The 174,498-nt window shown below is 44.2% G+C and carries 160 protein-coding genes, 1 rRNA gene, 1 other RNA gene and 7 pseudogenes (1 of these 169 cut by a window edge); 46 read left to right on the forward strand and 123 right to left on the reverse strand.

The features are described from left to right. The 4 genes in view from FTV29_RS05865 to katE are tightly spaced (at most 59 nt apart) and all read right to left on the reverse strand, a layout consistent with a single transcriptional unit that may run on beyond the window. Positions 1 to 235, reverse strand: partial view of a PIG-L deacetylase family protein gene (locus FTV29_RS05865; protein ID WP_005172141.1) — the 5' portion only. It extends 548 nt beyond the left edge of the window; 235 of the gene's 783 nt are visible here — the first part of the coding sequence; the start codon lies at positions 233 to 235; its stop codon lies off the left edge, out of view. After that, on the reverse strand, positions 223 to 1,206 hold the full coding sequence (locus FTV29_RS05870) for an acyl-CoA dehydrogenase (RefSeq protein WP_100328867.1): 984 nt from the start codon (positions 1,204 to 1,206) through the stop codon (positions 223 to 225). The genes FTV29_RS05865 and FTV29_RS05870 overlap by 13 nt, the downstream gene beginning before the upstream one ends. Positions 1,207 to 1,256: 50 nt before the next feature. Beyond that, positions 1,257 to 1,466, reverse strand: coding sequence for a hypothetical protein (locus FTV29_RS05875; protein ID WP_005096139.1), 210 nt, complete (start codon positions 1,464 to 1,466; stop codon positions 1,257 to 1,259). Between the two features lie 59 nt (positions 1,467 to 1,525). After that, the gene (gene katE / locus FTV29_RS05880; protein WP_159138447.1) at positions 1,526 to 3,649 is read right to left on the reverse strand and encodes a catalase HPII; all 2,124 of its coding nucleotides are present in this window, start codon (positions 3,647 to 3,649) and stop codon (positions 1,526 to 1,528) included. A gap of 781 nt (positions 3,650 to 4,430) precedes the next feature. On the opposite strand from katE, the gene FTV29_RS05885 reads away from it, so the two are divergent. Next, complete coding sequence (locus FTV29_RS05885; RefSeq protein WP_005096135.1) at positions 4,431 to 4,931, forward strand: Dps family protein; 501 nt, start codon at positions 4,431 to 4,433, stop codon at positions 4,929 to 4,931. 280 nt (positions 4,932 to 5,211) lie between these two features. Here FTV29_RS05885 and FTV29_RS05890 read toward each other — a convergent pair whose 3' ends face one another. From FTV29_RS05890 to FTV29_RS15115, 7 genes and pseudogenes are all read right to left on the reverse strand, one after another. Continuing rightward, positions 5,212 to 6,087, reverse strand: coding sequence for an MBL fold metallo-hydrolase (locus tag FTV29_RS05890; protein WP_005172150.1), 876 nt, complete (start codon positions 6,085 to 6,087; stop codon positions 5,212 to 5,214). Continuing rightward, a complete protein-coding gene (locus FTV29_RS05895; RefSeq protein WP_005096132.1) occupies positions 6,084 to 6,506 on the reverse strand; it encodes a YeeE/YedE family protein in 423 nt (140 codons plus the stop codon). Before FTV29_RS05895 ends, FTV29_RS05890 begins: the two co-directional genes overlap by 4 nt. Position 6,507: 1 nt before the next feature. Continuing rightward, positions 6,508 to 6,924 carry a YeeE/YedE family protein gene (locus tag FTV29_RS05900; RefSeq protein ID WP_100357595.1) on the reverse strand — a complete coding sequence of 139 codons (417 nt, stop codon included), beginning with the start codon at positions 6,922 to 6,924 and terminating at the stop codon, positions 6,508 to 6,510. Between the two features lie 202 nt (positions 6,925 to 7,126). Then, a complete protein-coding gene (locus FTV29_RS05905; RefSeq protein WP_159138448.1) occupies positions 7,127 to 7,849 on the reverse strand; it encodes an ABC transporter ATP-binding protein in 723 nt (240 codons plus the stop codon). Then, a pseudogene (locus FTV29_RS05910) lies at positions 7,842 to 9,070 on the reverse strand (ABC transporter permease). Before FTV29_RS05910 ends, FTV29_RS05905 begins: the two are co-directional and overlap by 8 nt. Beyond that, complete coding sequence (locus tag FTV29_RS05915; protein WP_100354856.1) at positions 9,067 to 10,290, reverse strand: efflux RND transporter periplasmic adaptor subunit; 1,224 nt, start codon at positions 10,288 to 10,290, stop codon at positions 9,067 to 9,069. The pseudogene FTV29_RS05910 and the gene FTV29_RS05915 overlap by 4 nt, the downstream one beginning before the upstream one ends. 300 nt (positions 10,291 to 10,590) lie before the next feature. After that, entirely contained in the window at positions 10,591 to 10,719 is a 129-nt protein-coding gene (locus tag FTV29_RS15115; protein WP_005096127.1) for a hypothetical protein, read from the reverse strand. Between the two features lie 27 nt (positions 10,720 to 10,746). On the opposite strand from FTV29_RS15115, the pseudogene FTV29_RS05920 reads away from it, so the two are divergent. Further along, positions 10,747 to 10,917: pseudogene (locus tag FTV29_RS05920) on the forward strand (IS982 family transposase); the annotation flags it as partial. Positions 10,918 to 11,010: 93 nt separating this feature from the next. On the opposite strand, the gene FTV29_RS05925 reads toward FTV29_RS05920, so the two are convergent. The 25 genes and pseudogenes from FTV29_RS05925 to ssrA form a co-directional block, all read right to left on the reverse strand. Beyond that, positions 11,011 to 11,562: a DUF2799 domain-containing protein gene (locus FTV29_RS05925; protein WP_005096126.1), complete on the reverse strand. Its 552-nt coding sequence runs from the start codon at positions 11,560 to 11,562 to the stop codon at positions 11,011 to 11,013. A gap of 72 nt (positions 11,563 to 11,634) precedes the next feature. Beyond that, positions 11,635 to 12,297 (reverse strand): hypothetical protein, encoded by a 663-nt coding sequence (locus FTV29_RS05930; protein ID WP_005096125.1) that lies wholly within the window; start codon positions 12,295 to 12,297, stop codon positions 11,635 to 11,637. Positions 12,298 to 12,325: 28 nt separating this feature from the next. Further along, positions 12,326 to 13,738: a lipopolysaccharide assembly protein LapB gene (locus FTV29_RS05935; RefSeq protein WP_159138449.1), complete on the reverse strand. Its 1,413-nt coding sequence runs from the start codon at positions 13,736 to 13,738 to the stop codon at positions 12,326 to 12,328. A gap of 79 nt (positions 13,739 to 13,817) precedes the next feature. After that, on the reverse strand, positions 13,818 to 17,540 hold the full coding sequence (locus tag FTV29_RS05940; protein WP_159138450.1) for a tubulin-like doman-containing protein: 3,723 nt from the start codon (positions 17,538 to 17,540) through the stop codon (positions 13,818 to 13,820). A 52-nt stretch (positions 17,541 to 17,592) separates the two neighbouring features. Next, complete coding sequence (locus FTV29_RS05945; RefSeq protein ID WP_005096118.1) at positions 17,593 to 18,003, reverse strand: hypothetical protein; 411 nt, start codon at positions 18,001 to 18,003, stop codon at positions 17,593 to 17,595. Between the two features lie 32 nt (positions 18,004 to 18,035). Continuing rightward, positions 18,036 to 19,499, reverse strand: a complete 1,464-nt coding sequence (locus FTV29_RS05950; RefSeq protein WP_005096117.1) for a hypothetical protein — start codon at positions 19,497 to 19,499, stop codon at positions 18,036 to 18,038. Further along, positions 19,496 to 20,947, reverse strand: a complete 1,452-nt coding sequence (locus FTV29_RS05955; protein WP_228127733.1) for a hypothetical protein — start codon at positions 20,945 to 20,947, stop codon at positions 19,496 to 19,498. The genes FTV29_RS05950 and FTV29_RS05955 overlap by 4 nt, the downstream gene beginning before the upstream one ends. A 243-nt stretch (positions 20,948 to 21,190) precedes the next feature. Beyond that, positions 21,191 to 21,470 (reverse strand): annotated as a pseudogene (locus tag FTV29_RS15120) (IS982 family transposase); the annotation flags it as partial. A 52-nt stretch (positions 21,471 to 21,522) separates the two neighbouring features. Continuing rightward, positions 21,523 to 22,023 (reverse strand): annotated as a pseudogene (locus FTV29_RS05960) (tyrosine-type recombinase/integrase); the annotation flags it as partial. A 2,198-nt stretch (positions 22,024 to 24,221) separates the two neighbouring features. Beyond that, positions 24,222 to 24,326, reverse strand: a pseudogene (locus tag FTV29_RS05965) (single-stranded DNA-binding protein); the annotation flags it as partial. A gap of 50 nt (positions 24,327 to 24,376) precedes the next feature. Continuing rightward, entirely contained in the window at positions 24,377 to 24,664 is a 288-nt protein-coding gene (locus FTV29_RS05970; RefSeq protein WP_180075235.1) for a hypothetical protein, read from the reverse strand. Between the two features lie 4 nt (positions 24,665 to 24,668). Further along, positions 24,669 to 27,074 (reverse strand): phage tail tape measure protein, encoded by a 2,406-nt coding sequence (locus tag FTV29_RS05975; protein ID WP_180075236.1) that lies wholly within the window; start codon positions 27,072 to 27,074, stop codon positions 24,669 to 24,671. 187 nt (positions 27,075 to 27,261) lie between these two features. Next, positions 27,262 to 27,588, reverse strand: a complete 327-nt coding sequence (gene ssb, locus FTV29_RS05980) for a single-stranded DNA-binding protein (RefSeq protein WP_180075237.1) — start codon at positions 27,586 to 27,588, stop codon at positions 27,262 to 27,264. Between the two features lie 266 nt (positions 27,589 to 27,854). Beyond that, the gene (locus FTV29_RS05985) at positions 27,855 to 29,969 is read right to left on the reverse strand and encodes a DUF3987 domain-containing protein (RefSeq protein WP_180075238.1); all 2,115 of its coding nucleotides are present in this window, start codon (positions 29,967 to 29,969) and stop codon (positions 27,855 to 27,857) included. After that, complete coding sequence (locus FTV29_RS05990; RefSeq protein WP_180075239.1) at positions 29,962 to 30,363, reverse strand: hypothetical protein; 402 nt, start codon at positions 30,361 to 30,363, stop codon at positions 29,962 to 29,964. The genes FTV29_RS05985 and FTV29_RS05990 overlap by 8 nt, the downstream gene beginning before the upstream one ends. A 2-nt stretch (positions 30,364 to 30,365) precedes the next feature. Further along, on the reverse strand, positions 30,366 to 30,647 hold the full coding sequence (locus FTV29_RS05995; protein WP_180075240.1) for a hypothetical protein: 282 nt from the start codon (positions 30,645 to 30,647) through the stop codon (positions 30,366 to 30,368). A 121-nt stretch (positions 30,648 to 30,768) separates the two neighbouring features. Then, positions 30,769 to 31,068: a hypothetical protein gene (locus FTV29_RS06000; protein ID WP_180075241.1), complete on the reverse strand. Its 300-nt coding sequence runs from the start codon at positions 31,066 to 31,068 to the stop codon at positions 30,769 to 30,771. Between the two features lie 2 nt (positions 31,069 to 31,070). Then, on the reverse strand, positions 31,071 to 31,268 hold the full coding sequence (locus FTV29_RS06005) for a hypothetical protein (RefSeq protein ID WP_180075242.1): 198 nt from the start codon (positions 31,266 to 31,268) through the stop codon (positions 31,071 to 31,073). A gap of 9 nt (positions 31,269 to 31,277) precedes the next feature. Next, positions 31,278 to 31,646: a hypothetical protein gene (locus tag FTV29_RS06010; RefSeq protein WP_180075243.1), complete on the reverse strand. Its 369-nt coding sequence runs from the start codon at positions 31,644 to 31,646 to the stop codon at positions 31,278 to 31,280. Continuing rightward, positions 31,639 to 32,145, reverse strand: coding sequence for a BRO family protein (locus tag FTV29_RS06015; RefSeq protein WP_180075244.1), 507 nt, complete (start codon positions 32,143 to 32,145; stop codon positions 31,639 to 31,641). The genes FTV29_RS06010 and FTV29_RS06015 overlap by 8 nt, the downstream gene beginning before the upstream one ends. Beyond that, positions 32,142 to 32,357 carry a helix-turn-helix domain-containing protein gene (locus FTV29_RS06020; protein ID WP_180075245.1) on the reverse strand — a complete coding sequence of 72 codons (216 nt, stop codon included), beginning with the start codon at positions 32,355 to 32,357 and terminating at the stop codon, positions 32,142 to 32,144. The genes FTV29_RS06015 and FTV29_RS06020 overlap by 4 nt, the downstream gene beginning before the upstream one ends. A 3-nt stretch (positions 32,358 to 32,360) precedes the next feature. Then, positions 32,361 to 32,576 (reverse strand): transcriptional regulator, encoded by a 216-nt coding sequence (locus FTV29_RS06025; protein WP_180075246.1) that lies wholly within the window; start codon positions 32,574 to 32,576, stop codon positions 32,361 to 32,363. A gap of 129 nt (positions 32,577 to 32,705) precedes the next feature. Next, positions 32,706 to 33,356, reverse strand: coding sequence for a hypothetical protein (locus FTV29_RS06030; protein WP_180075247.1), 651 nt, complete (start codon positions 33,354 to 33,356; stop codon positions 32,706 to 32,708). 157 nt (positions 33,357 to 33,513) lie between these two features. After that, on the reverse strand, positions 33,514 to 34,743 hold the full coding sequence (locus FTV29_RS06035) for a tyrosine-type recombinase/integrase (RefSeq protein WP_180075248.1): 1,230 nt from the start codon (positions 34,741 to 34,743) through the stop codon (positions 33,514 to 33,516). A gap of 180 nt (positions 34,744 to 34,923) precedes the next feature. Continuing rightward, positions 34,924 to 35,282, reverse strand: a transfer-messenger RNA (tmRNA) gene (gene ssrA / locus FTV29_RS06040). A 130-nt stretch (positions 35,283 to 35,412) separates the two neighbouring features. Here ssrA and glpK point away from each other — a divergent pair. Further along, a complete protein-coding gene (gene glpK, locus FTV29_RS06045; RefSeq protein ID WP_180075249.1) occupies positions 35,413 to 36,897 on the forward strand; it encodes a glycerol kinase GlpK in 1,485 nt (494 codons plus the stop codon). Between the two features lie 73 nt (positions 36,898 to 36,970). Here glpK and FTV29_RS06050 read toward each other — a convergent pair whose 3' ends face one another. Next, on the reverse strand, positions 36,971 to 37,468 hold the full coding sequence (locus tag FTV29_RS06050; protein WP_180000918.1) for a thioesterase family protein: 498 nt from the start codon (positions 37,466 to 37,468) through the stop codon (positions 36,971 to 36,973). A 105-nt stretch (positions 37,469 to 37,573) separates the two neighbouring features. Between FTV29_RS06050 and hemB the strand changes: the two genes are divergently transcribed. Both hemB and thiO read left to right on the forward strand, forming a co-directional pair. Further along, positions 37,574 to 38,587, forward strand: a complete 1,014-nt coding sequence (gene hemB / locus FTV29_RS06055) for a porphobilinogen synthase (RefSeq protein WP_159138477.1) — start codon at positions 37,574 to 37,576, stop codon at positions 38,585 to 38,587. A 15-nt stretch (positions 38,588 to 38,602) separates the two neighbouring features. Then, the gene (gene thiO / locus FTV29_RS06060; RefSeq protein ID WP_159138469.1) at positions 38,603 to 39,730 is read left to right on the forward strand and encodes a glycine oxidase ThiO; all 1,128 of its coding nucleotides are present in this window, start codon (positions 38,603 to 38,605) and stop codon (positions 39,728 to 39,730) included. Here thiO and FTV29_RS06065 read toward each other — a convergent pair. Next, positions 39,719 to 40,624, reverse strand: a complete 906-nt coding sequence (locus tag FTV29_RS06065) for a TIGR01777 family oxidoreductase (protein ID WP_159138470.1) — start codon at positions 40,622 to 40,624, stop codon at positions 39,719 to 39,721. The genes thiO and FTV29_RS06065 overlap by 12 nt on opposite strands. A gap of 152 nt (positions 40,625 to 40,776) precedes the next feature. Beyond that, entirely contained in the window at positions 40,777 to 41,238 is a 462-nt protein-coding gene (locus FTV29_RS06070; protein WP_005096058.1) for an ABZJ_00895 family protein, read from the reverse strand. 468 nt (positions 41,239 to 41,706) lie between these two features. Between FTV29_RS06070 and FTV29_RS06075 the strand changes: the two genes are divergently transcribed. The 3 genes from FTV29_RS06075 to FTV29_RS06085 are packed head-to-tail and all read left to right on the forward strand — an operon-like array spanning position 41,707 to position 47,689. Then, positions 41,707 to 42,960 carry an exonuclease SbcCD subunit D C-terminal domain-containing protein gene (locus FTV29_RS06075; protein WP_005096057.1) on the forward strand — a complete coding sequence of 418 codons (1,254 nt, stop codon included), beginning with the start codon at positions 41,707 to 41,709 and terminating at the stop codon, positions 42,958 to 42,960. An 8-nt stretch (positions 42,961 to 42,968) separates the two neighbouring features. Further along, positions 42,969 to 46,580 carry an AAA family ATPase gene (locus FTV29_RS06080; protein WP_159138471.1) on the forward strand — a complete coding sequence of 1,204 codons (3,612 nt, stop codon included), beginning with the start codon at positions 42,969 to 42,971 and terminating at the stop codon, positions 46,578 to 46,580. 5 nt (positions 46,581 to 46,585) lie between these two features. Beyond that, positions 46,586 to 47,689 carry an acyltransferase gene (locus tag FTV29_RS06085; RefSeq protein WP_180040353.1) on the forward strand — a complete coding sequence of 368 codons (1,104 nt, stop codon included), beginning with the start codon at positions 46,586 to 46,588 and terminating at the stop codon, positions 47,687 to 47,689. Between the two features lie 33 nt (positions 47,690 to 47,722). Here the strand turns inward: FTV29_RS06085 and FTV29_RS06090 are convergent, their stop codons facing one another. Beyond that, on the reverse strand, positions 47,723 to 48,409 hold the full coding sequence (locus tag FTV29_RS06090) for a YggS family pyridoxal phosphate-dependent enzyme (protein ID WP_180075253.1): 687 nt from the start codon (positions 48,407 to 48,409) through the stop codon (positions 47,723 to 47,725). Between the two features lie 123 nt (positions 48,410 to 48,532). On the opposite strand from FTV29_RS06090, the gene FTV29_RS06095 reads away from it, so the two are divergent. Both FTV29_RS06095 and FTV29_RS06100 read left to right on the forward strand, forming a co-directional pair. Next, entirely contained in the window at positions 48,533 to 49,570 is a 1,038-nt protein-coding gene (locus tag FTV29_RS06095) for a type IV pilus twitching motility protein PilT (protein ID WP_004279279.1), read from the forward strand. 30 nt (positions 49,571 to 49,600) lie between these two features. Beyond that, on the forward strand, positions 49,601 to 50,722 hold the full coding sequence (locus tag FTV29_RS06100) for a PilT/PilU family type 4a pilus ATPase (protein WP_074384137.1): 1,122 nt from the start codon (positions 49,601 to 49,603) through the stop codon (positions 50,720 to 50,722). Between the two features lie 66 nt (positions 50,723 to 50,788). On the opposite strand, the gene fur is transcribed toward FTV29_RS06100, so the two are convergent. After that, the gene (gene fur, locus FTV29_RS06105; protein ID WP_005096051.1) at positions 50,789 to 51,226 is read right to left on the reverse strand and encodes a ferric iron uptake transcriptional regulator; all 438 of its coding nucleotides are present in this window, start codon (positions 51,224 to 51,226) and stop codon (positions 50,789 to 50,791) included. Positions 51,227 to 51,338: 112 nt separating this feature from the next. On the opposite strand from fur, the gene FTV29_RS06110 reads away from it, so the two are divergent. After that, on the forward strand, positions 51,339 to 51,737 hold the full coding sequence (locus FTV29_RS06110) for an outer membrane protein assembly factor BamE (protein WP_004279275.1): 399 nt from the start codon (positions 51,339 to 51,341) through the stop codon (positions 51,735 to 51,737). 100 nt (positions 51,738 to 51,837) lie between these two features. Here FTV29_RS06110 and FTV29_RS06115 read toward each other — a convergent pair whose 3' ends face one another. The 9 genes from FTV29_RS06115 to FTV29_RS06155 form a co-directional block, all read right to left on the reverse strand. Then, entirely contained in the window at positions 51,838 to 52,170 is a 333-nt protein-coding gene (locus FTV29_RS06115; protein WP_005096050.1) for an RnfH family protein, read from the reverse strand. Continuing rightward, positions 52,170 to 53,249, reverse strand: coding sequence for a hypothetical protein (locus FTV29_RS06120; RefSeq protein WP_159138472.1), 1,080 nt, complete (start codon positions 53,247 to 53,249; stop codon positions 52,170 to 52,172). The genes FTV29_RS06115 and FTV29_RS06120 overlap by 1 nt, the downstream gene beginning before the upstream one ends. 143 nt (positions 53,250 to 53,392) lie before the next feature. Then, on the reverse strand, positions 53,393 to 53,848 hold the full coding sequence (locus FTV29_RS06125; protein WP_005096048.1) for a bacteriohemerythrin: 456 nt from the start codon (positions 53,846 to 53,848) through the stop codon (positions 53,393 to 53,395). A 282-nt stretch (positions 53,849 to 54,130) separates the two neighbouring features. Then, the gene (locus FTV29_RS06130) at positions 54,131 to 54,979 is read right to left on the reverse strand and encodes a class II glutamine amidotransferase (protein ID WP_159138473.1); all 849 of its coding nucleotides are present in this window, start codon (positions 54,977 to 54,979) and stop codon (positions 54,131 to 54,133) included. 132 nt (positions 54,980 to 55,111) lie between these two features. Then, entirely contained in the window at positions 55,112 to 56,020 is a 909-nt protein-coding gene (argB, locus tag FTV29_RS06135; protein ID WP_005096046.1) for an acetylglutamate kinase, read from the reverse strand. A gap of 10 nt (positions 56,021 to 56,030) precedes the next feature. After that, entirely contained in the window at positions 56,031 to 57,449 is a 1,419-nt protein-coding gene (locus FTV29_RS06140; RefSeq protein ID WP_034608695.1) for a phosphomannomutase/phosphoglucomutase, read from the reverse strand. Positions 57,450 to 57,829: 380 nt separating this feature from the next. Next, positions 57,830 to 58,282 carry a dUTP diphosphatase gene (gene dut, locus FTV29_RS06145; RefSeq protein WP_005172331.1) on the reverse strand — a complete coding sequence of 151 codons (453 nt, stop codon included), beginning with the start codon at positions 58,280 to 58,282 and terminating at the stop codon, positions 57,830 to 57,832. 47 nt (positions 58,283 to 58,329) lie between these two features. After that, positions 58,330 to 60,369 carry a UvrD-helicase domain-containing protein gene (locus FTV29_RS06150; RefSeq protein WP_005096042.1) on the reverse strand — a complete coding sequence of 680 codons (2,040 nt, stop codon included), beginning with the start codon at positions 60,367 to 60,369 and terminating at the stop codon, positions 58,330 to 58,332. A 137-nt stretch (positions 60,370 to 60,506) separates the two neighbouring features. Further along, positions 60,507 to 61,160, reverse strand: coding sequence for an OmpA family protein (locus FTV29_RS06155; protein ID WP_005096041.1), 654 nt, complete (start codon positions 61,158 to 61,160; stop codon positions 60,507 to 60,509). A 253-nt stretch (positions 61,161 to 61,413) separates the two neighbouring features. Between FTV29_RS06155 and FTV29_RS06160 the strand changes: the two genes are divergently transcribed. The 6 genes from FTV29_RS06160 (at position 61,414) to FTV29_RS06185 (ending at position 66,178) form a co-directional block, all read left to right on the forward strand. Next, positions 61,414 to 62,340 (forward strand): acyltransferase, encoded by a 927-nt coding sequence (locus FTV29_RS06160; RefSeq protein WP_005172334.1) that lies wholly within the window; start codon positions 61,414 to 61,416, stop codon positions 62,338 to 62,340. An 18-nt stretch (positions 62,341 to 62,358) separates the two neighbouring features. Further along, on the forward strand, positions 62,359 to 63,423 hold the full coding sequence (locus FTV29_RS06165; RefSeq protein WP_005172337.1) for a hypothetical protein: 1,065 nt from the start codon (positions 62,359 to 62,361) through the stop codon (positions 63,421 to 63,423). A gap of 159 nt (positions 63,424 to 63,582) precedes the next feature. Next, positions 63,583 to 64,293, forward strand: a complete 711-nt coding sequence (gene minC, locus FTV29_RS06170; RefSeq protein ID WP_005096035.1) for a septum site-determining protein MinC — start codon at positions 63,583 to 63,585, stop codon at positions 64,291 to 64,293. A gap of 66 nt (positions 64,294 to 64,359) precedes the next feature. After that, positions 64,360 to 65,172 carry a septum site-determining protein MinD gene (minD, locus tag FTV29_RS06175; RefSeq protein ID WP_005096033.1) on the forward strand — a complete coding sequence of 271 codons (813 nt, stop codon included), beginning with the start codon at positions 64,360 to 64,362 and terminating at the stop codon, positions 65,170 to 65,172. Positions 65,173 to 65,174: 2 nt separating this feature from the next. Further along, positions 65,175 to 65,447: a cell division topological specificity factor MinE gene (gene minE / locus FTV29_RS06180; protein WP_005096032.1), complete on the forward strand. Its 273-nt coding sequence runs from the start codon at positions 65,175 to 65,177 to the stop codon at positions 65,445 to 65,447. 443 nt (positions 65,448 to 65,890) lie between these two features. Then, positions 65,891 to 66,178, forward strand: a complete 288-nt coding sequence (locus FTV29_RS06185; protein ID WP_005096030.1) for a PA4642 family protein — start codon at positions 65,891 to 65,893, stop codon at positions 66,176 to 66,178. Between the two features lie 64 nt (positions 66,179 to 66,242). Here FTV29_RS06185 and FTV29_RS06190 read toward each other — a convergent pair whose 3' ends face one another. Further along, positions 66,243 to 69,296, reverse strand: a complete 3,054-nt coding sequence (locus FTV29_RS06190) for a DNA translocase FtsK (protein ID WP_159138474.1) — start codon at positions 69,294 to 69,296, stop codon at positions 66,243 to 66,245. 250 nt (positions 69,297 to 69,546) lie between these two features. On the opposite strand from FTV29_RS06190, the gene trxB reads away from it, so the two are divergent. The 3 genes from trxB (at position 69,547) to FTV29_RS06205 (ending at position 72,170) form a co-directional block, all read left to right on the forward strand. Continuing rightward, on the forward strand, positions 69,547 to 70,509 hold the full coding sequence (trxB, locus tag FTV29_RS06195) for a thioredoxin-disulfide reductase (RefSeq protein WP_005172342.1): 963 nt from the start codon (positions 69,547 to 69,549) through the stop codon (positions 70,507 to 70,509). 92 nt (positions 70,510 to 70,601) lie between these two features. Continuing rightward, positions 70,602 to 71,333, forward strand: a complete 732-nt coding sequence (aat, locus tag FTV29_RS06200; protein WP_005172344.1) for a leucyl/phenylalanyl-tRNA--protein transferase — start codon at positions 70,602 to 70,604, stop codon at positions 71,331 to 71,333. A 21-nt stretch (positions 71,334 to 71,354) separates the two neighbouring features. Beyond that, entirely contained in the window at positions 71,355 to 72,170 is an 816-nt protein-coding gene (locus FTV29_RS06205) for an arginyltransferase (RefSeq protein WP_005096022.1), read from the forward strand. Between the two features lie 12 nt (positions 72,171 to 72,182). Here the strand turns inward: FTV29_RS06205 and rimI are convergent, their stop codons facing one another. The 7 genes from rimI to FTV29_RS06240 form a co-directional block, all read right to left on the reverse strand. Continuing rightward, the gene (rimI, locus tag FTV29_RS06210; protein ID WP_005096020.1) at positions 72,183 to 72,641 is read right to left on the reverse strand and encodes a ribosomal protein S18-alanine N-acetyltransferase; all 459 of its coding nucleotides are present in this window, start codon (positions 72,639 to 72,641) and stop codon (positions 72,183 to 72,185) included. A gap of 102 nt (positions 72,642 to 72,743) precedes the next feature. After that, the gene (locus tag FTV29_RS06215; RefSeq protein ID WP_005096018.1) at positions 72,744 to 73,628 is read right to left on the reverse strand and encodes a metal-dependent hydrolase; all 885 of its coding nucleotides are present in this window, start codon (positions 73,626 to 73,628) and stop codon (positions 72,744 to 72,746) included. A 196-nt stretch (positions 73,629 to 73,824) separates the two neighbouring features. Next, positions 73,825 to 75,015 (reverse strand): elongation factor Tu, encoded by a 1,191-nt coding sequence (gene tuf, locus FTV29_RS06220; RefSeq protein ID WP_005095265.1) that lies wholly within the window; start codon positions 75,013 to 75,015, stop codon positions 73,825 to 73,827. 92 nt (positions 75,016 to 75,107) lie between these two features. After that, positions 75,108 to 77,243, reverse strand: a complete 2,136-nt coding sequence (fusA, locus tag FTV29_RS06225) for an elongation factor G (protein ID WP_005096016.1) — start codon at positions 77,241 to 77,243, stop codon at positions 75,108 to 75,110. 128 nt (positions 77,244 to 77,371) lie between these two features. Beyond that, positions 77,372 to 77,842, reverse strand: a complete 471-nt coding sequence (rpsG, locus tag FTV29_RS06230) for a 30S ribosomal protein S7 (protein ID WP_004279240.1) — start codon at positions 77,840 to 77,842, stop codon at positions 77,372 to 77,374. Positions 77,843 to 78,020: 178 nt separating this feature from the next. Beyond that, the gene (gene rpsL, locus FTV29_RS06235; RefSeq protein ID WP_002050319.1) at positions 78,021 to 78,395 is read right to left on the reverse strand and encodes a 30S ribosomal protein S12; all 375 of its coding nucleotides are present in this window, start codon (positions 78,393 to 78,395) and stop codon (positions 78,021 to 78,023) included. A 154-nt stretch (positions 78,396 to 78,549) separates the two neighbouring features. Then, positions 78,550 to 80,052 (reverse strand): EcsC family protein, encoded by a 1,503-nt coding sequence (locus tag FTV29_RS06240; protein WP_159138582.1) that lies wholly within the window; start codon positions 80,050 to 80,052, stop codon positions 78,550 to 78,552. Between the two features lie 275 nt (positions 80,053 to 80,327). Here FTV29_RS06240 and FTV29_RS06245 point away from each other — a divergent pair, with 275 nt between their 5' ends. Continuing rightward, positions 80,328 to 81,557 (forward strand): beta-ketoacyl synthase N-terminal-like domain-containing protein, encoded by a 1,230-nt coding sequence (locus FTV29_RS06245; protein WP_005096011.1) that lies wholly within the window; start codon positions 80,328 to 80,330, stop codon positions 81,555 to 81,557. Positions 81,558 to 81,580: 23 nt separating this feature from the next. Next, positions 81,581 to 82,033, forward strand: coding sequence for a CopD family protein (locus tag FTV29_RS06250; RefSeq protein ID WP_100357334.1), 453 nt, complete (start codon positions 81,581 to 81,583; stop codon positions 82,031 to 82,033). A 57-nt stretch (positions 82,034 to 82,090) separates the two neighbouring features. Here FTV29_RS06250 and FTV29_RS06255 read toward each other — a convergent pair whose 3' ends face one another. The 5 genes from FTV29_RS06255 to FTV29_RS06275 all read right to left on the reverse strand — a co-directional run bounded on the left by FTV29_RS06255 (position 82,091) and on the right by FTV29_RS06275 (position 87,895). Further along, positions 82,091 to 83,329 (reverse strand): hypothetical protein, encoded by a 1,239-nt coding sequence (locus FTV29_RS06255; protein ID WP_252766813.1) that lies wholly within the window; start codon positions 83,327 to 83,329, stop codon positions 82,091 to 82,093. 171 nt (positions 83,330 to 83,500) lie between these two features. Then, positions 83,501 to 84,940 carry an amino acid permease gene (locus FTV29_RS06260; RefSeq protein WP_074384173.1) on the reverse strand — a complete coding sequence of 480 codons (1,440 nt, stop codon included), beginning with the start codon at positions 84,938 to 84,940 and terminating at the stop codon, positions 83,501 to 83,503. A 151-nt stretch (positions 84,941 to 85,091) separates the two neighbouring features. Further along, the gene (locus FTV29_RS06265; protein WP_159138579.1) at positions 85,092 to 85,454 is read right to left on the reverse strand and encodes a RidA family protein; all 363 of its coding nucleotides are present in this window, start codon (positions 85,452 to 85,454) and stop codon (positions 85,092 to 85,094) included. Positions 85,455 to 85,499: 45 nt separating this feature from the next. Further along, the gene (gene alr / locus FTV29_RS06270; RefSeq protein WP_159138578.1) at positions 85,500 to 86,612 is read right to left on the reverse strand and encodes an alanine racemase; all 1,113 of its coding nucleotides are present in this window, start codon (positions 86,610 to 86,612) and stop codon (positions 85,500 to 85,502) included. Positions 86,613 to 86,635: 23 nt separating this feature from the next. Further along, positions 86,636 to 87,895 (reverse strand): D-amino acid dehydrogenase, encoded by a 1,260-nt coding sequence (locus FTV29_RS06275; protein WP_180071956.1) that lies wholly within the window; start codon positions 87,893 to 87,895, stop codon positions 86,636 to 86,638. Positions 87,896 to 88,033: 138 nt separating this feature from the next. Here FTV29_RS06275 and FTV29_RS06280 point away from each other — a divergent pair, with 138 nt between their 5' ends. Further along, the gene (locus tag FTV29_RS06280; RefSeq protein WP_005095994.1) at positions 88,034 to 88,501 is read left to right on the forward strand and encodes an Lrp/AsnC ligand binding domain-containing protein; all 468 of its coding nucleotides are present in this window, start codon (positions 88,034 to 88,036) and stop codon (positions 88,499 to 88,501) included. A gap of 110 nt (positions 88,502 to 88,611) precedes the next feature. Here the strand turns inward: FTV29_RS06280 and lysM are convergent, their stop codons facing one another. The 6 genes from lysM to FTV29_RS06310 all read right to left on the reverse strand — a co-directional run bounded on the left by lysM (position 88,612) and on the right by FTV29_RS06310 (position 92,372). Then, a complete protein-coding gene (gene lysM, locus FTV29_RS06285) occupies positions 88,612 to 89,109 on the reverse strand; it encodes a peptidoglycan-binding protein LysM (protein ID WP_005095992.1) in 498 nt (165 codons plus the stop codon). A gap of 185 nt (positions 89,110 to 89,294) precedes the next feature. Continuing rightward, positions 89,295 to 89,531 (reverse strand): acyl carrier protein, encoded by a 237-nt coding sequence (acpP, locus tag FTV29_RS06290; protein ID WP_004646101.1) that lies wholly within the window; start codon positions 89,529 to 89,531, stop codon positions 89,295 to 89,297. Between the two features lie 83 nt (positions 89,532 to 89,614). Next, positions 89,615 to 90,349 (reverse strand): 3-oxoacyl-ACP reductase FabG, encoded by a 735-nt coding sequence (fabG, locus tag FTV29_RS06295; RefSeq protein ID WP_159138576.1) that lies wholly within the window; start codon positions 90,347 to 90,349, stop codon positions 89,615 to 89,617. Further along, positions 90,346 to 91,332 carry an ACP S-malonyltransferase gene (gene fabD / locus FTV29_RS06300; protein WP_005095987.1) on the reverse strand — a complete coding sequence of 329 codons (987 nt, stop codon included), beginning with the start codon at positions 91,330 to 91,332 and terminating at the stop codon, positions 90,346 to 90,348. Before fabD ends, fabG begins: the two co-directional genes overlap by 4 nt. Before the next feature lie 222 nt (positions 91,333 to 91,554). Further along, on the reverse strand, positions 91,555 to 91,737 hold the full coding sequence (rpmF, locus tag FTV29_RS06305; RefSeq protein WP_004279227.1) for a 50S ribosomal protein L32: 183 nt from the start codon (positions 91,735 to 91,737) through the stop codon (positions 91,555 to 91,557). A gap of 77 nt (positions 91,738 to 91,814) precedes the next feature. Next, positions 91,815 to 92,372, reverse strand: coding sequence for a DUF177 domain-containing protein (locus FTV29_RS06310; RefSeq protein ID WP_074384127.1), 558 nt, complete (start codon positions 92,370 to 92,372; stop codon positions 91,815 to 91,817). Positions 92,373 to 92,469: 97 nt separating this feature from the next. Here FTV29_RS06310 and FTV29_RS06315 point away from each other — a divergent pair, with 97 nt between their 5' ends. The 6 genes from FTV29_RS06315 (at position 92,470) to rluB (ending at position 96,989) form a co-directional block, all read left to right on the forward strand. Beyond that, positions 92,470 to 93,132: an elongation factor P hydroxylase gene (locus FTV29_RS06315; RefSeq protein ID WP_005095983.1), complete on the forward strand. Its 663-nt coding sequence runs from the start codon at positions 92,470 to 92,472 to the stop codon at positions 93,130 to 93,132. An 87-nt stretch (positions 93,133 to 93,219) separates the two neighbouring features. After that, complete coding sequence (locus FTV29_RS06320) at positions 93,220 to 93,837, forward strand: L-threonylcarbamoyladenylate synthase (protein WP_005095982.1); 618 nt, start codon at positions 93,220 to 93,222, stop codon at positions 93,835 to 93,837. A 41-nt stretch (positions 93,838 to 93,878) separates the two neighbouring features. Next, positions 93,879 to 94,163, forward strand: coding sequence for a hypothetical protein (locus FTV29_RS06325; RefSeq protein WP_005095980.1), 285 nt, complete (start codon positions 93,879 to 93,881; stop codon positions 94,161 to 94,163). A 311-nt stretch (positions 94,164 to 94,474) separates the two neighbouring features. Then, positions 94,475 to 95,269 (forward strand): ScpA family protein, encoded by a 795-nt coding sequence (locus tag FTV29_RS06330; protein ID WP_005172392.1) that lies wholly within the window; start codon positions 94,475 to 94,477, stop codon positions 95,267 to 95,269. Then, entirely contained in the window at positions 95,266 to 95,856 is a 591-nt protein-coding gene (scpB, locus tag FTV29_RS06335) for an SMC-Scp complex subunit ScpB (protein WP_005095975.1), read from the forward strand. Before FTV29_RS06330 ends, scpB begins: the two co-directional genes overlap by 4 nt. A gap of 41 nt (positions 95,857 to 95,897) precedes the next feature. Beyond that, positions 95,898 to 96,989 carry a 23S rRNA pseudouridine(2605) synthase RluB gene (rluB, locus tag FTV29_RS06340; RefSeq protein ID WP_074384125.1) on the forward strand — a complete coding sequence of 364 codons (1,092 nt, stop codon included), beginning with the start codon at positions 95,898 to 95,900 and terminating at the stop codon, positions 96,987 to 96,989. A gap of 54 nt (positions 96,990 to 97,043) precedes the next feature. On the opposite strand, the gene FTV29_RS06345 is transcribed toward rluB, so the two are convergent. From FTV29_RS06345 to FTV29_RS06370, 6 genes are read right to left on the reverse strand one after another with little or no spacing between them, the layout of a single operon-like run. Beyond that, entirely contained in the window at positions 97,044 to 98,780 is a 1,737-nt protein-coding gene (locus FTV29_RS06345; protein WP_159138575.1) for an ABC transporter ATP-binding protein, read from the reverse strand. Between the two features lie 10 nt (positions 98,781 to 98,790). Then, positions 98,791 to 99,942: an ABC transporter permease gene (locus tag FTV29_RS06350; protein WP_159138574.1), complete on the reverse strand. Its 1,152-nt coding sequence runs from the start codon at positions 99,940 to 99,942 to the stop codon at positions 98,791 to 98,793. A gap of 7 nt (positions 99,943 to 99,949) precedes the next feature. Further along, on the reverse strand, positions 99,950 to 100,888 hold the full coding sequence (locus tag FTV29_RS06355) for an ABC transporter permease (RefSeq protein WP_159138573.1): 939 nt from the start codon (positions 100,886 to 100,888) through the stop codon (positions 99,950 to 99,952). 12 nt (positions 100,889 to 100,900) lie between these two features. Continuing rightward, complete coding sequence (locus FTV29_RS06360; protein ID WP_100534700.1) at positions 100,901 to 102,907, reverse strand: M3 family metallopeptidase; 2,007 nt, start codon at positions 102,905 to 102,907, stop codon at positions 100,901 to 100,903. 19 nt (positions 102,908 to 102,926) lie between these two features. Further along, a complete protein-coding gene (locus tag FTV29_RS06365) occupies positions 102,927 to 104,732 on the reverse strand; it encodes an ABC transporter substrate-binding protein (protein WP_100534764.1) in 1,806 nt (601 codons plus the stop codon). A 22-nt stretch (positions 104,733 to 104,754) separates the two neighbouring features. Next, on the reverse strand, positions 104,755 to 106,512 hold the full coding sequence (locus FTV29_RS06370; protein WP_159138572.1) for an ABC transporter substrate-binding protein: 1,758 nt from the start codon (positions 106,510 to 106,512) through the stop codon (positions 104,755 to 104,757). 744 nt (positions 106,513 to 107,256) lie between these two features. Between FTV29_RS06370 and FTV29_RS06375 the strand changes: the two genes are divergently transcribed. The 5 genes from FTV29_RS06375 to FTV29_RS06395 all read left to right on the forward strand — a co-directional run bounded on the left by FTV29_RS06375 (position 107,257) and on the right by FTV29_RS06395 (position 112,582). After that, positions 107,257 to 109,923 (forward strand): TonB-dependent receptor, encoded by a 2,667-nt coding sequence (locus FTV29_RS06375; RefSeq protein ID WP_159138571.1) that lies wholly within the window; start codon positions 107,257 to 107,259, stop codon positions 109,921 to 109,923. A gap of 150 nt (positions 109,924 to 110,073) precedes the next feature. Continuing rightward, a complete protein-coding gene (locus tag FTV29_RS06380; protein WP_159138570.1) occupies positions 110,074 to 110,775 on the forward strand; it encodes an energy transducer TonB in 702 nt (233 codons plus the stop codon). 36 nt (positions 110,776 to 110,811) lie between these two features. Further along, positions 110,812 to 111,702: a MotA/TolQ/ExbB proton channel family protein gene (locus tag FTV29_RS06385; RefSeq protein ID WP_159138569.1), complete on the forward strand. Its 891-nt coding sequence runs from the start codon at positions 110,812 to 110,814 to the stop codon at positions 111,700 to 111,702. Positions 111,703 to 111,718: 16 nt separating this feature from the next. Then, positions 111,719 to 112,144: a biopolymer transporter ExbD gene (locus FTV29_RS06390; protein ID WP_159138568.1), complete on the forward strand. Its 426-nt coding sequence runs from the start codon at positions 111,719 to 111,721 to the stop codon at positions 112,142 to 112,144. 21 nt (positions 112,145 to 112,165) lie between these two features. Then, positions 112,166 to 112,582: a biopolymer transporter ExbD gene (locus tag FTV29_RS06395; protein WP_159138567.1), complete on the forward strand. Its 417-nt coding sequence runs from the start codon at positions 112,166 to 112,168 to the stop codon at positions 112,580 to 112,582. A gap of 56 nt (positions 112,583 to 112,638) precedes the next feature. Here the strand turns inward: FTV29_RS06395 and bfr are convergent, their stop codons facing one another. Next, complete coding sequence (gene bfr / locus FTV29_RS06400) at positions 112,639 to 113,103, reverse strand: bacterioferritin (RefSeq protein ID WP_005095949.1); 465 nt, start codon at positions 113,101 to 113,103, stop codon at positions 112,639 to 112,641. 342 nt (positions 113,104 to 113,445) lie between these two features. Here bfr and FTV29_RS06405 point away from each other — a divergent pair, with 342 nt between their 5' ends. Further along, positions 113,446 to 114,513 (forward strand): aldehyde reductase, encoded by a 1,068-nt coding sequence (locus tag FTV29_RS06405; RefSeq protein WP_159138566.1) that lies wholly within the window; start codon positions 113,446 to 113,448, stop codon positions 114,511 to 114,513. Between the two features lie 121 nt (positions 114,514 to 114,634). On the opposite strand, the gene rlmF is transcribed toward FTV29_RS06405, so the two are convergent. From rlmF to FTV29_RS06435, 6 genes are all read right to left on the reverse strand, one after another. Then, positions 114,635 to 115,609, reverse strand: coding sequence for a 23S rRNA (adenine(1618)-N(6))-methyltransferase RlmF (gene rlmF, locus FTV29_RS06410; RefSeq protein ID WP_100357348.1), 975 nt, complete (start codon positions 115,607 to 115,609; stop codon positions 114,635 to 114,637). 226 nt (positions 115,610 to 115,835) lie between these two features. Next, the gene (ligA, locus tag FTV29_RS06415; protein WP_159138564.1) at positions 115,836 to 117,875 is read right to left on the reverse strand and encodes an NAD-dependent DNA ligase LigA; all 2,040 of its coding nucleotides are present in this window, start codon (positions 117,873 to 117,875) and stop codon (positions 115,836 to 115,838) included. A 108-nt stretch (positions 117,876 to 117,983) separates the two neighbouring features. Beyond that, a complete protein-coding gene (locus FTV29_RS06420; RefSeq protein WP_159138563.1) occupies positions 117,984 to 118,976 on the reverse strand; it encodes a cell division protein ZipA C-terminal FtsZ-binding domain-containing protein in 993 nt (330 codons plus the stop codon). 1 nt (position 118,977) lies between these two features. Next, a complete protein-coding gene (gene smc / locus FTV29_RS06425) occupies positions 118,978 to 122,430 on the reverse strand; it encodes a chromosome segregation protein SMC (protein ID WP_159138584.1) in 3,453 nt (1,150 codons plus the stop codon). 11 nt (positions 122,431 to 122,441) lie between these two features. Beyond that, entirely contained in the window at positions 122,442 to 123,137 is a 696-nt protein-coding gene (locus FTV29_RS06430; RefSeq protein ID WP_005095938.1) for a GntR family transcriptional regulator, read from the reverse strand. A 199-nt stretch (positions 123,138 to 123,336) separates the two neighbouring features. Further along, entirely contained in the window at positions 123,337 to 124,140 is an 804-nt protein-coding gene (locus FTV29_RS06435; RefSeq protein ID WP_005095936.1) for a sulfite exporter TauE/SafE family protein, read from the reverse strand. A gap of 27 nt (positions 124,141 to 124,167) precedes the next feature. Between FTV29_RS06435 and FTV29_RS06440 the strand changes: the two genes are divergently transcribed. Then, on the forward strand, positions 124,168 to 124,923 hold the full coding sequence (locus FTV29_RS06440; RefSeq protein WP_159138562.1) for a biotin--[acetyl-CoA-carboxylase] ligase: 756 nt from the start codon (positions 124,168 to 124,170) through the stop codon (positions 124,921 to 124,923). A gap of 13 nt (positions 124,924 to 124,936) precedes the next feature. Next, a complete protein-coding gene (locus FTV29_RS06445) occupies positions 124,937 to 125,680 on the forward strand; it encodes a type III pantothenate kinase (RefSeq protein ID WP_100355527.1) in 744 nt (247 codons plus the stop codon). On the opposite strand, the gene FTV29_RS06450 is transcribed toward FTV29_RS06445, so the two are convergent. From FTV29_RS06450 to ffh, 3 genes are all read right to left on the reverse strand, one after another. Beyond that, positions 125,631 to 126,236 (reverse strand): alpha/beta hydrolase, encoded by a 606-nt coding sequence (locus FTV29_RS06450; RefSeq protein ID WP_100534710.1) that lies wholly within the window; start codon positions 126,234 to 126,236, stop codon positions 125,631 to 125,633. The genes FTV29_RS06445 and FTV29_RS06450 overlap by 50 nt on opposite strands. 137 nt (positions 126,237 to 126,373) lie before the next feature. Then, positions 126,374 to 126,946 carry an alpha/beta hydrolase gene (locus FTV29_RS06455; RefSeq protein WP_005095930.1) on the reverse strand — a complete coding sequence of 191 codons (573 nt, stop codon included), beginning with the start codon at positions 126,944 to 126,946 and terminating at the stop codon, positions 126,374 to 126,376. A gap of 150 nt (positions 126,947 to 127,096) precedes the next feature. Further along, positions 127,097 to 128,503, reverse strand: a complete 1,407-nt coding sequence (ffh, locus tag FTV29_RS06460; protein WP_005095929.1) for a signal recognition particle protein — start codon at positions 128,501 to 128,503, stop codon at positions 127,097 to 127,099. A 138-nt stretch (positions 128,504 to 128,641) separates the two neighbouring features. Here ffh and FTV29_RS06465 point away from each other — a divergent pair, with 138 nt between their 5' ends. Continuing rightward, positions 128,642 to 129,451, forward strand: a complete 810-nt coding sequence (locus FTV29_RS06465) for an inner membrane protein YpjD (protein ID WP_005095927.1) — start codon at positions 128,642 to 128,644, stop codon at positions 129,449 to 129,451. Positions 129,452 to 129,511: 60 nt separating this feature from the next. Here the strand turns inward: FTV29_RS06465 and FTV29_RS06470 are convergent. Beyond that, positions 129,512 to 129,778 (reverse strand): annotated as a pseudogene (locus FTV29_RS06470) (class I SAM-dependent methyltransferase); the annotation flags it as partial. Here FTV29_RS06470 and FTV29_RS06475 point away from each other — a divergent pair. Beyond that, a pseudogene (locus tag FTV29_RS06475) lies at positions 129,767 to 130,159 on the forward strand (inner membrane protein YpjD); the annotation flags it as partial. The pseudogenes FTV29_RS06470 and FTV29_RS06475 sit on opposite strands and share 12 nt — an antisense overlap. Before the next feature lie 102 nt (positions 130,160 to 130,261). Next, positions 130,262 to 130,738 carry a hypothetical protein gene (locus tag FTV29_RS06480; protein WP_005095921.1) on the forward strand — a complete coding sequence of 159 codons (477 nt, stop codon included), beginning with the start codon at positions 130,262 to 130,264 and terminating at the stop codon, positions 130,736 to 130,738. Positions 130,739 to 130,793: 55 nt separating this feature from the next. Here FTV29_RS06480 and FTV29_RS06485 read toward each other — a convergent pair whose 3' ends face one another. The 12 genes from FTV29_RS06485 to paaA form a co-directional block, all read right to left on the reverse strand. Continuing rightward, entirely contained in the window at positions 130,794 to 131,393 is a 600-nt protein-coding gene (locus tag FTV29_RS06485; RefSeq protein ID WP_159138561.1) for a DapH/DapD/GlmU-related protein, read from the reverse strand. A gap of 31 nt (positions 131,394 to 131,424) precedes the next feature. Then, positions 131,425 to 132,363: a PaaX family transcriptional regulator C-terminal domain-containing protein gene (locus tag FTV29_RS06490; protein ID WP_159138560.1), complete on the reverse strand. Its 939-nt coding sequence runs from the start codon at positions 132,361 to 132,363 to the stop codon at positions 131,425 to 131,427. Between the two features lie 63 nt (positions 132,364 to 132,426). Further along, positions 132,427 to 133,719 carry a phenylacetate--CoA ligase PaaK gene (gene paaK, locus FTV29_RS06495; protein ID WP_159138559.1) on the reverse strand — a complete coding sequence of 431 codons (1,293 nt, stop codon included), beginning with the start codon at positions 133,717 to 133,719 and terminating at the stop codon, positions 132,427 to 132,429. A 59-nt stretch (positions 133,720 to 133,778) separates the two neighbouring features. After that, the gene (pcaF, locus tag FTV29_RS06500; protein ID WP_159138558.1) at positions 133,779 to 134,990 is read right to left on the reverse strand and encodes a 3-oxoadipyl-CoA thiolase; all 1,212 of its coding nucleotides are present in this window, start codon (positions 134,988 to 134,990) and stop codon (positions 133,779 to 133,781) included. A gap of 11 nt (positions 134,991 to 135,001) precedes the next feature. Next, positions 135,002 to 136,555 carry a 3-hydroxyacyl-CoA dehydrogenase gene (locus FTV29_RS06505; RefSeq protein ID WP_159138557.1) on the reverse strand — a complete coding sequence of 518 codons (1,554 nt, stop codon included), beginning with the start codon at positions 136,553 to 136,555 and terminating at the stop codon, positions 135,002 to 135,004. Between the two features lie 3 nt (positions 136,556 to 136,558). Further along, positions 136,559 to 137,350, reverse strand: coding sequence for a 2-(1,2-epoxy-1,2-dihydrophenyl)acetyl-CoA isomerase PaaG (paaG, locus tag FTV29_RS06510; RefSeq protein WP_100328953.1), 792 nt, complete (start codon positions 137,348 to 137,350; stop codon positions 136,559 to 136,561). Continuing rightward, positions 137,350 to 138,120, reverse strand: coding sequence for an enoyl-CoA hydratase-related protein (locus FTV29_RS06515; protein WP_180075250.1), 771 nt, complete (start codon positions 138,118 to 138,120; stop codon positions 137,350 to 137,352). Before FTV29_RS06515 ends, paaG begins: the two co-directional genes overlap by 1 nt. Before the next feature lie 40 nt (positions 138,121 to 138,160). Then, positions 138,161 to 139,219: a 2Fe-2S iron-sulfur cluster-binding protein gene (locus tag FTV29_RS06520; RefSeq protein WP_159138555.1), complete on the reverse strand. Its 1,059-nt coding sequence runs from the start codon at positions 139,217 to 139,219 to the stop codon at positions 138,161 to 138,163. Between the two features lie 75 nt (positions 139,220 to 139,294). Next, entirely contained in the window at positions 139,295 to 139,795 is a 501-nt protein-coding gene (gene paaD / locus FTV29_RS06525) for a 1,2-phenylacetyl-CoA epoxidase subunit PaaD (RefSeq protein WP_005172460.1), read from the reverse strand. A gap of 28 nt (positions 139,796 to 139,823) precedes the next feature. Further along, complete coding sequence (gene paaC / locus FTV29_RS06530) at positions 139,824 to 140,579, reverse strand: 1,2-phenylacetyl-CoA epoxidase subunit PaaC (protein ID WP_159138554.1); 756 nt, start codon at positions 140,577 to 140,579, stop codon at positions 139,824 to 139,826. 17 nt (positions 140,580 to 140,596) lie between these two features. Further along, on the reverse strand, positions 140,597 to 140,887 hold the full coding sequence (gene paaB / locus FTV29_RS06535) for a 1,2-phenylacetyl-CoA epoxidase subunit PaaB (protein WP_004279183.1): 291 nt from the start codon (positions 140,885 to 140,887) through the stop codon (positions 140,597 to 140,599). A gap of 31 nt (positions 140,888 to 140,918) precedes the next feature. Further along, the gene (gene paaA / locus FTV29_RS06540) at positions 140,919 to 141,863 is read right to left on the reverse strand and encodes a 1,2-phenylacetyl-CoA epoxidase subunit PaaA (RefSeq protein ID WP_005095897.1); all 945 of its coding nucleotides are present in this window, start codon (positions 141,861 to 141,863) and stop codon (positions 140,919 to 140,921) included. A 262-nt stretch (positions 141,864 to 142,125) separates the two neighbouring features. Between paaA and paaZ the strand changes: the two genes are divergently transcribed. The 3 genes from paaZ (at position 142,126) to FTV29_RS06555 (ending at position 146,991) form a co-directional block, all read left to right on the forward strand. Beyond that, positions 142,126 to 144,237, forward strand: coding sequence for a phenylacetic acid degradation bifunctional protein PaaZ (paaZ, locus tag FTV29_RS06545; protein WP_159138553.1), 2,112 nt, complete (start codon positions 142,126 to 142,128; stop codon positions 144,235 to 144,237). Between the two features lie 193 nt (positions 144,238 to 144,430). Next, complete coding sequence (locus FTV29_RS06550) at positions 144,431 to 145,870, forward strand: MFS transporter (RefSeq protein WP_159138552.1); 1,440 nt, start codon at positions 144,431 to 144,433, stop codon at positions 145,868 to 145,870. 185 nt (positions 145,871 to 146,055) lie between these two features. Then, positions 146,056 to 146,991 carry a tRNA-dihydrouridine synthase gene (locus FTV29_RS06555; RefSeq protein WP_005095890.1) on the forward strand — a complete coding sequence of 312 codons (936 nt, stop codon included), beginning with the start codon at positions 146,056 to 146,058 and terminating at the stop codon, positions 146,989 to 146,991. 52 nt (positions 146,992 to 147,043) lie between these two features. On the opposite strand, the gene FTV29_RS06560 is transcribed toward FTV29_RS06555, so the two are convergent. The 4 genes from FTV29_RS06560 to rpe form a co-directional block, all read right to left on the reverse strand. Next, a complete protein-coding gene (locus FTV29_RS06560; protein WP_159138583.1) occupies positions 147,044 to 147,706 on the reverse strand; it encodes a nuclease-related domain-containing protein in 663 nt (220 codons plus the stop codon). Between the two features lie 33 nt (positions 147,707 to 147,739). Continuing rightward, positions 147,740 to 148,222 carry a methylated-DNA--[protein]-cysteine S-methyltransferase gene (locus FTV29_RS06565; protein ID WP_005095887.1) on the reverse strand — a complete coding sequence of 161 codons (483 nt, stop codon included), beginning with the start codon at positions 148,220 to 148,222 and terminating at the stop codon, positions 147,740 to 147,742. A gap of 74 nt (positions 148,223 to 148,296) precedes the next feature. Beyond that, a complete protein-coding gene (sugE, locus tag FTV29_RS06570) occupies positions 148,297 to 148,614 on the reverse strand; it encodes a quaternary ammonium compound efflux SMR transporter SugE (protein ID WP_005095886.1) in 318 nt (105 codons plus the stop codon). Positions 148,615 to 149,243: 629 nt separating this feature from the next. Then, positions 149,244 to 149,930, reverse strand: a complete 687-nt coding sequence (gene rpe / locus FTV29_RS06575) for a ribulose-phosphate 3-epimerase (RefSeq protein ID WP_005172476.1) — start codon at positions 149,928 to 149,930, stop codon at positions 149,244 to 149,246. A gap of 171 nt (positions 149,931 to 150,101) precedes the next feature. On the opposite strand from rpe, the gene FTV29_RS06580 reads away from it, so the two are divergent. Continuing rightward, positions 150,102 to 150,380, forward strand: coding sequence for a DUF2218 domain-containing protein (locus FTV29_RS06580; RefSeq protein ID WP_005095882.1), 279 nt, complete (start codon positions 150,102 to 150,104; stop codon positions 150,378 to 150,380). A gap of 62 nt (positions 150,381 to 150,442) precedes the next feature. On the opposite strand, the gene fghA is transcribed toward FTV29_RS06580, so the two are convergent. From fghA to FTV29_RS06615, 7 genes are all read right to left on the reverse strand, one after another. After that, positions 150,443 to 151,279 carry an S-formylglutathione hydrolase gene (gene fghA / locus FTV29_RS06585; RefSeq protein WP_074384094.1) on the reverse strand — a complete coding sequence of 279 codons (837 nt, stop codon included), beginning with the start codon at positions 151,277 to 151,279 and terminating at the stop codon, positions 150,443 to 150,445. 44 nt (positions 151,280 to 151,323) lie between these two features. Then, positions 151,324 to 152,706, reverse strand: coding sequence for a C13 family peptidase (locus FTV29_RS06590; protein WP_159138551.1), 1,383 nt, complete (start codon positions 152,704 to 152,706; stop codon positions 151,324 to 151,326). Between the two features lie 121 nt (positions 152,707 to 152,827). Next, entirely contained in the window at positions 152,828 to 153,649 is an 822-nt protein-coding gene (locus tag FTV29_RS06595) for a class I SAM-dependent methyltransferase (RefSeq protein WP_100328964.1), read from the reverse strand. Next, positions 153,643 to 154,467, reverse strand: coding sequence for an undecaprenyl-diphosphate phosphatase (locus FTV29_RS06600; RefSeq protein ID WP_005095875.1), 825 nt, complete (start codon positions 154,465 to 154,467; stop codon positions 153,643 to 153,645). The genes FTV29_RS06595 and FTV29_RS06600 overlap by 7 nt, the downstream gene beginning before the upstream one ends. Before the next feature lie 16 nt (positions 154,468 to 154,483). Beyond that, on the reverse strand, positions 154,484 to 155,149 hold the full coding sequence (gene tsaB / locus FTV29_RS06605) for a tRNA (adenosine(37)-N6)-threonylcarbamoyltransferase complex dimerization subunit type 1 TsaB (protein ID WP_005095873.1): 666 nt from the start codon (positions 155,147 to 155,149) through the stop codon (positions 154,484 to 154,486). Positions 155,150 to 155,285: 136 nt separating this feature from the next. Continuing rightward, entirely contained in the window at positions 155,286 to 155,813 is a 528-nt protein-coding gene (locus tag FTV29_RS06610; RefSeq protein ID WP_373683528.1) for a gamma carbonic anhydrase family protein, read from the reverse strand. Positions 155,814 to 155,837: 24 nt separating this feature from the next. Beyond that, on the reverse strand, positions 155,838 to 156,446 hold the full coding sequence (locus tag FTV29_RS06615; RefSeq protein ID WP_005095870.1) for a CoA pyrophosphatase: 609 nt from the start codon (positions 156,444 to 156,446) through the stop codon (positions 155,838 to 155,840). A gap of 123 nt (positions 156,447 to 156,569) precedes the next feature. Here FTV29_RS06615 and FTV29_RS06620 point away from each other — a divergent pair, with 123 nt between their 5' ends. Continuing rightward, on the forward strand, positions 156,570 to 157,118 hold the full coding sequence (locus tag FTV29_RS06620; RefSeq protein ID WP_167381261.1) for an NUDIX hydrolase: 549 nt from the start codon (positions 156,570 to 156,572) through the stop codon (positions 157,116 to 157,118). Between the two features lie 66 nt (positions 157,119 to 157,184). Here FTV29_RS06620 and FTV29_RS06625 read toward each other — a convergent pair whose 3' ends face one another. From FTV29_RS06625 to FTV29_RS06650, 6 genes are all read right to left on the reverse strand, one after another. Next, positions 157,185 to 159,116, reverse strand: coding sequence for a hypothetical protein (locus FTV29_RS06625; protein WP_159138550.1), 1,932 nt, complete (start codon positions 159,114 to 159,116; stop codon positions 157,185 to 157,187). Between the two features lie 21 nt (positions 159,117 to 159,137). Further along, complete coding sequence (filE, locus tag FTV29_RS06630; RefSeq protein WP_180075251.1) at positions 159,138 to 160,361, reverse strand: putative pilus assembly protein FilE; 1,224 nt, start codon at positions 160,359 to 160,361, stop codon at positions 159,138 to 159,140. 7 nt (positions 160,362 to 160,368) lie between these two features. Next, on the reverse strand, positions 160,369 to 162,033 hold the full coding sequence (locus tag FTV29_RS06635) for an OmpP1/FadL family transporter (protein WP_005095864.1): 1,665 nt from the start codon (positions 162,031 to 162,033) through the stop codon (positions 160,369 to 160,371). A gap of 12 nt (positions 162,034 to 162,045) precedes the next feature. Next, entirely contained in the window at positions 162,046 to 163,251 is a 1,206-nt protein-coding gene (locus FTV29_RS06640) for a hypothetical protein (protein WP_159138548.1), read from the reverse strand. 34 nt (positions 163,252 to 163,285) lie between these two features. Then, a complete protein-coding gene (locus FTV29_RS06645; RefSeq protein ID WP_005095859.1) occupies positions 163,286 to 164,119 on the reverse strand; it encodes a C39 family peptidase in 834 nt (277 codons plus the stop codon). A 188-nt stretch (positions 164,120 to 164,307) separates the two neighbouring features. After that, complete coding sequence (locus FTV29_RS06650; RefSeq protein WP_159138547.1) at positions 164,308 to 165,348, reverse strand: DUF6160 family protein; 1,041 nt, start codon at positions 165,346 to 165,348, stop codon at positions 164,308 to 164,310. 259 nt (positions 165,349 to 165,607) lie between these two features. On the opposite strand from FTV29_RS06650, the gene FTV29_RS06655 reads away from it, so the two are divergent. Then, positions 165,608 to 166,939, forward strand: coding sequence for an anthranilate synthase component I family protein (locus FTV29_RS06655; protein WP_180075252.1), 1,332 nt, complete (start codon positions 165,608 to 165,610; stop codon positions 166,937 to 166,939). A gap of 119 nt (positions 166,940 to 167,058) precedes the next feature. Here FTV29_RS06655 and hisC read toward each other — a convergent pair whose 3' ends face one another. The 8 genes from hisC to rrf form a co-directional block, all read right to left on the reverse strand. Next, complete coding sequence (gene hisC, locus FTV29_RS06660; RefSeq protein WP_159138545.1) at positions 167,059 to 168,150, reverse strand: histidinol-phosphate transaminase; 1,092 nt, start codon at positions 168,148 to 168,150, stop codon at positions 167,059 to 167,061. 151 nt (positions 168,151 to 168,301) lie between these two features. Beyond that, positions 168,302 to 169,603: a histidinol dehydrogenase gene (gene hisD, locus FTV29_RS06665; RefSeq protein WP_081273097.1), complete on the reverse strand. Its 1,302-nt coding sequence runs from the start codon at positions 169,601 to 169,603 to the stop codon at positions 168,302 to 168,304. A gap of 186 nt (positions 169,604 to 169,789) precedes the next feature. Then, positions 169,790 to 170,491, reverse strand: a complete 702-nt coding sequence (hisG, locus tag FTV29_RS06670; RefSeq protein ID WP_004646025.1) for an ATP phosphoribosyltransferase — start codon at positions 170,489 to 170,491, stop codon at positions 169,790 to 169,792. Beyond that, positions 170,491 to 171,747 (reverse strand): UDP-N-acetylglucosamine 1-carboxyvinyltransferase, encoded by a 1,257-nt coding sequence (murA, locus tag FTV29_RS06675; RefSeq protein WP_005172524.1) that lies wholly within the window; start codon positions 171,745 to 171,747, stop codon positions 170,491 to 170,493. Before murA ends, hisG begins: the two co-directional genes overlap by 1 nt. A gap of 7 nt (positions 171,748 to 171,754) precedes the next feature. Then, positions 171,755 to 172,006 carry a BolA family iron metabolism protein IbaG gene (ibaG, locus tag FTV29_RS06680; RefSeq protein ID WP_004730742.1) on the reverse strand — a complete coding sequence of 84 codons (252 nt, stop codon included), beginning with the start codon at positions 172,004 to 172,006 and terminating at the stop codon, positions 171,755 to 171,757. Between the two features lie 133 nt (positions 172,007 to 172,139). Beyond that, positions 172,140 to 172,472 (reverse strand): ribosome hibernation-promoting factor, HPF/YfiA family, encoded by a 333-nt coding sequence (gene hpf, locus FTV29_RS06685; protein ID WP_159138543.1) that lies wholly within the window; start codon positions 172,470 to 172,472, stop codon positions 172,140 to 172,142. Positions 172,473 to 172,655: 183 nt separating this feature from the next. Continuing rightward, on the reverse strand, positions 172,656 to 174,107 hold the full coding sequence (locus FTV29_RS06690) for an RNA polymerase factor sigma-54 (protein WP_159138542.1): 1,452 nt from the start codon (positions 174,105 to 174,107) through the stop codon (positions 172,656 to 172,658). Between the two features lie 288 nt (positions 174,108 to 174,395). After that, positions 174,396 to 174,498, reverse strand: a 5S ribosomal RNA gene (rrf, locus tag FTV29_RS06695); the annotation flags it as partial.

Consider the following 174,498-nt stretch of genomic DNA (forward strand, 5'->3'; position numbering starts at 1 on the left):
AAAGTACAATCTGATATCCCAATGTGTCCAGACGCTGAATCAGACCGCCACAACCCAAAATTTCATCATCCGGATGCGGGGCAATAATGCAGACTCGGGCATCTGATGGAATAATGCTGGGAATATCGAATTCCGGCATCTGTTGCAAAATCTGGCAAGAGCGCCATTCTTCAAGCCGTGTACCTTCGCCATGGATGACACGGTCTTCGACAATCTCGTGTCTTATAATGTCCATAACTCTTCCTCCTGCACACTCAATTCACCAATCCGTTCCAGATCAAAGGCGGCATGGCTCTGACGAATAAACACCGGCAGATCGGCTGCAAGTCGGGCAAAATGTGGCTGCTCGCAATACGGTGCAGCGCCAAGGGCCTTACCCACCTGAGTCAGCACGTTTAAAGCGGTCGCTTCAACCTGAGCACGCAAGGCCTGAATCTGTAATTGATGGGGAAATTTAGGCTGCTGATCAATTAAATCTGCGACTTGATAAAACAAAGCCTGTGTCGCTAAAAGCTTCCGACTGATTTCGCCGAGATACATGGCCTTATAGGCATGCGGTTTTAACAAGACAGCCTGTTTTAAATATTCAGCCAAACGCACGGTTGCGCCGTACCAGCAGGCAGCCACGCCGGCAGCGCCATGCCAGAAGCCCGCCCGATCCAGATAAGCATTCGGCGCTGCAACTTTTTTAGCATTAACCTGATTCAGTTCAAGTCGGGCAGTCAAGGTATGCTGCATGCCCACCGCCTGCCAAATGTCCGTATGATGCTGAATACCTGCTTGTTGCAGATCAAGAATCAGCAACTGTGATCGTTGCTGCTCATCACGATAAGTCAGCAGACCATATTGCACCCAGACCGAGGCAGAACACCAAGGCTTTATTCCTGTAAGTTTTCCGGCGTCTAATGTTAAAGGGCTTGGCCCGCCTTCTGCCGCCCAGACTGCCCATAGACCTTTTTGCTCTAGCGGAATATTCAGTTCATGCAAAATGGCCAAGGCATCCAGATGTGATTCAAACAGTTTGCCCAGACTCAGATTGCTTGCGGAAACCTGACTAAGCATCCGCCAGCGTTTTAAGGTGTTTCCAGAAGCGGGATAAGGAATCTGATCGGAAATCGATACCAGTTCCATCAGGGTCTTAGGAATTTTTTCTTCTAGCTCCAGCGGAGAATTTTCAAATCTTTGTAATATTGAACCGAGGTTCATGCAGGCTCTTCCTCATCAAATACGGCACTATTGTTATGTTTTAAAGTCAGTTAATGGGAAAGTTTTCGCATTTGTTTTAACCGTGTGGTCAGGCCTAATACCTTACGGCGTGCCATGATTTCTTCTTCATTGAAACAAAGTTGCTGCATCAGTTCAGCTAAAGGCAAATGGTTATGCTCAATCAGATAGATGTCCTGTTCTCGATTCCATTTGGCTTGCTGTACCTGTGCCAATAACTTTTTGGCATCCGGTCTTACCATATTATTTATCCATTTTGAAACCAGAAGGATAGAAGCCAAGGCTCCTATCCTCTAGTCGTTTAGGCAGGAATGCTTTCTGCAACCAGTTCACGCGCCCAGACACGATGGTTCATGATCAAAGTCTTGAAGCTGTCTTGTACCGCGTCAAACTGTTCATGCGCCAAAGTCCCTTCATCCCTGATCAGGCGCAGATCTTCAATCAGCTTGGCTTTATCGCCCAGGAAGATAATCGGTTTCAGGTGCTTATACGCTTCCAGCAGATAATGAGTCGCCACACCATCTTTCATCACCACATCATAATTATCACCATCAGTAATCACCACGGCATCATAGGCAATCGATGGCTCGGCTTTTTGCATACCGTCAGAAGGAATTACCTCGCCTTGCTGACCCAGTACCGGACCCGGTTTCGGGGTCAGTACATCGACCACAGCACCCTCTGATTCTGCCCAGGCTTGAACGGCTTTGATACTGGCCTCATTGGCTTTATCGTGTACCAGTAGCGCGATTTTCCGTGCCTTAATATCTTCGGGTTTAAAGGCCTCGAAAGATAAACGCGGTGAAACCTTTACCTCTGGCAATGTTGCCGCTTTTTTCTCTGCCGGAATTTCAATGCCCAATTGATCCGCGACTTGTTGTGCCAAGTCCAAGTCGATGTTACACAGCACTTCCAGTACTTCACGCTCACGAATATATTTGCGTTCTACCTTGCTCAGTTCGAAGACATAGGCATCGACAATATGTTTTTGCTCATGGGGTGCCTGGCTGCGATAGAAAAGACGAGGTTGACTGAAATGATCACTAAAAGATTCACTGCGCTGACGGATCTTGTGACCATCAATACGTTCCTGATAGCTTTCAAAACCACCATCTTGTGCTGCTGGCGGAGCTTCAGCCGGCCAGTGATCATCAATCGAGTTTGGTTCATAACTGGCTTGACCGGTATGTACAATACGCTGATGTAACCCGTCACGCTGATTATTGTGGAACGGACAAACCGGCTTGTTGATTGGAATCTGGTGGAAGTTTGGACCACCTAAACGGCTGAGCTGGGTATCGGTATAGGAGAACAGACGTGCTTGTAATAAGGGATCATTGGTAAAATCTAGTCCCGGCACAATATGTCCCGGACAGAATGCTACCTGCTCGGTTTCACCAAAGAAATAATCGACATTACGGTTCAGCACCATTCTGCCAATCGGCGTCACCGGCACAAGTTCTTCCGGAATAATTTTGGTTGGATCCAGCAAATCGAAATCATATTTCATTTCATCTTCTTCTGGAACGACCTGTACACCGAGCTCCCATTCTGGATAATTCCCGGATGCAATCGCTTCGTATAAGTCACGACGATGGAAATCCGGGTCTTTACCCGCCAGTTTTTGTGCTTCATCCCAGACCAGTTGGGCGAGACCCTGTTTTGGCGTCCAGTGAAATTTCACAAAAACCGCTTTATTTTCGGCATTGATCAACCGGAAGCTATGCACCCCAAAGCCTTGAATGGCTCTTAAATTACGCGGAATACCCCGATCTGACATGGCCCACATCACCGCATGCGCTGATTCAGGCACTAAAGAAACAAAATCCCAGAACGTATCATGTGCTGATGCACCGGTTGGAATTTCAGTTTGTGGCTCAGGCTTCACCGCATGTACAAAATCCGGGAACTTGATCCCGTCCTGAATAAAGAATACCGGCGCATCATTCGCCACCAGGTCAAAATTACCTTCTTCAGTATAGAATTTGGTCGCAAAACCGCGAATATCGCGTACAGTATCTGCCGAACCACGCGGCCCCTGTACCGTAGAAAAACGTACAAATACCGGCGTTTGTACACTGGTATTGGTCAGAAAGCCTGCTTTGGTCAGTTTTTCATTGCCTGGATAAGCTTCAAAAAAACCATGTGCACCGACACCACGCGCATGCACAATACGCTCCGGAATACGTTCGTGGTCAAAATGGGTGATCTTTTCACGCAGAATAAAATCTTCCATTAAGGTCGCACCACGAACACCTGCTTTAAGACTGTTCTGGTTATCTGAGATTTTAACGCCCTGATTGGTGGTGAGTGTCTGCTCGGTTGCATCGCTACGATATACGTCAAGCTGCTCACTCTTTTTATTGGTATTTTGCTTATCTAAACCATTTTTGCCTGTGGCTGGACTATTCGCCTTAATTTTCATGATGTTTTCCTTGCTGAGATTGAGTTTAGTGCAGATATTTTTGTCTATCTCAAAGTCGCTTGAGCTTATATGTCTCGCATGGGTTGGCCAATAACATGATTCCCGCAAACCCAGTTGCTACAGCCAATTCTGTCTCAAGTCAGCACTTCATCTCTGTGTTCTGTCTCGTAGGATTTTGCTTTCTGGGATATTGTTATTGACCGCGCCTGTGTCCTAACATAACTGCATTTAGGAAAGAGGTTTATTATTCTTTATTGTGCCTTGTTTAATTAAGGCAGCGTTGTGTTATTTTTTTATAAACCCCCTCTTTTTTTATGATCTTTGCACACAGCCATCTCATTCATTTAAAAGAGATATAAAATTTTAGTCATGCTATGTTGCAATAAAAGTTCTTCAGGCAAGATGTGATAGTGCATACAAATCCGTCATCATGAATCAGTGCAATATTTCCATTCTGAAATAGCTAAGGCTTTTTTCAACGTTCTAAATCTGTTGGGATAATTATCGCTAGGTTGATAAAGAGAAATAAAGTTTATTAAATTGAAAAGTTACAATCCTCTCTGCAGGCTATACATAATGACTAAACTTCCTGCCTGTCTATTGATCTAATATCTATAACTTATAAACACTTAAATCTTTCAGCTTGTTCATATTGATAATGGAAATTAAGTTTCAATTCGGGAGTCATTATCAAGATCAAACCCTCGTTTGACTCAAACTTCGAATACATCTGACTTTATTTTAATACACAGCATGTTGTTAAATTTTAAGGAGTAAGAGCATGGCCTCTTCTAAAAAAGAATCTAAAGCAATGAAAATTGATATCGGAATTTCGCATGATGATCGTGCCAAGATTGTCGACGGTTTATCCCGACTATTGGCGGACAGCTATACCCTGTATTTGATGACCCATAATTTCCACTGGAATGTCACCGGCCCCCAATTCAATAGCCTGCATAATATGTTTATGACCCAATACACCGAGCAGTGGAATGCGCTGGATGTGATTGCTGAACGTATCCGGGCCTTGGGTTTTGCAGCACCTGGCACCTATAAACAGTTTGTAAAACTGACCTCTATTAAAGAGGTTGAAGGGGTGCCAAAAGCTGAAGAAATGCTGCGCCTACTGGTCGATGCCCATGAGACCGTAGCACGTACCGCCAGAAGTATTTTTGCAGTGATTGAAGACGCCAATGATCAACCAACAGCGGATATTTTGACCCAGCGACTAGATGTACATGAAAAAACTGCCTGGATGCTCAGAAGTAGTCTGGATCAATAAAGCATGATTAATCGCATTTAAGAGCAAGCGGATGAGCGGGATGACACGAGGATTTTTCTGAGCCGATTAGAACAATCCCAAAGATATGACCTTTAAAATGAAGCACTAAAAACTTGGAGGATGTATGCAGTCGTGTACATCCTCTTCTCATCACCAGGTTTTAAGAATTGAGGCTTTTAGGCATTCAGGCATTCAGGCATTCAGGCATTCAGGCATTCAGGCATTCAGGCATTCAGGCATTCAGGCATTCAGGCATTCAGGCATTCAGGCATTCAGGCATTCAGGCATGAAAATAATTCAGCGGCAGTTTTAAATAGGAAATACCATTGGCCTCTGCTTCAGGAAATTGACCGCCACGTATATTGATTTGAATCGCCGGTAAAATCAGTTTTGGCATACCTAATTGGGCATCGCGCTGCTGGCGCATTTCAATAAATTCAGCTTTTGCCATCCCCCTGTGGATATGGATATTATGCTGCTTCTGGGTCTGAATATCGGTTTCACAGACAAAGTGATCACGGCTTTCCGGTAAATAGTCATGGCACAGAAATACCCGGGTATCATCCGGCAATTGATACAGTTTTTGTACCGAATCGAATAGCGTTGCCGCACTGCCTTTGGGAAAATCACAACGTGCAGTGCCATAATCTGGCATAAACAAGGTATCACCGATAAAGACTGCATTCCCGACCACATAACTCAGACAGGCCGGTGTATGTCCCGGCGTCGGAATGTTATAGGCCGGTAGTGAACCAATATTGAATTTTTCATGATCCGCAAACAGATAATCAAAAGGCTGCGCCAGATTGAACTGTTTCATATCCAGATGATAGATCGCGCCAAAGACTTCCTGCACAATAGAAATATGCTGGCTCATGGCAATCTTGCCGCCCAACTGTGAATGCAGATATTGTGCTGCGGTCAAATGATCTGCATGCACATGGGTTTCCAGAATCCACTCAACCTCAAAGTTCTGCTGTCGTATATAGGCAATAATTCGATCCGCATGTCTGGTCGATGTACTGGCAGAAGCGGCATCATAATCCAGCACACTATCAATCACCGCACATTTTCCAGTGGCCGGATCACCCACCACATAGCTAAAAGTATGGCTATCTTCATGAAAAAAATCTTGAATTACGGCGCTATGACTCATGATGATGCTCCTGACCATTGACGATGTAGATAAACCCCTGCCAGCATGGCCATAATAAAATAAGTAGCCTGATAGTGGCCTAAACCAATGAGTGTCAGACTGGGTGCCGGACAGATACCGGCAATTCCCCAGCCGATACCAAATAAAAGACTGCCGCTCATCAGTTTAGAATCAATTTTCTGATTAGTCGGTAACTGGATCGGCTCATGAAATACAGTTTTAGCTACCGGATTTCGCGTGGCTTTCTGAAAAGGAATAAAGGCGACCATAATCGCGCCCAGCATCACAAAGGCCAGACTCGGATCCCAGTCGCCAAAAACATCCAGAAAATCCAGAACCTTTTCAGGATTGGCCATACCGGAAATCATCAAGCCAACTGAGAATAAACCACCCCATAAAAATGCCAGCAGATTTTTCATTTTAGCGCACTCCAATCAGGTGACGAATCACATAAACTGTCATAAATCCAGCCCACATAAATACGGCTGTAGCCAAGATTGAACGTCTAGATAAACGGCTGATGCCACAAATCCCATGGCCACTGGTACATCCCGAGCCTAAACGGGTGCCAAAACCGACCAGTAAACCTGCAATGATCATCATCCAGGGACTGGTATTCAGTTCGATTTCAGGTTGTATACATCGTCCATAAGCAAATGGAATGATGATGAGACCCAATAAAAACCACAGAGCTGGCGTCTTGAAAATGCTTTTAGGATTAAGTACCTGTCCAATCAGACCACTAATGCCCGCGATCCGGCCATGAATATACAGATAGCCGACCACTGAAACACCAAGAAGTAAACCACCGAGAAAAGCGCTCAGGAAGTCATGCATCATATTTCACTTTCATCACTATATATTTTGATATTATATTTAATTAAATATTATTCAAGTTCTAGTCTGTTTAACTTATTTGATGGAAGATGATTATAGGCTCAAATCCAATGCATGCTAAGCTCTCTGGTTTCAGCCCTAGTCAGCTGTGACTAATAAAGAAATAATCTGGATCGGATCAATCTAATATTTGAAATATTGTCTAAGTTTCAATTGGATGAACCGTATGGGAATCACTTTCAATCCGGCCATCGACCAGATTAATGGTTCGATCACAGGTGGCGGATAGGCGCGGGTCATGTGTCACCAGCAGAACGGCGCAGTCGCGTTCACGATGCACTTTACGAAACAGCTCAAACATGTCGGCGGCGGTCTGCGTATCCAGATTACCGGTAGGCTCATCGGCCAGAAGTAAGGCTGGCTCTGTAATCAAAGCCCGCGCAATCGCAATCCGCTGTTGCTGCCCACCGGAAAGCTCGTTCGGTTTACGATCAGCAAACTTTTCCAGCCCCACTGCAGCCAGCAAATCCCGTGCCCGTTGTAAGCCTTGCTGTCCGGGTTTGCCTCGCGTCATCATCAAGGGCATTAAAATATTATCCAGTGCAGTAAATGCCTGAATCAGGTGATGGAACTGAAATACAAATCCAATACTATTGCCACGTAACGCAGTCCGGCCACGATCATCCATGGCACTGGTCGGCTGTCCCAGCAAATACAGCTCGCCACTACTCGGCTGATCCAGCAATCCCAGAATATTCAATAGCGTACTTTTTCCGGAGCCAGAAGGCCCAATCAGAGCAGCAAAATCCTGGCGTTCAATACACAGATCAATACCATGCAAGACCTCAATTTCATTGGGCTGACCAATATTATAAGATTTGTGCAGCGCTTCTAAACGCAGGACTTCTTGAGATGGTTCAGACATGACGAATCGCCTCCACCGGATCGAGTGCCGCTGCCCGGCGTGATGGTACTGCAGCGGCCAATACCCCTGTTAATGTCGCCAACAATAAAGCCAGAAGTACCAGCTCGATCGAAATCGGGATATAAAATAATCCGGGGCCAAAATTATTAAATACCCAGACCAGACCATAACTGGCTGCACTGCCAACGACCGAACCCAGCAGACCAAATATGGCCCCCTGAAACAGGAAAATTCTTAAAATTTGTGACTGGGTGGCGCCTGTCGCACGCAAAATACCAATTTCCCGGGTGCGCTGTACCACGCTGACGGACATGACACTGGCAATGCCAAAAGCCACTGAAATGGCAACAAAAACAATAATCATATTGGTAGACAGGCTCTGTGCAGTAATCGCATTCATCAGCTGTGCATTGGTTGAAATCCAGCTTTCAGCCTTTAATTTAATGAGGTCAGGCGCCCCACTTGGGCCGCAATTTCATCAGCCTCAAAAATATCGTTAATGGTCAGATCAATGACAGTTACACCACCGGGCAGGCCGAGTAAAGACTGTGCCTGTTTCAAGTCCAGATAAACATAACGCGCATCCAGTTCACGCACGCCCAGTTCAAATATGCCGGCAATATTTACCAAGGCACTGTTTTGCTGACCGGTATCCAGTCGCAATTTGCTACCGACCTGAACCCCCAGATCTTTGGCCAACTGACTGCCGATCAGTACATCGTCCGCGCCAACACGTAATTGACCACTGGTTAAATATTCTTTCAATGGAATGATCTGCTGATAACGCTCCAGATCCATTCCGACCAAGGCCACGGATTCAATCGCATCACCGCGTTGTACAAAGGCCGGCCCGGAGACCACAGGCGACACAGCAGTTAATATCGGCAACTGATCCAGTGTTTCGGTAATCTGCTGCCAATTATTGATGGAACGCAGTCGTTGTGCGCGTTTATCTTCCTGTAACAATTGCACCGTCCCGGCAGGCGGCGGCACAATCCGGTTGACTTCATCGGGTGAGAGCAGACGGATATGTGCCTGTGTACCTAATGTACGTTCGACAATATTGGCCTGTAGCCCCTGAATCAGGGCCGTGATAAACACAATCACCGCCACACCAACGGCGACGCCCACCGTGATCATAATGGACTGCGCGCGACCTTCGCGCAAAAAACTGATCGCGATTTTCCATTCGATCCAAAGCCGCTCGAAAAAGTTTTTCAATCGAATTTCACCGGTAATTCATTCTTGCTATCGGTCGCGTCAGTCGAGCTCATCAATGAGCTATCTTGTGGCTTGAGACGGACTCTCGCACCCTCTTCCAGTAACGATTCGGCATTGGCCAGCACCTGATCACCCTCACTCAAACCTGAAGTTACTTCTGACATGGCCAGACCCCGTAAACCTAAAGTCACCGGTTGGCGCTGGATTTTTCTATCACGTACCAACACGACCACTGCCTTATTGCCTTTAATATTGCTAAGCGCATCGTTCGGAATAGCCAGTGCCCGCTCCCGTTTATCTGTCTCGACATTGACCGATACGGTCATGTCCTGACGCAGAAAATCTGGCACCGGGTTGACGGTTAATCTGACCTCTACCGTGCCCCGCTGCGGATCAATGCTCGGTGCAATAAAGTTAATGCGGGCCGGAAAAGACTGATCCGGATAAGCATCGCTAATCACGGTGGCATTTTGCCCTAAGGCCAGTTGCGGTAAATTCCGTTCATCGAGTGGCACCCGGATTTCTGTATTGCCCGTTAAGGCAATGGTAAATAAGGTTTGTCCTGGTTGAACCAGATCGCCTGGCTCGACATCCCGTGTCAGTACTGTACCTGCGACCGCAGCCCGAATTCTGGTTTTTGCCAGTTGCGCCTGCGCCACTGCCAGCTGTTCCCGAAGCGATGCTTCTTCAACTTGTCCCGTAGACAATGCCGCTGCTTTTAGACGAACGGTTTCATAATTGTTGCGGGCAACTCTTTCTGCCTCTAAGGCCTGTTCTATTTCTTCAGCCGACAGGATACCCGCTTCGGCATTACGTCTCCGTGCTGCTTCACGACTGGCCTGTTCCAGTTGTGCTTTGGCACTGGCCAGTTCTGCTGTCGCCTGTGGTCGTCTGCTGGTGGCCAATTCAGTCAGTGCCAGTTCAGCCTGTCGTACTTGGGCCAGTAATTCATCCGATTTCAGCACCACCAAGAGATCACCAGGTTTCACCTGATCTCCTTCCGTGACCCGCCGCTCAAGTACTACGCCACTAATTTCACTGCCCACCTGAGCACGCGAGACTGTCGCCACGCGTCCGGTGGCCACTACATTTTGTATCAGCGGCATGGTGTTCAAGGTATAGCTTGGTAGAACCGGCCCCTGCCACCAGCGGAACAGAGCAAAACCGACTGCCAGTAACAATAAGATGATGAGCAAAATTTTATAGCGGGCAGCGCGCAACTGAGAATCTCCGGTTGATGCATCGAATATTGAATAAGAAAGATAACGCTTTATTTATTTTCTTCGAGTGTCTAATTTACAACAGGTTCCTGCATAGATTTATAGATATTTTGTTGAGTTTAAATGAAATGTTGGATTCCTGAGCATGTTTAGCCAGCACTTATCGATTTCAGCTAAAGTGATCTATGGCAGCTGCAACATTTGAATGAATGAGCTAAAAGTCCGCTGTATGAAGCGACCGCCATGTCAAAGATCTGGATAGCATCAAAAACAGGCTAAAACATCGTTGATTTAGCCTGTTTAATGAATGATTGATTTAATAATTTTACCCAATAACTGATCACGTTGCGACAGGCTTTCGCCCAAAGGCGCCAACCGGATTTCCTGATTAACTTTCTGCCAGTTTAAATCACGCGGATCTGCCTTCATGGTACCTAGGGATTTTACTTAAAAAAGCCCAGCAAAATAGAAACATTATTCAGCCTATTGAAAGGACACTATAATTTAGTGACGAGTAAAGCTCGGAGTATTTCAGGGTCTTTAACTGGCATCTATGCTTCGTTATGTGCATACCAATTAACCCATCGAAATAAGCCAACCATTCAAATTATAAAGTCATTGGCTTAAACAGGATGAGGGTTAAATTAATCTTTGAAATAAGCAAATACAGTTTCTAGCTATCTGAGAAACTATATTTTTCAATCTTATAACTAACTCTTATTATTCAAAACTTGCCGTTCGCTTGAATTGCAGAATTTCTCGTTCTGCCATATTATATTCACGCTGAACTTGCCCCAACTTATTGCTAGCTTCGTTATATTTTTCACGATAATACTTTCGTGATTCTTCCTTAAGATCAGAGTTATACATATTAGATTTTGCTGTCGCAATTGTATCTTCAATCGATTTTAAATTTTTATTCGCCACATAAAACTTATTCGCCACATTGTAATAAGGTCGTAAGTTATTTTGCATTTCCATTGGGCAACTCTGATATGTTCCTCTACCTTGTAATGCGTAATCAAAAATAGTTTGTGGATTGCAATAATTTTTTAGACCTTTTTTATAACCAGTGGTATAGGCTTCTGTGTCTAAAATAGCGTTGTGTTTCATACATGCTTGAGTACGCTTTTGCATGAATGAACCATTACCGTTATAACCATCATTCTGACCAATTAAACCCCAATTGGCAGATAAACACTCATTTTTAGACATAATTGCACAACCATTCAGCATAACAATACTGCCTAACAGCAACATTTTTAATTTCATGAAGTTCTCAAAATATTGGCTACAGTAAAAATCCCAATATGTATCAATACATATTGGGATTTCTAAGAGATTTTAGACTAATGTGATCGTACGAGTATTGTTTGCGACTTTTTTACCATTCACGAGTAATTCAGTATCAAGTAAGTATTGTCCTTTTGATACACTCGAAGGAAACTTCCAACTGAATGAATTTTCAAAATCGCCAGAACTATAGCCTTGGGCTGTTGAAACCTGAACATCTTTCACCAATTCACGTATCACTTTTCCATTTGCATCTTTTAGAACTAATTTTTCTTGGACACGCTGAAGAGGATCAGCAACACCTTCTACAACAGTCAAATCTGATTTTACTGTAATATTTTGGTTCGCTGCCACAGTTTGATTAGGTAAAATAACAGTAGAATACTGTTGAACCCTTGTTGTTTGAGGCAATTTCCCTTTATTGGCTTTCTTATATGCCGTTTCAACTTCAGCAGCTGATTTTTTCTGAATGGTGTGGGCATTAATCATTAAGCATCCTGCTGCAAAAACCGCACCGCCAATAGCAGCACCTGTTGCAGCATAACTACTATCACCCACAGATGCCCCAATTGCTGCACCAAGTAGTGCGCCTACTGCTGTAGACATTCCCGTATTACATCCCCCATTGGCTGACGTTGCCAATCCCCCTGTACTCGCACAACCTGAAATAACTAAAGCTGAGCTCAACATAGCAACAGATATTGTCTTTTTCATTAAATTTCCCTCTTAAAGTATAAAATGATTATTGAATTACCATATCGTCAAAGGCTGCTGATTCACCTGCTTCAGCCTGACGTAAAATACGTTTTGCTTGACCATTACTCGGAGAAGCAGACAATACTTCTCGAGCCAAAGATTTAGCCAAACCGTAGTTATTTGCATTTAATGCACGCTCTGCACGACTGAGCTGAGAATCAAAACGTGCTTCATTCTGACGACGTGCTGCTTCTGCTGCTAGTTTACGTGCAGCCTCTTCAGCTTTCTGACGTTCTATTTGAGCCTGTTCTGCCTGGCGTTGTGCATCTGCACGCTCACGCTCTGCTTGTGCTAAACGCTGTGCTTGCTCAACTTCTTGATGCATATTTTGCTGTGGAAAATTTTCAACTTCATTTTGTATAGTTTCACTTTCTATAGATGCTTCCAGCTCTTCTTCTTGTTGAAGATTAAATTCTTCAATCATCGATTCGATCTGTGGCAACAGCTCTAGGCCACCTACAAGTTCCGCATCAAGTTCTAATGCAGCAAGCAATGTCTGATGTGCTAACTCCAAGTTTCCAGCTTGCAAATACTCTTTTGCTAAAGTGAGTTTCTCTTTTGCAGAGGTGGCTTGCGCTTCTGCAGATACAACCAACTGCACAAAACTTGCATTAATTTTACATTCTGCCTGGTTGAGTTTGATGATACTCAATGCACGTGTCGGCATTTTTTCACTCAAAAAGCTACTAATTTCTGCATTTACATTTTCACAAGGATCAACCTGTGCCTCTTCGTCTATAGACACTTCTTCTTGTATATTTTCTTTACCACTAAACAAGAAAAAGATCACCATCAAAAGTACGATAAAGGCAATCGCAATATATTTAAAACTCGAGGTTTTTTGCTGTGGTGAATCTAACAGTGTAGGTTGACTGGTTGATGGTAGTTGTGGAGGGGTTACGATTGGAGCCGCAGGCTGTATCGGTTCAAGAGGCTCATCTGGTTCAGCATCTAAGACTGACAGATCACTTTGAAACTTGAGTTGATATTGTTCCAAACTTAAATATTCATTTGGAATATTTGCTAGATGCTTTAAACGTACAAAAATTCCTTCATTTTTTTTAAAGGCGTAACGATCATAAGTTCGCATGTTTTCAAGGGTCGAACCAACAATGATGACACCCACTAGCTCTTTATTGCCCTGCTTTGTGATGTGTTTAACTACAACCGATGAGTTTGATTTTTCTTCGATTTGAGCTTCATTTTGGCTTTGACTTCCAATTGAATCTTGATTTTCACTCAATGACTCTCTTGGAATGATTGGTATTTCCTTTGACTCTACAGGCGGAGTTTGGAGTTGAACGTCATGCAAAGTACCACAAAAAGGACAATATTTTACCTTGAGCTGTAGCTTCTGCTGACATTCAATACAAACCATCTCTTCGTTCTGCTTAGCCATGTTATTTAACCTATTACTTCTTTTTTGTGTTGAGCGTTGGCAGTATTGCCCTTTTTCAAGGACAATACTGCATGAGCAATTATTGTAAAATTGGCGGGATACTAGGAATTGGTGGCGGCACAGGTATTGCAAGCTCAGGGCATTGGGCAATTGCGATCCAATTAGCTAAACCTTCACGCCATACCATCGTTGCAGAGTTAATCTGTTGCTGCTGCAACATTTCAACTACTTTTGAATGAGGGTATGGTCCAAAGTTTTGCCCATTGATCGCAATATGATATTGATACTGGGGTTGCTGCAAAATTGGGGGTGGCATTGCGCCTGGAGTAGGTGGAGGTGTCATACCAGGCATCGCAAATGTCGCTATTGGTACTACATCTGCCATGCTATTTTTCACAAGAAGTTGTTCATGTATTTGTAGGATACTTGGTGACATATTCATCACCCACTTCAGGCGTCGACCTTTATTTGGTTCGCGAATTTCATCCTGATATGCATCTTCATCTGAATCTTTGAGTACTTCAGCCCATTTTTCCATTTCTTCGCGATATTCAGTTAATTCATATGCACGCTCGATCAATTCTTGAGGAATTTCCTTACGCTCAGCTAATTCGATCAGCTCTTTCTTTAATTCTTTTGCAATAGCACATGCAAAACCGACATGTTCAACTTGCGCACCCGTTTCATTTTGAACAAGACGAGGGGTATAAATCTCTCGTTCATAATGATCAACTAATGCAATTAGCATTGTTAAATTTGCATCACTGAGTGATTTAAATTTCTGCTGCACTTGATCATAAATGTTATCACGGTAAGTCTGAGGTAAACCATTTAAACGGAAACCACGTTCATTGCCTAAGCGACGCACATCGCCACGTGCGACCGCAAATTCATACTGCCCACTTGGAATCAAGCCTGGAACGTCACAACGCTTTAAAACACCCAACATCACTGCTTTTAAGTAGCATTTAAAATCATCAGCCAAGCTGTTTAATTCATCAGGTGTTGGTGCATATGGATGCTTGAATCGTGTTGAGTCAATATGCGTATGTAGTGGTGTTCTTTCACTTTCTTTACGGTAACTAGTACGCCAAGTCTCAATACCCCGTAAAATCGTAAGAGGAATACCTGATAGCTCGACATAGCAGACTGCTCGACCAGGTTCTCCGGTTTCGACAATCGACAATGCTTGAGCATTTAAGCCTAAACCACTTGGAATACATCCCGTCAGTTCATGTTTGTACTTTTTGCTAAATTGATCTGCACCATTCACACCGATAAAACATTTGAAACGGTCTGGTGGTGGGGTGAAATCACCGCCCATTTTGGCATCAACCCAAGGCATGGCACGCTGTAACCACTCAGTAAATACATTCTGACGTTCAACTACACTCATATTTTCAAGTGCTTTATACAATGCATCTTCTTCTTGATCATTTTGTTCAAAAATAACTAGACGACGCTCTGCCATGCGAATAATTTTAAGCAATAATGGTGTTTGCTGATCCGGGTCAACAAGAATTTTAAATAGCTCTTTTGAACCACCAAAATCCTTAAATGCTTCAGCCGCCCATTCACACATTAAACGAGGATCTATTTCACGCTCTTTTACATCGTCAGTTTCAATAATTTGTAAAGTTGCATGCTTGGTACGAATTTGTTGATGAATCACTTCGCGATCGTGATCAAGACGTTTCATCATATCTATGACAGACTCTTGACCACTTTGCAGGTCACCCATCACACCATTCCAAATTGTTTTTCCACTTTCATCCACACCCAAACTGTTACCTAACCAGTTTGAAATATCTTGCATCAGTTCAATGGCTTCTAAAGCTGCTTTTGCACGCAGGTGGAAAGAAAGAATATTTGCGATATCTTTACGCAGGTTATCCAACACTGCACGAGCTTGCTCTTCTTTATTCCCACCACCAAATATAGCTAAAAGCCCTTTACCCTTTGTTTCTTCTAAATCTTTCAGTTGCTTTTCATATTCATAAGTCAATAAGGCATCTTTAATCGCAGTATAACGATTGGCTGAATTTTTGAGCTGTAATGTAATACCTGAGTTAGCATTTTCAATACGGTCTTTAATTTGTTCGACTAGCGAAATCACATATTCGAAACCACCTTGTTCGTGATTATCTAAATATAAATATAAACGGCTTTCAATATCTTTTTTGAGACTTTCAAATAATGCTTTTCGACGTCGCATGACACGATCTTCAGCTGTATCTGCCATAGCATCTGTATTACGAATGACATCACGCATTAAGCTTTGCATTGTTTTGCGGACTTCATTTGCCCACTGTTCACGATCAATAATACTGATTTCACTAATACGCTGACTAACACGCTGACGTGTTTCTTCTGCGATATCTACTTCGACACCGTTCTGACCTGAGCGTAATAAAATATCTACAATTTCTAAATCCATAAATTCGGTATTTAACTCACGAATTTCTGGATTTTTTAATGTCGCAGCTGAAAACTCAGGAAGGTTATTAAATGGCACCAAATTGAGATTCATATTTTCGGCCATGAATGCATCACGCTTTTTTTCACTCGCCCGGTTAGCAGCAGGATTTGCGCTTGCTACACCAAAGAAGGCTTTAAGCATGTCCGCTGCCAAACTGTACGCATATTCATCATAGCGAGCACGACCAAGTGTGTCCAAAGTCGATTGACCAAATGCTGAATATGCACATGAATAATTCAATTTCATGTCACCAAAACGCCCTGTTGGTACAGGTGGTGCAAACATATGAATTTTATGTTGACGTTGATTTACTGCAACCGAACGTTTACGGTTGGCAAAGTCAGCAGAACGAAAATCCTCGAACAAAGTATCCGCAATCATTGAATACACGTCATTCATATTGTCCGTATGCTGGCGTGCGAGGTTACCGGAATCAATTAAATGAACTTCATCATACGGCTTCGATGCAAGCTGTGGACGATCATAATCATCCCATTTTTCAACATACTTTGAATGCCCAACCATTGCAGATTCAACTTCCATCAACGCTGCATAAGCATTGGCCTCAGTACGTGCTTTATTGGCACTTGAATAACCCGTCGGTAAGAACAACATCAACTCTACATCAGCAGCTTCAACTTCGTTGCTTGCTACCCATTTAGATAACCACCCCATATCCAAAAATGAACCTGATCCTGTACCACCCGCCACAGAACCCAAAACCACGATACGGAATTTACTTGTATCCAGCTGTAGATTTAATTTTCTCAGCATGTCATCGCGTGATAAACCTGCTTTTAATGTATTTAATTTTGAGCGAATTTTGTCACGTGTTTTTGGATATTTATCAAAGAAATATAAACGTGATACAGATCGAATCTGTCCCGCACCTTTTGCAGGATCAATGCCTAATTCACGAATTTTTCTCGGTGTTAACGGTAACCAATTTTGAATATGAGGATAACGACTCAGTGATGCATCATCACGGCTATATTTCTCAATATCAAAAGACTCTACAATTTTTTCATCATCCGTAAACTTGACTAAGTTATATTGCAAATCTTCAGTTTGTGCACGGCCACTATCAATAATTGCACCCTGATCTAAGTCAAAATGCATAAATTGTGCAATTGGAAACTGTGATAAGTTTTCTAAGCGAACATTATCACTGCCCCAACTTGCATTTAGAATACGACGACGTACACGCATCATCACTTCCATACCTGTACCACCGACACCAATATAAAGTGTTGGGCGGAGTTTTACGGTCTGCTCTGCTGCTTTGGCTGCAGTGCCTGTGTTGACATTTTGCGTTTCCGTCATTTTCTTCCCCTATTTTTGCTTATTTTTTAATTACTTAACTTATATTCAGTGCTTAAGCACGGCTTGATGTGAATGCCAGGACAGCACTTAGCAATGCAACAACACCTAATGGCCCCAAAATAAGCAGAGATAAGAATTTCACTGGATTGACTGCTGCCAAGACTGCACCAATGGCAACTGCAGCAAGGAAAATAAATAACCACCAACCTGCCATACTTGCTTTGCTCGGAGAAATACGTTTTTTTACCAAACTATTGCTGAAACCACGTTTTGCAAAAAAGAAAGCGATGAGAAGAACAACGATAATTCCTCCAGCAATCATGAGATCGCGAGAACCAGTTTCTTCTTGAACTGTTGGAACATTCACTGCTTGAACAGTTTGCGCTACTGTAGCTGTTTCAGTTTGAGCTTGTTCATCTGCTGTTGGTAAAACAAAACCGTTATTTGTATTTGACTCTGACATATATCCCCCTGGATGTTTATTAAACTTACTATTTAACGAAGTATTACACTAAATTTTTTATCTATAACTTGAACAGATGCGTCTGAAATACCACGTTTCACAATCGCAATTTCTTCCCCTGAATCACCATAAACACTCATCTTGGAAAATGGTTTTAATTGGATGGTTTGTTTTTTCAAGCCATTAACCCAAACATCGTATTTTTTACGTTTTGAACTCAATGCCAAAGCCAAAATGCCGAATACAAGTGCCAATAAAACCCCTGCAATCATGACTACAACTGGCCATAATGGATATTGCAAACGGAATTGCACAGGAATTGTGGCTGTGGAAGACTGAATACTTTGTGGTGCAACAAAGACATCCGATAAGGGGTCACCAGGAAATAAATTTTGCAAATTCTGTTTAAAATCTTCAGATAAGCTCAGCTTCTGCTCATACAGAGTCACGTCAATATTGGCAGGAATCGTAACTGCCTTACCCATTGCCTTAAACACTTCCCAAGACCATGGAGACACAATTAAATGCGAAGGAATTGGCACTTGAAATTCTAGCTTCGTGTTGTCTTTGGTCATCAAACGAATATCTGATTCAGAAATCTGAATCGGTGCTTGCATACCATTGGCCAATCTCAACTTTGCTTCAACGCGTGTTGCAGCAATGTTGTAAGGATAAAATTTGTTTTTTAGATCTGCTGTTAGCTTCAGTTCAGGAATAACATCTTTAGGTTCTAAATTAAAAACCAAGGTTTTTTGATCAGATGCTAAAGAAGCATGAATCGTAGACGAGTTTTTCACACCTGTTGGAATGAGTTGAACTGGTTCTTTGTCTAAAGGTTTTAACAATGCAGGTTGCTGGGTGAAAACCTTTTCCATTTGACCTGATTGAACCAAATGATTTAATTCAGTTTCAGCCTGATCACCATAAGCCAGGGCATAAACCATTAAGCCAGATGCATTAAAATGTTGTCCTTGCACAGGCATTTTTAATGGATATGCCATAACTTTGTTAATGGCAGGATCTAAATGTACCAGCTCATAGAATTCTTTATTGCGCTCAGCCGTAGCCGCATCATTATTTGGACTATTTTTATTGTTAGTAAAAATCCAAATAATGCCTGACTTTTTCGCAAATGGACCTGTAATCGTGGCAACGACAGCTTCTTTAAAATCGGTATCTGCATAGGCTTTATCAGATTTTTTCGCGATGCTCTGTTGGCTTAATTGCTGACTAATATTTTGTTTACCGGCGCCTTGATAAATCACCGTAGGTGATTTAGACACAGCATTGCTTTGGTTAAACATTGCTACCGCAATAGTGTCACTCGGTTGCGTGACGGTTTGAACCACAGCATTTACAAGTGGTTTTAATTGCGAGTTTTGATCTTGGTAAAAGGGTTCCATCCAACCAGAGTTTTGGACTAAAAATGCATGTTGTCCTGCACAAGTCAAAGATGATATAAGGCTAACTAAAGCCATTAATCCTATTTTCTTCATGCAGCAAGCTCCCAGCCTAAGATTTCAGTTAAGCTAGGGTTATAAAAATACAAAATGTTTTGATGAATAAAGAATCTTGACTGCAACGGCTTTTCAACTTGAACACGATGAAAATCTATGAGCCCATCATGCGTATCTATAAATAGCATAATATCCTGTTTAGACTCATCTGCAAGTTTCTGCTCAATACCTATATTTGTATCTGTATCAAAACTAAAACCTAAAATTAGTTGGTGCTTTTCATCCTCAATAAGTGGAACCGTAAAACGATGTGTTGGTTCAACACCAACTTTTTCTTTCCAAATATCTTTTACGTCAAGTTTGTCACCCAGGTAGAATTTTGAAAAGCCAGTGGTAAAACGAAATAAAGAAGGTTGTACATGTGGTTTTTCTGCATCGAGCTCGATATAACACCAAGGTCCTTTCTCAGCATTCTGACTTGTACAGAATTGGTAGAAATTACCTTTTCTATCATCATAAGGTGCGCCAAAACGAAAATCAGGCTTATATCCTGGTATCCACATCTCGTAAACGACCCTTAGCTCTTGATTATCAAGCCCCTCAAATTTTAAAATCAACTGGCCTGATTTACCAATCCAAATAATACGTCTATTGTCATACACTACTTTTTCAAAATAAATTTCTGATGCTGGATTATTTACTACTACTGATGTCTGCCGAGTAAGTACATCAACAACCTGCAGCTGATTATTGATCAACATTGGTTGTAATATTTTTTTATTCCAATATACAGGCATACCCAAACATGGATTATGTTCAGTCACATACTGCGTCTGATATCTCAACGATAACCCATCAATAATAACTCGTGCCAAACCAGCTTTAGTCGGAATATATAAATGAGGTGTTCCATCTGCACTCATAACACCTAAAAGGTGTAAATATTCTTCTATTGGTTCTGGGCAGCGCTCTAAACGCGGACCTTGATTACTTAAATCTAGCCATTCATTATTATATTGGCTCCAAATTGATAGACTTCCATTTACTTTATTCAATGCTATTAGCTGAGGAATATCTGTACCTGTTTTAATAGACACAAATTCAAAAATTCCTCTTGGCGGCATTTTAATTTTCAGTAGCGCATCATTACTGACATCAGGTTTACGTTCTAATTCTTTGAGTTGGCTACTCAATTGCAAGCCGTGATTATCCACATATTGACGACCATCATCATAATGTAAACTTTGCCCATAAGGTGCAAGCCAATATGAATCTGAATTGATTTTTGCTTTTTCTAGACGCTTACCCGTTTCAGGATCATACAAAAATTCAGAAGGATACATTTTCGCACCCAAACTTGGCAAATTAAGTAATTGCTTAACAAAGTGAGGATTCACATGATCTGCAATTCTTAAATTCGGCGTATTTTTTAAGGTATAACCGACTTTGTCATCTTGAACCCAAGTTCCGGATGCTAAATTCCACACTACTTTATCCTGATTATGAATCAAGACACACCCCATATTTTGAGTTTCTTTTGCAACATTCTAGACAGTTTTTTTTACTTTCAAACTATTTATTTGATTTTTTTTTAATAAAATTAGATAGTTAATATAACCTTAACAATGGACAAATATTATTTAACAAAAACTAACAAATTGTTTCATGTTTTATTTGAATTTTCCCATATAACGATTTAGTCAAAATAATCATCATTACATGAATCATGTTTAAGCCAATGACTCCATAATTTGAATTGCTGAATGATTTCGGTGGCTCAATTTATATGCACATAGTGAGATATAGATCTCACATAAAAAACCATTAATATTAGGGGCTTTAATTTTTACTAAATTGTATTGCCCCTATAACAGGTTTAATAAGGTTTCTATTTTATTGCGTTGTTTTAAATGAGATTCATTTGATACGGATAATTGAACAAGCCCCATGTTCTTTCCATGATAAGGTAATTAGATCAATACCTTCATCTTTAATCTGCTTTTTAAGTTTTGGCTGATGTCGGGCCACAAGCCTTTTTAAATTGGATAATGCTCTGATCTGCAATTTCTTCTAAATGGCTGGCATACCATTGCATCATATTTGTCCTGTCCTGCAGGTACTGGCGTTTGCCAAAAACAGGAAATACATGTTTTTCCAATGCACTTTTATTTCTGGTCATCGTGTCCTGCACCCAAGTATTCGCTTTGGTGTCTAACCATTCACGGGCCAGAACTTCAAAGGTGGCATTGTGCTGTTCTAGTTCTTGCCGTTTACGTTCTTGCTTGGTGATGATTGGATTATCGCCGTGTGAAATATCCTTAATGATTTCTCTGGCCTTTTTACGTGCGCCAGCTCCCGACAATTCAGGATAAGTACCGATGCCAAGCCGCGACCATTTGCCATTTGCCTTCTTGTATCTGAATAACCACGCTTTTTTACTATCAGGCTTTACACGGGAATATAAGCCTTCGCCGTCCAGCTCCCGATACTCTTTTGATTCAGGTTCCAGATTAGCTAATATGGTATCTGATAGCGGCCACTTTTTAATATCGGATCTTTTCATTTTTGTATCACTGCGGTTTCAATAATTATTGAATGACACAAAGTGTGATACATGATAAGCAATGCTGTAGATATTTATAATTCGTTATAAGTACCCGTAAAAAAGCCCTGAATCCTTTATAGATCTGGGCTTTCCAATTCATAAGTCATTATATAACGTCATGTGAATTTATAAATTTGGTGGAGGTGGCGACAATTGAACAAATCTTATAAGTTACTGTTTTATATTTATTAAATTTTACCTAAAAACTCCAGTGTACATGACAGTGTACAGATTATATGTTGCTGGCCTATTGTCTTCGGGTTTGGTTGTCATACTGGGTGATGAACTCAGGAGTTAAAAGCATTCTTTTTAGGCACTCCTCTGCTTTTTTATTGATGCACTCAGTTTGATTTTCTCTCCAGTCTTTATGAATAGGGAGGGGGATATTGAAAAGCTCAGGCTCTAGCTTATAAATGACCGCACCCTTAGGCACATTTTTACACGCGCGAAATTAAAAATTCAGGGTCTTGACACAATACAAGCAAGGTATAGCAAGGCTTTGCTTTTTTTGTGATGCTGATAATCTCTATTTTTCGGCTGTTTTCAGTGCTGTTTTTCTATCAGATAGGTGCTTATTTTGGCTTATTTTTAATGAATATCGGCCCTATCTCGCGCGCCCGCGCGTTTTCTTGATTATTGTCTGATGGTATAGCGGTTTGCTGTGTTTTTTCGCTCCCATCATTTAATTGAAGCGGAATAGAGTATTTAAAGCTGCTCCTCTTATTGGTGGCTCAGGTGTCCCGAAAATTTGGGAGATTGAACTAAGTATCTTTAAGCTACTCACTTGACCGCCCAGGTGGTGGAGCAAGTCACCCGGTCACCTTTCAAATGTGAGCAAGTTTGCTCATATCCCCCAGTGGGGGGAATGCTCCCGATCCGTCCGCCATTGGCGGTTATACCTGATCCGCTACTACACTTTAAATGTAGTTAAGAGATGCCCCCAAAGTTGGGGTTATCTTTATGAGTGACTGATAGTCACATGCAAAACTCACTTTTGAGGTCTGTCCATATTTGGACGCACCCACTCAACGCAATTTTTCGCTCAGTGAATACCGTTGCTCACTTTTGAGCATCGCTTTTATGGAGTGGTCATTTTGACCATACCCACACTGTGTGACTGTACGAAAGTTTCGTAGTTCATTAACCAACGCAATTTTTCGCTGGTCTACTACGGAAAACTCAGGTTTCGGAACAACTACGCGCGCGTGTAGGTGGACGCAATTTTGCGCCGTCCTACTTCAGAAAACTTCAGTTTTTCGGACTGCTTTAAAAAAGAAAACCTGATAAAACCTGAGATTCAGAACGGCGTACCTGTTAACATTTGTTGACATTCAAAACGCTGCGTTTGTTATCAATTGTTATGGTTTGAAATACTACAAAATACTACTTTCCACTGGCTGCTCGGACTTGTCAAAGCTAGTCAGCTTCAATACTGATAATTCACACGATGCCGATCTATTGGCCCATGCTAATAAACTGGATGATTTTAGCGGATGGGTTAAAGAACAATTGAATGAAGATATGACGCAAAAGAAAGGCTCACAATAGTGGGCTTTTTTAATGCCTGAAAGTTAGATCAATAAATACTCATGTCTACCGTTACACAGCCGGAAACTGTCCGTTTCTGACATTTCCTACTGTGCGTTTCTGACACGTTTTATTGTGCGTTTCTGACATATTTGGGGGTTTTTAACCGTCCGTTTCTGACATATTTGCTGTGCGTTTCTGACATTTTTCGCCGTCCTGTTCATCCTAGATAACTCACTAAGAATAGTGATAGTCAGTATTTGAACTTAACAAAACTTAACCTTTGAACTTGATATTTGTTTTACGTAGTTTTACAAGATAGGTATTCGTTAAAAACGGCGTAAACCTTGATATGACTATGTTTGAGCATGGTTTTAATGGTCTTTTTAATGTGGTGCTGTCAAAGTAAATCAAAGGTATGTTGTATATCTAAATTTTCCCTTTCAGATTTGGAGTCCAGTAGGGTGACATTTGAAATTCGACCCTTTGAAAGAGATGCTTTTATCTAATTAGACTGCACCGATCTAAAGCAATCTAAAGCTATTTATTCAGTTCTGGTGCAAATAATCTGCATGGTTATCTTGACCATTCAGCCAATAAAAAAGCTCCCCATATTTAGGGAGCTTCGATTAAAGCAATTGCAGCTCATCAGCTCGAATCTCGGTTATTTCCCGATCCGTTCCTTTACTGTCTTTCCACTTCCTTGTGCGTAGTGAGCCTTCGATATACGCCTTAATTAGACTATTTCTTTAAAAAAGATAGGGTGACGAATCACCCTGTTTAATTAACTCATGCCACCAGATAAAAGAAACTCTTTGGGTTCTTTGATGTGACCAAGCCATTCGAGTGTCTGTTCGTCTATAATCTCCGCTGCTCCTGGTGCATCACCTGCAATATCTTTAAGCCCTTCACCTATCTGGGTAATTGCCTGTCGTAGCTGCTTAGCATCCATCAGTCGTGTATCAACCATATGCTTAAGAATCTGGCCCATAAAGTGGGCATCCAGTTGACGGCGTTGTTTATTGTTAAAGCATTCATTCTCTAATTTGCGTAAACGCTGTTCTAATTCCATATTGCTACCCTTTTACCCTTCTTAATTCGTTATATATAAAACCACCTTGACGGCTTTCACGGCGGATAACTGCCATCATCGCAGAATCAAAGCCCTGTGCTAGTGCCTTCTGGCCTTTGGTGTCTATCTGTGCACCACTATCTGTAAAGGTGATGTGCTGTGTGATTTGTACGTTGCTATCACTGCCACTTGGTTTTACATCTATCCTAGGAATCTTAGGGTTAAATGCTGGAATAGGATCAGCCAGACCACCACCTGCAAAGCCGTTTTTAATTGAATGACGTAGTGCATAGAATCCCTCAGGACCACCCAACGCTCTAATTTCCTCCTGAGTTAAGACACCTTCACCTCTATGGACAAGTCCTGCAACTTCATACTTACCACCATAACCAGTCCAACCGCCTTCTGCAAAGTTTGCTGGTTGAGCTGCTTGGAGTAATGAAACAAAGGTCCCCGATTCAACCGCTGCCAGTGCTGCTGCTCCTGCCTTCTGCCATACAGTACCAGGCTCGTTTGCATAAGCATCTGAGGCTGATTTCCATACGTTCATACCTGCTTGAGATAAGGCGAATGCTCTTTGAGCAAAATACAATGCTCTGTATGCGGATGATGAGCTGTCGACCAACCCCATGAGAGCGCCGGCAAACTCAGTTCCATACTGAGCACCGTAATTCATCTGTAGGGCTAGTTTTTGTCGCTGAAAGTCTTCTTCAGTTATAAGCATCTGTTTACGAGCTTCAGCTAATAGTTCTATGTCCTGTTGGTATGGTGAGTCTTTCTCATCAAATCTGTCCTGATATTCTCCCCAAACATTTTCACGCTCTGCATTCTGCTCAATGCCTTGCTGAAGATTCACTTCCTTAATTTTTGCTTCTTTCATTTCAGGAGAGTAAGCAACTGTATTCAGAATCTCCTTTCTAACTACATCGTAATATTCCCGAGCATAGTCTCCAGCTGTCATGTACATCCGTTTTGTTTCGAGTAGCTCTTTTTCTTGTGCCAGTTTGAGAGCTGTATATCCACCTTCGTAGATTTCCTTTAATGCCTGAAGCTTGATTTCCTTCTGTTGGGCTGTAAGTTCCTTGTCTGCGCGTATTGATTGCTGGTCTAGGCTGTACTTGTACCGGAATGCCTCGTCTTCAGTTAATCGGTGCTGTGACACTTCCCAGGCGAATTGAAGTTCCTTGAGTTTAATTTCCTCATGAGTGAGTTCTTTAACCTTCTTGGCTGCCTTGGCTCTTCCTTCTGTTGCTTTTGCTGCCTTATTTTCCTTATCAATAACATCCTGTAAGCCTGTTGCTGTTGAAGCATTGCGCTGCTGAATCTCTCTAATTCCTCGCAATTGGCTTGATTTGGATGAACCCACCCGATTGTCTATATCATCCATCTTTGCCGCTGCATCGAGCGCTGTGGTGCTTATATCAGCCCTCATTTCAGCCAGAATGGATTTTGCTAACTGAAATTCACCTGAGACCAATGCTGATCCTGCTGCTGCCAGTCCTCCCAACCCTTTTCCGAAAACTTGAATTGAAGCTGTAGCACCGATTGCTACTTTCCCAATGCCCCGGATCGCGGTTCCTACACCCTCTGCCACTCCAGTGAACTGTAACCCCTGCTCTGATCCGCCCAAGAATGCGTCCGCTACATCTACGAAAGCTGGGATTACTGCTGTAACCAGTTGGTTTTTAGCACCCTGCATCTGTAGATCAAGCATGAACATTTGATCTTTAAGCGCCAAGGCTGCTTCTTTGGTCTGGTCTGTCATGATAAGGCCGGCACGTTCTGCCATATCACCATAGAGCTTCATGCCTTCGCCACCGTTCGCCAGTAGTGGGTAAAGGTCTGTCATGTCAGAGGCCATAGACTCAAGGTAGAAAGACATTTCTTGCTGACTTACACCTGCATCCTCCAGCTTATCAACATACATCTGCAATGCTTCCGGTCCAGATAGCTTCTGCATTTCCAGAATTAAGCCTTTAGCCTCTTGTGCACCGCCTTTCATGTCTCCAGATAGCTTGTCGAAAAAGTCCTTTCCTCCGCCTGCTCCTACGGCGGTTAATTCACCCATTTTTTCGTTAAAGTCTTTCATCATGTCTGAGAGCTTGTCACCCTCAATACCCATGGCACTAGCACCTACGGCCATCTTCTGAAATTCTTGTGTGGTAGTGTTCGCCCTATTCGCAAATATCTCTAGCTCTGCTGCTTGGTTAGCTGTTGATACCGCTAAGGACCCCAATGCCATTGCTGCACTACCTGCTATGCCTGCAATCGCCATCCCATACGTATTCACTTGTGCGCGCATGTTGTCGAAACTAATTTTTGTCTGTTTTTCTGCCTGCTGCATTGGCCCTGTAAAATTACCAATCTTTGTGACCAGGTCTAGAGTCAATGTTCCTAACGATGTCGCCATATAAACCTCCTAAACTTCTAAAGTATTATGGTTGATTTTCATAACCGCTCGTACTTCCAAAGTTTTTTTAATTTTTGATTAATCTTTGTTTTTCACCAAGTACATCTCAAAATAATTTCTATAGATGCATATAAACCTCCTCATAGTATTAATATTAAAAAAGCCCCCAACTAAGGAGGCCAATCTATTAAAGCAATTGCAGCGTTTCCGCTTTGATTTCTGTTATCTCACGCTCTATCCCTTTGCTGTCCTTCCACTTCCTTGTTTTTAGACTTCCCTCGATAAATACCTTTCCGCCCTTTTTAAGGTACTTGCTCGCAATCTCAGCCAATCGGTTGTTGGTGGTGATTCTGTGCCATTCTGTAGCCTCTTTGCGCTCGCCTGTGGTCTTGTCCTTCCAAAACTCAGTAGTTGCAACGCTGAAAGTCGTAAGGCTGCCACCGTTGGAGAATTGCTTAGTTTCAGGGTCACGGCCCAAAACGCCCATTACAGTTACTCTATTTAAATTTGGCATTCTTCAATTCTCAATTTATACATTCCCACTTATAGAAAACCTTGCGATTCTGCGATTTTTAGCTGTATGCCCTATATAGCTTGGCTTGGCGTTTCGCTTAGGATTTCCGACTTCTTGCGACTTTGCGATTTCTAAATGCGATTTTTATAGCCCTATACTCACTAATCGCAATAAATCGCAGCGTGTCGCAATCGAATCGCAACCTATTTGCGACTTTTAAGGCCTTTATTAGCAAGGCTTTCATGTCAAAAATCGCAGAATCTCAGCTATTTCAGTAATAATGGATTCAACTCAATGTATTGAGTTCGGTTAATAGTGGTTAATCTCACAAAATTATGGTCAACCAGTTCATCTAAACAACGGTTAAATTCCTTAACTGCTCTTAGCTTGGATGGTGCGCCCTTCAATGCAAGCGTTTTAGCAAGTTGGTTTGTCTGATCTGCATTACATTTATTAATTAAATAACGTGCAAGACGCTCCGCTTCCGTTTCGGTTTTAACCTCAATATCTGCATACATTGCCCATTCATTTAAAGAATGCTTAACGACCTCACAAGCTCCCTTTAGAGTTTTGGCATCAATCCACTGCAAGCCCTCAAAATAAGCGAATACAGTAGCTAAACGGCGCGCTAATTGACTGGCACGACTAGCGAACGCTTGTAGATACTCATAACGCTTCCCTTTGCCCTGTAATTCCTCAAACATATTGTAGAACGCTGCATCTACTTCCTTTGCTTCTTCATTCATAGGCAGAACATAACGCCCATTATGCAATTCATCCTCAGACTTCACATGAGGGCAGTCATCGAGTAAATATTCGCAGCGTGTCCAGTAGGCTATAAGCCTATGGTCTGTGCTTGCGTTTTTATTTCGATAGATTGCATCTTGTAGGCGTGTGCCTGCTAGGTTTTCGGGAATGGTTAGAATAAATCTAGGTAAAAAACCTTGTCCCCTTAACACTGGGTCTTTTAATGCCTCGGCTAGAACTTCATGCTGTCCCTGTAGATTGAATGTGAGCCTAACGTCATAAGCTCGGCCACTGCCATTTAGGTTCGACTTAGATCGGGTACGCTCCACAAAACCATCATCAAATAACTTGGCATAGCCTCCTAGTGCTTGGTTGCGTGTATCGGCTTTCATAGTATGGCCACCAAAAAACTGGCCTGCTTCATCACTTGCAATAGAGGCATTACTTAAAATGCCGTCAATATATAAGCCTGCAATAGATTCAAGAGTTATATCGCTGTATAGGGTGCTAGGGTCATTCGGTGGTGGATTCTCTGCACAGTATGCCTCACGGTCTTTTTTAGGTAGCCCAGCTTGTCCGCTTTTCCATTGCTCCAGCTCTTGTCTGTATGCCTCGTACTGTTTGCGCTCATGCTTAATGATGGCCTGATCTGCTAGGTTTCGGCTCGTACTCTTACGGCTTCCGCTTTGGCCTTCGGTCAGTAAAAATAAACTGCATGGCTCTCCCTGTGCATTAAATGGATGGGGGGCATTTACTTTAGCCTGGGCAATATGCGACATAGCACCAATAACACATTGGGCAGTCATGGCTATAGGTGACTGTACGTGTTCAGAAATGGCCTTTACCGCATCTTGTGCCAGTGGTGGTAGTGCATGGATCGGATAAGGATTTAAAACGGTTTCTGATTGAGATAATGGCAATAGCTCGCCCCACTCACTAGACTTGCTTAATAGCTCAATAGCCTCATCAAGAAACGCCCGTATTTCTGCTGTGTCTTCATCCTTAATAAATTGAAAATAGAATTCACTTACACCCACTTTCAAATACTGATTAAGCAATCTGACAGGTGTATTTTGCTCTAATGCTTTAAATGGCTCGAGCTGCAGTTGTTCAGGTCTGACAGGTAGATAAAGCTGTGTATATCCAGCCGCTGACAGTTGATTAATAACAAACTGGAACTGCTTAAAATCACCTGGCTTGAGCGCCGTCTGATGTTTGTTGCACAGTGTAGGTAGCACTACCAAAGCGACGGCGTACCCAGTGTGAGCGACTTTAAAGAATGACTCCAGGCTATAGGTGATAATGACAGGCTGGGTATGGTCAAAATCACCATACCTTGCAAAACCCTTGGCCAACCCGTCAGGCATAACAGACACACGCTGCCCATCTTGCATGACAGCACACTGTACAAGCTCCATTTGCCCATCATAGATAGGCAGAATCAAAGGCTGTGCATAGGTAACGCCGTTTATATCCACATTGCCATCATCGACATAGATCGGCTGCTCAGGACTGCCAAAACGCTGTATTAATGGATGTGATGAATAAGCATCATTAAACGATACAAGCTGTGTGCATTCGTTTAAAATGGCTTCGGGTGTTATTAGTTCTTTGGGGTGGTCATAATCAAGCATTGTGGCTGCCCCCTTCCATCACAGCATCAACCGCGGTTTCTAATGATTCTTTTAATTGTCCTACTGCTAAGAACAAGCCATGCATAGCTGCTGCTGTGTGGCCTTTGGATAAATAAAAATCTGCAAGTTCTTCAAGTGTGACCAAGATGCCAGTAGCCTGATTAATAAACATTGAAATATTTAACTTAGTTTTCGCACTAGCGCTCTCAATATCTTCTAAAGCACCATTTGCCAGCATTCCGCAAACGCTCATCATGGCCTTAGCCTTATTATCAGACAGGTCACGCTGGTCATAACTGACATACAAGCGAAATAATGAGCCTTCTAGCGACTCAAGAATGACTTGGGCATTTTCTAAAAGGTCTTGAGCTGTTTTATTGATTTGATTTGACATGATTAAGCCTCCTCACTTTCGAAAGCTAAAGGCAGGATCCGCTCGATCATTTCCAATTTTGTTTGAATTTCAGCAATAAGATTGGCGACAATTTCCGCTTTAATCACTAGTTTGTTGCCACCATCAAAACATTGAAAAGTAGCAATTGAAATATCCTTTGCACTGGCCACTAATTCATAAGCAACGTCTTGGGCATTCAAATGATTTGCTTCGGCATGGGGTGCAAAAAAGGCACTGGTGCTACCTAAAGATGGGTTATAGGTTTTTTTGATCTGATTCGACATGATTACACTCCCCCTACTTTTTTAAGCATTGAGGAAATGCGCTGAACTAATCCCTGCTTTTGTGCAAAGTCAGTAGATTGAATACGCTGGCGTGTAATTTGATGAATATTTTTAGGCATGATTAATGCGCTCCTGAGTTTGGAGCTCTGCCAATTACGACCAAGTAATTTAGGTGGCAAAGCTGAAAGGGGTTGGTCGACCAGTAACTCAGGTGACTGGCAAGCGCGAACGCTTCCCCCTCCAGCTCCGCCATAACATGCGAACGCATAGAGATATTACGCATACAAAAAAAGCCCGTTAAGCGGACTGTATGCGCTGAGTATTCATAGCCGACCAAAGCTAACTTTGAGATTTTGCCCAAAGCCCGATTAATATAACCATACTTGGGCGTGTTAGCAATATTGAATAACTTGTTTTTCATGCTTAAAGCTCCTCTTGTATGATTTCTAGGACTTCAATCATTTGTTCTTTGATTTCTGCCATTGAGAAGATGCGCCCCTCCTCAATATCAATAATTAAACCGACTGCAACATCATAGATATTGGCTAACCGCATTTCGTCATCGGTCATAGGCTGACTATCGGCTTGAGTTTCGGATTTAAAATCTATGATTTGGCTCATGCCTTCACCTCATTGAATACGGTTAATATTGATATTTGAATCAATCAAAACGCCGTCATTCGATAACCCGACCTGCTGGCGGTTACTCATCATTTGTAATAACTGCTGCTCTGCTTCTTCAGGGCTAATGTCGAAATGCTTTGCAATGTCCTCTAAACGGTACATAGGCTCGCCGTCATCCGTGTAACCGCTTGGCGGTGGCAATAGGTTTAACTCTTTTGCCTTTTGGTGCATCTCTGCTTTGATATGCTCGGGCGTGTAGTGCATTGTCAAAATAAGGGCTTGCTCAGTGATGGGGTGGTGTTCCCCATACTGTGCCAGCATCGCTTTATAGTGGTCGAAAGCCTTGAAAAACTCGGGGTTTACATGATTATTCACTGCATACCCCTTCAAAAGTTAGCTGTAAATTTGCTTTGCATGTTTCAATGCGGACGGCGTTTAAATGCTTTTCATGTTTACGGCGGTGCATACCTAAACTGTGAAATGTGCCTTTATCCTTAGATACCTTTTCTTGCATACATAAGCGGTTCAGCTCCTCATAAGCTATCTGCCGTGCTGAATATGAGCCAGTCTTGCGGATGCTTGGCAGTACCTCAGCAAATACCCAGTTTTGGAAATTAATTGCTTCGGGTTTATTGGATCGAAAAATGATGCGATAAAGATTAGGCTCATTAATAAATTTGAGCTTTTGAGTACCGCCATTTGTAAGGATGTGGCAATCCGCCACACCCTTTGTGTCTAACTCACGAAATAGTCGTGATGTACGGCTTATGTCTAAAGATTTATAAACATCGGTCAAACAAAACCATGGCTCTTTACTGTCATCTAGGACAATCCGAACGCCGTGTTCATTAAAATTAAAAATAGATGGGTTCATGACTGCACCTCTTTAAGCTCGTAACGTGCATGGGTGCCAATGCCTGAACTATTGCGCTCGTTATGAGTCACAATGTCATAACCTTGACGGCGTAGCTTTTCGATTATTGCGCTCAGGCGGTAGCAATTAAAAAGACGGATTGCATCCACCTGGGTAATGCTTCGCCCTTGCTTGATATGGCTTAAAACTTGATTTAATTGGGTGTTATTCATTGTTTAAGCCTCCATTGCTGCAAGGCTTTGCTTTTGGCTGTTATGCCACTCTACAAGCTCGGCATAGTCGAAATAGACTGGAGCCTGTTTGCTATCCCCTGTTTTGATTGGTCGCGGAAATGCTGCATCAGTACGCACGATATGGCGCAATGATTCGCGGCTTATGTCCAGTAGCTCACAAGCGGTTTTAAATTGGACGCGGATTGGTTTGATAGTCATAAAAAAACCCATATCTAGGAAAGAATATGGGTAAGTATGGGATTGATTTTTATTTAAATAAAACATGTGCGCCGTTGTTGTACAAGGTACATTGCACACTGTACAAAATGCGCCGCATCTTGCAAAAAGTTAACTTTTTTCTTTTGCTGCCTTAGATACTAATGAATAGATTTTTCTGTAGTTCGATTCATCAACCAAAGCATTCTGGTGTATATGATCTGCACACTCTGTATAGGTCGCCCAGTTACGAGTGAGCCATATCGCCTTGATTTCATCTTTTGTTTTATTGTCTTTTATTCTCGTAGTTTTATGCCTTTTCTGAGCAAGCACACGCATGCGATTACTTTTTCTTTCCTCTCTATCGATATAATTTTCAAAAATCTTGTGACACTGCTCACATAATTTCAGGCATCTATATAACTCGCATGTGAAAAATGGATGAAATCCATATCCATGCAGGCACCATATTAAATAGCGGTAAGCATACAGGGTGATAATTAAATAATTTTCAATAGGCCCATCTCCCTTAGCCTCATCATCTAAATGATTTATTATTTCTGTAAATTCATTATTAAAATTATCTGACTCAGCCTTAAGATCGATATATTCCAGTAATTCTCTTTTATATTTTTTTGGCTTAAAGTCTTTTTTTTCTCTTTTTAAATAGGTCATTAATAAATTAAAATTTCTGTTCATATCTTCGCGTAAATCGCGCTCAATTTTTTTGGTGGCTTTTTCTACTATTAATTGAGTTTTTAGGTTTAATTCATCCGAATTCATCGTTATTTATGCTTCCCACGGCGCACCCAAAAAAAATAGCTAAGTCAATCGAATGGGTGTTCGACTTTCGCCCCGTCAGGCTAGACTTAGCCATATAAATATAACCCATATTTACCTATATTTGTGCATATATTGGCTAGTAGTGCGACAAGTCTTGTCACTTGACCTTTTTGAATTGGATAATGCTTTGATCTGCTATTTCTTCTAAATGGCTTGCATACCATTGCATCATGTTTGCCCTATCCTGTAGGTACTGGGCCTTGTTATATACGCCTGCCACGCCGTCCTTTACGTGTGCCAGTGCTGCCTCAATATGACGTTCATCAAAACCACGATCGTTTAACAAGGTACTGGCAATATGCCTAAAACCGTGTGGTGTCTGTCTGCCCTCATACCCCATACGGCGCAAGGCCATAATAAAAACTGTGTCTGATTTCGGCTTGTTCTTATCCGATCTGCTCGGAAATAAATAGTCTGAATTGGTTTGGTAGGTCTGCAGCTCTTTTAATATCGCTACTGCTTGAGTAGATAGAGGCACAACATGCTCACGGCGTTTCTTCATGCGGTATTCGGGGATATTCCACAATCCTTGCTCTAGGTCGAACTCCTCCCATTTGGCTTCCCTTAACTCAGTAGGTCGGCAAAACAACATAGCTAAAAGCTGCAATCCCATCCGAACATCCATAGTCGGATAATTATTAATGGCTCTTAATAGTGCTGGTAGTTCCTGCTCGGTTACATGGGCCATGTTCTCTTTTTTGCCCTGTTGCAGATATTTTTGGATGCCTTCCACTGGGTTGTAATCCATTCGGCCAGTTACCTTCGCAAAATCGTATATATCACGACACATGGCGCGAACTCGGTTCACCTGCTCGTATATACCCTGCTTCTGCTGAATGCCTTTTAAGTGGTTCATCCACTCAATCGGTTTTATGGTGGTGTACAAGCGTTTACCAAAAATGGGAAATACATGTTTTTCCAATGCACTCTTATTTCGGGTCATAGTGTCCTGTACCCAGGTATTCGCTTTGGTGTCTAACCATTCACGGGCTAATACTTCAAAGGTGGCATTGTGCTGTTCTAGTTCTTGCCGTTTACGTTCTTGCTTAGTAATGATTGGGTTATCGCCGTGTGAAATATCCTTAATGATTTCTCTGGCCTTTTTACGTGCACCAGCTCCCGACAATTCAGGATAAGTACCGATACCCAACCACGACCATTTACCATCCGCTTTCTTATATCTAAATAACCATGCTTTTTTACCATCGGGCTTCACACGAAAATATAAGCCTTCGCCGTCCAGCTCCCGATATTCTTTTGACTCTGGGTCTAGGTTAGCTAGTACGGTATCTGATAAAGGTCTGCGTTTGATGTCGGTTCTTTTCATGAGCTTGTACACCCGTGAGTTCAATAAAATGTGCAATGTACAAGGCAGTGTACACCGTGCATGTACACTGTAGCTAGTTATATTTGGTTATGTTCAGGCAAGAAAAAAGGCTTAATCCCTTTAGAATCAAGCCTTTTCGCTTTAAACTTGGCATGTTTAGCCATGTTTTGTTTTGAATTTTGGTGGAGGTGGCGGGAGTTGAACCCGCGTCCGCCAGCACTACGCTCGAGAATACTACATGCTTAGATATCGTCTATTGTTTTAACTCTTTGTGACCCGACGAACAGGATACAAATCGCGATCCTCTTAGTTTAGTACAAAGCCCCGAGGCTTGGCTTTATACGGACTTGTGTGCGTGCGCTTCAGTCGGACTCTCTAACCACAAGTATTCGGAGAGGCGGACAAGCTGCCCTTAGGCAGCTAGAGCGTATGATTCGTCGTTTGCGACTAAAAAATGCAAATTTGATTTACGAGAGAAAATGCGCTCTCGGCATGCATCTATGAGTTTCATCACCAGCGTCGAAGCCAGAAACACCCCCAAAGTACAAGGCAATCATAGCATAGATGTCAAAAATTACGATGCATTTTCTAAACATTTACACAACTTGATGCGCTTAATTACATTATTGCGCTAATATTTTACTTTTCAAGCCGAATAACAGAAAAATTATGAGCTATTTACTGGCCCTAGATCAAGGAACCACATCGAGTCGGGCTATTATTTTTAATGAACATGGACAAATTCAGGCAACGGCTCAACGTGAAACCCATATTCAGACGCCACATTCAGGTTGGGTCGAACAGGATGCTCAGGAAATCTGGAGCACGCAGATTGCGGTGGTACAGCAAGCGCTTGCTACGGCGCGTATTCTCGCCAAAGATATTAAAGCCATTGGTCTGACCAATCAGCGCGAAACCACGGTGGTTTGGGATCGAAGAAATGGTAAACCGCTCGCGCCGGCCATCGTCTGGCAAGACCGTCGAACGTCTGACTGGTGTAACCAGCTGATTGAACAGGGCTGGATGACCAAAATTCAGCAAAAAACCGGTCTACGGATTGATCCTTATTTTAGTGCAGGAAAATTGGTCTGGTTTCTGGAGCATGTAGAAGGCGTACGTGAACTGGCTGAACAGGGTCATGTCGCTTTTGGTACTATCGATAGCTGGCTGATCTGGAACCTGACTCAAGGCGCAGAACATGTGATTGAAGCCAGCAATGCTTCCCGTACCATGCTGATGAATCTGCATCAACAAACTTGGGACGAAGAACTACTGGAGCTGTTTCATATTCCTGCTTCGGTCTTACCAAAAATTATTTCCTCGGATAATTATATCGCTGACACCGCTTCAGGTTTACTCGGTGCCAATATCCCCATTACCGGTATTCTAGGTGATCAGCAATCTGCACTGTTTGGTCAATCCTGTTTTGAAGTGGGGAGCGCAAAAAATACCTATGGCACCGGCTGTTTTATGCTGTTCAATACCGGTCAAGACATCCAGCTCAGTCAGAATAAACTGCTTTCTACCCTTGCCTGGCAAGCGCAGGGTCAAACCACCTATGCACTGGAAGGCAGCGTGTTTATGGCGGGTGCGGTAGTGCAATGGCTACGTGATGGTCTCGGGATTATTCAAAAAAGCAATGATATCGAAAAACTGGCCTGTAAAGTTGAGGATACCGACGGCGTGGTTTTGGTTCCGGCCTTTACCGGACTTGGCGCACCGCATTGGGACAGTGAAGCGCGTGCCCTGCTCTGTGGCATGTCTCGTGGTACGACTCAAGCGCATATCGCCCGAGCAGCCTTAGAATCAATCGCTTTTCAGGTATCGGATGTCCTCAGTGCAATGCAATCCGACATTGCCCACCCTTTAAAAGAATTACGGGTCGATGGCGGTGCCAGTAGCAATGACATGCTGATGCAGTTTCAGGCAGATATTCTCAATGTGCCGGTGCTACGTCCGAAAATACTGGAGTCTACCGCTTGGGGAGCAGCAGCCATGGCCGGATTAAAATCCGGAATATTTTCCAGTCTGGAGGAAATTTCGCAGTCTTGGCAACTTGAACATGCCTTTGAACCGAAAATGCAAAATGATGAACGTGAAGCTCATTTAGCCAAATGGCAGAAGGCCTTAAATCGGGCCAAATCAGATCTATAACCTGTATCGATCTGAAGGTCGAAAGCTAAAAAAGCACTGTTCAACAGTGCTTTTTATTTTCTATCTCTTACCCTCAATAAGCATAAGATGCGATCGCTGTAGCAATTGGCTTATCTTCATCATTGACCATGGTCATACGCATGGTGCAGCCCTTACGCCCCAAACGTAAGGTTTCTGCCCGCGCGATAAAATATTTACCGCGCCCGGGCGCCAGATAATCCACCCGCATATCCACTGTCGCCAAACGTGAGACTTTTTTAATGGTATCGGCAATGGTTTCAGGTTCGGCTTTTTTATATAGCTCCCCCATCGCTACAATTCCACCGACACTATCGAGTACCGTGGCCGCAAGACCGCCATGCAAAATTTGAAACGCGACATTCCCAACCATAAAATCCTGCATTTCGACATAGGCTTCGATCTGGCCTTCCACCACCCGCATGCTCATACCATTATGCTTAAAAAAAGGAGAGCTATTAAAAGCATGTACCAACTGATTTAAGACCACATCAATATCCACCTTTGCCCCCAAGTGTATATTACCTGTCCAGCTTTTCTCTGTCTTAGTCATCACTCTGCTCAAATCCACCGCAATAAAAAACCGCTAATTTATGCCCAAAAATTTCAGTTAGGGCTACAATAGGTGCCTAGTTTAATACTGATTGCTGAGATTTTTATGACCTATACGTTCAATCGTCCCGCGTTTCCTGCAACTCGCATGCGTCGTATTCGTAAAAATGAGCATTTACGTTCTATGGTACGTGAAACGCATATCAGTGCAGATCACCTGATTTATCCAGTATTTGTACTGCCGGGACAAAACCAGAGTCAAGATATTCCCAGTATGCCGAATATCCAGCGCCTGTCAGCAGACTTGCTGTTAAAAAAATCAGAGCGTCTGCTGGAACTGGGTGTCAATAAACTGGCACTGTTTCCAGTCACACCACAAGAAGATAAAAGCCTGACCGCCGAAGCGGCTTGGCGCGAAGATGGTCTGGTCCAACGCACTTTGCGTTTATTAAAAAAAGAACTGCCAGAAATGGTGCTGATTACTGATGGTGCACTCGACCCCTATACCACGCATGGTCAGGATGGCATTATTGATGAGACCGGTTATGTCTTAAATGATGAAACGGTCGAATGTCTGATTAAACAGGGCTTAAGCCATGCCGAAGCAGGCGCAGATGTATTTGCCCCAAGTGACATGATGGATGGCCGGATCGGTGCAATTCGTCAGGCCTTTGAACAAAATGGGCATATTTATACCTCAATCATGGCTTATTCAGCCAAATATGCATCCAGCTTCTATGGCCCATTCCGTGATGCAGTCGGTTCTGCCAGCAATTTAAAAGGCGGCAATAAATACAATTACCAGATGGATGTCGGTAACCGTGCCGAAGCACTGCATGAAATTGCGCTGGATATTCAGGAAGGCGCAGACATGGTGATTGTCAAACCGGGCATGCCTTATCTGGATATCGTCCGTGAAGTTAAAGACACTTTTGGTGTACCAACCTTTGTCTATCAGGTCAGTGGTGAATATGCGATGCTGGCCGCTGCCATTCAAAATGGCTGGTTATCTGACAGCGTGATTATTGAATCGCTGATGAGCTGCCGCCGCGCCGGTGCCGATGGCATCTGGACTTACTTTGCCGAAGAAGCTGCGCTTAAACTGAAAGACATGAAGTAAAAGGATTTCGGCGCAATGCATATCGCCATTATCGGCGCTGGCATCACCGGGTTGATGTCGGCGCTGGAACTGCTTGAACAGGGATGTTCTGTCACGATTTTTGATCAGCAAGTTGCCGGGAAGGCTGCGTCCTGGGCCGGAGGCGGGATTCTTTCTCCGATGTATCCCTGGCGCTACCCCGCTGCAGTCAATACGTTGGCCCGGCATGCCAAACCGCTCTATCAGGACTGGAATCAAAAACTGCAGCCAGTGACCGGTATCGATTTCCAGATTCATGAAAGTGGTATGCTGATTTTTGATGAAGCTGATTTTGAGATTGGCTTGTGCTATGCAGGAAAATATCAGGATCCTCAGCAACAGGCCGAATTGCTTGATCAGACTCAGCTACAACAAATCAATCCCCGAATTGATCAGCGCAAGTTCAAACAGGCGATTTACTTTCCGGAACTGGCCAATATCCGCAATCCGCGACTATTACAGTCGGTCATCAGCTATTTAAAACAGCATCCGCATGTCACCTGGCAAGAGCACTGTAAAATCACTCAGCTCAATATTCAGCAAGGCTGGGTAACGAGTGTGTCCAGTGAAAGTGGTCAACACTTTCAGGCAGATCAGTTTGTAATCGCCACAGGCGCATGGTCTGCAGGCTGGTCAGAACAGCTTGGCTGTGAAATTCCGGTGCAACCGGTGCAAGGACAAATGCTGCTGTTTAAAACCCCAGAAAACTGGCTACCGAGCATGTGCATGAACAAGGTCATGTATCTGATTCCACGGCGCGACGGACATGTTGTATGTGGTTCCAGTATGCGTCAGGTCGGTTTTGACACCTCGCCTTCTGCTGAAATCCGGCAAGATATTCTACAGGCTTGTCTGGAGATGGTGCCGGAACTGGCGGATTTTCCGCTGGTCAAGCAATGGGCCGGATTAAGACCCAGCTCACCCGATGGTATTCCCTATATTGGCAAAATCCCCGAATTGCAAAATGCCTGGGCCAATTTTGGCCATTTCCGCAATGGCTTATGCATGGCCCCAGCCTCAGGCAAGCTACTTGCTCAATTGATGCTTGAACAAACGCCGACCATTGTAGATCCACAGCCCTATGCTCCGGCCCATCTATTGGAGCCAGGTCGCTTAGTGCTTTAGGATATTATGCAGCGCTTCTTTCAAGGTTGGATAATCAAACTGAAATCCCGCATCCTGTAAAGCTTGAGGCTGTACATACTGACCGTTTAAAACCAGTTGCGATTGTTCTCCCAGCATCATTTTCAAGCTGCATGCTGGCAGTGGCAGTAAAGGTTTGCGTTTCAGTAGCTGTGCAGCAGTCCGGGCAAACTGTGCCTGACTGACTTTTTCCGGAGCAACCACATTAAAAATCTGCCCGGTCGTCGTTTCAAGCATCAAGAATTCAATCGCACGCAATACATCTTCTAAATGCACCCAAGTGACTGGCTGACGCCCATGACCAATCCGCCCGAACAGATTCAGTTTAATCGGCAATAACATCTGCGGCAGAATTCCACCACCTTTGCCGAAGACCACAGCAAAGCGAACAATTTTGGTGTTCTGACTGCTATAGGACAAAGCCAGTTGTTCCCACTTCGCACAGAGCTCAGACATAAAAATATCTTGTGGCGGGCTTTGTTCCGTACAGACCTGCTCCCAGCACTCACTCGGGTCAATACCATAATAACCAACGGCTGAGGTTGAAATAATCCGTTTCGGTTTGATCTGGTATTTTTCTAAATAGTCAAATAACTGTTTGGTGGTGTCTAAACGGCTATCCAGCAATTGCTTTTTACGCGCTGCTGTCCAGCGTCCCTGACCGATGCTTTCGCCAGCCAGATTAATCACATAATCAATCTGAGGCTGTTTTAATTCATCCAGCTGGTTAATCCAGTGAAAATCTGGATGCGGTTCAGATTGATTCTTGCGGCGGGTCAGCCCAATCACCCGATAATCACGTTCCAATAAAAAACGCACCAGATGACTGCCAATAAAACCACTCGCTCCGGTCACCAACACTACAGGTTTATCCATAAGTCATTCTTAGCCCTGTTATTTTTTCTATTTAAATTATACGCAACTTATTCTGGGGTTTTTCAATCAATGCCCTCTTTGTCGTGGTGAATTTGTATCCTGCCTGATGCGATCAATCTATCAAGATCAATCGTCATAAAGCCACCTACCTATCAGGCCTGCGGCGAATTGCCAAACATTTGATCTGCCATACGCTGTGCCTGCTTGCCATAGAACCAGTAAGTCAATAGATATAACGGAATCGCGATCAGCAAGAACATGATCAGCACAATACTTATAAATTGTGGCTGCTGTAGATATAGCAAAAAGTCCTGCCAAGCATTTGGATTAGAGCGCGTAGCAATCAGAATACCAAGTAACAGAAATAGCAGGTTATAGCCCCAATAAATCAGACTAAACCCCAAAGTGAATTTTTTACGTTCCGACTGCGTTGGGGCACGTTTTTGCTGTTTTAAAAACTTAAATAAGATCCAGATCATGGCTACCAGATAAGGAACAACCGTCAGTACGGCGCCCATCCCCGTTGGCATCAGTGCTGCCAGCACCCCGCAAATGCAGGTAAAAATAAAGCAGATAATAAAAAACCAGATAAAATAACGGGTTAAAGGCAACATAGGAATCACTCGGTGACATTCATCAAGCTAGTATAAAAAAAAACAGGTTTTTTTTCATTTTATTGTCAACCATCGGCCAGAAGGTGACGTTATATAGGGTACAAGGTACAAAAATTTGGACTGGCATCCACGAATTTTTGCTGACCTTAGAGCTAAAGCAATAAGTCCAGTGTACAGGGAAATTTTGAATAGCAGCCAAAATCTTCATGTAACACAAATTTGACCGACGATTTCACATCACTCGAATCGTCGGTTTTTATTTTTTAAAATTCCGATTTTTCAGCCTGATGAATTGCATGACTGTTCAAGACTGGGTGATTTAGACATGACTATCCTGCCATTTTGCCTACTGATTAAAATAAATTCAGCCTGACATCAGCAACAATTCGCTGAAATATCTTTTTTAAGTAGATTTTCCCCTCAGCTTTTTCCTATAGTAGCAAGGCAGACATTTCAGGGTTCATCTACATGGCAGTTCATTTTCTTCACACTTCCGATTGGCATCTGGGGCAATTTTTCCATAACCATGACCGTGAATTTGAACATGCCCAGTTTTTGACTTGGTTGCTCGATCAAATTAAAACAAAACAGCCGCATGCCTTGTTGATTGCCGGTGATATTTTTGATGTGATCAATCCAGCCTCAAGTGCGCAAAAGCAACTGTATCAGTTTCTGGCCGATGCACATGATCTGGCCCCGCATATGCAGACTTTGATGATTGCCGGCAACCATGATTCCGGTTACCGGATTGAGCAGGTTGAACCTTTTCTGTCTAAATTCAATGCCAAAGCTGTGGGAATTGTGGGCCGAACCGCAGAAAACACCCTGAATCTAGATCGCTTGCTGATTCCGATTTATGATCAGGATAAAAATATTATCGCCTGGTGTCTGACCCTGCCCTATTTACGCAGTGCCGAAATTACCGGGCTGAATGAACATACCAGCAATAGCCAGAATGCGATTAGCTATCTGCATCAACAACTGATTGCCGAAGCCAAGGCCCGTAAACAGCCGCATCAAGCTCTGATTCTAATGTCGCATGCACATATGCAAGGTGGCGAAACTTCCGACTCGGAACGGCCAATTATTGTCGGTAATGAAGAAGCGCTCTCGACGGCGCTGTTTGATGAAGTGATTGATTATGTCGCACTCGGTCATCTGCATAAACCACAAAAAGTTGGTCAGCCGCATATCCGTTATAGTGGCTCACCGATTCCGCTGTCATTTAGTGAAATCAACTATCAACATCAGGTGGTTGAGGTCAGAATTGATCCTGAGCAAAGCCCGGAACAGCGCTTTCAATACGATGTTCTAAAAGTGCCACGCACCGTCGAGCTGTTCCGGATTCGGGAAAAGCTGGAAGATTTAATTGCTAAACTTCAGGCCTTGCCTGCCGGAGAAATCGAACAACTGTCGGCACGACATTTTCTGGAAATAGAATACACCACCGATGCGCCGCCACCAGTCGATTTACGCCAGCAAATTGAACTGGCTTTACCCACCAACCGTTACCGCTTGCTGCGCATCAGCCGGATTTATCAGCAACAGGCCGAACATACGCAAGGAGATTCGAAAATTGATCTGGCACCACCGACGCCGGAATCGCTGTTTTTGAATATCTGGAAAAAAATGGGCTATGAACATGATCATTCTGTACAACAGGATTTTCAGCAACTTCTGGTTGAAGCCCAGCACGAACTTGCTCAGAAACAACAAGCCTAGGATCGGCCATGAAAATTTTACGTTTGAGTCTCAACAATCTGGCCTCCCTCACCGGCACCCATCATATTGATTTTGAATCCAGTCCTTTAACACATGCCGGCCTGATTGCGATCACTGGAAAAACCGGGGCTGGAAAATCGACCCTGCTCGATGCCATGTGTCTGGCGCTCTATAACGAAATTCCACGTCTAAAAGGTGCGACTGGCAGCCTGAAAGATGCCGGCGGTCAGGATGTTTCGATTAAAGACTCCAAGAATATTCTACGCCGTGGCTGCGTGCATGGTTTTGCCGAGCTGGAGTTTATTGCACTGGATAGCAAACGCTATACAGCACGCTGGGAGATTCGCCGGGCACGTCAGAAAGTCGATGGCAATCTAAAAGTAGATCGTTATATCAAGTGCATCGATGATGATACGACGCTAACGCAAAAAATATCTGAAGTTACTCCCTTAATTGAAAAACTGCTGGGCCTGAGCTTTGAACAGTTTACCCGCGCGGTACTGCTGGCGCAGTCGGAAGTTGGCGCATTTTTAAAAGCCAAAGATCATGAACGTGCAGACTTGCTGGAATATCTGACCAATTCGCAGATTTTCAGTGAGGTCAGTAAAAAAGCAGCGGAAAAGCATAGTCAGGTTCGACAAAAGCGCCATGAACTGGAAAACTGGCTCGGTCATCTGGAATTATTATCCGAAGACGATATTGCCCAGCTGCAACAGCAACATACTGCCTTCAACCAGATACTTGAGCATTTTAACCAAAGTGAAAAATTACTAGAAAATGACCTAAAATGGCATCGGCAGAAACATGCTTTATATACTGAAATTCAGGCCAAAAAAGAAATTTACGATGTACAGCTGGATGCCAATCAGAAGCTGACCGCACAAAAGCAGTTGCTGGTTCATTTGGATCAGTTTCAGGGCATTCGCGAACAGTTTATCCAGCAGAATCAAATGCTCACGCAGCAACGGCAGCTTACGATACAACAACAATCATTCGAACAGCAGCTGCAACAGGTACAACAGCAACGTGATACTGAATTTGCACAACTTGCTCAGATCCAGCAACAACAGCAGGCCCAGGTTCAACATATGCATGCCATGCAGCCGCATCTGGAACAAGGTCTAAAACTGGATCATGAGATGCATCTGGTCGGCAATGACTATAAGAAAAAATCAGCAGATTTATTGGACTATGCACAGCAGTATATCCAACCCTTGCAACAACAGATTGAATCATCGAAACAGCAACTCGCATCTGCTGCCGAGCAGCAACAGCAACGCCTGACGCAACTTGAACAGCAGGCTGATCTTGCCGTGTTTGATCTGGAACCACAAAGTACACTGCAACGACTGCAAGACTATCAAAAGCTGTATCAACAGATGCAGCAACAGGCGCCGGCAGTACTCTCTCAATCGCGTACTGAACTGGAACATTCCCGGCAGCAGCTGGCTCAACAAATCGAAAGTTTGCAGCAACAATTTGGCAATCAAGCCCAATTGGAACAACAGCTTCAGCAGCAGCAGACTGTACAGCAACAGAGCACGACTCAACTGCTTAAACTGGAAGGCTTGATCCAGCACGTGGCACGTCTAGCGGAACAGGAAGCCGAACAACAGCAACTCAAACAAGACGTAGCGCATGCACAGACAGAATTAACCCAGCTTGAACATACGGAAATTCAACTGCAGCAAATAGTCAGCAACACCGAACAGGAATTTGAACAACTACAAAATATGCTGCAGCAACAGCGCCTGCTGCAAACCCAAAGCGTGCAGGAACTGCGCGCGCAGCTCAAACCTGATGAAGCCTGTATGGTCTGTGGCAGCCAACAGCATCCGTTTGTCCAACATCAAGCATTATTAGACACAGCGCTAAACCAGCTGCAAGATCAACAGCTGCAACAGGCACAACAACAACTGAATCAGCTTAAAGATGATTTAAAAGCAACCCAGATTCAACAATCCAAAATCAAGATGCTCCTTGAGCAAAAACAACAGCGTTTAATCCACATTGAACGGATACTGAATGAACAGCACCAGACATTACAACAAAACTTAAAAGAGTTAGGACTTGAGCCAGCCAATCCTGATCATTCAGCTCAGTTGCTCCATCCCCTGCAAACACAGCTTGGCCAATGGCAACAGCAACACACTCAGGCAAACGAACAGTTCAAAATCCTGCAACAGACTTGGCAAAACTGGCGACAACAGCAACAGCAACTCGACAGCTTACAACTGAGTCTGCAAAAAATGCTGCAACTGGATCAACTGATTGAGCCAGTTCTTACAGTACTGCCCGAAGCACAGCAGCTCGCTTGGCATAAGAATGCGCCTGCTGCCTGTACCCAGCTGCAACAACATTTGCAGCAGCGATTACATCTTGTCAATCAAGTCAAAACTGCGGAACAGGAGCTACAAGGTTTCAAGCAGCAACTGAATCAGGCTCAACAGCAACTTCAGCTACATGAGCAGCGGCATACGCAAATACAGGCCGAGACCCATTATTTGCTTGAACAAGGCAAAGACTTACGTCAGCAACTCAATCAGCTGACCGAACAACATGCCGGTCAGACCTATAAGCTGGCAGCAGAATGGCGACTGCAACTGGATACCCAGTTAAAAGCGCTTGATAGCCAGCTTCAAGCACAACGTCAGGTATATGAACAGCATGAGCAAGCTCTGCATCAGGCTTTGCTTAAACAGCAGGCTTTGCTGACCCAAATGCAACAGCTAACTCAACAGCAGGCACAATCTGATCAGGCCATCCGTACATGGCAAAATCTGCATCGACATTTTAATGCGGAACTGATCCAACAATGTCTGACCATTGGTCTGAGTGAACATCAGCAAATCCGGCAGCAATTACAGGCACAACATCAAGCACTGGAAAATGCCAAAATTGCCTGGCAAACGCTGGAAGATCAATACCAGAAGCATCTCCAGCAACAGCCTGAACTTGCTTTTGAGGAAGTGGAAGCACATTTAAATAGTTTGGCACAGGAAAAAACCGAGCAACAAAACAGCTTCAATGAGATTGATACCAAACTGCGTATGAATGCCAATAATCAAAATACCTATGCCAAATATCAGCAACAGATTGAACAGGTCAAAGCCGAAGAATATCGCTGGGGCCGTATCTACGATTTAATCGGACATAAGGAAGGTACCAAGTTCCAGAAAATTGCTCAGGAACATCATCTGGATATCTTGGTGGAATACGCCAACCAACAACTGCAACCGCTGGCACCGCGCTATCAGTTGCACCGTATTCCAGACAGCCTGAGTCTGGCGATTATTGATCTGGACATGAACAGCGAAGTACGTCCGGTCTTGTCTTTATCTGGCGGAGAAACCTTTCTGGTTTCTCTGGCCTTGGCACTGGCGATTGCCAATATGGCTTCCGGTTCGATGAAACTGGAATCGCTATTTATTGATGAAGGCTTTGGTACTTTAGATCCAGCCTCATTACATATGGTGATGAATGCACTGGATCATTTACAAAGTCAGGGTCGTAAAGTGGTCTTAATCTCGCATGTGCAGGAAATGCATGAACGGATTCCAGTACAGATTCAGGTCAAGCCAGTCGGTGCTGGCGCCAGTACCATTCAGATTATAGGTTGACAATGATGCACCCTGCCCCAGACAAGCTCTCGCCCTATTTCAGCTTACAGCTCGAGAGCCTACGGGGCATCAGTGCCATTGTTGTACTGTTCACGCATTGCTTTCAGGCCTTTATCGCCCCTTTTGACCTCAGCCTGTATTCATGGGTGCGCCTGCTTGGTCAGGCCGCGGTCATGATTTTCTTTGTTCTGAGTGGTTATCTGATTGGCTATTCGATCCAGCACAATATTCATCAGCATGGTCAGTTCAATCTGCGCCGTTATACCCAACAGCGTTATCGCAGGATTTTACCACCTTTTCTGTTTGCCATGGCTCTGAGCCTGTTGTTGTATCTGTTGGCGCCACTACTCTTTGCCACTCAAAGCCATGCCTTTCAAAACAGTTTTGGCATGATGATCCGGACTGACTATAGTCTCGATTCAGGTGATTTTATTGGCGCTCTGCTGTTTTTGAATGGCTTCGTCACGCCTACAGTTTCAGCCAATGCCCCGCTCTGGAGCCTGAGTTATGAAGTCTGGTTCTATGTCTTGGCCGGATTTCTGCCTTTTTTCAAAGATTCAGAAATAGCCAAAATCGGCTTTTTTAGTGTTTTAATCGTTTTATCCATCCTGAATATTCAGTTTTTTATTTATTTTCTGGTCTGGCTGATGGCCTTTGCCTGTTCATTTCGTCATATCCAGCGACATTTTCTAAACCGGTTACAAGTGCTTAAACTGGGGTTATTTGGCTTGGCATTTCTAATCGCCTGCATTGATGCTTACCAGTTTCATATCGTCGATCAAGCCCGACAATATCGCGCTGCAAATTTTACTCTCTTTAATTTCTGTATCGGTCTGGCATTTAGCTGCTGGCTGGTACAACTCCAGCAGCAGCGCAGTCACTACAATCCGGTCTGGGTACAATCCGCTGATTTTTCCTATACCTTGTATGTAACCCATTTCCCTTTGCTGCTGTTTATTCTGGGCTGTGTTCCGGCAACCTTGGCTTATGGTCTGGGCGGCGCTGTTTTAGCCTTGCTCGGCAGTATGGGCAGCCTGATTGTCTTTGCCTGGCTCATGGCAAAATGGCTGGAGCCACAAAGAAAAAAAGCGTTATCGAATAACGCTTAATCATACTTTTTCAAAATAACCCGACAACGCCTGTTAATCCTTTTGAGGACGTGCACCAAATAATGCCGTGCCGACACGCACCATGCTGGAACCGGCAGCAATTGCAGCCTGCATATCGGCCGACATGCCCATACTTAAAGTATCCCAATCTTCAGGATGAGCATGTTGCGCTTTGACCTGTTCAAATAATGTTTTGGCATCAGCAAAAGCCTGCGTATTCTCCGGCGCTGGAATCACCATCAAACCACGCAAACGCAATTTTGGCAGCTGACTGATCTGCGCGACCAGACCCGCGACTTCATCTGGCTGACAACCATCTTTGCTATCCTGAGCATCAATATTGACCTGAATACAGATATTCAGGGCTGACTGCTGCTCTCCACGCTGACTGGATAAACGCTCGGCAATAATCAGACGATCCACCCCATGCACCCAGTCGAAATTTTCTGCCAGCGGCTTGGTTTTATTACGCTGCACATGTCCAATAAAATGCCATTCAATCTCTAGCTCTTTTAGCGCGGTGATTTTTTCCAGTGCTTCCTGCAAATAGTTTTCACCAAATGCACGTTGCCCAGCCTGATACATTTCTGCCAGTATTGCGCTGGGCTGGGTCTTGGATACCGCCAGCAGTTGCACCGAATCTGGCTGACGCGCGGCCTCGACACATGCGCTTTCAATCTGAGCTAAGACCTGATTTCGTGACTGTTGCAACATATTCATTGATGGGGTTCTCATTTCATTCATCTTTTTTTCCCTTGCCCATGAACTAAGTGTTGGTTAAGCTGTGGGAAAGCCTTATTATTCTATCAAAATAATTAACATTTTAATGAACTCGGGGACCTTATGGATATCACAGAATTGTTGGCATTTTCTGCTAAAAATGGTGCGTCGGATTTACACTTGTCTGCGGGCTTGCCGCCAATGATTCGTGTCGATGGGGAAGTTCGTCGCATCAACCTGCCAGCATTAGAACATAAAGAAGTACACAAACTTGTTTATGACATTATGAACGATAAGCAACGTCGTGATTTTGAAGAAAATCTGGAAACTGACTTTTCTTTTGAAGTGCCGGGTGTGGCTCGTTTCCGTGTCAACGCATTTAACCAGAACCGTGGTGCCGGTGCGGTATTCCGTACCATTCCATCCAAAGTCCTGACCCTTGAAGATCTGGGCATGGGACAGATTTTTAAAGATATCTGCGAATATCCACGTGGTCTGGTACTGGTCACAGGTCCAACCGGTTCGGGTAAATCAACGACTCTGGCGGCAATGCTGGACTATATTAACGACAACCGTTATGACCATATTCTGACCGTCGAAGATCCAATCGAATTTGTGCATCAGTCGAAAAAATGCCTGATTAACCAGCGTGAAGTGCATCGTGATACGCATGGCTTTAATGAAGCCCTGCGTTCGGCACTGCGTGAAGACCCTGATATTATTCTGGTCGGTGAGATGCGTGACCTTGAAACCATCCGTCTGGCCTTAACTGCGGCAGAAACTGGTCACCTGGTGTTTGGCACCCTGCATACCACCTCTGCGGCCAAAACCATTGACCGTGTGATTGACGTATTCCCTGCCGAAGAAAAAGATATGGTTCGTGCCATGTTATCGGAATCATTGCAGGCTGTGGTTTCACAGGCCCTATTAAAGAAAAATGGCGGCGGACGTGTTGCAGCGCATGAAATCATGATTGGTATTCCTGCAATCCGTAACCTGATTCGTGAAAATAAAGTCGCACAAATGTATTCTGCGATTCAGACCGGTGCCAACTATGGCATGACCACACTGGATCAGACTCTGAAAACGCTGGTATCTAAAGGTCTCATCAGCCCGCAAGTGGCACGTACTGCAGCCAAACAGCCAGAAGCATTCTTATAAGAAAAATTAATTGTATTGGGGTTTTTATACATGGATTTTAACGGCTTACTCGATTATATGGTGGAGAAAAAAGCATCGGATCTGTTCATTACAGCCGATGTCGAACCTTCAATCAAGATTAACGGGCAGATTTTACCGATTGGTTCGATAAAATTACCCGGCGCGGCAGTAGGACAACTGCTCCATTCCATCATGAGCGACAAGCAGCGTAAAGAATTTGCAGACACGCGTGAATGTAACTTCGCCATCAGCACACCGGACAAAAGTGCCCGCTTCCGTGTCAGTGCCTTTCAGCAGCGTGATCAGCCGGGTATGGTGTTGCGTCGGATTGAAACCGTGATTCCGACCATGGATGAACTCAAATTACCGCCGATTCTAAAAGAACTGGCGATGACCAAACGCGGCATCATTATTTTTGTCGGGGCAACCGGTACCGGTAAATCAACCTCGCTGGCCTCGCTGGTCGGTTATCGCAATGAAAATTCCAAAGGTCATATCATTACTATTGAAGATCCGATCGAATTCGTTCACCAGCATAAAGGCTGTATCATCACCCAGCGTGAAGTCGGGATTGATACCGATTCCTTTGAAATTGCCCTGAAAAACACCTTACGTCAGGCGCCGGACGTGATTCTGATTGGTGAGATTCGTTCGCGTGAAACCATGGATTATGCGATTGCCTTTGCCGAAACCGGCCATCTGGTCTTTGCGACCCTGCATGCCAACAACGCCAACCAGGCCATTGACCGGATCATTCATTTCTTTGAAGCAGACCGGCATAACCAGCTGTTCATGGATTTGTCGCTGAACATGAAAGCCATTGTGGCACAGCAACTGATCCCAACCATCGATGGCAATGGTCGTCGTGCCGCGATTGAGATTCTGATTAACTCCCCCCTGATTGCTGACCTGATCCGTAAAGGTGATGTGCATGAGATCAAGGACCTGATGAAGCGTTCCCGTGAACTGGGCATGCAAACCTTCGATCAGGCACTGTATGACCTGTATAAGGCCAAGCAGATCAGCTATAAAGATGCGCTGAAACATGCGGATTCACCCAATGACTTACGTCTGCAAATCAAACTGGCAGAAGAAGGCGGCAGTCATTTATTACGTGCACATTCCAATATCACCTTTGATGGCCAGTCCTGATCAGATTGAGCACATAAAAAAACAGGCTTCAAGAAGCCTGTTTTTTTGTTTCAACCGGAGTGCAAATTATTTTTTACGAAACACTTCCTGACAGGCCGGCGCATCGCAGTAGCCATACAGATTCAGAGAGTGACCGGTTAATTCAAAACCAAATTTTTCAGCAACATCATGCTGCTCTTTTTCAATCGTATCATTGATGAATTCAACGACTTTGCTGCAATTCAAACAGACCAGGTGATCGTGGTGATCTTCCTGCATGATCTCGAAAACGGAATGATTGTTTTCAAAATTATGACGCTCAATAATACCCGCGGCTTCAAACTGTGTTAACACACGATACACAGTTGCTAAACCTACATCTTCACCCTGATCGAGTAAAGTCTTGTAAATATCTTCCGCACTTAAATGATGTTGTCTTGAATTTTCTAGTAATTCTAATATTTTAATTCGTGGAAGGGTAACTTTCAGTCCAGCTTTTCGTAAATCTTGGTTTGAAATAGTCATGTAAAAAGGTCTCTCAACAAAATCAAAGTTGGAATATGCAACAAACTTTAGATGCAGTATGATCTATCCTTGGATCAAATGCATCATAATTAATTTGGGATAGTTTAGCAAAATGCAAAAAATCATGTTGACGTTATTCGTCACTTCCTTGCTCGTCGGCTGTTCGACATTAGGTGTTTATAAAGTAGATATTCCACAAGGAACCCCTTTAACCCAAGCTCAAGCCGCTAAAATTCAAGTGGGAATGAGTCATCAACAGGTGCGTTTCTTACTGGGCAGTCCAACGGTAAGCGATCCGCTGAATCCTTTACGCTGGGACTACATCTATAACTATACCCCAGGAACCTACGCTAAAAAAGCCAAGATCCCGGCAGCCCAAGGCCAGCATTTGAAAATTTACTTTAACCAGTCTGGTATCGTGGAACGTGTTGAAGGTCTGGAAACCATTCCAGAATCTCAACCCGGCTTACCAGGTTCAAAAGAAGCAATTTTAAATGCGCCTCCACTATAGTCGCTTTCTCATGAAAAAGCCCCTGAATCATCAGGGGCTTTTTTGATTAAGTCGATTGATTGAGCAGATCATTGAAACTAATGCTCATTCAAGCCGCTTTCTATTCGGAAGATGGTTTCAGCTTTCTTAAAAGATTGCCTCTGGCATAACGACCCACCGGATTTTTCTCGGCACGTTTACGTCGGATATCTTTAGGATTGATAGTCAGTGCTCGGTAAATTTCGACTCGATCACCTGCTGCCAGTGGCTGCTGATGATCTTGCAAGCGTACACCGAAGATACCCAAAGACAAAGGTTCAGGTAGGGTAACCTGCTCTACTATGCCACTTTGCTGGATGGCATCCAATGCTGTCATGCCGGGCTGAAATGGTACAGCCAGATGAAACTGTTGCTCCGGAGTCGCATAGGCCACCCAGATCAGTGCATTATTCATCAGAACAGTTGTCCTAGAACAGCGACCATCGCCACGATAATCGAAACAGGCAATACCACACGGACAGCAATACGCCACAGGTTATAGAACCCTTCAGAGCTAAAATTCATTGATTTACGTAAATGGCTGATCTTCATGATCCAGCCCGCAAAGAGCGCGTAAATCAAACAAATCAATAAGCCCCAAAGCAGTAAGACTACGTTGAACATTGGTGTCACATTTGGAATGGCCCAGATCAGGGTGACGACAGCCATAATCGCCCATTGAATCGCAGGGTGAAGCTGACGTTGCTGTAACTGCTCTCGTGCCATCTGCAGGATGAATGCAGCAGTCGCTACAATCGCGGCCACCAACGTAAATGCAGGGATTTGTGCTGGTACAGCAAAGAAGGCAAATACAATCACAGCAAGCAATTGTGCGATCCAGATCGGCAAGACCGTCTTGCTGGCGACATCCTGCTGTTGTACAGCACTCAGGCTAGACTGCCAGTACAAGCCCATGCCTAGGCCACTTGCAACCAGTGCCAATACGGTGGCATTGCCCCATTCCGAGAATTCAACTGGCGTGACTTGCCATGCAGGTAGCGCAGTTCCCATCACATTTGCCAAGATCAGAGATGCCAGTACGCCAATCGCCGTAATAACTAACAAAATTTGACGCGGCAGCAGTGACAAGACCAGAGCGGCAATTACCAGACCTATAAACAAAAGATTCGGTGCAAGATCAAGAGCAGCAAGCGCCAGAACATTGCTGGCATTGTTCAGCATGGCACCGGCCAGAAAAGGAATAAAGATCACACTGAGCCAGCCGACTATACGCCATTTTTGTGAGGCATCTGCTTCACGGGTCAGCGTTGACAGTGCCTGTAATGCCGTTGTTTTAGAGCGCTTGGCCAAAGCAATTTCCAAGTAGCAGATGGGAAGCGCCAGAATCAGCATAGTGGCTAACCAGAGCATCCAGAAATCCAGCTGACGATCAATCTGTATACCCGTTATCGGTGCGAGCGTCGCGATGATAATAAACGATAAACAGAAAGCCATCAGCGGTGATAACCATTTTGACATAGCATTGTCCTGCATGATGCATTCCTATAAAAATCTAGCGCTATTTTGCCTTGTGAAGCGGTGAAAATCAAAAACAAAAAGCAAACCACCATGACAGTGATTTGCTGCGCAAAATTTATTATTAAATTGTAATTTTTGTTATCTCGTTACGTCTTTTATTATGAGAAGAAACGAGCGAACCAGTTTTTACCTTTTTTCTGTTCTTTTTCTTTGATAATGCCCATCATATTTTCTTTGACTGCGCCGACATAATCAGCGTCATCGTGCTGAATATGGTTGATTAACCATTTAGATAATACTTCATGCAGCTCTGATTCAATCGACTGCCCCAGTTCAAAACGATCACGATAAGACTCGATTTTCTTGATAAACAGGTCATGTACACGTTTATGTGGAACTCGGTATTTATAACCCGCTTCTTCCTGAAGAGATTCTTCAAAAGTAAAATGCGACTGGGTATAATCGATAATATTTTCGAGGATCTGTTTAATACGGGCACGGTCGGTATTTACATTGATCTCATCAATTTCATTGATATAATCGAGAATTCGTTTGTGCTGATCGTCAATCACATCGATACCAGTATTATAGTCTGGAACCCATTTCATTTTCATTACGACCACCTATAAAATATTAAGGACTTATCACATAAAAATCATCATATAACGTATTGATTTGAATAAAAATGAAGTAAATTAGTCGGCTTTCGGCTTAATTTAAGAGAAACCTTGCAATTAACTGTTTTCATTAGGAATATATTTTAAACCCGAGTATAAGAATCAGATATTTTTTAATCAATCTACTATTTCTAATAATATGGTTTCTCTTTAATTTAAATAAAAAAGATATTAAAAAATAGGAATTAAATCCCATCTTTAAAATAAAAAAATCTATTTTTAATATAAATCTGCTTTGGTCACACGTTTTAAGGACGGATCTAGACGTTCCCGTTCCAACCGATCTACCCGAGTCAGTTGCGAACGGAACTTGGTACCCTCTTTAAACAGAATCATTTCACCCGGCTGAAAAGCGGTCCATTCCTCATTTTGTGTCAATGGCTCGGTGGTAATAACCGCAACCCTGTCCTTAGGCGTAGTGACCTGACTAAAGTCCACCTCGACATCAATATCAATCAGCTGTGCCGGTCTAAACGGGTATTCACGCACCAGCCAGTGCAATTTGGTAATGGCATAGCTAAACAGCGCCTGCCCATTGGAAAGACAGAAATTAAAAGTGCCGTGTTCTGCAATCGTAGGTGAAACCTCAGCAAGTAGTTCAAAGACCTGATCCAGACTCGGTTCATCATAACCAAAGCGTTTGACCAGCTGATCGAGCAAATAGCAAAAAGCGCGCTCACTATCAGTATTGCCGACTGGGGTAAAACGGCCACTCAGCACCGGAAAATACTCATGCAAATCGCCATTATGGGCAAAAATCCACTGCCGGCCCCACAGTTCGCGGCTAAATGGATGCGAATTTTCCAGATTGATTTTGCCTTGGGTGGCTTTACGGATGTGCGCAATCACATTACGGGATTTGATCGGATAGTTACGCACCAGCTCGGCAATCGGAGATTCAACCGCAGACTGGTTATCGACAAATAGGCGACAGGCTTTATCCTCAAAAAAAGCAATTCCAAAACCGTCGGCATGATCCGAGGTAATTCCGGCCCGCTGGGAAAACCCACGAAATGAAAAGGTAATATCCGTCGGGGTGGCACAATTCATTCCGAGCAGTTGGCACATGGTCTGGTTTCAGCTTTCTATTTTCTTAGATGCTTATTGTGCATGACTACCCGAGTCATTTCAAATAGCTATCAGTTATAAATAGAGATAAAAAAGAGCCTCAATTGAGGCTCTTTTCCGCAAAAAAACAACTTATGGACGAGGTGGATGGGCACGGTTGGTAATCAGTGTACCAACGCCATGATCGGTAAAAATTTCCAATAAGCTGGCATGTGGCACACGACCATCTACAATATGCGCGCTCACTACGCCACCTTTGACCGCATCCAGTGCACAGCCGACTTTAGGAATCATGCCACCATAGATCACACCTGTTTCAATCAGACGGTCAACTTCCTGAGTGCTTAAACCCGTCAGCAGGTTTTTATTTTCATCCAGAACACCTGTAATATTGGTCAGCAGAATCAGCTTCTCTGCACCTAGGGCTTCTGCGACTTTACCTGCCACCAAGTCTGCATTGATGTTATAGGTATTGCCTTCTTCATCCACACCCAGCGGTGCAATCACGGGAATGAAATCGCTGTTGGTGAACATTTCCAGCACATCGGTTTTTACGCCAACGACTTCACCGACCAGACCCAAATCAATTTGCTGAACCGAACCATCTTCAGCCACTTTTTCCATCAGCAGTTTTTGTGCACGAATCAGGTTGCCGTCTTTACCGGTCAAGCCAATGGCACGACCACCATGCTGGTTGATCAGGTTCACAATCGATTTATTGACACTACCGCCAAGTACCATTTCCACGACTTCCATCGTGGCAGGATCAGTCACGCGCATCCCGTCGATACGGTCTGATTCACGGCCCAACTGTTTCAGCATGGAATCGACTTGTGGCCCCCCACCATGCACCACAATCGGATTAATACCAACCGTTTTTAATAATACGATATCACGTGCAAATGAACTTTCCAGCTCAGGATCGGTCATCGCATTACCGCCGTATTTTACTACCAGGGTTTTACCCGCAAAGCGTTGAATATACGGCAAAGCTTCTGTCAAAATCTGTGCTTTGTCGATGCCTGTTTGTTGATTTGGCATTCGCCTCTCCTTATTGAGCATCTAAAATATCTTGAGCGATCTGTGGATAACGGTCACGCAACATGGCTACAAACAGCTGACGAATTTCATTCAGGCCCTGAGCATCATTGGCATCAAAGCGCACTGTGAAATACTCACCTGTATTGGATGCTCGAATGATGCCAAAACCATCCTCAAAATCAAGACGTATCCCATCAATTTTACTGATTTGCGCACGAATTCTTTCAGATTGCTGTTCAACAAAGTCTAAAAGTTCAACCGGATGCACATGATGCGTTGCAATATAAAGATCTTCGGTCCCATGCCGTTTCGGATAAGCCGCTAAAGCTTGTGCAAGACTTTGACCAGTTTGATCCAGATATTCCATGACTCTGAGCGCTGCATAGAGTCCATCATCATAGCCCCAGCCACGGCCATCATTAAAGACATAATGCCCGGCATATTCTCCACCAAAAATCGCCTGCTGCTGAGATTGTGCCAGATAAGTTCTCAGAAATGAGCTTCCGGTACGAATCATCACCGGCTCACCGCCCAAACGTTGCACGGTGTCTCGCACCAGGGTTGAACATTTGACATCATAAACAAACTTGCGTGGTGCTGAGTCAGTGAGGCAAATTTCGGCAAACAGGCACAGTAACTGATCCGCCGTGATAATCTGGCCCTGTGCATCAATCAAGACCACGCGATCGCCATCGCCATCCAGGGCAATGCCCAGATCAGCCTGCTGTTGCATGATGCTTTGGCGTAAAGTCTCCAGATGTTTGTCTTGCGAAGGATCTGGTGCATGGTCTGGAAAATGCCCATTGGCATCACAACGCAAAGCCATCACCGCACAACCCATTTTTTGAAGCACCAGATTGGCACAGCGCCCGGCTGAACCATTCAGACCATCCAGAACCACTTTAAATGAGCGCTTCAACTGGATATCTTTTAATATACCATGCTGATATTTTAGACAAAATTCTGGAATAACTTGATGAGTCTGTTCGTCTAGGCAAAGCTGCTGATTGCTATAATGTGGTTTGGCCAGATGAGCCACCTGCTGGATCATCTCTGGGCAAGGCGGCTCACCAGAGACAATCCATTTAATACCATTATCTTCTTTGGGATTGTGACTGGCCGTGACCATGATGCCATTGCCATCAAATTGCCGTGCGGTGAAATACAGCATCGGACTGGAACAACAACCGACAATGGTGGCTTCAATCGAATAAGCTTGAAAAATACGGCGAATGGTTTCTGCAAAAGCCGGACTGCTAAGCCGTGCATCATAGCCAATTGCGACACGTGTCTGTCCCGCAGCCTGATATTGCTGTGCTAAACCGTGAGCAATTGCATCGATAATCCCAGCACCCAGTACACTGACTTTACCGCGTATGTCATAGGCTCGAAAAATGTGCATGGGGAATAGATGATTCATAGATCCCATAAAACTGTTCTTTTCACTAAATATAAGGAGATATAAAATGACTTATTTCATCATCATGACTTTAAACATTTGTTTTTGTTTTAAGACCCGCTACTTTTAAACCATTTCAATGTAACAATCAATTATAAAAATATTACCGTTAACTGAATAATCAGAAAATTTCTGTGATGAAATAGTCCTTATTTAATTATATTTATTTTTAATTTCCCCGGCTAAAATTAAAATAAAGATATAAATTTCAATTTTGAATAACTCTATTTATATAGAAAATAAATTTTTATTTTTAACTCCATTTTAAGCGTCATATTATGTTTAGGATTTACTTTGTTGTATTTAAGAAATGACCTACATCCATTCATTGTTTGCAGGTCATCTTCTCTTTAGTTTTTACCGGTATGGCCAAAGCCACCAGCACCACGCTCAGTGGCTTCAAATTCACTGACCAGATCAAATTCAGCTTGTACTACCGGCACCAGCACATATTGCGCCAAACGTTCACCCGGCTCCAGACTGAAAGCAGTCTGACTACGGTTCCAGACCGATACCATCAATTCACCCTGATAATCTGAATCGATGAGACCTACCAGATTACCCAGCACAATCCCGTGCTTATGACCTAAACCTGAACGTGGCAAGATCAAACCTGCAAAAGCAGGATCTTCGATATAAATCGCCAAGCCTGTTTTCACTAAAACGGTTTGACCCGGTTCAATCACTGTCGTTTCATGGACGCAGGCACGTAAGTCCAATCCTGCTGAACCTGTCGTGGCATAAGTTGGTAATGGCCATTCCTGACCGAGACGCGAGTCAAGGACTTTCACCTGAACTTTCATGTGTTCATTCCTGTTGTTGCATTTAAAATATGTATAAGCGTTGAACTTTATCGTTTGATAAGATTGCGCAAATTATCCAGATAATGCTGCGCCTGTAATTTCGGATCGATATTACCCGCCAGCTTTTTCTTGCGACCTAACCATTCCAGTTCATCTTCCGGTAATTCATCCAGAAAACGGCTTGGAGTCATTTGCTTCATCTGTCCGCCAGCCTTGCGCTGTTCGGCCAAGGTAATGGTCAGACCCTGACGTGCACGGGTAATCCCGACATACATCAGGCGACGTTCCTCTTCAACCGTCTCCGCAGCAATCGAGTTCTTATGCGGCAGAATTTCTTCTTCCAGCCCGATCAGATAGACATAAGGGAACTCAAGCCCCTTAGAAGCATGTAAGGTTAACAAGTTGACTTTGTCAGTATCTTCTTCTTCCTGTTGCTGCTCCAGCATATCCAGCAGCACCATTTTACGAATCACGCTTTCAATATTTTTTTCATCGACATCTTCAGCGCGGTTAATCAGGCTTTGGATGCTGCTGTAAAGCACTTCAATATTGTCGAGCTTGGTTTTTTCCTGTGCCGGCGTGGCTGCAGTTTCCTTGATGTAATCGATATAACCTGCTTCAATCATCATCTGACGGATGATCGGTACCGGTTCATCATCATCAAGTAAATTGCGGGTAAAGCCCTCAATGAAGTCGGCAAACTCTGCCAATTGTGTGGTGGCCTTTTTCGGAATCGCCATGGTCAAACGCTGATCCGCTGCCGCAGCCAGCAGTGACAGGTTATTTTCCTGAGCAAAGAGACCCAGTTTTTCCAGTGTCACCGGCCCAATGGCACGTTTTGGCGTATTGATAATCCGTAGGAAAGCGCTGTCATCTTCAGGGTTAATGATCAGGCGTAAATAACTCATCATGTCCTTGATTTCGGCACGCGCGAAAAAAGATTGACCGCCAGACAATTTATACGGAATCTGCATCTGACGGAGATGGGTTTCTAAAATACGCGCCTGAAAATTGCCGCGATATAATACCGCATAATCTTTCCAGCTTTTCCCATTCATCAATTTATGCGTGATCAGGTCTTTGACCACGCGTTCTGCTTCATCATCATCATTACGGCAAGTAATCACCCGGATCACTTCACCATGGCCTTTGTCTGACCAGAGTTTTTTATCAAAAATATGCGGGTTATTGCCAATCACGGTGTTGGCTGCTTTAAGAATACGACTGGTCGAACGATAGTTCTGTTCCAGTTTAATCACTTTTAAATTCGGGAAATCTTGTTGCAGCAAGGCCATATTTTCCGGTTTAGCCCCACGCCAGGCATAGATGGACTGGTCATCGTCGCCTACGGCGGTGAACTGCCCCATTACGCCAACCAGCAATTTCACCAGAATATACTGTGCAGTGTTGGTGTCCTGATATTCATCGACCAGCAAATAACGCACCCGGTTTTGCCATTTATCCCGTACTTCGGCATTTTCCTGTAGCAGACGTGTCGGCATCACGATCAGGTCATCAAAATCTACGGCATTATAGGCACGCAGATTACGTTCATAAAGCTGATATAAATGCGCAAACTGGACATCTTCGGCAGTTTCACAAGTGGTATGCGCCTGCTCGGGTGGAATCAGATCATTTTTCCAGTCCGAGATCATTTTCATGGCTTTGGCAATCAGTTCTTTGCTTTCTGCACCGGATAAATTGTCACGATGCATCAAATCCATCAGAATACGTTTGCAGTCGTCAGCATCCAGAATCGAAAAATTATTTTTAAGGGGGGTATGTTTCAGCTCCAGACGCAGCATATTCAGGCCAAAGGTATGGAAAGTCGAAACTGAAACGCCTTTACTTTCTTCACGGGTTAACAATTTGCTGACACGCTCTTTCATCTCACGTGCCGCTTTGTTGGTAAAGGTCATTGCAGTAATACGATGCGCAGGAATCCCGCAATGCTTGACAAGATATGCGATTTTTCGCGTGATCACTGAAGTCTTGCCTGAACCCGCTCCTGCAAGTACTAACAAGGGTCCTTGAGTGTATTTCATGGCTTCAAGTTGCTTGTCATTTAACTGACTGGCGAGTGACATATGGCTTCCTCTTCTAGATTCGGCTCCGATTATAGTCATCTCTGCCTCAGTTGCCTAATTTAAAATACGATTAATCAGGTCAATGTTCAGATATAAAAAAACCACCCGAAGGTGGTTTTTTTATATGCGTTTAAAGATTATTGAACAGCATATACCGCGATTTCTACACGACGGTTTTGTTCTTTACCCGCCGCAGTTGTATTGTCTGCGATCGGGTTGGCTGAACCTAAACCTTGAGCATTAATACGTGTACGTGAAACACCTTGACCTGATAAATAAGTTGCTACAGAGTTAGCACGTGCTTGAGACAACGGGATGTTGATTGAGTCATTACCGGTACTGTCTGTATAGCCAGTGACCAAAATACCGCTGTTGTTATCTTCGGTTAATACTTGAGCCACTTTATTCAAAGTGCCATAGAAGTTTGGTTTGATGTTCGATTTGTTGGTATCAAATGTAATGCTACCTGGCATTACAAGGTTAATCGAACCATCTGCATTACGGTTAACATCTACGCCAGTTCCGGCTGTTGCTTGACGTAATTTTTTCTCTTTGTTATCAAGATAAACACCTGCTGCACCACCAACAACAGCACCAATCGCTGCTGCACGGTTGTTTTGACGGCTGGTATTCGCATTACTCTTAGAAACACCGTAACCTGCTGCAGCACCAATTAAAGTACCTAAAGCAGCTTTATCATATTCCACACCACCGAGGTTATTACCAGTTGATTGACAACCTGTAAGTGCTACGGCCCCTGCTACAGCTGCTGAAATTACTAGTGCACGCATCGCATGACTCCTTATTGTATGCTTTGTTGTATAAGCGAAATAATGATTTAAATTGAACGGGATAACCATTGAATTTTTGTTAATAATAAATCGTTTCGCAATATTTTGTAATGTTTATATGTAACTAAAACAATGGACTTCATCACAATATCTTCATAGTTAGGCCTTTAGGCTTTTTTATTTGCCTCACTCTCATTATATTATTCAAAATATGAAAAAATTTAAGCGATTAATCTCTGGGGACTGTTTGGATATGTCATCGAATAGCAATAAACAAGCAACTTTAAAAAAACTTACACGTGGCTTGGCTGTCACCTCAGTGATGACAGGCAGTACTTTTTTTCATGGCCCTCCGGTTCTGGCGCTGGGTTTTACCAAGTTTTTTAAAAAATCTGCAAAAGTTGATGAAACCAATATCAAGATTACCAACAGCTGGTTAGGCGTCAATAATTGGCTGATTGACAATGTGCTCAACAATACCGAATGGCAAATAACAGTAGATGAATCACTTGATTTAAATATGCAGGGCCGTTATTTGATGACCTGTAATCATCAAAGCTGGGTCGATACCACCGTCAATCAGTACTTCGGCTTGACCCGTATGCCGCTGACGCGTTTTTTTACAAAATGGGAACTTATTTTTATTCCTTTTGTCGGTCAAGCCTTTAAAATCTTAGGTTTTCCGATGATGAAACGGCATAGCAAGGAACAGATTGCTAAAAATCCTGCGCTAAAATACCGCGATATGGAAGAAGCACGTAAATCCTGTGAGCAGCTGATCAGTCAGCCCTTTACCCTGTTAAATTATCTGGAAGGCACGCGTTTTACCCAAGACAAACATGATCAGCAGCAGTCTCCTTACAAATACTTACTTAAACCTAAGGCCGGTGGTCTGGCTTTGGCGCTGAGTATTCTCGGCGATAAAATTGATGCGCTGGTCGATATGACCATCGTTTATCCGGACGGTATTCCGGGTTATGGTGAATTTTGGTTAGGTGAAGTGCCACGAATTGCGGTAAATTTAAGAAAAATTGAGATTCCTGACTGGGTACTCGGCGGCAATTATGAAGATGATGCTGAATACCGTGCACGTTTCCAGAAATGGATTGATCAAATCTGGACTGAAAAAGATCAACTAATAGCGCAAATGCAGCAGAACTTTGACCAAAGCGCTGTCTGATTTTTTGCCTGAGTAACTATGAAGAACGACAATCCCGACATCACCTCTAGCTCATTTAAGTTTATTCGTAAAGGCACCTGGGGCTGGAAAGTTGCACTGATTTACGACATTTTTATGATGGTCTTAATCATCATTAATCTATTTTGTCTCAGTGCCAATGCCATTTTAATGAGCGATTTTGGTCAATGGTTGTTTGACTTCATTCGTTTACCGGAAATCTTGCAGTTTTATAAAAGTGATTTACGCCCTTGGGTGGTCATTACTGAGGGCTGGTTTACCACCTTCCTGATCTGTGAATTACTGGCACGTTGGGGCATTGCCATTGTTCAGCGCCATCATCGGCGCTGGTGGTTTTTTCCATTCGTACATTGGTATGAAATTCTCTCCATTATTCCACAACTGCGCTTTCTGCGTCTGTTACGTGCGGTCGCGATTGGCTATAACTTGCATAGTCACGGTTATAAAGTCATTCCCGAGCGCTGGTATCGTCAAGGCAATTTTTATTACAACATGCTCATGGAAGAACTTTCCAGCCGTGTGGTGCTGACTGTACTGGACGGTATTAAGCGTGAACTCAGCACCAGTACATCACATAAAAAATTGATTGATGATTTGGTAGAACATCATCGTAAATTACTGGCAGTTGCCTTGGCAGACATCTTGCAGGAATCTTTGGGTAAAGAGTTGCAGGCACAACGTTCCATGATTGCTAAAAATGTCGGGCAAGTAGTCAATCAAGCCATTGAAGACACCCCGGAACTGACCCAGTTATTGCGATTAATTCCACTTGTCGGTAGCCGGATTGAACAACAAATTCAAAGTATTGGCCAACGTCTAGGGGAAAATATCACCCAAGGTCTGATTGATCCCTTTACTCATACCGGCCAAAAAGAAAATCCGACTTTTACCCTAATTTCAGATAAAATCAGCCAGATTCAGATTGAACATAATCCACATATTGATAAGTTGGTCGAATCGGCTGTTTTTGAAACACTTGAAGCGATCCAAAAACAGGTGAAAGTCAAACAGTGGCAACAGATTTTAGAAGAACATGAGCAAAATCAGCGCTCAATAGATAGATAACATTTAAAGTGCAGAACCAGATAAAATCATCCGGTTCTGTTGGCATAAAAAAATAACTGAGATCGCTAGAGAATTACGCCAATTTGTTCTAGGATTTGCACTATTTACAACATTGCTTCGACATAAAACCAGCAAGTCAGAAGTATTTAAGGAAGAATTATGGCTGATATACGGATAAAAGGCAGAATGGTCAATGCAATACGCATTAGCTTAGATACCAATGATCATGATGCCATCCGCCAGCAACTTAGCCCAAAATTACAAGCTGCATTCCCATCTGGCACTTTGGCCGTCATTGAAAGTTCAGTTGAACAGGAACTGATTGCCCTGATTCAGCTGTTAATCGACTTAGATGTACAGCCAATGGCCGTGACTGAGGGTTTACTGGGTGATCAGGCGCGTTCCATTCAGTTCCCGGTTCTGCCACCCGATCGCCAGTTAGAAGAAGTGAAAGCCACGAAAGAACAGGTGGTAGAAGTTAAGCCAGAAGCAGCGACAAGTGATGATCAGGCAGCTGCTGCCCCAATCGTTGCGCATGTGACCTCATATCATGATGAAATTCTGCGGACGGGCCAATGTATTGTGCAGCATAATGGCGACATTATTATCAATGCCGGCATCAACAGTGGTTCAGAACTGATTGCTTCAGGCAATATCCATGTGTATGGCAGCGCACGTGGTCGTGTCATTGCAGGTGTCGGGGGGAATACGGCAGCTCGTATTTTCTGTCACAGCCTTGAAGCAGAACTGATCTCGATTGCGGGAACCTATTGCGTAGCGGATGATATTCCCCCGCATGTCGTTAAGAAATCAGTGCATATTTACTTGAATGATCAACAAGAGCTTGTATTTGAAGCTCTACAATTTTAATGTATAAATAAATACCAAAAACCCCATTTTAAACAGGGGATTTGAACCATAACAGGAGTGGATTCGGTGGCGAAAATTGTTGTCGTAACGTCAGGCAAAGGTGGTGTAGGTAAAACTACAACAAGTGCATCTTTTGCAACAGGTTTAGCCCTACGCGGTCACAAAACTGTTGTGATCGATTTCGATGTAGGTTTACGTAACCTTGATTTGATTATGGGCTGTGAACGCCGTGTAGTTTATGATTTTGTGAATGTTTTAAATAACGAAGCACGATTACAGCAAGCACTGATTCGCGATAAAGATATTGAAAATTTATATATTTTACCTGCATCACAAACACGTGATAAAGATGCCTTAACAGATGAAGGTGTTGCTCGTGTAATGGATGAACTTTCGCAGGAATTTGATTACATTATCTGTGATTCACCTGCCGGTATTGAACGTGGTGCTATTTTGGCCATGTACCATGCTGATGAAGCCATCATTGTCACCAATCCTGAGATTTCATCAGTACGTGACTCTGACCGTATTATTGGCATGCTTGACAGTAAAACTAAAAAAGTAGAACAAAACGAAGGTCGCATTCGTAAGCATCTGTGTATTACCCGTTTCAACCCGGAACGTGCCGATAAACAGGAAATGCTGACGATTGACGATATTTCTAAAGATATTTTACGTGTACCGACCTTGGGCGTTATTCCTGAGTGTCCAAGTGTTTTACAGGCATCGAACGAAGGTAAGCCGGTGATTCTTTTTACTGAGGCTGCAGCAGGTCAGGCTTATGATGACCTCGTAGCACGTTTCCTTGGCGAAGAACGTCCTTACCGTCATATCGAGGTAAAACCTAAGGGCTGGTTAGCACGACTATTTGGAGCGTAGACATGGCAGGATTCTGGAGTAAACTTTTTAGTGGCGAGGATAAACCATCAAGCGCACGGACTGCTAAAGACCGTTTGAAGGTTATCGTTGCTTCCGAACAAGGCTTGGGTCGTCGCTTGAGCCAGGACAAAATTGATCAGATGAAGACAGAAATCATGCAAGTGGTCAATCGCTATGTACGTGGTGTCGATGAGCAGCATATTCAAATGTCGGTACGTTCTGAAGCCAATATTGAAATGCTTGAGATGAATATCAATTTACCTGAAGAACGATAATCTGATTTTTGATTGGTCAAGCAAATTGATTCAAGGCAAAATATGAGGCCGGATTAGTAAAGCACGGCTTTACCCGGCCGCAAGACGAGAAGCTAGGCTTCGAGTGGGCTGGTCGTAAATACTGCTTTACCCAGCCGCAAGACGAGAAGCTAAGCTTCGAGTGGGCTGGTCGTAAATACTGCTTTACCCGGCCGCAAGACGAGAAGCTATGCTTCGAGTGGGCTGGTCGTAAATACTGCTTTACCCGGCCGCAAGACGAGAAGCTAAGCTTTGAGTGGACTGGATCAGTAAATTAAAGCACGGCTTTTAAGGATTTACTCAATCCCAAGACTAGAAACAATGTTTCTAGTAGACAGAGTCAGCTCAAAAGACACTGTCTCTTGCTCATACAAATTTTGCCTTTTTTCATGCCGAAAAAACTACATTAGATCAAGGAAATTGCGATGGCATTATCTCAACCAGCGACCTTTAACGAAGAATGGTCAGATGAACGTGTATTTGCCTACCTGAATCAGCTTCCTCCTGCAGGTGTAAATGCTGACTTTCACGTGCTTTATCATGCTTTCAAGCATATGCGTCCATTTGATTATGAACGCCTGTTGACGAAATTTGTCGCTGATGGCCGTGATGTCAATGCAACCAATCCTGAAGGGCAACGCATTCATGACGTGATTGCCACCTTCCCGCGTCAAAGTGCCGAGTTCTTGGCGGTATTGGCAAAGTTTGCCTGATTTTAGCTACCGTATTAAAAAAGCCTGCAATTGCAGGCTTTTTTATGGTTCAGTATAAAGAAACTTAAACTAGAATCTCGCGTTTACCATTGGCCCCCATGCCACTGACAATACCATTCTCTTCCATCTGGTCAATGATCCGCGCAGCACGGTTATACCCCAGACTAAATTTACGCTGTAGCGAAGACGTTGAAGCCTTACGGGTTTCGAGTACAAATGCTACGCACTGATCATACAGTGCATCTCGATCTGGGCCACCCTCTCCACCCTCTTCAAAACCGCGATTTGATGGTTCCTCATCATACGGCGTCAGGATTTCATCGACATAATTGGGCGCACCACGTTCACGCCATGCATCACAAATCCGGTTCACTTCATCATCGGCAATAAAGGCACCATGCACACGCTCAGGCTCAATTTTACCAGGCCCCAGGAAGAGCATATCACCATGACCGAGCAAGTCTTCTGCACCGCCTGCATCCAGAATAGTACGTGAATCAATTTTTGAGTTGACACGCAGTGCTACACGGGTCGGAATATTGGCTTTGATTAAACCGGTGATCACATCCACCGATGGACGCTGAGTGGCAAGCAGCAAGTGAATACCGGCCGCACGGGATTTTTGTGCCAGACGCGTAATCATTTCTTCAGCTTTTTTACCGACCTGCATGATCATGTCAGCAAATTCATCCGCGACAATCACAATCGAAGGCAACGGCGTTAAACGCGGTGCACGCTCACCCACCACTGAATCGCTGGCCTTCCAGGTTGGATCGATCAGGTCTTCACCATTGGCAATCGCTTCTTCGACCTTGCGGTTATAGTCACTGAGTTTACGAATTTTCAGGAAAGACATCAGTTTATAGCGACGTTCCATTTCATTGACACACCAATTTAATGCGTTGACTGCATCTTTCATATCGGTGACGACTGGCGTCAATAAATGTGGAATATCATTATAGTTGGCCAGTTCCAGCTGCTTTGGATCGATCAGAATCAAACGCAACTGTTCAGGGCTGTATTTGAGCAACATCGATAGAATCATCGAGTTGACTGCCACCGACTTACCTGAACCCGTGGTACCCGCCACCAGCATATGCGGTGCCTTGCCCAAGTCAGCAATTACCGGATTACCGGAAATATCCTTACCCATTGCCATCGAAAGAATGCTGTTCGGATCAGTGAAGGCTGGAATGGTCAGAAGCTCGATCAAACGTACCATTTCACGGCTGCTATTTGGCACTTCAATCCCGATATACGGTTTACCGGGAATCACTTCAACCACACGTACCGATGCCATCGACATCGAGCGTGCCAAATCTCGGGAAATATTAGTGACTTTAGAGGCCTTCACACCCGGCGCCAGATCCAGTTCAAAACGTGTCACCACTGGGCCCGGCTGTGCTTCAACCACCTTGGCTTTGACATTGAATTCCTGCAGCTTGATTTCAAGCAGTTCAGATAAACGCGACAATTGTTCTTCAGTGAAATTCACTTTTTTATTCGGATCGACTTCATCCAGCAGGTCCAGACCCGGAAGAGGCGATAAATCTTTACGGCGCTCAGCCACCTGCATCGCACGTGACATCGGACGGCCTGAAGCATCAGTTAAAGGTGCATCAAAATCAAACTCGTCTTCATCTTGTGGTTTTCCAGCCGTTTCTTGCCAGGCTTCTACAAATTCTTCTTTAGATAAAGCCTCGCGTACTGCGGCATGAGTTGCAGAAGAATCAGATACCGGTTGTGCTATAACTTGATGCTGAATCGGGGCCTGTACAAAAGCAGAAGATTGCGCATAGCTAGAGGCACGTATAGTTTGTTTTGGCTCATCCTCTTCAATCAGCAAATCACCCAGGTCATCCAGATCGGCTTGCAATGCACTATTTTTGACTACATGTGCTGTTGCGACAGATGCCAGAACCGGCGCCGCGCTTGTAACTTCTTCGGCAAAGCTCTGGGGTTTTGCAGCAGGCGCAGCATTAAATGGACTATGCACATCTGTCGCCGTTTTTCCTTGTGGAACGGCAGCCAGAAGTTCATCAAAGATTTCATCATCATCCCAGTCCAGCCCAGTATGCGTAGCAGGCGCTGTTCTGGCTTGAACATGTTGAGACGGCGCAGCTTGAGAAACCGCCAAGTGTGAGGCTGGAGCACTATGCTGCTCTTCTTCGGCAGCTTTAAGTAATGCATCAATATCCTGTTTATGGCGCTGATCTTCACTGGAATGTAAGGCACGCCATACTTCGCCTGTTGCCACGACGCGGTCTGGCTGTTGCGGCACTTGCGGTGCTTGCTTCAATGTCTCGACTGGCTCAGAAGCCTGCTGTACAGCCTCAGGAATATCGTCATGTAACTGTGGCTGCTGCGATTCTTTATCAGCAAAATCATCAAATAAGCGTTCAGCAACCTGATCACGCACTACCGGATCGATGTCTACCAGTTCATGCTCAGGTGCAGGGGTTACTGCGACCATTTTCTTCGCAGCATTCACTGGCTCTTTTTTAATCACAGGCGCAGTCCGGTCAAAATCGGACATACCTTCAGGGATATTGCGATAGAACAGATCCTGTAAATAAGCCGGTGTTGCTTTGAGACTGCTCCAGGTCTTGTTCCACTTCACCCCAAAGGCCAGTGTAAATAACATCACCCAAAATACCAACAGGAAGAATGCAGCACCATATACCGTCAGCAACTGTTCTAAACTCTGGCCTAATTCATAGCCAATAATACCGCCGGAAGAGTTATCCAGCGTATCGGCAGGCACTTGCCAGAATAAAAACAGCAGTGCTGACGTGGTCAATAACAGGAAGAATTGCGCAGCATAGCGGAATGGCCGGTTCAGGAAGCTACGTGGCCACCAGACCTGAACCGCTTCCATAAACAGATAGACAGGAATCAGCAGGCTTGCCCAACCGAGAAAGCCAAACAAAAGGTCTGCAATCCAGGCACCCGCAACCCCACTGGCATTCGAAACGGTCTGCGTATCACTAGAGATATGCATCCATCCCGGATCAAATGGCGTATAGGTCACTGTTGCAAGAAACAGATAAATCCCAAATGAGACTAAAAATAATGTCATTACTAAGCGCTGTGCATAGGCACTCGACACCGCTGTCATATACTGTCCTGTAACCAATTCTTCATGAATATTCTTTTGCTTCAATGCTTGAAAAAAGCGACGCAATAAAAGGCATATTATGCACCTGTTCTGTGAAAAAAGATGCACTATTGTGCAAGCACACTGTGTACTTATTATATATAGCCCAAATCGATTTCAATGATCAATAATATCGACTTTAATCTCACCCCACTGTTATACAGTTTCACGTATAATTCAATAAATTTCTAAATAAAAAAGGATACAGCTGATGAGCGCACGTCACTCACGACTGATTATTTTAGGTTCTGGCCCCGCAGGCTACAGCGCAGCAGTCTATGCAGCGCGTGCAAACCTAAAACCAACCCTCATTGCCGGTTTGCAACTGGGCGGCCAATTGACCACGACCACGGACGTGGATAACTGGCCCGGTGATCCTGAAGGCTTAACCGGTCCAGCATTGATGGAGCGTATGCAGGCGCATGCAGAGCGCTTTGGCACTGAAATCGTGTATGACCATATCAATGAAGTAGATCTAAACCAGCGCCCTTTCGTATTGAAAGGCGATATGGACGAATTTACCTGTGATGCTTTAATCATCTGTACCGGTGCAACAGCTCAATATTTAGGTCTTGAATCTGAAGCTGCCTTTATGGGTCAAGGCGTCAGCGCTTGCGCCACTTGTGATGGTTTCTTCTACAAAAACCAGAAAGTCATGGTTGTGGGTGGTGGTAACACCGCTGTTGAAGAAGCCTTATACTTATCCAATATCGCTTCGCATGTGACTCTGGTTCATCGCCGTGATTCATTACGTTCTGAAAAAATCTTGCAAGATCATTTATTTGCTAAAGAAAAAGAAGGCAAGATCAGCATTATCTGGAACCATCAGGTGGATGAAGTTTTAGGGGATGCACAATCTGGTGTGACCTCGGTACGTATCAAGTCGACCCAGGATGACTCTACTCAAAACGTCGATGTAACGGGTATGTTTGTTGCCATTGGCCATAAGCCAAACAGTTCAATGTTTGACGGTCAGTTGCAGCTGCGCGACGGTTATATTCAGGTGCAAAGTGGTACTGCGGGTAATGCAACCCAAACTTCGGTACCGGGCGTATTTGCTGCGGGCGATATTGCTGACAGCATTTACCGTCAGGCCATTACTTCTGCGGGTTCAGGCTGTATGGCTGCACTCGATGCAGAAAAATATCTTGATGCGATGGGCAAACTAGACTAAGCAGCAAGAATAAAAATGCCGTCCATTATGGGCGGCTTTTTTATTGCTAGAATTAGCTTATGATTCATCTATAGTTTTATTTCAGGTTTGCCATGCATCTACTTCCTCCCTCACAATTTATCTTCCCTGACCCGATGCAGGTTGACCCTGAAGGCGAAGGACTGATTTGTATTGGTGCTGACCTCTCCCCTTCCACACTTTTTGAAGCCTATACCCATGGCTTATTTCCCTGGTTTTCTGAGGGAGAACCTATTTGCTGGTGGAGTCCGGAACCGCGCTGCATTATTCGGCCCCATGATTATCATCCAAGTAAATCCCTGATCCGCAATATGAAAAAATGGGATTATCAAATCACGGTCAATCATGCTTTTGAAAGGGTGATTCGTTCCTGCTCATTGCCGCGTGCTTATGCAGAAGATACCTGGATCAGTGAAGATATTATCGCAGGATACTGCGACATGTTCGATGCCGGATATGGCTATAGTATTGAGATCTGGGATGAAAATCGCATTGTAGGTGGGCTTTATGGTGTGACGATTGGACAGGGTTGTTTTGGTGAGTCCATGTTTAGTACACAGACCGATGTTTCTAAAATGGCTTTTTATACTTTAATGCTGATTGGACAGGAAAATAAGCTGCCCTGGATTGACTGCCAGTTGGTCAATGACCATCTTTTAAGCCTCGGCGCCTGTACACTTTCTCGCCAAGACTATCTTAATTCGTTACAAGATGTTGTAAAACAGCCTGCTATCGATTGGAAAAAGTATCAAGAGGGTGTATTTTCAAGTAAAACAATAGCGCAAAACGCGCGACTCAGTGAATGAAAATAACAGAGGGTACTTGTTATGAACTCTTATCAGCCAAAGTCCCTACTGAACGATTTACAGTATTATATTACGCCGCCGCACGATTGCAGCTACTTGCCCAACAAGTCGGCACGTATGGTTTTTCTGGATCCTGCGCATCGCATTGATGTGCTGACCCTGTCAGAACTGTCGCGCACCGGTTTCCGCCGCAGTGGCGATTTTGTTTATCGTCCGGAATGTCATCTGTGTCGTCAATGCTTATCTTCACGCGTGCCAGTGGCTGAATTTTCCATGAACAGTTCACAAAAAAAAGCCTGGAAACGCAATCAGGATCTTCGGGTGAAAATTACCAGTCCAGAGCAGGCCGGTGATACGCATTATGCGCTGTATGAACGCTATATCAATGAACGCCACGCAGATGGTGACATGTTCCCTCCGAGTCGCGATCAGTTCGAAAAGTTTTTATTGCAAAGTTGTACGGACAGCTTCTTTTTAGAATTATGGCTGGATGATCGCTTGATCAGTGTTTCCACCTGCGACTTGCTGGATGATGGCATCTCGGCTGTATATACCTTCTTCGATCCGGATGAAAATCGCCGCTCTCTCGGTGCATTTGCAATCTTGAAACAGATTGAACATGCGCAAAAACTTGGCTTGCAATTCATCTACCTCGGTTATTGGGTGCCACATTCCAACAAGATGAATTATAAATCTCAGTATCTGCCGCTAGAACTCTTGATTGATGGTCAATGGCGACGTTTAAACCGTGCGCTGAGTGAGCTGGAGATTCAGCACCTGGGAAACTCATTGATGACGACCTTACCCAGCGGATGGAATCACCAGATTATTAAATAAGGTCGTCAGTTTCTATTTGAACAGGCTAGCAAAGTCATCCGTACATGCCTTGACCATAATGATGGCATGTTCGCGTGTTCCGTTTGAACCCGGATAATAATTTTTGCGTAAATCAATCTGATGAAAGCCTGACTTCTCATAAAGCTTGATGGCAGCAATATTAGTTTCGCGCACTTCCAGGAAAATCTGCACCGGATTATTTTTCAGCATGGCGACTGAGGCATCCAATAATTGATAACCCAAGCCCTGACCTTGCTGGGCCGGATCAATTGCCATAAGCAGTAAATTGGCTTCATCCAGCACCGGTTGTAAAATACAAAATCCCAGCACCTGCCCTTGCTGCTCGATCACGGTACTTTGATAAGCAGTCACCGCATCTTCAAACTGTTTTAAAGTCCAGGGATGTGATTGAACAGATTTTTCAATCTTTGCAACGGCTGCTACATCCGCTGCTTGCATTAAACGAATCATCTTCGTTCATCTTATATAGAATTAACTTCCGCATTATAGAAACTTCATCCAAAAAATCGAGTAAAAAAAAGAGCAATTTCAATCGCTCTTTAATTTTCAGTCCTATTCAAGTCCGAGTTTGGCTTTCCAGACTGTTAACAGGCCATGTGTATCATGAGCATTTGGATGAAAGCCAGGTTTAAAGTACATTAACATTTCACGACCCATGCCCGTAATTACCCCTTTTGATGGGCTATACGCGTAGGTATATATCGATTTCAGCGATTCCAAATTCAATTGATTGTCCTGCTTGAGTAAACGTGCCAGAAAATAGCTTTGTACAACAGCTAAGGTTGCCATCGAAATGACCAAAGATGAGGTCCGTAGCGCATAGGCTTTTAAACCGTTACCAAAGACAGCTTCAAACACATCATAGGCCACCGCTTTATGTTCATTTTCTTCAATCGCATGCCACATCCACATATTTTTCATGGTTTTATCAGTCATCAGTTCCTGGATATGAGCGTTACTTAACAGCTGCGTTGCGATGGTCGCGGTAAAATGTTCCAGTGCTGTGGTTGCAGTCAAATCCACCATTTCTTGGCTAATACCAACTGGCTTCAGCAGTTTGGCCATGACTTTACGCGTGGTCTGAATCACCTGATCGGTATAATGATCCAGTGTCTCGACATCATGTCCATAGCGCTGTGCGGAGGCATTAAAACCGACATGTTCATGCGTGTGCATAGCTTCTTGACCAATAAAGGCAGAAATTTCTTTTTGCAATTCTGCATTATCTTTGATCGCTGGATGCTGACGCACGGCCCGAACGCTATCGATAAAGAACTTTTCACCTGCCGGAAACAGTGCAGATAAGGCGGTCATAAAATGCGTTAAACCGGCTGATCCATGCATCCAGTATTCCGGGACATGATCAAAATCAAAATTCATACGACGAACAGGAAAGCTTGCACCAGCACGCTCTGAAATTTTTACTTTTACGTTCATTGTAGGCTCCTTTCAAGCACAGCTGCCTGAATCTATTATTCGTTTTATTGAGCCTAGTTTTATTGATTTTTATCGTATAAATAAGTGCAGTTTAGGTCATCGCACTATCAGTTAAGGACACTCATGAGTGATTGTCTGACAAAAATCCAGACAAAAAAAACGCCTCAAAGAGGCGCTTTTTTTACACAATCAGCGATTATGCAGTTACTTTAGCAACTACACCAGCACCCACTGTACGACCACCTTCACGGATCGCAAAACGTAGACCTGGGTCCATTGCGATTGGGTGGATTAGCTCTACTGACATCTCAACGTTGTCACCAGGCATAACCATTTCCACGCCTTCTTTAAGCGCGATCGCACCAGTTACGTCCGTAGTACGGAAGTAGAACTGTGGACGGTAACCGTTAAGGAATGGAGTGTGACGACCACCTTCTTCTTTAGAAAGTACGTATACTTCCGCATCGAATTTAGTGTGTGGCTTGATCGCACCTGGTTTAGTCAATACTTGACCACGTTGTACGTCTTCACGCTTAGTACCACGTAGAAGAACACCACAGTTCTCGCCTGCACGACCTTCGTCAAGCAATTTACGGAACATTTCAACACCAGTAACTGTAGTTACTTGAGTATCACGGATACCAACGATTTCAACTGATTCGCCTACTTTAACAATACCAGTCTCTACACGGCCAGTTACTACTGTACCACGACCAGAGATTGAGAATACGTCTTCAATTGGCATAAGGAATGGAAGGTCGATAGCACGTTCTGGCTCTGGAATGTAAGAGTCAAGTGCTTCAACCAGTGCAACAACAGCGTCTTCGCCATACTGACCAGCTTCACCGTTAAGTGCAGCAAGTGCAGAACCGCGGATCACTGGAGTGTCATCGCCCGGGAAGTCATAAGTAGAAAGAAGTTCACGAACTTCCATTTCAACCAGTTCAAGAAGCTCTTCGTCATCTACAAGGTCGCATTTGTTCAAGAATACAACGATGTAAGGTACACCTACCTGACGAGAAAGCAGGATGTGTTCACGAGTCTGTGGCATAGGACCATCAGTCGCAGCACATACAAGGATCGCGCCGTCCATCTGAGCAGCACCAGTAATCATGTTTTTAACATAATCGGCGTGGCCCGGGCAGTCTACGTGAGCGTAGTGACGAGTTGGAGAATCGTATTCTACGTGTGAAGTATTAATTGTAATACCACGTGCTTTTTCTTCTGGTGCAGAGTCGATTGCAGCGTAATCACGCGCTTCGCCACCGAATTTTTTCGCACATACAGTTGCAATCGCAGCTGTTAAAGTTGTTTTACCATGGTCGACGTGACCAATTGTGCCCACGTTAACGTGTGGCTTATTACGTTCAAACTTAGCCTTAGCCATGAGATCTTCCTTTTTAAACTACTCATGCAGGATCACTGCATGAGCACTTGGGTTTAACTATGAATTAGTTTGGGCTTATAGTAATCGAAAGATTACTCGTCGTCACCTTTTTTACCGCCAGACTGGAACTTAGAAATGATGCCTTCAGCCACGTTACGTGGAGTTTCAGCATATTTAGCAAATTCCATAGAGTAAGTCGCACGACCTTGAGACATAGAACGCATATGAGTTGCGTAACCAAACATCTCAGCCAATGGAACTTCAGCACGAATGGCTTTAGTACCACCAGGTAAATCGTCCATACCCTGAACCATACCACGACGACGGTTTAAGTCACCCATGATATCGCCCATGTAGTCTTCTGGAGTTTCTACTTCAACTTTCATGATTGGTTCAAGCAAGATTGGATCTGCTTTCATGAAACCATCACGGAAGGCATAAGAACCCGCCATTTTGAACGATAATTCGTCAGAATCGACATCATGGTAAGAACCGTCGAACAATGTCGCTTTGATGCCCACTACTGGATAACCAGCAAGTACACCATTCTTCATACGTTCTTGGATACCCTTGTCAACCGCGCCGAAGAATTCTTTAGGTACTACACCACCTACAACTTCTTCAACGAATTCGTAGTCTTTACCAGCGTCCTCAGCAAGCGGTTCTAGACGTACGTATACGTGACCGAACTTACCTTTACCACCAGTTTGACGTACGAATTTACCTTCTTGTTCAACTGACTTTTTGATCGTTTCACGGTAAGAAACCATTGGTTTACCAATGTTGGCTTCAACACCGAATTCACGCTTCATACGGTCAACAATGATGTCAAGGTGAAGTTCACCCATACCAGCAATAATGGTTTGACCTGATTCTTCATCAGTACGTACGCGGAATGATGGATCTTCTTTCGCCAAACGACCTAAAGCAACTGACATTTTTTCTTGGTCAGCTTTAGTTTTAGGCTCAACTGCAAGTGCAATTACTGGCTCAGGGAATTCCATACGCTCTAGTGTAATTACGTGGTTTTCATCACATAATGTATCACCAGTCGTTGTGTCTTTAAGACCTACACATGCCGCGATGTCGCCCGCACGAATTTCTTCGATATCTTTACGGTCATTCGCATGCATCTGTACGATACGGCCAACACGCTCACGCTTCATTTTTACTGGGTTATAACACGGGCTACCCGCTTTAAGAACACCTGAGTAAACACGAACGAAAGTCAAGTTACCTACGAATTTGTCATTCATAATTTTGAATGCAAGTGCAGAGAACGGAGCTTCGTCAGACGCTTCACGAGAACCTTCAGATTCGTCTTTGTCGTCAAGGATACCCTTGATCGCTTCAACGTCAGTCGGTGCTGGCAAGAATTCAATTACAGCATCCAACATACGTTGAACACCTTTGTTTTTGAATGCCGAACCACAAAGCATTGGTTGAATTTCGTTTGCCAATGTACGCTTACGGATACCAGCAACGATTTCTTCTTTAGTTAGCTCTTCGCCTTCTAGGTACTTGTCCATGAGTTCTTCTGATGCTTCCGCAGCAGCTTCAACCATGTTAGTACGCCATTCTTCAGCAGTAGCAACTAAGTCAGCAGGGATGTCGCCATATTCGAATTGCATACCTTGAGATGCTTCATCCCAAATGATTGCTTTCATTTCGATTAGGTCAACAACACCCTGGAAGTTTTCTTCTGCGCCGATTGGAACAACGATTGGCACTGGATTACCGCCAAGACGTGTTTTAACTTGTTCAACAGCACGGAAGAAGTTCGCGCCAGTACGGTCCATTTTGTTAACAAACGCAATACGTGGAACTTTATATTTATTTGCTTGACGCCATACCGTTTCTGACTGAGGCTGAACACCACCTACAGCACAGTAAACCATGCACGCACCGTCAAGAACACGCATAGAACGCTCAACTTCAATCGTGAAGTCAACGTGTCCCGGGGTGTCAATTACGTTAATACGGTGTTGTTCGAACTGGTTCGCCATACCTTTCCAGAAGCATGTTACAGCTGCTGAGGTAATGGTAATACCGCGTTCTTGCTCTTGTTCCATCCAGTCCGTAGTTGCCGAACCTTCGTGAGTTTCACCAAGTTTATGGCTCTCACCTGTGTAGAACAAAATACGTTCAGAAGTGGTTGTCTTACCTGCGTCAATGTGCGCAGAAATACCAATGTTACGGTAACGAGAAATTGGGGTTTGACGTGCCATGATTTCTAGCATTCCTAAATTTTGTTGTTTAAAACAGGACGCTTTAAGCTGCATAGCAACTTAAAGCGCTTTGGTGACAAAACCATGACGGTTTTAGCACTTTCCTGAATAGGGCCTGTTTTATCTGCTTAGAAACGGTAGTGAGAGAATGCTTTGTTGGCTTCAGCCATACGGTGCACATCTTCACGTTTCTTAACCGCAGCGCCTTTGCCTTCAGATGCATCAAGCAACTCGCCAGCAAGACGTAAAGCCATAGTTTTTTCAGAACGCTTAGCAGCAGCATCTACTAACCAACGCATAGCTAGGGCAGTACGACGGGATGGGCGTACTTCCATAGGTACTTGGTATGTAGCACCACCAACACGGCGTGCTTTTACTTCGACCATAGGACGAACTTTTTCAAGAGTAGTCTCGAAAAATTCAACTGGGTCTACTTTAGATTTTTCTTGAACGCGGTCTAAAGCACCGTAAACGATACTTTCAGCAATAGATTTTTTACCATCTTGCATTACGTGGTTCATGAATTTAGCGATTGTTTGGCTGCTGAACTTAGGATCCGGAAGGATTTCACGAGCAGCGACTACGCGACGTCTTGGCATTTTAAACTACCTATAAAGATGACACTTCAGGTTTATCCAGCATGAGCACAAAGTGTCATGTGCATTCGCTGGCCTTACTACACGTCGCTTGAATTTCACAAAATTAAATGCAGAAATCAGACAAGCGAGACGATAAAGGATTGCGGTTCTACGTTCTTAAAATTTAATTCTCGACGAATTATTTCTTAGGACGTTTAGTACCGTATTTAGAACGAGACTGGTTACGATCTTTAACACCAGCACAGTCTAAAGAACCACGAACGGTATGGTAACGTACACCTGGTAAGTCTTTAACACGACCACCACGGATAAGAACAACACTGTGCTCTTGCAGGTTATGGCCTTCACCACCGATGTAGCTAGAAACTTCAAAACCTGAAGTTAAGCGAACACGGCAAACTTTACGCATTGCTGAGTTAGGTTTTTTAGGTGTAGTTGTGTAAACACGTGTACAAACACCACGGCGCTGTGGACAAGCCTTCAACGCAGGAACTTTAGATTTTTCAACTAAAGTCGTACGACCCTTACGGATCAACTGATTTGTTGTTGCCATTTGGCAATTCTCCCGTTAATAAAAAGCCCCAAAAACATACTGCTTTTTGAGGGCATGCAATTGTAATTCAAGATGTAAAATTGGTCAACCTGCTCAGGTCGACCAAATATAATAACAACTATACGCTATGCTGCTATTTTCTCTCAGAATTCATTTACTTTTTCGGATTCTTCGCAGTTTTTTTTGTAACATCTTGAGCTTTAGATGTTGTTGAGGCTGTTTCAGATGCAGAATCAGGATCCTCCTGCCCCTCTAGCCCCTCATTTTCCACGGTCTCCGATTCATTTTCAGCAGTATTATCTGCTTGTATCTCTGCTTCCACGTCAGGATCAAAAGAAGTTTTGGTTAAAGCAGGCTGTTGCGATTGTTTATCTGCCACAGGTTCAACCAATTCATCACTGAGGGCATCTAGACCTTCACTGACTTTTTCATCTTTTTTCACTTCAGCTTCTTCAGAACTGAGATCATTCTTTTCTTTCTTAACCAGTTTGACCTGAGTAATTGTATCATTGCCTTCAATTGTAATATCCTGATCCAGAATTGGCTCGTCTTTTGGCGCCTCGATCGACTGAGATGAACTGTCTAATAATTTAGGTGCAGCCTGTTGCAATAAATTGACTGCTTTTTCATAGGCCGCATAGGGAGACAATTGCGAATCTTGATGCTGAATCAGATATTGTCGAGCATGTGAGAAAGCTTCTTGAGCTTTCTGATTTACATCATCAACAAAACGGTGACTATAAACTGCTCCGATTCCAGCACTTGCCAATGGTGTCAATTTCGTTAATTTTTCTAAAATAGAAATTTTTGGCAGATTGTTCACCCATTCCCATTTTGCCTCGCCCTCATGGTTGTTTAACCATTGCTTGATGGCATTCATATCATTATCAGAACCTAGCATGGTCTGAAGCTGGGAAATATCGTGGGTTTTAATTGTATTACTCAGCGCTTTTAAGCCCAATAATAAGGTCTGCTTTTCAGCAATCAGGCCAAGGTCTAGCTGTCTAAAAATATGTTGTACGATTTCCTGATCATCATCTTTGCTCAGGTCAAAACCATAAGAACGACCGACCTGATAAATGGTACGTAGCGCCATTAACAAAGAAGCCGGAATATCAATCGCTGTACCAAGCACCCCAGAAGCACCGCTGATTGCACCCTGTACCGTTGCAATCCATTTGTTTTGCTCACCCAAAGCCTGTGAAATCCGCTTAGAACGATCGACATCCTGAGTCAACTCTTCCAAGTCTTTTGCCCCTGCTTCATTCAGAATGGTATCGACCGAACTGCTCTGGTTACTAAACTGGTTAAGGCGGTCATAAAAATAGTCTGATACTTTCTCCGTCAGTTCAGGAGAAACAAAATGTGCCACGTTATTGACGGTATTAAAACGGTGTCCTAGAAGCTGGCGAGATACATTTGGCAAATGTTCACGAAGCATTTGCTGTGGATTATCATATTTTTTAGCCGAAAAAACGCTTTTTGTCTTCGCCGAACCGTCAATCACCTGACCGGAATTTGACGGCTTAAGTGCTTTCGTCACCGAGTCTGGTGCAACATGATTCAATAAATCCAATCCGGTTGAACTGAACTTTTTCGCCACTCCAAAGGCATTCGAAATCAGACCATTAGATTGTTTATTATTAGCATTTACCATTTTTTACCTCAGCATTCACGTGCTTGTATTTGATATAAATACTAGGTGTAGTCAGCATTTATCTCAACTTTATTCTGTGTCATTTAGTAAAATCCCTACATGCCGACTCACAAACCCAACCGACTGTCACACGGCATAACATTTGCCATAAGATTTCAAAAGTCTTTCTGCTATCATGTTCTCCACCATGAAATAAGGCTAGAGGCCGGATTTGGCGATTTTATATAGCCCATTTTCTGCCACTGGACGTAGAGCTAAACTATAAGGATCTGTAGATGAAACGTGTTGTCATCACTGGCATGGGTATTAACTCGTGTATTGGTAATACATTAGAGGATGTAAACCATTCTTTACAAAATGGGATTTCAGGAACACGTTTTAATCCGACTTATGCTGAACTCAATTTCAAAAGCCATGTGAGTGCTGCGGCCGAACAGGATTTCGACGGTATTGACCGTAAACTCAAACGCTTTATGGGCGTATGCGCAATGTATGCCTACAATTCGGCACTTGCTGCAGTTGAACATGCCGGTTTAAAACAAGAAGATCTGGCAAATAATCCACGCTATGGTATTGCCGGTGGTTCAGGTGGTGGTTCAACTGCCTCAGTGGTTGAAATGAAAGAACTTCTAGATACCAAAGGTGCGCGTAAAATTGGCCCTTTCTTTGTACCACGCAATATGACCAACACCATTACTGCAAACGTCGGTGTCGCTTTTAAACTACAAGGCGTAGCACATACCATTACCAGTGCATGTGCAACCTCTGCCGATGCCATTGGTTATGCTTATAACCTGATCCAACTGGGCAAACAAGATTTGATGCTGGCTGGTGGCGGTGAAGAAGATCACTGGTCACAAAGCTTATTATTTGATGCGATGGGTGCGCTTTGCTCTAAATACAACGACACGCCTGAAACTGCATCTCGTCCGTACTCTGCTGACCGTGACGGCTTCGTGATTGCCGGTGGTGGCGGTTTTGTGGTGCTTGAGTCACTTGAGCATGCACAAGCACGTGGTGCAAACATCTTGGCTGAAGTGGTGGGCTATGCGGCCAACTCGGATGGTGCAGATATGGTTGCACCAAGTGGCGAAGGGGCTACACGCTGTATCCTGATGGCACTTGAAGAAGCCAAACAACATGGTGTTGAATCGATTGATTATGTGAATACTCATGGTACATCTACACCTGCTGGTGACGTGACCGAGCTTCAAGCGATGGCACGTGCATTTGGTGAAGATAAAGTTCCACCACTGAGCTCAACCAAGTCTATGACTGGTCACAGCCTGGGTGCTGCTGGCGTTCAGGAAGCAATTTACTCGATCCTGATGATGCAAAATGACTTTATTGCTCCAAACATTAACGTGACCGAGCTGGATGAAGGCGCAAAACCATTTGATATCGTGCTTGAAAAACGTGACGCAAAATTGAATACTGTGATGAGTAACAGTTTCGGTTTCGGCGGCGTAAATGCCTGTCTCATTTTCAAGAAATGGGAAGGCTAAGCTGCCCAATTTAGGGTGACTTGATGGATGCTCCTTCTGATGCTTTCTTGTGGGTAAAAGCATTACATATTATTGCAGTGGTTTGCTGGTTCGCGGCTTTGTTCTACTTGCCACGTTTATATGTTTATCATGCCATGAGCGAAGATGCCGTCAGTCATCAACGCTTTGAAGTCATGGAACGTAAGCTGTACCGTGGCATCATGTGGCCAGCCATGTTGGCCACCTTGATTACGGCACACTTTCTGGTCGACTGGGGTGATGCAACGCGTCACTACCATGAAGCCTTATGGTTTTACCTTAAAGTTGGCCTGGTCGGCTTATTGGTGATTTACCATCTGATATGTGGTTATTACCGCAAGAAGTTGATTGATAATGCACATTACAAGTCTCACAAGTTTTGGCGTTATTTTAATGAGATGCCAACCCTGATCTTATTTGCAGTGGTGATTTTAGTCGTAGTTAAACCTACTTTCTAATTCACCCACGCAATCAAAAAAATCCCTGATTCGTCGGGGATTTTTTATTTTGGCCTTCTAGATTTTTACACAGCTATCCTGCTTCAGATTCAGTTCAGACAATTTCTGTTGAGAAAATGGCAGTGCTATACATAACTTTCCATCTTGCTGAAAATAACGTCGCCCTGCTGCATTTTGATTCAATAGCTCTATCTCTATACTGCCTGAATTGACTGCATTAAAAGTCATAATTTTATTGCTTAAGACATGATTCATCACAATATATTTTTCAAAGTTGGGCTTACTGATCTGCGCTAGAACATGTCCAATCGCATTTTTTAGTCGCCATTTAGACAGTGAAGAAGGCTCACTTGTCGTAAACCGCTCTTGCAGTTCAACATACGGTGTTTCCGAAAGCATCCAGTACACCTCATATTGTGCTGCAATTGCATTAAAGGTGGTATTGGGTAAATACAGCCATTTTAGCTGTACAGGGCTGATTTCAGAGGCATGTGCCAGATATTGGGTCAGCAAATAATGTCCCATTAATTCATTTTGCAGACTTGCTTTTAAACCCAATTGATCTGAATCCAGATTGTTAAGCATGACTGGATTGCTTTCATTTTTTTGCTCGATCCGAATCAGATCAATCATTTGACTGAGCCAATTCTGCAGCAGCATTTTTTCAACCAAAGACAAGCGGTTCCGGCTAAAGTCTAAAACCTGATGAAATTGCTGTGCATAATCCTGCACTTTAGAGTCTGAATTAAGCTGGATGTGAACCAGTTTCAGCAACTGTAAGTTTTGAATATAGCGATAATCAGGCCCGCCTGCCTGCGGCGGAATCACCAATGAAATATAATCCTGGTGTTCCAATAAATCTGAAAACCGTTGTAAAGGAATACGCTCACGTTCCAGTAAAGCGTGTAGCAATTTTTTATGTTCTACCACCAATACAGAAAACTGCTCAGCTGAATTAGCCAAACGCATTTGCAGATTTTCAAGAAGTTCTTTTTCCTGTTCAGAAAAACCAGCTCGGCTCAGCTGGCGGTTTAATCCTGAGTCACTCTGCAAATTTTCAGCAGCATTCTGATCTCGAATATAATTTACCCATTCCCGATGGTAACGATAACGACCCAGTGCCTGAGGGTGAACCTCATCTTTGGCAGCAATTCCCAATAAGTAAAAATATGAGTGTTGCTGAACATTCGCCCTATAGATTAAATCTGGCTGAATAAACTTTTTTGCCGTATCCGTTAAAGGCTGATCTGTACGCAGCCATTTTGCAGTGAATACCAACAGAATGGCTATTCCCACAAGAATGCCAAGCGACCATAACCCCAGCCTGTTTTTACTCCATCCCCTCATATAGATCCTTATTTTTAATTATAAATTTTTCTTCAATTCTAAGGGCACAGGACAAAGTTCACAAATGATTCATCACACCATAAAAAAATCCCCGATCAGGCGGGGATTTTTTAAGCTATTTTATTGTGTTTCTAATGCCGCTTTTCTCGCGGCTGCGACACGCGGCCGATACAGTACATAATAAGTCACTGCCAAAATAATCAACCATAATGGACTGATTTTTAATGCATTAAATGTATCTGGCTCCAAACTTAAAATGACCAGAGCGAAAGCCAGAAAAGTTAGTACGATATAGCTCATCCATACCCCGCCCGGCATTTTAAAGGTGGAGTTGGCATGCTGTTCAGGGCGTAATTTACGGTAGCGTAAATAACACACCATAATTAAGCTCCAAATACTAATAAACAAAATCACGCACAGCGACGTGGCTAAAGTAAAAGCTTCCAGGGTGTTTGGCACGAAGTACTGCAAAGCTGCACCAGCCATAATAAAGGCACATGAGAACATTAAACCCTTGGCTGGTACAGAACGTTTCGATAGATGCGCCAAAGCGGCAGGTGCCTGTTGGCCACGCGCCAATCCGAAAAGCATACGACTGGTTGAGAATACACCACTATTCATGGAAGACATGACGGATGACAAGACCACCAGATTCATGATGATCGCCGCCGCACCAATACCGGCATGCATGAATAAGCTGACAAAAGGACTTTGATCCGCAGGAATTTTAGCCCATGGAGTCACTGACATCACTACAAACAATGACAACACATAGAACAAGATAATACGCGTTGGAATTGCATTGACGGCTTTGGGTAAATTTTTCTCAGGATCTTTGGTTTCAGCTGCCATCGTACCGAGCAATTCCACACCGACAAAGGCGAATAAGGCAATCTGGAAGCCTGCCAGGAAGCCATCCGCACCTTTGGGGAACATACCACCCGACCAGACATGGCTAAAGCTTGCAGTACTGCCATCTGGTGCCTGAAACTGGTTCAACACCATAAAGCCGCCAATAAAGATCAGGCCTAAAATGGCTAAAATCTTAATCAGGGCAAACCAGAATTCAATTTCACCAAACAGTTTGACCGTCAGCAAGTTCAAACCCAGAACCAGCAACACACAGCCGACACTGATCAATGCCTGCCCGATGGGGGTAAAGGCCACACCCTCAGGCAACCAGAAACTTAGATAATTAATAATCGCTGCTAAATCGGCAATCCCGACCAGAACCCAACCGAGCCAATAAGACCAGCCAATATAATAGGCCGCGCCCGGACCTATGAGGTCGCGCGCCATATCAATAAATGATTTGTAATGTAAATTAGCCAACAATATCTCACCCAATGCGCGCATCAGGAAAAAAAACATAAAGCCAATAATCATATAAATAAATAAAATTGAAGGGCCGGCCAAAGAGATAGTTTTACCCGATCCCATAAATAAACCGGTACCAATTGCACCACCAATGGCAATTAACTGCAGATGCCGATTGGAGAGCTTGCGTTGTAGCTCATGTTGCGACGGCGCTGCGTCATCTTTAGCGGATGTTGTATTCATGTTTAGTTCCTTTTTTGCATCAGACCCTTGCCCATCTGATCGGATTTCTTCCTGAAATCCTGAATGCAGATGAAGTTCCATTTAAAAAGCTAAATGACCGGATCTAATGTCCTTACAAAATTAAGTTGGGAGATATAAAAATCAAAACAACTCAAGCCTGTGCTGCAATCACTGCAATTTCAATCAGCCAGTCAGGATTGACCAGATCTGCCTGAATGGTGGCACGTGCCGGAGTTCCCTGTCCTTGCAACCAGTGAATCCAGATCTGGTTCACGGTTTGAAAATCTTCCAGATTTTTCACAAATAGTTGTGCCGACAGCAGTCGGCTTTTGTCTGTTCCTGCCAGCTTGAGCAGCTGATCAATTTTCGTCAGCACTTCCTGCGTTTGACCGCTAATATCCTGACGGGTGCTATCCGGCACCTGCCCTGATAAATACACGGTCTGGTTGTGAATGGTGACAGCACTCATGACCTGATTGCTGTTAATACGCTGGATATCGGTGTGTTCCATCATCATATGTCCTCTCAATTTCTTCCGTTATTTGGTCAATATTTAGTTTTAGCTTTCGATCCGAACCGGTACACGAGCCGTAATCGCACACATCAATTCATAGCCTACGGTTCCTGAACCGGCCGCGACCTCATCAATTGATAAAATTTCACCTTGCGAAGATTTCCCCCAAAGCACCACTTCACTCCCCACAGTCGCCTGAGGGACAGCGGTCAGATCGACTGTAAGCATATCCATACTGACCCGACCAAGAACTTGAGTCTGCACTGAATCCACCAGAACTGGTGTACCTGTGGCTGAAATGCGCTGATACCCATCGGCATATCCACATGCCACTACACCAATGCGCATCGCCTGCTCCGCAACGAAGTTAGAACCATAACCCACACTTTCATCAGCCTGAATATACTGAATCGCAATGATTTCACTGCGCAGGCTCATGCCGGGCTGCAGATTCCAGTCATAAATAGTATGGTCAGGATAGTCAGGCGAACTGCCATACAGCATGATGCCACTACGCACAATGTCGGATTGAATGTGGTGATGATGGCGCAGGATGGCTGCACTATTACTGACAGAAGTTTTTCCGGCTAAAGACCCAGTGATTTGCGTGAACATTGAATATTGATAATCAATGCCGTTCTGGCCAAAGCGCTGACCATCTGCATCGGAAAAATGCGTCATATGGCTAACTGAGCGCACATTGCCCAGTGCCTGGACTTGCTTAAAAATATCCGTATATTCGTGGGCCTGAAAACCCAAACGGTTCATACCGCTGTTAAGTTTTAAGTACACATCAAATTTTGCGTCTGGATTGATCTGCTGAAACTGCGTTAACCAGGTGATTTGATGCTGGCTATGTAGACTAAAACTTAAATCTAATGCAGCACAGACGTCTAAATCGTCTACAGCAAAAATTCCTTCGAGCAGTAAAATTTTGCCCTGCCAACCGAGCGCACGCAGACGCTGCGCTTCAGCCAAATCCAGCAAGGCAAAACCATCGGCTGATTGAAATGCTGAATAGACTCGCTCAATACCATGACCATAGGCATTGGCTTTAACCACAGCATAGACTTCGGCATTTGGCGCTGCGGCTTTGGCGATCTTCAGGTTATGCTGCAATGCATCTAAGTGCACTACAGCTTGAATTGGGCGTGGCATAGCTTCTTCCTTGAAACAGCAATTTAGGCCGCGTGTGAATAACGTCCGAGTGAAAGTCCTTCAGTGCTGATTTCGGTTTTATGATTCAACACAATGTCACTGATTAACTTGCCCGAACCACAGGCCATGGTCCAACCCAGGGTGCCATGTCCAGTATTCAGGAACAGATTTTTAAAACGCGTTACACCAATAATCGGGGTACTGTCTGGGGTCATTGGACGTAAACCGGTCCAGAAACTCGCTTCTGCCAGATCCCCGCCTGGGAATAATTCCTGAGTGACCATTTCCAGAGTGGCACGGCGATTGTCTTTCAAATTGTGGTTAAATCCACTTAGTTCGGCCATACCGCCAACACGGATCCGCTGGTCAAAACGCGTGATGGCAATTTTATAGGTTTCATCCAGCACCGTAGATTGTGGTGCAAAGTTGGCATCAACAATTGGAATGGTCAGTGAATAGCCTTTGACTGGATAAACCGGCAAATCCAGATTCAAAGGTTTTAAGAAATCACGCGAATAACTACCGAATGCCAATACATATTTATCAGCCGTCAGCACTTCACCATTGACCACCACCCCCTTAATTTCATCGCCTTCAATCACCAAACGCTCAACATTTTGGTTAAATTTAAACTGCACGCCCAATTCTTTGGCAACATTGGCTAAGGCATTGGTAAATAAATAACAGTCGCCTGTCTCATCATTGGGTAAATGCAAGCCGCCCACCAGTTTATCCTGGACATGCGCCAGGGCTGGCTCAACTTTGGCCAGATCAGCGCCCAACAACAATTCATGCGGTACGCCGCATTCTCGCAATACCGCAATATCACGTTGCACCATCTCTAATTGCGCTTCGTTACGAAAGACTTGCAAAGTACCTTTAGAACGGTGTTCATAACTGATCCCGGTTTCTTTACGCAATTCACGTAAACAGTCACGGCTATATTCAGCCACACGGGTCATACGTTCTTTGTTAATCGCATAGCTGGCTGGATTACAGTTTTTCAGCATTTGTGCCATCCAGTTCAACTGCCACATACTGCCATCTAAATTAATGGCTAAAGGTGCATGATGCTGGAACATCCATTTCACTGCTTTAAATGGAATGCCCGGTGCTGCCCATGGCGTCGAATAGCCCGGAGAAATTTGCCCGGCATTGCCAAAACTGGTTTCTTCAGCCGGCCCGGTTTGACGGTCAAGCACTGTAACTTCTGCACCCTGCTGCGCCAGATAATAGGCACTCGCCACACCGATTACACCACTGCCTAAGACCAAAACGCGCATCTTACTACCCTCAAATTTTTCTAGTTGATTTAACTAGTATATTTTTGGATCAATAGTGAATTTAACTATATTGAGATGATATATTTAGTGAAATAAACATTTTTTTCGGGCAGAATTAAAAAAAAGAGGGAAATATTGATGCGTAAATTAGACCGCATTGATCGCATGATTCTGGATATCTTGCAACGCGATGGCCGGATTGCCATTAGTGAGCTGGCAGCACGTGTGAACCTGTCAACCACACCCTGTTCAGAACGGGTAAAACGGCTGGAGCGCGAAGGCATTATCATGGGTTATTACGCGCGCTTAAATCCGGAACTGCTAGAACGCAATTTGCTGGTCTTTCTGGAGATTAAGCTTTCTGCAAAATCGGGTGATGTATTTGATCAAGTGGCGCGGAATCTGACCGAAATTCCAGAAGTACTGGAATGTCATTTGATTTCCGGTGACTTTGATTATCTGGTCAAGGCACGTCTCAAAGAGATGAGTGCCTATCGGCGTCTGTTAGGCGATTTGCTAAAAAAATTACCTGCTTCTGCTTCCTCACATAGTTATGTGGTCATGGAGGAAGTAAAAGAAAGTCTCTATCTGGATCTTGGCGGGTAATTATTTTTATCTTTCAACATTCAGCGCTCAAACAGTTTCCAAAAAAATAATGCCCCAAATGGGGCATTATGGTGAACAATATATTTAGATATTTATTTTCGACTTAAAAATCAGGCTGGAATACGCAATACCTGTCCCGGGAAAATATCATCAGCATCTTTGAGCAATGGGCGATTGGCCTCAAAGATCTTATTGTACTGATTGGCATCACCATAAAATTCTTTCGAGATTTTTGACAAGCTATCCCCCGATTTTACCGTATAGAATTTGCTTTCCGGTTCAGGGCTGCTGACCGTAAGCTGATCATCCACTTTGGCCACATGATCAATATTCCCCACCGCCAGAATAATTTTTTCACGATCGGCCTGACTTTGCACCTGACCTCTGACCGTGGCCAGATCCGAGGTTGAATTATAACTGATGGATAAACCAGTGATCGGAAGACCCAGACCTTTTACATGACCAAGTAATTTATTTGCGACTTCTTGGGCAGAAGGCTCTGCGGGCTGTGCTGCTGCGGCTGGAGTAGTATTTGCTGGTGCGGCCTGCGGCTCTGCGGCAGCTGTATTTTTCTTACCGATACCTTTTACAAAATCAAAAAGACCCATATGGAACTCCATTCTTGTCGTTAATGTCATATCACTCTTATTTTTATAATGAAAATAGCCAAGGCATAGTTAGTCATTGGTGACAGAAAGGTAATCGATTGTAAAATTTCCATTTAGGTGAAAAGCAGACACAAAAAAACCACCGAGAGGGTGGTCTTTATGCTCAGCAAAGCTGAAATCGGCGATTAACCCAGTTTCTTAGAAACATAGTCAATTGCAGATTGAACAGTTGTGATTTCGTTAGAATCTTCATCAGGAATCGTGATGTCGAAATCATTTTCGAAAGACATAACCAGTTCAACTAGATCTAGAGAATCTGCACCTAAGTCATCCATGAAAGACGCTTCGTTTTTAATCTCTTCGATTTTGATACCAAGTTGTTCTGCAACTGCTTGCTTAACACGTTGTTCGATATCGCTCACAGGAATTCTCCTCATTGCTTGTGGCGTTTTTAATGCCGTTAGTTTAATTGAATCTAAAAAATTTGGAAAGTTTATACTTGAGCTTAGCTCATGTATAAGCCCCCATTTACATGCATAACTGTACCAGTAATGTAACTGGCTTTGTCTGAAGCCAGGAAACTTACAGCATTTGCGATATCTTGTGGGTCACCCAAACGGTTTAACGCCACTTGCTCAGTCATTTTTTTACGAATTTCTTCGCTTAACTGTTCCGTCATTTCAGTTGCAATAAAGCCTGGTGCGACCGAGTTAACCGTAATCTGACGGCTACCCATTTCTTTGGCCAAACTACGACTGAAGGCTTCAATTCCGGCTTTGGCAGCAGAATAGTTGGCCTGCCCCGGGTTGGCAAAGTGTGCCACCACAGAGCTGATGTTGATGATGCGTCCGAAACGTGCCTTGGTCATGCCTTTCAGCACACGTTTAGACAGACGGTAAACGGCTTTCAGGTGAATATTTAAAATATCATCCCAGTCATCTTCAGACATGCGAAGCAATAAGTTATCTTTGGTAATACCGGCATTATTAACCAACGCCAGCACTGGACCATAGTTCTGTTCGATCTCCGTCACCAGTGCATCAATCGCAGCACCATCACGTACATCTAAAACTTTGCCCACACCATTTTCAGCAAACTGTGCAGATAATTTTTCAGCGCCCGCTTCAGAGGTCGCAGTACCCACGACAAAATAACCATCCTGAATCAACTGTTGTGCGATCGCAGCACCAATACCACGACTTGCACCTGTTACCAAGGCAACTTTCGGTTCCTGTGTCATGCAATTTTCCCTTCTGCCGTCAATACGGTGTTCAATGCATCTTCCAGACGAGATTTGCTATCCAGTGGAAGTGCTTTTTCGATATTCGGTAGGCGTTTCGCCAAGTTACTCAATACATTACCCGGACCACATTCAACGATGTACTGAATGCCTTCATCTTGAAGGAATTGCAGGGTTTTGGTCCATTGTACTGATTCATAAAGTTGCGCTGTTAAGGCCTGACGCAATGCAGGGACATCAGCCGCAGCTTCAGCGCCTACATTTTGTAATACAGGAATGCATGGCAGCTCAATGGCGGTTTGTTCCAATGCAGGCGCAAACTGTTCTGCCGCAGGTTTCATCAGTGAACAATGCGATGGAACCGATACCGGCAATGCAATCGCCTTAGCGCTATTTTCTTTGGCCAGTGCCATCACTGCTTCAACGCGATCTTTATTGCCTGCAACCACAACCTGCCCTTGGGCATTGTAGTTTGCCGCTTCAACAGAACCTTCACCTGCTGCAGTTGCCTGTGCACACAGCTCAATCACTTTGGCATCATCCAGACCTAAAATAGCAGCCATTGCACCGACACCCTGAGGTACAGCCGTCTGCATCAGTTTACCGCGCAGGTTGACCAGTTTGACTGCATCACCCAGGCTTAGGCTACCCGCTGCCACCAGCGCGCTGTACTCACCCAGTGAATGGCCTGCCAGATATTTCGGTGCCACACCACCAGATTCCAGCCACACGCGCCACAAGGCAATACTTGCAGTCAGCAATACCGGCTGGGTAAATTCAGTTTGATTTAAGTTTTCGCCAGTTTGCGCAATCTGCCACAAATCGAAGCCGACAGCTTCAGAGGCTTCTGCAAATGTCTCGCGAATAGCAGAAAACTGCTCTGCAAGTTCAGCCAGCATGCCGGCTTTTTGTGAGCCTTGACCTGGAAATACAAATGCAGTTTTCGTTGCTTGTGCTGCTTGTTCGAGTTGTGTCGCAGACATAATAAAATCCTTTCATTCAAGAGGTGTCATCTTCAGTTGTAGCAAGAAGACTGGCCAATAAAGCCACCTAAATCATTGTGGAGCGCAATTTAGCATGTAATTTTGCTGGCGGTAATTGCCAAATACAACAAAAAACCGATGCAAGCAAAAATCAAGGACAAAAAAAAGGGAGCTAAATGCTCCCATTTTTTCTACTAAGCTTGACGCTTAATACATCATCAATTATTCAGCAGATGCTTTAGCGAATAATTGACGACCACGGTAGATACCATCTTTAGATACGTGGTGACGACGGTGAGTCTCGCCAGTAGCTTGGTCTACAGTTAATGCATTCTCGGTTAAAGCGTCATGTGAACGGCGCATGTCACGGCGAGAGCGACTTTTACGGTTTTGCTGAACGGCCATGATGGCTCCTTACAAAGATCGAAAAAATGGATCAGAACAAATTCGATTGTCTTATACACAAGAGTATAACACAAAAATTAGTTAAGTTTACCCTTCAGAGCTGCCAAAACATCAAACGGATTATCTCGTTTTTCTTCGACAACTTCTTCTATGGCAGGCTGATGCTTATGTTCGCAAAACTCATGTTTAGGCGACAACGGCACCAACAATAACAGTTCATCTTCTATCAGCGCGAGCAAATCAGCGGTCGCAGGTGCATCATAGTCACCTTTGGTCGTTGCTTCACTTTCACCTAGGACGATGAAATCAGCATCCTCATCCAAGCGCTCTATCAGTGACTCATCATCCACAAGTGCCAAATGGAACGATGAAACCAGTTCAATCTCTACAGTTTCCAGACAACGCTGGCATTCCATAGGAACTTTTGTTTCAACGTGACCATCTAGCCATGCAATACGATGATAGGCATCCATTGATAGCTTACAGTCTATGTTAATCAATTGATCATCAATTGATCCAACAGCTTCACGAGCGATACGAACAAAGCGGGATAAAGGCAGTTGACCTGACCATTTAAAGCCCTGTTCAGCCCATTTAAACGGCTCAATCTGTGCCGGAAAGGTATTTGCTGACATAATTAAGGCGGCAATTCTACAAATTCATCAGTACTCTGTCAAAGATTAAGATACAATTTTGTACTTATTTCGACAGACCATTTGGGTAACTCAAGTCATGCATCTGTTGCAGCCGCAAACAGAAGTGAATGTTTCATCACTCGTTAGCACAATTCCAAGCCTTGATTCTGACAGTTCAACACAACAAGTGCAACTCTCGCCATGGACGAATTTATCGTCAGAAGCGCAGCAGGTGGACTGGCTAATCTTACACTTTAATCACTGGTTTTCCCATTTAAATGTGACTTTAGTCCGTGGCGAATTTGAACCTGAATATTTTCCTGCCGATGCCGATACTCCTGCCCGGATTCAGTTTGCACATGGATTCTTTAATAGTGCCTTGCATGAAATCAGCCATTGGACAATTGCCGGGGATAAACGCCGGGAACTTCCGGATCTTGGTTACTGGTATGCCCCGGATGGGCGTACAGCCGAACAACAAGCGCTGTTTGAACAGGTAGAAATTAAACCGCAGGCAATCGAGTGGATGTTTGCCCAGGCCTTTGGGCGTAAATTCCGGGTATCGCTGGATAACCTGACTGGTGACGGCGGTGACGGAACCCGCTTTAAAGATCATGTCTATGCACAAGTGCAGGCTTATTTTCGTGGTGAGGCAAAATTGCCACGGGATGCACAACGCTTTATTCAATGTATCTGTGCCTGTAGCAGAGGTGGCAAAAGTTTACAATCTGATGAATTTATACGTGAAATGCTTGATTAAATTACACAAATCTACCTTTTTGGTGATTGCCAGACGCTGCCTGAGCGCCACATAATAAGCCATCAGCCCAAGCTTGGAGTAGCCTCTATGCTGCATTTACGCGTACACCCCGATAACCCGCAACCGCGCTTAATCAGTCAGGCGGTAGAACGAATCCGTGCTGGCGATGTGGTGGTCTATCCCACGGATGCTGCCTATGCGATTGGTTGCCAGATTGGGAATAAAAGTGCCATGGAACGCATTGCGCAGATTCGCGGACTTGGCCCAAAACATCAATATGCAATTTTGTGCTGTGATTTATCCGATATTGCCACCTATGCCAAAGTGGACAATGCCATGTATCGCTTACTCAAAAACAATACACCAGCAGTCACCACTTTTATTTTACCGGCCACCAGTGAAGTGCCGAAACGCTTGATGCATCCCAAAAAGAAAACCATTGGCCTGCGCATTCCGAGCAATCCGGTGTGTCAGATGCTGCTCAAAGAACTGGGTGAGCCTCTCTTGACCTCTACCCTGATTTTGCCGGACCAGACCGATCCGCTGGATGATCCTTTTGAGATTGAAATGCAATTGGGCAAACGCATTGATGTGTTTATCGATAGCGGTTTAGGTACATTAAGCACCACCTCGATTATTGATTTATCTGGTGATCATCCAGAAATTATTCGTCGTGGCGTGGGTGATGTCAGCGCATTTGAATAAAGAATGCCATCTTATTTCCAGCCGACTGCAGGAGTCAGTCTATGGATTTATTTTATATCCTTCTGAATCAGCATGAATTCTCTGCCCAATATTGTATCTATGCAGAACTGCCTTGGACACTTCAATCCAGGGCCATCATGATCGAAGCATATCCTTCGCCCAGTCCCACTCTAAACATTGATGCTACTGAATATCAGTTTTTCATGAATTTGGCTTTGCTTCGACAGCTATTACAGATCTATTCAAGCCAGAACCTATGCCTGGCAGAGACTTGCCAACGTATGATTGAGTTTGCACTGAGTGAATATCCTTCCTCACCGCGCTGAAGTTCTTAGCACTCAGATAGGTATTAATCATATCGCAGGATACTAAAACATGGATATGGTCATAGCTTCCACCCGTAACACATTGACTCTTTGCCCCGCTTATCTGGCTGTTTTTTTTGGGGCCTTCTTTTAAATTGCAAATAAATTCCATTATTTTTTCAAGTTTTTATGCCTTTGACTCCTTATTTAATTTATTTAGAGTTACTTTTCCAGTACAATGACGGCACTTAATTCTATGCTTTTTCTTTCGATGAGATACCGAAGATCAAGCCTTTGCATGCCTTTGAAAATTCGCGTGGCCTATAATTGTAATGACTCAAATTATCCATAACACAATGGAATCTGCTCCGCACATTCGGGTTCTGGATGAATGGCAGGATACTATTCCAGAGGATCTGTATATTCCTCCCGCCGCATTTGAAATCTTGTTAGAACATTTTGAAGGCCCACTCGACTTTTTAATTTACCTGATTCAAAAAAACGGTTTTGACCTGTTGCAAGTCGATATCGCGCCGATTGCAGCGCAATATTTATCCTATATGGATGCAATGAAATCCCTGAATATTGAGCTGACCGCAGATTATATGGTGATGGCTGCTTTATTGGCAGATCTCAAATCGCGTCTGTTATTGCCTAAACCGAAAAGCCTGTCTGCGATTGAGCAAGATCCAAAACAAGAACTGATCGACCGTTTAGAAAATTATTTAAGAATTAAACGGGCAGCAGAACGTCTGGGGCAAATGCCTATTCTGGAGCGTGATACATTCCTGACCCATGTCAGTCTGGGCGACGTTCAGCAGAATAATGAAGGCTATTCGATCGATTTACTGCGTGATGCCTTGTTGTGTATTTTTAACCGTCCTGAACCGGTGATTCATCAGGTGCAACAGGAACCGGTACTGCTCGAAGAACGGATTGCCTATATTGAAAGCTGTCTGGAATCTGGCGAAGTCTTATCTTTTGCCGATTTACTCAAACCGAGTCAGGGACGCATGGGGATGGTGGTGACCTTTATGGCAGTGCTGGAGCTGACCCGGCAACAAAAAATTCAGATTATTGCTACAGGTATTGAAGCCCCGCTCGCAGTTCAAGGAGCCAGTCAATGACACTAGAGCCAAATACGCTGTTTTCTGCAGAAGATCATCTGCATGAGGTGTTGATGCAGCTTGAGGCGATTATTTTCGCCAGCGACTCTGCGGTTTCATTGGCGCGTCTGAAAGAGGCTTTTCAGGATCGCTATAGCAAACAGGAATTACGTCAGTATTTACAACAACTTTCCATGTTAATGCATGGCCGTTCGATTGAACTGATTGAAACAGCACAAGGTTATCGTTTTCAAGTGCGTGCAAAATATCGTAATATTATTGCACAGACCTGGCCTGAGCGACCAACTCGCTTGTCGCCGGCCTTACTTGAAACACTTGCAGTGATTGCTTATCACCAGCCGGTGACCCGAGCCGATATTGAACAAATTCGTGGTGTGACGAATAACAGTCAGATTTTGCGTACGCTGTTTGACTGGAACTGGATTAAAGAATCCGGATTTCGTGAACTCCCTGGAAGACCTGCGTTGTTAATGACAACGCCACAATTTTTAAATGCGTTTGGCTTGAATTCTTTAGGCCAATTGCCTCCCCTGCAGGATGCCAAGGAAGCTTTTATGGCCCTCGATGCAAATGCACCGAAGTCATAAATAGGTGAACTGTTGATAATTATTTCTAAGGTTATGCTGTCATGAGTGAAAAATTGCAAAAGGTGCTTGCACGCGTTGGTTTGGGTTCTCGCCGTTATATGGAAGAAGTCATTGCCGCGGGTCGTGTAAGCGTCAATGGGCAAATTGCCCAAGTGGGTGAACGAATCGAACCAGGTGATGAGCTTCGCATCGATGGTCGTAAAGTTGCATTTCAGATTGAAGACGAAATTCGTCGTCGTGTGATTATCTATTATAAGCCTGAAGGCGAAATCTGCTCACGTAGCGATCCTGAAAACCGCCCAACCGTGTTTGAACAGTTGCCTGCGATTCCGGGCGATCGCTGGGTAATGGTCGGCCGTCTGGATATTAACTCGACCGGTCTGTTACTGTTCACCAATGATGGCGAACTTGCCAACCGCTTGATGCACCCATCGAATGAAATTGAACGTGAATACGCAGTTCGTGTCATGGGTGAGGTGACACCACAAATCAAAAACACCATGCTTAAAGGCGTGGTATTAGATGACGGCCCAGCGAAATTCGAATCGTTCTCTGAACTCGGCGGTGATGGTATTAACCGTTGGTTCCAGGTCGTAGTAAAAGAAGGTCGTAACCGCGAAGTACGTCGTATCTTTGAATCACAAGGTCTGAAAGTAAGCCGTCTGCTGCGTACCCGCTACGGTACTGTGATTCTGCCACGCGAACTGCGTACCGGTCGCTGGATTGAACTGGATAAAAACGATATCGACAACCTGACCAAAGCTGTGGAACTGAAACCACGTCAAGGTACAGGCCTGTTTGGTATGGCAAAACGTCGTAACGAGCGTATGCAGGATAAACCGATGGCTGCACGCCGTGGCGGTTTCTTGCGTCAGCAACGTCGTGACAGTGATGAACAACAACCACAGAATAACCCTGGCCGCGAGCGTCGTGATGACAATGCTTATGGTCGTCGTGACAGAAATGAAAACCAAAATGGTACGCAGTTCGTACGTCGTGACAACCGTGATGGCAATACTCAATTTCCTCGCCGCGAAACTCGTCCAGATCAAGCTTTTGGTCGCCGCGAAGAGCGTGATGAAAATGCGCCGCGTCGTCCATACGGTGTCAACAAAGGCTTTAAAAAGTTTTAATTAAGATAAATAAAAAAAGTCAGGCAATTGCCTGACTTTTTTATGCCTTATGTATCAGTCACTTTGTGGAATCCCTTGCGGAATGGCACTGAGTAAACGCTTGGTATATTCATGTTGTGGTGACTGATACAATTCATCTGAATTGGCAATTTCCACCAGTTCCCCATGATTCATCACCATGATCTGATCTGAAATATACTTCACCACCGATAAATCATGTGAAATGAAAATATAACTGAGTCCAAATTCATCCTGCAAATCTTGCAGTAAATTCAAGACCTGTGCCTGTACCGATACATCCAGCGCCGAGACCGACTCATCACAGATCAAAATTTCAGGCTTCAAAGTCAGGCAACGTGCAATTGCAATACGCTGGCGCTGACCACCGGAAAATTCATGCGGATAGCGATAAAAAGCCTGGGCAGGCAAACTGACCCGCTCCAGCAGGTCCAAAGCCATTTGCTTGCGTTCTGCATCATCCTGACCAATTTTATGAATCTGCATCGGTTCCATCAGGATTTGCCCCACGGTAAAACGCGGATTTAAAGAGGCATAAGGATTCTGGAAAATGATCTGGATTTTACGTTGATACTGGTTAAATTCCTTTTCAGACATGGCCAAAATGTCCCGCCCCTGAAATAGCGCTTTACCGCCTGTTGCCTGTTGCAAACGCATCAATAGCAAGCCAATGGTGGTTTTGCCCGAACCGGATTCTCCGACCAGCCCCAAGGTTTTACCTTTGGCCAGCTGAAAAGAAACCCCTTTCACCGCCTGAAATTCATCTTTGCCAAACAGACCTTTGCGGCTATAAAAAGATTTTTTCAGATCACGTACATCCAGAATAATTTCTTCTCCGCCCTTGAGTCCGCGTGAGCGTTGCGGAAGTTGAGTATTCAGGTGGATATCGTCCAGCCAGGTTGAACCATCCTGTTTCATAAAATCACTGATCATCGGCAAACGTAACGGACGTTGCGACAATTGTGGACGGCAATGCAATAAAGCCCGGGTATACATATCCTGAGGTCGATCCAGTACGTCCTGAACCAAACCCTGTTCACGAATTTCCCCATGTCGCATCACAATCACCTGATCGGCAATTTCCCCCACCAAAGCCAGATCATGAGTAATGAACAGCATCGACATCTGACGGCGCTGACGCAGAGATTCCAGCAAGTCCAGAATCTGCTTTTGAATGGTGACATCCAGGGCAGTGGTCGGTTCATCCGCAATTAACAGCTTGGGTTCACAGGCAATGGCCATGGCAATCATGACCCGCTGCTGCTGCCCCCCCGAAAGCTGTCCCGGATAGGCATCGATTTTAGTTTCAGGTGCAGGAATACCCACTTCTTTGAGCAGTTCTAAAGTACGTTGCCGCGCCTGTTTTTTATTCATACCCAAATGGAGTTGCAGGATTTCTGCAATCTGCATGCCTACCGTAAATACCGGATTGAGCGAGGACATCGGCTCCTGAAAAATCATGGCAATGTCTTTACCACACATCTGGCGCATGTCACGGGTTTTGAGCTTAAGCAGATTTTTCCCTTCAAAGATAATCCGGCTGTCTTCGGAAATACGCGCGCTTTCCGTCGGGAGCAAGCCCATGGTCGCCAGTGAAGTAACCGACTTGCCACTTCCCGATTCTCCCACCAATGCCACCGTAGTATTGGCCGGAATTTCAAAAGAAACCCCTTTTACGGTTTCGATATATTGTTTATTTTCACCTTTAAAACTGACACGCAGATTTTCCACGCGAAGTAACGCAGGTGCTGTACTTGGATTGATTTCAGACATGGTTGCGCTCCTATTTCAGTTTCGGATCTAATGCATCACGGAGTGCATCGGTAAACATCGAGAAAGCCGTCACCAGTATTGCCATGGCAATCGAGGCTGCGGCCAGTTGCCACCATTTTCCTAAAATCAGCTCACTTTGCGCTTCATTCAGCATACTTCCCCAAGACACTACTCCGATTGGCACGCCAAAACCAAGGAAGCTGAGAATCACTTCAGATTTGATAAAAGCCACCACCAGAATGGACATTTGTACCAAGGCAATATGACTGACATTCGGAAAAATATGTACAAACATACGCCGTAAATTACTCACCCCAATCGCCTTGGCAGCCAGTACATATTCACGCGCCGTATGTTTCATGTACTCGGCACGAACCAGACGAAAAACCCCAGTCCAGCCGGTCAGACCTAAAATCAGGATGATTGATAAAATCCCTTTCTGTTGCAACACCGCAGCAATTGCCAGAACCAGCAGTAAATAAGGAATTGAAGTAAAGACATTATAAAACCAGTTGAGGAGATCATCGACCCAGCCACCAAAATAACCGGCAAGTGCACCAAGTACGGTGCCAATGATCACAGCGACCAAAGCCGCAACCAGTCCGACCAGAATCGAGGTTTCCGCACCTTTAATGGTTTTCTGTAAAACATCCTGTCCCCATTTATCCGCACCAAAGATCAGACTCTGTTTTAATTCGCTGTCCTGATCCATCAGCTGACCACCGAGCTGCTGGTTAATGACGCGCATGTCTTCTGCCAGCGGATCTGTTACACCATAATAATCAATGCTGCCCCCCATCCTTTGCTCAGCAGCAATTTCAGCATTGAGTTCTGCAATCACCTCTTTTAAAGGATCGACTGGATTGACCGGTAAAACGACCAATTCTGCTTCCTGTTCTTCACCGGAAACAGCCGGCATAGGCGCTGCACTGATAAAACTTGGCGGTGCATAACTGACCGCCACTTCTTTATTCCAGTCCTTGGCAATAAAACCGCTCATGGAAAGCAAAAGTAGCAGCAGATAAAACAGCACCACCAATAAGGAGAACATGGCAATCCGGTCACGTTTCAAACGGCGCATGGCCAGTTGCCATAATCCTGTCGAAGTAGACTCAGGCACGGCTTGAGCGTGTTGCTCTTTTTTAAATATCGCACTCAGCATAATTCACCTACTTCAACTGTACGCGTGGATCGACCCATTTATAGATCAGATCGGCAATCAGGTTGAATATCATGGTCGCAGCGGCAACATAGACCGTAATCGCTTTAATCACCGGGAAATCCGAACGCTCTACGGCAATAATCACTTCACGACCAATCCCCGGAATACCGAAAAAACGCTCAATCAGGAAAGCACCGATCAGCAGTGCTGGAAGCCCCGCCATCACATCGGTAATAATCGGAATCGAGGCATTGCGTAGCACATGCACGCCCAGAATCCGGCTCTCGCCCAGACCTTTGGCCCGTGCAGTACGCACATAGTCCTGATTGACTTCATCCAGTACGAAACTGCGGTACAGACGTAAGGTCGGGGCAATACTCACCACCAGCATAATCAGTACAGGCAACAAGGCGTATTTGAAAAGATTGTCAGCGAAATTATCACTCCAGCCCTGCACCGGAAACCAGCTCAGCTCATAAGCGAGGAAGTACTGAAACACAATGATATAGACAAGAATACTGATCGACATACCGATGGTACACAGCATCATGATCATGCGATCGGTCAGACTGCCGCGAACTGACGCCACACCCAAGGCTAAAATGATGGAAATAATGGTTTGCAAAATGGTCAGTGGAATCAGAATGGTCAGTGAGGGTCCCAGACGCGTACTAATAATTTGCGCCACCGACTCGCCGGTACTCCAGCTCACCCCATAATCGAAGGTTAAAATCTGCTTGGTGAAAATCCACAGTTGCACATAATACGGTTGATCCACGCCAAGCTGTTGCCGGATGTTTTCAATCTGTTCTGCATTGGCCATTTTACCGGCGAGGATATAGGCAGGATCGCCCCCCACCCAGTTAAACAGCAGGAAGATCAGCAAAATCACCCCGAGCATGGTGGGGATCATTTGCCAGAGCCGTCGAATAATATATGCCAGCATCGCTTGCCTTCCTTAATTTTTTCCAGAGATTTCATTAAAGAAAGCTTTGCTGTCTGGATCACGACCCAGAAAGTCTTTCACCATCTGCTCGCCATGTTTTTGTCCGCCTTGCGCCAAGACCGTATTGCGATAATGCGCACCGACTTTTTTATCCATCAACTGATCGCCAAAGGCAGAGAGCATATCTAGCGCAATCACCTCGGACCACATATAGCTGTAATAACCTGCCTGATAGCCGCCCATCACATGCCCGAACTGTCCCGGGAACTGCTGACCGGGTACATAACCCAAGGCAGTTTTGCTTTCCATCTCTTGCCATAATTTTAATGGGTCGGTCTTGAGGGCATCTTTACTGTGTAAGGCCATATCGTACTGCGCATATAAAGTCTGACGCGCATAATGCAGACCGCGACCATAGTTTTTTACGTCTTTGAGACGCTCAGTCATGGCAGCATCGACACGTGGACAAGCCGGTTCACAATAATCGGCCACTTTTGATAAGGTTTCCAGACGGCGTGCCCACTCTTCATACATCTGTGAAGGTGCTTCCACCAAGTCACGCTCTACCGATGTACCAGACTGTTCGGAATAGCGGGTTTTCGATAAAATCCCGTGTAAGGCATGCCCCATTTCATGCACAAAGGTTTCCAGCTCGTTGCTGTTCAAACCTTTGCGGTTGAAGTTGGTGACCAGTACCGACACCGGACGACGCTGATTCAGGGTACTGCCACCATAGGCGCCCCAGACGGCCGCGTGTCCATATTTACCTTCACGCGGGTATTTATCGACATATAATCCGCCCAAGAATTCACCTGAGGCAGTGTCATGTACCGCATAATATTCCACTTCATTGTGCCAGGCCTTGACTTTCATCGGCCTGAAATCAATCCCGTACAGTTCTGATGACACAGCAAATAACCATTTTTGTGCCGCTTCGGTCGGGAAGTAATCGCGCAGTTTTTCCTGATCGACCTTATATTTGGCCTGACGCAGTTTTTCACTCCAATAGCCCTGATTCCAGCGAGTAATATCTGCTTTCTCTCGTGGAACTTTTAAGGTCTCGGCTTTGAACTGGCGTAACTCCTCTACATCTTGCTTCTCTAAAGGTGCGACTTTGCTATATACATCCTCTAGAAAAGAATTCACCGCTTCAGGGGTTTTTGCCATACGAAATTCAAGGGCTGAATGTGCATAGCTTTCTTTATCAAAAAGTTGGGCCATCTCATAACGCAGATCAATGGCTTTTTTCATAAATTGCAGGTTTTGCTCTGTCCCACGGCGGGTATAAGCCATCTGATAACGTTTACGCGCTTCATCACTTTCTGCCAGCTCCATGAATGGCTGGTATTCCGGATAATCAAAGCCAAGCAGATAATTGCCTTTTTCATTTTTCTTTAACCCCGCCATATAGCTGGCTGGCAGACCTTTCATTTCTGCTGGGGTAAATTCGACTTTATGCGGATTATCACGTACATTTTTGGCGAAATCCTGAGACAGCTTGGTCGATTCTTCGATGATATCTTTCAGGCGCTTTTGTTTTTCTGCACTGAGTTGTACCCCTGTTTTTTCAAACTGCTCCAGAATATCTTGCAAGAATTTTTGATCAATCGGATCACTGGCTTTCAGTTTCTTGAACTGGGCATACAGTTTCGGATTCTGGTACAGCGTGGTCTGGTACTTGCTGATTTTTAGCTCACAGTCATCTGCTGCCTGACGCAATGCAGGGTCTGGATCGACATTACTATACAATCCGACTGCTGCACCAAAATCCCGGGCTTTGGCATGTAATTCATCCCATTCAGCCAGATAAGGCCCTGCCTTGGCCTTATTTTTAATTTTCTGATTTTCAAATATCTGAATATCTTTTTGCATGCTGGCCAGATTGGCATCACATAAAGATGGAATCTCTGCTGCCTTAAATAATGGCAGTAGCTGCGCTTGAGTCTGTGCCGCTACCCCCTGATACCCCCCCATTATGACTAAACATAAGCTACTTAATTTTAAAGACTTCGATTTCATATTTATCTCCAGATTTTTCTTACTTTTTGCTATCAATATCGATGTACATCCACTCTGAAGACAGAATCGGATGGTTTTTATAACCAATGACCCGAGGTTGCGACAAGACATTACGATAGGTGCTATATAGCATCAGTACCGGCATATTCACTTCCAGAATCCGGGACATTTTGCGATAGATTGCATCACGTTCAGGACTGGCTGGCATGCTTTGGGTTTGCTCATACAGGCGGTCAAATTCAGGATGTTTGAAGCAGGCATTGTTGGTGACATTGACATTTTTGCCATAAAAAAGCTGCATGAAGTTGTCGGCATCCGGATAGTCAGCAATCCAGGCCGAGCTTTTAAACATGGTCTTACACTGTTTTTCCAGCTTGATCGCCTCGGCAAATGGCATGGCTTTGCTGACCATCTTGATCTGAATATTGTCCAGGGCTTTTTTCCAGAATTCTGCCTGTTGCTGACCACGACTGGTATTACCGACAATCAGTTCAATCTCTAAAGGCTTACCATCGGGTTGTCTGCGCCAACCATCGGCCCCGACTTTGTATTGATAACGGTCAAGCAGCATATTGGCCGCCTTGACCGAATAGGGAATACTGCTTTTATAATCCGGCGAATAACCAACCACTCCGGGTGGTACCGGCATCTGTAACTTATTGGCATCGCCCTTGAGCAAGACACTGATCATATTGTCGGTAGAGTAAGCCATGGCCATGGCACGACGTAGCGCAATTTTTTCCTTGCTGAACCCACCGACCACAGGATTCTGCATATTCCAGTAATGGTAGCCAATCAGCGGATCGGTAATCCTAGATAACTGAACCCCTTTTTGTTTTAAGGAGGGTTTGAGTAGCCCATTTTCAAGCGCCTGAACCACCATGTCGCCGTCGATTTCAGTCATGTCCAGTTCATTTTTATTAAAGGCCAACCAGCGTGACTGGGCTTCTTCAATGACCCGGATATCAATCGTGCCAATTTGCGGCATTTTTTTGCCTTGCAATGCATCCACAATGGGCTGGTCTTCGCTGCTACTGGCTTTAAAATTCCAGACAAAACTCCGGTAGTTCGGACTGGCTTTTAAAATAATGCGTGAACCCGGAGTCCAGCGTGACAATAAATAAGGGCCTGTACCGACTGGTTTGTCCATCGCAAAGCCTGCTTTATTACGGTACTTTTCAATAACTTCACGGGCAACTGCAGCTGCTGGGCCATGTGCCAGTAACATCGGAAAGTTTTGATCCGGTTGGGTCAGTTTCAGAATCAGGGTATAACGGTCTGGCGTTTGAATGCCTTCAAAGGGGTTTTCATAGACTTTGCCATTCTTTTTGCCTAAGGCGACCCATGCTTCCAGCCCTTTAATCCGGCCATCCAGCAACCAGCTATTTGGTGAATGCAAGTTGGGATCGATCAGACGTTTTAATGAATAGGCATAATCATAAGCCGTCAGTTCACGTTTCTGACCTTTAAAAACGGGATCATCGGCGAAGTAAATGCCTTTTTTGATTTTGATGGTATAGGTGAGACCATCTGCACTGACTTCTGGCATGGCAACCGCGGTATTAGGAATCAGCTTGGCTGGGGTTGCCAGATAGTCATAGCTAAACAGGTTTTCAAAAATCGCGCTATTAACCCGGGCTGAATAGGCATCGTGCGTTGCGGCGGGATCAAATCCGGTTTCTGCCACCGGAAAAACATCCCGAATCACCTTGTTAGGATCTGCAGGATTAATGGCCCATGCAGAAACGATCCCCGAGCAGAGCAAACTTCCCAGCAGAACACTACCCGTCAGTTGCTTGAATTGCTTTGATAAATTTCCCTTCATCATACTCTTCATCTAAATAGGTTTATTTTTTGACTGGTTCAATATCGAGATATTGCCAAACGGAGTTCATGATTGGATGTGCCTTAAAGCCTTGAACCTGAGGATGGATCAGCCAGTTACGCACCCGGGTATTGTGTAAAATCCAGGGATTATCGGCTTCGATTTGCCGGTTCATTTTTTCATAATAGGGCGTACGCTGATCTGGTGGCAGCTTCATGGCAGCCTGATACAGAGCATCATAGGCTTTTGAGGTATAGCAGCTCAGGTTGCCCTGCTGTGCATTTGGGCCATATAAGAGTTGAGCAAAATTTTCACCCTCCGGATAATCTGCAATCCAGGCACCGCCCCACAGCATATGTTTACATTGCGTGGCTTCTTTCAGGTTGTCGGCGAAATTGCTGATTTTAAATTCAATACGTAGACCAACTGCATCCAGATTTTTTTTCCATAATTCCGCTGCAATCACTGAAGAGCTGGAACTGGTCGAGTTCATTTTCAGTGTCAAAGGTTTGCCATCAGGCAAAGTCCGATAGCCATCTGCACCTTTTTTATAACCGAAACGGTCGAGCAGCTTATTGGCCAAAAGCGGATTATAGGCAATGCTATTTTTATAAGCTGGATTATGCCCATTCACGCCTTCGGGAATGGTCATTTCAGCTTTATCTGCATGTCCCTTATACAGCTGTTTAATGGCTTCATTCTGGTTATAAGACAAGGCGATTGCCCGACGCAGAGCGATTTTTTCTAGTGAATTTCCACCGACCACAGGATCGCGCATATTCATGATGGTATAAGTGATTTCTGCGTCTTTATTTGGATAATGTAAAATGCCTTTTTGCTTGTATTCGTTTTTGAGCTGTTTATTGACCAGGGCCTGTTCGGCACCGCTTGCAGTGAGCCGGTCATAATCCAGTTGACCCGATTTCAGCGCCAGCCAGCGCGATTGTTCTTCTTCAATAATACTGACCTTGACCATCCCAATTTGCGGCATTTTTTTGCCGCTCATTTCTTTCACCAGACGTTGATCCCAGGCCGTATTTTCACCCTTAAAATTCCAACTAAATCCCCGGTAATCTGGATTGGCCTTTAATTCAATCCGGCTACGCGGCACATATTTATGCAATTGATAGGGCCCTGTCCCGACTGGATGCTGACCTGCACGCGCGCCATAATGCTCAATGACTTCTCTGGCGGTACCGCTAAAAGTGACATAGGCCATGATATAAGGGAAATTAAAGTCGGAACGCGTGAGCGTGATTTGCAAGGTATATTGATCAAGTGCCTTTAGTCCTGCAATTGGCGCATCGTAATTAAATTGACCAGAACTTTTGGCTTGCTGAATGGCAGCATCTGCACCGAGAATTTTGCCCTCAATAAACGAAAAGGTCGGCGAATGATTTTTAGGATCCATGACCCGCTTCATGGAGTAAATATAGTCCTCGACAACCAGTTCACGTTTTTTGCCCTTAAATGCCGGATCAGCACTAAAGTAAATTCCAGGCTTAATCTTGAAGGTATAGACTTTGCCCTCCTGCTCGATCTTGGGTAAGGCTTCCGCAGTGTTCGGGGTTAAAGTGGCGGGTCGTGCCAGATAGTCGTAGCGTAATAAGGGTTCAAAAATCGCTTCGGCAATACTGCCACTATAAAAATTATAGGTCTTGACCATATCAAAACCGTCATCAGGCGCTTCAAATGCAATATTTAAAACTTTATCTGACTGCGCAGGCGATTTTGCCAAGACCGCCTCCCCCGATCCGATGGTCAGTGCTAAAACGGTCATCTTTAACATTGCTGATTTCAAAGTCATACCTATTTTTGTTTATTTAAGCTATTAAAATGAATAAGTTTTTATATGTATCTATCACTTTTTATCTGCTTCATGTTTTTTATTTTTCAACATTCAGCCTATATGATGAACCTAATCTTTCAAAGCTAAGCTAATTTCATGCCACTCTAGGCTTTAAGTAATAATTAAGTTCTTTGTACATCAAAAAACATATTTTTATTAATTATTTAAAATAATATTCATTTATAAAATCACTCAGATACAATTCGGAGTATTTGTTGCATTAATCCTACAATGACTTTCAATTTATTGCACAGAAATAATTCACTAGTGAGTCATTTTATAGCATTCCTGCGGTACAGCACTTCTCGCTATAAATAAAATAAATCTATATTTTTTAATTATTAAGCTTATTACTATAAAAGTTTTAAATCATAGTCCTAAGCCGTATTACAAAGGCATTACAAAATTTTAAAATGCCAACCAGTTACCATATTTTTTACATAATACTTACTATTAAGCCATAAATACTGATTTTCAATATCATTTTTTCTTATTTATTCAAATACCTTTTATCTGCTTTCCCTGACGCATAAGTTCTTTCTTTCTAAACCGTTATAAATTAAATACTTCTTAATATTTTGAATATTTTTACAAGAATTACAGCTAAGTTGGCACTTGCTTTGCTTAAAAAGAATACAGCATTATCTTCACACAACAAGAAAGGTGAACTTTACGATGAAAATAAATAAACTAGTCGGATCTATGGGGACTCCAACGGTTGGCAAAACGATACTCAAGTTAAGTACGCTTACCTTAAGTATGATGTTTTTGTCTTTAGCACATGCAGCGGATGAAGCAGAAAACTCTGCGGCACAACCGACCAAAGTTCAGAAAGTGACAGTGACGGGGTCGTCGATTAAAGGGGTTGCAGCACAAAGCGCATCACCAATTACTGTACTTAAAGTTGAAGATCTGGTGAACCAAGGGGTCACCACGGTTGAAGAAGCCATTAATAAAGTCAGTGCTAACCAAGCCGGCTTCGCTGTTTCACAAAATATCGGTAAAAGTAATACTTCGGGTTCAGCTGCCAACCTGCGTGGTATTGGTACCGATAAGACTCTAGTTTTATTAAATGGCCGTCGTTTAGCAAATAGCCCTTTCAGTACCTCTGAAGTTAACCTGAATATCATTCCACTGGCGATGGTTGACCGTATCGAGATCCTGCGTGATGGTGCTTCTGCGGTATATGGTGCAGATGCAATTGCCGGGGTAATTAACTTTATTATCAAAAAAGAATACCAAGGTTTTGGTATTTCGGGCGGACTGCAAGCACCGGAAGAAAAAAATGGCGACAAGTATGATGTTTCGATTTTCGGTGGTTATGGGGATTTGGACGAACAGGGATTTAACGTTTATGGTGTAATCGACTATCGTACTTCCGATATGATTATGGCCAAAGACCGTAAAGTCAGCCGTCGTGGTGGCTTGATTCCTGAACTCAACATGTCAATTGGTTCCGGTTCGGGCTTTCCTGCTAACTTGCAATCCTCAACTCTAGGCATAGTTAACCCTTATATTAATCAGAACTGTAATAATGCTCCAAATATGTTCATCTCAGGGAGTCGCTGCCTGTTAAATACTCAAGCACTCATTGGCATTACTCCAGATGAAGAAACCTTTTCTGCTTTAGCCAAAGGTACATTTAAACTCACCGATTCATTAAATGCCGTTGCTGAATATATTTATACCGAAAGTGAAGTGACCACTTCAATTGCCCCAGATGTATGGGCTGGAACCCTTTCTATTCCAGATACCAGCAAATACTACCCGGGCCAAGGTATTACGCCAGGCATTGCTGGTCTTACAGATACAAGAGTCCCACTTTTTTTACGTTCACAGTCAGGTAACCGCGTTTCTCAATCAGTGAATGAATCAAACCGGTTCTTTGCAGGAATCGAAGGTGAGGTTTTAGGCTGGGATGTAAATGGTGGCGTAACTTATGCCAAAAGTGAAGCAACTGACAATTTCGTCAGTGGTTATCTGAACCAGAGTCAGGTTCAGGCTGCGCTTAATGATGGCACCTTAAATCCATTTGGTCCTCAGGCAGCTGCAGATGCTGGAAAATGGTCGACCTTTGATGTAGCAGGCGCGACCAATATGGCTAGCTTGGATTCCACCACCTTAGATTTCACTGTCAGTCGCCCAATCTACGAACTACCTGCGGGTGAAGTTGGCTTTGCCTTGGGCGGAAGCTTTACCACTCAGGACTGGGAAGCCAAGGTCAATGCGGATCTGGTTCGACAGGTTCCAGGTAGTGGTATTGATCCGGACAAGCCTGCAAGTTCTGGTGACCGTGATATCACTGCAGTATTTACCGAATTTCACATTCCAATCTTGCCGAGCTTAGAAGCTCAACTTGCGGCGCGTTATGATGACTATAGTGACTTTGGTGACACTTTTAATCCAAAAGTATCTCTACGCTGGGAACCAATGAAAGAACTGATGTTCCGTAGCTCTTATAGCACCGGATTCCGTGCACCAAGTATGTGGGAAATTAACTCCTTACAAAGTGAAACCAATACCAGCACCAACTTTAATAACCCGCGTTTTTGTAATGCAGACGGCACACCGAACAACATCGAGTTTGCCGATCAGTGTGGTATGCAGTTCAAGCGTAAACAGGGTGGTAATCCGGACTTACAGCCGGAAGAGTCAACCTCTTTTACAGCCGGTTTCGTCTATGAACCGATCAAGAATCTGGTCTTCACTGCCGATTACTACAATATTGACATTGAAGGTCTAGTTAGCTCAGTTACACCTAATGATATTTTCAATGATCTTGATCGCTATGGCAACCTGATCGTTTATGCACCAGATGGCCGTATTCAGTATTTAAACACCACCTTACAAAATATGGGTGGCTTAAAAACTGAAGGGATTGACCTTAGCCTGAATTATTTAACCCCAATGACAGCGACCGGCCGCTTCGGTTTCGGCATTGATGGGACCTATGTCATCAAAATGGATGAGCAAGAAGAACCGGGTGGCTCATGGAAAGGTTTGGTGGGCATCTATGATGATCCTGCAGTCGTTCGCTGGAGACATATTGCCAATATTAACTGGTCTTATGAAAACTGGAAAATGAGACTAGAACAACAATATATCCGTGGTTATGAAGACTTTTCACAAGAACGTGATGTAAGTGCTTATACGCTTTATAACTTTGCAGGAACCTATAACGGATTCAAAAATCTGGAGCTAACTGCTGGTATCCGTAACATGTTTGATGCAGAACCACCTGCTTCTGATGCAACCAATAATGCCCAATACGGCTATGATCCTCGTCATGGTGACCCAATGGGCCGTACCTACTTCTTACGTGGTACCTATAAATTCTTTTAATTAATCTTTTCGCAAACACTGCTGCCAAGCGGTGTTTGCAGTTTTCCCCGTTTAATTTTAGTCGAACAAAAAAATAATGCTGCCTGTAACCAAAAACAATTTTCTCATCAGTGCACTATTTCCTGTTTGTCTTAAATTCTAGGAGTCATGATGGGCACAAAGTTTGAAGACTTAGAAAAAAACTCCGCCAAGAAACTGACGGGTATTGGGGTGGTGGTTTTTTTGCATATCCTGGTTGGCCTGGTACTCATGGCGGGTATGGCAAAAGACATTATTAAACCGGCCGAACAGCCGGTTGAGCTGATGATTATCCAGGATATTAAGCCACCTGAACCTGAACCACCAAAAGAAACCCCGCCAGAACCACCGAAAATAGTGGAAAAAGTGGCACAAGTGCCTGAGCTAAAACCGGTTGAAAAAGTGGTTCCTGTACAGAAAATACTTGCTACACCTACACAAGCAACGACTGTTGCAGTACCTACACCTGTTGCCGCCAGTCCTTCGCCAAGTCCCGTGGCAGCACCGGCTCCAGTCGTCGCAGCTGCTCCAGCACCAACTCCTCCACCCGCTGGTGTAACTCGCGGTGTGGCACAAGGTGAAGCAGGTTGTAAACGTCCTGACTATCCACGCGATGCACTCATGAATGAAGAACAAGGTGAAGTCCTGATCTCTGTCTATGTAAATACCGACGGTAAGGTCAAAGATGCCAAAGTAAAAAGTTCGAGCGGTAATCGCTCACTGGATCGTGCAGCATCTAAGGCATTCAGTTTATGTACCTTTAAGCCGGCCATGAAAAATGGTGAGCCGCAAGAATCTTGGTATGACATTCCCTATGAATTTGTCCTTGACTAACAGATACAACAGATAAAGAAAAAAATCAGGAGATCTATGATGAAAAAATCACTAAAACCTTTAAAAAATATGACTGCTGCTGGTGTGATTGCCATAAGCGCCTTATTACCTTTGCAAGCTGTTTTTGCAGAACAGTCCGCTACTCCAAATACGAGTGCAATCACTGAAACAACGGCTACAACACCCGCAACACCTACTCCGCCACCACTTCCGGCTGAACCCGTAGCCGAAGAGCCTGCGTATAATCCTTATGGTTTAGAAGCCATGTGGAAAGAAGGTGATATCGTGTCTAAAATCACCCTCTTTATTTTGGTTGTCATGTCGATCGGTACCTGGTACATCATGATCAGCAAATGCCTGCAACAAGGCAAAATACGCAAACAGGCCAAACAAGCTGAAAATACCTTCTGGGAATCTTCTTCTCTGGATAATGCGACCGAAAACCTCGACGAAGCCAGCGTCTACCGTTTTATTGCGGAAAAAGGCATCAATTCAACCAAAAATCATGGTGGTAATTTACTTGAGCGTATCGATTTCAATACCTGGGTCACCATTTCGATTTCGCGTGCAATCGACAAAATTCAGAACCATCTGAGTGGCGGTCTGGCCTTCCTTGCGACAGTCGGTTCGACTGCACCCTTTGTTGGCCTGTTTGGTACAGTTTGGGGGATCTACCATGCACTGACTGCCATTGGTGTTTCAGGTCAGGCATCAATCGATAAAGTTGCTGGCCCGGTAGGTGAAGCACTGATCATGACTGCAATCGGTCTGGCAGTCGCAGTACCGGCAGTACTCGGTTACAACTGGTTGACTCGCCGTAATAAAGCGGTCATGGAAGAAGTGCGTACTTTTGGTTCTGATTTGCACGCAGTATTACTCAGCGGTGAAATCACGACCAATAATTCTGTTAATCGTGACGTAAAGTAAGAGTGAGGCATCAGCCATGGGAATGATGGTCAATTCAAACGACAGCGATGATGAGGTAATTGGAACCATTAATACCACACCTCTGGTTGATATTATGCTGGTTCTGCTCATTATCTTCCTGATTACTGTGCCGGTCGCAATTCATACCGTCCCTGTCGATCTACCTGAAGAAAGAAATGTGCCCTATGAAACCAAGCCAGACAATGTTCAGCTGGCCGTCAATAAAACTGGAGATATTTTCTGGAACGAAATTTATATTGCAGATAAATCCGTTTTACTGAGCCGCTTACAGGCTGAAGCGCAAAAGACACCTCAGCCTGAAGTACATATCCGCGGCGATCAGTTAACCCCTTATGAGGCGATTGATCAGGTGATTAGTACCACCCAACAAGCCGGTATTGGCAAAATTGCTTTTGTCACGACACCGCCCGCTACACCTTAAAAGTGAAGAAGGATTAAGTTTATGGGTATGAATGTGGGTTCGAATCAAGATGATGATGTGATGTTGGATGTCAACATGACGCCACTGATTGATGTCATGCTGGTCTTGCTGATTATGTTTATTATCACGATTCCATTACCAAATAATTCTATTAATATCGATCTGCCCAACGGAACGCCACCTGTGACCGATGAAAAACCGCCTGAGCTGGTGGAATTACGTCTGGATGCACAAGGCAAAATGTTCTGGAATGAACAGCCTGTAGAAAGCCCTCAGGCTCTGGAAATTCTGTTTCAAACAGTGGCCAGAAACGCAGATCAGGATCAGATTAAAATCAAAGCGGATCGTGCCACCGAGTATAAACATATTGCGATGGTCATGGCTTCTGCACAGCGTCTGGATGTCAAAAAAATTGGAATTATGAGTAATAACAACTAACTATTTACAACATATAAAAAAACCCAGCATATGCTGGGTTTTTTCTCAATCCGATTTTACATCTGTGATTGAATATAATTTTGCAAGCCAATCAGTTCAATTAAACGCAACTGTTTTTCTAACCAGTAGGTATGATCTTCTTCGGTATCTGACATTTGCTGGCGCAGCATATCACGGGTGATATAGTCCCCTTTTTCTTCGCACAGCTTGATGCCCTGTGCCAGTTTTTCCCGCACATGGTATTCAAGTTTCAGGTCGGCTTTCAGACAGCTCACCACATCTTCACCAATCTCAACGTCATCGCGTTGCATGTTTGGTGTACCTTCCAGGAACAGGACACGACGGATAATCGCATCCGCATGCTGGGCTTCTTCCTGCATTTCATGGTCGATACGTTCAAAGATTTTGGTTAAACCCCAATCTTCATACATCCGAGAGTGAATCAAGTATTGGTCACGAGCAGCCAGTTCGCCACCGATCAACATATTTAAATAATCTACGACTTCTGGATTACCGCGCATTTGAATTACTCCCTGCCTTTATCTGGCTATTATGGAGAAACTCAAAAGATTTTGCAAAGCCTAACATTGGTTAAATATATGATTTTTATATAATTAAAATGAGAAGTACTTGCATTTACAGTTCGATCCAGACTAATTCCCATTTATAAAACAATACTTTGCACTGTCACGACTATTCACTTTAAGCAGAATCTGCCGGATAAATGCATCAGTTAAGATTTGTAAGTATTCATTAAAACCCGCAAGATTGCTTATTTTTGTATAAACATCACCGATTTGGCGTACTTAATGCATAAATTTCGCTTATCATTCAGACAAATTTAAAACAACAACGGTTTAAATATGACACATCCACATACAACAGCACCTGTTCTGGTCACCGGTGCATCGGGTTATATTGCCAGCTGGGTTATCCAGAAATTACTCACGCAAGGCTATACTGTACATGCCACGGTACGTGACCTGAACAAAAGCAAAAGCTTTGCCCATTTAGAAAAAATTGCCGAGAACAGTCCAGGCACCCTCAAATTATTTCAGGCCAATTTACTGAGCCCAGGTTCTTTTGATGCTGCCATGCAAGGCTGTGAAATTGTGTTTCATATGGCATCGCCCTTTGTGGTCACCAATTATAAGGATGCGGTCAAAGATATTATTGAACCTGCGATTTTAGGCACTGAAAATGTCCTGAAAAGCGTCAACCACACCGAATCCGTGAAACGTGTGATTGTTACCTCGAGTATTGCCTCTACTTATGGCGATGCCATTGATATTCTGCAAACTAAAAATAACAGTTTTGATGAATCACACTGGAATAGCACCAGTTCGGAAACTCATCAGCCTTATCCTTATTCCAAAGTCATGGCAGAACGTAAGGCTTGGGAAATGGCAGAAGCACAGGATCGCTGGCAGCTGGTCTGTATCAATCCAGCGCTGGTTTTTGGTAAATCCCTCACTCCCAATACCCAGTCTGGCAGTGTCGAAGTACTGCAACAGTTTGCCAATGGCATGACTTTGCTCGGCGTTCCACCGATGTGGAATGGCGTGGTCGATGTGCAGGATGTGGCCGAAGCGCATCTTCGTGCCGCGTTTAAGCCGGAGGCGCAAGGACGTTATATCATTTGCAGTGAAAGCCTGAGCCTGCTGGAAATGGGGCAGATTTTACGAGCACATTTTGGCAATAAGTTCCCCTTTCCGCGCAATCAGTTACCAAAGGCGGCCTTTAAACTGTTTGGACCATTGGCAGGTTTTAGTCCCAAGTTTGTGGAACTGAACATGGGTTATCCGATCTACTTCAATGCGCAAAAGAGTCAGGATGAACTGAGCATTCAGTATCGTCCGGTACGAGAAAGTCTGGTCGAGCATTTCCAGCAATTACTCGATGATGGCGTAGTCAAAAAATATATTCCTTAATCGTACTAGCTCAAACCTGATCTGACAGTTACCGATTTTTTTATTGTATCTGTCAGATTAAATTTGAGCGACTACACCGACTTATGCGCCCACAAGCTCACTATTCCTGCCTAAAAACAAGCTAAGCAGAAGTCCAACGCGCATTTTTCCACGCTTGCTGTTGCTTTGCATCTAGGAAAGTCCAAGCCACAAAACGACTCTCTTTTTGCCCCTGCGTCATTTTAATGGTTTTTAAATCCACTGCACCGCACTTACGCAAGGTATTTAACAGCATAGGCAATGTGGTTTTCTTAGAAACCAGTGTACTAAACCAAAGACATTGCTCAGCAAATTGTGTGCTCTCTTGTACCATCTGGCAAACAAAGCGTTCTTCTCCACCGTCACACCACAGCTCGTTCTTTTGTCCGCCAAAGTTTAACACCACTTTAGACCGATCAACCGGTTTGCCAAGTTTGCGTAATTTTTGCGTTGCTGTGGCATTTGCTTCATCTTGCGAAGCATGAAATGGTGGGTTACACAGAGTCAAATCAAAACGATCTGAAGGTTTAATCACGCCTTTGAAAATATTGCTCGGTGTCTTTTGCAATCGAATCTGAATCCCCTTTTTGAGATTTGGATTTGCCTCCACAATAAATTGAGCACTTTTAACCGATGCAGGATGAATGTCTGAGCCAACAAATTTCCAACCATAACTACGATGACCAATAATCGGATAAATACAGTTCGCGCCCACCCCAATATCTAATACGTGAACGGCGTGTCCTATTGGAATCTGACCTTTATTGCTATCACTCAACAAGTCCGCCAAATAGTGAATATAGTCGGCTCTACCCGGAATAGGTGGACAAAGATAATCTTGAGGAATATCCCAATATTGAATACTATAAAAATGCTTGAGCAATGCTTTATTGAGCATTTTCACAGCTTGAGGATCAGAAAAGTTGACTGAAAGATCGTTATATTGATTCGGGCTGACAAAAGGCGCAAGTTCCGGACAACTCTTGATTAACTGAGGAAAATCGTAACGACTGCGATGCAGATTTCGTGCATGTAATTGCGATTTTTGTTGCAGAAAAGATTTCTTTGCTTGAGCCATGTGTATGTCAATCATCAACGGGAGAACAGAATCAATAAGGCAGGATCTATACCTGCGAATGAATCGATATTGTACGTGAATTCAACTCACATTGCCGAACCCGTCCTTGTATTTGTCTATCCTCCCCCCTCTCATTCACCTATAGTTTTGAACTAGCAATAAAAAAGACACCTCAAGACTCATCATCCTTAGTGTCTTTTTTATTTAAGTCATTGTTTAGAACTGATTAGTCTTCGATTTGCCCATGCTCTTTCATCAGGGCAATGAACTGTTCCTCATTGATGACCGTTACACCCAGCTTTTCTGCCTTGTCCAGTTTAGAACCGGCTTTTTCACCGGCTACCACGCATTTGGTTTTACTGGATACACTGCCGCTGACTCGCGCACCCAGTGCCTGAAGTAATTGAGTCGCTTCATCGCGCCCCATACTGCTTAAGGTTCCGGTCACGACCCAACTTTCGCCATTGAGTGGCTGACGGGTCGGTGCAACTGGCGCATCCCAGTGAATGCCCGCGGCCAGTAAACGGTCTAGAACTTCCAGATTATGCGGTGCCTGGAAGAAATCCAGAATCCATTCAGCAGTAATAGCGCCCACATCCGGAGTTTTCTTTAATGCCTCCAGATCTGCCTGACGCAGTGCCTCCAGTGTCTGGAAGGTATTGGCCAGCATACGTGCTGTGGTTTCACCGACGCCACGAATACCGAGTGCATAAATAAATGCGGCCAATGTGGTTTTCTTACTGTTCTCAATAGAGTCTATTAAATTCTGAACCGATTTGGCTCCCATCTTTTCAATACCGAGCAAGGTCTCACGATGTTTATGCAGGTGGTAAATATCCGAGACATCCTTGAGCAGGTTCAGATGCAGCAAAGATTCTGCCCAGCGATCGCCCAGACCTTCAATGTCCATGGCCTTGCGCGAAACAAAATGACGAATCGCCTCAATCCGCTGTGCGGCACAATACAGTCCACCCGAACAACGTGCCAAAGCTTCACCTTCAGGCATCACTACCGGTGAATCACAGACTGGACATTTTTCTGGTAAATGCACTTCAACGGTATCTACCGGACGGAATTCCGGCCAGACTTTTTCGACTTTAGGAATCACATCACCACTGCGGTAAACACTGACCGTATCGCCAATGCGTACATCCAGACGGTGAATTTCACCAATATTATGCAGGGTCACATTGGATACCGTGACACCGCCGACCGCCACCGGATTCAAACGTGCCACCGGTGTCAGAGTTCCGGTACGACCCACCTGCCAGTTAATATTTTCAACGGTGGTCAAGGCGGCAACTGCCGGAAATTTATAGGCGGTGGCCCAACGCGGCTCCCGGCTCAGAAAACCGAGTTGCTGCTGCTGTTTCAGGTCATTGACTTTAATCACCATGCCATCAATTTCTACACTGAGGCTGGCACGTTCCTCAATGATCTGTTCATAGACTTTTTGCACGTCCTGAATACTGTCACAAATAAAGTGGCGCTCACCTACAGCAAAACCAAACTGACTCAGCCATTCCAGACTGTCCGACATGCTGCGTTGACCATGATACGGTACACACTGCGCAATTCCATAAGCATAAAAAGCCAGTGGCCGTAATGCGGCAATATTCGGATCGAGCTGGCGCAAACTTCCTGCCGCGGCATTACGCGGATTGGCAAAGGTCTTTTCACCTTTTGCTGCATTGGCGGCATTCAGTTTTTCAAAGCCCGATTTCGGCATCAATACTTCGCCGCGTACTTCCAGCAAATCGGGAATAACGCCATTTACTGCTGATAACAGCTTCGGCAGGTTGCGAATGGTTCTGACATTCTGGGTAATATCTTCACCGGTTTCCCCGTCGCCGCGAGTCACACCACGGGTCAATACGCCATGCTCATACCACAGGGAAATGGCCAGACCGTCAAATTTCAGTTCTACATCATATTCGATTTTTTGATTCGGCAAACGCTCTTCAATACGGCGAGCAAAAGCAAAAAGATCGTCCTGATTAAAGACATTGCCCAAGGACAGCATCGGAACGGCGTGAGTAATGCTCACAAATTTTGCAAGTGCCTGCCCGCCGACTTTATCGGTCGGGCTATCCGGCTGGATCAGATCGGGATATTGTTGTTCTAAAGCTTTGAGCTGATGAAAGAGCTGATCATATTCACTGTCTTCAATGCTCGGTTGATCCATCACATAATAAGCATGATTATGCTTGGCAAGCAGTTGAATCAGTTGACGCATTTGCGCAATGACAGTGGCATCTTGGGTCATAATTTCACCATAAAAAAGGGCGGAAAATCCGCCCTGTAGAATATTCAGCTTTTGGCTATTATAAAAATTGCAGTCCACAGATTCAACTTGCAGATCGAACAAAACCGCTTAAACTTCTGTAGGTTGACCCGCGCGATAATCAATCGCCTGATGGCGCCAGAATTCACGTAATTGTGGTGTAAATTCCTGCTGGTTCTGATCGTAGACCAGACCATCCACTTCACGGGCAATCAGACGTGAAATACTGTCCATGGTATCAAAGGCATTTTGTACATCGCTATGCGGCAAAGCCAGGAAGAAGGCCAGACCTTTGACTTCCTGAGTCGAGAGAGTTTCCAGATCAAAACCTTCCATGCCGGTATCCGTCATTTGCAGTACCGAAAACAGCAGTTTTGAATCATCTTCACTATAGCGGTGGAAACAGGCCAGTTCGCCATAACGCAGACCATATTTCAACAAGACTTTCAGGGTTTTATCACCTGAAAGTACCCGGCCTTGCGGATAGATATGCAATGAAATAATCGTTTCAGCATTGGATAAGGCACTTTCTTCATCCACTATTTTCTGTTCATGCAGATGAGCATCCAGAATACTGCTTTCATCATTAAATTCAGAAATTTCCGCTTTTTCAATACTGCTGTTCAGACTGAATTCAACAGCGGTATCTTTATCTTCCGTCTGGTTATTTTCCGCTTCTACTTCGGCCGGCTTTTGCTCCACTGATGTTTCGGCTGCTTCTGTGCTTGCAGAACTTGCCACCACTTCAGCTTCGGTCATTGGACTCGGCTCGACCGCTGCAGCTGTCTCAAGCACTGCTGGCTCAGCCAAGGTCGGTTCAGGCTTGCGAAATGCCGAAGGTTTTTCAGGAGCCTTTTCTTCTACGCTCAGGCTCGGCTCTATACGTTGTGCCGGATCTGCGTTCTGCTTTGCCAGTTGCGATCGTACATGCCGAGGAATGACAGGGGTCTGGCTATCCGGATCGATATGCAGGTTAGCATCTAGTGAAGGGACTGCCTCTACAGGTTTTTTGAGCAGCATTCTGATGCCCAACAGCATGATGATAATTGCAATAACAATCCCGATAATGGTGGTGATTTCCATATTATACCTCCGCAGCTAAGCCGTATTCTTTTGCCTGTTCCAAATTTACTGTCACTAATTTTGAGGTTCCCGGTTCAGGCATGGTTACACCTAAAAGATCAGTCGCCATCATCATTGCAAGTTTGTTATGGGTAATATAAATAAATTGCACGTGTTCAGAAAGCTCTTTGACTAAATTACAAAAACGTCCCACATTGGCATCATCTAGTGGTGCATCGACTTCATCGAGTACACAAAAAGGTGCCGGATTTAAGCGAAAAATCGCGAATACCAGTGCCAATGCAGTTAAAGCCTTCTCCCCACCGGAGAGTAATGCCAAGGAGCTATTACGTTTACCCGGTGGTCGGGCCATCAGTTTTACACCCGATTGCCATCCATCTTCAAGACTTAAACTCGCCTCGCCCCCTTCAAATACTTTCGGGAACAGGTTTTGCAGTTCGGCATTGACTTGATCAAAAGTGTGCATAAACAGTTTGCGGGTTTCCTGATCAATACTTTTCATCGCAGCTTGTAGCTGTTCCACAGTATTTTCCAGATCCTGCATCTGGTGGCTCAGTTCCTCATAGCGTTTCGAGACTTCTTCATATTCTTCAGAAGCCGCCAGATTCACTGCACCGAGCTTATCGAACTGCGCCTGAGCTTTTTCCAGTTTCGCCTGATGGGTTTTGACATCAATAGTTAAACCGCTGATGACTTCATGATTCAGTTCTTTTAATTGTTCTGAATAATGCTGCAAATCAGATTTGGCTGCCTGCCAGGCCAGACGTTTGGCTTCCAGTGCTGTACGCAGTTTTTCATCCTGCTGCTGGAAACTGTGACGCTGTTCGGTCAGCTGCTGCTGTTTGCTCTGCACCTGATTTAATTCGATCTGCCAGTCGGCCCAGGTTTTTTGCAGTTTTTCAGTGATCTGCGCATGTTCATTGAACTGGCTCTGTAAAGCAGGCAATTCTAGCTGTACCGGATCGACAAATTTCTTGGCTTGCTCGATTTGTAGATTAATTTGTTGATACTGTTCTATTAAAAATACCTGATCTTTTTCCAGCAATTCAATCTGCTGCTGACTCTGTACGCTTTGACGGCGCAGCAGTTCCAGTTCCTGCTGCGCTTGCTGGCTAAGCTGCTGCGAGTCATCTAACTGAGTGCTCAATGCTTCCAGCTGGAATTGCAGGGTTTTATAATTTGGTAGCGCTTGTTCCAGCTTAATATTCAGAGCATGCAGATCAATTTCCAGATCGTCTTTCTGCATGGCATCTTCTTCTAGCTGCTCATCGAGTTGTTGCAGCTGATGCTGTAATTGCTGCTTCTGTAATGCGAAAGCCTGAGCACTACTTTGAACTTTGGCAATATTGACATCGAGTTGTTGCAGTTGCTTTTGTGTGTGCTTGTACTGCTCACTGATCGTTTGAATCTGGGTTTTTAACTCCTTCACCCGAAGATTCAGTTCAGGCAGTTGCTCTTCAGCCTGACTAAGTTGGCTATTCAGTGCTGATAACTGAAGCTCGATTTCCTCCAGACGGATACGATGACTCAATGCGCCCTGAGCGGCTTGGCTCGATTCATCATAATCCAGCGCAATCACCCAATCAGGCCCAACCTGATAGCCATCCAGACTGAGTAGGGTCTGACCTTGCAAAAGCCCAGTTTGAAGTTTCAAGGCTTGCGCTAATGAATCTACAACTGCAACCTGCTGCCACAGTGAATACTGTGGAGATTCAATCCAGTCGGCCAGACACACCGTATTGGCAATCTGAATTTTATCCTGTACAGCATATGGTTTTAACTGACGCGCCCGATCTTCAAGAAAGTTTTCACCCTCTGCCAGAATCTGGGCAGACAGCCATTTTGCCAGAAACTTTTCGATCAGCTTTGCATGGTCTTTGCCTGCATCGTTGAGCTTAAGTACATGCATCAGCTGTAGTGCATCGGCCTTGGCATGTGGATTGGCTTTGGTCAGCAATTGACTGAGGTTTTTCTGTTCTGAATGCAGCACCTGAATTTCAGATTTTAACTGCATCAAGCACTGCTGCTGTTCTGCCTGCTCGGTCTGAACTTGGGCCAATTGATCTTGCAATACAGTGCGTTGCGCTTCACATGTGAATAGCTGCTGTTCGATCTCAGTCTTGTCTTGTTGATATTGCTCTAGCTCATCTTGTTGCGCTTGATGCTGAATCTGTATGCTCTGTTGCTGTACGGTCTGTTTTTGCTGTTCAATCCGCTCAATATTCTTGGCTAGTTGTTCACTTTGAGCCAACATTTGTAATTTACGCTGCTGCTGCTGTTCGACCTGAGTTTTGATTTGGGCAAATTGTGCCGCGACTGTTGTATGTTGTGATTTGAGATCAGCCAGATTTTGGCTCTGCGCCTGATTCTCTCCATCTTGCTGCTGCAATTGTGTTTGCTGATCTTCAGCTTGCTGCTGCAAGGTATCGAGTTGCAGTTCAATCAATTGCAAACGCTCTTTGGTCTGGGCTTTTTGCTGTTCCAGCTTGACCAGACTGGTGGAATTTTGCTCGAGCAAAGACTGTTTTTGCTGCAAGGTCATTTCCAGTTCGGCCAGTTTTTTCTCGGCCTGTTGCCATTCACTTTGCAAAGGTGTCGATTGCTGAATCAGACGCTGAAACAGTTCACTGGTACTTCCTAAATCATGTTCAACCGTAGTCAGCTCGGAACGTACCAGCTTAAAATTATCTCCGAGAGTATTCATCTCCACGGTATATTCTTCTTGCAAGCGCTGGCTTTGTTCACATTGAAAAGACAGGATTTCGATCTTGATGCTGCGAATCTGTGCTTCCAGTTGCTTATATTGAATCGCGCTTTCAGCCTGACGTTTCAGGGTTTTTAACTGAGATTTAAGTTCAGAGGCAATATCTTCCAGACGCGACAGGTTTTGCGTAGTGTGATCCAGATGCAGCATGGTTTCACGGCGCCGTGCCTGATAACGCGAAACCCCGGCAGCCTCTTCAATATAGACCCGCATTTCATCCGGCTTGGCATCGACCAGACGGTTGATCATGCCCTGTTCAATAATCGCGTAAGAACGTGGCCCCAGACCGGTGCCCAGAAAAATATCGGTAATGTCACGACGCCGGCATTTGCTGCCATTCAAGAAATATTCAGACTTGCCATCGCGGTTGACCTGACGGCGGACTGCCAGTTCATTATAGGCATTATAAGCGCCGCCCAGTTTGCCATAGGTATTGTCAAAGCGCAGTTCTACACTGGCCATGCCCACCGGTTTACGCTTGGCAGTTCCGGTAAAAATCACGTCCTGCATGCTGCCACCACGCAGCTGGCGCGCACTGGACTCACCCATGACCCAGCGTATGGCATCAATGACGTTAGATTTACCACACCCGTTCGGTCCCACGACTGCAGTACGATTATCTTTAAAATGTAAAGTGGTACTGTCGGCAAAAGATTTAAAGCCTGAAAGTTTTAAACTGCTTAAACGCATAATGTCCTGATTTAACGTCGTGAGCGTCTGGCCCACGCGAGTTCAATTTGTTTCATCCGTGTCAGAGATTCCAACACAAGGTTGCGTAAGTGTCGACAAAAATCTTCCATAAATAAAGCGGCCTGATGGGTTTTTCGTATCAAAATTGCTTCAGTGACCAGTTTAAATAAGTCGAAAGATTCCTGTAACTCGCGTCTGGAAATATTCAGGGTCAGGAAATAGCTACGCCGCAAGCAAGGTAACAGTTCCTGATAGTAGCGCATCAGATAGGGATTTCCGACCATCTCATGTTGCTGGGCCATGCCCTGAAAGATCAGATCATAAAACTTTTCTGTATGTCCTTGGCGAGTTTCTGCTTCTAATTGTTCTAATAATAGCTGAATGCGCTCGGCTTCATGACTCCGCCAGGTTTCAGCCATACGATGCACCATCTGCCCCAGCAATAAAGAGGTAATATCAAATAGGGCACGCACCTGCAAGGCCGACATTTCCGAGACAATGGCACCGCGACGCGGATAAATTTCAATCAGCTGGGTGCGTTCCAGCAACAGCAGGGCTTCACGAACCGACCCTCGACTGACATCCAGCTCCGAGGCAATCCTGAGTTCCTGTATACGTTCGCCTTCGACCAATTCGCCGCGAATAATCTGTTCGCTAATGTGTTTGGCAATCTGCTCAGACAAACTGTGTGCTTGTTCTAATGGCATACCGTTCCTGTCTTTATTTTTATGGATACTGGTTCAGCCCGTGATTTGGGCTATGTTGCTATTAGACAGAATTTTTTCGATGAATACTGTGACATTGTCAGACAATCTTGTGTCTCTACAGCCAACTCAAGTTCATAAAAAAGAAGAATAGTGAACCATTCTCCTTAGGTGATACATCAGTTCAACCTAAAAAATTAAATCAGGCCATAAAACCTTGATAAATAAAATACAGACCGACGGTGGTCAGTAAAGCCGCAAAACATTTTTTCAGTACCGCAGGTGAAAGTAAATGTGCCACTTTTGCACCGAGTTTGGCGGTAAAAAAACTCATCATGCTGATGCCAATAAAGGCATAGATATGAATATAGCCAATCGTATTTGGTACTGCGACCTGGGCCTGTTGACCAAACCAGATAAAGCCCAGTGCGCCTGCCACGGCAATCGGCAACCCACAAGCCGCAGAGGTCGCCACGGCTTTTTGCATCACGATGCCACAGCGATTCAAAAACGGGACTGTCAGACTACCGCCACCAATCCCAAAGATCGCCGATGCCACACCAATCCCACCGCCCGCAGCGAGTTGTACCGGGGTTGAAGGCAATTTTTTATTCGGATCGACCTGAACATTGGCGCCTTTAAACATTCTAAACGCCACCCAGACTGCAAAGAACCCGATCAACAGCTGCAAGCCTTGACCAGATAAATAGTCAGCAATCCCTGCGCCCAGGAAGGAACCAATAATCAAGCCGGGTGCCAGATTACGAAATACCGACCACAACACGGCACCTCTTTGATGATGCGCCATGACAGAACTGATCGAGGTGACAATAATGGTAGCCAGAGAAGTCCCCACCGCCATGTGCATAATCACGCTGGGATCGTACTGGAGCTGGGTAAAAACAATGTACAGAATCGGCACAATAATCAAACCACCACCAACCCCAAACAGGCCAGCGGTAAATCCTGCAATTGCACCAATCAATAAATATATGATTAACTCCATAACGATATTTACCACGTTTAGATTCAAATGGATGTAGAAACTCGTGAACTGCAACAACGATTAAGCGATGCAGGCCAGCTTCCGGAAGTATTGCTCATCAAACCGATTACCACATCGACCAATGACGATGTGCGGGAATTGGCAACCAAGGGGGTACAGCAGGTTCTGGTCTGCAGCCATGTGCAGACCCAAGGCCGTGGACAGCGCCAGCGTCAGTGGATTTCACCTGAAGGGAATATCTATTTAAGCACATTGCTGCATACACAAAAACCCATCGATGGCCGTTTGGCTCTGGAAATTGCGTTAAATATCCTGCAAATGCCCAGTCTACAAGGGCTGGACTTGCAAGTAAAATGGCCGAATGACCTGTATAGCGTCAAAGGCAAATGGGGCGGCATTCTGGTAGAACCAATTTCACCTACGCAAGTGGTGGTCGGGGTCGGGATCAACCTCAGCCCAATGTCTGCTGAGGTTCCCGAGCAGCAAGTGACCTCATTGAATGAGTTGGGCCTGCATCCGGGTTCACGCATTCAGCTGATTGCAGAACTGTATCTGGCGATTCAGCAAGCCGGACAATGGTTTAGATATGGCAGCCAGAATCTGTCTGGTCGTTTCAATCGACATGCCGCTTTTATCCAAGAGAGGGTTGAATTTACCGATCTGCAAGGGCAATATTCAGGAAAATTTCTGGGTATTCAGGATGATGGCGCTGTTAAAATCGCAACTGAAACAGGTGTCCACATCTTTTACCAAGGTCAATTACGGCTCAAAAATAATCCTTGAACAGGCATAATCCATGAAGAAACTATGGCTAGATATTGGCAATACCCGACTCAAATACTGGATTACCGAACAAGATCAGATCATTGAACATGCAGCGGAATTACATTTACAATCCCCTGCCGATTTGTTACTTGGCCTGATCCAGCACTTTAAAACGCTGGATCTGGATCAGGTCGGATTGTCTTCGGTTCAGGACAAAACCAATAATGAGCGCATTCTTAGTATATTAGATGGTCTGCATATTCCAGTGATTTTTGCTCAGGTGCAGGCCCAATATGCTGGCCTGATTTGTGGCTATGATGAACCCGCACAACTGGGGATTGACCGCTGGCTACAGGTACTTGCTGTCGCGACCCAGCCTCATGAGAATTATTGTGTGATTAGTTGTGGTACAGCGCTGACCATTGACCTGATTCAAGGACAACAACATTTAGGCGGTTTTATTCTGCCAAATTTATATTTGCAACGTGATGCACTAATTCAGAATACCAAAGGCATTAAAATTCCGGATGCCGCATTTTCTGAGCTCAATCCCGGACGCAATACCATCGATGCAGTACATCATGGCATTCTGCTCGGTCTGCTCAGCACCATTGAAAAAGTGCTGCATGATTTTCCGGCACAGCTGGTACTAACCGGTGGAGATGCTCCACTGTTTGCCCAACATCTTGAGCCGTATCAGCCGAGGATTGAACCTGATCTTCTGCTTAAAGGTTTGCAGCATTTTGCGGCTCATTTGCCAGATACAGTTTCATGATTTCGAGCAATTGAGGAAATTCGGTAAATCCATCACATTTGTTAAAATGTCCGGCTTTTTTAATCTCAAAAATTTGAGCATTTAAGCTGTGGGCCAGGCGCAAGGAAACCGGTGCAGGTACAAAAGGATCATTACTGGAGATCAGTATGACCGCGCGTTTATAGCTATACGGCAGGTTGTTCAGATCCAGTCGTGTCGCCTGCAGCATTTTATTCAGTTCCGACCAGGCCACCAGCGGTGTATCGAAAGCTGAAACCAGAATAACCCCGCCGGTCTTGCGGTGCTGCTGGAGATAATGTTGCTGTAAAAAACTTAAAACACTGAGTCCACTCAGGCCATGGGCAACTAAAAAAGTATGCTCATCCAGGTGTGGAATATGCAGTTTCAGATTCTGCTGCCATTCTTCTAGATCAGGCTGAAAAGGATTGGCCAGCATAATCCGTTTTGAATCAACACCGACATTTTTGAGTTGGCGACTCAGCCACGGATACCAATGGTCATTTGAGGTGGCCTGATAATCAGGCACGATATAGACTTTATTGATTATATTTTTCATCGTGTTTTACTTATTATAATTGAGCACAAAGTGCTTTGGCAAAAACTACTATTAAACAGTCTGAAGATGAAATTCAAGTAACTTTTTGCATCCCATCTCAGACTCAATTTACAAATTGAACGAATCCAACAACCTGCTTAAGATTCAGCTTTAATCAGATAAGGCTCAATCACTTTCCAGAGTTCTGGCAGATCGGTACAGCCTTCTGAATCGATAAAATGTCCCTGATGCTTGGCACTCACCACAATCGCATCCAGACTGTCTGCCTGTTCCAGGCTAAATTCAGGCTCCACCCGATCATCGCCTTCAGAATAAATCACCACCCGTTCTGCCACCTGCTGTTTAAGCAGATCAAAATCGATCTCAGCAGCATCAATAAACGGATTGACTTCATCTAAACGACCCAAGCGGCCATTAAATCCTGCGATCAATACCAATTGCTGAATCTTTTGCTGTTTTAACTCTCTGGATAAGTAATGCAATACAGCCACAGTTCCTAGGCTATGCCCGATAAAAATACTGTCTTCATCAATCCCCTCAATCTGCTCACGCATTTGCTGGTCCCACACCTCTAGCTTGGGTGTGGTCGATGGGTCAAGTCGCAGTACTTTTAAGCTGACATTTTCCTGTTGGGCTTTTTCCTGAATCCATGGAAACCAGTTTTCTTCCGGGCTTGCAGTATAACCATGGACGATGATCACTTGAGCCATTTTAAATTTCTCTTTGTTTTGTGCTGATGTTCCTGAGTCTGCCTGATTGGATTTTTATTTTGGGTAAGTAAATGTTGTTTTGTTTAAACCGGTTTTCTGATTGATACATAATAAAAAAGGCGCATTTCGCGCCTTTTTTAAATCAGAATCTTATTTCTTGTCATTGCCGCCGAACAGTGGACCCATGCCACCGCCGCCGCCAAACTGTTTCTGCAAACCACCGAGTGATTTCATCATTTTTGCCATACCTGACGGATTGGCAAATTTCTTCATCATCTTGGCCATTTGCGCATGTTGTTTAATCAACTTGTTGACTTCCGCCACTTCCATACCACAACCTGCTGCGATACGTTTTTTACGGCTTGGGTTCATCAAGTCTGGATTACGGCGCTCTTTGATGGTCATCGACTGGATAATTGCTTCCATTTTCTTGACCTGCTTTTCAGGATTGGCCTGGGCCAACGCATCTTGCAGACCGGCATTGCTCATGCCAGGAAGTTTGTCCAGGAAGCCCATCATGCCGCCCATCTTGTTCATCTGCTCAAACTGCATCAGCATATCTTCAAAGTTGAAGCTGCCGCCTTTTTGCAGTTTTTTCGCCATTTTTTCGGCTTTTTCTTTGTCGACCTTACGCTCAAGTTCTTCGACCAAAGAAAGGACGTCACCCATACCCAAAATACGCTGCGCGATACGTTCAGGATGGAATGGCTCCAAGGCATCAAGCTTTTCGCCCATACCCAAGAATTTGATTGGCTTACCGGTAATGGCACGTACAGACAATGCTGCACCACCGCGTGCATCACCATCGGTTTTGGTCAGGATCACACCGGTTAAAGGCAAGGCATCATTAAAGGCTTTGGCCGTATTCGCCGCATCCTGACCGGTCATGGCATCGACCACGAACAGGGTTTCAGTCGGGTTAATCGCCGCATGCAGCTCTTTAATTTCGTCCATCATGTCATTATCGACATGTAAACGACCGGCAGTATCGACAATTAACACATCAGCAAACTGGATTTTTGCCTGTTCAATCGCACGATTTACAATCGTAATCGGTTTTTCGTCTGCGCTAGATTCCAGGAAAATCGCACCGACTTCGCCTGCAACCGTTTGTAGTTGCTTGATCGCTGCGGGACGATAGACGTCGGCAGAAACCATTGCCACTTTTTTCTTTTGACGTTCTTGTAAAAAGCGTGCCAATTTTGCTGCAGTGGTGGTTTTACCTGCACCTTGCAGACCTGCCAGCAGGACAACGACCGGTGGTTTTGCGGCAAGGTCAAGGCTTTCATTGGCCGCGCCCATCATTTTGGTCAATTCGTCATGAACGATTTTGACAAAAGCCTGTCCAGGAGATAACTGAGTCATCACTTCCTGGCCCAATGCCTCTTCCTTAACTTTCGCGATGAATTCACGAGTTACAGGTAACGCAACATCGGCCTCAAGAAGCGCCATACGCACTTCACGTAACGTATCTTTAATATTGTCTTCGGTTAGCTGCCCTGAGCCAGTAACATTTCTTAAACTCTGCGTGAGTCGTTCTGTTAAGGTATCAAACATTGCAAAATCCGCTTAAAATAGCCATGAGCAAAAAATTGTTTCTTAAAATAGAAAATTTATGCATAGAATGCTATAGGATACTGTAGTTCGCAGCGAATTTATATAAATGAATATTCATCACCCTTAAAAAGGTTTGACATGGTTAGCCTCCCCTTGGTTTATACGATCTTAGCATTAGTCGCTTATACCGCTTCCTTCTGGTATCTGTTCATTCATTTAATGTCTAAACGTGCTCCTAATCAATGGTTTGTTTCGCTAACTGCCCTGCTTGGACTGGGCTTACATGCGCTGGTTTTATATGGCGATATGCACACCCCGCTTGGCATTAATTATGATGTCTTTGCCCTGTTTTCCTTTACCTCTGGTCTGATGCTGTTACTCAGCATTATTTACAGTACTTATCGTCCAATTATTGCCCTGAATCTGATCGGGATTCCAGTGGCTGCCACGGGTTTAATTCTCGGCTTTGTCTTTACCCAGCCTGCAAAAATCATCGCACAAAACTCTTTGGGTCTGGATATTCATATTATCCTGTCTTTATCTGCTTATGCCGTATTGCTCATGGCGACCATTCAGGCCGTGATTTTGCGACTGCAGGATCGTGAACTCAAAAAGAAACAGAAACGCCGGGTCTGGGTCAGTTTATTACCTTCTTATCAGGACATGGAATCACTGCTGTTTGATATGCTGATGACCGGTTTTGTTTTACTTACCCTCGCTTTAGGCTTTGGCTTTTTTACCATCGACAATTTCTTTGCCCAGCATCTGGCACATAAAACAGCGTTCAGTATTATTTCCTGGCTGGTTTATGGTTCACTATTAATCGGACACTGGAAGTTTGGCTGGCGTGGCCAGAAAGCCGTGCGCTTTACCCTACTCGGTTTTGGTTTGCTGGCACTGGGTTTTATTGGTTCTAAATTCGTGCTGGAAATGATCTTGGGGCGATAATTCTGAGCCTTGAAATATTCAATTCATTGTTCAATGAAAAGGCTTTAGCTTGAGTATTCTTTAAAGGATTATACGCCCCGCACGCACTGATAATGGCCAGCGAATCACTCTAGGCAATTCTGGATCTTCCCATTCTGGCAATAAGGCATCTGCCAGTACATTCAGTGGATTATGTCCGAGTGCTTGAGTTGCTGCTTTCACGGCTGACCAGGTACTCATATAAACAATCAGCTGATAAAAATTCCACTCCACCTCAAGCATAAGTGGTGAAATTGAAATTTCCTGAAATGGAAATGGTAGATTTTTATATCCTTCATCTACATGGCGACCATTCAGGCCGTGATCTTGCGGCTTCAGGATCGTGAGCTCAAAAAGAAGCAAAAACGCCGGGTCTGGGTCAGTTTATTACCTTCTTATCAGGACATGGAATCATTGCTCTTTGATATGCTGATGACCGGTTTTGTTTTACTTACGCTCGCTTTAAGCTTTGGCTTTTTCACCATCGATAATTTCTTCGCCCAACATCTGGCACATAAAACTGCGTTCAGTATTATTTCCTGGCTGGTTTACGGTTCACTATTAATCGGACACTGGAAGTTTGGCTGGCGTGGCCAGAAAGCCGTGCGCTTTACACTTTTAGGTTTTGGTCTGCTGGCACTGGGTTTTATTGGTTCTAAATTCGTGCTGGAAATGATTTTGGTACGTTAACATACGCTAACCTAAAGCCCACACTACGTTTGAGTGCCGTCATCAAAATGTCATATTCAAAAATTATGGTTAAAGTGCATTAAAAATACACCAAGGATCATGATGATAAAATTACTTTCAGGTTTAGCACTACTTTGTTTATCCAGCGCAAGTTTCGCAGATTATCACTGTCACGGTAGCATTAAAGATCGCACGATTGATGACAATGTCAGTATCAGCCAAAACTGTCAGATTGATAATGCCACCATTAAAGGCAATGTCATGTTGTATCAGGGTGCTCAAGCAGTAATTTCAAATACTGCGATTGATGGCAATCTGGAATCGAAAGGACGTTTTAGCTCGGTTCTGGCACAACATAATCGGATTGACGGCAATATCCAGCTAGAAGGCGGTCAGACGATTCAGCTCACTGCCAATCAGGTAGAGGGTGACATCCAGCTGAAAAAGAATACCCAAAAAATTACTGTAAATGACAATGTGGTTGACGGTAATTTGCAATGCGAATCCAACCGCATTCAACCGATCGGTGGCAATAACCGGGTCAATGGTGACAAAGAAGGTCAATGTCGCCGTTTATAATTTTTATAAATGAAATAAAAAACTTGGCTGATACGATCATCAGCCAAGTGCTAAATTAATGATTCTTTTTAATTTGATATTCCGCATCAAAGGCCTGATAGTTCAGGCGATCTGCTGAATCTTCAGACAATGGTTCAACTTCCTGCATCGAAGAAAGACAGCGTTCTGTCAGCTGAATATATTCCTGCGTTCCCTTGCTTTTCCAGGCAATTTCTTTGGCGTCCAAAGGACGGATGACCCGCGCCGGACTACCCAGCACTAATGAGTTTTCTGGAATCTGGGATTTGGCCTTGACCATACTATTGGCACCAATAATGGTATTTTCACCAATCTCGGCTTCATCCAGAATCACGCTGTTCATGCCCACCAGTACATTTTTGCGAATGATACAGCCATGTAAAATCGCGCCATGTCCGATATGGCCATATTCTTCAACCAGCGTAATACTGCCGGGAAAGCCATGAATGGTACAGGAATCCTGAACATTGGCATTTCTCTGGATGTGAATCCCGCCAAAGTCAGCTCTCAAGGTGGCAAAAGGCCCGATATATACGCCCTCTTCAATCACCACATCCCCAATCAAGACGGCTTGTGGATGTACATAAGCGCGAGGGCTGACCACAGGAATCACACCATCAATGGCATAACACGGCATTATTTTATTCCTTTAAAAATGCAGAATTAGATTAACTGACGGCTTCTAGTCGCAAACCGCCAAAACGTTTATAAAATTGTGGATGTACCGGCGGCATCGAACCTTCCGAAGTCCGCGCGATTTCTATAAAGAATTCATCACCTGCTGCAACCACAGTTTGATATAAATTGCTGCTCAGATTACGGGCATTCAGGGAAAGCCAGTTAGATGGCAATAACTCAAAAGGCAGATTCGGATCTTTTAATAAAATCCGGCGGAATTGATGAATCAGCAAAATACGCAACTGAAATGCCTGTAGCGGATCTAGCTCATCTTCCTGTTCCACCAGATGAAAAAATTCCCGAAAATCGGTGATAAATTTTTCATAACGCTGATGTAATTCCTGCACCGGCCAGTTGGTAGCAACCATGCGCTTCACAGTTGGATAAGATTCCTGCCAGAGCTGTAAGGTTTCGGCTTTAAACACCACCACCTGATCGGTCATTTTCAAATTCAGCAGCAGGTTTTGCAGTTTCTGGTGGTCACAGCCCGGATAGGCCATAACATTGGTGGCGATATTGGCAAAGCCCAGCCATTCCAGTTCTTTTTTCAGAATCAGTTTATTGTCCAGTTCCACTGAACTGAGCAGCACCAGATCCCATTTCTGATCCCATTCCTGATGGCTAAAACTGTAAATCTTTTGGTCAGCCATAATAAAACGCTGGCGGCTGCTTTCGGTGACACGGTAATAACTGGTGCGGCCAATTTTCTCCGAGAACAGCCAGCCATTTTGTACCAGACGAAATACAGCAGTTCTTACTGAACGTTCATTAAAGCCGAAGACATCCATGAGCTGGATCAGGCTGGCCAGACTGATAATGCCACCGCGATGAAAAATACAGTCACCGAAGATGGTCATGATTAATGAGGTTCCGCTGAGTGCTTCATTTTGAATAAAGTCATCAATGATTTGTTTTAATTTCGGATTCATTACGCTTAACTTTACCTTGTAGAAACTGGATGATAGACCATTTAGTCATCATCCAGTAGGACTTCATGCAGACTTGCGGATATCGAAAACGCGCTGTGCCTTGCCTTCAGAACGTGGCAGACTGCCTTCTGGCAAAACTTCGACACTGACACTGATACCAACCATGGTTTTAATCTGGCTTTTTAGCTGAGTTGCCAGCTGGTGCGCCATAATATCACTGCTATCTTTACGCATTTCGGTACGGATATGCAATGTATCCAGATGGCCTTGTTTACAAATCTGGATCTGATAGTTCGGAATCAGTTGCTGGATCTGTAAAATCTGCTCTTCAATCTGCGACGGAAACACATTCACTCCACGGATAATCATCATGTCATCACTGCGGCCAACAATCTTGTCCATACGGCGCATGGTACGTGCCGTGCCAGGCAATAAACGGGTCAGATCACGGGTACGGTAACGGATCACCGGCATGCCTTCTTTGGTAATGGTGGTGAAGACCAGTTCACCGAGTTCGCCATCGGGCAGCACTTCACCGGTTTCAGGATGGATAATTTCCGGATAAAAATGATCTTCCCAAATGGTTGGGCCATCTTTGGATTCCAGACACTCCATGGCGACGCCCGGGCCCATCACTTCTGACAGGCCATAAATATCCAAGGCATCAATGCCGAGACGCTCTTCAATTTCCTTGCGCATTTCATTGGTCCATGGCTCTGCACCAAAGACGCCGGTTTTAATCGAACAGTTTTTGGCTGTACCAAATTTCTTTTCCAGCGCTTCAATAATATTCAGACAATAAGATGGCGTAACCATTAATGCCGTCGGCTTAAAATCATGAATCAGTTGCGCCTGTTTATCGGTTTGTCCGCCAGACATTGGGATCACAGTTGCACCCAAGCGTTCAACGCCATAATGCGCACCTAGACCACCAGTAAACAGGCCATAACCATAAGACACCTGAATGATATCTTTACTGCTCAAGCCGGCTGCGCGTAATGAACGTGCCACTACATCCGACCAAACATTAATATCATTCTGGGTATAACCGACCACGGTCGGCTGACCGGTGGTGCCAGAAGAGGCGTGCACACGTACAATCTGTTCCTGTGGTACAGCGAACATGCCAAACGGATAGTTATCGCGTAAATCCTGTTTGGTGGTAAACGGGAATTTGGCCAGGTCTTCCAGAGAATTAAAATCATCCGGATGCACACCCGCATCATCAAATTTCTTTTTATAAACCGGGCTATTCTGATAGGCATGCTGCAGGGTCTTTTTCATCCGCTGTAGCTGGACACTGCGTAACTCATCAACCGATACTTTTTCAATTTTTTCCATTGCATTGTTATTCATATTCTTACTCCTAACGCAGTCTTCCTGACCACGATTTAATTCATTGATTGAATGATGTCTTAATCCATATTTTCTAAAACCAGTGCAACACCTTGACCAACACCGACACACATGGTGCACAGTGCATATTTGCCTTGACGGCGTTTCAATTCATGCATGGCGGTAATCACCAGACGGGTGCCACTCATACCAAGCGGATGACCCAAAGCGATGGCACCGCCATTCGGGTTGATTCTTGCATCATCGTCTTGCAGGCCCAATTCCCGAATCACAGCCAGCGATTGCGCTGCGAATGCTTCATTCAGCTCGATCACGTCCATCTGTTCGAGGCTGAGTCCGGTTTGTTTCAAGACTTTCTGTACCGCTGGCACCGGGCCAATGCCCATATATTTGGCTTCAACACCGGCACTGGCCATCCCGATCACTTTGGCTTTCGGGCGCAAACCATACTGCTCGGAAAATTGCTGATTGCCGAGTAATACGCAAGCCGCACCATCATTGACACCCGAAGCATTGCCGGCGGTGACCGAACCGCCTTCTTTACGAAATGGGGGTTTTAAGGCGGCCAGATTGTCCAGTGTCGTCTCTGCGCGCGGGTGCTCGTCCTGGGAAATGGTCAGGATGGTTTTCTTTGGCCCTTTAACCTCTACCGGCAGAATTTCTTCGGCAAAAATACCTTCTTGCTGTGCTACTGCGGTTTTCTGCTGGCTGCGATAGGCAAACAGGTCCTGATCTGCGCGACTGATCTGATACTTTTCAGCCACGTTTTCGGCTGTTTCCGGCATGCTGTCAACGCCAAACTGGGCTTTAAATTTTGGGTTGATAAAACGCCAACCAATAGTCGTGTCATAAATTTCTGGAGTACGGCTAAACGCTGAGGTCGGTTTAGACTGCACAAAAGGCGCACGGCTCATGGATTCTACCCCACCCGCCAAAATAAATTGTGCTTCACCCGATTTGATGGCACGTGCGGCAAGTCCAATCGCATCCAGACCTGAGGCGCATAAACGGTTCACGGTAAGTGCGGGAACAGATTCAGGCAGTCCTGCAAGTAAAGCCGCCATACGCGCAACGTTACGGTTATCTTCACCGGCCTGATTGGCACAGCCCAAGATCACTTCATCCAGTTTTGCCCATGGCAATGCCGGATGCTGCTCTTTCAGATATTGAATCGGTAGCGCTGCCAGATCATCAGCACGGATACTGCTCAGCCCACCGGCATAGCGTCCGATCGGGGTACGAACTCCATCAAAAATATAAACCTGTTCCATGATTTTTCCTTTTAGCCAGCCACGCGTAATGGGTGCTGCTGAGTTTGCTGTGCCTGTCCCTGCACCGCTTTCTTTGCTAAATATATACTAGTTCTATAGCGATCTTCACCATAAATACGATACATATTTTCTAAAATTTGTAAAATTGTGTAATACCCAATTTTATCTGCCCATTCGAATGGACCACAAGGATAATTCACTCCATATTTCATAGCAGAATCAATATCTTGCTCTGATGCAATATCATGCAATACTGCTTCACAGGCTTCATTCACCAGCATGGCAATACTACGTATAACATAAAGACCTGGATGATCTTTAGACCAAATAGGTATCACATTCATACCTAGGAGGAATAGCTCTACTACCTGGCGCTGTTCTTCACTACAAGCGGGTGATGCAACTACCGGAATCGCTTGAGCATTGGCCCAATCTGCATGCCAGTCCATCAACACCACAGGCTCATGCGGATAGGTAAGTTCAACCGATTCGCCGAGCGATAATCGCAGGGAAAGATCTCCAATCAGGATTTCATTCTGTTCTGCTGCCTGAAAACTCAGTTCCAGATGAGAGGCCTGTTTTAAACGTGCAATCAGTGCTGATGAATGCAGCCATTCACCTTTTACCGTGACTTTGAGCTTATTCAGCGACTTGGCATAACACACTGGTAATTCGTACGCAGGTGCAGGCTTGGACTGTGTGTAATTATAAAAACCTTGACCGGACTTGCGGCCATAACAGCCCGCATCGACCAACTCTTTTTGAATCAAGGATGGGCGGTAGCGTGGCTCATAGAAAAATTCCTGATAGACACTTTGCGTGACCGAGAAATTTACATCCTGTCCAATCAGGTCTGTGAGTTCACACGGTCCCATGGCAAAACGGCCACATTCGCGCATGATGTAATCGAGCTGTTCCGGTGTGCTGGCATCTTCCTGTAAGGCGCGAAAGGCTTCGGCATAATACGGTCGTGCAACACGATTGACGATAAAACCGGGAGTCGATTTGGCCCGTACCGGAACTTTGTTCCAAGATGCCATCAGAGCAAATACTGCATCGGCAATGGCGGCTGAGGTTTTCAGTCCACGGATAATCTCGACCAGCTTCATGATTGGCGCGGGATTAAAGAAATGCAGCCCAATTACCCGCTCTGGATGCGGAATCGCCGAGGCAATCGCGGTAATGGAAATCGATGAGGTATTGGAAGCAAAAATCGTCTGTTCCGGGCAAATGGCAGCCAGCTGTTGAAACAGATTTTGTTTCACTTCTTTCTTTTCGACAATGGCTTCAATAATCAAGCCCGCATCGACCAACTGTTGAATATCTTCGGCCACGATCAGATTGGCGAAGGTACTCTCCAGCAATTGCTGGGTCATTTTGCCATTCTGTACCCGCTTGCTGAGCTGCGCCTTTAAAGCAGTTAAGGCACTCTGAACTTTGCTGCTGTCGAGGTCAAACACATAGGTCGGATGCCCGTGCATGGCTGCCAGTTGCGCAATGCCAATCCCCATGGTTCCCGCACCCACCACAGCAACTTTGACGTGTTCCAAATTGATCTGCTGCATGATTTAGCATCCTTTATATTCAGGTGTACGCTTCTGCATAAAGGCTTGTACACCTTCTTTATAATCGCTTGAACGTCCAGCCAGACGCTGTAAATCACGCTCCAGAATGAGCTGCTCATCCAGATTATTGTCGGCTGCGGCATGAATGGCTTTTTTGATTAGTGACAGGCCATAAGTCGGCTGCTTGGCCAAATGCTTGGCCAGTTTTTTCGCTTCTGCTTGCAGTTGCTCATCTTCAACCACCTGCCAGATCATGCCCAGTTGTGCTGCGCGCTCAGCCGGAATTTTATCGCCGAGCATCGCTAAGCCCATCGCCTGGGCACGCCCGACCAGACGCGGCAAGAACCAGGTGCCGCCTGAATCTGGTACTAAACCTAGACGACAAAAGGCCTGAATAAAGGAAGCCGATTTTGCAGCAACTACAATGTCACAGGCCAGTGCAATATTGGCACCGGCCCCTGCCGCCACACCATTCACCGCACAAATCACCGGTTTTGGCATTTCAGTAATCAGTTTGATTAAAGGGTTGTAGTATTTTTCAATTGACAGGCCTAAGTCCGGTGCATCAGCATTCGGATCGACCACACGATCATTTAGATCCTGGCCGGCACAGAAACCACGGCCTTCAGCTGAAATCACCACGGCACGAATCTGGCTGTCTTTGGCCCAGGCCTTGATGACCTTGGAGACTTCCTGATGCATGGTTTCATTAAAGCTGTTGAGCTGTTTCGGACGGTTAAAGGTCAGGTAGCCCACTGCATTTTTTTCTTCGACAATAATTGTTTGATATTCCATTACACACCTCTAAATTCTGGTTTTCTTTTTTGTAAAAATGCATTGATGCCTTCTTGGCGATCTTGGGTCGCCGCCAGCCAGACAAAATGCTGACGTTCCAATTTCAGTCCCTGACTTAATGTCACTTCATGAATCGACTTTAAAGATTGCTTGATGGCGCGAATGGCCAGCGGTGCCTGCTTGGCAATTTTTCCCGCTAGTTCCAGTGCGTATTGCACGGTCAGTCCTGTCGGACAAACCTGACTGCTCATGCCATGTTGCAATGCGGTCTGTGCCGAAATCATTTCACCGGTCATGGCCCAGCGCATCGTTAATTGCTGACCGACCAGACGGGCAAGGCGCTGTGTTCCACCGGCGCCCGGCAACATGCCTAAACCAATTTCAGGCAAGGCAAACTGGGCATTGTCGCCAGTTAAAATCATGTCACCATGTAGAGCCAGTTCAAACCCTGCACCAAAGGCATAACCATTCACCGCCATGATTACAGGCTTGGAAAATTCATCAATTTTTTTCCAAAGCAGTGGCCGCTGATCCTGCTGGATGCTGACCACATCTAACTGCGCCAATTCATTTAAATCAGCACCGGCAGCAAAGCATTGCGTATTTCCGGTAATGACCACGGCTTTCACGGCAGCATCTGCTTCCAAGTCCTGTAAACAAGCTGCAATACCTTGCAAGGTCGCATTATTTAGGGCATTGCGCTTTTCCGGGCGATTCAGCTCAATCAGGACTACGCCGGGTTTTGGTGAGCTGGTTTTAATATAGGTCATCCTTGAACTCCTGCTGTGCTCAGTGCTGTAAATTCAGCTGTTATTCATCAAAACTCAGACGTACATTGGCCGTGGTTGGACGTGCCTGACAACTGAGCACATAGCCTTTCTGGATTTCATCTTCTTCCAGACTGTAATTCACCGCCATTTCAACCTGGCCCTCTAACACCTTACATTTACAGGTGGCACAAACACCGCCCTTACAGGCATAAGGCAGATCGGCTCCGGCACGTAGCGCAGCATCTAAAATACTGTCATCCTGTTTGGAGACTTCAACAATCAGCTCGCGACCATCGAGGATGATATTGACGCGTTCTTCGCTGCGACTTTCAATCTGCTGGGCGGTTGCTTTCGGTGCAGTACCCGTATTGAAGCGTTCAGTGTGAATCTTGCTGCGTTGAATGCCCCAAGTCGGTAATACCGTTTCGACCGCCGCCATCATTTCTTCAGGACCACAGGCAAAACAGTGATCTGTGTCGGCTGAAATCAGATTGGCCTGAAACAGCTGCTGCAATTTATCCGCATTGATACGACCGTTAAAGATTTCGCTGTCATTCAGTTCACGTGAAAAAATATTTACCAGTTGCAGACGTTCCTTAAAACGGTCTTTCAAGTCCATGATCTGTTCAGAAAACATGGTCTGTTTCCAGGAACGGTTGCCATATACCAAGGTAAATGTGGCTTCTGCTTGACGGTTTAGCACCGATTTTACAATCGATAAAATTGGCGTAATGCCACTGCCTGCTGCAAACCCTAGATAATTCTGGCCACCGGCCTTGGCTGCTTTTTGAAAGAACACCCCTTGCGGTGGCATGACTTCCAGTACATCGCCCGCTTTGAGATGCGCATTGGCCCAGGTCGAGAACTGACCTTGATCAATTTTTTTAATCGCAATACTCATGTCTTCCTGAGTATCACTACAAATCGAATAGCAACGGCGCAGCTCGCCATCATCACTTAAATAGCGAATGGTCAGGTGTTGACCCGGCTGATATTGAAAAGCATCCATCTGCTCAGGCGCGAGATCAAAAGCAATACAGATTGCCTGCTCGGTTTGTGGCTGAATCGATTTAATGGTTAATGGGATAAATTGGCTCATGGCAAAATCCTTCTTTTAGGTGGCGGTGTTCAGGCTTGTTATTGGTTTACCCTGCCCACCGCGCAATCGTTACAATCAAATACATTTGAAATAGTCAAAAGTTTCTAAGCAGTCCCGACATTGATATAAAGCTTTACAGGCGGTCGAACCGAATTCACTTAATAGTTTGCTGTTGTTACTTAAGCACTGTGGACAGGTGATGCCATCGGTCAATGCCACATGCGTACCACAGCTATGTGACTGGCCTTGCGGCGGGGCAATACCATATTGCTGTAATTTGTGTTTGCCCGATTCACTCATCCAGTCCGTGGTCCAGGCTTCAGACAGATCGACAATGACTTTGACCGGCGTCAAACCGTTGGCCTCGAAAGTCTGGGTAATTTCTGCTTTTAATACATCCGTGGCCGGACAGCCGCTGTAGGTCGGCGTGAGTCGCACCACAATTTCATCCTGCTGATTCAGCTCGACGCCACGAATCATGCCCAGATCAATCACTGACAATACCGGAATCTCTGGATCAGAAACCTGTTGCAAAACGTCCCAACATTGATCTTCTACGTGTCGAATCAGATTCATGCGACTCACTCCCTGTGATTGTGCCGAATTACCAGTTCATGTTTGGATAAGAGCGCTGCATATATTGCAGTTCAGCCAAAATAAAACCGAGATGTTCTGTATGTAAACCCTGTTTAGCCCCACTACGATAAGCGCCCAGCTCTGGCAGGCTTAATTCAAATCGGGCTAATTCGGCTGTAATTGTTTCTAGCCACTGGACTTTTAAATTTTCAATATCTGGAAGGACACCACTATTGACCAGCTGTTTTTCATCTGCAGTCAATACAAAAAGTTCCTCAGTAAAACGCCATAACTGGTTTAAACCTTGCTGAGTTTTTTCATGCGCTTCAGCTGTACCTAGACTTAGGCGTTCCATCCAGGTGGTGGAAAAACGCTGGTGATATTTCACTTCTTTGAGTGACTTTACTGCAAAGGCAGCCAACTCCGGATGCTGACTTTGACTTAAGGCACTAAACAATAAAGCATGATAGTGACCCATCAGCCACTGACGCACCAGAGTCTGGGCAAAGTCACCATTCGGCTGTTCACACAGCAGTAAATTACGATAGTCACGTTCGTTTCGGAAATAAGCCAGCTTGTCTTCATCACGGCCCTGTCCTTCCACTTCACCTGCCAGACTGAGGGCAGTACGTGCCTGACCCAATAAATCCAGTCCGATATTGGCCAAGGCAATATCTAGTTCCAGTTCAGGGGCATGGCCACACCATTCTGCCAAACGATGCGACAACACCAGTTGACTGTCGCCCACATGTAAAAGAAATTCTGCCAATACTTGATTTGTCATAATCTTCACCTTTCCCTTTACATGTGCTCGATGCCAGCTGGAATGTTATAAAAGGTTGGATGGCGATAGACCTTGTCCAAAGCCGGTTCAAAAAATTCTGCTTTTTCATCTGGCTGGGAAGAGGTAATCAATTCAGATTTCACCACCCAGATACTGATCCCTTCATTGCGGCGGGTATACACATCGCGGGCATTTTGTAGTGCGACCTCCTCATCTGGCGCACGCAGGCTGCCAACATGACGGTGACTCAGACCCTGTTTACTACGCACAAACACTTCATAAAGTGACCAGTTGTTTTTGTTATTCATGAGCAAATTTCCCTATATTGATCAAACTGTTTTAAGCAACTTTTTGTGCTGCTGACTGTTGCTGCTGTTTTTGCGCATAGACTGCTGCTGAATCACGTACCCACTTACCGCCTTCCCAAGCTTTGCGGCGTGCTTCAATACGCTCATGGTTACACGGTCCCTTGCCTGCAAGAATCGCAAAGAACTCATCCCAATTGATTTCACCAAATTCATAATGTCCGGTTGCTTCATTGAATTTAAGGTCTGGATCGGGAACGGTTAAACCCAGCTGCAAGACTTGCGATACAGTGTTATCGACAAATTTCTGACGTAAATCATCGTTGCTGAATAATTTAATTTTCCACTGCATGCTTTGTGCACTATTCGGTGAATTATCATCACTTGGACCAAACATCATCAGTGCCGGCCACCAGAAACGGTTCACCGCATCCTGTGCCATCTGCTTTTGTTCCGGCGTACCATTGGCCAATTCCATCATGGCTTCAAAGCCCTGACGCTGATGAAAACTCTCTTCCTTACAAACGCGCACCATGGCACGGGCATAAGGACCGTAAGACGTACGGCACAGCGCAACCTGATTGACAATAGCCGCACCATCCACCAGCCAGCCAATCGCTGCAACATCGGCCCAGCTCAGGGTTGGATAGTTAAAAATTGAGGAATATTTCATGCGACCGGCAATCAGTTTATCCATCATGTCGTCACGATCGGCACCCAGGGTTTCTGCAGCACTGTACAGATACAAAGCATGACCGGCTTCATCCTGAACTTTTGCCATCAGCACGGCTTTACGTTTTAAAGTCGGTGCACGGGTAATCCAGTTGCCTTCCGGCAACATGCCCACCACTTCAGAGTGTGCATGCTGACCAATCTGACGAATTAAAGTTTTACGATAAGCCTCCGGCATCCAGTCCTTCGGCTCGATGGAAATATCCTTTTCAATCTTTTGATCAAAGATTTGTTGTTGATTATTCATTGTTCCCTCACTTATCCCAAGTGTTGATACACTCAAATTAAAACGATACAAAATTAAAATCAATATCTATTTATTGGTATCATTTAATTTTTATTGCTTATTTTTAATAAATGATTGTTTTATATAGTTTAATATTTTTTATTTTATTCCTAATCATTTTTAAACACAGATTTATGATTGACATTTTCACTTTTTCAACACAAATTATGAAACATCAAAATTAAAATACATCTCAAAACGTATCATAAATGGAGTTTTTACCATGTTAGAGTTAGACAGCAACTCAAGCACAATGGATTATCAAGATACTGAATCAACTCATAATCCTATTGCCATCAAAAGCTTAGCTTCACTGGTGTACGGCCAGGAATACACAGCGCAAGCCGATTTACGTACGGTTTATCATGCCATTAGCGGTGAAGCGGTTTATCAGGTCGGCAGTCAGGGCATCGATACCCAAGCTGTAGTCAAGTATGCCAAACAAAAAGGCGCGACTATCGCCACATGGACCTTCCATCAACGTGCCAATGCACTGAAGCAAGTGGCACAGTATTTGATGGAGCGCAAAGAAGACTTTTATGAACTTGCCAAGGCGACCGGCTGTACCCGTAAAGATGCCTGGATTGATATTGAAGGCGGGATTGGCACCTTATATGCCTATTCGAGTTTGGTGCGTCGTGAACTGAGTGATGAAACAGCATGGGTCGAAGATGCCTGGATTCCTCTTTCTAAGCAAGGTAGCTTTGGCGCGAAACATATTCTGACGCCTAAAGCCGGTGTTGCCGTGCATATCAATGCCTTTAACTTTCCAATCTGGGGCATGCTGGAGAAAATCGCTCCTACGCTACTGGCAGGCGTACCCTGTATTGTCAAACCGGCGACCGAAGGTGCCGAGCTGACCCATGCCGTGGTCAAAGCCATTCATGAAAGCGGTTTCTTGCCAGAAGGTTCATTGCAGCTCATTTGCGGACAGGTTTATGATTTGTTTGATTATTTAAATCCTCAGGATACGGTCACCTTTACCGGTTCTGCATCAACCGGGCAAAAACTGCGTTCGCATCCACACTTAAATGCCTACTCGATTCCATTCACTATGGAAGCAGATTCGGTCAATAGTGCGATTTTGACGGCGCAAGCCAATGATGAAACGATTGATTTATTTGTTCGTGAAGTTTTCCGTGAAATGACCACTAAAGCCGGACAAAAATGCACCGCCATTCGTCGTGCCTTTGTTCCAGCCGAGCTGCTGGATACAGTACAAGACCGTCTGATTGAAAAACTGAAAAAAGTGGTTGTCGGTGATCCGGCTCAGGAAGGCGTGACAATGGGTGCTTTGGCCAGCGTCAAACAGAAACATGATGTCGCGGCAAAAGTTGAACAGCTCAGCCAGGATGCAGAAATTGTGTTCGGTAGTCACTTGCGTCAGGACTTTAAGATTCAAGTACAAAATACTGAGAAGTCCGCATGTTATCCACCAACAGTTTTGGTCTGCAAAGCACCGGCTCAGGCAGAAAATATTCATAAAATTGAAGCCTTTGGACCTGTAGTCACTTTAATGCCATATACTGACCTGGCTCAGCTGGCTGACCTGGTGGCACGTGGCGAAGGTAGTCTGGTAGCATCCATCGTACGCAATACCGATGAAAATATTGAACAACTGCTCAGCAAAATTGCGCCATGGCATGGCCGTGTCCATATTCTGGATGCTGAAAGTGCCAAAGAAAGTACCGGACATGGCTCGCCACTACCTTTGCTGGTGCATGGCGGACCGGGACGTGCCGGTGGCGGTGAGGAGCTCGGTGGCTTACGTGCAGTGAAACATTATATGCAACGGACTGCAATTCAAGGTTCCCCGAATGCCATGACCCAAGTCGGTCATAGCTGGACGGCTGGTGCTCAGGTCTTTGAAGACCGTGTGCATCCATTCAAAAAATCATTTGATGAATTGCGTATCGGTGAGCGTTTACTGACTGCACGACGTAGCGTGACCGAAGCCGATCTGGTGAATTTCGGCTGCCTGAGCGGTGATCACTTCTATGCGCATATGGACAAGATTGCTGCAGCAGAATCCCTGTTTGGTGAACGTGTGGCACATGGCTATTTCGTGGTATCTGCCGCGGCCGGTTTATTCGTTGATGCTGCTCAGGGCCCAGTCATTGCAAACTATGGTATGGACAACTTGCGCTTTGTTGAACCAGTGAAAATTGGCGATACCATTCAGGTAGAATTGACCTGTAAGCAGAAAACTCCAAAAGCACTGCGCGATCCGGCACAGAAACCACATGGTGTCGTGGTCTGGGATATTAAAGTGAAAAACCAGCGCAATGAACTGGTTGCAACCTACGATATTTTAACGCTGGTTGAACGTGGCTAAAAATTCATACAAAAAAAAGGAATCATTATGATTCCTTTTTTTTATCTTTAAAAATTATTTGTATCTATTTTTAAAAACAGATTGACGTCTATCTATTTAGCCTCTAGATTATTTAAATGCGATACAACATAAAAATAACAATCAGATTAAAAGTATCAAATAAATATCTCAAACGATCAGCACAGGATGTTGCATGATGAATGATAAATCGCTGAACCTAGAAATAGTTGAAAGGACGATTCAACCAACAGATCAAAATTTTGAGCCTATACCGACAGAAACGGCCGTACCGCTGTCTGAACAGATTGAACCACCACCGGAAAGCAGCACCTATCAATGGTATGTGGTGGTCATTTGTATGGTGGCTTACATTCTGTCATTTGTAGACCGTCAAATTTTATCGCTCATGATTGAACCGATTAAAGCCGATTTAATGCTGAGCGATACTCAGTTTAGTCTGTTACAGGGTCTGGCCTTCTCCTTATTTTATGCCATTATGGGCTTGCCCATTGCCGCATTGGCGGATCAAAAGTCACGGATTAAAATTATTGCAACCGGGATTGCATTCTGGAGTCTCGCTACAGCGGCTTGTGGCCTCAGTAAAAACTTTATTCAAATGTTTATTGCACGTCTGAGTGTGGGTGCCGGTGAAGCTGCGCTTTCCCCTGCCTTTTATTCAATCGTTGCCGATTTATTTCCGAAAGATAAATTAGGCCGTGCACTCGGTGTATATGCGATTGGTGCCTTTATTGGTTCGGGCCTAGCTTTCCTGATTGGCGGCTATGTGATTGGCCTGCTAAAAGATGTCAGCTTCGTAGCCTTACCCCTCATTGGTGAAGTGAAAACCTGGCAACTTACCTTTATGATTGTGGGTCTTCCAGGCGTATTACTAGCCCTACTCATGGTGCTGACGGTGCGTGAACCTGCACGTAAGGGTATGAAAGTCGATCAGGATGGCCAGGTCATTAAAGCCTCTTTCAAAAATTCGATTGGTTTTATCAAGACACATAAAAAGACCTTCTTCTGTCATTTTATTGGCTTTTCTTTTTACACCATGATGCTGTATTCGCTGCTGGGCTGGGCACCTGCCTATTACATGCGTAATTTCGGTCTGGATGCGAGTCAAACCGGTTATATCCTTGGGACGATTATTCTAGTCGCGAATACTTCGGGTGCCTTATTCTGTGGCTGGTTGATCGACTTCTTCTCGAAACGTGGCTATAGCGATGCTGCAATTCGTACCGGTGCCATTGGCTGTGCGGCGCTGATTATTCCGAGTGTGCTGTTCACTCAGGTCGATAATATGCAGCTTTCATTTGCGCTGATTTTTGTGGCGATGTTCTTCTCCACTTTCCCGATTCCTGCATCGGCTGCTGCTACGCAAATGCTGACACCAAACCAGCTACGCGCACAGGTATCTGCCAAGTTCCTGCTGGTTTCAAACCTGATTGCCTTAGGCATCGGAACCACCGCTGTGGCATTAATAACGGATAAATATTTCCAGAATACCTTAATGGTTGGTAACTCGATCTCGATCGTCAATGCCATTGCCGGATTGATTGGTTGCTTCCTGTTGTACAAGGGCTGTCAGTATTATCGTGAGAGTATGAAAGTCGAGAAACTGGCTGATTAAAATGGCTGGATATCGCTAAATCATCCTAAGCTTCACTTTTAAAGGCCTTTAATCCACATTAAGGGCCTTTTTATATCAGCCCAAAAAGTTCAATTTTCAGGTTCTCAGATTTCAATTCCCATCCAGCCTAGACAGGCTGCCTAAAAAAACGTATAACACCGTTTTAAATTTACAGGTGTGCACCGTTGAAACTTGTGCTTGCTCCCATGGAAGGCTTAACCGATCCGATTATGCGTGATGTGCTGACATCCGTAGGTAGCTTTGACTGGTGCGTGACCGAGTTTATCCGTGTCACCGACTCTATCCTGCCCGATCATGTTTATCACAGTTACTGCCCGGAATTGCTCAATGATGGCAAGACGGCGGCGGGTACGCCGGTACATGTGCAGTTTCTGGGAAATAATCCGGAAATGCTGGCAGCAAATGCAGCCAAAGTTGCCGCGATGGGTGCACCGGCAATCGACCTGAATTTTGGTTGTCCTGCGAAAACCGTGAACCGTCATCGCGGCGGTTCCGTTTTACTGGATGAACCCGAAGTGGTACATGAGTTAGTCAAAGCCGTGCGGGATGCAGTACCGGCGCATATTCCGGTGTCTGCGAAAATGCGTCTGGGTTATATGGACCGCAACTTTATGCTGGACAATGCCCATGCTATTGAAGATGCAGGAGCATCTTGGGTGACGGTGCATGCGCGCACCAAAGCCGATGGCTATACCCCGCCTGCTTTTTGGGACCAGCTACAACCGATTCGTGAAGCACTGAAAATTAATGTGATTGCCAATGGTGAAATCTGGAACAATACCGATGCCAAACAGTGTCGTCTGGAATCCGGTTGCGAAGACCTGATGATTGGCCGTGGTGCCGTGACCACACCCGACCTGACCCAATGTATCCGTCAAAATTCGGATGCACCTTTGATGAACTGGAATGAACTGCTGGAACTGCAAATTCGTTTTATCAATGGCCCCGCCAAAACTGAGATCGGGATGGTCGGTCGTTACAAGCAATGGCTCGGCATGATGTCGAAACATTATCCTGAAGCCAAAGCCTTATGGGATGAAGTAAAGCGGATTAAAGTTCTGACTGAAATGACCGAAAAACTGAAAGCCTCAACTATGTAAATGCAAAAGCCTTTGAATGATTCAAAGGCTTTTTTTGATTCTATAAATCATTTTAAGGCTGCTTATGCTGTTTTAAGCTTTCTACATGTTTCCGATTGGTTTTCCAGGATTTTTCTAAAAGCTCTTTTTCTAAACGCAGTTGTATCCGTTTTAATTTTGTTTCAGAAATCATCTGTTGATCAAAACTTTTCACATAATCGGTCCAGCCTGCACCGCAAAATACCTCATTCGGCATTGGTGTTTTAAATACCGCATCCGGCATAAATACAATCACGGAATGCAAAAGATCTGGCTCCACAATATCAGTCAGTAATTGTTCCAGAACTTTGATGTGTTTATAGTTTTGATGAATCGGATTTTGAAATGTATAACTGTTTTTATAAATTTTCTGGGTCCATTGTTTCTGACGCGCGCTTGCAAAAATCCAGTCCTTATAGTTTTTGGTTTCAATCACAAAGATGCCATAAGGACTTAATAGCAGATGATCGATTTGTGTGGTGGCACCTGCTCCATCTGGAAGGGTCAAATCATTCAGCAGAATGTATTCAGGGTCTTTTAAATACAGTTTGACATGGGCAGCAACCGCAAATTCTCCTAATTTCCCTTTTAAAAATGGCTTAAATAATTTAAAAACAATCACGCCAAAGAACAGCAGAAAAATCCACCATACACTGGACCAGAGCGAACTTAATATCTGTAATGTGGAATGTTCAATATTCTAATTTTCATTTATTTTAAGACTTCGATCTTAATGCGTTCGCTCAATATTTAACAGAATTTCTTTTTTATCCAAACCACCGGCGAAGCCCACCAGCTTACCACTGCTGCCAATCACCCGATGACAGGGTGCAATAATCGAAATCGGGTTTTTCCCGTTGGCTGCACCCACGGCACGCACTGCTTTAACATTACCCACCTGCTCGGCAATATCGCGATAGCTTCGGGTCTGGCCATAAGGAATATTCAGCAGAGCCTGCCAGACTTTTTTCTGAAAATCGGTTCCGGCAAAGTCCAAAGGCAAGTCAAAAACATTGCGCTGACCAGCAAAATACTCCTGAAGCTGGCGTCTGGTTTCAATCAATACCGGATGCTGCGGATCTTCCACCAAGGTCGCCAGTTTCACCCGATTCGGCTGTTCACAATCCCAAAGCACAGCTACCAGTGCGGTGTCATTCGCGACCAGTCGTAACTGACCGACTGGAGAATCCATATAGAGATAACTTAAGTTCATGCTTACACCCTGTCCCGGATCAGCGGAGTTTATTTTCTATTTTAACTCAGTTCACCGAGACAGGCTGAAACAAATTATGAAGAAGATACTTTCATCAGCACCAGACCGGAAATAATCAATACTGCAGCCAGCATACGCATGGCCGATGTCGGCTCACCCAGAACTAAAATCCCGATCAGAAATGAACCCACAGCCCCGATTCCGGTCCAGATCACGTAAGCTGTGCCTAATGGCAAAGTACGCATGGCATAGGCCAGTAAGGCAAAGCTGAGAATCATAAAGAAAATGGTGATGATACTTGGCGTTAATCGGGTAAATCCTTCGGACAATTTCATGGAATATGCCCAAACGATTTCAAAAACACCTGCGAATATAAGTGCAATCCAGGCCATGCAGCCCTCCTCTTTTATCTAAGAATCAGGCCGTCCTGACGATTTTTCCTGTGCATTTCAGCATGAAATAGACAAGGGAGGTCGTTCCTCCTACCTATAAAAAAATTTATAAAACCAGATTACGCACACCTGATTATTTTTACAAAACATGACTCTTAGAGATGCAACTTAACCTGATCTTACTCAAATCTTCAAGACATTTGTCGCTGCTGTTATTATGGTAGATATTCAAAATGATCATTCAGAAATAGCCCCTATGATCAGGCAAATTCAACAACAACAATTTCACAAAAATAAGTGCAGCATATCAAGTTATACACATCCATTAAATTTAAATAACGAGCAAAGAGATTATACAATGAAATACAATTTTAAGACCTATTGATCACTTTTTATTTAACATGATTATGAACCTATGATGAATAAACGACCCCTAAACAAGAGGGGTTGTAAGGTATAAAAAGAACCAGATTTGAGCTCTTTTTATACAAACTTCGTCTAAGGCATAATCAATCTGGCTACAAATGATTACATTTTACACAACATATCCATATGGTTACCCACATGGATATCTACACACTTATCCATAAAGTTATCCACATATTTATGTGCATACTACTTTTTAGCGATTAGAGTTGAACCTGACCAACTTTGGCTAATTCTGCACGCATTTCATCAATTACAGCTTTATAATCCGGCTTGCCAAAAATAGCAGATCCAGCGACAAACATATCCGCCCCCGCTTCGGCAATTGCACGAATATTGCTTGGGGTAACACCGCCATCGACTTCCAGCTGAATATCACGCCCTGAAGCATCGATCAGTTTACGGGCCTGACGCAGTTTATCCAAAGTCATCGGAATGAATTTCTGTCCACCAAAACCCGGGTTTACACTCATCAACAGAATTTGATCTACTTTATCTAATACATAATCCAGATAATGCAGCGGTGTGGCCGGGTTAAAGACTAAACCGGCTTTTGCACCACCCGATTTGATCAACTGTAAAGAACGGTCAATATGGTCAGATGCTTCCGGGTGGAAGGTAATGATATCGGCACCTGCTTCAAGGAAATCCCCGATCATACGATCTACCGGTTTCACCATCAAATGCACATCAATCGGGGCTTTGATCCCATAGTTTTTCAATGCCTTACAAACGCCTGCACCAAAAGTCAGATTCGGTACATAATGATTATCCATCACATCAAAATGAACAACATCTGCCCCTGCTGCCAAGACGTTCTCGACTTCTTCACCTAATCGGGCGAAATCGGCAGATAAAATTGAAGGTGCAATTAAATATGGCTTGGACATGGGAGAACCTGGCTAGCTAAAATTGGATTTTTCTCATTATAACAAATCCAGTCCGGCTACTGTGACCTTGATGTTGCAAGAATAAAACGCTGTGTAACGCTTTAAGGCTTATGAATGCCTTTCAATTTGGTTTAAAGTCCTGACAAGGATAAAAAGTTTAGAGGAGTAAGAATGCAAAGTACCGCCCAGATCCAGACTCAACAGGCGCAGCGCCTTGCCAAACGCCTGGCCAATCACTGGAAGCATAAGTTTACCATCGAAGAAACAGACCAGCAGTTCCTGATTCATTTTCCGAGTGCAGAGCTGATGTTAATTCCTCAGACTGAGCACTTGCTGGTGACCATCCAAAGTAGCGATGAATCTACCGATTTCGATAAACTGGAAAATGTGGTTCTGGATCATCTCATTCGCATGGGACAGGAAGATTTAACAGCAGACTGGCAAAGATAAGCGATAAAAAGCCCTGATGATCTTATATCTAGTAGGGCTTTTTTATATGAATAATGTTAAATTTAAGGCTGAAGCTGTACCGCATGAAACTGTAGATGGTCATCCATAAAACTTTGAATAAAGTAATAGCCATGATCATAACCCTGATGTTCACGCAAGGTCAGCGACTGGTTCACGACATCACAGGCCTGCTGGAACAGCGCCGGATTCAGCTGGCTATAGAACTGGTCTGAAAAACCCTGATCAATCAGGATGTCAGCGAATAAGGCCCCTTTCTCTTTAACCAGTGCAGTCGCATCATGCTTGAGCCATTCTTCACGGTTTTCACCCAGATAATTCGAGAAAGCTTTGTCTCCCCAAGGACATTGGCTTGGTGCACAGATCGGTGCAAAAGCCGAAACTGAACTAAATTTTTCTGGATATTTAAAAGCCAGAGTTAATGCACCATGTCCTCCCATACTGTGACCGAATATGCCAATCTTACCCGACTGAATCACAAACTCTTCAATGACCAGCGCATAGAGTTCATCGACGATGAAGCTTTCCATCTGATAATGTTCAGCCCACGGCGCTTCGGTGGCATTGATATAAAAACCTGCTCCCTGACCGATATCCCAGTGATCGCCTTCTGCCACAGCTTCACCGCGTGGCGATGTATCCGGTGTGATTAAAATCAGGCCCAATTGTGCTGCCAGACGCTGCGCATGTGCCTTAATCGCAAAGGTTTCCTCGGTACAGGTCAAGCCTGCCAGATAAAACAATGCCGGACAGCTATGACCTTCTAGGGCTTGAGGCGGCAGATAAATACCAAATTTGGTGGATGTTTTCAGTACTTTCGAATCAAAGCGATAAATCCGCTGTTCACCTTCAAAGCTTCTATTGTTCTGTACGAGTTCCATGGCATATTCCTTATGATTGCAGCATATCTGCTGATGACATTGATCTAAGGTGATTGTGTCATTGTACTGGTTTGCGGAAATAAACGTTGTTCCAGCTGTGGCAACATCAATTGCATATTCTTGCCAATCACCCATTGCGGTTCTGAAGGCTCGAAGCCTTGCGCTGATTCCCATTTTGCTACGGTATCTCTGGCCTGTTCGAACGCGGCTTGCAGACTGCTATTTTCACGCATCGCTTCATCAAAGAATGCACGGCCAAAATAGGTATAATCCGCTTCATTGGAGCAGCCAAAAGACTGACGGTCGGCTGCCGAAGCCGTAATCACCAGGGTATTGTCATTCTGCAGGGCCGAAGCAAAGCTGCCGGAAAAACAGGCCGAGATCACAATCACACGCCAGCGAATGCCTGCTGCATCCAGTGTTTCACGTAACCATTTTGGATCGACCTGGGCCAAATCTAGCGGCGCATTTTCCATTTCAAACACATTTGGCAGACCATGAGAGGTCATATATAAAAATAACACATCACTTTCACGGTTCATCTGCTGGCCCATACGGCGCAATGCCAGTTCCATACTGGTCTTGGAGGCAATCGGCAGGGTGGTACGTGTCGCCGGATGATTGACCAAAGCAATAGAACGGCCATAAGTGCCAAAACGGGTATCAAACTGCTCTTTAATCCGCTCAATTTCAGAATGAAATACATCCTGATAACTTGCGCCAGCCACGCCCATAAAATACCAGTGCGATTGGGCAAATTCACCGTATTCGATATTTTCCAGGGCTTTGTTCAGCAAAATTGGCTGCGCATAAAATGCATCTTCGGCAAAGCTCGGTGGAATTTCTTCGACTTTCCAGATCGGTTGATCTTTGACTGAAATTTGCCAGACCACCAGCGTAAACAGGGTCGCCAGCATAATCAGCGCACGCTCCCACCAAGGCCATTTTAATTCACGTGAAATTACCCAGACCACAGCCAGACTTTGCCAGACAAATAACATGACAAACAGGGTCGGAATATAGTCATAGAGGATATAAGGCAGATAGTCCAGATCGCCCAGATATTGAATCAGGCACTGGAACAGCATGATATGGGTATCTATAACCAACCATAACAATGCCGGCACCAGCATCAAACGCAGGTTATTGATCCGTTGCGACAGAAAGATACCCACAATCAGCGCAATAAAAGGCCAAAGTGCATAACTAATCAGACCTTGAGAGTTAAAATCTCCCATACGGCCTGAACTGAGCCAGCTAAATAGGCTGTTGGCACAACCACCCAGAATCCCCCAGAACACCAATTGCATGATCGATGGACGAACCAGTTGCAATGAACGCCGAGATCCCAGAAATAACCACATCCCGGCAATTTGGTTGCTCTTAAAATCGTGCCAAAAATTAATGGAGGGTTTAAAGTCGATCATAGAATTTCAAGGAGATCAGTGGCTCGCTAAGGTGCTGAATAAGTTTATGCTTGATAACGGTTTTATCAATGCCAATTGTTAAATATACAACAAATCCTTGCTTAATATTGAAACAATTATCTTATTCAGCCACAAGTTCATGCTGAAAATATGCATCAAAACGGCAGGCATCACCTTGCCATTGATGATGAGGTTCTTTTTCTGCCAAAAACACCGCCAGACGTGGACGTTTGACCACCACACGTTTGGCAATTTTTTGCGCCAATTCCAACAGGTTATCACCCAGATCCATTTCGCCATCTTCAGGCAAAAGCATGTGCAAGAGCTGCATCTGTTTTTTGACTTGCGCCTGTTTCTTGACCGCCTGCTGGTTCTGATCCCGCTGCGGGAACATCGGATCCAGATAGACCACATCTACAGTTCGATGCTGCTCGGCTTGCTGCTTCAGATAATCGGCTGAATCAGAAAAGACCAGTTGAATCCGTGATACGACTTGACTCAGGAATGCATCAGATTGTGCACGGGTATGGGTATCTTCAAGTAAAGTAAATAATATGGGATGTCGTTCGACCAGCGTGACTTGGGCACCTAAATGCGCCATCAATAAACTGTCATGTCCCAGACCCGCGGTGGCATCGATCAAGCTCGGTTTCTCGGCTAAATGACAGGCACGTGCAATCATTTCAGATTTTAAAGATGCACGTTTTAAACGTCCGGTCTCGGCTTGCCAGTCCGGTTGCATTTTCATGCCATGGGCACAAAGCCAAAGTCCATTCTCATCCACACATAAGGCCAGTTCAGGATTCAGACGAAAGAAACGTGCATTGAGTTTTTCAACCGTTTCAATTTCGACCTGCACCCCACGAGAAGAAAGCACAGCCCCGAAGTGCTGTGCTTTCTGTTGATCGTCAGATTCGGCATATAAGCGAATCGCGCTTACCATAATTTCCAACCTGTATAGGCAAATAATAAAATCAGCAGACCCGAAGCAATACGATACCAGGCAAAGATCATAAAGTCGCGTTTAGCGACATAAGCCACCAGCGCGCGGATGAGTAACAGTGCCGAAATAAAAGAAACCAGAAGCCCGACCCCGATCACGGCCCAGTCTTCAGTAGTATTTAGCACATCATAACTTTGATAAAGATCCAGCAGGCCGGCACCAATAATGACCGGAATACCCAGAAAGAATGAAAATTCAGTCGCGGCCTTACGTGATACACCTAAAAACATCGCACCGATAATGGTCGCACCTGAACGGGAGGTTCCCGGAATCAAGGACAAGACCTGAATCAGACCAATCCAGATGGCATCTTTAATACTGAGATCTTCAACTTCATGTGCACGAACTTGAGGCGGATGTTTTTCAATCCAGATAATGATCAGGCCACCCACAATCAAACCAATGGCAATAGCAATATCATTAAACAGAAACTGTTTGACCGTTTGCCCCAAGGTCAGTCCAATCAATATAATTGGAATCGAGGCCAAAATCAGGCCAATCCCTAAGCGACGACCCTGTGGCTCACCGCTGACAATCCCGGTTGCTGCTCCCCAAAGACGGGCCCAATATTCATAAATTACCGCTGCAATGGCACCCATTTGAATAGCAATGACGAATACATCACTCTTTTCCTTGGTCCAGAAATTCATTAATTCTGATGCCAAAATTAAATGGCCAGTACTGGAAATCGGCAAAAATTCGGTAATACCTTCGATAATACCCATGATTGCCGCTTTGAGTAGCAGTAAAAGATCCATGCTTTATCCTAATTAATTATGCTTTGCCTTGTTCAGGAATTTTTTTCCACGCGTTATCACGTAAATAGACCGGCAGCGCCAATTCTGCACTGACCCAGTTTTCTGTGTGTGCTGCTGCACGTGCGATGCTGGCAATATCCTGTGCGGTCGCATGCACATTTTTATACATTGAAGTTTCAGTTTGTACCAGCTCAGCACCAGAGCCCACCGGCGTAAACCGAACAGCCTGACTGCCTTCGGCATAACTTAATAATTGTTCTTCATCGACCGGCTGCATGATCCCCTCTGCATCCAGTTGATAGCTCGCGATATAAACTTCGCTCATGCGTGCATCTAACACGGCAGAAACTTCGCTTAAACCATGTACACGGTAAGCTGCCTGCGCCAAGGCCTGTAAAGTCGACACCGGAATCACCGGCACATCATTTGACCAGGCCAGCGCCTGCGTGACTGCGGCATTAATCCGCACGCCGCTAAAAGAACCCGGACCACGACTAAAAGCAATCGCGGTTAAATCGCCAATCGTCAATCCAAGATCTTGCAGACCTTGTTCAATCATTGGGAGAATCGTTTGCGTTTGTGCCTTGGCGCGCGCATCAAGCTGAAAAAATAGTTCTTGAGTATCATCGATCACAGAGACGGAACACTGCTCATTGGCAGTCTCCAATGCCAGCACTTTCATGCACAACCTTAATTCAGAGAATATAAAAAACGCGGATATAATACTCCACTCATATCCGCTACGCGAGATTTTCCCGAAACAGATACAAAAATGCCTAGAAAATTCTAGGCTTATCATGATTCTCTAGAACATCGTATTAAAGCTGAATTTGTTCCAGATCCTGAAATTTCTGAAAATGCCCGGCATAGTGCAGGGCACTCATTTTCAGCTTTTGAATACTGTCTTGATCCAGCGTTTTCACCACTTTGCCCGGTGAACCCATCACCACCGAATTATCCGGAATGATCTTGCCTTCAGGAATCAGGGCATTGGCACCAATAATACAATTCTTGCCAATCACCGCATGATTCAGAATCACCGCCTGAATCCCGATCAGGCTGTTATCACCAATGGTACAGCCATGTAGCATGGCCTGATGTCCGATGGTGACATAATTTCCAATTTGCATCTCAATACCGGCATCGGTATGCAGCACAGCATTTTCCTGCACATTGCTGAAATCACCCAGTTTGATTTTACTGTTATCTGCCCGTACCACAGCACCAAACCAGATGCTGACCTGCTGCCCGAGTTCGACTTGTCCAATTACTGTTGCCGTTGGTGCGACCCAGCCATCCCATGGCTGCTGTGTAGCAGTCGGTGTGTGTCCCTGAAATTTATACAACATTGATAAAATCCTGTTCAATGGTTAAAAAAATTTGGAGCGTTTAAAACTTGGTGAATTGAGCAGGAATGGCCAGTCTTTTTTATAATCCAATCCATACTGGAACAAAGAAATCAGCATACGTGCCGTCAATCCCCAGACCACTTCATTTTCTACCCGCATACTTGGAAAATATAAAGATTGCTGGGCAAAGCGGACTTCATAAGGTGTGGGCGTGGCTTCAAGCAAATGTTGCAATGAGGCAAAGAAAATCCGGTCGATTTCCGTTGGTTGCGGAATCAGCTGCACTTGCGGCGGAATCAGCCCGACAATCGGCTTAACCAGCATGCCATTACGGGCTTTCTGCATGGGCAAGTCCCCCATCAGCTGCACATCAAAGGGATTTAATGCCGTTTCCTCATAGGCTTCTCTTAAAGCCACGACAATATTGCTGGTATCTTGTGGATCGCGCTTGCCACCCGGAAACGAAACCTCTCCGGCATGATTATTCAAATAGGCCGAACGGCGGGTCAGCAATACTTTGGGATCAGCTTCATCGGTGATCGCAATCAACACGGCAGCATGCGCAGATCGAATACGCCTGGAAAAGCGTAATCGTTGCTGCAACTTTTGTGTCAACTCACGCGCATCCATTCTTTCAGCCCTAGCCATGATCATAATTTCATCATAGCTGATTTTTGATTCAGCGGGATAGAAATGATGCCAAATTTTGATTTTTCAGTTATCCTGAGCTTACTTTTATCATTGATGATGAATATGAACTTCTGTGTGAATTGTGGACATAAAACGACCGAAAAAATTCCTTTGGGCGACCAACAAATCCGCAGCGTGTGTAATTCATGTGGCTCTATTCATTATATTAATCCAAAAGTCATTTGTGGCGCGCTGGTACTCTGGGACAATAAAGTCCTGCTGTGCCGCCGCGCCATTGAACCGCGTTACGGTTTATGGACTTTACCTGCCGGCTATATGGAACTGTTTGAAACCATGGAGCAAGGTGCTGCACGGGAAACCCGTGAAGAAGCTGAAGCCGAAGTGGAGATTGAGCAGTTGTACTGTATGTATAACATTCCGCGTATTGGCCAGATTTATGTGCTGTTCAAAGCCAATCTGATTGATGGAAAATTTGGTGCTGGTGAGGAAACCATCGAAGCACGTTTATTCGATGAAGCAGATATTCCGTGGACCGAGCTGGCTTTCCCAAGTGTAGAACATACACTAAGACATTATTTTGCAGACCGTAAAAATAATATTTTCCCGATGCATTTAGAAACCTTAGGTTCGCGTCTGGATCATACCGGTTAAATCCAATAGATTGAGCGCGCATAAAAAAATCCCATACGCAGATGGGATTTTTTTATTTATGGGACATTACGCTTTAGCTTTGACGCGATAACAATCTGCAAGTTTAAACTCAACAGACCCACCGCTTCGTTTGGCCAGACCAATATCGTCAGGCGTTTCATCCTCATTATTATTGTTATAAATTTTCTGGAAACTGGCATAGGTATTGGCCCATTGCACGCCGTCTCCGACCGAATTCAGGAAGGTGACCCGCCCATTCTGACCGGCAGCAGTATCCAGTACATTGGACAAATTCAGCAGAGCACCGCCAATCACAATCGAATCATTTGAATTTGGTGAAGACTGGATGCGTGAATCGACCCCAACCAATGCACCATTCAAATCCCCTAATTTTACATTGGCCAAAATCAGACGCATCGAAACCGATTTATCACGAACAAATGCACGGCCTAAAGTTCCAAGCCGGTATTGCTGTACGCCATTCAATAATAAATTGTTATCAAGCACATCGCCCTCACAGCCTGTTATTGGGTCGGTCGCAAGATTATTCTCAGATTGCATATTGGTTCGCACATCACCATTACTATCAATCACAATCCCCAAAGTGACTGGACTGACCGTCGTATCACTAAACTTAAACTCCAGATTGGCATACATCGGGAAGATATACTTCTCCCCACTGGCTACATTCTGCTCTGTTTTAAATACCGCACGATCCAGATAGCTGATTGGAAAAATTTTATATAAATCAACACTTCCATTATATTGATCACCATCCGCATCCAGACGCCATGCCCCTAAACTGGCTTGATCAGATGCATCCAGCTGTGTTTTCCCAGTGACCATCTTATAAAAAGCTTCTTTACCCGCAATCACATAATCATTCAGCAAACTGCCCCGATACAGTTCAAGTGGCGTAGCGTTATTTGCGACATTTAAACGATAAGGTGCAGTAATCGTTTTGCTGGTAGGATGAATCCATGAACTTTGCGGATCGGCCGTCATTTGTGCAGGTTTCACATTACGAATGAGTTCAGCATTAATTCCACCCAGTGAAGATAGATTTTTTGCGGGCAGTTTTAACTGGCTATCACGCCATTGCAGGCCACTGCCAAAGGTATAACCCTGACGGTCTGTGATTAGCATAAAATGACCAAATAGATGTTTGGTATTCTGATCTTTAATATCACAAGGTGTTTTATTGCATCCCACCAGTCCATCTGAACCCGACTGGATGCTACCAATCACACCGGAGGTTGAAAATAGTGAAAATTCCGGCTGATAAACCGCGGCATTGGCAATGGTTACCAGTTTTTTCACTGTAGCAAAAGCAGCTTCATCAGAAATCTGGTCAACATCGATAAAATCCTTAATTTTTGTGGCGAAGTTAGCATCCGTCAGACTGATATTTCCACTCACTTTAGCCAAGTCTTTACGCATTTCTTCGGTAATATACAAAGGCTGCACATCCGTTGGATTCACAATACGGCCTTCTTGTATCGCCAGAGCTTGCAGAATTTTCACCAGACGCATGGCAACCTGAACTGTAGGATCATTCTGATCTAAGTTATTTACCTGACGTCCAGTAATTCCTTTTGCAATATCGACCACACTTAAACGTGGGAGCTGAGTCTGGGTACTAAAGGTGGCATAATCGCTCAGCTTAAGTTTGCCGAGAGTAATTTTGCTTGAACTAAAACTCTGAATATAAAATTCAACCTCATCCGTCTTTTGACAGGTTCCGGATGCCACGCCAGCATTACTATCAAATAGAGTAATGAAGGTATTTTCTTTATCGCCACTACAATTAAAATTCAAGCCATCCAGCGGATATTCAAGCCCCCATTCCACACAATTATCTGTCCCTGCTGTACAGGTTCCATTGGTCGTGGCTTCATTATTTTTTTCTGGAATCACATTGGCACTCTCCCCACCACATCCTGCGAGTGCAGCCAAAAGTGTAGTTAAAGCAAATGGATATAATATTTTATTTTTCATCTTGTTATACTCGAATAGTCCTTATCGAATGGCGACTAATTTTAGTTGTCCATAATTAGTGAGCATCTTGTCTTCAACATCGATTGCTGAGGCTAAAGGCGTCAATAACACATACTCACTTTGCGCAGGGATCTGAATAATGCCTTCAATACGCTCATGTTGAATAATATTTGCTTGTCCTTCCTGGTTTTTAAAACCACCCGCTCCTTCCAGAACACAGCCTCTATTGTCTAAAAAGACCACAAAAGGCCAATAATAAGTAGGATTTTTTTGGCGTGAAGCATAAGAGTTAATCTGAATATTCTTGATATCAGACTGTAATTGCACGACTTCAAAATCAAACTCATCTGCTTTCAAAGGCGCACGAGGCCATAAATTGACTTCTTTTTTAAGGCTGATCTGTTTGGCTTTTTTGATTTTTTTGTCATTAAAGCACTGTTTTCCCAAACTCTCTCTAGTTTCAGCTTGTGAAATACGGTAATAACTTTGTGCCAGCACCACTGGACCTGTATCCAGTGTAGGCGTTTTAAATAAGGATTTTAATACTGATTGGCCAAGCCCTTTTTCACGCTCAATGGTCTGGATTCGGGTAGAGCCGATATTTTTATCTACCACGCCCTCGGGCATACTGTAGAAACGTTTCCTGCCTTCTAGATTAAATTCTTTATTCTCAAGATATTCACTGTCCACATAGTCCACGCCTTCAATCTGACTGAATCCGGTTTTCTGTAGCATCGGGCTTGAAGCGGGTGTCATGGCCTTAGGCATTTGAGTCAATTGGGTTTCAGATCTTATTAATGGCTTAGATTCTGTCAGTTCTTTCACAATCTGCGGTTGTACTGGTTGTACTGGTTGTACTGGTTGTACTGGTTGTACTGGTTGTACTGGTTGTACTGGTTGTACTGGTTGTACTGGTTGTACTGGTTGTACTGGTTGTACTGGTTGTACTGGTTGTACAACCAGATTATGGTCTGACTTAAGTTCTGCTGGTCTATTTTCTAGGGCTGATACTGTTTCTAAGTTTTGCTTTACAGGAGGTGACTGAACCACTGCAACTGCTATTTTTTTCGATGCTAGAGATTTTTCTTCTGTTTTTTTCTGTGGGTTATGATTACGTGGCACGACTAATGGTCGCCCATCTGGACCAATAATGGTAATAAATTCTCTGGCGCTTGTATAAAAAGATAAGGGTACCAGACTTAATGCCAGTACCACTTTCAATCCAATTTTTTCTGTCTTGATCATTTCTTCCTTACCAACGAGTGCGATAGTTCAAACCTAAAATGGTAATCTTGGTATCTGTTTTCACGTTTAAACCTGCATATGGGTTTAATAACAGGTTATTCACGCCGGTCTGGTTGGCTAAACTACTGGTATTTGCTGGAATTTGATCTTTACTGCGCAAGAAACCAATCGAGAGATCCAAATCAGTATCTGCATCAAAACGATAACCCACACCTAATCCAAATAGCTGTGCACCATTAATAGGAACCATCGTATTGCGCTTATTTTTTGGAATAGCGCTGGTTCGTGGCTCATAACCTGCGCGAAGTTTTAAACGGTCGGTGGCGGAATACTCCATCCCGATTCCGAAATTCCACGGCGATTCGAATCCCATCGGCAAAGCCAACGTGGAATCAGTGACATTAGCAGACAAGATTTTGGCAATTTTTAAGGCTGAAATGGTACGGTCAAACTCGAACTTAAACTCATCCCAAACCTTGTAGTCTGTCCAGCCAATATCAAAATTTACCTGCAAATCTGGCATGACTTTATATTTGATACCTGCCTGAAAATGCGCCGGATATTCAAAATCCATCGACACCAAACCAGACTCACTGGATGGAATATAATTAGGAAACCCAAGAATTGCTGCCAGAATCTGACCCGTCGGTGAAGTCATTAAACCCTTGATCATTTCCTGTGGTGCTTTAGCATTATCAATATGATATTTACCTTTTAAGCGCATTTTTGCCGCACTTTGGTAGACCATACCAAAACTGAAATCTTCGCGTGGCTCCCACAATATCCCGAGGTTATAGCTTGGGCTTAAGTTTTGCTCAAGCTCCAGTTGCATCTGACCAAACTTGCCAAATGGGTTCATTCCCTCATCCGCATTACAGATCCCCAGCAACAGAATATCGGTAATAATGTCGGAGTTTTCTTTAAATGGTGTACAGACAACTTCATCGATCATACGCAACATCCCGATCAGCTCATTCGGGAAACGTAAATCTGTTTTCATCCCAATGGCTTGATAGGACATTCCGACAGAAGCACCAATGGACAGTTGGTCATTGACCTCATAACCAATCGATGGAGACAGGTAAGTAATCCGCTCCAAAGCAACTTGCTGGCCCATAAAGTTTGCCGGATTACCATCTTCATGACCGAAACCAGCGACTAAAGGCGCATATACCGCTGTTGCATAGGTCGCTTTAGAACCAGGCGGGTTATAAGCAATCCCCATGGTGGGCGCAGCCAAAGGGAGACCTTCGCCTAAATCCACCATCTTTTTCAGAAAAGGGACATACAGGCTGACATATTCCACATCACCACTGACCGGCCCTTTAAAATCAGTACATAAATCAGATGAAACTTCCGGTCCATCATTACAGACGATAGGGTCATCAGAATAGCCAAATACGTTATATCCAGCCGGCACTGTAAACTCCCGCTGGATATCAAAATTCGCCACAATAATCTGCTGTTCGGTTTGCAAACCATCAATTTTAGTTAGAGCAGCCGGGTTAAAGTGAATGGCATTGACTCCCGGGGGATCCGCCGTAACTGCATTCCCCATGGACAATGCACGTAAATCAACCGAAAGGTTGGTTCCCAATTGTGCAAAGGTATAACTTGAACAGCCCGCAAGAATAATTCCTGTTAATAACGGGCTAAGTCGAATGTTTTTCATACGACACCCCTATTAACTGATTTTTTTACCAAAACCTAAAATATCAAGCGGGAATGACAACCCCAACGAAACATCAGGCGCATCTTCGGTCAGCCCTAAGCCGACGGTACCATTTACAATCGTTTCTGGAGAGACTCGCACCCCTAATGAAATTGCCAAGGTGGAACTGGTCTGATCCGCGGCAGAGTAGCTTTCTCCTGTGTTATAGCTAAACTCAGCTCCCGTATTAAAGCTTTGCTGATAGGACATGGTCATCGAAACGTCATAGTTAAATGAGTATGCGAAACCGAATGCAACCCCCCCACTAATCCCCGGTTCAAACTCTTCAATAATGCGATAACCGCGACGCTGGTTCAGGCCTGATTCTTTAAAACCATAGTTTGCAGAAACGGAGGCAAACAGCACGACCGGATCGATGTATTTACGTGTACTGGCACCCACTCCTGCTGAGTAATAGCCCTTCCCTGCTGCCAGATCTGTCGCTGCATTGATTTCATAAGGACTGTCGCCCGTTTTTGTTGATAAATTACCAAATAAAATTAAAGGTAAACGGCCAGCTTTTAATGGAAATGGTTCCCAGCGTGCCCCAACACTAATATCACCTAGTCCGGCAGTCGAAGTGTCTTTTAACAAGTCGGTCTTGGCCACTAAAGGCAAGGATGCAGTTAAGGTCAGGTTATCTTTCACCCCATATTGGAATGTGAAAGTATTGGTCAAACTATGCGTGGCATTCTCTTGTACACGAAGTTGATATAGTTGACCCTGAGCCATTTCAATATCAAGTTGAGTGTCACGATAGTAGGTATAATCGATATCGTAATATGATGAAATATCACCTTTTTTAATGAGTGAGTACTGACGTTCATTTGAAGTAAATACTTCTTCCAGATTAGCTGCCTGGGTAGCATCACCTTCCTGTTTCTGTAAAGCTTGGGATGCATCTGCTACTTGTTTAGTCTGAGCCTCTACCGGTGCGGCAGTTTCACTCACTGCTTCTTCAGCTGTTTCATATCCACCGAGTTCCGGCTCTTGTGCAGCCTGTGTTTCCACTTGCTCAGTCTGGGCCTGTACAGGTACAGCAGTTTCAACAATAACTTCCTCATCAACCGTTTCGTATTCACCCAGTGTCGGCTCTTCTGCAGCAAATGCAACGCCCATTACCATTTGAATGCTCAGTGCCAAGAACGTCTTGTTCATCCATTTACTGTTCATATCCATTTCACCATTTTAATTTTTATTACTATTTTTCGTTTTATTTATTCTTGTAATACAATCTCAGGAAATTATATTGATATTCTCCAAATTTTTCTGATTCTATATTACGATTACGGTCCATACGGATCGTCGAGGCTTTATCGGCAATTTTATCCATATAGAACTGTGGATACTGCATGTCGACCAAGGCATAACGATTAATCGTGGCATCTTCCACATGGCGCATGTCGGCTTCTTTCAATGCCAGAAAGTTTTTACGATATTGTTCAGGGACATTAATCAGGAATAATGTATTATTTTCCCAAACATCCTGAAAACGCCGCTCGTCAAAACTGATATTACCGAGTGCTGGATCTGCAACATACACCCGGCCATTTTTATAGCCTTTATAAACTACGAAATGTTTGAATCCGGCATAAGAAATTGGAACAATAGCAGGCTGATCTTGATTAACTAAATCTTTGAACTCTCCTCGATAGCCTCCGCTTTCTAGCCCTAAAGCCGAGACAAAGCGCTTCATATCAAGTAAAGAGAAACTGCGGCGTTCAATAATTTTATCGGTTTCGCCGAATTTCATCAGTCCATTCATGACTTGCTGTTCATCTAGCTGTGTACCGATATAACCATTAAGTAGGGTGGTAAGGGCGGCTGAACCACAACTATAGTCATAGGCTTGACGTACAATGCCCTGAAATTGATCCAGAAGTGCAGGCTTTACTTGTACAGCTTCACGGTGCATACGCACAAAAGAGTCATTTCTTGAATCAAGAACTTCAGTATAGTGAACAGCGCCATTTGGCTGTTTTTTGATATCCAGAGCTTCTTTGGCAGCATAATACATCAATGCCGAGCCCAACGCGATCTCTAACATAATTATTAACTTTTCTTATAATGGGCATGATGTGCCTATTTTTCTTTTTATAGAGCATTCACTCTACTTCCTTGTAACTAGAAAGATACCTTCTTTTTCAAAAAAATACAGCATTTTTTTTATTTTTTGGATAAATGATTCAGTCATAAAAAAAAGCGCGTGTAAACACGCGCTTTTTTTTATGAAGACTAGTGACCAGAAATCGTAATAATTGCACCTGGTACATATACTTGTGGCGCTGGACTATAATAAGTCTGCATTCCTTGAACTTCCATATCACCAATTGATGCTGCGTTACGACTACCTAAGTGAATACCTTGTACATAGTTATCATGCGCACCACTTGTGCTGACAATACGAATGAAGCCATCATTTGCAGCTGACTCACCAAATACACTAATACTTTGATTTAAAGTTAAATCTTTAGAATTAGCATCTGTAAGCTTGATACTCTCGATAAAGATTTCACCCGGACCAGACGTTGTTACACCTGCAGCAACTGTTCCACCAGCTGTTGAATTATCAAGAATACCCAAGTTATTGATTGTCAAACCACCAATCATAGTCGCATTCAACTTGATCATCGCACCTTGAGGTGCTGCACCCAATTGAATATTTGCAGACATAGGACCTGTTTTAAGAGTTAAGCCCGACAAAATGTCATTAACTTTGCCTTGACCACCACGGCGAATAGTATTTGCATTAGCAGCGGGTTCATCACCAGTGGCTTGCACACCAATTTTACCGATATTGATGTCTAAGCCCGAAACTTCAGCTGCAATGTTAATGAACGGATCGCCACCGCCCGCATCTGAATCAATCGTTAAATCTGCTAGGTTACGAGTAGTTAGTAAGTAAGCCCCATTGTCATCATAGTTTGCCCCAATGACAACACCATGGTTTTCATTCTTGTCACCCGCTATACCATTACCATAAATAACAATAGAACCTGCAGTTGTTGTACCCCCCCAACCTGCAGATGCTGGCGTACCTAATGGGTTTTGTGCTGAAGGTGGTACCGGACCTGTTGCAGTTGATGGCGAAGTATAACCATCTGTATCATGAATGAATAACTTTTCAATTTCAATTTTTGAAATACCGATACCAATACTAATACCGTCTTGACCCGTTGTTTCGCTTAGAGATGCATCATCCATAGCTTGCATCGCCATCGCATTGGCACTAAATGCAACTGAAGTCGCCAGAACTAATTTTGTGAATTTTTTCATTGTTTACTCTCCCAAGAGTAGTATTTTTTTGGTTGTGAATCACTCAATGTTCACGCTGTATTTTTTATTTTCTGACAACGCAAAGCATCTTTCCTTGAGTAATTTGCTTGCAGAACTAAGTTATCTCCGAGCAATCATTTGATCAACTGTTGTTGGTCGCAATCCAATGCTTACCGATAAACGGTATTTGATGATTTAAAAATATTTTCCTGTCTTCTTGATATAAAATAGCGAGTCATATTGAACTCTGCTTAACTGAATGACCGAAGCTCTCTATCATCGCCCCTTAAAATTTAAATCACCTCTGGTTGCAGATGTATTATCCGCATTAAAGACATTGGGGCATCTGGTGTATTTAAATAATAATGGTCAGCCTTTTATTGCCTGCTGTGCTCAAGAATATTTTATTGTGCAGCAATCACATATTCAGTCGTTTCAAAGAGTGGAAATTGAACAATATCAACTCAGATCATCTGAGTTTAGTTTAGAAATTGATGCATTAAGAAATCCTCACAAGACTGGATTTCATGGAGGTTATGTCGGTTTTGTTGGCTATGATTATGCGGCTCAGCAATATATTCAGTATCCGGACCGCTCTCAACCTGGTTTATTTATTGGTCAATTTTCTTCCTATATTAAACCAAGCTCTGAGGGATGGATGTTCTATAGTGATGATCCAGAGGCAGAGCAGATCTTCGATTATATTCAGAACTTACTTAATCAAAATAAAATTCGTCCGACGTTTCAGTTAATAAGCCCTTGTACTTCACGCTGGACCAAAACGGTCTACAGCAAGGCATTTCAGAAAATTCAGGATTATATTATTACAGGTGACTGCTATCAGATTAATCTGACACAAGAATTTAATGGTCGCGCCCAAGGTTCCCTCTTAGCAACCGCCCAAGCCTTCTGGACATTAACCGAAGCGCCTTATGCGGGTTATTTGCGTATTGGTGATTTTGAATTATTAAGCTGCTCACCCGAGTTGTTCATTGATTTTGAAACGAAGCGAAAAATTATTACCAAACCGATTAAAGGCACAATGCCCCGTTTTACTGATCCAGTGCTCGATGAACAATCCAGGCAGACCCTAAAAGCCTCAGAAAAAGATCAGGCAGAAAATGTCATGATTGTGGATTTATTACGTAATGATTTAAGTGTTTATGCCGAAACAGGCTCAGTCAAAACACCGAAATTATTTAGTATTGAAAGTTTCAATCAAGTTCATCATATGGTCAGTGAAGTTGAAGCGACTTTAAAAGCAGATATCAATCCTTTTGAAGTACTCATGTCTGCTCTTCCAGGTGGCTCGATTACAGGCGCACCCAAAATTCGGGCCATGCAGATTATTGAAGAACTTGAGGGTGCACCACGTGGTGCTTACTGTGGTTCTATGGGCTATTTCAATTTCGATGGCACTGGCTCCTGGAATATTCTGATTCGCTCGATTCAAAAGTATCAGGAAGATATTTCTTTATGGGCCGGTGGTGGTATTACCATTTCTTCAGATTGTGATGCGGAATATCAAGAATGCTTTGATAAGGTTTCAGCGATGCTTGATCTGTTAAATACCTGGTATCAGCCTGAATAAATAAAAAGTGAATTTTAAGATGCGCTTTTTACTACAAATCTCCCCCTTGCGCAGCAATGCTTCTCACCTTTAATAAAGATGAGAATGCCTCCCTTTAAAACGGGAGGCTAGAAAGGATTTTAATTACACAAAATCTCATTTTTTAGCGTATCTACTAAACGCTGATTTTGCTCATCTGTACCAATCGTAATACGCAAGAATTGATTAATACGAGGTTTGTTGAAATAACGCACAATAATACCACGCTCACGTAACTCACTCGCGAGTTCACCTGCATCTTTAGATACGAATGTGGCAAAAATAAAGTTTGCACTCGAAGGTAATACCTTAAAACCAAGCTCATTCAGCTGAGCTACCAACTTTTCACGACTGGCAATGACTTTCTGATTTTGTGCCTCAAAGTATTCCTGATCTTCAAAAGAAGCCACCGCTGCCGCAATCGCAAAACGATCCATCGGATAAGAGTTGAAACTGTTTTTGACTGCTTCAAGTGCTGCAATTAAATGTGGCTGAGCAATGGCAAAACCCACACGTAATCCTGCAAGAGAACGCGACTTCGATGCAGTTTGACATACCACTAGGTTTTCGTATTTCTCAATCAGCTTGACTGCCGATTCAGCGCCAAAGTCGACATAGGCTTCATCAATCACCACCACTGAATCTGGATTGGCTTGCAGAATTTCTTCAATCGCAACCAAACCAAGATCAATACTGGTTGGCGCATTCGGATTAGTGATGATAATGCCGCCATTGGCTTGTTTATAATCATCTACCACAATTTCAAAGTCATCATTGAGTGGTAAAATTTTGGTTTTCACCCCAAAGAACTGACTATAAACCGGATAGAAACTATAGGTGATGTCTGGATAAAGCAATGGCTGTTCTTGAACAAAGAATGCTTTAAAAATGTGCGCTAAAACTTCATCCGAACCATTCCCGACAAAAACCGTCTCTACAGGCACATGTTGCTGTTTCGCAATGGCCTGTTTAAGTTCAGATGCATCAGGGTCAGGATAAAGACGCAGCACATCAGCTGAATTGGCCAATACCTGCTGCACTGCCGCAACCACTTTAGGCGATGGCGGATACGGATTTTCATTGGTATTCAGTTTTAAAATATTCTGGATTTTTGGCTGTTCACCCGGCGTATACGGTTCTAATTCACGTACGTCAGGACTCCAAAAACGCATTTGTTCTGTGGTGATATTCATTTTTAAATTCTCAAAGTTCCCTCTCCTAACCTCTCTTACATTCACTTTAAAACAATGCTTAAAGCTCATTCAGAGAGAGGAATATTCATTCTTTATAATATTTCCCCTCTCCTTAGTAGGAGAGAGTTAGAGAGAGGTTTTATATTTTTAATTACTGATAACGATAACGCGCCGATCTCGCATGCGCATCTAGATTTTCCTGCTGTGCCAAAATATCTGCTGTTTTCGCCAAGGTTTTAACACCCTCTTGTGAACACATGATCAGGCTTGATCGCTTCTGGAAATCATAAACCCCCAGCGGTGATGAAAAACGTGCTGTACCTGAAGTTGGCAAGACATGGTTTGGCCCGGCACAATAATCACCAATCGCTTCAGGGGTGTAACGACCCATGAAAATCGCGCCTGCATGGCGAATATCTTCTGCCATCTCTTGTGCTTCATCTAAACATAGCATGAGATGTTCTGGCGCCACTTGGTTAATCAGCTCAGCACCTTCAGCACGGTCTTTTACCAATACCAAAGCACCGCGGTTCTCAATTGAAGTACGTGCAATATCTGCTTTCGGTAATGCTTCTAAGTGTTTTTCAATCCACTTTTCAACAGCATCTAAAAGTGCTTCATCAGGTGTAATGAAAACGGCTTGTGCCACAGTGTCATGTTCAGCCTGTGACAATAAGTCCATCGCCAACCATTCAGCGTTATTCTCGCCTTCGGCATAGACCAGAATCTCAGAAGGGCCTGCAATCATATCGATACCGACCTGACCAAACACCGCACGTTTTGCTGCAGCCACAAACCGGTTACCTGGTCCGGTAATTTTATCGACAGGTGGTACGGTTTCTGTACCATATGCGAGTGCTGCAACGGCTTGTGCACCACCAATCGTAAAGACACGTGTTACGCCAGCCAAATATGCAGCAGCCAATACCAATGGATTGAGTTCACCATTCGGGGCAGGCACCACCATAATAATTTCAGGGACACCCGCCACATGTGCAGGTACGGCATTCATCAGTACTGAGGATGGATAAGATGCCAGACCACCCGGCACATAAATCCCGACACGATCCAGTGGAGTCACTTTCTGACCGAGCGTATTCCCCAAAGCATCGACATAAGTCCAGCCATCTTGTTTTTGGGCCTGGTGAAACTCACGCACACGCGCTGCAGCTAATTCCAGTGCTTCACGAACTTCAGTCGTTAAACCTTCAAAGGCAGCTTTGAGCTGCTCTTGTGTCAGTTCTAGCTCTGAAAATTGATGCGCCGGATGTCGATCGAACTGTTGAGTGAGTTTAAGAACATGTGCATCACCATGCTGACGAACATCAGCAATAATTTGATCTACAGTTTTTAAAAGTTCAGGATCATTCACAGTCTCAAAAGCCAACAAGTCAGCAAATGCTTGCTTGAAGTTTTGATCTTGGGTCGATAAACGTCGCATCAATTTACCCATCAGGTTTGAATTCGAAGGCTTTAGTTTACCTGTTTTCTAGGCTTTTGTCGGCAGACATAGTGCTCTAGCTCTATGAGTTTTATTGAAAATAGCTTTGGGTAAAATTGATGAAAGGATTTAAATAGAATCTGATATATAGAGAAATAAGAAACCGCCCGGATTGGGCGGTTTCTTAAGCAATCAATTTTAAGCCTGTTTTGCCTTTTCGCGTTCTTCGACTGCTTTTTCAAGCTGAGCCAGAATCGGATTTAACAAGGCTTGCTTACGTTTGAAGCTGGCTTTATTGACGATTAAACGTGAAGAGACTTTACAGATTTCTTCAAGTGGCTCTAAACCATTGGCACGTAAGGTATTACCAGTATCGACCACATCGACAATGTAATCGCCCAGACCGACCAATGGTGCAAGTTCCATTGAACCATACAACTTGATCACATCGACTTGCTCACCCAAGCTGGCATAGTATTGCCGGGTTAAATTCACGTACTTGGTCGCAATTTTCAAACGACCTTTAGGACGCTGCATCCCGACTTTACCAGCTGTCATCAATTTACAAACCGCAATTTTCAGGTCTAATGGTTCATAGACATTTTGCGCACCATGTTCCATCAATACATCTTTACCCGCTACACCAATATCGGCTGCACCATTTTCTACATAAGTCGGCACATCAGAAGCACGTAAAATTAAAATACGAACCTGTTTATGCGTAGTGGGGAAAATCAGTTTACGTGATTTATCCGGATCTTCCAGTAAATTAATCCCTGCTGTTTCAAGCAGTGGCAATGTTTCTTTTAAGATACGACCCTTACTTAATGCCAAAGTTAAACCATGATCAAAATTGCCCATTACGTCAAAGTTTGGATCATCGTTTCTCATATCGCTCATTAATTTACTCGCTTAATTTGGGCACCTAAACTTTGTAACTTTGCTTCTACATTTTCATAACCGCGGTCAATGTGATAAATACGGTCAATCAGTGTTTCACCTTCAGCGGCAAGTGCTGCCAGTACCAAAGAGAAAGAAGCACGTAAATCTGTTGCCATTACGGGTGCGGCAGAAAGTTTTTCTACCCCAGTTACGACAGCATCATTACCTTCGACCTGAATGTTTGCCCCCATACGGGCCAACTCAGGAACATGCATAAAACGGTTTTCAAAAATCGTTTCTGAAATTGTCGCAAAGCCTGCAGCAATGGCATTTACAGCCATGATCTGGGCTTGCATATCAGTTGGAAATTCTGGATGTGGCAAGGTCTGGAAGCTTACGGCTTTCGGACGTTTACCCAGCATATCTAACTCAATCCAGTCGTCGCCACGAGTGACTTCTGCGCCCATTTCTTCAAATTTATCCAGCACAGCTTCCATGAGGGATGGATCTGTGTGTGTGGTTTTGATACGACCACCTGTGATTGCAGCCGCCGCCAGATATGAACCCGTTTCAATCCGGTCAGCCACCACTGCATATTCACAGCCATGCAGACTTTCAACACCAGTCACGATTAACGTATCGGTATCCAAACCTTCAATTTTGGCCCCCATCTTGATCAGCATTTGCGCAAGATCAGTGATTTCAGGCTCACGTGCTGCATTGCGAATTGTGGTCACACCATCGGCCAAGACTGCAGCCATCAGAATATTTTCTGTACCACCGACAGTCACCATATCGAAAACGACTTCGCCACCTTTAAGACGGCCATCGACTTTGGCATGCACATAGCCTGCTTCAACTTCAATCTCTGCACCCAAAGCTTCCAACGCTTTTAAATGCTGATCAACAGGACGTGAACCAATTGCACAACCACCCGGCAAAGACACTTTTGCACTGCCATAGCGCGCCAATAAAGGGCCAAGCACTAAAATAGAAGCACGCATGGTTTTCACGAGCTCATATGGTGCAAACTGGTTATCTAATGTCGAGGTATCCGCAGTAACGGTATCACCTTCATAAGTCATGGTGATCCCAAGACCGGCAATTAGCTTCACCAATGTATTCACATCTTTCAGATCAGGAACATTTTTGAGCGTAATTGGCGTATCGGCAAGAATCATTGCTGCTAATAATGGAAGCGCGGCATTCTTAGCACCAGAAATACGCACTTCACCTTCGAGCTTGATACCGCCCTGAATTAAAAATTTATCCATTAATTTATTAAGCTCCAAATAAGCTTGCTTTGCGCCATTCTTCTTTTGTCATTGCTCGAATTGTCACTGCGTGAACTGCACCACTGGCAATATGGGCATTGAGAGGAGCATAAACAGCTTGTTGACGTGCAACTGGACGCTTACCTTCAAATTGATCATCCACAATACGGAGATCAAATTTTCCGCCCTGACCACTCACAGCAACATCCGCCTCGGGAAAAGCGGCTTCTAAAATTTCAGCGAGCTGTTCATTATTCATCACAAGACCTCTTATAGGACTAAGGGTGTAAAACGAGCCATTTTACTATAAATAGCAAAAATAATTCATGGATCCATACATTATATATATAAAAAAAAGAGGCTTTTAAAACCTCTTTTTCATCATTTGTCCTTTACAAAGCCAAAGCATGCTGCTGTAAATGCGTTTCCCGATAGCGATCAATCTGCCGTTTAAGTTTTTCGGTCAACATTTTAATTGACGTATACATATCATCTGCGGTGGCATGGGCAAAAAATTCAATGCCCGGTAATCTGATAATAGCCTCTGCGATATGGTTACTACTGCCCTTTCTGGAGCGTTTATCAATTTGATGATCTTTAGAGAGTTTCACTTGCATACTATTCACCTGATCAAGATGCTTGGTCATTTGTGAAAATTTGGTTTTTATACGTTCTTCAATTGCTGGCGTAATAGATAAATGATGTCCACGAATTGTTATTTGCATAGTTCTATCCCTCACCTTCGTTAGGATTAGAAGAGTCACAATATAAAATAATTTAAATACAGCAACTTATAACTCAAAAATCGTATTTTAAGCACTGATTCAAATCATTTTCACTGTTCCTCAAAAGAAAAAAGATTCATTATGCTGTCATAATGAATCTTTAGAATAGCCAGATTTTAAATTTTAGATCAAGACCTTTCGCTCAGAAGATGAAGGAATATGTAACGATTCACGATATTTCGCCACCGTCCGTCTTGCCACATCAATCCCTTCATTTTTCAATATATTGGCGATTGCATTATCAGACAAAGGCTTACGGGCATTTTCTTCAGAAACCAGTTTTTTGATCTTGGCACGAATGGCAGTAGATGAAGCCTCTCCACCTGAAGTCGTGCCCACATGACTCGAGAAGAAATATTTTAATTCAAATAAACCACGCGGTGTCAGCATATATTTATTGGTGGTCACACGAGATACGGTCGATTCATGCAATTCTACTTCTTCGGCAATATCTCTTAAAACCAAAGGTTTCATCCCTTCAGCGCCAATTTCCAAGAACATTTTCTGATGTTCAACAATACAGGTTGCCACTTTTAATAATGTTTTATGCCGCTCATCAACGCTTTTAATGAAATTTTTTGCTTCTAACATCTGGTTACGTAAATATTGATTATCGTCACTTTGATCTGCACGACGAATCATTTTGGCATAGAAAGGATTGACGCGTAATTTTGGCAGTACATCCGGATTTAAATTGACATGCCAAGCGTTATTCTTTTTCATGACCACAACATCTGGCACCTGATAATCCGATTCTTTATTTTCAAATTCCAAGCCCGGGTGAGGTTTCAGAGTTTTTAATAAATCTACCGCATAGCGTAACTGCTCTGGATTTAGCCCGGTTTGTTTAATTAATTTTGGCAGTTCATTACTAATCAGTAATTCATAATGTTGTAGAAGCTTGATTGCATCATTTCGGCAAGGCGTTGAGGCAGGTAAATGATCAAGCTGAACCAACAGACATTCTGCCAAACTTCTAGACCCTACACCCACCGGATCTAAACGCTGAATATGCTTTAATACGACCGCAACTTCATCATCTTCAATTTCCTCCTCACTCCCCATCAAGGATAGAAGATGTTGTACCGATGCAGTAATTTCAGTCAGCTCAGCATCTAAAAAGCCTTTGTCATCCAGGGAATCGACAATGCAATAAGCGATTAATTTATCAACCTGTGAAAAATTTAACAGGTTAATTTGCTCAAGCATATATTCCTGTAAGCTCTGATGCCCTTGACGATTGTCTTCTCGCTCTTCGAATTCAGCCGCACCTAAGCTGGTAGGTTGATGAGTATAGACATCATCCCAATCGGTATCTACAGGTAGGTCATCGGGAAGGTGATCCGCATTGAGTTCATTAGTTAGGTCTTTGTGTTCATTATTTGATTCAAGTGTCGATAAGCGTTCAAGGGTAATCTGTTCTTCAACTTTTTCTAATAGAGGGTTACTATCAAGTTGCAGTTGAACTTCTTGTTCCAGTTCCAGACTCGATAATTGTAATAGCCGAATTGCTTGCTGCAATTGTGGAGTTAATGACAGCGAGTTCGCAATTTTTAAGCCCACTGATAATCTCATTATAACCCCCTTAATTAAAAATCTTGTTCTATAAGCAATTTTTATGCCGTTTTAATTTTTATAACACAGTTTTACCAAAAAACATACGAACTGGCTTTCAAATTCTTATATTTCCCAAATTAATAATTCTCAAATATTTGATTTACAAGAACAAAAAATACCCATTAACGATTTCGCTAAGGGGTATTTTGAGTAAATTCAGAATATTATTTTTACTTTTTAATTTTGCTATAAATTCCGCGCACAAAAAAACACCCCCTGCTTATGCAGGGGGTGTTTCGAATAATGAGCTGGCGATGACTTACTCTCACATGGGTAACCCCACACTACCATCAGCGCAAAGAGGTTTCACTTCTGAGTTCGGGAAGGGATCAGGTGGTTCACTCTTGCT

The sequence above is a fragment of the Acinetobacter sp. YH12254 genome, assembly GCF_013417415.1.
GTDB lineage: Bacteria > Pseudomonadota > Gammaproteobacteria > Pseudomonadales > Moraxellaceae > Acinetobacter > Acinetobacter pseudolwoffii.

Coding starts and splice junctions, on each gene's coding strand:
- FTV29_RS06095 (WP_004279279.1), top strand. CDS start 48,533: ATGGATATCACAGAATTGTTGGCATTTTCTGCTAAAAATGGTGCGTCG.
- FTV29_RS06635 (WP_005095864.1), bottom strand. CDS start 162,033: ATGAAAAACATTCGACTTAGCCCGTTATTAACAGGAATTATTCTTGCG.
- FTV29_RS05870 (WP_100328867.1), bottom strand. CDS start 1,206: ATGAACCTCGGTTCAATATTACAAAGATTTGAAAATTCTCCGCTGGAG.
- FTV29_RS05940 (WP_159138450.1), bottom strand. CDS start 17,540: ATGACGGAAACGCAAAATGTCAACACAGGCACTGCAGCCAAAGCAGCA.
- FTV29_RS05885 (WP_005096135.1), top strand. CDS start 4,431: ATGGCCTCTTCTAAAAAAGAATCTAAAGCAATGAAAATTGATATCGGA.
- rpsL (WP_002050319.1), bottom strand. CDS start 78,395: ATGGCAACAACAAATCAGTTGATCCGTAAGGGTCGTACGACTTTAGTT.
- paaZ (WP_159138553.1), top strand. CDS start 142,126: ATGTTAGAGTTAGACAGCAACTCAAGCACAATGGATTATCAAGATACT.
- FTV29_RS06320 (WP_005095982.1), top strand. CDS start 93,220: ATGCTGCATTTACGCGTACACCCCGATAACCCGCAACCGCGCTTAATC.
- FTV29_RS06590 (WP_159138551.1), bottom strand. CDS start 152,706: ATGATCGACTTTAAACCCTCCATTAATTTTTGGCACGATTTTAAGAGC.
- FTV29_RS06350 (WP_159138574.1), bottom strand. CDS start 99,942: ATGCTGAGTGCGATATTTAAAAAAGAGCAACACGCTCAAGCCGTGCCT.
- filE (WP_180075251.1), bottom strand. CDS start 160,361: ATGATCAAGACAGAAAAAATTGGATTGAAAGTGGTACTGGCATTAAGT.
- FTV29_RS06355 (WP_159138573.1), bottom strand. CDS start 100,888: ATGCTGGCATATATTATTCGACGGCTCTGGCAAATGATCCCCACCATG.
- FTV29_RS06565 (WP_005095887.1), bottom strand. CDS start 148,222: ATGAACTTAAGTTATCTCTATATGGATTCTCCAGTCGGTCAGTTACGA.
- bfr (WP_005095949.1), bottom strand. CDS start 113,103: ATGCGCGGTAATCCAGAAGTCGTAGATTATTTAAATATGTTGATCGGT.
- FTV29_RS06125 (WP_005096048.1), bottom strand. CDS start 53,848: ATGAAAATGAAATGGGTTCCAGACTATAATACTGGTATCGATGTGATT.
- minE (WP_005096032.1), top strand. CDS start 65,175: ATGGCAGGATTCTGGAGTAAACTTTTTAGTGGCGAGGATAAACCATCA.
- tuf (WP_005095265.1), bottom strand. CDS start 75,015: ATGGCTAAGGCTAAGTTTGAACGTAATAAGCCACACGTTAACGTGGGC.
- FTV29_RS06030 (WP_180075247.1), bottom strand. CDS start 33,356: ATGAATTCGGATGAATTAAACCTAAAAACTCAATTAATAGTAGAAAAA.
- FTV29_RS06015 (WP_180075244.1), bottom strand. CDS start 32,145: ATGAACCCATCTATTTTTAATTTTAATGAACACGGCGTTCGGATTGTC.
- FTV29_RS06345 (WP_159138575.1), bottom strand. CDS start 98,780: ATGTCTGAAATCAATCCAAGTACAGCACCTGCGTTACTTCGCGTGGAA.
- FTV29_RS05985 (WP_180075238.1), bottom strand. CDS start 29,969: ATGCTTGATTATGACCACCCCAAAGAACTAATAACACCCGAAGCCATT.
- scpB (WP_005095975.1), top strand. CDS start 95,266: ATGACACTAGAGCCAAATACGCTGTTTTCTGCAGAAGATCATCTGCAT.
- FTV29_RS05970 (WP_180075235.1), bottom strand. CDS start 24,664: ATGGAATTAGAACAGCGTTTACGCAAATTAGAGAATGAATGCTTTAAC.
- FTV29_RS06080 (WP_159138471.1), top strand. CDS start 42,969: ATGAAAATTTTACGTTTGAGTCTCAACAATCTGGCCTCCCTCACCGGC.
- aat (WP_005172344.1), top strand. CDS start 70,602: ATGCATCTACTTCCTCCCTCACAATTTATCTTCCCTGACCCGATGCAG.
- FTV29_RS05975 (WP_180075236.1), bottom strand. CDS start 27,074: ATGGCGACATCGTTAGGAACATTGACTCTAGACCTGGTCACAAAGATT.
- hisG (WP_004646025.1), bottom strand. CDS start 170,491: ATGAGCGATATGAGAAACGATGATCCAAACTTTGACGTAATGGGCAAT.
- murA (WP_005172524.1), bottom strand. CDS start 171,747: ATGGATAAATTTTTAATTCAGGGCGGTATCAAGCTCGAAGGTGAAGTG.
- fur (WP_005096051.1), bottom strand. CDS start 51,226: ATGACTATTTCAAACCAAGATTTACGAAAAGCTGGACTGAAAGTTACC.
- FTV29_RS06265 (WP_159138579.1), bottom strand. CDS start 85,454: ATGATGGAACACACCGATATCCAGCGTATTAACAGCAATCAGGTCATG.
- FTV29_RS05945 (WP_005096118.1), bottom strand. CDS start 18,003: ATGTCAGAGTCAAATACAAATAACGGTTTTGTTTTACCAACAGCAGAT.
- FTV29_RS06595 (WP_100328964.1), bottom strand. CDS start 153,649: ATGGTAAGCGCGATTCGCTTATATGCCGAATCTGACGATCAACAGAAA.
- thiO (WP_159138469.1), top strand. CDS start 38,603: ATGCATATCGCCATTATCGGCGCTGGCATCACCGGGTTGATGTCGGCG.
- FTV29_RS06150 (WP_005096042.1), bottom strand. CDS start 60,369: ATGTCACTCGCCAGTCAGTTAAATGACAAGCAACTTGAAGCCATGAAA.
- FTV29_RS06370 (WP_159138572.1), bottom strand. CDS start 106,512: ATGACCGTTTTAGCACTGACCATCGGATCGGGGGAGGCGGTCTTGGCA.
- FTV29_RS06025 (WP_180075246.1), bottom strand. CDS start 32,576: ATGACTATCAAACCAATCCGCGTCCAATTTAAAACCGCTTGTGAGCTA.
- FTV29_RS06240 (WP_159138582.1), bottom strand. CDS start 80,052: ATGGTAAATGCTAATAATAAACAATCTAATGGTCTGATTTCGAATGCC.
- FTV29_RS05950 (WP_005096117.1), bottom strand. CDS start 19,499: ATGAAGAAAATAGGATTAATGGCTTTAGTTAGCCTTATATCATCTTTG.
- FTV29_RS06465 (WP_005095927.1), top strand. CDS start 128,642: ATGGTTAGCCTCCCCTTGGTTTATACGATCTTAGCATTAGTCGCTTAT.
- FTV29_RS06035 (WP_180075248.1), bottom strand. CDS start 34,743: ATGAAAAGAACCGACATCAAACGCAGACCTTTATCAGATACCGTACTA.
- FTV29_RS05875 (WP_005096139.1), bottom strand. CDS start 1,466: ATGGTAAGACCGGATGCCAAAAAGTTATTGGCACAGGTACAGCAAGCC.
- FTV29_RS06480 (WP_005095921.1), top strand. CDS start 130,262: ATGATAAAATTACTTTCAGGTTTAGCACTACTTTGTTTATCCAGCGCA.
- FTV29_RS06625 (WP_159138550.1), bottom strand. CDS start 159,116: ATGAAAAATAAAATATTATATCCATTTGCTTTAACTACACTTTTGGCT.
- FTV29_RS06435 (WP_005095936.1), bottom strand. CDS start 124,140: ATGGAGTTAATCATATATTTATTGATTGGTGCAATTGCAGGATTTACC.
- fabG (WP_159138576.1), bottom strand. CDS start 90,349: ATGACACAGGAACCGAAAGTTGCCTTGGTAACAGGTGCAAGTCGTGGT.
- FTV29_RS06430 (WP_005095938.1), bottom strand. CDS start 123,137: ATGCCATTAGAACAAGCACACAGTTTGTCTGAGCAGATTGCCAAACAC.
- FTV29_RS06385 (WP_159138569.1), top strand. CDS start 110,812: ATGATGAAAAAATCACTAAAACCTTTAAAAAATATGACTGCTGCTGGT.
- FTV29_RS06110 (WP_004279275.1), top strand. CDS start 51,339: ATGCAAAAAATCATGTTGACGTTATTCGTCACTTCCTTGCTCGTCGGC.
- FTV29_RS06440 (WP_159138562.1), top strand. CDS start 124,168: ATGGATGTAGAAACTCGTGAACTGCAACAACGATTAAGCGATGCAGGC.
- tsaB (WP_005095873.1), bottom strand. CDS start 155,149: ATGAAAGTGCTGGCATTGGAGACTGCCAATGAGCAGTGTTCCGTCTCT.
- FTV29_RS05895 (WP_005096132.1), bottom strand. CDS start 6,506: ATGAAAAATCTGCTGGCATTTTTATGGGGTGGTTTATTCTCAGTTGGC.
- FTV29_RS06160 (WP_005172334.1), top strand. CDS start 61,414: ATGTCATCGAATAGCAATAAACAAGCAACTTTAAAAAAACTTACACGT.
- FTV29_RS06260 (WP_074384173.1), bottom strand. CDS start 84,940: ATGAATACAACATCCGCTAAAGATGACGCAGCGCCGTCGCAACATGAG.
- FTV29_RS05905 (WP_159138448.1), bottom strand. CDS start 7,849: ATGTCTGAACCATCTCAAGAAGTCCTGCGTTTAGAAGCGCTGCACAAA.
- FTV29_RS06580 (WP_005095882.1), top strand. CDS start 150,102: ATGCAAAGTACCGCCCAGATCCAGACTCAACAGGCGCAGCGCCTTGCC.
- FTV29_RS06165 (WP_005172337.1), top strand. CDS start 62,359: ATGAAGAACGACAATCCCGACATCACCTCTAGCTCATTTAAGTTTATT.
- FTV29_RS06215 (WP_005096018.1), bottom strand. CDS start 73,628: ATGAACGTAAAAGTAAAAATTTCAGAGCGTGCTGGTGCAAGCTTTCCT.
- rimI (WP_005096020.1), bottom strand. CDS start 72,641: ATGATTCGTTTAATGCAAGCAGCGGATGTAGCAGCCGTTGCAAAGATT.
- ssb (WP_180075237.1), bottom strand. CDS start 27,588: ATGCCAAATTTAAATAGAGTAACTGTAATGGGCGTTTTGGGCCGTGAC.
- FTV29_RS06485 (WP_159138561.1), bottom strand. CDS start 131,393: ATGCCGTGTTATGCCATTGATGGTGTGATTCCTGTGGTCAGCCCTCGC.
- hemB (WP_159138477.1), top strand. CDS start 37,574: ATGACCTATACGTTCAATCGTCCCGCGTTTCCTGCAACTCGCATGCGT.
- dut (WP_005172331.1), bottom strand. CDS start 58,282: ATGAAAGTTCAGGTGAAAGTCCTTGACTCGCGTCTCGGTCAGGAATGG.
- FTV29_RS06395 (WP_159138567.1), top strand. CDS start 112,166: ATGGGTATGAATGTGGGTTCGAATCAAGATGATGATGTGATGTTGGAT.
- FTV29_RS06380 (WP_159138570.1), top strand. CDS start 110,074: ATGGGCACAAAGTTTGAAGACTTAGAAAAAAACTCCGCCAAGAAACTG.
- paaK (WP_159138559.1), bottom strand. CDS start 133,719: ATGAATAACAATGCAATGGAAAAAATTGAAAAAGTATCGGTTGATGAG.
- glpK (WP_180075249.1), top strand. CDS start 35,413: ATGAGCTATTTACTGGCCCTAGATCAAGGAACCACATCGAGTCGGGCT.
- trxB (WP_005172342.1), top strand. CDS start 69,547: ATGAGCGCACGTCACTCACGACTGATTATTTTAGGTTCTGGCCCCGCA.
- FTV29_RS06120 (WP_159138472.1), bottom strand. CDS start 53,249: ATGCAGGACAATGCTATGTCAAAATGGTTATCACCGCTGATGGCTTTC.
- FTV29_RS06280 (WP_005095994.1), top strand. CDS start 88,034: ATGCGTAAATTAGACCGCATTGATCGCATGATTCTGGATATCTTGCAA.
- rpsG (WP_004279240.1), bottom strand. CDS start 77,842: ATGCCAAGACGTCGCGTAGTCGCTGCTCGTGAAATCCTTCCGGATCCT.
- paaC (WP_159138554.1), bottom strand. CDS start 140,579: ATGACAAATCAAGTATTGGCAGAATTTCTTTTACATGTGGGCGACAGT.
- FTV29_RS06245 (WP_005096011.1), top strand. CDS start 80,328: ATGAAACGTGTTGTCATCACTGGCATGGGTATTAACTCGTGTATTGGT.
- FTV29_RS06250 (WP_100357334.1), top strand. CDS start 81,581: ATGGATGCTCCTTCTGATGCTTTCTTGTGGGTAAAAGCATTACATATT.
- fghA (WP_074384094.1), bottom strand. CDS start 151,279: ATGGAACTCGTACAGAACAATAGAAGCTTTGAAGGTGAACAGCGGATT.
- hpf (WP_159138543.1), bottom strand. CDS start 172,472: ATGCAAATAACAATTCGTGGACATCATTTATCTATTACGCCAGCAATT.
- FTV29_RS06205 (WP_005096022.1), top strand. CDS start 71,355: ATGAACTCTTATCAGCCAAAGTCCCTACTGAACGATTTACAGTATTAT.
- rluB (WP_074384125.1), top strand. CDS start 95,898: ATGAGTGAAAAATTGCAAAAGGTGCTTGCACGCGTTGGTTTGGGTTCT.
- FTV29_RS05900 (WP_100357595.1), bottom strand. CDS start 6,924: ATGCATGACTTCCTGAGCGCTTTTCTCGGTGGTTTACTTCTTGGTGTT.
- FTV29_RS05990 (WP_180075239.1), bottom strand. CDS start 30,363: ATGTCAAATCAAATCAATAAAACAGCTCAAGACCTTTTAGAAAATGCC.
- FTV29_RS06515 (WP_180075250.1), bottom strand. CDS start 138,120: ATGACCTATATTAAAACCAGCTCACCAAAACCCGGCGTAGTCCTGATT.
- FTV29_RS06450 (WP_100534710.1), bottom strand. CDS start 126,236: ATGAAAAATATAATCAATAAAGTCTATATCGTGCCTGATTATCAGGCC.
- FTV29_RS06490 (WP_159138560.1), bottom strand. CDS start 132,363: ATGAATCCGAAATTAAAACAAATCATTGATGACTTTATTCAAAATGAA.
- minC (WP_005096035.1), top strand. CDS start 63,583: ATGGCTGATATACGGATAAAAGGCAGAATGGTCAATGCAATACGCATT.
- FTV29_RS06005 (WP_180075242.1), bottom strand. CDS start 31,268: ATGAGCCAAATCATAGATTTTAAATCCGAAACTCAAGCCGATAGTCAG.
- FTV29_RS06130 (WP_159138473.1), bottom strand. CDS start 54,979: ATGTGCCAACTGCTCGGAATGAATTGTGCCACCCCGACGGATATTACC.
- fabD (WP_005095987.1), bottom strand. CDS start 91,332: ATGTCTGCGACACAACTCGAACAAGCAGCACAAGCAACGAAAACTGCA.
- FTV29_RS06140 (WP_034608695.1), bottom strand. CDS start 57,449: ATGGGATCTATGAATCATCTATTCCCCATGCACATTTTTCGAGCCTAT.
- alr (WP_159138578.1), bottom strand. CDS start 86,612: ATGCCACGCCCAATTCAAGCTGTAGTGCACTTAGATGCATTGCAGCAT.
- FTV29_RS06275 (WP_180071956.1), bottom strand. CDS start 87,895: ATGCGCGTTTTGGTCTTAGGCAGTGGTGTAATCGGTGTGGCGAGTGCC.
- rpmF (WP_004279227.1), bottom strand. CDS start 91,737: ATGGCCGTTCAGCAAAACCGTAAAAGTCGCTCTCGCCGTGACATGCGC.
- FTV29_RS06600 (WP_005095875.1), bottom strand. CDS start 154,467: ATGGATCTTTTACTGCTACTCAAAGCGGCAATCATGGGTATTATCGAA.
- FTV29_RS15115 (WP_005096127.1), bottom strand. CDS start 10,719: ATGAAGGCAGATCCGCGTGATTTAAACTGGCAGAAAGTTAATCAGGAA.
- FTV29_RS06655 (WP_180075252.1), top strand. CDS start 165,608: ATGACCGAAGCTCTCTATCATCGCCCCTTAAAATTTAAATCACCTCTG.
- ligA (WP_159138564.1), bottom strand. CDS start 117,875: ATGACCCAAGATGCCACTGTCATTGCGCAAATGCGTCAACTGATTCAA.
- FTV29_RS05890 (WP_005172150.1), bottom strand. CDS start 6,087: ATGAGTCATAGCGCCGTAATTCAAGATTTTTTTCATGAAGATAGCCAT.
- FTV29_RS06550 (WP_159138552.1), top strand. CDS start 144,431: ATGATGAATGATAAATCGCTGAACCTAGAAATAGTTGAAAGGACGATT.
- FTV29_RS06360 (WP_100534700.1), bottom strand. CDS start 102,907: ATGAAATCGAAGTCTTTAAAATTAAGTAGCTTATGTTTAGTCATAATG.
- FTV29_RS06455 (WP_005095930.1), bottom strand. CDS start 126,946: ATGGCTCAAGTGATCATCGTCCATGGTTATACTGCAAGCCCGGAAGAA.
- rpe (WP_005172476.1), bottom strand. CDS start 149,930: ATGTCCAAGCCATATTTAATTGCACCTTCAATTTTATCTGCCGATTTC.
- paaB (WP_004279183.1), bottom strand. CDS start 140,887: ATGAATAACAAAAACAACTGGTCACTTTATGAAGTGTTTGTGCGTAGT.
- sugE (WP_005095886.1), bottom strand. CDS start 148,614: ATGGCCTGGATTGCACTTATATTCGCAGGTGTTTTTGAAATCGTTTGG.
- FTV29_RS06390 (WP_159138568.1), top strand. CDS start 111,719: ATGGGAATGATGGTCAATTCAAACGACAGCGATGATGAGGTAATTGGA.
- FTV29_RS06000 (WP_180075241.1), bottom strand. CDS start 31,068: ATGAAAAACAAGTTATTCAATATTGCTAACACGCCCAAGTATGGTTAT.
- pcaF (WP_159138558.1), bottom strand. CDS start 134,990: ATGGAACAGGTTTATATTTTTGATGGAGTTCGTACCCCGATCGGACGC.
- FTV29_RS06330 (WP_005172392.1), top strand. CDS start 94,475: ATGACTCAAATTATCCATAACACAATGGAATCTGCTCCGCACATTCGG.
- FTV29_RS06190 (WP_159138474.1), bottom strand. CDS start 69,296: ATGACAGCGGTGTCGAGTGCCTATGCACAGCGCTTAGTAATGACATTA.
- FTV29_RS06520 (WP_159138555.1), bottom strand. CDS start 139,219: ATGAGCCAATTTATCCCATTAACCATTAAATCGATTCAGCCACAAACC.
- FTV29_RS06640 (WP_159138548.1), bottom strand. CDS start 163,251: ATGGATATGAACAGTAAATGGATGAACAAGACGTTCTTGGCACTGAGC.
- hisD (WP_081273097.1), bottom strand. CDS start 169,603: ATGGGTAAATTGATGCGACGTTTATCGACCCAAGATCAAAACTTCAAG.
- FTV29_RS06325 (WP_005095980.1), top strand. CDS start 93,879: ATGGATTTATTTTATATCCTTCTGAATCAGCATGAATTCTCTGCCCAA.
- FTV29_RS06050 (WP_180000918.1), bottom strand. CDS start 37,468: ATGACTAAGACAGAGAAAAGCTGGACAGGTAATATACACTTGGGGGCA.
- FTV29_RS06085 (WP_180040353.1), top strand. CDS start 46,586: ATGCACCCTGCCCCAGACAAGCTCTCGCCCTATTTCAGCTTACAGCTC.
- hisC (WP_159138545.1), bottom strand. CDS start 168,150: ATGAATATCACCACAGAACAAATGCGTTTTTGGAGTCCTGACGTACGT.
- FTV29_RS05935 (WP_159138449.1), bottom strand. CDS start 13,738: ATGGCTAAGCAGAACGAAGAGATGGTTTGTATTGAATGTCAGCAGAAG.
- FTV29_RS06620 (WP_167381261.1), top strand. CDS start 156,570: ATGAACTTCTGTGTGAATTGTGGACATAAAACGACCGAAAAAATTCCT.
- FTV29_RS06155 (WP_005096041.1), bottom strand. CDS start 61,160: ATGCGTGCACTAGTAATTTCAGCAGCTGTAGCAGGGGCCGTAGCACTT.
- FTV29_RS06090 (WP_180075253.1), bottom strand. CDS start 48,409: ATGAATATGTTGCAACAGTCACGAAATCAGGTCTTAGCTCAGATTGAA.
- FTV29_RS06185 (WP_005096030.1), top strand. CDS start 65,891: ATGGCATTATCTCAACCAGCGACCTTTAACGAAGAATGGTCAGATGAA.
- FTV29_RS06505 (WP_159138557.1), bottom strand. CDS start 136,555: ATGCAGCAGATCAATTTGGAACACGTCAAAGTTGCTGTGGTGGGTGCG.
- FTV29_RS06315 (WP_005095983.1), top strand. CDS start 92,470: ATGCATCTGTTGCAGCCGCAAACAGAAGTGAATGTTTCATCACTCGTT.
- katE (WP_159138447.1), bottom strand. CDS start 3,649: ATGAAAATTAAGGCGAATAGTCCAGCCACAGGCAAAAATGGTTTAGAT.
- lysM (WP_005095992.1), bottom strand. CDS start 89,109: ATGGGTCTTTTTGATTTTGTAAAAGGTATCGGTAAGAAAAATACAGCT.
- FTV29_RS06650 (WP_159138547.1), bottom strand. CDS start 165,348: ATGAAAAAATTCACAAAATTAGTTCTGGCGACTTCAGTTGCATTTAGT.
- paaA (WP_005095897.1), bottom strand. CDS start 141,863: ATGAATAATCAACAACAAATCTTTGATCAAAAGATTGAAAAGGATATT.
- FTV29_RS06065 (WP_159138470.1), bottom strand. CDS start 40,624: ATGGATAAACCTGTAGTGTTGGTGACCGGAGCGAGTGGTTTTATTGGC.
- FTV29_RS05925 (WP_005096126.1), bottom strand. CDS start 11,562: ATGAAATTAAAAATGTTGCTGTTAGGCAGTATTGTTATGCTGAATGGT.
- FTV29_RS05995 (WP_180075240.1), bottom strand. CDS start 30,647: ATGTCGAATCAGATCAAAAAAACCTATAACCCATCTTTAGGTAGCACC.
- FTV29_RS06070 (WP_005096058.1), bottom strand. CDS start 41,238: ATGTTGCCTTTAACCCGTTATTTTATCTGGTTTTTTATTATCTGCTTT.
- FTV29_RS06310 (WP_074384127.1), bottom strand. CDS start 92,372: ATGTCAGCAAATACCTTTCCGGCACAGATTGAGCCGTTTAAATGGGCT.
- FTV29_RS06075 (WP_005096057.1), top strand. CDS start 41,707: ATGGCAGTTCATTTTCTTCACACTTCCGATTGGCATCTGGGGCAATTT.
- ffh (WP_005095929.1), bottom strand. CDS start 128,503: ATGTTTGATACCTTAACAGAACGACTCACGCAGAGTTTAAGAAATGTT.
- paaG (WP_100328953.1), bottom strand. CDS start 137,350: ATGGAATATCAAACAATTATTGTCGAAGAAAAAAATGCAGTGGGCTAC.
- FTV29_RS06445 (WP_100355527.1), top strand. CDS start 124,937: ATGAAGAAACTATGGCTAGATATTGGCAATACCCGACTCAAATACTGG.
- smc (WP_159138584.1), bottom strand. CDS start 122,430: ATGCGTTTAAGCAGTTTAAAACTTTCAGGCTTTAAATCTTTTGCCGAC.
- fusA (WP_005096016.1), bottom strand. CDS start 77,243: ATGGCACGTCAAACCCCAATTTCTCGTTACCGTAACATTGGTATTTCT.
- FTV29_RS06365 (WP_100534764.1), bottom strand. CDS start 104,732: ATGAAGGGAAATTTATCAAAGCAATTCAAGCAACTGACGGGTAGTGTT.
- FTV29_RS06405 (WP_159138566.1), top strand. CDS start 113,446: ATGACACATCCACATACAACAGCACCTGTTCTGGTCACCGGTGCATCG.
- argB (WP_005096046.1), bottom strand. CDS start 56,020: ATGCCAAATCAACAAACAGGCATCGACAAAGCACAGATTTTGACAGAA.
- FTV29_RS06115 (WP_005096050.1), bottom strand. CDS start 52,170: ATGAATAATGCACTGATCTGGGTGGCCTATGCGACTCCGGAGCAACAG.
- FTV29_RS06420 (WP_159138563.1), bottom strand. CDS start 118,976: ATGGAAATCACCACCATTATCGGGATTGTTATTGCAATTATCATCATG.
- ibaG (WP_004730742.1), bottom strand. CDS start 172,006: ATGAATAATGAACAGCTCGCTGAAATTTTAGAAGCCGCTTTTCCCGAG.
- FTV29_RS05930 (WP_005096125.1), bottom strand. CDS start 12,297: ATGAAAAAGACAATATCTGTTGCTATGTTGAGCTCAGCTTTAGTTATT.
- FTV29_RS06615 (WP_005095870.1), bottom strand. CDS start 156,446: ATGGATGCGCGTGAGTTGACACAAAAGTTGCAGCAACGATTACGCTTT.
- FTV29_RS06375 (WP_159138571.1), top strand. CDS start 107,257: ATGAAAATAAATAAACTAGTCGGATCTATGGGGACTCCAACGGTTGGC.
- FTV29_RS06020 (WP_180075245.1), bottom strand. CDS start 32,357: ATGAATAACACCCAATTAAATCAAGTTTTAAGCCATATCAAGCAAGGG.
- FTV29_RS06645 (WP_005095859.1), bottom strand. CDS start 164,119: ATGTTAGAGATCGCGTTGGGCTCGGCATTGATGTATTATGCTGCCAAA.
- FTV29_RS06690 (WP_159138542.1), bottom strand. CDS start 174,107: ATGAGATTATCAGTGGGCTTAAAAATTGCGAACTCGCTGTCATTAACT.
- FTV29_RS06100 (WP_074384137.1), top strand. CDS start 49,601: ATGGATTTTAACGGCTTACTCGATTATATGGTGGAGAAAAAAGCATCG.
- rlmF (WP_100357348.1), bottom strand. CDS start 115,609: ATGGCTCAAGCAAAGAAATCTTTTCTGCAACAAAAATCGCAATTACAT.
- paaD (WP_005172460.1), bottom strand. CDS start 139,795: ATGAATCTGATTCGACACGTAGAAGATCAATGTTGGGACGTTTTGCAA.